The sequence below is a fragment of the Streptomyces sp. NBC_00075 genome (assembly GCF_045041225.1).
In the GTDB taxonomy this organism is placed as follows: domain Bacteria; phylum Actinomycetota; class Actinomycetes; order Streptomycetales; family Streptomycetaceae; genus Streptomyces; species Streptomyces adonidis.
Window position 1 is genome coordinate 4,486,414 of sequence record NZ_CP108243.1, and the last position, 226,884, is coordinate 4,713,297.

Annotated in this window: 212 protein-coding genes, 3 rRNA genes and 4 pseudogenes (2 of these 219 cut by a window edge); 91 read left to right on the forward strand and 128 right to left on the reverse strand. The window is 69.7% G+C overall.

What is annotated here, in order from left to right; all coding sequences use genetic code 11:
- The 5 genes from OG787_RS19305 to OG787_RS19325 all read right to left on the reverse strand — a co-directional run.
- On the reverse strand, nt 1–232 hold the beginning of the coding sequence (locus OG787_RS19305; RefSeq protein WP_369036514.1) for an ABC transporter ATP-binding protein. It extends 512 nt beyond the left edge of the window; the window shows 232 of its 744 coding nt (coding positions 1–232); its start codon is at nt 230–232; the stop codon falls past the left edge of the window.
- Entirely contained in the window at nt 229–1,035 is an 807-nt protein-coding gene (locus OG787_RS19310) for an ABC transporter ATP-binding protein (RefSeq protein WP_405535852.1), read from the reverse strand. The genes OG787_RS19305 and OG787_RS19310 overlap by 4 nt, the downstream gene beginning before the upstream one ends.
- Complete coding sequence (locus tag OG787_RS19315) at nt 1,032–2,294, reverse strand: branched-chain amino acid ABC transporter permease (protein WP_369036512.1); 1,263 nt, start codon at nt 2,292–2,294, stop codon at nt 1,032–1,034. The genes OG787_RS19310 and OG787_RS19315 overlap by 4 nt, the downstream gene beginning before the upstream one ends.
- Before the next feature lie 2 nt (nt 2,295–2,296).
- Nucleotides 2,297–3,343 (reverse strand): branched-chain amino acid ABC transporter permease, encoded by a 1,047-nt coding sequence (locus tag OG787_RS19320; RefSeq protein WP_369036511.1) that lies wholly within the window; start codon nt 3,341–3,343, stop codon nt 2,297–2,299.
- A gap of 130 nt (nt 3,344–3,473) precedes the next feature.
- Complete coding sequence (locus tag OG787_RS19325; RefSeq protein ID WP_369036510.1) at nt 3,474–4,706, reverse strand: branched-chain amino acid ABC transporter substrate-binding protein; 1,233 nt, start codon at nt 4,704–4,706, stop codon at nt 3,474–3,476.
- Between the two features lie 418 nt (nt 4,707–5,124).
- On the opposite strand from OG787_RS19325, the gene OG787_RS19330 reads away from it, so the two are divergent.
- Nucleotides 5,125–6,480 carry a flavin-containing monooxygenase gene (locus OG787_RS19330; protein WP_369036509.1) on the forward strand — a complete coding sequence of 452 codons (1,356 nt, stop codon included), beginning with the start codon at nt 5,125–5,127 and terminating at the stop codon, nt 6,478–6,480.
- Nucleotides 6,481–6,521: 41 nt separating this feature from the next.
- On the opposite strand, the gene OG787_RS19335 is transcribed toward OG787_RS19330, so the two are convergent.
- Nucleotides 6,522–7,754 (reverse strand): AI-2E family transporter, encoded by a 1,233-nt coding sequence (locus OG787_RS19335; RefSeq protein WP_369036508.1) that lies wholly within the window; start codon nt 7,752–7,754, stop codon nt 6,522–6,524.
- 211 nt (nt 7,755–7,965) lie between these two features.
- On the opposite strand from OG787_RS19335, the gene OG787_RS19340 reads away from it, so the two are divergent.
- Both OG787_RS19340 and OG787_RS19345 read left to right on the forward strand, forming a co-directional pair.
- Complete coding sequence (locus tag OG787_RS19340; RefSeq protein ID WP_405535853.1) at nt 7,966–9,174, forward strand: acyltransferase family protein; 1,209 nt, start codon at nt 7,966–7,968, stop codon at nt 9,172–9,174.
- Nucleotides 9,175–9,234: 60 nt separating this feature from the next.
- Nucleotides 9,235–9,756, forward strand: coding sequence for an NUDIX domain-containing protein (locus OG787_RS19345; RefSeq protein WP_405535854.1), 522 nt, complete (start codon nt 9,235–9,237; stop codon nt 9,754–9,756).
- A gap of 259 nt (nt 9,757–10,015) precedes the next feature.
- Here the strand turns inward: OG787_RS19345 and OG787_RS19350 are convergent, their stop codons facing one another.
- Nucleotides 10,016–10,381, reverse strand: a complete 366-nt coding sequence (locus OG787_RS19350; RefSeq protein WP_369036505.1) for a VOC family protein — start codon at nt 10,379–10,381, stop codon at nt 10,016–10,018.
- A gap of 92 nt (nt 10,382–10,473) precedes the next feature.
- On the opposite strand from OG787_RS19350, the gene OG787_RS19355 reads away from it, so the two are divergent.
- The 6 genes from OG787_RS19355 to OG787_RS19380 all read left to right on the forward strand — a co-directional run bounded on the left by OG787_RS19355 (nt 10,474) and on the right by OG787_RS19380 (nt 15,421).
- Complete coding sequence (locus OG787_RS19355; RefSeq protein WP_405535855.1) at nt 10,474–11,439, forward strand: helix-turn-helix transcriptional regulator; 966 nt, start codon at nt 10,474–10,476, stop codon at nt 11,437–11,439.
- Nucleotides 11,417–12,079 carry a hypothetical protein gene (locus OG787_RS19360; RefSeq protein ID WP_405535856.1) on the forward strand — a complete coding sequence of 221 codons (663 nt, stop codon included), beginning with the start codon at nt 11,417–11,419 and terminating at the stop codon, nt 12,077–12,079. The genes OG787_RS19355 and OG787_RS19360 overlap by 23 nt, the downstream gene beginning before the upstream one ends.
- Nucleotides 12,080–12,347: 268 nt before the next feature.
- Nucleotides 12,348–13,229: a hypothetical protein gene (locus tag OG787_RS19365; protein ID WP_405535857.1), complete on the forward strand. Its 882-nt coding sequence runs from the start codon at nt 12,348–12,350 to the stop codon at nt 13,227–13,229.
- A gap of 46 nt (nt 13,230–13,275) precedes the next feature.
- Nucleotides 13,276–13,566, forward strand: coding sequence for a CopG family transcriptional regulator (locus OG787_RS19370; protein ID WP_405535858.1), 291 nt, complete (start codon nt 13,276–13,278; stop codon nt 13,564–13,566).
- Nucleotides 13,563–13,982, forward strand: a complete 420-nt coding sequence (locus tag OG787_RS19375) for a hypothetical protein (RefSeq protein WP_369036501.1) — start codon at nt 13,563–13,565, stop codon at nt 13,980–13,982. Before OG787_RS19370 ends, OG787_RS19375 begins: the two co-directional genes overlap by 4 nt.
- 77 nt (nt 13,983–14,059) lie before the next feature.
- A complete protein-coding gene (locus OG787_RS19380; protein ID WP_405535859.1) occupies nt 14,060–15,421 on the forward strand; it encodes a hypothetical protein in 1,362 nt (453 codons plus the stop codon).
- Between the two features lie 120 nt (nt 15,422–15,541).
- Here the strand turns inward: OG787_RS19380 and OG787_RS19385 are convergent, their stop codons facing one another.
- From OG787_RS19385 to OG787_RS19395, 3 genes are all read right to left on the reverse strand, one after another.
- On the reverse strand, nt 15,542–15,865 hold the full coding sequence (locus OG787_RS19385) for a hypothetical protein (RefSeq protein WP_369036499.1): 324 nt from the start codon (nt 15,863–15,865) through the stop codon (nt 15,542–15,544).
- 239 nt (nt 15,866–16,104) lie between these two features.
- Nucleotides 16,105–16,716, reverse strand: coding sequence for an exonuclease domain-containing protein (locus OG787_RS19390; RefSeq protein WP_369036498.1), 612 nt, complete (start codon nt 16,714–16,716; stop codon nt 16,105–16,107).
- A gap of 850 nt (nt 16,717–17,566) precedes the next feature.
- Nucleotides 17,567–18,781, reverse strand: a complete 1,215-nt coding sequence (locus OG787_RS19395) for a helix-turn-helix domain-containing protein (RefSeq protein ID WP_405540529.1) — start codon at nt 18,779–18,781, stop codon at nt 17,567–17,569.
- Between the two features lie 94 nt (nt 18,782–18,875).
- Between OG787_RS19395 and OG787_RS19400 the strand changes: the two genes are divergently transcribed.
- Nucleotides 18,876–19,271 carry a GNAT family N-acetyltransferase gene (locus OG787_RS19400; protein ID WP_369036497.1) on the forward strand — a complete coding sequence of 132 codons (396 nt, stop codon included), beginning with the start codon at nt 18,876–18,878 and terminating at the stop codon, nt 19,269–19,271.
- 24 nt (nt 19,272–19,295) lie between these two features.
- On the opposite strand, the gene OG787_RS19405 is transcribed toward OG787_RS19400, so the two are convergent.
- From OG787_RS19405 to OG787_RS19415, 3 genes are all read right to left on the reverse strand, one after another.
- Entirely contained in the window at nt 19,296–19,934 is a 639-nt protein-coding gene (locus OG787_RS19405; RefSeq protein WP_405535860.1) for a nucleotidyltransferase domain-containing protein, read from the reverse strand.
- A 74-nt stretch (nt 19,935–20,008) separates the two neighbouring features.
- On the reverse strand, nt 20,009–20,494 hold the full coding sequence (locus tag OG787_RS19410) for a hypothetical protein (protein ID WP_369036495.1): 486 nt from the start codon (nt 20,492–20,494) through the stop codon (nt 20,009–20,011).
- Nucleotides 20,495–20,544: 50 nt separating this feature from the next.
- Entirely contained in the window at nt 20,545–21,210 is a 666-nt protein-coding gene (locus OG787_RS19415; RefSeq protein WP_405535861.1) for a nitroreductase, read from the reverse strand.
- Between the two features lie 72 nt (nt 21,211–21,282).
- On the opposite strand from OG787_RS19415, the gene OG787_RS19420 reads away from it, so the two are divergent.
- Complete coding sequence (locus OG787_RS19420) at nt 21,283–21,711, forward strand: RidA family protein (RefSeq protein WP_405535862.1); 429 nt, start codon at nt 21,283–21,285, stop codon at nt 21,709–21,711.
- A 32-nt stretch (nt 21,712–21,743) separates the two neighbouring features.
- Here the strand turns inward: OG787_RS19420 and OG787_RS19425 are convergent, their stop codons facing one another.
- The 4 genes and pseudogenes from OG787_RS19425 to OG787_RS19440 all read right to left on the reverse strand — a co-directional run bounded on the left by OG787_RS19425 (nt 21,744) and on the right by OG787_RS19440 (nt 24,020).
- Nucleotides 21,744–22,553, reverse strand: a complete 810-nt coding sequence (locus OG787_RS19425; RefSeq protein ID WP_405535863.1) for an SDR family oxidoreductase — start codon at nt 22,551–22,553, stop codon at nt 21,744–21,746.
- A gap of 85 nt (nt 22,554–22,638) precedes the next feature.
- A pseudogene (locus tag OG787_RS19430) lies at nt 22,639–22,899 on the reverse strand (type II toxin-antitoxin system RelE/ParE family toxin); the annotation flags it as partial.
- Entirely contained in the window at nt 22,895–23,161 is a 267-nt protein-coding gene (locus OG787_RS19435; RefSeq protein ID WP_405535864.1) for a type II toxin-antitoxin system Phd/YefM family antitoxin, read from the reverse strand. The pseudogene OG787_RS19430 and the gene OG787_RS19435, both read right to left, overlap by 5 nt.
- Before the next feature lie 88 nt (nt 23,162–23,249).
- Nucleotides 23,250–24,020, reverse strand: a complete 771-nt coding sequence (locus OG787_RS19440; RefSeq protein WP_405535865.1) for a sugar isomerase domain-containing protein — start codon at nt 24,018–24,020, stop codon at nt 23,250–23,252.
- Between the two features lie 235 nt (nt 24,021–24,255).
- Here OG787_RS19440 and OG787_RS19445 point away from each other — a divergent pair, with 235 nt between their 5' ends.
- From OG787_RS19445 to OG787_RS19480, 8 genes are all read left to right on the forward strand, one after another.
- Nucleotides 24,256–25,140: a MurR/RpiR family transcriptional regulator gene (locus tag OG787_RS19445; protein WP_369036534.1), complete on the forward strand. Its 885-nt coding sequence runs from the start codon at nt 24,256–24,258 to the stop codon at nt 25,138–25,140.
- 185 nt (nt 25,141–25,325) lie between these two features.
- Complete coding sequence (locus OG787_RS19450; RefSeq protein WP_405535866.1) at nt 25,326–29,591, forward strand: NEW3 domain-containing protein; 4,266 nt, start codon at nt 25,326–25,328, stop codon at nt 29,589–29,591.
- A gap of 317 nt (nt 29,592–29,908) precedes the next feature.
- Complete coding sequence (locus tag OG787_RS19455) at nt 29,909–30,295, forward strand: hypothetical protein (protein WP_405535867.1); 387 nt, start codon at nt 29,909–29,911, stop codon at nt 30,293–30,295.
- Nucleotides 30,296–30,446: 151 nt separating this feature from the next.
- Complete coding sequence (locus tag OG787_RS19460) at nt 30,447–31,820, forward strand: extracellular solute-binding protein (protein ID WP_405535868.1); 1,374 nt, start codon at nt 30,447–30,449, stop codon at nt 31,818–31,820.
- 2 nt (nt 31,821–31,822) lie between these two features.
- Nucleotides 31,823–32,848 carry a carbohydrate ABC transporter permease gene (locus OG787_RS19465; protein WP_405535869.1) on the forward strand — a complete coding sequence of 342 codons (1,026 nt, stop codon included), beginning with the start codon at nt 31,823–31,825 and terminating at the stop codon, nt 32,846–32,848.
- A gap of 32 nt (nt 32,849–32,880) precedes the next feature.
- The gene (locus tag OG787_RS19470) at nt 32,881–33,726 is read left to right on the forward strand and encodes a carbohydrate ABC transporter permease (RefSeq protein WP_405540530.1); all 846 of its coding nucleotides are present in this window, start codon (nt 32,881–32,883) and stop codon (nt 33,724–33,726) included.
- A gap of 118 nt (nt 33,727–33,844) precedes the next feature.
- Nucleotides 33,845–34,189 (forward strand): hypothetical protein, encoded by a 345-nt coding sequence (locus tag OG787_RS19475; protein WP_405535870.1) that lies wholly within the window; start codon nt 33,845–33,847, stop codon nt 34,187–34,189.
- A 365-nt stretch (nt 34,190–34,554) separates the two neighbouring features.
- A complete protein-coding gene (locus OG787_RS19480) occupies nt 34,555–35,427 on the forward strand; it encodes an IclR family transcriptional regulator (protein WP_369036269.1) in 873 nt (290 codons plus the stop codon).
- Nucleotides 35,428–35,434: 7 nt separating this feature from the next.
- Here the strand turns inward: OG787_RS19480 and OG787_RS19485 are convergent, their stop codons facing one another.
- Complete coding sequence (locus OG787_RS19485) at nt 35,435–35,899, reverse strand: hypothetical protein (protein ID WP_369036268.1); 465 nt, start codon at nt 35,897–35,899, stop codon at nt 35,435–35,437.
- Between the two features lie 99 nt (nt 35,900–35,998).
- Between OG787_RS19485 and OG787_RS19490 the strand changes: the two genes are divergently transcribed.
- A complete protein-coding gene (locus tag OG787_RS19490; protein WP_405535871.1) occupies nt 35,999–36,469 on the forward strand; it encodes a cupin domain-containing protein in 471 nt (156 codons plus the stop codon).
- A gap of 55 nt (nt 36,470–36,524) precedes the next feature.
- Here OG787_RS19490 and OG787_RS19495 read toward each other — a convergent pair whose 3' ends face one another.
- Complete coding sequence (locus OG787_RS19495; protein ID WP_369036266.1) at nt 36,525–37,964, reverse strand: SRPBCC family protein; 1,440 nt, start codon at nt 37,962–37,964, stop codon at nt 36,525–36,527.
- A 58-nt stretch (nt 37,965–38,022) separates the two neighbouring features.
- Nucleotides 38,023–38,313 carry a ferredoxin gene (locus tag OG787_RS19500; RefSeq protein WP_369036265.1) on the reverse strand — a complete coding sequence of 97 codons (291 nt, stop codon included), beginning with the start codon at nt 38,311–38,313 and terminating at the stop codon, nt 38,023–38,025.
- A 206-nt stretch (nt 38,314–38,519) separates the two neighbouring features.
- Here OG787_RS19500 and OG787_RS19505 point away from each other — a divergent pair, with 206 nt between their 5' ends.
- Both OG787_RS19505 and OG787_RS19510 read left to right on the forward strand, forming a co-directional pair.
- Nucleotides 38,520–40,058, forward strand: coding sequence for an MFS transporter (locus tag OG787_RS19505; RefSeq protein WP_405535872.1), 1,539 nt, complete (start codon nt 38,520–38,522; stop codon nt 40,056–40,058).
- A 70-nt stretch (nt 40,059–40,128) separates the two neighbouring features.
- On the forward strand, nt 40,129–41,112 hold the full coding sequence (locus OG787_RS19510) for an NAD(P)/FAD-dependent oxidoreductase (protein WP_405535873.1): 984 nt from the start codon (nt 40,129–40,131) through the stop codon (nt 41,110–41,112).
- Between the two features lie 50 nt (nt 41,113–41,162).
- Here the strand turns inward: OG787_RS19510 and OG787_RS19515 are convergent, their stop codons facing one another.
- Nucleotides 41,163–42,749 (reverse strand): FAD-dependent oxidoreductase, encoded by a 1,587-nt coding sequence (locus tag OG787_RS19515; protein ID WP_405535874.1) that lies wholly within the window; start codon nt 42,747–42,749, stop codon nt 41,163–41,165.
- Complete coding sequence (locus OG787_RS19520) at nt 42,746–43,300, reverse strand: VOC family protein (protein WP_405535875.1); 555 nt, start codon at nt 43,298–43,300, stop codon at nt 42,746–42,748. The genes OG787_RS19515 and OG787_RS19520 overlap by 4 nt, the downstream gene beginning before the upstream one ends.
- A gap of 178 nt (nt 43,301–43,478) precedes the next feature.
- Between OG787_RS19520 and OG787_RS19525 the strand changes: the two genes are divergently transcribed.
- Nucleotides 43,479–43,961 carry a DUF86 domain-containing protein gene (locus tag OG787_RS19525; RefSeq protein ID WP_405535876.1) on the forward strand — a complete coding sequence of 161 codons (483 nt, stop codon included), beginning with the start codon at nt 43,479–43,481 and terminating at the stop codon, nt 43,959–43,961.
- A gap of 54 nt (nt 43,962–44,015) precedes the next feature.
- Here the strand turns inward: OG787_RS19525 and OG787_RS19530 are convergent, their stop codons facing one another.
- The 6 genes from OG787_RS19530 to OG787_RS19555 all read right to left on the reverse strand — a co-directional run bounded on the left by OG787_RS19530 (nt 44,016) and on the right by OG787_RS19555 (nt 50,426).
- Entirely contained in the window at nt 44,016–44,861 is an 846-nt protein-coding gene (locus OG787_RS19530) for a sugar phosphate isomerase/epimerase family protein (RefSeq protein ID WP_405535877.1), read from the reverse strand.
- A gap of 59 nt (nt 44,862–44,920) precedes the next feature.
- Complete coding sequence (locus OG787_RS19535) at nt 44,921–45,757, reverse strand: SDR family NAD(P)-dependent oxidoreductase (RefSeq protein ID WP_369036258.1); 837 nt, start codon at nt 45,755–45,757, stop codon at nt 44,921–44,923.
- Nucleotides 45,758–45,825: 68 nt separating this feature from the next.
- On the reverse strand, nt 45,826–47,982 hold the full coding sequence (locus OG787_RS19540; RefSeq protein ID WP_405535878.1) for a hypothetical protein: 2,157 nt from the start codon (nt 47,980–47,982) through the stop codon (nt 45,826–45,828).
- Complete coding sequence (locus tag OG787_RS19545) at nt 47,979–48,443, reverse strand: hypothetical protein (protein ID WP_369036256.1); 465 nt, start codon at nt 48,441–48,443, stop codon at nt 47,979–47,981. The genes OG787_RS19540 and OG787_RS19545 overlap by 4 nt, the downstream gene beginning before the upstream one ends.
- A 136-nt stretch (nt 48,444–48,579) precedes the next feature.
- Entirely contained in the window at nt 48,580–49,269 is a 690-nt protein-coding gene (locus tag OG787_RS19550; protein WP_405535879.1) for a LuxR C-terminal-related transcriptional regulator, read from the reverse strand.
- Nucleotides 49,257–50,426, reverse strand: a complete 1,170-nt coding sequence (locus tag OG787_RS19555; RefSeq protein WP_405535880.1) for a sensor histidine kinase — start codon at nt 50,424–50,426, stop codon at nt 49,257–49,259. The genes OG787_RS19550 and OG787_RS19555 overlap by 13 nt, the downstream gene beginning before the upstream one ends.
- Nucleotides 50,427–50,501: 75 nt before the next feature.
- Between OG787_RS19555 and OG787_RS19560 the strand changes: the two genes are divergently transcribed.
- Complete coding sequence (locus OG787_RS19560; RefSeq protein WP_369036253.1) at nt 50,502–51,185, forward strand: class I SAM-dependent methyltransferase; 684 nt, start codon at nt 50,502–50,504, stop codon at nt 51,183–51,185.
- Here OG787_RS19560 and OG787_RS19565 read toward each other — a convergent pair.
- From OG787_RS19565 to OG787_RS19585, 5 genes and pseudogenes are all read right to left on the reverse strand, one after another.
- A pseudogene (locus tag OG787_RS19565) lies at nt 51,175–51,452 on the reverse strand (type II toxin-antitoxin system RelE/ParE family toxin). The gene OG787_RS19560 and the pseudogene OG787_RS19565 overlap by 11 nt on opposite strands.
- Complete coding sequence (locus OG787_RS19570; protein ID WP_369036252.1) at nt 51,449–51,733, reverse strand: type II toxin-antitoxin system Phd/YefM family antitoxin; 285 nt, start codon at nt 51,731–51,733, stop codon at nt 51,449–51,451. Before OG787_RS19570 ends, OG787_RS19565 begins: the two are co-directional and overlap by 4 nt.
- Nucleotides 51,734–51,814: 81 nt before the next feature.
- Nucleotides 51,815–52,507 (reverse strand): SCO4225 family membrane protein, encoded by a 693-nt coding sequence (locus OG787_RS19575; RefSeq protein ID WP_405535881.1) that lies wholly within the window; start codon nt 52,505–52,507, stop codon nt 51,815–51,817.
- A 147-nt stretch (nt 52,508–52,654) separates the two neighbouring features.
- The gene (locus tag OG787_RS19580; RefSeq protein ID WP_369036250.1) at nt 52,655–53,245 is read right to left on the reverse strand and encodes a hypothetical protein; all 591 of its coding nucleotides are present in this window, start codon (nt 53,243–53,245) and stop codon (nt 52,655–52,657) included.
- A 128-nt stretch (nt 53,246–53,373) separates the two neighbouring features.
- Nucleotides 53,374–54,237: a helix-turn-helix transcriptional regulator gene (locus tag OG787_RS19585; protein ID WP_369036249.1), complete on the reverse strand. Its 864-nt coding sequence runs from the start codon at nt 54,235–54,237 to the stop codon at nt 53,374–53,376.
- Nucleotides 54,238–54,338: 101 nt separating this feature from the next.
- Here OG787_RS19585 and OG787_RS19590 point away from each other — a divergent pair, with 101 nt between their 5' ends.
- On the forward strand, nt 54,339–55,085 hold the full coding sequence (locus tag OG787_RS19590; RefSeq protein WP_369036248.1) for an SDR family oxidoreductase: 747 nt from the start codon (nt 54,339–54,341) through the stop codon (nt 55,083–55,085).
- 15 nt (nt 55,086–55,100) lie between these two features.
- On the opposite strand, the gene OG787_RS19595 is transcribed toward OG787_RS19590, so the two are convergent.
- Together OG787_RS19595 and OG787_RS19600 are read right to left on the reverse strand one after the other, a co-directional pair.
- Complete coding sequence (locus OG787_RS19595; RefSeq protein ID WP_405540531.1) at nt 55,101–57,317, reverse strand: glycoside hydrolase family 3 N-terminal domain-containing protein; 2,217 nt, start codon at nt 57,315–57,317, stop codon at nt 55,101–55,103.
- 71 nt (nt 57,318–57,388) lie between these two features.
- A complete protein-coding gene (locus OG787_RS19600; RefSeq protein ID WP_369036247.1) occupies nt 57,389–58,501 on the reverse strand; it encodes a BadF/BadG/BcrA/BcrD ATPase family protein in 1,113 nt (370 codons plus the stop codon).
- A gap of 84 nt (nt 58,502–58,585) precedes the next feature.
- Here OG787_RS19600 and OG787_RS19605 point away from each other — a divergent pair, with 84 nt between their 5' ends.
- From OG787_RS19605 to OG787_RS19615, 3 genes are all read left to right on the forward strand, one after another.
- Nucleotides 58,586–59,830: a cellulase family glycosylhydrolase gene (locus OG787_RS19605; RefSeq protein WP_405535882.1), complete on the forward strand. Its 1,245-nt coding sequence runs from the start codon at nt 58,586–58,588 to the stop codon at nt 59,828–59,830.
- 76 nt (nt 59,831–59,906) lie between these two features.
- A complete protein-coding gene (locus OG787_RS19610) occupies nt 59,907–60,524 on the forward strand; it encodes a SigE family RNA polymerase sigma factor (RefSeq protein WP_405535883.1) in 618 nt (205 codons plus the stop codon).
- Entirely contained in the window at nt 60,521–61,021 is a 501-nt protein-coding gene (locus tag OG787_RS19615; protein ID WP_405535884.1) for a PASTA domain-containing protein, read from the forward strand. The genes OG787_RS19610 and OG787_RS19615 overlap by 4 nt, the downstream gene beginning before the upstream one ends.
- Before the next feature lie 82 nt (nt 61,022–61,103).
- Here the strand turns inward: OG787_RS19615 and nagZ are convergent, their stop codons facing one another.
- Entirely contained in the window at nt 61,104–62,579 is a 1,476-nt protein-coding gene (gene nagZ, locus OG787_RS19620; RefSeq protein ID WP_405535885.1) for a beta-N-acetylhexosaminidase, read from the reverse strand.
- Nucleotides 62,580–62,758: 179 nt separating this feature from the next.
- On the opposite strand from nagZ, the gene OG787_RS19625 reads away from it, so the two are divergent.
- The 3 genes from OG787_RS19625 to OG787_RS19635 all read left to right on the forward strand — a co-directional run bounded on the left by OG787_RS19625 (nt 62,759) and on the right by OG787_RS19635 (nt 65,283).
- Nucleotides 62,759–64,126: a histidine-type phosphatase gene (locus OG787_RS19625; RefSeq protein ID WP_405535886.1), complete on the forward strand. Its 1,368-nt coding sequence runs from the start codon at nt 62,759–62,761 to the stop codon at nt 64,124–64,126.
- 84 nt (nt 64,127–64,210) lie between these two features.
- Nucleotides 64,211–64,642, forward strand: a complete 432-nt coding sequence (locus OG787_RS19630) for a DUF6153 family protein (RefSeq protein ID WP_405535887.1) — start codon at nt 64,211–64,213, stop codon at nt 64,640–64,642.
- A gap of 53 nt (nt 64,643–64,695) precedes the next feature.
- Nucleotides 64,696–65,283 (forward strand): DUF305 domain-containing protein, encoded by a 588-nt coding sequence (locus OG787_RS19635; protein ID WP_405535888.1) that lies wholly within the window; start codon nt 64,696–64,698, stop codon nt 65,281–65,283.
- 27 nt (nt 65,284–65,310) lie between these two features.
- Here OG787_RS19635 and OG787_RS19640 read toward each other — a convergent pair whose 3' ends face one another.
- From OG787_RS19640 to OG787_RS19660, 5 genes are all read right to left on the reverse strand, one after another.
- Nucleotides 65,311–65,697 (reverse strand): GNAT family N-acetyltransferase, encoded by a 387-nt coding sequence (locus OG787_RS19640; RefSeq protein ID WP_369036239.1) that lies wholly within the window; start codon nt 65,695–65,697, stop codon nt 65,311–65,313.
- Between the two features lie 424 nt (nt 65,698–66,121).
- Complete coding sequence (locus OG787_RS19645; RefSeq protein WP_369036238.1) at nt 66,122–67,522, reverse strand: ATP-binding protein; 1,401 nt, start codon at nt 67,520–67,522, stop codon at nt 66,122–66,124.
- Entirely contained in the window at nt 67,523–68,260 is a 738-nt protein-coding gene (locus OG787_RS19650) for a response regulator transcription factor (protein WP_369036278.1), read from the reverse strand. It lies immediately after the preceding gene.
- A 54-nt stretch (nt 68,261–68,314) separates the two neighbouring features.
- Complete coding sequence (locus tag OG787_RS19655) at nt 68,315–68,914, reverse strand: FMN reductase (RefSeq protein WP_405535889.1); 600 nt, start codon at nt 68,912–68,914, stop codon at nt 68,315–68,317.
- Nucleotides 68,911–70,017 (reverse strand): LLM class flavin-dependent oxidoreductase, encoded by a 1,107-nt coding sequence (locus OG787_RS19660; RefSeq protein ID WP_369036236.1) that lies wholly within the window; start codon nt 70,015–70,017, stop codon nt 68,911–68,913. The genes OG787_RS19655 and OG787_RS19660 overlap by 4 nt, the downstream gene beginning before the upstream one ends.
- A gap of 148 nt (nt 70,018–70,165) precedes the next feature.
- Between OG787_RS19660 and OG787_RS19665 the strand changes: the two genes are divergently transcribed.
- Nucleotides 70,166–70,927, forward strand: a complete 762-nt coding sequence (locus tag OG787_RS19665) for an SDR family oxidoreductase (protein WP_405535890.1) — start codon at nt 70,166–70,168, stop codon at nt 70,925–70,927.
- A 13-nt stretch (nt 70,928–70,940) separates the two neighbouring features.
- Here OG787_RS19665 and OG787_RS19670 read toward each other — a convergent pair whose 3' ends face one another.
- A complete protein-coding gene (locus OG787_RS19670; protein WP_405535891.1) occupies nt 70,941–71,414 on the reverse strand; it encodes a hypothetical protein in 474 nt (157 codons plus the stop codon).
- Between the two features lie 114 nt (nt 71,415–71,528).
- Here OG787_RS19670 and OG787_RS19675 point away from each other — a divergent pair, with 114 nt between their 5' ends.
- The gene (locus tag OG787_RS19675) at nt 71,529–71,864 is read left to right on the forward strand and encodes a YnfA family protein (RefSeq protein ID WP_405535892.1); all 336 of its coding nucleotides are present in this window, start codon (nt 71,529–71,531) and stop codon (nt 71,862–71,864) included.
- Nucleotides 71,865–71,876: 12 nt separating this feature from the next.
- Here the strand turns inward: OG787_RS19675 and OG787_RS19680 are convergent, their stop codons facing one another.
- On the reverse strand, nt 71,877–72,314 hold the full coding sequence (locus tag OG787_RS19680) for an ester cyclase (RefSeq protein WP_369036232.1): 438 nt from the start codon (nt 72,312–72,314) through the stop codon (nt 71,877–71,879).
- Between the two features lie 175 nt (nt 72,315–72,489).
- Between OG787_RS19680 and OG787_RS19685 the strand changes: the two genes are divergently transcribed.
- Both OG787_RS19685 and OG787_RS19690 read left to right on the forward strand, forming a co-directional pair.
- Nucleotides 72,490–73,269 carry an SDR family NAD(P)-dependent oxidoreductase gene (locus OG787_RS19685; RefSeq protein WP_405535893.1) on the forward strand — a complete coding sequence of 260 codons (780 nt, stop codon included), beginning with the start codon at nt 72,490–72,492 and terminating at the stop codon, nt 73,267–73,269.
- Nucleotides 73,269–73,454 carry a hypothetical protein gene (locus OG787_RS19690; protein WP_369036230.1) on the forward strand — a complete coding sequence of 62 codons (186 nt, stop codon included), beginning with the start codon at nt 73,269–73,271 and terminating at the stop codon, nt 73,452–73,454. Before OG787_RS19685 ends, OG787_RS19690 begins: the two co-directional genes overlap by 1 nt.
- Before the next feature lie 27 nt (nt 73,455–73,481).
- Here OG787_RS19690 and OG787_RS19695 read toward each other — a convergent pair whose 3' ends face one another.
- Entirely contained in the window at nt 73,482–74,663 is a 1,182-nt protein-coding gene (locus tag OG787_RS19695; protein ID WP_369036277.1) for a cytochrome P450, read from the reverse strand.
- A 337-nt stretch (nt 74,664–75,000) separates the two neighbouring features.
- Between OG787_RS19695 and OG787_RS19700 the strand changes: the two genes are divergently transcribed.
- Complete coding sequence (locus OG787_RS19700; RefSeq protein WP_405535894.1) at nt 75,001–75,801, forward strand: LAGLIDADG family homing endonuclease; 801 nt, start codon at nt 75,001–75,003, stop codon at nt 75,799–75,801.
- Between the two features lie 44 nt (nt 75,802–75,845).
- Here OG787_RS19700 and OG787_RS19705 read toward each other — a convergent pair whose 3' ends face one another.
- Entirely contained in the window at nt 75,846–77,039 is a 1,194-nt protein-coding gene (locus OG787_RS19705) for an RtcB family protein (protein ID WP_405535895.1), read from the reverse strand.
- 234 nt (nt 77,040–77,273) lie between these two features.
- Here OG787_RS19705 and OG787_RS19710 point away from each other — a divergent pair, with 234 nt between their 5' ends.
- The 3 genes from OG787_RS19710 (at nt 77,274) to OG787_RS19720 (ending at nt 80,665) form a co-directional block, all read left to right on the forward strand.
- Nucleotides 77,274–78,098, forward strand: coding sequence for a DUF3558 domain-containing protein (locus OG787_RS19710; protein ID WP_369036227.1), 825 nt, complete (start codon nt 77,274–77,276; stop codon nt 78,096–78,098).
- 151 nt (nt 78,099–78,249) lie between these two features.
- A complete protein-coding gene (locus OG787_RS19715) occupies nt 78,250–79,173 on the forward strand; it encodes a DUF3558 domain-containing protein (protein ID WP_405535896.1) in 924 nt (307 codons plus the stop codon).
- 79 nt (nt 79,174–79,252) lie between these two features.
- The gene (locus OG787_RS19720; RefSeq protein ID WP_405535897.1) at nt 79,253–80,665 is read left to right on the forward strand and encodes a DUF2637 domain-containing protein; all 1,413 of its coding nucleotides are present in this window, start codon (nt 79,253–79,255) and stop codon (nt 80,663–80,665) included.
- A gap of 79 nt (nt 80,666–80,744) precedes the next feature.
- Here OG787_RS19720 and lysS read toward each other — a convergent pair whose 3' ends face one another.
- On the reverse strand, nt 80,745–82,496 hold the full coding sequence (lysS, locus tag OG787_RS19725; RefSeq protein ID WP_369037134.1) for a lysine--tRNA ligase: 1,752 nt from the start codon (nt 82,494–82,496) through the stop codon (nt 80,745–80,747).
- Between the two features lie 317 nt (nt 82,497–82,813).
- On the opposite strand from lysS, the gene argS reads away from it, so the two are divergent.
- Nucleotides 82,814–84,610: an arginine--tRNA ligase gene (argS, locus tag OG787_RS19730; RefSeq protein ID WP_405535898.1), complete on the forward strand. Its 1,797-nt coding sequence runs from the start codon at nt 82,814–82,816 to the stop codon at nt 84,608–84,610.
- A 99-nt stretch (nt 84,611–84,709) separates the two neighbouring features.
- Here argS and OG787_RS19735 read toward each other — a convergent pair whose 3' ends face one another.
- Nucleotides 84,710–85,177, reverse strand: coding sequence for a peptidoglycan-binding protein (locus OG787_RS19735; RefSeq protein ID WP_405535899.1), 468 nt, complete (start codon nt 85,175–85,177; stop codon nt 84,710–84,712).
- A gap of 295 nt (nt 85,178–85,472) precedes the next feature.
- Here OG787_RS19735 and OG787_RS19740 point away from each other — a divergent pair, with 295 nt between their 5' ends.
- From OG787_RS19740 to OG787_RS19750, 3 genes are all read left to right on the forward strand, one after another.
- Nucleotides 85,473–86,270, forward strand: coding sequence for a peptidoglycan-binding protein (locus OG787_RS19740; RefSeq protein ID WP_369037131.1), 798 nt, complete (start codon nt 85,473–85,475; stop codon nt 86,268–86,270).
- Nucleotides 86,271–86,353: 83 nt separating this feature from the next.
- On the forward strand, nt 86,354–87,115 hold the full coding sequence (locus tag OG787_RS19745; protein WP_405535900.1) for a DUF2690 domain-containing protein: 762 nt from the start codon (nt 86,354–86,356) through the stop codon (nt 87,113–87,115).
- A 66-nt stretch (nt 87,116–87,181) separates the two neighbouring features.
- On the forward strand, nt 87,182–87,739 hold the full coding sequence (locus tag OG787_RS19750; RefSeq protein ID WP_405535901.1) for a hypothetical protein: 558 nt from the start codon (nt 87,182–87,184) through the stop codon (nt 87,737–87,739).
- A 105-nt stretch (nt 87,740–87,844) separates the two neighbouring features.
- Here OG787_RS19750 and OG787_RS19755 read toward each other — a convergent pair whose 3' ends face one another.
- The gene (locus OG787_RS19755; protein WP_369037128.1) at nt 87,845–88,201 is read right to left on the reverse strand and encodes a DUF805 domain-containing protein; all 357 of its coding nucleotides are present in this window, start codon (nt 88,199–88,201) and stop codon (nt 87,845–87,847) included.
- 344 nt (nt 88,202–88,545) lie between these two features.
- Here OG787_RS19755 and OG787_RS19760 point away from each other — a divergent pair, with 344 nt between their 5' ends.
- Entirely contained in the window at nt 88,546–89,337 is a 792-nt protein-coding gene (locus OG787_RS19760) for a DUF4253 domain-containing protein (RefSeq protein ID WP_369037127.1), read from the forward strand.
- A gap of 111 nt (nt 89,338–89,448) precedes the next feature.
- Here the strand turns inward: OG787_RS19760 and OG787_RS19765 are convergent, their stop codons facing one another.
- A complete protein-coding gene (locus tag OG787_RS19765) occupies nt 89,449–90,351 on the reverse strand; it encodes an SAM-dependent methyltransferase (protein ID WP_369037126.1) in 903 nt (300 codons plus the stop codon).
- Between the two features lie 274 nt (nt 90,352–90,625).
- Between OG787_RS19765 and OG787_RS19770 the strand changes: the two genes are divergently transcribed.
- Nucleotides 90,626–90,778, forward strand: a complete 153-nt coding sequence (locus OG787_RS19770; RefSeq protein WP_369037125.1) for a hypothetical protein — start codon at nt 90,626–90,628, stop codon at nt 90,776–90,778.
- Here OG787_RS19770 and hemB read toward each other — a convergent pair.
- The 6 genes from hemB to OG787_RS19800 form a co-directional block, all read right to left on the reverse strand.
- Nucleotides 90,745–91,734 carry a porphobilinogen synthase gene (hemB, locus tag OG787_RS19775; RefSeq protein ID WP_369037124.1) on the reverse strand — a complete coding sequence of 330 codons (990 nt, stop codon included), beginning with the start codon at nt 91,732–91,734 and terminating at the stop codon, nt 90,745–90,747. The two genes, OG787_RS19770 and hemB, sit on opposite strands and share 34 nt — an antisense overlap.
- Before the next feature lie 261 nt (nt 91,735–91,995).
- A complete protein-coding gene (locus OG787_RS19780; RefSeq protein WP_369037123.1) occupies nt 91,996–93,705 on the reverse strand; it encodes a uroporphyrinogen-III synthase in 1,710 nt (569 codons plus the stop codon).
- Nucleotides 93,702–94,682: a hydroxymethylbilane synthase gene (hemC, locus tag OG787_RS19785; protein WP_369037122.1), complete on the reverse strand. Its 981-nt coding sequence runs from the start codon at nt 94,680–94,682 to the stop codon at nt 93,702–93,704. Before hemC ends, OG787_RS19780 begins: the two co-directional genes overlap by 4 nt.
- Nucleotides 94,679–96,442, reverse strand: a complete 1,764-nt coding sequence (locus tag OG787_RS19790) for a glutamyl-tRNA reductase (protein ID WP_405535902.1) — start codon at nt 96,440–96,442, stop codon at nt 94,679–94,681. Before OG787_RS19790 ends, hemC begins: the two co-directional genes overlap by 4 nt.
- The gene (locus OG787_RS19795; protein WP_369037120.1) at nt 96,439–97,260 is read right to left on the reverse strand and encodes a redox-sensing transcriptional repressor Rex; all 822 of its coding nucleotides are present in this window, start codon (nt 97,258–97,260) and stop codon (nt 96,439–96,441) included. Before OG787_RS19795 ends, OG787_RS19790 begins: the two co-directional genes overlap by 4 nt.
- Before the next feature lie 346 nt (nt 97,261–97,606).
- Complete coding sequence (locus OG787_RS19800) at nt 97,607–97,894, reverse strand: glutaredoxin family protein (RefSeq protein WP_405535903.1); 288 nt, start codon at nt 97,892–97,894, stop codon at nt 97,607–97,609.
- A gap of 102 nt (nt 97,895–97,996) precedes the next feature.
- Between OG787_RS19800 and OG787_RS19805 the strand changes: the two genes are divergently transcribed.
- The 3 genes from OG787_RS19805 to OG787_RS19815 all read left to right on the forward strand — a co-directional run bounded on the left by OG787_RS19805 (nt 97,997) and on the right by OG787_RS19815 (nt 101,965).
- On the forward strand, nt 97,997–98,941 hold the full coding sequence (locus tag OG787_RS19805) for an HAD family hydrolase (protein ID WP_369037118.1): 945 nt from the start codon (nt 97,997–97,999) through the stop codon (nt 98,939–98,941).
- A 603-nt stretch (nt 98,942–99,544) separates the two neighbouring features.
- Nucleotides 99,545–100,321 carry an ECF subfamily RNA polymerase sigma factor, BldN family gene (locus OG787_RS19810; protein ID WP_369037117.1) on the forward strand — a complete coding sequence of 259 codons (777 nt, stop codon included), beginning with the start codon at nt 99,545–99,547 and terminating at the stop codon, nt 100,319–100,321.
- Nucleotides 100,322–100,654: 333 nt separating this feature from the next.
- Nucleotides 100,655–101,965 carry a DUF5667 domain-containing protein gene (locus OG787_RS19815; protein ID WP_369037116.1) on the forward strand — a complete coding sequence of 437 codons (1,311 nt, stop codon included), beginning with the start codon at nt 100,655–100,657 and terminating at the stop codon, nt 101,963–101,965.
- Nucleotides 101,966–102,195: 230 nt separating this feature from the next.
- Here OG787_RS19815 and OG787_RS19820 read toward each other — a convergent pair whose 3' ends face one another.
- The 11 genes from OG787_RS19820 to OG787_RS19870 all read right to left on the reverse strand — a co-directional run bounded on the left by OG787_RS19820 (nt 102,196) and on the right by OG787_RS19870 (nt 114,630).
- Nucleotides 102,196–103,296, reverse strand: coding sequence for a lysophospholipid acyltransferase family protein (locus tag OG787_RS19820; RefSeq protein WP_369037115.1), 1,101 nt, complete (start codon nt 103,294–103,296; stop codon nt 102,196–102,198).
- Nucleotides 103,297–103,352: 56 nt separating this feature from the next.
- The gene (locus OG787_RS19825) at nt 103,353–104,441 is read right to left on the reverse strand and encodes an NAD-dependent epimerase/dehydratase family protein (protein ID WP_369037114.1); all 1,089 of its coding nucleotides are present in this window, start codon (nt 104,439–104,441) and stop codon (nt 103,353–103,355) included.
- A gap of 142 nt (nt 104,442–104,583) precedes the next feature.
- A complete protein-coding gene (locus OG787_RS19830; RefSeq protein WP_003948845.1) occupies nt 104,584–104,682 on the reverse strand; it encodes a 30S ribosomal protein bS22 in 99 nt (32 codons plus the stop codon).
- A gap of 163 nt (nt 104,683–104,845) precedes the next feature.
- Nucleotides 104,846–105,058, reverse strand: a complete 213-nt coding sequence (locus tag OG787_RS19835; protein ID WP_004984898.1) for a helix-turn-helix domain-containing protein — start codon at nt 105,056–105,058, stop codon at nt 104,846–104,848.
- A gap of 131 nt (nt 105,059–105,189) precedes the next feature.
- Nucleotides 105,190–106,005: a phosphatase gene (locus OG787_RS19840; RefSeq protein WP_405535904.1), complete on the reverse strand. Its 816-nt coding sequence runs from the start codon at nt 106,003–106,005 to the stop codon at nt 105,190–105,192.
- A gap of 301 nt (nt 106,006–106,306) precedes the next feature.
- Entirely contained in the window at nt 106,307–107,482 is a 1,176-nt protein-coding gene (locus tag OG787_RS19845) for an acetoin utilization protein AcuC (RefSeq protein WP_405535905.1), read from the reverse strand.
- Nucleotides 107,433–108,665, reverse strand: coding sequence for an MFS transporter (locus OG787_RS19850; RefSeq protein WP_369037111.1), 1,233 nt, complete (start codon nt 108,663–108,665; stop codon nt 107,433–107,435). The genes OG787_RS19845 and OG787_RS19850 overlap by 50 nt, the downstream gene beginning before the upstream one ends.
- 23 nt (nt 108,666–108,688) lie before the next feature.
- The gene (locus tag OG787_RS19855) at nt 108,689–109,393 is read right to left on the reverse strand and encodes an HAD family hydrolase (protein WP_405535906.1); all 705 of its coding nucleotides are present in this window, start codon (nt 109,391–109,393) and stop codon (nt 108,689–108,691) included.
- A gap of 74 nt (nt 109,394–109,467) precedes the next feature.
- Nucleotides 109,468–109,584 (reverse strand): 5S ribosomal RNA (gene rrf / locus OG787_RS19860).
- Nucleotides 109,585–109,676: 92 nt separating this feature from the next.
- Nucleotides 109,677–112,799: ribosomal RNA gene (locus tag OG787_RS19865) — 23S ribosomal RNA — on the reverse strand.
- A 306-nt stretch (nt 112,800–113,105) separates the two neighbouring features.
- Nucleotides 113,106–114,630, reverse strand: a 16S ribosomal RNA gene (locus OG787_RS19870).
- Together the 16S, 23S and 5S rRNA genes form the textbook arrangement of a ribosomal RNA operon.
- A 765-nt stretch (nt 114,631–115,395) precedes the next feature.
- On the opposite strand from OG787_RS19870, the gene trpS reads away from it, so the two are divergent.
- Nucleotides 115,396–116,424: a tryptophan--tRNA ligase gene (gene trpS, locus OG787_RS19875; RefSeq protein ID WP_405535907.1), complete on the forward strand. Its 1,029-nt coding sequence runs from the start codon at nt 115,396–115,398 to the stop codon at nt 116,422–116,424.
- A 3-nt stretch (nt 116,425–116,427) separates the two neighbouring features.
- Here trpS and proC read toward each other — a convergent pair whose 3' ends face one another.
- The 3 genes from proC to OG787_RS19890 all read right to left on the reverse strand — a co-directional run bounded on the left by proC (nt 116,428) and on the right by OG787_RS19890 (nt 119,035).
- Nucleotides 116,428–117,240: a pyrroline-5-carboxylate reductase gene (proC, locus tag OG787_RS19880; protein WP_369037915.1), complete on the reverse strand. Its 813-nt coding sequence runs from the start codon at nt 117,238–117,240 to the stop codon at nt 116,428–116,430.
- A 200-nt stretch (nt 117,241–117,440) separates the two neighbouring features.
- Nucleotides 117,441–118,229 carry an ABC transporter permease gene (locus tag OG787_RS19885; protein WP_405535908.1) on the reverse strand — a complete coding sequence of 263 codons (789 nt, stop codon included), beginning with the start codon at nt 118,227–118,229 and terminating at the stop codon, nt 117,441–117,443.
- Complete coding sequence (locus OG787_RS19890; protein WP_405535909.1) at nt 118,226–119,035, reverse strand: ABC transporter ATP-binding protein; 810 nt, start codon at nt 119,033–119,035, stop codon at nt 118,226–118,228. Before OG787_RS19890 ends, OG787_RS19885 begins: the two co-directional genes overlap by 4 nt.
- Before the next feature lie 262 nt (nt 119,036–119,297).
- On the opposite strand from OG787_RS19890, the gene OG787_RS19895 reads away from it, so the two are divergent.
- On the forward strand, nt 119,298–120,797 hold the full coding sequence (locus tag OG787_RS19895) for a SulP family inorganic anion transporter (protein ID WP_405535910.1): 1,500 nt from the start codon (nt 119,298–119,300) through the stop codon (nt 120,795–120,797).
- Here the strand turns inward: OG787_RS19895 and OG787_RS19900 are convergent.
- The 3 genes from OG787_RS19900 to OG787_RS19910 all read right to left on the reverse strand — a co-directional run bounded on the left by OG787_RS19900 (nt 120,786) and on the right by OG787_RS19910 (nt 122,919).
- Nucleotides 120,786–121,589 carry a class I SAM-dependent methyltransferase gene (locus OG787_RS19900; RefSeq protein ID WP_405535911.1) on the reverse strand — a complete coding sequence of 268 codons (804 nt, stop codon included), beginning with the start codon at nt 121,587–121,589 and terminating at the stop codon, nt 120,786–120,788. The genes OG787_RS19895 and OG787_RS19900 overlap by 12 nt on opposite strands.
- 420 nt (nt 121,590–122,009) lie before the next feature.
- Nucleotides 122,010–122,498: an EamA/RhaT family transporter gene (locus OG787_RS19905; protein WP_405535912.1), complete on the reverse strand. Its 489-nt coding sequence runs from the start codon at nt 122,496–122,498 to the stop codon at nt 122,010–122,012.
- A 67-nt stretch (nt 122,499–122,565) separates the two neighbouring features.
- Entirely contained in the window at nt 122,566–122,919 is a 354-nt protein-coding gene (locus tag OG787_RS19910) for an SH3 domain-containing protein (protein ID WP_405535913.1), read from the reverse strand.
- A gap of 184 nt (nt 122,920–123,103) precedes the next feature.
- On the opposite strand from OG787_RS19910, the gene OG787_RS19915 reads away from it, so the two are divergent.
- Complete coding sequence (locus tag OG787_RS19915) at nt 123,104–125,278, forward strand: PQQ-binding-like beta-propeller repeat protein (RefSeq protein ID WP_369034044.1); 2,175 nt, start codon at nt 123,104–123,106, stop codon at nt 125,276–125,278.
- 94 nt (nt 125,279–125,372) lie between these two features.
- Here the strand turns inward: OG787_RS19915 and ilvD are convergent, their stop codons facing one another.
- The 4 genes from ilvD to OG787_RS19935 form a co-directional block, all read right to left on the reverse strand.
- Nucleotides 125,373–127,226, reverse strand: a complete 1,854-nt coding sequence (gene ilvD, locus OG787_RS19920) for a dihydroxy-acid dehydratase (RefSeq protein ID WP_369034045.1) — start codon at nt 127,224–127,226, stop codon at nt 125,373–125,375.
- 164 nt (nt 127,227–127,390) lie between these two features.
- The gene (locus OG787_RS19925) at nt 127,391–128,008 is read right to left on the reverse strand and encodes a TetR family transcriptional regulator (protein WP_369034046.1); all 618 of its coding nucleotides are present in this window, start codon (nt 128,006–128,008) and stop codon (nt 127,391–127,393) included.
- A complete protein-coding gene (locus OG787_RS19930) occupies nt 128,005–128,829 on the reverse strand; it encodes a sugar phosphate isomerase/epimerase family protein (RefSeq protein WP_369034047.1) in 825 nt (274 codons plus the stop codon). Before OG787_RS19930 ends, OG787_RS19925 begins: the two co-directional genes overlap by 4 nt.
- A gap of 289 nt (nt 128,830–129,118) precedes the next feature.
- The gene (locus OG787_RS19935; RefSeq protein WP_369034048.1) at nt 129,119–130,063 is read right to left on the reverse strand and encodes a Ppx/GppA family phosphatase; all 945 of its coding nucleotides are present in this window, start codon (nt 130,061–130,063) and stop codon (nt 129,119–129,121) included.
- A gap of 83 nt (nt 130,064–130,146) precedes the next feature.
- Between OG787_RS19935 and OG787_RS19940 the strand changes: the two genes are divergently transcribed.
- Nucleotides 130,147–130,995, forward strand: coding sequence for a hypothetical protein (locus tag OG787_RS19940; RefSeq protein WP_369034049.1), 849 nt, complete (start codon nt 130,147–130,149; stop codon nt 130,993–130,995).
- Nucleotides 130,996–131,020: 25 nt separating this feature from the next.
- On the opposite strand, the gene OG787_RS19945 is transcribed toward OG787_RS19940, so the two are convergent.
- A complete protein-coding gene (locus tag OG787_RS19945; protein ID WP_405535914.1) occupies nt 131,021–132,808 on the reverse strand; it encodes a BACON domain-containing protein in 1,788 nt (595 codons plus the stop codon).
- Nucleotides 132,809–133,049: 241 nt separating this feature from the next.
- On the opposite strand from OG787_RS19945, the gene radA reads away from it, so the two are divergent.
- Entirely contained in the window at nt 133,050–134,459 is a 1,410-nt protein-coding gene (gene radA / locus OG787_RS19950; RefSeq protein WP_405535915.1) for a DNA repair protein RadA, read from the forward strand.
- An 81-nt stretch (nt 134,460–134,540) separates the two neighbouring features.
- The gene (gene disA, locus OG787_RS19955; protein ID WP_235475871.1) at nt 134,541–135,665 is read left to right on the forward strand and encodes a DNA integrity scanning diadenylate cyclase DisA; all 1,125 of its coding nucleotides are present in this window, start codon (nt 134,541–134,543) and stop codon (nt 135,663–135,665) included.
- A gap of 69 nt (nt 135,666–135,734) precedes the next feature.
- Here disA and OG787_RS19960 read toward each other — a convergent pair whose 3' ends face one another.
- Nucleotides 135,735–136,592 carry a hypothetical protein gene (locus OG787_RS19960; protein ID WP_405535916.1) on the reverse strand — a complete coding sequence of 286 codons (858 nt, stop codon included), beginning with the start codon at nt 136,590–136,592 and terminating at the stop codon, nt 135,735–135,737.
- 599 nt (nt 136,593–137,191) lie between these two features.
- Between OG787_RS19960 and OG787_RS19965 the strand changes: the two genes are divergently transcribed.
- The 5 genes from OG787_RS19965 to cseC all read left to right on the forward strand — a co-directional run bounded on the left by OG787_RS19965 (nt 137,192) and on the right by cseC (nt 141,870).
- Nucleotides 137,192–138,109, forward strand: coding sequence for an A/G-specific adenine glycosylase (locus OG787_RS19965; RefSeq protein WP_369034053.1), 918 nt, complete (start codon nt 137,192–137,194; stop codon nt 138,107–138,109).
- A gap of 270 nt (nt 138,110–138,379) precedes the next feature.
- Entirely contained in the window at nt 138,380–138,922 is a 543-nt protein-coding gene (locus tag OG787_RS19970; RefSeq protein ID WP_369034054.1) for a SigE family RNA polymerase sigma factor, read from the forward strand.
- 203 nt (nt 138,923–139,125) lie between these two features.
- Nucleotides 139,126–139,737: a hypothetical protein gene (locus OG787_RS19975; RefSeq protein ID WP_405535917.1), complete on the forward strand. Its 612-nt coding sequence runs from the start codon at nt 139,126–139,128 to the stop codon at nt 139,735–139,737.
- A 55-nt stretch (nt 139,738–139,792) separates the two neighbouring features.
- On the forward strand, nt 139,793–140,500 hold the full coding sequence (gene cseB, locus OG787_RS19980; RefSeq protein WP_235475875.1) for a two-component system response regulator CseB: 708 nt from the start codon (nt 139,793–139,795) through the stop codon (nt 140,498–140,500).
- A gap of 8 nt (nt 140,501–140,508) precedes the next feature.
- Nucleotides 140,509–141,870 carry a two-component system sensor histidine kinase CseC gene (gene cseC, locus OG787_RS19985; RefSeq protein WP_369034056.1) on the forward strand — a complete coding sequence of 454 codons (1,362 nt, stop codon included), beginning with the start codon at nt 140,509–140,511 and terminating at the stop codon, nt 141,868–141,870.
- Nucleotides 141,871–142,161: 291 nt separating this feature from the next.
- Here cseC and OG787_RS19990 read toward each other — a convergent pair whose 3' ends face one another.
- Nucleotides 142,162–143,775 carry an MDR family MFS transporter gene (locus OG787_RS19990; protein WP_369034057.1) on the reverse strand — a complete coding sequence of 538 codons (1,614 nt, stop codon included), beginning with the start codon at nt 143,773–143,775 and terminating at the stop codon, nt 142,162–142,164.
- Between the two features lie 151 nt (nt 143,776–143,926).
- Here OG787_RS19990 and OG787_RS19995 point away from each other — a divergent pair, with 151 nt between their 5' ends.
- Nucleotides 143,927–144,511, forward strand: a complete 585-nt coding sequence (locus tag OG787_RS19995; RefSeq protein ID WP_369034058.1) for a TetR/AcrR family transcriptional regulator — start codon at nt 143,927–143,929, stop codon at nt 144,509–144,511.
- A gap of 22 nt (nt 144,512–144,533) precedes the next feature.
- Here the strand turns inward: OG787_RS19995 and OG787_RS20000 are convergent, their stop codons facing one another.
- The gene (locus OG787_RS20000; RefSeq protein WP_369034059.1) at nt 144,534–145,109 is read right to left on the reverse strand and encodes a M23 family metallopeptidase; all 576 of its coding nucleotides are present in this window, start codon (nt 145,107–145,109) and stop codon (nt 144,534–144,536) included.
- 471 nt (nt 145,110–145,580) lie between these two features.
- Here OG787_RS20000 and OG787_RS20005 point away from each other — a divergent pair, with 471 nt between their 5' ends.
- Nucleotides 145,581–146,216, forward strand: a complete 636-nt coding sequence (locus OG787_RS20005; protein WP_369034060.1) for an HAD family acid phosphatase — start codon at nt 145,581–145,583, stop codon at nt 146,214–146,216.
- A gap of 60 nt (nt 146,217–146,276) precedes the next feature.
- Here the strand turns inward: OG787_RS20005 and OG787_RS20010 are convergent, their stop codons facing one another.
- Nucleotides 146,277–148,802: an ATP-dependent Clp protease ATP-binding subunit gene (locus OG787_RS20010; RefSeq protein WP_235475881.1), complete on the reverse strand. Its 2,526-nt coding sequence runs from the start codon at nt 148,800–148,802 to the stop codon at nt 146,277–146,279.
- 440 nt (nt 148,803–149,242) lie between these two features.
- On the opposite strand from OG787_RS20010, the gene OG787_RS20015 reads away from it, so the two are divergent.
- Nucleotides 149,243–149,914 (forward strand): SCO3374 family protein, encoded by a 672-nt coding sequence (locus OG787_RS20015; protein ID WP_405535918.1) that lies wholly within the window; start codon nt 149,243–149,245, stop codon nt 149,912–149,914.
- On the opposite strand, the gene OG787_RS20020 is transcribed toward OG787_RS20015, so the two are convergent.
- The 10 genes from OG787_RS20020 to OG787_RS20065 all read right to left on the reverse strand — a co-directional run bounded on the left by OG787_RS20020 (nt 149,893) and on the right by OG787_RS20065 (nt 158,256).
- Nucleotides 149,893–150,228 (reverse strand): Lsr2 family protein, encoded by a 336-nt coding sequence (locus OG787_RS20020; RefSeq protein ID WP_235475883.1) that lies wholly within the window; start codon nt 150,226–150,228, stop codon nt 149,893–149,895. The two genes, OG787_RS20015 and OG787_RS20020, sit on opposite strands and share 22 nt — an antisense overlap.
- 240 nt (nt 150,229–150,468) lie before the next feature.
- On the reverse strand, nt 150,469–151,002 hold the full coding sequence (locus OG787_RS20025; RefSeq protein ID WP_235475884.1) for an amino-acid N-acetyltransferase: 534 nt from the start codon (nt 151,000–151,002) through the stop codon (nt 150,469–150,471).
- Nucleotides 151,003–151,011: 9 nt separating this feature from the next.
- Nucleotides 151,012–151,449, reverse strand: coding sequence for a BlaI/MecI/CopY family transcriptional regulator (locus tag OG787_RS20030; protein WP_405535919.1), 438 nt, complete (start codon nt 151,447–151,449; stop codon nt 151,012–151,014).
- 102 nt (nt 151,450–151,551) lie between these two features.
- Nucleotides 151,552–151,734, reverse strand: a complete 183-nt coding sequence (locus OG787_RS20035) for a hypothetical protein (protein ID WP_235475885.1) — start codon at nt 151,732–151,734, stop codon at nt 151,552–151,554.
- A 75-nt stretch (nt 151,735–151,809) separates the two neighbouring features.
- A complete protein-coding gene (locus OG787_RS20040; RefSeq protein WP_369034103.1) occupies nt 151,810–152,451 on the reverse strand; it encodes a hypothetical protein in 642 nt (213 codons plus the stop codon).
- A 311-nt stretch (nt 152,452–152,762) separates the two neighbouring features.
- Nucleotides 152,763–153,560: a type III pantothenate kinase gene (locus tag OG787_RS20045; RefSeq protein WP_105970850.1), complete on the reverse strand. Its 798-nt coding sequence runs from the start codon at nt 153,558–153,560 to the stop codon at nt 152,763–152,765.
- Nucleotides 153,561–153,570: 10 nt separating this feature from the next.
- On the reverse strand, nt 153,571–154,548 hold the full coding sequence (gene nadC / locus OG787_RS20050; RefSeq protein ID WP_369034063.1) for a carboxylating nicotinate-nucleotide diphosphorylase: 978 nt from the start codon (nt 154,546–154,548) through the stop codon (nt 153,571–153,573).
- Nucleotides 154,549–154,553: 5 nt separating this feature from the next.
- A complete protein-coding gene (locus tag OG787_RS20055; RefSeq protein WP_405535920.1) occupies nt 154,554–156,308 on the reverse strand; it encodes an L-aspartate oxidase in 1,755 nt (584 codons plus the stop codon).
- Entirely contained in the window at nt 156,305–157,339 is a 1,035-nt protein-coding gene (gene panC, locus OG787_RS20060) for a pantoate--beta-alanine ligase (protein WP_405535921.1), read from the reverse strand. The genes OG787_RS20055 and panC overlap by 4 nt, the downstream gene beginning before the upstream one ends.
- Nucleotides 157,336–158,256, reverse strand: coding sequence for a Rossmann-like and DUF2520 domain-containing protein (locus OG787_RS20065; RefSeq protein WP_235475889.1), 921 nt, complete (start codon nt 158,254–158,256; stop codon nt 157,336–157,338). The genes panC and OG787_RS20065 overlap by 4 nt, the downstream gene beginning before the upstream one ends.
- Before the next feature lie 195 nt (nt 158,257–158,451).
- On the opposite strand from OG787_RS20065, the gene OG787_RS20070 reads away from it, so the two are divergent.
- On the forward strand, nt 158,452–159,648 hold the full coding sequence (locus OG787_RS20070; protein ID WP_405535922.1) for a threonine aldolase family protein: 1,197 nt from the start codon (nt 158,452–158,454) through the stop codon (nt 159,646–159,648).
- Here the strand turns inward: OG787_RS20070 and OG787_RS20075 are convergent.
- Nucleotides 159,609–160,280 carry a response regulator gene (locus tag OG787_RS20075; RefSeq protein WP_369034104.1) on the reverse strand — a complete coding sequence of 224 codons (672 nt, stop codon included), beginning with the start codon at nt 160,278–160,280 and terminating at the stop codon, nt 159,609–159,611. The genes OG787_RS20070 and OG787_RS20075 overlap by 40 nt on opposite strands.
- A 53-nt stretch (nt 160,281–160,333) precedes the next feature.
- Complete coding sequence (locus tag OG787_RS20080) at nt 160,334–161,536, reverse strand: sensor histidine kinase (RefSeq protein WP_369034068.1); 1,203 nt, start codon at nt 161,534–161,536, stop codon at nt 160,334–160,336.
- Between the two features lie 131 nt (nt 161,537–161,667).
- Here OG787_RS20080 and OG787_RS20085 point away from each other — a divergent pair, with 131 nt between their 5' ends.
- Nucleotides 161,668–162,681 (forward strand): SAM-dependent methyltransferase, encoded by a 1,014-nt coding sequence (locus OG787_RS20085; RefSeq protein WP_405535923.1) that lies wholly within the window; start codon nt 161,668–161,670, stop codon nt 162,679–162,681.
- Nucleotides 162,682–162,705: 24 nt separating this feature from the next.
- On the opposite strand, the gene OG787_RS20090 is transcribed toward OG787_RS20085, so the two are convergent.
- Complete coding sequence (locus tag OG787_RS20090; protein ID WP_369034070.1) at nt 162,706–163,866, reverse strand: NADH-quinone oxidoreductase subunit D; 1,161 nt, start codon at nt 163,864–163,866, stop codon at nt 162,706–162,708.
- A 31-nt stretch (nt 163,867–163,897) separates the two neighbouring features.
- Between OG787_RS20090 and OG787_RS20095 the strand changes: the two genes are divergently transcribed.
- On the forward strand, nt 163,898–164,413 hold the full coding sequence (locus OG787_RS20095) for a PH domain-containing protein (RefSeq protein ID WP_405535924.1): 516 nt from the start codon (nt 163,898–163,900) through the stop codon (nt 164,411–164,413).
- Nucleotides 164,410–165,747, forward strand: coding sequence for a PH domain-containing protein (locus tag OG787_RS20100; RefSeq protein WP_405535925.1), 1,338 nt, complete (start codon nt 164,410–164,412; stop codon nt 165,745–165,747). The genes OG787_RS20095 and OG787_RS20100 overlap by 4 nt, the downstream gene beginning before the upstream one ends.
- A gap of 31 nt (nt 165,748–165,778) precedes the next feature.
- On the opposite strand, the gene OG787_RS20105 is transcribed toward OG787_RS20100, so the two are convergent.
- Both OG787_RS20105 and OG787_RS20110 read right to left on the reverse strand, forming a co-directional pair.
- A complete protein-coding gene (locus tag OG787_RS20105; protein ID WP_369034073.1) occupies nt 165,779–167,119 on the reverse strand; it encodes a hypothetical protein in 1,341 nt (446 codons plus the stop codon).
- A 134-nt stretch (nt 167,120–167,253) separates the two neighbouring features.
- Complete coding sequence (locus tag OG787_RS20110) at nt 167,254–168,375, reverse strand: alpha/beta hydrolase (RefSeq protein WP_405535926.1); 1,122 nt, start codon at nt 168,373–168,375, stop codon at nt 167,254–167,256.
- Nucleotides 168,376–168,607: 232 nt separating this feature from the next.
- Here OG787_RS20110 and OG787_RS20115 point away from each other — a divergent pair, with 232 nt between their 5' ends.
- From OG787_RS20115 to OG787_RS20140, 6 genes are all read left to right on the forward strand, one after another.
- Nucleotides 168,608–170,416, forward strand: a complete 1,809-nt coding sequence (locus tag OG787_RS20115) for a phosphatidylglycerol lysyltransferase domain-containing protein (RefSeq protein ID WP_369034075.1) — start codon at nt 168,608–168,610, stop codon at nt 170,414–170,416.
- Nucleotides 170,417–170,510: 94 nt separating this feature from the next.
- A complete protein-coding gene (folP, locus tag OG787_RS20120; RefSeq protein ID WP_405535927.1) occupies nt 170,511–171,407 on the forward strand; it encodes a dihydropteroate synthase in 897 nt (298 codons plus the stop codon).
- Nucleotides 171,404–171,907 (forward strand): nuclear transport factor 2 family protein, encoded by a 504-nt coding sequence (locus OG787_RS20125; protein WP_369034077.1) that lies wholly within the window; start codon nt 171,404–171,406, stop codon nt 171,905–171,907. The genes folP and OG787_RS20125 overlap by 4 nt, the downstream gene beginning before the upstream one ends.
- A gap of 245 nt (nt 171,908–172,152) precedes the next feature.
- Nucleotides 172,153–172,512 (forward strand): dihydroneopterin aldolase, encoded by a 360-nt coding sequence (folB, locus tag OG787_RS20130; RefSeq protein ID WP_405535928.1) that lies wholly within the window; start codon nt 172,153–172,155, stop codon nt 172,510–172,512.
- Nucleotides 172,509–173,120 (forward strand): 2-amino-4-hydroxy-6-hydroxymethyldihydropteridine diphosphokinase, encoded by a 612-nt coding sequence (folK, locus tag OG787_RS20135; RefSeq protein ID WP_405535929.1) that lies wholly within the window; start codon nt 172,509–172,511, stop codon nt 173,118–173,120. The genes folB and folK overlap by 4 nt, the downstream gene beginning before the upstream one ends.
- 80 nt (nt 173,121–173,200) lie before the next feature.
- On the forward strand, nt 173,201–173,665 hold the full coding sequence (locus tag OG787_RS20140) for a DUF3180 domain-containing protein (RefSeq protein WP_389355982.1): 465 nt from the start codon (nt 173,201–173,203) through the stop codon (nt 173,663–173,665).
- Between the two features lie 76 nt (nt 173,666–173,741).
- Here the strand turns inward: OG787_RS20140 and folE are convergent, their stop codons facing one another.
- The 6 genes from folE to dacB all read right to left on the reverse strand — a co-directional run bounded on the left by folE (nt 173,742) and on the right by dacB (nt 181,687).
- Nucleotides 173,742–174,347: a GTP cyclohydrolase I FolE gene (gene folE, locus OG787_RS20145; RefSeq protein ID WP_369034079.1), complete on the reverse strand. Its 606-nt coding sequence runs from the start codon at nt 174,345–174,347 to the stop codon at nt 173,742–173,744.
- A gap of 148 nt (nt 174,348–174,495) precedes the next feature.
- Nucleotides 174,496–176,532: an ATP-dependent zinc metalloprotease FtsH gene (ftsH, locus tag OG787_RS20150; RefSeq protein ID WP_369034105.1), complete on the reverse strand. Its 2,037-nt coding sequence runs from the start codon at nt 176,530–176,532 to the stop codon at nt 174,496–174,498.
- A 197-nt stretch (nt 176,533–176,729) separates the two neighbouring features.
- On the reverse strand, nt 176,730–177,290 hold the full coding sequence (gene hpt, locus OG787_RS20155; RefSeq protein WP_330290223.1) for a hypoxanthine phosphoribosyltransferase: 561 nt from the start codon (nt 177,288–177,290) through the stop codon (nt 176,730–176,732).
- Between the two features lie 53 nt (nt 177,291–177,343).
- Nucleotides 177,344–178,390, reverse strand: coding sequence for a tRNA lysidine(34) synthetase TilS (gene tilS, locus OG787_RS20160; RefSeq protein ID WP_369034080.1), 1,047 nt, complete (start codon nt 178,388–178,390; stop codon nt 177,344–177,346).
- A gap of 190 nt (nt 178,391–178,580) precedes the next feature.
- The gene (locus tag OG787_RS20165; RefSeq protein ID WP_369034081.1) at nt 178,581–179,714 is read right to left on the reverse strand and encodes a zinc-dependent metalloprotease; all 1,134 of its coding nucleotides are present in this window, start codon (nt 179,712–179,714) and stop codon (nt 178,581–178,583) included.
- A 221-nt stretch (nt 179,715–179,935) separates the two neighbouring features.
- The gene (gene dacB, locus OG787_RS20170) at nt 179,936–181,687 is read right to left on the reverse strand and encodes a D-alanyl-D-alanine carboxypeptidase/D-alanyl-D-alanine-endopeptidase (RefSeq protein WP_405535930.1); all 1,752 of its coding nucleotides are present in this window, start codon (nt 181,685–181,687) and stop codon (nt 179,936–179,938) included.
- 79 nt (nt 181,688–181,766) lie between these two features.
- Between dacB and OG787_RS20175 the strand changes: the two genes are divergently transcribed.
- Both OG787_RS20175 and OG787_RS20180 read left to right on the forward strand, forming a co-directional pair.
- Nucleotides 181,767–182,258 (forward strand): inorganic diphosphatase, encoded by a 492-nt coding sequence (locus OG787_RS20175; RefSeq protein ID WP_053746895.1) that lies wholly within the window; start codon nt 181,767–181,769, stop codon nt 182,256–182,258.
- Between the two features lie 115 nt (nt 182,259–182,373).
- Nucleotides 182,374–184,071, forward strand: coding sequence for a threonine/serine exporter ThrE family protein (locus OG787_RS20180; RefSeq protein WP_405540532.1), 1,698 nt, complete (start codon nt 182,374–182,376; stop codon nt 184,069–184,071).
- Nucleotides 184,072–184,178: 107 nt separating this feature from the next.
- Here OG787_RS20180 and OG787_RS20185 read toward each other — a convergent pair whose 3' ends face one another.
- Nucleotides 184,179–185,033, reverse strand: coding sequence for a DedA family protein (locus tag OG787_RS20185; protein ID WP_369034083.1), 855 nt, complete (start codon nt 185,031–185,033; stop codon nt 184,179–184,181).
- A 148-nt stretch (nt 185,034–185,181) separates the two neighbouring features.
- Here OG787_RS20185 and OG787_RS20190 point away from each other — a divergent pair, with 148 nt between their 5' ends.
- Nucleotides 185,182–185,547: a YbjQ family protein gene (locus OG787_RS20190; RefSeq protein WP_369034084.1), complete on the forward strand. Its 366-nt coding sequence runs from the start codon at nt 185,182–185,184 to the stop codon at nt 185,545–185,547.
- A gap of 18 nt (nt 185,548–185,565) precedes the next feature.
- Here OG787_RS20190 and OG787_RS20195 read toward each other — a convergent pair whose 3' ends face one another.
- On the reverse strand, nt 185,566–186,327 hold the full coding sequence (locus OG787_RS20195) for a MerR family transcriptional regulator (RefSeq protein ID WP_405535931.1): 762 nt from the start codon (nt 186,325–186,327) through the stop codon (nt 185,566–185,568).
- An 88-nt stretch (nt 186,328–186,415) separates the two neighbouring features.
- Between OG787_RS20195 and OG787_RS20200 the strand changes: the two genes are divergently transcribed.
- Nucleotides 186,416–187,843 (forward strand): glutamate decarboxylase, encoded by a 1,428-nt coding sequence (locus tag OG787_RS20200; protein WP_369034085.1) that lies wholly within the window; start codon nt 186,416–186,418, stop codon nt 187,841–187,843.
- A gap of 8 nt (nt 187,844–187,851) precedes the next feature.
- Here the strand turns inward: OG787_RS20200 and OG787_RS20205 are convergent, their stop codons facing one another.
- The 6 genes from OG787_RS20205 to OG787_RS20230 all read right to left on the reverse strand — a co-directional run bounded on the left by OG787_RS20205 (nt 187,852) and on the right by OG787_RS20230 (nt 193,425).
- On the reverse strand, nt 187,852–188,580 hold the full coding sequence (locus tag OG787_RS20205) for an ABC transporter permease (RefSeq protein ID WP_369034107.1): 729 nt from the start codon (nt 188,578–188,580) through the stop codon (nt 187,852–187,854).
- Nucleotides 188,581–188,654: 74 nt separating this feature from the next.
- Nucleotides 188,655–189,611, reverse strand: a complete 957-nt coding sequence (locus tag OG787_RS20210; protein ID WP_405535932.1) for an ATP-binding cassette domain-containing protein — start codon at nt 189,609–189,611, stop codon at nt 188,655–188,657.
- A gap of 90 nt (nt 189,612–189,701) precedes the next feature.
- The gene (locus OG787_RS20215) at nt 189,702–190,343 is read right to left on the reverse strand and encodes a PadR family transcriptional regulator (protein ID WP_369034086.1); all 642 of its coding nucleotides are present in this window, start codon (nt 190,341–190,343) and stop codon (nt 189,702–189,704) included.
- A gap of 24 nt (nt 190,344–190,367) precedes the next feature.
- Entirely contained in the window at nt 190,368–190,916 is a 549-nt protein-coding gene (locus tag OG787_RS20220) for a DinB family protein (RefSeq protein WP_369034087.1), read from the reverse strand.
- Nucleotides 190,917–191,026: 110 nt separating this feature from the next.
- Entirely contained in the window at nt 191,027–192,496 is a 1,470-nt protein-coding gene (locus OG787_RS20225) for an aldehyde dehydrogenase family protein (protein WP_405535933.1), read from the reverse strand.
- 104 nt (nt 192,497–192,600) lie between these two features.
- Complete coding sequence (locus OG787_RS20230; RefSeq protein WP_369034109.1) at nt 192,601–193,425, reverse strand: helix-turn-helix domain-containing protein; 825 nt, start codon at nt 193,423–193,425, stop codon at nt 192,601–192,603.
- A gap of 346 nt (nt 193,426–193,771) precedes the next feature.
- Here OG787_RS20230 and OG787_RS20235 point away from each other — a divergent pair, with 346 nt between their 5' ends.
- On the forward strand, nt 193,772–194,281 hold the full coding sequence (locus OG787_RS20235) for an ATP-binding protein (protein ID WP_369034089.1): 510 nt from the start codon (nt 193,772–193,774) through the stop codon (nt 194,279–194,281).
- A gap of 105 nt (nt 194,282–194,386) precedes the next feature.
- Here the strand turns inward: OG787_RS20235 and OG787_RS20240 are convergent, their stop codons facing one another.
- The 5 genes from OG787_RS20240 to rpmG form a co-directional block, all read right to left on the reverse strand.
- Entirely contained in the window at nt 194,387–194,665 is a 279-nt protein-coding gene (locus OG787_RS20240) for a DUF397 domain-containing protein (protein WP_235475917.1), read from the reverse strand.
- Between the two features lie 282 nt (nt 194,666–194,947).
- A complete protein-coding gene (gene rpsR, locus OG787_RS20245; RefSeq protein ID WP_235475918.1) occupies nt 194,948–195,181 on the reverse strand; it encodes a 30S ribosomal protein S18 in 234 nt (77 codons plus the stop codon).
- A gap of 7 nt (nt 195,182–195,188) precedes the next feature.
- Nucleotides 195,189–196,364: a CobW family GTP-binding protein gene (locus OG787_RS20250; protein ID WP_405535934.1), complete on the reverse strand. Its 1,176-nt coding sequence runs from the start codon at nt 196,362–196,364 to the stop codon at nt 195,189–195,191.
- 70 nt (nt 196,365–196,434) lie between these two features.
- Entirely contained in the window at nt 196,435–196,683 is a 249-nt protein-coding gene (locus OG787_RS20255; RefSeq protein ID WP_105970889.1) for a type B 50S ribosomal protein L31, read from the reverse strand.
- 8 nt (nt 196,684–196,691) lie between these two features.
- Entirely contained in the window at nt 196,692–196,856 is a 165-nt protein-coding gene (gene rpmG, locus OG787_RS20260) for a 50S ribosomal protein L33 (RefSeq protein ID WP_015658813.1), read from the reverse strand.
- Between the two features lie 61 nt (nt 196,857–196,917).
- On the opposite strand from rpmG, the gene rpmB reads away from it, so the two are divergent.
- From rpmB to OG787_RS20275, 3 genes are all read left to right on the forward strand, one after another.
- Nucleotides 196,918–197,154 carry a 50S ribosomal protein L28 gene (rpmB, locus tag OG787_RS20265; protein WP_319291850.1) on the forward strand — a complete coding sequence of 79 codons (237 nt, stop codon included), beginning with the start codon at nt 196,918–196,920 and terminating at the stop codon, nt 197,152–197,154.
- A gap of 29 nt (nt 197,155–197,183) precedes the next feature.
- Nucleotides 197,184–197,489 carry a 30S ribosomal protein S14 gene (gene rpsN / locus OG787_RS20270; protein ID WP_369034090.1) on the forward strand — a complete coding sequence of 102 codons (306 nt, stop codon included), beginning with the start codon at nt 197,184–197,186 and terminating at the stop codon, nt 197,487–197,489.
- 84 nt (nt 197,490–197,573) lie between these two features.
- A complete protein-coding gene (locus OG787_RS20275) occupies nt 197,574–198,122 on the forward strand; it encodes a hypothetical protein (RefSeq protein ID WP_405535935.1) in 549 nt (182 codons plus the stop codon).
- Between the two features lie 624 nt (nt 198,123–198,746).
- Here OG787_RS20275 and OG787_RS20280 read toward each other — a convergent pair.
- Nucleotides 198,747–199,880, reverse strand: a complete 1,134-nt coding sequence (locus OG787_RS20280) for a DUF2786 domain-containing protein (protein ID WP_405535936.1) — start codon at nt 199,878–199,880, stop codon at nt 198,747–198,749.
- 80 nt (nt 199,881–199,960) lie between these two features.
- Between OG787_RS20280 and OG787_RS20285 the strand changes: the two genes are divergently transcribed.
- Both OG787_RS20285 and OG787_RS20290 read left to right on the forward strand, forming a co-directional pair.
- Nucleotides 199,961–200,719 carry a Clp protease N-terminal domain-containing protein gene (locus OG787_RS20285; RefSeq protein WP_405535937.1) on the forward strand — a complete coding sequence of 253 codons (759 nt, stop codon included), beginning with the start codon at nt 199,961–199,963 and terminating at the stop codon, nt 200,717–200,719.
- 67 nt (nt 200,720–200,786) lie between these two features.
- Nucleotides 200,787–202,490 carry a bifunctional 3'-5' exonuclease/DNA polymerase gene (locus OG787_RS20290; RefSeq protein ID WP_405540533.1) on the forward strand — a complete coding sequence of 568 codons (1,704 nt, stop codon included), beginning with the start codon at nt 200,787–200,789 and terminating at the stop codon, nt 202,488–202,490.
- 18 nt (nt 202,491–202,508) lie between these two features.
- Here OG787_RS20290 and OG787_RS20295 read toward each other — a convergent pair.
- The 3 genes and pseudogenes from OG787_RS20295 to OG787_RS20305 form a co-directional block, all read right to left on the reverse strand.
- A pseudogene (locus OG787_RS20295) lies at nt 202,509–204,524 on the reverse strand (BTAD domain-containing putative transcriptional regulator); the annotation flags it as partial.
- A gap of 229 nt (nt 204,525–204,753) precedes the next feature.
- Complete coding sequence (locus OG787_RS20300; RefSeq protein WP_369034094.1) at nt 204,754–205,686, reverse strand: glycosyltransferase family 2 protein; 933 nt, start codon at nt 205,684–205,686, stop codon at nt 204,754–204,756.
- 97 nt (nt 205,687–205,783) lie between these two features.
- A complete protein-coding gene (locus OG787_RS20305; protein ID WP_405535938.1) occupies nt 205,784–207,088 on the reverse strand; it encodes a PucR family transcriptional regulator in 1,305 nt (434 codons plus the stop codon).
- A 238-nt stretch (nt 207,089–207,326) separates the two neighbouring features.
- Here OG787_RS20305 and OG787_RS20310 point away from each other — a divergent pair, with 238 nt between their 5' ends.
- Nucleotides 207,327–209,108, forward strand: a complete 1,782-nt coding sequence (locus OG787_RS20310) for an FAD-binding dehydrogenase (RefSeq protein ID WP_405535939.1) — start codon at nt 207,327–207,329, stop codon at nt 209,106–209,108.
- Nucleotides 209,109–209,143: 35 nt separating this feature from the next.
- On the opposite strand, the gene OG787_RS20315 is transcribed toward OG787_RS20310, so the two are convergent.
- Nucleotides 209,144–210,802 (reverse strand): helix-turn-helix domain-containing protein, encoded by a 1,659-nt coding sequence (locus OG787_RS20315; protein ID WP_405535940.1) that lies wholly within the window; start codon nt 210,800–210,802, stop codon nt 209,144–209,146.
- Between the two features lie 241 nt (nt 210,803–211,043).
- On the opposite strand from OG787_RS20315, the gene OG787_RS20320 reads away from it, so the two are divergent.
- The 4 genes from OG787_RS20320 to OG787_RS20335 are packed head-to-tail and all read left to right on the forward strand — an operon-like array spanning nt 211,044 to nt 216,246.
- Nucleotides 211,044–211,352: a hypothetical protein gene (locus OG787_RS20320; RefSeq protein WP_369034098.1), complete on the forward strand. Its 309-nt coding sequence runs from the start codon at nt 211,044–211,046 to the stop codon at nt 211,350–211,352.
- Nucleotides 211,349–211,756 (forward strand): hypothetical protein, encoded by a 408-nt coding sequence (locus OG787_RS20325; protein WP_369034099.1) that lies wholly within the window; start codon nt 211,349–211,351, stop codon nt 211,754–211,756. Before OG787_RS20320 ends, OG787_RS20325 begins: the two co-directional genes overlap by 4 nt.
- Nucleotides 211,726–212,118 carry a trypco2 family protein gene (locus OG787_RS20330; RefSeq protein ID WP_369034100.1) on the forward strand — a complete coding sequence of 131 codons (393 nt, stop codon included), beginning with the start codon at nt 211,726–211,728 and terminating at the stop codon, nt 212,116–212,118. Before OG787_RS20325 ends, OG787_RS20330 begins: the two co-directional genes overlap by 31 nt.
- Before the next feature lie 15 nt (nt 212,119–212,133).
- Entirely contained in the window at nt 212,134–216,246 is a 4,113-nt protein-coding gene (locus OG787_RS20335; RefSeq protein ID WP_405535941.1) for a tetratricopeptide repeat protein, read from the forward strand.
- A 39-nt stretch (nt 216,247–216,285) separates the two neighbouring features.
- Here OG787_RS20335 and OG787_RS20340 read toward each other — a convergent pair whose 3' ends face one another.
- The 5 genes from OG787_RS20340 to OG787_RS20360 form a co-directional block, all read right to left on the reverse strand.
- Nucleotides 216,286–216,729: a T3SS (YopN, CesT) and YbjN peptide-binding chaperone 1 gene (locus tag OG787_RS20340; protein ID WP_405535942.1), complete on the reverse strand. Its 444-nt coding sequence runs from the start codon at nt 216,727–216,729 to the stop codon at nt 216,286–216,288.
- Between the two features lie 272 nt (nt 216,730–217,001).
- Complete coding sequence (locus OG787_RS20345) at nt 217,002–218,378, reverse strand: IS1380 family transposase (RefSeq protein WP_405534056.1); 1,377 nt, start codon at nt 218,376–218,378, stop codon at nt 217,002–217,004.
- Between the two features lie 122 nt (nt 218,379–218,500).
- Entirely contained in the window at nt 218,501–219,952 is a 1,452-nt protein-coding gene (locus tag OG787_RS20350) for a Tat pathway signal sequence domain protein (protein WP_405535943.1), read from the reverse strand.
- Between the two features lie 203 nt (nt 219,953–220,155).
- On the reverse strand, nt 220,156–221,421 hold the full coding sequence (locus tag OG787_RS20355) for an acyltransferase family protein (RefSeq protein ID WP_405535944.1): 1,266 nt from the start codon (nt 221,419–221,421) through the stop codon (nt 220,156–220,158).
- Nucleotides 221,422–221,768: 347 nt separating this feature from the next.
- Nucleotides 221,769–221,912 carry a hypothetical protein gene (locus tag OG787_RS20360; protein ID WP_405535945.1) on the reverse strand — a complete coding sequence of 48 codons (144 nt, stop codon included), beginning with the start codon at nt 221,910–221,912 and terminating at the stop codon, nt 221,769–221,771.
- A gap of 161 nt (nt 221,913–222,073) precedes the next feature.
- On the opposite strand from OG787_RS20360, the gene OG787_RS20365 reads away from it, so the two are divergent.
- On the forward strand, nt 222,074–223,729 hold the full coding sequence (locus OG787_RS20365) for a hypothetical protein (protein WP_405535946.1): 1,656 nt from the start codon (nt 222,074–222,076) through the stop codon (nt 223,727–223,729).
- 188 nt (nt 223,730–223,917) lie between these two features.
- Here OG787_RS20365 and OG787_RS20370 read toward each other — a convergent pair whose 3' ends face one another.
- Together OG787_RS20370 and OG787_RS20375 are read right to left on the reverse strand one after the other, a co-directional pair.
- Nucleotides 223,918–224,253, reverse strand: a complete 336-nt coding sequence (locus OG787_RS20370; RefSeq protein WP_405535947.1) for a hypothetical protein — start codon at nt 224,251–224,253, stop codon at nt 223,918–223,920.
- Nucleotides 224,243–224,869: a hypothetical protein gene (locus tag OG787_RS20375; RefSeq protein ID WP_405535948.1), complete on the reverse strand. Its 627-nt coding sequence runs from the start codon at nt 224,867–224,869 to the stop codon at nt 224,243–224,245. Before OG787_RS20375 ends, OG787_RS20370 begins: the two co-directional genes overlap by 11 nt.
- A 313-nt stretch (nt 224,870–225,182) precedes the next feature.
- Here OG787_RS20375 and OG787_RS20380 point away from each other — a divergent pair.
- The 3 genes and pseudogenes from OG787_RS20380 to OG787_RS20390 form a co-directional block, all read left to right on the forward strand.
- Nucleotides 225,183–225,284, forward strand: a pseudogene (locus OG787_RS20380) (hypothetical protein); the annotation flags it as partial.
- A gap of 88 nt (nt 225,285–225,372) precedes the next feature.
- Entirely contained in the window at nt 225,373–225,993 is a 621-nt protein-coding gene (locus OG787_RS20385) for a DUF5753 domain-containing protein (protein WP_405535949.1), read from the forward strand.
- Complete coding sequence (locus tag OG787_RS20390; protein WP_405535950.1) at nt 225,990–226,196, forward strand: DUF397 domain-containing protein; 207 nt, start codon at nt 225,990–225,992, stop codon at nt 226,194–226,196. The genes OG787_RS20385 and OG787_RS20390 overlap by 4 nt, the downstream gene beginning before the upstream one ends.
- 15 nt (nt 226,197–226,211) lie before the next feature.
- Here OG787_RS20390 and OG787_RS20395 read toward each other — a convergent pair whose 3' ends face one another.
- Nucleotides 226,212–226,884 carry the 3' portion of a hypothetical protein gene (locus tag OG787_RS20395; RefSeq protein WP_405535951.1) on the reverse strand. 419 nt of this gene lie beyond the right edge of the window, so the window shows 673 of its 1,092 coding nt (coding positions 420–1,092); the start codon falls outside the window, past its right edge — the gene reads right to left on this strand; it ends in the stop codon at nt 226,212–226,214.

Genomic DNA, 226,884 nt, shown 5'->3' on the forward strand with positions numbered 1-226,884 from the left:
GCTTCCGGCCCTGGAAGGTCATGGTGCCGCCGCGGACGGGCAGCAGGCCCGAGATCGCCCGCAGGGTGGTGGACTTGCCCGCACCGTTGGAGCCGATCAGGGTGACGATCTCGCCGGGGTAGACGGTCAGCGACAGGCCCTTCACCGCGGCGATGTTGCCGTAGTAGACGTGGATCTCGTCGAGTTCGAGCATCGGTTCGCGCGTCTCGATCACACCGCTGGCGCCGCTCATGTGGTCTTGTCCCTTCCGGACTTGCCGAGGTAGGCCTCGATGACGCGGGTGTCGGAGCGGATGTCGTCCGGGCCGCCCTCGGCGATCTTCTCTCCTCTGTCGAGCACGGTGATCCGGTCGGAGACCTGCATGACGACGCTCATGTCGTGCTCGATGAGCAGGACCGAGAGGTCCTTCTCGTCCCGCACCCGGTGGACGAACTCGGTGAACCGGCCGGACTCCTGCGGGTTCATGCCGGCCGTCGGCTCGTCCAGGAGCAGGATGCTCGGGTCGAGGGCGAGGGCCCGCGCGACCTCCAGGCGGCGCTGGTCGCCGTAGGAGAGGTTGCGCGCGTACTCGCCCGCCACCTTGCCGATGCCGACGAACTCCAGCAACTCCCGGGCCTTTTCCTGGGCTTCGGCCTCCTCGCGGCGCTGTCGGCGGGTGCGGACGATCGTGTGGAAGGGGCCCGAGCGCAGCTTGGAGTGCATGGCGACCTTGACGTTCTCCTCGGCCGTCATCAGGCCGAAGAGGCGGATGTTCTGGAACGTACGGGCCATGCCCAGGGCGGCGATCCGGTGCGGGACGAGGTTGGTGATGTCCTTGTCGCCGAGGACGACGCGTCCGCTGGTCGCCCGGTACAGGCCGGTGAGGACGTTGAAGAACGTCGTCTTGCCGGCGCCGTTGGGCCCGATCAGGCTGACCACCGACTGCTCGGGGATGGTGAAGGACACGTCGTTGACGGCGACGAGTCCGCCGAACTGGACGGTGATGTGGTCGGCGTGCAGGCTCAGCCGGGTGCCGGTGTCCGGTGCGGTCGTCATGCCTTCTCCCCTGATCCGTCGGCGACGGCGGTCCTGAGTGACACGTCCTCGTCCAGTTCGGGTGCGGGCGCTTCCATGTCGGCGTGCAGCGACTCCATGTCGGTGCGGCTGGGTTCGTGCAGCACCAGGCGGGTGCGTGATTCGGGCAGGATGCCCTCGCGGCGGAACAGCATCATCAGCACGAGGATGCCGCCGAACAGCAGGTAGTTGTACGACGGGAAGTTGACGTTCGTACCGAACTGTTCGTTGAAGGACGTGCCGAACTGCGGCAGGCCGGTGGAGTTGACCCAGGCCAGGACCAGGGCGCCGAGCATGACCCCCCAGACGTTGCCCATCCCGCCCAGCACCACCATCGCCAGCAGGGTGATGGAGATAGAGAAGTTGAACCGGTCCGGCAGGACACCTCCGACATGCGTGGCGAAGGCGACGCCTGCCAGGCCGCCGGCGACCGCGCCGACGGCGTAGGCCGAGAGCTTGGTGCGCATGAGCGGGACGCCCATCATGCTCGCGGCGAGTTCGTCCTCGCGGATGGCCAGCCAGGCCCGGCCCAGCCGGCCCTCGCGCAGCCGCAGCGAGATGAAGACCACCACGGCGGCGATCAGCACGAAGACGAGGTACTTCCACACCAGGTCGAACGGGCCCAGACGGGCGGAGCCGATTCCGATGGGGTCCACCGGGGTGATGCCCTTGGTGCCGTTGGTCAGGTTGAAGCCGCCGATGTCGTCGCCGTTGGTGAAGACCTGCGGGATGATCTCGCCGGCGCCCAGCGTCACCAGGGCGAGGTAGTCGCTCTTCAGACGCAGCGTGGGCGCGCCGATGATCACGCCCCACACCGCGCAGAAGACCGCTCCGATGACGAGCACCAGCCAGAAGCTGATGTGGATACCGGGCAGGGACTCCAGCGCCCCGCCGAGGAAGTGGAAGTCGACCTGGTAGAAGAAGCCGGACATCAGCCAGCCCGCGGTGTAGCCGCCCAGCGCCCAGAAGGCGACGAAGCCCAGGTCCAGCAGGCCGGCGTAGCCGACCACGATGTTCAGGCCGAGCGCGCAGATCATCCAGACGATCGCCTCGTTGATCGAGGTGAGCGGCAGCCAGTTCCGGAAGAACGTCTGGGCGTCCGGGCTCAGGCCGGGGATCATGTAGTAGTAGGCCAGGAACACCAGGACCGCTGCCGCGGTGTAGCCGAGCGGCCAGCGCATGCGGTGGGGTATGGCCAGGCCCGGCATCCGCCGTGCCCTGCCGGGAGCGTCGGACACCATGGCTACACCTTCTCCGTGGTCGGTCGGCCGAGCAGGCCTTCGGGCTTGAAGACCATCAGCAGGATGAGGATGGCGAAGACGACGCTCTGCGACCATTTCTGCCCGAAGCCGTAGGGCAGGCCGTCGTTGAAGCCCTGGATGAGGCCGATGAGGAGGCCGCCCAGCACGGCGCCGGTGATGTTGCCGATACCGCCGAGGACCGCGGAGACGAAGGCGATGAGCCCCAGCTGGAAGCCCAGGTTGTACGCCGTGGTCCCCACGACCTGCTGGTAGATCACCCCCGCGGTACCGGCCAGGGCCCCGCCGATGAGGAAGGTGAAGGAGATGGTCCGGTTCACGTTGACGCCCATCAGCCGGGCGGCGTCCTGGTCCTGGGCGACGGCCCGCATCGCCTTGCCCTGTCTGGTGCTGGTGATGACCCAGCGCAGCAGCAGCAGAACCGGAACGGTCACCGCGACGACCGCCAGCAGGCTGTAGTCGACCTGGAAGTCACCGATCCCGAAGGATCCCTCGGGGAGCACGCTCGGCCACTGCTTGGGCGTCGAGCCGTTCCACTTCAGACCGACGAACTGAAGGATGAAACTCATCCCGACCGCGGTGATCAGCGGGGCGAGCTTGGGGGCCCGGCGCAGGCGGCGGTAGGCGACGAATTCGAGCGTCACATTGATACCGCCGCAGAAGATCATGGTGGCGACGACCGTGACGAGCAGGAGCACGATGCCGAGCACGCCCGCGTGGTCCTGGCCCATGACGGTGGTCAGCAGGAAGCCGCTGAAGAGGGCGCCCAGCATGAACAGGTCGCCATGGGCGAAGTTGATCAGTTCGATGATGCCGTAGACCAGGGTGTAGCCGAGCGCGATGAGCGCGTAGAGCATGCCGAGGTTGAGCCCGACCATGCCCGCCGAGAAGAACTGCGACGGTGAGTTGATCAGGTTGGCGCCGAGCCAGACGACGACGCCCAGGAGAATGACCTGGGTGGCGATGCGCTGGATGACCGCCTTGCGGTCGATCGCGGCCGGCACCACGGTACTGGTGACAGTTGCTGCCATGAAGGCCTCGCGAGGGTCGGGGAACGGGTCGGGGAAACAAGGGAGCGGCGGAGAAGCGGAGAAGGGGACCGGAAAGCCGGTCCCGGGCGGGCGCCACCTACATCGGGCGACGCCCGCCCCGGGCCTCAACTCAGCTGAGCGGCCACGGCTTCAGGAACTTCTCCTCCTTGTTCACGACCTGGAGTACCGACATGTCGAGGACACTCACGTCACCGGTCTCGGTGTCGATGTCCAGCTTCTTGCCCACGATCGACTCGGCGGCCGGGATGCTGATCCCGCTGCCCGAGAAGACCTGCTCCGTGATGGACTTGCGGGTGCCGTCGGACTTCTCGATCGCCTGGAGGATCACCTGGAGCGCCTCCACTGCGTACAGCGCGTAGCTGGTCGCCGGGTCGGCGCCGTACTTCTTCTTGTAGGCGTCGAGCAGATCCGCACCCGGGCCGCCCTCCTCGCGCAGCGTCGAGGCGGTCAGGCCGGCGAACGTGATGTAGGAGCCCTGGGCCTGTGCCAGCCCGTCGAATTCCGGGTAACCGCTGAAGCCGTCGGGGGCGAGGAGCTTCACCTTGGAATTGTCACCGAGGACCTTGACCTTGTCCTTGACGAGCTGGCCGCCGTTGTTGTCGAAGACGCCGGCGAGGTAGACGCAGTCCGGGTTCGACGCCTTGATGCTGGTGAACAACCCCGTGTAGTTGGGCTGTTTGGCGTCCCACGCCTGGTTGCCCAGGACATCTATTCCCTGCTTCTTCGCCGCTTCCTCGAATGCCTTCCCGACGCCCTGCCCGTAGGTCTGGTTGTCATTGAGGACGTAGCACTTCTTGACGCCGAGATCCTTGGCCGCGAACTGGGCCCCCGCCGCGCCCTGGTAGTCGTCGGTCGCGATGACCCGGGCGTAATTGCGCTTGCCGGACGGGAAATACTTCTCGGGCTCGCCCGGGTCCCAGGCCTTTGTCAGACCGGGGTTGGTGTTCGCGTGCGACACCATCAGCATGGGTCCGCTCGGGTCCTGGTTCAGCACCGGGGCGATGATCTTGGCGCAGCCGGAGTTGTAGGTGCCCATGACCGCGACCTCCGCGGTGTTGCCCACGTGGTCCTGCGCGTTCTTGGCACAGGTCGCGTCGTCCCAGGCGCCCTTGGCGGCGGTCGAGTCGTCGTAGACCTTGAGCTTCACCTTGTACTTGCCGGCCTTGCTGCCGGTCTGGTCCAGGTAGAGCTGCATCGCGTTGACCGTCGACTCGGACGCGTCCTTCGACGCCCCCTGAAGCGGCAGGTCCACGCCGATGACAAGCGTGTCCCCGCTCGACGAGCCGCCGTCCGATCCGCCCGAGGCATTACCGCCACAGGCACTCACCGCGAGTCCGGTCACCGCGACCGTAGCGAAAATCCTTGCCGATCTGCGCATTGCACTCCTCAGCACCGCAGGGAGGGGAAATTTGGGGGGATCGTAATGACTTGGAATGCAATCCGATAGGTCAGCTTTATTTCGTCTATATTTCGTCATCCAGCTGTGACCTGAGCAGGATTTCCCAAAAGGCATGCCGATTTCGCGACGGGAGACCGCCGACCGCCTCAGCGCTTGCCGAGAGCATGAAGAGCCCGGGCCGTTTGGTAAACCCTCGAATTCCGAGAGCTCCTCAAGGCTGACCCTTTGGCAAAGCCGAGGCCAAGCCAGTCATAGGGAAACCCTATGGACATGTCCAGAAATTGCACATTTACCTAGAGCAGTCGGACTGCCAATACTGTGCCCATCCCGCAGCACCTCGGTCCGCCGGAAGGGAATCCCCATGCCCCGCTACTGCGTCATCGGCGCCGGCGCCGCAGGCGTCTCCGCCCTCCAGCAGCTGCGCCGACTCGGCCACGACGTCGACTGCTTCGAGAAGACCGACCGGGTCGGCGGCCACTGGCACACCGACTACGACGCCCTGCACCTCATCACCTCGCGCGACACGACGGCGTTCGAGGACTTCCCGATGCCCGCCGACCACCCGCACTTCCCGCGCCGCGACCAGGTGCGCGCCTACATCGAGTCGTACGCCCGCGAGCACGGCCTCTACGACGTCATCAGGTTCGGTACGGCGGTGACGGGCGTCGTCCCCGTCGAGGCACCGGACGGCTCGGCGGACGCCCCGACCGGGTCGTACGGCTGGCGCGTGACGACCTCCGCCGGGGACGACGGGATCTACGACGGCGTACTCGTCGCCAACGGCCACCTGTGGGACCCCAGGATCCCGGACATCCCCGGCGAGTTCACCGGGAAGACGATCCACTCCGGCGTCTACCGGAACGTCTCCGACCTCGACGGCGACCGTGTGCTCGTCGTCGGCGCGGGCAACTCCGGCTGCGATCTGGCCGTGGATCTCGCCCAGCACCGGCTGGACGCCGACATCGTGATCCGGCGCGGATCGTGGTTCCAGCCCAAGACGTACTTCGGGGTGCCCCGCCAACAGGTGCCGTTCCTGGCCGACTTCGCGCCGCAGGAACAGGATCTGATCAACCGGCTCATGGCCCGGCTGTCGATCGGGGAGTGGAACGCGTACCCCGGAATGCCCGCCCCCGAGGGGGCATCGCTCGCCGAGGGCCGCGCGGTCGTCAACGACCTGCTCCTGTACTGGATCCACCACGGCCGCATCACCGTCCGGCCCGGCATCGAGCGGTTCGACGGCAGGACCGTCCACTTCGCCGACGGCACGGCCCGCGACTACGACACCGTCCTGTGGGCCACCGGCTTCAACGTCCGGCTCCCGTTCCTCGACGACGCGTTGTTCCCCTGGGCGGCCGGGGCGCCGGTGCGCTACGCGGGCGGCATCGTCACGGCGACCGCAGAGAAGCTGTACTTCATCGGCCTCATCGCCCCGCGCGGCCCCCAGATCCCGGTCTACGGCACACAGACCAAGCTGGTGGCCCGGATGATCGCGCTGCACGAAGAGGCGGGCCCGCAGGGTGCCCCGCTCGCCCGCTATCTGGCGTCCCTCCAGGAGCCCGAAACGGGCATCGACGTCGTACGGGACGGCTGGCTCCGTCAGCTGGCCGACACCGAACGCCTGCTGGCGGCCTACGAGTTGTCGTCCTCGGGGAAGTCTTCGGACGCGTCTTCAGGGGCGCCGTCGGACGGCTCGGCGCCCTCACTCCAGTCGGCGTGAGGGCACCGCGAGGAGACCCGGACGGCCCGCGGATCCGGAGGTCAGCCGGTCGGCGCCTCGGCAGATGTGCCCGCCCCCTGCTCGTACCGTCCCCGAAGTTCCGAGAGCACCCCGAAGGCCGCCGCCGTCAGCGGTACGGAGAGGAGCATGCCGAGGATGCCGGCGAGGGACGCGCCGGCGGTGAGGGCGAGGAGGATGACCGCCGGGTGCATCTGGAGCGTACGGCTCTGGATCATCGGCTGGAACACGTTGCCCTCCAGGACCTGGACGACGGCGACCACTCCGAGGACCCACAGCGCGGTGGTCAGCCCGCCGTCCGCGAAGGCGACGAGGACCGCGACCGCGCCCGAGAGCAGGGCACCGAGGTAGGGGATGTACGCGCCGATGAACACCAGCGCCCCGAGCCCGACGGCGCCCGGCACCCCGATGATCAGCAGACCGACGGTGATGCAGACGGCGTCGATGAACGCGACGATCGTCGTCCCCAGCATGAAGCCCTCGATCGCCTGGAAGGCGCGGCGGGCCATGATCTCCAGGGTCGGGCCGGTGCCCCGGGGCGCGAGGGTGTGCATGGAGGCGACGGCCCGGTCGGAGTCCCGGAGGAAGAAGAAGAGGAGCAGGATCGCGAGCGTGCTGGTGGCGATCACCTCGGTGATCAGGCTGACGCCGCTCAGCACACCGGAGACCGCGGTACCGCCGAAGTTGGACAGCAGGTCCTTGGCGTTCGCGGCGAGTTCGTCCAGTGAGTTGCCGACCACGTCGAAGCGCTCGCTGAGGTCCTTCGCCGCGTCCCGCACCGAGTCGATGATCTGGTCACCGGTGTCGACGAGGGCGTTCACCACGATGTACGCGGCCCCGCCCATGACGAGGATCACAGCGGCGCAGGTCAGCGCGGCGGCGAGGGACTTGTTGAACTTCATCGCGACCAGCCGCCGGTAGAACGGCCCGAGCAGGGCCGACAGCAGCAGCGCGAGCAGTACCGGCGTGACGGCCGTCTGGAACGTGATGCAGAACCACACACCCACGGTGATCACACCGCTGACCAGGAGCAGCAGCGCGCTTCCGGCGGCGATGCGCCGGGCGGGCTCCGAGAGGAGGGGGCCGCCGCCACGGCTGTCGGCAGGGGCAGGGGTCCTCGTGGGCACACCGGTGGTACGCACGGTCGTACGCGGGCGGTGTACGCGATGTATCCGCGCACCTTGCTGCCCCGGCCGCCCCGGCTGCCTGGTGCGGCCGCCGCCGACTCTTCGAGGGTCTCCCGTAGGGCTGTTCATCCTGTTTTCGTCTCCGCTCACGCGTCTGACCGCTGTACGCGGCGACAGAGTAGACCTGCGCGGGACCCGTGGGGTTGAGCGGACAGGGGAAAGCGTGGGCGAAGGAAGGGTGGAGGACAGGTGGAGGGGCGGTGGCCGGAAAGCCGCGCCGAAGCTGTGGGGACCATAAGACTTTGTGTGACGCCGCCGGGGCTGGGCAGGCGCGGTCGTTATGAGCACTCCCACCGACCCGAGCACCGTAGAAGAGGCAGAAGCGCCAGAAGTGACGGCCGAGGCCGCCAAGCAGAGCACGGCCGTACGGACGGCCGAGCCGCGGCGCAGATCGGGCGTGGGCGGGCGGGGCTTTCCGTCGGCGTTGCGCGGTGGTGGGCGGGTGGCGGGGCTGGACGGGCTGCGGACGGTCGCGGTCGTCCTGGTGATCGTGTACCACGTGGAGCCGGGCCCGCTGCCCGGCGGTTCGGTGGCGGTGGACGTCTTCTTCACGCTCAGCGGCTTCGTCATCACGCGCCTGCTGATCGCCGAGTACGCCCGTACGGGCCGTATCGGCCTGCGGAGGTTCTACCGCCGACGCTGGCTGCGGCTGGGCCCGGCCCTGCTGCTGATGTGCGCGGTCACGGCACTCCTCTCCCTGGCACTGCCGCTGCCGCTGTTCGACGGGGCGTGGACGGCGGCGGCGCTGGCGGCGGTGTCGGTGGTGAACCTCGTACGGGCGGGAGAGCCGGGCCCGTACTCGGACGTCACCTCGGCTCTCAGCCACACCTGGTCCCTGGGGGTGGAGGAGCAGTTCTACCTGGCATGGCCCCTGCTCCTCCTGTTCCTCCTGCGGCACACCACGGCACGGAAGGTGCTGGCCTGGGTCGCGGCACTGTGCGTACTGCCGCTGCTGTGGCGCCTCGCCCTCTGGGACCCCACGGCGGCGCACCGCATCTACAACGGCCCGGACACCCGCGCCGACCAGCTCCTGATCGGCGCGCTGCTGGCCGTACTCCTGGCCCGCCTACGAGCCGACGACCCCCGACTCGCACTGCTCCGCCGCTGGGCGAACCGCCTGTGCTGGCCGGCGCTGGCCCTGCTGGGTCTGATCGCCTGGCAGATCCCGATCGCGGGGGCGAGCGCGTGGAACCCCGTCTGGTACACGGCGGGTTTCATGGTCGCCGCGGTCCTTTCGGCAACGGTGGTGGCGGCATTGGACCTGGTCCCGGACTCCTGGCCTTCCCGCCTCCTGTCCGTCGCGGCACTGGCCTGGATCGGCCGCAACCTCAGCTACGGGATGTACCTGTGGCACTACCCCGTCATCCGCCTCCTCTCCGACCTGGGCGTGACCGACGACCACCTGCTCCCGGCGGGCCTGGCGGCGACGGTGGTGGCGGCGCTGGTGTCGTACGTGGTGGTGGAACGGCCGATGTCGCGGCGGGCGTGAGCCCGGGGTGGGCGGCTCTCGGGGGCGATGTCAGTGGGCGGCCCTAGACTCCGCCGCACCATGACGAACAACGACCCCACACCCCTGAAGCTGCCTCTCGACTCGATGACGGTGCTCGTCGCGGCGGTCATCGTCCATGACCGGACGGCGGGCCGGGTCGTCCTCCTCCGGCGCGGCCCGAACGCCAGGATCTGCCAGGGCATGTGGGACCTCCCCATGGGCAAGAGCGAACCCGGCGAGCCCATCACCGAGACGGCGGTACGCGAGCTGTACGAGGAGACGGGCCTGCGGGTGAACCCGGAGTCCCTGTCGGTGGCCCACGTCGTCCACGGCGCCAAGGGCGTCGAGGCTCCGAACGGCTACCTCACGGTCGTCTTCGCCACCCACACCTGGACGGGCGAACCGGAGAACCGAGAACCCGAGAAGCACGCGGAGGTCTGCTGGGCCGACGTGGACGCGTTGCCGGGGGAGTTCGTGCGGTCCAGTGCGGGGGCGCTTCGTGGATATCTGGGCGGTGGTGGGCCGTTGATGTCGCTGAGGGGGTGGGAACGTGGGGCTTTTTGGCTCGCGGAGCCGACGTAAGGCGGAGGAGCGGTCCGAACCCTCAACTGACGGGCAGCCCCGGGTCGATGAAGCGGCGTTCGCCGAGGCCGAGCCGGGTCAGGTGTCGGCTGACAGTTCGCCGGCTGATCGCAGATCGGACTCCGGTGCGGACTCGACGGCCGGTCCTGCAATCCCGTATCACCGTGTAGCCGCATTCGCGTGGGGCACTCGTCGTCCTCTCGAAGCCGGACGACGGCAGGCGCGACACCTGTCGTGTGCGCCTGCCGCATTGCGGCCTTCAGCCCCGCGGTGCGACGCGGATACGGTTCCCGTCAGGATCGGCGGCGAGGAAGGTCAGCCCGAACCCCATGTCATGAGGCTCGCGCAGGATCGTGACCCCCTTGGAATTCCACTGCTCAAAGGTCGCGTTGACCTCGTCGGGTCCACCGTCGACGGCCAGGCACACCTCACTGGTGCGCGGGACGTCCGCTGACAGATCCTCGAACTGGCCGGACCACACACCGAGGTCAGCGCCTGGCCCGAGGTCGAAGGTGATGTATCCCGAAGTCTCGAACGAGGGGCTCATGCCGAGGAGGTCGCCGTAGAAACGGGCTGCGGCGGGAGCGTCGTTCACGTAGACGATGGACACGACGGATGCGGTCATGGTTGTTCCTTCTCGCAGGTCGGAGGTACGTATCCACCACCCTGACCGGAATATGCGCCGCATCGTGTCGCAATTCCTGAAAAAATTGGTGGGTGACCCCGGACCGCTTCTTCACCCTGATGCTGCTCCTCGAATCGAGGGATGCCGTGACCACACAGGAACTTGCCTCAGCGCTCGGAGTGTCCCTTCGAACCATCACCCGGGACCTGAACTGGCTGCGCGACGCCGGTCTGCCGGTGACCGCACACCGGGGCCGCCTCGGAGGCGTGACCATGCTGCCCGGGTCCGGGCTCGACCTCACACGACTCACACCGGGCGAGCGTGACCATCTGTCGCTCACCGGGCTGGACGAGAAGCAACGCGCGGAGCTCGACGCATCGGCCGAGAGTCGGCGCGCGCTCTCCAAGATCGCCGCTGCACAGCCACGTCGAGCTCAGGAGCTCCTGCCGCTCACCGACGTGGTGCACGTGGACAGCCGTCCCTGGAGTCAGGCAGTCGCGTCCGGCACGACTCCGGCTTCGCTGATCGGCGCGGTGCGGCGAGGCCGCCGGCTACGGATCGAGTACGACAGCCCACGCGAGTCGTCCCCACGCGACCTGGTCGTGGATCCCTACGGGCTGTTCGCCAAGGCCGGCATCTGGTACCTCGTCGCCGACTGTGCCCGAGTGCCACGGATGTACCGACTCGAACGGATCACGACGTGGAAAGAGGTCGACCGGCCACGACGGATCCGCGAGAGCCAGACCCTGGCCACCGTCGCCGCAGCGCTCATTGACCGGTGGGAGCACAACCACGCGATAGAGGTCAGCGCCACCATCGACCAGACCCAGATCGAGCGAGCGCAACGGATCTTCGGCCAACGACTCGTCCCGGACGACCATGAAGAATCCGCCACCGGCCACAAGGTGACGATCCGCTTCCTGCATCTGGAGGACGTGCGAGCACTGCTGCCGTTCGGGAACGCCATCACGGTGCACGGCCCCACCGAAGCCAGGGCCCACCTCCGCGACCTCGCCACCGAACTTGCCCACCACTATGCGCCGTCACCAGCGCCCTGACCCGCAACAAACGACGAACCTCGACAACGCCACCCCCGCACGACTCCGGCTCGACCGTGCCCTGGACGACTTGCCCGTCGTCTTTCGCGGTACGACCGCCCGCGCCGACGAGGTTCAGTGCGAGTGCCACTGGGGCAGCGCGGAAGAGCTCGCGCTGCTGAACGAGGTCGGACGTTCCTTCTCGCAGGGCGACTGGCACCGGTGGCCCGTGCGCCAGAGCACGGCGGTGGAGGAGTTCCTGCACGCCTGGTGGGCGCACAGCCTCACCGACCCGGACCCCGTCGTCCCCGTGCACGAACTCCTCGGACTGTGCGCCGAGGCCTCGGGCACCATCAGCCCCTGGCTCACGGTCTGGGAGGCACTCGATCACCCGGTGGCCGACCGGCACTTGGCGGAGGCGGCTGACCACTGGGAGCACGACCTGCTGGGAGACGAACTCCCCTGGCAAACATGGGGGAACGACAACGCGGACGACATGCGCACCGAGCTGACGGCCTGGCTGGTCCGCCACGCCCCCGCACGGCTGCGAACCCGGAACGCGACGGCCGAGACCGAGGAACTCCTGCACCGGGTACGGCTGATGGGCCTTACCGGCCCCGCCCGCTGGGAGGACCCGCACTGGCCCAACCACCACTACTGATCCTGATCGTGACTCCGAGGTCGCACCGGTCCCTCGCGGGCCGGGATTCGGACGGCAACGGCCCAACCCCCTAAAGGACTTGGGTTAAAGAACCAACCCCCTTCCTCCTCCCGCCCGTTCACACGTTCACCCTCAGGAGTGACTCGGTTGCGGCGAGTGGGTGCGGAGAGTTACGTTCCCGGAAACAACCTCACAAAGACGACGGCCCCCGCCAGGACGGCAATCCTGAACGAGGGCCTGACCGCTCAGGAAGACGAACCCCTTCCCAATGGCTGAAACGCAGTCTAACGCGCCCTCGTGCGCCAACACCGGTGCGCCGAACGCGCTGAACACACCGACCTACGGTGTGATCCACGTACGCACCCGCCTCACCGCCGACTTCACGGTGATCTCCAACGCCCTCGCCCAGCGGCGCGGCAGCGCGGTCACGATCGGCGTCGCGGCCTACATCCTCTCCGTCCCTGACGGCGCCCGCGTCAGCATCACCGCCCTCTGCGCCCACTTCGACGAGGGCGAGATCCTGATCTCGCGCGCACTACGGGAGTTGGAGGCGGCGGGGTACCTGGAACGGCGGCGGGTGCGGGGCCCGAACGGCAAGGTACGTACGCAGACGTTCTTCTACGACGTACCGCGCGCCGCAGGTGAGAGGCCGCCCCCTCCGCCACCGCAGCAGTCCGCGCCCGCCGGGAGCAGCGGCTCCACGCCACCGGAAGCACCTGCGGCCGAGGCCGAGGCGGCTACGGAGGCCGCAGCGGCACCTCCGCCACTCGACCTCGACGAAGCCGACCCACAGGCCGTCGTCATCCTCGCCTCGCTCCGTATCGTCGACCGCAGGCTGATCCTGTCCCGCAGCGAGGTCGCCGAGTTGGCCCCGGCGGTCGCTGAATGGCTCGCGCAGGGTCTCCGCCCCGAGGAGATCACCGGGGCGCTCACCACCGGCCTCCCCACCCACTTCCGGTCCCGCCCGGCCCGCGTACTGGCGTTCCGCCTGCGCGAGGCGCCGCTCCCGGCACCGCAGAGCGCCCTGCCACCCGTCACGCCCCTGCCGCCGCTCACCCTCCCCTGGCAGACGTGCGACGGCTGCGAACGGGCGTTCCGGGCGGCGGAGCCTTGCCTGTGCCGTGGCTGCGAGCCGGCCGCCGCCTGCTGAATCGTCAACGATGGCAGGGAAAGGAACACGGAGTATGGTGGATTGTATGGCGACCAAAAAGGTGACTGTCACGATCCCGGAAGAGCTTCTTGAGGAGATCCGGTCCGAGGCGGCCGAGCGAGGCATTTCGGCGTACGTCACCGATGCTCTCCGCCTCAAGCAGGACCGGGACCGGCTGCGGGAGCTCGTCGACTGGCTGGAGGAGGAGCACGGGCCGGTCACCGAGAGCGAGAGCGCGGCGGCACTGGAGGAACTGCGCGAACTCGACGCGGAGCACGCCGGACGTCGTACCGCCGCGAAGGGTCGCAAGAAGGACAGCGAGAGTGAGGCTGCGTGACGAAGGGCAGCGGTAAGTACGCGCCGCTGCGCGTCTTCGTGCTCGATTCCGAGGCCCTGTCCCTCGCCGTACGCGGCGACCGGATGATGATCGCCCGGCTCGACCTCGCGACCCGAGGCGAAGCCGAGGTGGTGACGTCGCCGATGACGCTGGTCGAGGCGTACGACGGACGGACCACCGAGCAGCGTTGGGACTGGGTGCTCTCCCGCGTCGGCGTCGCCACGGTCGGCAAGGAAGAGGCCCGGCAGGCTCGGCGGCTCCTGGCCGACGCCGCGCTGCACGGTCACAAGTACGCGATCGACGCCGTGCTCGCCGTCATCGCACGGCAGCAGAAAGGGCAGGTCACCGTATTCACCTCAGACGTGGACGACCTGGAGAGGCTGCTTCCCGAGACCGTCATCGTCAAGAAGGTGTAGCTGTAGCGGTAGGTACACCTGGCCGGGCCTGCGAAGCCGCATCCGCTCGGTTGCGTACGGGCGTTTAGGTTGGGCGTATGACCAGCCTCGATCATCCGCAGCTGTCCGGGCTGGGGCGGAACCCAGCAGCCCCTCAGGACGTCCTGGTGCGCCTGGCCGCACACGCGGCCGGCCGACACGGGATATCGCTGCTTCGCGGCCGGCTGGCAGACGCCGTTGTCGAGGCTCTGCTGAGGCACGGAGACGACACCACCGCGGTGGGCCTTCACGGGGACCGGCTCTCCGCTGCGATGCGCCGCAGGATCGCCGAGCATCCCGATCCGGCGATCCGTGACGCGTACGCACAGTTCGTCCGCGACATGGTGGACTGCGGAGTGACGATGGGCATCGGCGACCTGGAGGAAGCCTACGGCCGGCCTCGGACAGCACTTGTCGGCGCGCCAAGTCCGGCGCTGCGCGCCGCAGTCGCGCGAGCCTGGTACGACCGGCCTCTCGCCGTGCAAGTAGGGCTGCTCGCCGACTCGGATCCCCAGGTCCGTGCAGCCGCCACCGAGCGGAGGCAACCGGGTGTCCCGCCGGAATGGAGGGACCGTTGTCTTGCCGACCCCGCCGTGCGCGTCAACGTGGCGCGCTACGTCCCGCTCACGTTGGACCAGTTCGCACAGCTGATGCGCAGCGAGGACAACAAGGTCCATCAGTCTGTCGCCCGAAACCCGTATCTGTTTGCCGAGATGATTGCCCGGCTCCTGGACATCGACGACCCGCTCATACGAATCGCGGTGGCGCAGAGTCGCCATGTGGACGCCGAAACCCGGGAGCGGCTGCATACGCTCGTAGAAGCCGAACGCGCGGACGGGAGCGTCGCGGCCGACGTGGCTCTGAACTGGAACGTCGCCGAACCGGACTGGCTGCGCGAAGCGCCCCTCAGCGAGCGGATGACCTACCTGGACTGCCAGTACACGATATTCCGGTGCGTACTGGCCTCCTGCCGCGACCTGCCTGACGAGGCATGGCATCGACTGGACAACGACCCGGAACTCATGGTCCGCCGTGCTGCCGCCCGCCGACCGGACACACCACCGGAAGTCCTGGAACGGCTGGTCCGCGCCCATGGCGACGTATTCCACATCCGACCGCTACTCGTCGACCACCCCAACTTCCCCCGTCACACGCTGCGCACGTTCATCGACGAAACGAACCCGAACGTGCGCTACCTCGCCCTGAAGGACCCGGAACTACCCGTGCCGGCCCTTCAGCAACTCGCCACCGCTGCCGAGCCCTTCTTGCGCCGCGGAGTCGCTCGTCACCCCAACATCACGGAGGCGCTGCTGGAGCAACTGCTGTCAGACGCGGATCCCGAGGTCGTCGACGATGCCGCTGCCAACTCCACGCTGCGGCCCACCCAGATGTACCAAATCCTCACCACTGCCGACTTGTGACTCCCGACAGCAGGAGGCTCACCTGTGCCCCAGAGCTGCCGCAGAGCAACGGCCCCCGCTGTCGTCCGCCCGATGCGGGCGAGCACTTCGGCATCGTGATCCGCGGTCACAGCACCTGGCTCAGTCAGGCGGCGGCGGTGACGCGGAGCGTTGCTCGGCTCTGGTGACGCGCTCCTCAAGGGCCCGGATGCGGTCGTAGAGATCGACCAGGGTCACGCCGTCGGCCACCACGCCGGGGCGCTGCGAGTGCCTCCGTACAAATTCCTCTCGGCTCTCCTGCGCGGACTGCTGGAATCCGGTCGGATCCGCGGCGCCCGGTGCCGTCGCCGACCTGAGGCCGTCTCGCCCGAGCGAGACCTTTTGCAGCTTCAGCACACCCATCGCACCGAGCACAAACACCACGAGAGCGGCGACGGGTATCAGCAACGCCCAGCCGGCCGACATGAGAACCCCCTGGACCACGGCAGTAGATCGACACTACCGGTCCTCAGCCACGTCCGGAATCAGCGAGTTGCTCTCATCCTGATTGCAGGTCACCGGGCTGGCGTGGGACGGGAACGGGGGCGGGGTGCTCGAGGGAGCACCGCAGCACCGGCTGGGTCGTCTCGGGACCGTCCACCGTCTGGTAGGACACACGCAAGACCCCGACCGGCCCAAGCACCCGACCCCGGCGACCTGGAACTTCAGGTGGGAAAAGGCTGAGTCCTTCCAATGGCGCCCGTGACCGGCCATGCCCCGCGCCCCACCAGGTCAAGAACGAGCGCGGCGATGTTCCACGCGTCGTCCTCACCTCGGTGGTGGCGTCCTTCGAGTGGCAGTCCGGCGATCTGGAGGGCCTGGCTCATGCCGGGTTTTCTGCGCAGTCCGTAGGCCTCGGTGAACACGGCCTTGGCGTTGGTGTGGGTGCGTTCCGTCGGATAACCGAACGGGTAGGCCACGCGGTCGGCCTGGCTCTGGCGGGCGAACTGCCGGCGGTCGTACTCGCCCCAACTCGCCCAGGGACGCTCCCCGGCCCCGTACTCCTCGACAAGAACCCGGCACGCCTCGGCGAAACCGACGCCCCGGTCCACCTCGGCCTGCGTCAACCCGGTCAGCTCGGTACAGAATTCGCTCACCCTCGACCGCACAGGCCGGACCAGAACCCGGTGCCGGGAGACGCGACGCCGTGCCGACACGTCCACGACGGTGAGCCCGATCTCGATGATCTCGTTCACGGAACCGGGCGGCGGCTGCCCGTCCCAGCAGGTGGCTTCTACGTCAATGACGTTGAGGAGGGCGGCGGAATCGGGGCTCATGGGCCGAGGGTAGGGATGGGGGCCGGGCTCCAGCACCCGAATTTTGCCGGGACGTCCTCTACGGGGCGACGGCCCGCACGCTCCACGTCCCGATATGGCCGGGCTTCGCGATGACCTGTCCAAGGGGTCTCGAATCTGTCGCGGCGCGGCAGAACCTCACCATCGGATCGGCTCCGCGTCTCCCCCCGCGCACGTCGGACACCGAACGCGAAACGTGTACGCGCAACCCGCGCACCCGTCGAAGCCACAGCAGTGCGGACACCAGATCTCGCGCCAGCCCGCGCACGCGGCGCAGTAACCCGGTAGCCGGTTCAGGAATTCGACAAGGTTCGGCTTCCCCGAACCGTTGCCGCGGCGACCTGCCCGAGGCTTCGGTGGGGCCGTCATGAATCGGGGTGCGGGTGTGCCCGAAGCTCGGCGTTGCAGCGTGACACGGCGTCGCGCGCACCCCTTTCGCGAGCGGCTTCCCGTTGGCCCACCAGGGCACCGCACACGTCGCACCCCTCGACGCCCACGGGCTCGAGAACGGGCGTGTGCAGGACCGGGATGCCGAGCGAAGTCTTCTGTCCGTTCACGACCCGGCCATACGGCGAAGACCGGCTTCGACTCGGTGTATCAGGGGGCGAGTTGAAGGAGCGAACTCCCGTGGGACGCACTCAGGCACAAGGAGCCAGAAGGTGCCCTTGTGCTCGGAACCGACCAACTCGGCACGGGCAACTGCCGCGCGCGCTTCAGCCGCGTCGTGTCGACTCTGCCTGATCATCGTTCGCCCCTCAGACTCGCTGACAGGGGCGATGATTCCGCCGGAGCACATGCGACAACAGGGAAGCAGTGTCCCCCTTTTGCGGTCTTAGCCGGCCACCCCGAGGAACTCTGCAAGCTTCCGCAGACCCGGCGGACGGTAAGGACCGGCCCACAGATCCGTCACGATGGCCACGGCCAGCGTGTGGTGCCGCATCCATGCGGGGGCGATCCGGTGAAGCCGTTCGAGGGCCTTCACCGCCCCCTCGGCGTCCCCGAGGTCGGTGTGTGCCCGAGCGACGTCCAGGAGAAGCCACGTACGCCACGAGGGCGGAGTGTCCGCGCTCAGCCGCATCCCCTTGGCCAGGCTCAGGGCTTCGTCGGGGCGGCCGTGCTGCACGGCCAGACGGACGCGCTCGATGCGGACCGACGACCGGCTGAAGACGCTCACCATCTTCCCGTCGACCGGCGTGGGCAGCTTCGCCAACTGGCTGGTCGCGTCCTCGGCCGTCTGCATCATGTCCGAGGCCTTGTCGTAGTCGCCGCTGCGGGCCGCGCTGGTGGCCGCCGACATGACCAGCCCGCCCCACACGCGTACGCCCTCGGCCGTCGAGCTGTTCTCCTGCTCCACGCGATCAGCCGCGTACACGGCGGCGTGCTCGGCGTCCCCCAGCCGGTTCTGCCGTTGGCAGTTCCACGCCACGGAGTTGGTCACCATCGCTCCCAGGAGGGGATCCGAGGAGTCGTCGGCCGCGTTCATGGCCCGTTCGAGGGCGGAGAGGGCGAGATCGGTCTTCCCCAGGCGGATGGCGAGATGGCCGGCCAGTTGAAGGGACTTCCCCAACGCGGCCTGGCCCTCGGCCCGTTGGTCGCCGGTGCCCACGGCCGCCGCGAACCGCGCATCGTTGACGATGCCCGGCAGAACCTCCATCAGGGCCGCGAACTCGGCATCGTGGTAGAGAGTCCACGCAGCGGCGATCTCCTTACAGAGAAGGGGAAGTGTCAGCTTCTCGACGCCGGACGGCTCCGGCGGAGGAGCGAACATCGGGGGCATGATCGCGCGACGCAACGCGACCAGCTGAGGCTGATCGGCCTCCCCGTTCGAGGGCACTCCGGGCGGGTCGCCGAGAAGGCTGGTCAGCTCGACCCCGAGGCCGCCCGACAGAGCGTGAAGCGTGGGCAACGACGCGGAGCGCCGTTGCCGTTGTTCCAGATTCTTCACCGTGTCGACGGACAGGTTCGACTTCTCCGCCAGGCCCTCTTGCGTCAGACCGGCCACGCGGCGAAGCCGCTTCAACCGGTCCCCCAAGTGCTCTGCCATGATTTCGAGGGTACTGCTCTGATCAAGCCACCGCAGGTGCGTGAACGAGCACGGTCGGTCGTCGTACCCCCGCACAGAATCGTGAAGGTGAGTCCGCGTGACGACGAGGTACGAGTGGCACGGCGACTTCGACAACGCCTCCCTCAACGCCCTCCACGCCGAAGGCTTCGGCGGTCCGCCCGGGGACATCGACTGGCGCACCCGGCTGCAACGCCACAGCCTCGGCTGGGTCTGCGCCTGGGACGGCGACTCCCTCGTCGGGTTCGTCAACGTCGCCTGGGACGGGGGAGTTCACGCCTTCGTTCTCGATACGGTCGTGGCCCGGCGCTGCCGGTCCCAGGGCATCGGCGCCACTCTCATCGCCACCGCCGCGCAGCACGCCCGTACCGCCAAGTGCGAGTGGCTGCACGTGGACTTCGAGGAGCACCTGCGCTCCTTCTACTTCGAGGCCTGCGGTTTCCGGCCGACCTCTGCCGGTCTGATCCCCTTGTAGACCGGCCCACCCCCGCCCGGATCCTCATCCCGCCAGCTCTGTCAACCATGGATGCCCGGGGTGGACGAGCTCCAGCCACTCGCTCAGGACATCCCGCCGCGGCGGGCCGAGCAGCGGGAGCACCCCGGCGAAGTCCGCCTGGTCCTTGGGTCGTGGCGCCTTGGCCTTGAACAGCAGCACCAACTCCGGTACCAGATACGGGATTCCGTCCGCCGTTCGCTCGATGACGCTGTCGTACGGCAGCCGCAGCCTCTCCTCCCTCCGACAGATCCATGTCCCGTCCTCGTGCGGCTCGCGGAAGACGTCGAACAAGAACCGTCCGCTCGCCGGATCCCGCAGCCACGTCTGGTGCGTGGCCGCCAGCGCCTCGGCTCCCGCCCCCGGCCAGACCCGCCCCGAACCCACCGCGTCGAACACGCTCTCGGGGAAGCGGCGCCGGATCTCCGGAAATCCCGCCGCAGGCACCGCGATCTCCAGGTCGCCGTGCGGCCGCGACTGTTGCCCGCGGAACAGATCCAGCGCCCACCCCGCCGCGACGCACCAGGGCGCACCGACCCCGCCCAACCGCTCCGCGACTTGTTCCGGACGCCAGGCGTCCGCCCAGCGGGCCGCCAGTTCGTCCGCATCGGGCACAGTGCCGCCAGGCGGCAGGGATCGGGTCATCGGCACAACCTGGTGCCGCGACCTGACGCGGGGGCGGCCTTTCGCAGGCACCCGGAGCCAGCCCGCCACCGTCCTCAATCGCCTTTCTCGACTCCCTGCCGGGCAAGGAACTCCCCGAACGCCGCCCTCTGCTTCGGATCCATGAAGCCCTGGCGGACATTGCGGGCCGTCTCCTGGAGCCAGTGCGCCTCGTCGGGGTCCAGTAGCTCGGCGACCACCACTCCGTTGCGAGCGACCGCCGTACGCCCTCCCGCGCGACGACGAAAGAGCGTGAACGCGCCGAATTCCGCCGGGTGGGCAAGCTCCGGCTCCTCCGCCACACCCCGGTTCCCGTCCCCGATCTCGTCCTCGACGCCAGCTCTCGCGTAGGCGGTTGGGGCCCAGTGTTCCCAGAGCGCCAGCGTGGCCGCGGGCACCAGCACCGCGCGCTCCGCCTCCTCACGCCCCTCCCACATGAACGTGACAGTGACAGGCTCGCCAACCGCCTCGGCCAGCCCCAGCACCCTCTCCACCTCATCGTTGATCGGGTAACTCGCCACTACGTCGATCCGAATGCCCATGGGGTCCGAGGCTACTGAGCCGTCCTGTCGATCCCGAACCGCCCAGCGGCTCACGCCCCGATGAAGCTGACTGTCTCCGTCATGTCCGCCCGGCCGGTACGCAGCCGTGGCGCGCCTTCCTTCTCGAACCCCACCGAGACACCACAGAGCAGTACGAGCCCGTCATCGGCTCCGACTGCCTGCCTGACCGTCTCGTGGTACATGGTCCACATGACCTGGGGGCAGCTGTGCAACCCTTCCGCCCTCAGCAACAGCATGACCGTCTGCAAGTACATCCCCGCGTCAGCCCACTGTCCGGGTCCCATGGTCCGGTCGAGGTAGCAGAACAGGACGACCGGCGCCCCGAACGCCTCCGAGTTCAAGGCGGCGATCTTCATGGGTCTGTCGGGGTCGTCCCGCTCGATTCCCAGGGCTTTGTACCGCTGGGCGGCCGCGGCGGAAAAACGGTCCAGATACGGCGAGTTCAGTTCGGCCGGGTACATCGGATACTCCCGGTCATCACCCGGGTCTCCCGCCAGTGCCCTGGCCGTGGCGCGCCCCTTCAGGCTGTCCAGGGGCCCGCCGGTCACGACGAACACATGCCACGGCTGGAGGTTCCCGCTCGACGGAGCTCGCGTCGCCGCGCTCAGCACTCGTTCGAGTCTCTCCTTCGGCACCGGCTCATCGCTGAACGCCCGTACAGCCCGGCGGCTGTCCACGGCCTTATACACGTCCACGTCCTCGCGTCCTCTCACGGGATCACCGCCATATACCGTTGCCTCGTCGCCTGTTGTACGTGGAGGTCACCCGTGTCGGACGAGCCGAAAGAGCCGGCAGTGGCCGCGCTCACCCACATTCCGCCGGACGGGGTCGCCCCGGGGAACGGCTACAGCCATGTCGTGGTGGGCGAGGGCCGGCTGGTCGTCATCTCCGGGCAGGTCGCACTGGACGAGCAGGGCAACCTGGTCGGGGAGGGCGACGCCGCCGCCCAGGCCCGTCAGGTCTTCGAGAACCTGCGGCGCTGCCTGGCGGCGGCCGGCGCGACATTCGCCGACGTCGCCAAGTTCACCTTCTACGTCACCGACGTGGCCGTCCTGCCGGACGTACGGATCGCCCGCGACGCGCACATCGACACCGCGCGCCCGCCTGCCAGTACGGCCGTACAGGTCGCCGCCCTGTACCGGCCGGAACTCATGTTGGAGGTGGAAGCCCTCGCCATCATCCGGAACCCGAACTGAACTGACCGCGCACCGGCGCGCCCGTCCCAGGTCTACCCGAGCCCCCCATTGCTCATCAGCAACTGACCGTTGACCCACTCCCCCTCCCCCGAACACAGGAAGTCGACCAGGCGTGCCGTGTCCTCCGGAGTGCCCAGGCGGCCCCGTGGGGTGTGGCGGACGGCGTTCGCCCTGTCCTCCTCCGTCATCCAACCCGTGTCCACCGGGCCGGGGTTGATGACGTTCGCCGTCACGCCCAGGTGGGAGAGTTCGTGGGCCGCCGCCAACGTGATGCGGTCCAGGGCCCCCTTGCTCGCACCGTACGGCAGGTTGCCCACCGTGTGGTCGCTGGTGAGGGCGATGATCCGGCCCGTTCCCGGGGGAGCCGTGAAGCGGCGGCCGAACTCCCGGATCAGCAGCCAGGTCGCGCGGGCGTTGACGGCGAAGTGGCGGTCGAAGCTCTCCAGGGTCGTGTCGAGCAGGCCCGAGTCGACCGACTCGCAGTGGCACATCACCAGCGCCGTGACACCCGTACCGCCGCCGCCCGTTCTGCGCTCGACCTCGTCGAAGACCTGCGCCGGAGCCGAAGGGTCCGCGAGGTCCGCCTCTGTCGCCGTGCTCGCGGCGCCGAGTGCGGTCAGCGACGCGGTGATCTCCTCCGTCGCGCCCGGCTCGGTGCCCCAGGACATGCGTGCGTCGTACGGGGTCCAGTAGGTGAAGGCGATGTCCCAGCCCGACTCCGCCAGGCGACGGGCGATCCCGGCACCGATACCCACGGTGCGGCCCACCCCGGTGACCAGGGCCAGCGGACGGGCAGGGTGGGTGGGGCGGGCAGGGTGGGCTTCCTCAGCGGGTGTCTTCACGGTCCGGGATCGTCCATGACCGGCGTCCGCCCAGCAACCGCTTTTCCTGTAGCCGAAGTTGAGGAGAGGAGGGAACCATGAGATCTCATGTCTCGTAGACCGTGGAGCGGTGTCCGACATGAACGACCCACACGACCAGTTCGCCGTTGTCGATGGTGTAGATGAAGCGGTGGTCGCCGACCCGGAGGTGACGGCGATCGGGTTGGGACACAAGCGCCGTGGTGCTGGATCCGAGCGGGTCGCTCTCCAGTTCCGTCAGCTTGGCCAAGATGCGCAGCACCATGTCGCGGGGGACTTTCCGAAGCTCGGCCTGCGCCTCGGGCCGGAAGACGGCGCGGTGCTCACTCGCTGCGCGCCAGGGTCTCCTTCATGATGTCCTCGATGGGGACCCCGGCCGAGCGGTTGCCCGTCCGCTCGTCGATGATGCGATTGGTCTCGCGCTCTTCCCACTGCTGGTACTTGCGCAGGACATCGATCGAGACGACAGCGGCGACTTGTTTTCCTCGTCGCGTGATCACAGTGGGCTGGTCGTCGCGCTCCGCCCGCTCGACGACCTCGGCCAGGTGTGCGCGGACGTCACGGATGGACTCTATGGGCATCTGCGTCATGTACTCGAAGGTACCGGGTGTCCCATATGTACATAAACGGCGACGCCCGCCGGTTCCGGTAGGCGTCGCCGTTTCTCCGTACGTCCGTTCAGCTCGCCGGCCGTCGGATCCTGTCCCCGTAATGCCGCTCCAGCCCCAAGTTCTCCTCGAACCCCCCGGGTACGTTCGCCGACACGTACACCGGCGGACGCACCCCCGCCCCGATCAGCACCGCCGCCGTCTCCGCGACCGCCATCTGCACCAGCATCACGCCGGTCAGCGTCGACAGCGCGCACACCGCGCCCCCGCCCGGCAACTCCAGCAGCGCGTCGCCCGTCGGGGCCGCGTTGTCCAGCACCACGTCCGCGATGTCCGCCAGCTTCTTGCCGCTGCTGTGGCCCGCCGGGACCGTGCGGGTGTGGGTGAGGGACGTGATCGCGAGGATCTTGTGGCCGCGCTCCTTCGCGCGCAGGGCCATCTCGACGATGACGTTGTTGACGCCCGAGTTGGAGATGATCACGAACAGGTCGGACGGCTGCGGGGCGGCCAGGTCGTACAGGCGCTCCGCGATGCCCGGCTTGCGTTCCAGCAGGGGGTCGTCGAGGGCGCTCGGGTCGTCGCCGCCGTACAGGACGAGGTCGGCCATCGACAGGCGGTTGGTGGGGACCAGGCCGCCCGCTCTGCCCGCCAGTTCCAGGACGAGGGCCTGGGAGTGGCCCGTGCCGAAGGCCTGGATCACGCCGTCCGCGCGGATGCAGTCCGCGATCAGTTCGGCGGCGCGGGCCACCGACTCCCGGGCCGGTTCCGACCCGGTGACGCGGTCGAGCACGGCCCGGCTCTCACGCACGAAGCCCTGGGCACTGACGGACTCGACGGACACTCGGCACTCCCCACCGGTGGATGAAACCACCCGCTCTAGCTCTATCGGTGAATCAATAAATCACAGTGTACGGGCCGCGAGCAACGGTCGGAGACCCCGGGACCGCCGCAGACAGCCTTCCTGGTCCTGGAATTCAAACTGCCCTATAGACGGTGGCTGATACATTCGTCGTCACTACCAGTACAGCACCGAGGAGATCGGGAACCCCATGGAACGGACCGGCTCCGGCAACGGGATGCCCCCGACCGACGTCACCACCCTCATCCGTACGGAGCTGCCGCGCCTCGCCGGCTCCCTCCGGAAGGTGGGTGAGCTGATCCTCGAGGACCCCGCCGCCGTCACGCACTGCTCGGCCGCCGAGCTGGGCCGCCGTACCGGCACCTCGCAGGCCACGGTCACCCGGTTCTGCCGCGCCATCGGCCTCGACTCCTACCAGCATCTGCTCATCGAGCTGGCCCAGGAGCGTGGGCGCGGCGAGGTCTCCGACTGGGGCACCGCCGAGATCGGGCCCGACATCTCCCCTGACGACAGCCTGGAGAGGGTTGTCCAGGTCGTCGGCTCAGCCGATCTCCGCGCCATCCAGCAGACCATCGACCGGATGGACCTCGACTCCATCGAGCGTGCGGGGCAGGCCGCCGCCCGCGCCCGGCGCATCGACGTGTACGGCGTCGGCGGCAGCGGCGCGGTCGCCCAGGAGACCGAGACGCGGCTCTTCCGCATCGGCTGCCAGGTGCGCGGCTGGACCGAGGTGCACGCGGCCCTGACCTCCGCCGCCCTCCTCACCCCCGCCGACGTGGCCATCGGCATCTCGCACTCCGGCTCCACCCGCGAGACCATCGAGCCCTTCGAGCTGGCCAAGCAGCGCGGCGCCACGACCGTCGCCATCACCGCCGACCCGAAGTCCCCGCTGGCCCGCGCCGCCGACGTACGGCTGATCTCCTCCTCCTCGGAGACCAGCTTCCGCACCGAGAGCATCGGCGCCCGGCACTCGGTGCTCGTCCTCATCGACTGCCTGTACGTCCGGGTCGCGCAGCTCTCCTACCAGCGCGCCAGCGCCTCCCTGGCCCTCACCGACCACATCGCCAGGGAGCACGCGGTGAAGTCCCGCCGTACCCGCTGACCGACCCGTAAGCACACAGATGCCGCCCCGGGAGACATCTCCCCGAGGGCGGCTTTTGCATGGATGAACCACCAAGGAAACTCGAAGATGGTTGTTTGAACCATCGGAACGGTGCCACGATGGGCTCCACCACTTCGTGTGCCCCGTTGTTCCCCCGTTTCCCTCGTAGGCCTCGTAGGAGACCCATGCGCGTCACCTCAGTCGAGTCGACCGAGCTGTTCGTCGGCAGCGCCGAGCATCCGCGTCAGGTGGTGACCGCCGAGATCGGCCACACCGCCGGCCGTACGGTCCGCCTCACCGCCGACGGCCCCGGCGTGCGCTCCGACGGGGAGAACCTCGCGACCGTCGGTGACGACGGCACCCTCCGCGCCGAGATACCCGTGCTCTGCGACCTGCCTCCCGGCGAGCGCACCCACGTCACGGTCACCGCCGAGGACAGCGAGGACCCCGAGCAGCGGGCATCCCTCACCGGCGCCCTCCTGGTCGCCGAGCCCGGCTGGACGATGTTCATGGTCAGCCACTTCCACTACGACCCCGTCTGGTGGAACACCCAGGCCGCCTACACCGAGACCTGGGACGTCGCCGACGATCCGGGGACCAGCGGACTTCCCGCGCGCACCTTCGACTCCCGTGGCCAGTCCGGGATGAGCCTCGTCCGCGCGCACATCGATCTCGCGCGGCGCGACCCGGCGTACACCTTCGTGCTCGCCGAGGTCGACTACCTGAAGCCCTACTGGGACGCGTTCCCCGAAGAGCGCGCGTTCCTGCGGCAGTTGCTGCGCACCGGGCGCGTCGAGATCATGGGCGGGACGTACAACGAGCCCAACACCAACCTCACCGGCGCCGAGGCGACCGTACGCAACGCCCTCTACGGCGACGGCTTCCAGCGCGGGATCCTCGGCGCCGACCCGCACACCGCCTGGCAGCTCGACGCCTTCGGGCACGATCCCCAGTTCCCGGGCCTGATGGCCGATGCGGGGCTCAGCTCAAGCTCCTGGGCGCGTGGGCCCTTCCACCAGTGGGGGCCCACCCTGAACGTCTTCGGCGAGCCGCCCCGCGACCCCCAACGGATGCAGTTCCAGGCCGAGTTCGACTGGATCGCCCCTTCGGGACGCGGCCTCCTCACCGCCTACATGGTCAATCACTACGGCGCCGGCTGGGCCATCGACAACGCGCCCACGCTCCCGGAGGCGGAGGCCGCGGCGCTCAAGCTCTTCACCGGGCTGAAGAAGGTCGCGCTCACGCGCAATGTGCTGCTCCCCGTCGGGGGCGACTACGCGCCGCCCTGCCGCTGGGTCATGGGCATCCACCGCGACTGGAACGAGCGGTACGTCTGGCCGCGCTTCGTCTCCGCGATCCCCCGCGACTTCTTCGCCGCCGTACGCGCCGAACTCGACGCCGAGGGGCGCAAGGCCTCGCCGCAGACCCGGGACATGAACCCGATCTACACCGGCAAGGACGTCTCGTACATCGACACCAAGCAGGCCCAGCGGTACGGCGAGACGCTCCTCGCCGACGCCGAGGCCTGGGCGACACTCGCCTCCCTCGTCACCCGACACCCCTATCCGGACGCGGCGTTGGACAAGGCCTGGCGGCAGCTCGTCTACGGCGCCCACCACGACGCCATCACCGGCTCCGAGTCCGACCAGGTCTACATCGACCTGCTGACCGGCTGGCGCGAGCTGTACGACCTCGCCGAGTCCGTGCACGCCGACGCCACCCAGGCCCTCGCGGACCGCATCACCCCGCTGCCCGGCGGCGGCCCCGACCTCGTCGTCCTCAACTCCGCGACCTGGCAACGCCGGGACACCCTCACCACCGACCTCCCCGACGGACTCGTCCCCGTCGACGAGACAACAGGCCTGCCGCTGCCCGCAGTTCGCGAGTCGGACGGCCAACTGCGGGTGGTGGTACCGGAGGTGCCGGGGCTGGGCCTCAAGGCGCTCCCCCTCGCCGAGGGAACGGTCGCCGACTGGACCCCCGGGGAGGGTCTGGTCATCCGCAACGAGTTCTACGAGGTGACGGTCGACCCGTCGCGCGGCGGCGGCGTCAGCAGCCTTCGCCAACTCGCGGACGGCGGCCGGGAGTTGCTGCGCTCCGGTGACATCGGCAACGAGCTGGTCGTGCAGGAGGAGTATTCGAGGCACCCGCGCTTCGGCGAGGGACCCTGGCACCTCACGCCGACCGGCACGACGGCCGCCCGCAGCGGAGACGTGCCGGCCTCGGTGAAGGTGGAGCACTCGGCGGCGGGATCGCGCATCACGGTCACCGCGCCCCTCGGCGAACTCCTCACCTACACCCAGCAGTTGACCCTCTGGAAGGGCATCGACCGGCTGGACCTGACCACGACCGTCGACGGGTACGACGGTTCCGACCGCCTCATCCGGGTCCGCTGGCCGTCGAACGTCCAGGGCGGGCTGCCGGTGCACGAGGTGGCCGACGCGGTCATCGGGCGCGGGTTCGGGTTCGTGGAGGTGGACAGCAAGGAGTTCCCCTGGACGCTCGACAACCCGGCCAACAACTGGTTCGGGCTGGGGAGCACGGCCCGGGTGGCGGTGCACAGTGACTCCGGCGCGCTGCTCGGCCAACGGGCCATCGGTGTCGCCGAGTTGATCTACCCGTCCTGGGCCGAGGCGGGCGAACTCGGTGCCGAACTCGCCGCCGCGCTCGTGCGCGTGGGCGTCACGGCCACCTCGACGATCGCGGGCGGCCAGCGCTACGGCGACCTCGAAGTCGACTCCAACCTCCCCGACATCCGTATCGCCGTCGGCGCCCCCGAACGCAACTCCGTGGTCGCCGAGGCCCTCGCCATGGACCCGGCCGCCGGACGCGAACTCCGGCGCCAGCTCGCCGAGTCGGGCATCGCGTCGGTGTGGGTCGCACCGCGTGCGGGGCTGCGCGAGGAATGGATACCGGGGGCCGATCTGCGCGATCTGGAGCGGCTGCCGCTGCTCGTGGTGGCGGGCAGCGGTCCGGAGGACGACGCCAAAGCGGTGGACGCGCTGATCGCCGACCTCGGCGACGCCGTCGTGCAGGCCACGGCGGCCGGTGGCGGCGAGGCGCTGCCGCCGGGCGACACCTGGGACGGCACCGGCTTCGCCGTCCTCAACCGGGGCACACCCGGCTGCGTGGTCACGCCGTCCGGCGACCTCTACATGTCCCTGATGCGCTCCTGCACCGGCTGGCCGTCGGGCATCTGGGTCGACCCGCCGCGCCGTACGGCCCCCGACGGTTCGGCCTTCCAACTCCAACGCTGGTCGCACACCTTCGAGTACGCGGTCCTGGGCGGCACGGGCGACTGGCGCGAGCTGCGGCTGCCGCAGGCGGGCCACGCGTACAACCACCCGCTGCGGGCGCGCCTCCGGGAACAGCCACCGGAGGACGGCAGCGCCCTGCCGCGCACCATCACCCTGTTGAGCCTCGAACCCGCCGGTGAGGTGCTGCTCGACGCGCTCAAGCCGGCCGGTTCGCCCCTGGCGCGCGGGAGCGTGGCGCCCGCCGATCCGGGGCGCGGTGTCGTCGTACGGATGCACGAGGTCAACGGCAGGCCGACGGCGGCCCGGATACGCGGCCCGCTGCCGTGGACGGACGGCGCCCGTACGGACGTACTGGAGCGGCCCGGAGAGCCGCTGCCCCCAGCCCCGGACGGCGGCCTCGGCACCCACCTGACCGGCTTCGAGGTGGCGACGGTACTCGCAACTCCCGCTGGGGCGGCGGCCGTTGACCCGGGCGCCGGTGTCGACGCGCACGAGCCCGCGCAGCCCGTCCACACCCGCTACTGGCTGCACAACGCCGGCCCGGCGCCTCGCGGAAACCTGCCGGTGGCCGTCTACCTCTCCCCCACCACCCTGACCGCCTCGGGGCCGGTCACGGCGACGGTCCGCGTCAGCTCCGAGCTGACGGACGCGCCCGTCTCCGGCACACTCACCCTTGGCGTCCCGCCCGGCTGGTCCACCGAACCGGCCGAGCTGCCGTACGCCCTCGGCCCCGCCGGCTTCACCCTCACCGAGGTCACGGTGACCCCGCCCCCGGACGCGCCGCCCGGCCGCCACTGGCTCACCGCACGCCTGCCGTACGGCGGCCAGGTGTACGAGGACACCGTGGCCCTGGACGTGCCGGGCGGCCATCCCGGCCCAACCCTGGTGACAGAGCTGGGGGTTGACCGGGTCGCCGTGCGGCACGGAGAGCGCGTACGAGTCCCGGTGAGCCTGCGCAACACCACCCTCGGGGAGATCAACGGCACCTTGTGGGCCGTGTCCTCGTGGGGGACCTGGGCGGGGGTCGGACCCGGGGTCCAGGGGTTCGCCGTACCGGCCGGGGAGTCGGTGGAGTACGGCATCGAGATCGACGGGGCCGCGCTGGCACCGGGTTCGTACTGGCTGCTGGCAAAGATCGGCTGGCACGGCTGCGTGGCGTACACGGAGGCCGTGGTGCTGGAGGTGACGCCATGAACCGACACGAGCATGTCCATCCCCCCGAGGGCGCCTGCGCCCTCGTACGCGGCGAACCGATACCCCGGGAGGAGGTGGAGGCGGTCCTGGCGGCGGTCCCGGTGCGGGATAACAGGCGCCCAGGTGACGCGCCCCCAAAGGGGCGCGGGGAACTGCGCGACCAGCCCCCACCGACCGCCAGCCGAAACACAACCCCCTCCGCGGAACGACAACGCCGCCGCTGGGCAACACAGGTGGTCGTGGCCGACGTACTGGCAAGACGCGCGTGCGCGGAACGAGGGTTGCCCCCACCCGACACTCCACGAACCCTGGGCCCCGTGCCGGAGGCGGCCGTAGCCGGCCTGGGCAGCATCGTGGCCGTGACCCTCGCCTACTCCCCCGCCGCCCGAATCCTGCTCACCCACCTGGAAGCCCGCCAGGACATCCCCGAGGCCGCCGTACAGGAGTACTACGAGCACAACAGGGACCGCTTCCTGACGGCGGACGCCCTGCGCGCCGGCGCAGACCCCTTCGGCGCCGCGACGGACGCGGACTTCCTCCCGTACGAGCACGTAAAGGCGGGCATCGAGGCCGAGTTGAGGCAGGCCGCAGGCCGGCGTGCCTTCTTCTCGTGGCTCGATCTGGCGCGCGCGGACGTGGTGTACGCACCCGGCCACGAGCACCCCGGAGACCCGTCCCACCCGGACCACGAACACCGCCACTGAAGCGGCTCGCACCGGTTCCGGAACACAAAAGCAACACGGCACCCCATTGACCTCCGATGAATTCTGGTCCACCTTTTCATCAATCGGAGTCAAAGTTGGTGAATTGAACCAGCATCCAGGACATCCCGGATGCTCCAGGAGGGCAGCAGCAATGCGCGCAAGAAGACTGACCGGATCCCTGTCCTGTCTCGTCGTACTGACGTTGACGGCCGCCGGATGCGGCCTCTCCGGAGGCTCCGACGACGGCGGCGCCACCGCCGGCGCCTGCAAGGTCGACAAGGGCAACGTCGGGTCGGGGAAGCTGACCGGGGACGTCAAGGGCACGATCACCTTCCAGACCACCAACCTGAAGAAAGACTTCGGCGACTTCTTCAACGGCGTGATCGCCGACTTCGAGAAGGCCCACCCCGACGCCAAGGTCAAGTGGATCGACGACCCCGGCGACAACACCTTCACCAGCCGGACCGTCGCCGACGCCCAGGCCTGCACGATGGCCGACGTCATCAACGTCAACGCGCCGACGGCGACCGCCCTCACCAAGGCCGGCTACCTGCTCGACATCGGCACCAAGGACCCGGCCTCGTCCAAGCCCTTCGTCCCGTCGTTCTGGAAGACCGCCACCTTCGCGGACGCCTCCGGCAAGTCGATCCACACCACGCTGCCCTGGTACACCGGCGGCGTCCTGCTGACGTACAACAAGGACCTGCTGGCGAAGGCCGGCATCGACCCGGCGAAGGCGCCGACGAGCATCTTCGGGCTCTTCGCCGACTACGAGAAGGTCGCCAAGGCCGCCGACGGCAAGTTCTTCGCGACGATGGCCAACCCGATCTGGCGCATCCCGGCCGACTTCGACCAGATGGGCATCAAGGTCCTCTCCAGCGACGGCAAGTCCGCCGTCTTCGGCGACGACCCGCGCACCACCCAGTGGGTGGAGTGGATGGCGAAGCTGTACAAGGAGGGCGCGATGCCGAAGGACTCGCTGTCCTCCAGCAACGACCCGTCCACGCTCTACAGCCAGGGCAAGGTGGCCTACGGTTCGACGAACCCGAGCTTCGTGCGGTTCGTCAAGCAGAACAGCCCGTCGGTCTACGCCAAGACGGCCGTCGGCCAGCAGCCCTACGACGCCCTCGGTGTCGCCTCCGCCGGCGCCCCGCAGTACATCTCGGTCGCCGCGACCAGCAAGCACGCGGCCACCGCGCTGTCGTTCGCGGAGTTCCTCACCAACGCCGAGAACCAGACGGCCTGGTGCAAGGACCCGGCCGTGGTGATCTTCCCGACCACCACCGAGTCGCTGAACGACCCGTTCTTCCAGAACGTCACCGGCACCGACCCGTTCTCCCAGGCCCGCAAGCTCGTCGCCGACCAGCTCAAGACGGCCTCCACCAACCAGACCAACCTCTCCCCGGCCGTGCAGAACGCGATCGTGTCCCAGGTGCAGCTGGCCATGCAGGGCAAGAAGAGCGCGGCGGACGCCGTGAAGGACGCCCAGGAGAAGTCGAACGAGCTGCTGAAGCAGGGCAGCTGACGGTGACGGCACAGATCACGAACCCGGCGTCCGGCGCGGAGGCCCTGGCCTCCGCGCCGGCCCCGGCCCCGTCCCCTCCTCCCTCCCGCCTGCGCCGACTCGGCAGGGCCGCGCTGCCCGGTCCCGCTCCCGGGGCCAACGGGGCGGCCATGTACCGCCGTTGGTGGCTGCCGTGGCTGTGGACGGCCCCCGCGATCGTGTGCGCGGTGGTGTTCGGGGTGTTCCCGTTCCTCAACACGGTCCTGCTGTCGTTCACCAACGCCAAGCCGCTGGGCGGTGCCGCGAGTTTCGTCGGACTCGACAACTACACGCGGATGCTCCAGGACGACGACTTCTGGCTCGCGACCCGCAACAGCATCCTGTACGCGGTGATCGTCGTGCCGCTGATGGTGCTGCTGCCGCTGATGCTGGCGGTCCTGGTGGAGAAGAACCTGCCCGGCATCGGCTTCTTCCGCTCCGCCTTCTACACACCGGTGCTCGCCTCCAGCGTGGTCGTGGGCCTGAGCTGGCAGTGGCTGCTCGCGGACGACGGCCTGGTCAACACCTGGCTGGAGAAAGCCCACCTGATCAAGTCGGCGATCCCCTTCCTCTCCGACTCGTGGCTGATCCTGCTCTCCGCGATGGGCCTGACCCTGTGGAAGGGCCTCGGCTGGTACATGGTCTTCTACCTGGCCGCCCTCGGGAACGTGCCCAAGGAACTGCACGAGGCCGCGCAGATGGACGGCGCCGGCGCGATCCGCCGCTTCTGGAACATCACGATCCCCGGCGTCCGGACGGCCATGATGCTCGTAGGCACCCTGACGGGCATCGGATCACTCCGGGTGTTCACCGAGATCTACATGCTCGGCAGCTCCACCGGCGGCCCCGGCGGCGCCGACCGCACCCTGCCGTTCTACATCCGGGACGTCGGCCTGGACCCGATCACCGGCAACGCGGGATACGGCTCGGCCGTAAGCGTGGCCCTGTTCGCTCTCACCCTGGGGCTGACCCTGCTGGCGCAACGCCTGACGAAGGAGGACGAGTCGTGAGCACGGCCGCTGTCGACAAGAGCCGTCGCCTGATGCCACGTTGGCGTGACTACGGCCGCCCGCGCGAGCTGGTCGTCCGCTACCTGCTGTTGCTCCTGGTCCTCGGCCTCACGGTGGGCCCACTCCTCTGGCAGCTGCTGGCCTCCCTGAAGGGCACGAGCGAGGACGTCTTCGGCGCGAACGCCACCCTGCTGCCGCACGACCCGACCCTGCGCGCGTACCGGACGGTCTTCGACCAGGTGCCGGTGTGGTCGTACATCAAGAACAGCCTGATCGTGGTCACCCTGTCGATCACCAGCCAGCTGGTTTTCTCCACGACGGCCGGCTACATGCTCTCCAAGCCCTCCTGGAAGGGCCGCAAGGCGGTCTGGGTGGTGCTGATCGCCTCGATGATGTTCCCCTTCGAGTCGATCATGGTCTCGCTGTTCATCAGCATCCGCGACCTGGGCCTGGTCGACAGCCTGGCCGGCGTGTGGCTGCCCGGCTTCGTCGGCGCCATCAACGTCCTCCTCATGCGCGGCGCGTTCCTCGCGGTCCCGCGCGAGATCGAGGACTCGGCGATGCTGGACGGCGCGAACGAGTGGCAGCGCTTCAAGTACCTGTATCTGCCGTCCGCGTGGGGCGCGATCATGGTGGTCGTCATCAACACGTTCATCAGCGCCTGGGACGACTTCCTGTGGCCGCTGATCGTGCTGCGCTCGGAGTCCAACATGACGCTGACGCTGGGCCTTTCACGACTCCAGTCGTCGTCGTTCGGCTACGACCAGCGGATGGTGATGGCGGGGTCGGTGATCTCCGTGGTGCCGGTGCTGGTGCTGTTCGTGATCACGCAGCGGTGGTTCTATCGGGGGGTGGCTTCGGGGGCGGTGAAGATCTGAGGGCGGTTTCCCTTGGGGACGCGGGCGCCCGAAGCGCTCGCCCCCAAGGCAGGACACGGTTTGAGGTTCGCCTCCGCTCGGTCCGCTCCTGGGTGTCGTCGTGGGGTTGGATGCAGGGATGTACACGTACGTGACCGTGCGCTCGGACTGTCGCTACGGCGAGAGCGTTCCCGCACGTGTGCTGGTTGAGTACCTGGACTCGGCTCCCGAGCTTCGGCGGATCGACCTGGCCTTCTACGAGGCTGTGGACGGCGTCGGCTGGCTCCACGTCGTCATGGCCGACTGCGACAGCGACGGTAACTACGCGGCCCACAAGGGCCGGATGCCGCAGCGAGTCAACGTGGTGGAGCTGGTCTGCTCCGACGCTGACGGCCCCCGGACCCGGGAAATCGCACGGGAGCTTGCGGCGAGGATCGCCGACGTACTCGGCTGGGAGGTGGCCGACCCCGAGGCCGACGAGTGATTGTTGTATCCGGTGCTTCGGGACGACGGCTATTCGTACGTCTGGGCCACGGAGAGTTGCAGAGCGACCGACCGCTGCCTGGCGTTTCCGCTGGTCGGTGGCGAGGGTCGCCGCGTACCAGCGCATGTCGATCGCGCTGGCCTCGTCCGGTTGGAAGGCCAGGCCCTCTGAGTTGCCCGTACCGTCCCCGTGCCTCGGCCCCACGCTCGCCGGAACACGCACGACCCTTGACGGGCGTACATCGCGAGGGTGACTCTGATTAGAGGATACTCATTACGCGATAAGTGTGGTGCGGTCAGGCAATTCGTCCATTAAGTGGCGTACTCGGGGAGGGCAATGGTGCCCTGAACGGGAAGGTGGCAGTCGTGTCGTCAAGTGCGGTACGAGGTGTGCCGGTCACTCCGGCGGAATCGACCATCGAGTCTCTGCGTGAATGCATCGTCTCGATGGGAGACGGCGGCCACGACGAGGAGACCGTCGACCAGCGGGGGCCGGAACGTACCGTCCTGGGGCGGGTCGCCACCATCATGGACGCGTTCAACGGGGGTCAGCAGGTGCTGGGGCTCGGGGATCTCAGTGAGCGCACGGGGCTGCCGAAGTCGACCCTGCATCGGCTGGCCGATCAGCTGTGTCAGGTCGGGTGGCTGGAGCGTGATCCGGGTGGTTATCGCGTCGGGATGCGGCTGTTCGAGCTGGGGGGACTCGCCGTCGAGGGGAATCGGCTTCAGGAGGCCGCGTTTCCGCATCTTCAGGCCCTCGCCGCCAAGACCGGGATGTCCGTGCAGCTCGGCATCCTCGACCGGACCGAGGTCGTGTATCTCGAACGTATCGTCGTGGGCCCGGTCCGGTTGCCGACCCGGCGCGGCGGACGCCAGCCCGCCTACTGCACCGCGCTCGGCAAGGCCATGGCCGCCTTCGACGGCGAGGCCATGCGCGCGGTGGTCTCCGCGCAGATGCCCAGGAGAACGGCGAACACCATCACCGAACCCTTCGCCCTGTGGACCGAGCTCGACCAGATCCGTCGGGTCGGCGTCGCCTTCGACCGCAGCGAGGCGTACGAGGAGTTCGTCTGCGTCGCCGCCCCGATCCGCAGCACGGGGCACGCGATCGGGGCGGTGTCCGTCACCGGCGCCGCCGGCCGGATGAGGTGGCGGATGGCGTCGGACGCCGTGCGCGGTACGGCCGCCGCGATCTGGAACGCCAGCTTCAGGATCGGGAGCGCGGGCGCCCGAACATAAGACGTCGTCAGCTGTGGATCCAGCCCTCGTCGTGCCAGTACGTCAGGAGTTTCTCCATCGGCTCCGGCCATGTCTCCACGTACGTCACACCCTCCGGGCCCGCCGTCATCAGGTACGGGGTGCCCGCCGTGCTGATCCAGAACTCGCCCGGTCCTACCGTCCTGCTGCCCTCCTCCCCGTCCTTGCCCCACGTCACATGGAAGCTGCCGCCGAACACGATGATCAGCTCGTCGAGGTTGTGGTGATGGCGGGGCACCGCGAAGTTCGGGGCGCAGCGCAGGCCGTTGAGGTTGAACGATCCGTCCACCTTGGTCGAGAACCACATGTTGCCCTCGAAGGTCTTCTCCATGTCGACCGGGGCATCGGCGAGGAGGCCACCCTCGGCCCAGAGGTAGGTGGGGGCGGTCTGGTCGACCGGCAGCTCGATCCAACCCTCGTCGTCGGACAGCAGACTGAAGAATTCGATTGCCATGACTTGAGTCTGGGGACCGAGTTCGGGGGTGTCATCCGTCGGTCCCGTTGTGCGGAACAGAGCGGCGACACCGCGAACAGCCGTGCCTACGGTTGCCGCATGACACTTGTTTTCGGTGATCTGGTGGACGACGCGGACTGGCTCCCGATGGACCTCGACCAGCAGCGGAGTCCCAACTACTTCTGGCATGGCGGCGGGTTGCTGAACGACGCGCCCGTGGACTTCCGGGCGACGTTCGACGGGGCGATGTGGGTGACCACCAAGCCGATCGACATGCCGCGCTTCAACCGCAACCCGCTGCGCGTACGACCCCACTTCACGGTGCCCCGGCACCACCACAACATGGACGAGATGCTCTTCGTCCTCGCGGGCGAGTACAGCATCCAGTACGAGGAGGAGGGTCAGTCGCAGACCGTGCGCGTGGGGGCCGGTGACTTCTTTCTCAGCCGCGCCGGTACGCCGTACACGATGACCGCCGGGCCCGAGGGCGTCACCTACATCGAGACCTGGCCGAAGCCGGTCACCCAACTCGAGACCTACTGGCACGACTTCGGCTGGGTCCGGCGCTGAAACGCGCGCCGGACCCAGCCCCTTGCAAGAAACCGGATCAGCCGGATCAGTCGGATCAGTCGGCCCAGAGGAAACGGTCTGCCACCCGGTGGTGGTTGTAGATCGTCATCTCCTGTTCCTCGCTGAGCCGGTGGCCGTCGAAGCTCGGAGAGTGCATGCCCACCGTGACCTCCTTGGCGTTCATCAGGTCCTGGGTGAAGATCTCGCCCAGGTCGGCGTCGCGGAAGTCCTCGAAGAACTGGGGCTGGAAGTCGCGCTTCTTGTCGTAGTCGGCGACGGGGACCTGGTCCAGGCTGAAGATCTCGAAGAGGCAGCTGTCCGGGTCGAGGCCGTTGGGGCGGGCCCGGTAGCCGAACACCGAGCCCTGGTTGGGCAGCAGGATCGTGTTCGGGAAGACGTTCCACGCCGTACCGGCCTCCGCCCACTGCTGGGGCGTGATGACCGGCCAGTCGTAGCCCTCGGCGAGCGACAGCTCCCGGTACAGCTGGAGGAAGTGCTGGCCGGCGGTCGTCCCCTCGGGTACGTCCGCGGTCTTGAGCGCCTCGGCGGCCCGCCAGCTCCGCTCGTTCTCCAGGCCGCGCATGTCGTCGGCGATGTACTGCACGCTCAGCGCGACACTGAGCCGCTCGTCGGTCACGCCCCCGGTGCCCCGGTTGGTCGGGTCCTTGGCCGCGCCGTCGGGAGCCGTGTTCTTCTTCTCGCCGACACTCGAATAGTGCGCGTGCCGCTCGTACACGGTCGTGGGCGCCCAGATCCGTGACTCGAGTTCCTTCATCGAGGCGATGTTCGTGTTCGACTTGTCGAAGCGGTAGAGCTGCGGATGGGTCCCCGCCACGTGGTACGCCTCAAGGAACCCGTCCAGCGCGGTCTTCCAGTTGCACGGCAGCAGCACGCTCTTGAACCACCGGTACCGCATGTGCTCGAACTGGAACGGCTCGAAGATCCTCGGGATCGGGTCGAGGTATTCGAGGAGCGGCCTGGCCTCGGGATCCATGTTGATGAACACGAACCCGCCCCACTGCTCCGCCCGCACCTGGACCAGGCCCAGGTCGTCGTCCGAGCGGGGCACGAACTCCTCACGGTCGAGCACCAGCCTGATCGAGCCGTCCAGGTTCCAACGCCAGCCGTGGAAAGGGCAGATGAGCGAACCGACGCGGCCCCGCCCCCGCGCAAGACGGGTACCGCGATGCCGGCACGCGTTGAAGTAGGCGCGGATCGAGTCCTTGGCCTCCCGCACGATCAGGATCGAGTGACCGCCGATCTCGTACTCGACGAAGCAGCCGACACCCGGCAGTTCCTCGACGCGGCAGGCCATCAGCCAGGCCTTCGTGAACACCCGCTCCAGCTCCAGCTTCAGGAACTCGGGGTCCAGATAACGGCCCTTGGGCACGAAGGCACGGGAAAGCCGGTACTTCTCCGGGACCTTCTCGGCGGGGACATCGCCCGCGAACCAGGGAACGCGCCGCTCCAGCCGGGGTTCGGTTTCCACAGACACCAGAAATCACTCCTCCACTCGTGAGGTCAGGCACTCATGAGGTCGGGCACTCATGAGGTCAGGCCGCGTCGGGGCCCGCGACCTCGGTCCCGTCGGAACTCCGCACCACGTGGATGCAGTTGCCCGGGCACCCGTCGGCGGCGTCGATCACATCCAGACGCAGCTTCTCCGGCACATCGGCCTGCGAGCCCTCCGCCATCAGCAGTTCCCCGTCGGCGACGTCCTTGACGTAGGCCAGCCCGTCGCCGCCGAACTCGAAGACATCGGGCGCGTACTGGGTGCACAGACCGTCGCCGGTGCACAGTTTCTGATCGATCCACACCCGTACGTCATCTGCGTCATCGCTCATGGGTCTCGGCCTCCTCCTCCGCGGCACGCTCCGGTGTCGCCGTCGGTCGCCACCGCAGCGGGGCTGAAATCGACTCTCCCCGCGAGGGTCCGCGGCCGTCCACCGCCCGTCCCATCAAACGGAATCCGCGCTCACGGAGGGCCTCCGCCCCGCCATACGCTCGACCGGCCGCTCCCCCCTCCCCCCTTTCCCGCCGGAGGATTCCAATGACGGCAATACCTCATGCAGCGAACGGAAACGGACCCGCGAACGGCCCGGGCTGGACTCCCCGGCTCGTCTGGTCGACGGTCTTCCTGGCCATGGTCCTGGAGGCGCTGGCCCTCGGCGCGTCCATGGTCGCGATCGGGCTCCCGAGCATCCTCAAGGAGTTCCCGACGACCCAGGGCGGCTGGCTGACAACCGTCTACTTCCTGGCCGGGGCGGTCTGCGCCCCGCTGCTCGGCAAGGCGGCCGACCTCTACGGCAAACGACGGGTGCTGCTCTTCACCATGCTCGTGTCGGGCGTAGGCGCCGTCGTCTGCGCACTGGCCCCCAGCTTCGCCGTCATGGTGGTCGGCCGGACGCTCCAGGGCCCCATCCTGGCGACGATCTCGCTGATCCCCTCCCTCGTCAGGGACGTCTATCCGCCCCGGCAGGCCGCCTTCGCCGCCAGCATCACCATCACCGGCATGGGCGCGCTCTCGCTGTTCTCGCCCCTGCTCATCGGGTGGCTCATCGAGACGGTGGGCTTCCGGGGGATGTTCTGGTTCGACGCGGTCTGGACGTTCGGGCTGTGCGCGGCGATACGGCTGACCACGGCGGAGTCGACCCTGCGCCGCACCGCCCGCCCGGACGTCCTCGGCGCCGCCCTGCTGGCCGCCGGTGTCCTCGGCGTGCTGCTCTACGTCAGCTGGGGCAACTCCTGGGGCTGGGCGGCGGGAAGCGGCGTAACCCTGCTGGTGGCCGGGCTCGCACTGCTCACGCTCTTCTTCTGGCGAGCGCGCCGTACGCCGGAGCCGATCGTCAACCTCTCCCTCTTCCGCCGGAAACAGCTGCTGTACGTCTCCGTCGCGGGCGCGACCGCGTACGCCATCTCCGCGTCGGTCTTCCAGATCATCCCGATGATGGCGATGACCCCACGGGAGGCCGGACAGACGTACGGGCTCGGGCTGACCACGTTGGGATACGCCTCCCTGGAGACCCCGAAGGCACTGGCGACGGTCGCCTGCGGTCTGCTGGTCGGCTACCTGGCCGCCCGCGGCCGGAACCCCCGGCTCTTCATGACGCTCGGGCTCGGCGCGTGGGCGATCGGCACGACACTGCTCGCCTTCCGCAACGACACCTTCGGCGAACTCGTCGTCTGTGCCCTGATCGTCGGGATCGGCGGCGGTCTGACTACGGCGTCCGTGCCCGGTCTCGTGATGCGCGCGACGCCCGTCGGTGACCAGGGCTCGACCGCCGGCACCGTCCAGCTCACCCAGACCGGGTTCTCGGCCGTCCTGCCCGTCGTGATGTTCGCGGTGCTGACGCCGTACGCCACGCTCGTGCCCGGGGGCGGTGTGCTCTACGCGGAGGACGGATTCCGCAAGTGGCTGCTGATCTCGACCGCGCTGGCGGTCGGGGTGCTCGTCGTCGTGGTGACGCTGCTGCGGGAGCGGCGCGAGGAGGCGGTGGAGGAGTTCACGGTCGACGCGCACGTGCCCGCGACGGTGTCCGTCGGGGACGGGGCGATGACGACCCCACCGGTAGCAACTCCCAAGACCTGAACACCAGTTGACGTGGCGCCCCGCCCGGCGACGGGCGGGGCGGCCCCACATCCCACCAGGAGGTCGGCCCGTGGCCGAGACAGTGACCACAGACATCCTCATCGTCGGCGCCGGCCCCGTCGGCCTCTTCGGCGCCTACTGCGCGGGCTTCCGCGAGCTGCGGACCGTCCTGGTCGACGCCTTGCCGCAGTGCGGCGGCCAGATCACCGCGCTCTACCCGGAGAAGGAGATCCGTGACATCGCGGCCGTCCCCGGCGCCCGCGGCCGTGACGTCGTCGCCGCCCTCAAGGACCAGGCCGACGCGTACGGCCCGACCTATCTGCTCGGCCGGCAGGCCGTCGAGCTGGGCCGCTCGCCCGACGGACGCCCGCAGGTCACCCTCTCCGACGGCACCGTGGTCGACGCCGGAGCGGTCGTCCTGACCGCCGGGATCGGCGCGTTCACGCCGCGCACGCTCCCGGCCGGGGAGGAGTTCCTCGGCCGTGGGCTGAGCTACTTCGTCCCCGCCCCGGACGAGCACGCCGACCAGGACGTCCTCGTCGTCGGCGGCGGGGACAGCGCGGTCGACTGGGCCCTAGCCCTGCATCCGATCGCCCGCTCGGTGACCCTCGTACACCGCCGCGGTACGTTCCGGGCGCACGCGGCGAGTGTGCGCGAGGTGCGCGAGTGCGGCGTCGAGATCGTCACCAACGCCCAGGTCGAGGCCCTGCTCGGCGACGACCGGCTGCGCCTGGCCCACCTCAAGGTCGATGGCGAGGACGACGTACGGGTGCTGAAGGTCGACGCGGTCGTGGCCGCGCTCGGCTTCATCAGCAACCTGGGCCCGCTCGCCGACTGGGGCGTGGAGCTGGAGCGGCGCGCGATCGTCGTCGACACCCGGATGCGTACCGCCGTCGACCGGGTCTACGCCGCCGGTGACGTGACCGCGTACCCCGGCAAGGTCCGGCTGATGTCGGTCGGCTTCGGGGAGGTCGCGACCGCGGTCAACAACGCGGCGGTCGCCCTGGACCCCGCGCAGTCCCTGTTTCCCGGTCACTCGACCGAGTCGGCCTGAGCGGGGCACCGGCGACGAGCGGGCCGCAGGAGACCAACTACCGCTACCGGCTACGGGCTCCCGTCGGCCATGTCGAGCGCCGCGATGTAGGAGAACGCCATCGACGAGCCGACCGGGCCTCCCGCGCCGGGATAGATCCGCCCGGACATCGGGGCCATCGTGTTCCCCGACGCGTACAGCCCGGCGATCACCGAACCGTCGGTCCGCAGGACGCGCGCGTGACCGTCCGTCCTGAGGCCCCCCTTGGTGCCCAGGTCGGACAGCACGATCGTCGCCGCGTAGAACGGCGGCTTGTCGATCACGCCCAGGCACGGGTTGGGGCCGTCGGTGTGGGCCCCCGCCATCCCCGTGATCATGAGGTCCCAGGGATCCTCGCCCCGCCCGAACTGCTCGTCCTTGCCGTTGCGGGCATAGCCGTTGAACCGCTCGACGCTCTCGGTGAGCGCATCTCCGGGTACGCCGATCAGCGCCGCGAGTTCTTCGAGTGTCCCGGCCCGCTTCAGCACACCCGCCTCGATGAACTCGTCGACGTCGAACCAGCCCGGGACCTGTGGCGCGACGGGCAGCCCCGCGAAGGCCCGCTCGTTGTCGAGCTGCCGCTGGTCGAACACCCAGTGCGTGGGAAGGTGCGACACCCCCGACGCCGTGTGCGCCCGGAGCATCTCGTGCCCGGCCCGGTCGTACGGGAGCCGCTCGTTCATGTAGCGCTGCCCGGCCGCGTTGACCCAGATGCCGCTCCACACCGACGTGTAGAACACCGGGCGTGTACGGGGTACGACCAGGCCCGGCGCGTACCACGCCTCGTCGAGCAGGTCGGTCGCCGCGCCGACGGCGATGCCCGCGGTGAGCGCGTCGCCGGTGTTCCCCGGGCAGCCCTGGGTCCACTCGTCGCCGACCCCGGGCTGGTACCGCTGACGGAGTTCGCCGTTGCGCTCGTATCCGCCGGCCGCGAGGAGTACGCCCCTGCTGGCGCGGTACGTCACCGGCTCGCCCTCCCGCACCGCCTCCACACCGACGACCGTGCCGTCCTCGACGAGGAGTCGTTCCAGCGCGGTGTTCGTCAGCACCGTGCCGTTGCCGGTCTCCGTGAACGCGAGCAGGGCGCGGGCGATGAGGGCCTGCCCGCCGACCATCACCGGGCCGGGGTCGACACCCCAGCGTTCCGTCCAGAGCGGCCTGCGCACCAGGGGCTCCAGATCGCCGAGTTCGGCACGGTCGATGTCCTGGGGGAAGACGGTGCGCCCCTGCGGCAGGCTCCCGGGCCGCCCGGCGAAGTAGTCGGGCACGCCCTGCCAGACGAACCGGTCGAAGCGCGGATTGGCCTCCAGCTCGTCGATCAGACGGGGCCCCGCCTGGAGGAAGGCCTCCCGCACGGAGGCCGGCGAGTCGTCGCCGACGATCGCGTCGAGATAGGGGCGGGCGAGGTCGGGGCCGTCCTCGATGCCGGCCCGCTGCTCGGCGGCGTTGCCGGGGAGCCAGATCCCGGCCCCGGAGTAGGCCGTCGTCCCGCCGACGTACTCCGTCTTCTCGATGACGAGCGTGCGCAGTCCGCGGGAGGCGGCGGCGTACGCGCCTACGAGCCCCGCGCCCGAGCCGACGACGATGACGTCGAAGGAACCAGTCGTGTCACCGCTCATGACGACGCCTCCCCGTCCCGGACCGCGTTCGACGCCGCTTCGAGGTGGGCGAACCCCTGGGCGCTGGCCTCGTCCAGTTCCATGACCTCGACGAAGTGGCCCAGTTCGGCCGTCATGTCGAGATACCCGAACCGGATGCCGCCGCTGTCCCCGTACTGCTTCCAGGTCCTGCCGCTCGCGGCGACGACCGCGGACGCCTCCTCGAAGTCGTCGACGCGGAAGCCCAGATGGTGCAGCGTCGCCGGGACTCCGGGCCTGATCGCGCCCCGGTAGAGGTCGACCGCGCCACCGACCGGACGGATGATCTCCAGGTTGGTCGGACCCGCGTTGACCAGGGCGACGTCGATGACCCACTCGGCGGCCGGCTCACCGTCCACCACCACGAAGGGGGCCCTCGGCTCTCCGGCTCCGGCTCCGGCTCCGGCTCCGACCGGGGGCCGACCACCGCCCAGCGACGACTTGTAGTGCCGGACGCAGTCCACCGTCCCGAGCCTCGACTCGAGATAGGACGCGGCGGCGTCGATGTCGTCGGTCACATATCCGAGCTGCATGAAATTACGGAAGAGATCGCTCAACGCCCGCATTTCCGGACCCCCTTGTCCTGTGCCGCCCATCGCCGACCGGCACGCGAACCGACTCTTCACCCCGCCGTCCGCGGTCGTCCACCGCACGTCCCATCAGACGGAATCGACGGTTCGCGGCTGCGGGAAGCTGCGCGACGATGCACGGGTGACCCCGTCGATCGACAACCGGCCCCTGCCCGCTCGCGTGACCCCGCGCCTGGACCGGGGCTCGGTCGAGCACCGGCTCATCACGATGCGCAGGTCGGTCGGACACCTCGACTCCTTCGGGCCGATGGACCGGGCACGCCTGGAGAGCGATCCGGCGGCCGGGCTCGTCGTCGAGCGGATCCTGGCACTCCTCGCCGACCTGGCCTTCACGATCAACAGCCATGTCGCCACGGCGGTGTCGGGCGAGGTCCCGCAGTCGGCCGCCGCCTCGTTCGGCGCGGCCGAGCGGGCCGGGATGATCGACGCGGAGCTGGCCGCCGCCCTCGTGCCACCGGACGGCCCGCACCACGTCCTCGTCCAGCTGTACCTGGACACCGAACCCGAGGAGGTCGCGGCGGTCGTGTCCGCCGCCCTTTCCGGATACGGGGAGTACGTACGGCAGGTGGCCGCCTGGACCGCGGGCCAGGCGCCGCAGGGCTGATCCGACTGGACCGCGGACCAGGCCCCGGAGCGCTGACCCGGCCGGCCCCCTCGACTACGGGAGCGACCGCGCGCGAGTCACGACTCGACGGGCGCCGTCGAGAATCCGCCGGGCGCGCTCGTCCGGTGAGACCCCGGCCCGCTGGAGACCGCGCAACGGAACCTCGGCGCTGACGACGACATCGCCGGGCAGCAGCGACACCACTTCCGCCAGCGGAAACTCCCCGTGCCCGGGAATGACCCGCTCGTTCATCGCCTCGTCCAGGTAGTCCGAGGAGGAGATCCCGGACGCACGGGGGCCGTCGCTCAGCTGGCAGTACCCGAAGAGCCGCCGGTCGACCCTCCGTATGTCGTCAGGGCCTTCTCCGGCCCGCGCGAGATGGAGCGTGTCCACGAGGATCCGGAGATTCGGCTGGTCGAGCCGTTCCACCAGCCCGACCGCCGCCGCGAGGGACGGCACATGGGAGAGCGGTGTGAACTCGATCGACACGTCCACCCCAGCGGTCCTGGCCACCTGGCAGAACTCTCCCAGAACGTCCTCGACACACCCTGGATCGCGCCGCAGCTCCGGGTCGGGCTCGAACGCACAGGTATTGGCCAAAGGGGCACCGAGTTCGGCGAGAACGTCGAGTCGGCGCCGGAGGTCGTCCGGTCCGGACTTCGGCGATACGAGGAATCCGTCACCCATGACGACCGGGACACCCGCCGCGTCAAGCCGCGAAAGAGTCTCACGCAGCTCCCGCCGGTCACGGAGGCCAGGGTGATTCACGCTCATACAGACGCTGTCGGCACCGCCGGCGACCGCGGCGGCGGCGAAGACCGGCAACGGCTCCCCGCGAAAGGTCAGATGCTCAAGACCCACCGCCGGACGACGCCCCTCGTCCACGCTCAGGTGATCCATGTCCACCCCACCCCGCCTACCCCTCTCCCAAAAGAAGAGGATACTGAAATGAAGTCCGGTCAGGCGCCGAGCATGTGCAGCCCGCCGTCGACGGCGATCAGCTGCCCCGTCATGAACCGCGCACCGGGACCGGCCAGGAACACCATCACCGGCCCGAGATCCGCGTCCGGATCACCGAGTTCGCCCCGCAGCGGCATGCGTGCCCGCAGCTGCTCCTTGAACACCGCGGCAGTCTCCTCGCCCAGGTGCTCCCACAGCCGTTCGGCGTTCCTCGTGCTTACCGCGGGCGCCAGGGCGTTGACCGTGACCCCGGACCTCCCCCACGCCGCGGCCACGGACCGGGTCCACGCGTGGACGCCGGCCTTCGCCATCGCGTAGTGCGGCGCCATGGGATTCCCGCGGATCCCCTCCGCCGACCCGAGGTTGATGATCTGCCCGCCGCTGTGCCGCATGTGCGCGAACGCCGCCTGGTTGGTGATGACCGTCGACCGGAGGTTGGTGTCGACGACCAGGTCGAACTCGTCGTCGGACAGCGACTCCGGCGTACCCGGCCACCAGCCGCCCGCCGCGTGCAGCAGTACGTCGATTCCGCCCAGCAGCGACGCGGCCTGGTCGAACGCGGCATCGACCGAACCGCGGTCGCGCACGTCGCACGCCACCCACTCGCACAGTTCCCTCAGTTCGTCCGGAGGCGGCGTCGTACGGAACAGCCCGACGACGTCCGCCCCGGCCGCGACGAACGAGGCCACGGCCGCCGCCCCGATCCCGCTGGCCGCACCGGACACCACCGCCCGCCGCCCGACGAGCGGCAGCCCTGCCGAGGCCCCCACGTCGCCACCCGGGAGTACGGACAGGCGCCGAGCCCCGGATTCCGCCTGCGCCTTCGCTTCCGCCACGTCCGCACTCCCTTGTCGCGAGCCTGAGCGCACTCTATCGACGACACGGCGAATTGCGTATACCTAATTCAGATCGATCCGCGTTTCTCGTACCGCGCCGCGAGGGATTCCTGGAGGCGGGCGTGGCGGAACCGGTAGACCGCTCCTGACTGGCGCAGTACCTCGCGTTCGTGTGCGTCGGTGAGGAAGGACCAGACAGGCCAGGGCAAGTGGCCGCTCAGGGGCAGCAGGAAGCGGGCGAGGAGGAGCCAGCGGCCCCAGGCGTGGGCGCCGAATCCGAAGGCCAGGCCGATCACGGGGCCGGCCGCGAGGTACTTCGGGCCGGCCAGGACCCCGGCGACGATCCCGTAGGCGATCGTGACGGTGAGCGTCTGGAAGATCGCGTAGCTGCGGTTCGCGGCCAGCAGGTCGGACGGGCGCACCACCGTCTCGATCCTGGTCGGGGTGATCAGCCCGGCGCCCAGGCCGAAGGCGAGCCCGAGCGTGAGTCCGAGGACCAGCCAGTCCGCGTAGCCGCCGGTCGGCAGGTCCGTCAGCCAGCCGACGAGGCCCACCGCGAATCCGCCCGTGAGCCCGCCCAGGACTCCGAGCCTGATCTCACGCAGCTGGGCGCGGGTTCCGTACCCCCGGGCCCGGCTGGACAGCGCGCTCCCGAGCGCGTTGGCGATCGCGCCCGCGACGGGCAACGCGAACCAACCCCACTGTCTTACGGCCGGCCAGCCCAGCAACCCGGCCGTCAGTCCGCCCATGAGGTTGATCGCGATCTGTGTCAGTGCCTGCCGTGCCCGGCCGGTGATCCGCAGTTCCATGCGTTCCGGCCTGGGTCCCTCGGACCAGCCGACCAGCCCGCCGACCAGGCCGAGCGCCAGCGCGCAGACGACGGCCCCCACCGGCCCGAAGAGCAGCCAGCCGACCGGCGCGCACATGAGCGCTCCCAACGAGCCGATCACCAGCACGCGTCGGTGGCGGGGAACGGCGTTGCCCAGTCTCCACCAGGCGAACTCCCCGCCGTGCTGGTGCTGTGCGAGATAGCCGAGCCAGCGCTCGGCGTCCTCACGCCTGCCCCGCCATTTCGGTTTCGGCCGGCGGGCGTTGCCGGGGTTGGGCGGTGGCCGGTCGTACACGGTGGGCACGAACTCGTTCAGCAGATGGGCTTCGACGGCGTCGGCGGTGGCGAACCGGGCCGGATCGAGGAGTTCGGCCGGGTCCCGGTCCGGGGTGTCGGTGTAGACGGCCCGGGCGAGACCGGCCATCAGCGGGGTGGACATCGCCGCACGCACCACCGCGCTCGACCGTTCCGTCGGCTCGTCACGCAGACGGGCCAGGACCGGCTCCCACTTCCCGGCCGCCGGCCCCGGGGCGGTCGGGGGCAGATAGCCGTCCAGGTCGTCGAGGGCCAGGTCGTCCAGGACGATGACAGCGGCGTCGGTGAGTGCGCCGGCCGCGGCCGCCGCGTCCTCGTACTGACCGGGCTGGCTGGTGAGCAGCAGCGGTATGTCGGTGGCGTTCAGTTCGCGCAGAGCCCGGTGCCGCTGCTCGGGGACGATCTCGTCGAGCCCGTCCAGTACGGGCAGGATCCACCCGTCGTCGAAGAGAGCTTCGGCCAGACCCGATCCGCCCGCGATGGGGGCGTCCAGGGACGGGACCTCGAACAGCAGCTGGGCGAGGAGCCAGTTCCGCAGGCCCTTCTTGCTGGGGTCCCACAGTCCCAGCCTGAAGACGACCGGTACGGGGCCGGTGTTGCCCCGTGCCTTCAGCCGGTCGAGGACGAAGTGCACGGCGAGGACGGACTTGCCCGAGCCGGGTCTGCCCAGCACCGCCAGCCGGCCCGACGGCACCCGCTCGTACACCTCGCCGAGGCCGTCCAGCCGGCCGTCGAGGCTGCCGACCGGATTACCGGTCACCCCTTCCCACGCGGTGTGCCAGCGGACCCCGAGCGCGAAGGGGTCGTTCAGCCGTCGGCGCCACCTCTCCGCGGTGATCGCGCCCGTCACGAAATTGGCGAGCTGGGCAGCCGCGCCCCGTAGTTCCATCTGGAACGGACTGATCTGCTCAGGCGCCTGATGGATCGTCATGTTGGGGGACTGGTAAACCCGTCCGCCGGTGACCGTGGTGTTGAAGACGATCTGCCCGACGCCTGTTTCGGGCGCCGGGTCGGGCAGGTTGTCAGGCCGGTTGTCGTCGGGTCTCGGAACGTCGTCGGGCGGAGAAGCCGCTTCTGTCACTTCTCGTGGACCGTCATGTCGCGGGCGGCCTGATAGGCGCGACCGTGGCCGCTGACGGTCGCGTTCATGATGACCGTACCGGCGGTGGGGGCGGTCCCGTTCTGTGCGCGTTGCTCGGCCGCCCAGTCCAGGAGCGTCTGCAACTGGGCGGCTGCTTCCTGGCGTTCGGTGTCGTCGAGGCTGTCGAGGAAGTCCTCGAGACGTGTCTGCCAGACGGTCTCCTGTCGCACGACCGCCTGTTCCAGCGCGCCTGTCCGGGTGTCCGTGGTGTTCTCGGCGGCCTGTTCCAGTGCTGTGCGGGTGTGGTCGAGGCGTTCGAGGACGGCTTGTTCCGACTGCGGCTCACGGCCCAGGAGTTGGGCCACCCGGGTCCGGATTCCCTCCCAGGCGTCGCTGCCCGCCGCCTGCACGATCGCTCCGCCTCCTGCTGCGGCGAGCGCCGCCAGTGCTTCGGTCACCATGGATGTCTCCCTCTGCCATGAACCGCTGGACCCGCTGAGCCGCTGAGCCGAACCGCTGAACGGACCGTAGCGTCCGGGCAGTTGTCCCCACAGGTCTTCGGCAGAAACACGCGTGCGGACCGATCCCGGTTCCGCGTCAGGGGTTCGGGTCGAGCCGCTCCCTGCTCAGGTCGTCCTCACGGACGCGGTCCCGGTAGTGGGCCGGGTGCTTGATGTCGCGCCCGACCGCGGCGTACTTGGCGCGTACGGACTTCAGATGGGACCGTACGGTGCTCGTGCCGATGCCCAGCCGACGCCCGATCGTCTCGTGCAGCATCCCCTCGCCGACCGCGCGCAGGATCTCCGACTCCCGGGGCGAGAGCCGCGGCCGGGTCGGCCGGTCGTCCCGGGACAGCCAGAAGGCGTGCTCGGGTGTGGTGGGCAGATCACCCCGGTGCAGGGCGCGGACGACCTCGGCGAGAGCATCCAGGTTGTTGTTCTTGGTGAGGTAGGCGGCGGCGCCGGCCTCGGTGGTCGCGCTGATGTACGCCTGGTCGCGGACCACGGTGACGACGATGACCTGATGACCGGCGCCCACCAGGGCCGCGACGTTGGCCACCGGGTCGCTCCCGTTGTGCAGATGGAGGTCGAGGGTGACGATCCCCGGTTCCGGTGCCGCCGCGAGATACTCCTCGACCGACGCGGCGGTGGCGGCCAGCCGCAGGTCACCGGTACCGCCGATCCAGGCGGCCATGCCCTGCACGAACATCTGGTCGTCGTCGATGGCGCCGATGGCGATACCGCTGCCGATCCCCCCACCGCCACCCATGCCGGTCACGGAGTCCATGTCATCTCCACGATGGTTCCCTCGCCGGGTGCGCCGGTGACGGTGGCCCTCCCGCCGGCGTCGGCCACGCGCTTGAGTATCGAGTGGTTGACGCCGAGTCCCATGGGCGCGGCCCCCGGATCGAAGCCCACGCCCCGATCGACGACGGTGACCCGCACCCCAGCACCCTCTTCGGCGGAGGCCGTCAGCCACGCCTCGTCCGTACGAGCGTGTTCGGCGACGTTGTTGAGTGCCTCACGTGCCGCGCCGGTCAGCGCCTCCACGACACCGGGCGGCAGATCCGGGGGCAGCCGGTCGAAGACCGTGTTCACCCGCTTCAGCGTCACCCGGTCGGGGTGGTCGCGGACCATCCGGGAGAGAGCGGCACCGAGTTCGGCCGGTACGCCGTCCGTGCCGCTGGTGATCAGCCCGCGCAGGAACTCGGCGTCCAGCGAGCAGCGGCTGCGCGCCCCTTCCGGGTCGTTGTCGAACCTGCCCCGGGCGATGCCTTCGAGCGTATGGAGGACGGTGTCGTGCAACTGCGTGAACTGGTGGTCGCGTTCGGCGTCACGTGCCGTCGCTGCGGCTTCCTTGCGCTCCGCGTCGACGGCGCGGTCCGCCGCCTCGTCCGCCTCCCGTGCGGCCCGGAGCAGCAGTGTGCCGGTGACTCCCGCCACTCCGGCGAACAGGGCCATCATCGCGGCGTTGGAGAACAGCTCCTGCACGCTGGGGGTCCGGGTCGCGGGCCACGCCCCCACCAACCAGGCGCCGACGACCACTCCGACGGCCACCGCCCTCAAACGCCCCGCGTAGATCGCGGCGGTGACGGCCACCCCGCACAGCGGAGGAATCACCCAGTTCGTGATCGACGCGGCCTCGACGGCCGGATAGGACCGGCTGACGAGCACCGCGTACCCGACGGCGAGCACCACATCGGCGGTCAGCCAGGGGGGTGTCAGGGCGTGCTGCCGGATGCCCGCTCCGAAGAACAGGGCCGACCAGAGAGCGGCCAGCACGTAACAGACGAAGACCTGCGGCGGATAGCGTCCGGGACCGTCGAGCACGGGCAGCCAGAGCCAGAGGGCGAACTGCGCGGCCCGCAGCCACGCCAACGCGCGAACGACCATGCGCTGGGTCCGCTCTCGGGCGCTCACCGGCGGCGCGATCTTTACGGGCATACGGTCAAGGTGGCACAGCCGGACCGACGCGCACACTCCCCTCCGCAGCTACCCCGTCCCCTCTACAGTCACCGCATGACCGACAACCCCTCCCCCGCCTACCTCACCGCGATCCGCACCTCGTACGACACGGTCGCCGCCGACTACGTCCAACTGGTCAAGACCCCGGCGGAGTTGGACCCGCTGTCCCGCGCGATGCTGACGGCGTTCGCCGAGTCCGTGCGGACGGCCGGCCTCGGCCCGGTCGCGGACCTGGGATGCGGACCCGGCAGAGTCGCAGCGCACCTGGCAGCTCTGGGAGTGCCCGTATTCGGTATCGACCTGTCCCCGAAGATGGTCGAGCTGGCCCGCGACACCCACCCGGACCTCGACTTCACCGTGGGCTCGATGACCGCCCTCCCGATCCGGGACAACGCACTCGGCGGCATCCTCGCCTACTACTCCACCCACCACACCCCACCGACCCAACTCCCCACCCTGTACGCCGAGTTCCACCGCACCCTCACCCCCGGCGGCCTCCTGATGCTGGCCGGCCACGCGACAGTCGACGCGCAGGTGCACCTGCGCCCGACACAGGCGTACGGCAGCCATCCGGTGTCCTACGAGTCCCACCTGATCCCGGCCGGGCAGATCGCCGAACTGCTGGAGCGGGCGGGATTCGCGGTCACGGCGCAGCTGGTGCAGGAGCGCACCGAAGGAATGGCGGCGAACAGGACGTTCGCCACCTTGTTGGCCCGAAAGCCTCTCGTCACATGTTGAGACAGCCGTCCCGACGATCGCCGACCTTGACGGCCAGGACGACGAGTTCACCGTCCAGGACCTGGCAAGCGACCCGGTAGCTGCCGACGCGGAGCCGGTGGAGGCCCGACGGCCCGGCCAGCTTCTTGATGTCGGCATCCTCGCGGTACGGGTCGTCGCCGAGAGCGGTCAGCGCGGCGAGGACGCGCATCGCGGCCGGCCGGTCGATCGCGCGGAGCTGCCGCTGCGCCGCTGCGCCGCGGCCGTGAATCGGAACGCGTACTTCACGCCGCACCCGCGTCCCGGTCCGCATCCCGTTCGGTGAACAGGTCGGCGAGCAGCTCTGCCATGGTCACAGTGGGGCCGTCCGCAGCCAGAACGGCTTCGGCCTCGCGCGCGAGCAGTTCGTCGGCCGCGTCTTCCAGCGCGTTGAAGTCGGCGATGGGGACGAGAGCTGCCACCGGCGCGCCATTGCGGGTGATGATCGTCGGGGTGCCCTGCTCGGCACGGTTGATGTGGTCGGCGAGGTGGGCACGGGCTTCACGTACGGTCACGGCGCTTTCGTCCATGACGGCCCGTGTACGCGCCAACGTGTACACGGGCGGGAATTCAGTGGGACCATCGCCGCCCGCGTTCATCCGGCGCCTCCCTCACGCCGCCAGGCGCGGTTCCGGTGTCCTCAGCATCCTGGCGAGGTGGCCGAGCAGGGCCGCGTTGACCAGCCCGGACAGGGTGGCGCCGGCGGAGAAGATCAGGGGGTTCAGCCAGGCGTACGAGGAGTCCCACTCAAGGGGTGTCGCCGCGAGCAGGGCGATGATGCTGAGCGGTGCCGTGACGATGAGCGGCCAGATCGCGGCGAACCCGGGGTCCGGCGCCAGGTAGGAGGCGTACAGGAAGAAGCCCACCGCCGCCGCGACCACGGCGAGGTACCCGCGGGCGAGCCAGTTGTCGTACGCGGGCGTCAGCAGGCCCCGAATCCCCTGCGGACGCGGCAGCGGCAGCGAACGCGCACCGGGCGCCGTCCTCGTCGCGAGGGCGCCGATCACCGCGGCGTTCACCAGCGCGCACAGCAGCAGCCAGACGGCCCAGTAGCCGATGGCCAGCGCCTCGATCGGCCAGCTGCCCTGCGTACCGGGGCCGAAGGGGACGGCGATGCTCAGGAGGGAGAGCGGTGCCGTGAGCAGCAGCGGGCTCGCGGCGATTCCGCTGTCCGGGAAGAGGAACATGACCGCGACCGAGGCCGCGAAGACGGTCAGATAGCCACGGGCGGGCCGGTTGTCCGTGGCGAGCGCGAGAATCCGGCGCAGACGTGGCAGTCGGCGCGGGCGGGAGGCGTTCGCCATCTCAGGTCCCTTCGGTTCGGTCCGTGGGTGGTGGTGTTCGGTGTTCTCCACAGTGGACCGAAGGGTGCGTTCGGACATGAGTACGAGTACTCAGCACCGCCTGAGCGGCAGTCCCGGCGGGGCTGTGTGCCGTACCGCCTGCCGCTCCTAGACCGACGCCTGGGCGACCCGCTCGGCCACACCCTTCTTGATCGTCACCTCGACGGTCAGGTTGCCGCCCTTCGCCGCCGCGTCCAGCTCGTCGGCGGTGCACTTCTCCGCCACCTGGTTCTCGGGGTCGCCGCAGATGTCGCCGCCCTGGATCGCCGTGTCGACGGCCACGTAGAAGGGACGGCCGCCGACCTCCAGCTTGCCCGGCGCCAGGTAGGTCAGGGTGCCGGAGACCGTACCGTCCACCCGGTTGTCGACGGTGGCCTTCGTGCCGCCCGTACCGGTGCCGGTGTCCGTGCCGATGGTGCCGGTGCCGGCTTCGGGAGTGGCGGCGGAGTCCTCGGTGGACGTGCCGGAAGAGCCGGGAGTGGCCGCACCGGCGTCGCCGCCGGGGTCGGTGGTGGCCTCGCCGGTGGCGCCCGTGCCGGCGTCGGTCGCGGTGCTCGAACCGGACGCGGCGCTGGGCGTCTTGGCCGGGCTGTCGGGGCTGCACGCGGTGAGGAAGAGGGCGGTGGCGGCCAGGAGACCGGCAGCGGCGAGCGTACGGACGCGGATGCTGGTGCGCGTGCTGGTGTGGCTGAAAGACATGTCAGGTTGCCCTCTCGGCGTTGTTTCCCCGTCGTTCTCAACCTGTCAAATGCCGTACGGAGCAAGCCGGTTCGCTGATCGTCCACCCTGTTGCACAGCCTGCATGAACCGCCGTTTTCTGTTACACGTCACCGTTCATCCGCACGCGACGGTGACCGGGACATGCCCACCGGCGTGCTAGCGAGCCGGCGGAAGAGTTCGCGGGTCGGGGAGCCGGGTTCGGCGCAGTAGACGATGAGTCGTTGGCCGCTCTCGGGGATGTGGAGCACCTGGCACTCGTACTCCAGCCGCCCGAACGTGTCGGAGTCGATCCGCTTGACGACCCGGTGCCGCACCTCGACGTCGTGGTCCGCCCACATCTCGGCGAACCTCGGTGAGGTGCCCAGGAGTTCGGTGACCAGCTCCTCGATCCCCCGGTCGCCTGGGTGGAGGGCGTAGGCGGCGCGCAGGTCGGCGACGGTCGCGCGGGCGAACACGAGCGCCGACTCGTCGTCCCAGCGATGGTCTTCGAGCGCCTCGCGGAACATCCAGCGGACGAGGTTGCGGTCGTCCTCCGGGGCCCGCGCGATGCTGCTGATGAGGTGCGCGGCCAGGTCGTTCCAGGCGAGGAGGTCGTACTTCGCGTCGACAACGTAGGCGGGCACCTCCGGCATGCTGTCGAGGAGGCACCGAACCGCCGGAGCGAGCCCACGGACCGGGCCCGCGACCGGCGGCGGACTCTCACCGGCGACGCGGAAGAGATAGTCCCGCTCGTCACGGGTGAGCAGCAGCGCCCGGGCCAGCGCGGCGAGCAACTGCCGGGACGGATGCGGGCCACGGCCCTGCTCCAACCGGATGTAGTAGTCGACGGACATACCGGCGAGCTGGGCGACCTCCTGCCTGCGCAGACCGGGCGTACGGCGGCGCAGTCCGTCCGGCAGCCCGACGTCCCGAGGTTGCAGCCGGCCCCGGCGCGCCCGCAGGAACGCCGCCAGTTCCTCGCGCAGGATCATGGCCCCATGCTGCCCCACCCCCGGCCGCCGTGGGTGGTACCGCCGGTACCAGCCTCACCAGGTCTCTGGTGTCCCGGCCGGGGGCGCCGCAGGGTCGGGGCATGACACTGACTGCTCTGATCACCGGTGCCAACAAGGGCATCGGCTACGAGACCGCCCGTCTCCTCGGCGAACGCGGGATGACCGTGCTGGTCGGCGCGCGGGACGAGACACTCGGGCGGAAGGCCGAACTGGCGTTGCGCGAGGGCGGTGTGGACGCCCGGTTCCTCCGGATCGACGTCACCGACGACGCGTCCGTCCGGCGGGCCGCCGACCAGGTGGGTGCCGAGTACGGGCGGCTCGACGTCCTGGTGAACAACGCGGGCATCGTCGGCGACGTCGAGGGCGCCCGCAGCGGCCCGAGCGGCGCCACCCGGGCCGCCCTCCGCCAGGTCTTCGAGGCGAACGTGTTCGGGGTGGTGGCGGTCACCAACGCGTTCCTGCCCCTGCTGCGGAACGCCGAGGCGGCCCGGATCGTCAACGTCTCCAGCGAGGTCGGTTCGCTCACCCTCCTGAGCGACCCGGAGCATCCGTTGTACGGCCTGGCCACGATTCCCTACCCGGCGTCGAAGACCGCGCTGAACATGGTCACGGTGATGTACGCGAAGGAGCTGCGGGACACCCCGATCAAGGTCAACGCCGCCAACCCCAGCCACTGCGCGACCGACCTCACCGGCAACACCGGCTCCCGCACCCCCGAGCAGGGCGCCCTGGTGAGCGTCGCCCTGGCCACCCTGCCGCCCGACGGCCCGACCGGCGGGTTCTGGGGCGACGGCGCCCCGGCGGCGGAGGCCGCCCTCCCCTGGTGAACCTCTCGCTGTCCGTCAGCCCCTGACATCAAGAACGGCCGGTACGGCGTCCAGCGCCTCCCGCGCCGACCCCGCCACCCGGATCTCCACACTCCCCTCCAGCACAGCCGTCTCCAAGTCGGCCCCGACCTGCGCGAGTTGGTCCTCGCCGAGCGCGAACGTGACCGTACGGCTCTCCCCCGGAGCCAGGTCCACGGCCTCGAAGGCGCGGAGTTCGAGAGTGCGCGGCCACACGCTCGTCCGCAGCCGCCGGACATACAGCTGGACCACCGAACGCCCCGCCCGTTCCCCGGTGTTGGTCACCTCGACCGCACAACTGACGCCATCGCGGCGGATGTTCGGTACGCCGTACTCGAAGGTCGTGTACGTCAGACCGTGGCCGAAGGAGTACAGCGGCTCGGAGTCCTCGTCCACGTACGACCCGTACTCCGTGTCCTTGTGGTTGTAGTAGACGGGGAGCTGGGCCGCCGAGCGCGGGACCGAGACGGGGAGGCGGCCGGTCGGGGCGGTGTGGCCGAGGAGGATCCCGGCGATCGCCTCGCCGCCCCAGGGGCCCGGATACCAGGCCGTCAGCAGGGCTGCCGCGTGCTCCGCCGCCTCCGGGACCGCGTGCGGGCGGCCCTGGATCAGGACGACGACCGTGGGTGTGCCCGTCGCCGTCACCGCGTCCAGCAGCGCGTGCTGGGCCCGGCCGAGGCGCAGGTCGGCCAGGTCGACGCCCTCGCCGCAGGTCATCTCCGAGACGATCGTCCGGGCGGCGCCGTTGGCGTCGAACTCCGTGTCCGGCGTACGGGCGCTGCTGCCGCCCAGGACCAGTACGGCGAGGTCGGATGCCGCTGCCGTCGCCACCGCCTCGGGGATGCCGGACAGGTCGTCGCCGGTGAGGGAACTGCCCTGGGCGTGGCGTATCTCCGTGCCCGGGAGGGCCAGTTCGCGGAGGGCGGCGAGGACGCTGGTTCCTGTGCCGGGGCGCTGGGGGGCCGTGTAGTCGCCGAGCTGGTGGGCCGTGGTGGCGGAGTGCGGGCCGATGACGGCGATGCGGGAGACCCGCGCCGGGTCGATGGGCAGGACGCCCGCCTTGTCGTGGAGGAGGGTGACGGCCGAGCGCGCCAGGGCTGTGCTCAGCGACCGGCCGGCCTCCGGTGACGGGGGCGGCAACCGGGGCGCCGCACCGGGGAGTTCGAAAAGACCCAGGCGGAACTTCAGCGCCAGGACCCGGGACACGGCCGCGTCGACCACCGACTCCTTCACCAGGCCGCGTTCCACCGCCTCCTCCAGGTGCGTGAAGCCCTCGTCCCAAAGGCTCAGGTCGACACCGGAGTTGAGGGCCAGCGCACCCGCGGAGACCCGGTCTCCGGTGATACGGGCGAGGCGGTCCACCGCCAGACCGTCCGCCATGACCAGGCCCTCGAAGCCCCAGCGGTCGCGCAACAACCCGTTCAGCAAGGGTCCGTTGGCCGAACACGGCACACCGTCCACCTCGTTGTACGCGGCCATCACCGCGGCGGCGCCCGCCCTTACGCCCGCCCGGGCGGCAGGGAGGTGGATCTCGTGGAGTTCCCGGGGACCCAGCTCCGACTCGGCGGAGTTCCGGCCGCCGACCGTGGCGCCCTGCCCCGCGAAGTGCTTGAGGACGACCGGGGCCCTGTCCGGCGCGAACTCCCCCGCCGCTCCGGCGGGTTCGCCCTGCATGCCCCGCACCAGCGCCTCCGTCAGGCGCGCGGCGAGGTACGGGTCCTCCCCGAAGCACTCCTCCGTACGGCCCCAGCGGGGGTCGCGGGCGATGTCCAGTGCCGAGACCAGGGCCAAGTGGCCGCCCCTGGCGCGGAGTTCAACGGCGGCATGAGCTGCCGCCCGCTCGTACAGGTCCGGGTCCCAGGTGGCGCCCACCGCCAGGTTGACGGGAAGGACCGTGCCGTCGAGGGCCATGAGGCCGTGCGGTACCTCCTCGACGAACAGGGCGGGGATGCCCAGGCGGCTGCGTTCGAGGACGTGGCGCTGGACCAGGTCGGCCAGGACCGGGCCGTCATCCGCTCCGGCGCCCGTGATGTGGTCGACGCCGGACCAGGCGTCGGCGCGGAGGAGTCCGTACAGGGCGCCGAGGCCTTCGAAGCGGTCGGTCTCGTCGTACAGCGCCTGCGTCAGCTCGAACTCGCCCCCGGGGGTGCGGCGGTAGGCGTCCCAGCCGTACATCCGCTGGTTGAGCTGGCCGACCTTCTCGCGCAGGGTCATCCGGGCCAGCAGGTCGGCGACTCGGGCGTCGACCGGGGCGGCGGGGTCGCGGTAGAGGGGGGTCACGTCGGTCACGGGCTCTTCTCCGGGTGCGAGGCGGTGCCCTGTGCGAGTCGGGCCAGGGCCACCGCGCCCCGGCTGCCGTCGGGGACCCAGTGGGCCACCAGGCCGAGGGCGGACAGGTGCCGGTCCAGGGGCTCGGTCAGCGGGCCGTCCGGGCCGAGGAGACCGCCCGTCGCGACCAGCGCCTCGCCCGGTGTCGGCTCCAACGCCCGTAGGCAGTCGGCGAGATGACCGGCGGCCTCGTCGAGGATGGCCCGCGCACGGGCGTCCCCCGCCCGGGCCGCCTCGGCGACCAGCGGGGCCAACCGGGCCAGCCGGACCGGCGGTTCGCCCATGACGGCGGGGAGGACATGTCGCCGGTAGGCCTCGCGGGCGGACCGGGGCCAGGGCAGACGGTCGCCGCCCGCACCCTCGTGACCCTCGTCCGGCAGGGCTTCACTCCCGTACGTCAGAACTGCCTCCGGCACCCCCAACTCCCGCCCCACCAGCGCCGCCAGAGCCGTGTCGCCGCCCCGGCGGTCCGCCATCCGCAGCGCGGACCGGACCGCTTCCCGGCCGATCCAGAAGCCGCCGCCGTCGTCGCCGAGGAGCCAGCCGTCGCCGCCGACCGTCTTCTCGCAGTGGCGGCCGGTGATGCGCATCGCGACGGCGCCCGTGCCGGCGACGAGGGACAGACCGTCCGCCGGGGTGTCCGGGGCGGCGGCGAAGGCGGCCTCGATGTCGCTACAGATCCGGATGCCGTCGCCGGCCGGGATGCCGAGCCGCCGCAGGGCCTCCGTGAGTGCCGTGAGCGCGTTGACACGGCCGGGTTCGTCGGCCGTACCGGCGGCGCCCGCGAAGCCGCCCGCGACGGCGACGACCCGGGGCCGGGCCCACTCGGGCACCGCCAGGGCGAGGGCCTCGGCGAGGTGCTCGGTGAGCTGCGGTACGGGCACGGTGAGGGCGTTGCCCGGCCCGGCGACACCCTCACCGAGGGGGCTCCCGTCGGCGGCGGACGCCAGCACCGCGCGCGTACGGGTGCCACCGGCATCGAGGCCGACGACGAGGGCGCCGTGCGCGGAGGGACCGTCCTCGGCCCGGCCGGAATCCCGACCCGAATCCTGGTTCAATTCATTGCTCATCGCGCACTATGGTGGTTCATACATTCGCCGAGGACAAGACCCGACTCGCGGCCCGGCGCAGTCACGCACGTCCGAGGAGGACACGTGAGCACTCCCCCCGCCCCCCGTTCCGCTCCCCGCTTCGGCGTCAACTACACGCCGCGCCGGGGCTGGTTCCACTCCTGGTACGACTTCGACCCGGCCCGCGCCCGCGAGGACCTCGACCAGATCGCCGGGCTGGGCCTGGACCACATACGGATCTTCCCGCTCTGGCCGCTGCTCCAGCCGAACCGCACGCTCATCCGCGCGTCCGCCGTCGACCAGGTGGCGCAGCTCGTGGACGTGGCAGGCCAGGCGGGCCTCGACGTCATGGTGGACGGCGTGCAGGGCCACCTCTCCAGCTTCGACTTCTACCCGGAGTGGACCCGCAGCTGGCACCACCGCAACGTGTTCACGGACCCGGACGCCATCGAGGCACAGGCCACCCTCCTCCGCACGCTCGGCGGCGCCCTCGCCGGCCGCCCGAACCTCCTCGGCCTCCAGCTCGGCAACGAGCTGAACAACCTGGTCGAACACAACCCGGTGACCGTGGCCGACGTCGACCACTACCTGGACACGCTGCTCGCCGCCGCACGCACCGGACTCGGCCCGGACACGGGCCTGGTCACGCACTCCGCGTACGACGCCGCCTGGTACAGCGACGACCACCCCTTCACGCCGGAGGCCTCGGCCCGCAAGGGCGACCTGACGACCGTCCACCCCTGGGTGTTCTCGGCCAACTGCGCCGGCCGCTACGGCCCCCGCTCCCCGCAGGTCCAGCATCTCGCGGAGTACGGGGTGGAGCTGGCCAAGGCGTACGCCGACGACCCCGCCCGACCCGTCTGGGTCCAGGAGACCGGCGCCCCCGAACCGCACATCCCGGCGGCCGACGCCCCCGGCTTCGCCCGCGCGACGGTACGCAACGCCGCCGAGTGCGCGGGCCTGTACGGGGTCACCTGGTGGTGCTCGCACGACGTGGACCGCTCCCTCGCGGACTTCCCCGAACTGGAGTACACGCTCGGCCTGTTCGACTCCTCGGGCGAGCCCAAGCCCATCGCGCTGGCCCTCGCGGAGACGATCGCCGAGCTGCGCGCCGAACCCCGCCCGGCGGAACCCCGTACGACCGCCCTCGTGCTGGACTGCGCCCCGGGGAACCGTTCGATCTCGGGTCCCGGCGGCGCGTACTTCGAGGCGTGGATGCGACTGCGGGCGGAGGGCGGGCGTCCGGCGGGCGTACTGGCCGAACGGGCCGAGGACGAGGGGTACTTGGCGGCTCGGGGCATCAAGGAGACGGTCCCACTGGCTCTATGACCCAGCTCACATCCTGCCCGTGCAGCAGATACGGGACCTGTCACGTCGAGGAGGGGTGACAGGAAGGGAGGAGCGTGTGGATCTGGCAACCGAGTGGAAGCTGGGCGCCGGCCGCGAACAGGTCGGCACCCAGCCCGAGTTGGCGGAGCTGGACTTCCCCGGCTTCGTCGCCGCCCGGTCGGGCGCGCTGTTCCGGGGTGCCCTCGTCCTCACGGGAAACCGTGACGCGGCCGAGGACCTGGTCCAGGAGACCCTGGAGCGGGCCTGCCGGAAGTGGCGCACGATCGCCGCCAAGGACGCTCCGGACGCCTACGTCCGGCGGATCATGGTGAACCTGGCCAACGACCGGTGGCGGAGATTCCGCCGCATGGTTCCGCTGGTTTCACCGGTCCCGCACCAGGACACCGGCGACCGGGCGGCCCCGGGGGACGAGTACGGCCGTATAGACAGCAGGGACCAGCTGGTCCGGGCCCTGCAAAAGCTGCCGATGCGGACACGGACGGTGGTGGTGCTGCGGTACTTCCACGACCTGTCCGACGCCGAGATCGCGGCCGACATGCAGATCTCGGAGAGCACTGTCCGGTCCCAGCTCGCCCGTGGAATCGGAAAGCTCAGAAGCCAGTTCCCCGCACGCTCCGACCCTTCACCACAGCCACCGCAGCAACCACCGCAGCCCACGGAAGGAACCCGATGACTTCGAGCGACCCGCGGGTGTCCGGCTGCGTCGGTAGCACCGGTGGCACCCCCTTCGAAGAGGAACTGGTGAACGCCATGAACGACTTCGCGAACTCCGCCGACGCCCCGGCCTTCGACGCCGCGGGCATCGTGCGCAAGAGCCGCCGCAAGCGGACCACCACCGCCATAGCGGGCTTCGCCGCCGCGCTCCTGCTGGCCGGCGGCGGTACCGCCCTGGCCACCGCGGGCAGCGGCGGTTCGGGCGGGCAGCAGCCCGCCGACCCGGTGGACGCGAACATCGTGCTGGAGGGCGGTACGGGCAGGACCGACTTCAAGGGCCTCAGCCTGGAGTCCGCCAAGGAGCAGCTGGCGGAGCTGGGGCTCAAGCCCGGCACGGTCAAGGAGACGAGCTGCCACAACCTCGGCAAGCCCGACACGGTCATCGGCGTCTCCCCGCACAGCCCGACCGCCGTGCCGATCGGCGCCACCGTCAACCTGCTGCTCTGCTCCGACTGACCTGACCGCGCCCTGAGAGGTCACGTCTCTGTTTCCGTTCCTTTCGGTACCGGCGCCGGTACCGAAAGGAACGGAAGCAGCCTCAGAGGGCGGCGCCTCCCACCAGCACCTCGGCCAGCGCCCGCAGATTGACCTTCCCGCGCCCGTACGAACACAGGGCGCCGCCTTCCGGCAGTCCCGTGTCGACGCGCACCGCGTCCCCGCGCACCGCCACCAGCGCCGCCCGCAGCTCCGCCTGCCACGGATACAGCCCGGCATCCGACGTGGCGACCACCAGCGGCGATCCGGCCGCCCGCCGCAGCACGCCCGCGACCAGGGCCTCCTGGTCCACCGGCGCCTCGTTCAGCGCCACGCCCACCGCCGTGGGGTCGAGCGCGCGCACCTCGCTCAGCAGGTCCTCGCCGCCCCAGTTCAGCGCGGGATGCGGCGGCGGGAACAGGTCGACGACACAGGCGCCGGGCAGCCCGGGAAAACCACCGGCTCCCGCACCCCGTACGGCCCGCCGAGCCGCGTCGAGCCCGGCCTCCGCGTCCCATGCCCCGCCGGCGCCCTCCGCCACCACCCCCGCATACCGCTCCGCCAGCTTCCGCACCCGCCCGGCGGCCTCCCGTACCCGCTCCTCCGGGAGCATCCCGTCGCGCAGCGCCTCGATCACGGCGTCCCGGCAGGCCAGCGTGACCGCCAGGTCCGGTACGGCCACGATCACCTGGTCGGCGCCCGCGGCGAGGGCGAGCCGGGCGCCGGCCGCCTCGCCGTACCGGTCGGCTATCGCCTTCATCTCCAGGGCGTCGCTGACCAGGACGCCGTCGAAACCGAGGTCGTGACGGAGCAGGTCGTTCAGGATGCGACGACTGAGGGTCGCGGGCCGTTCCGGATCCAGCGCCGGGTACACCACGTGCGCGCTCATCAGCATCGGCACGCCCGCGTCCACGGCGGCCCGGAACGGCTCGACGTCGGCGCGGATCTCGTCGTACGACCGCGGGTCGACCGCCATCTCGTGGTGGCTGTCGGTCACCGTGCCGCCGTGGCCGGGGAAGTGCTTGGCGCAGGAGGCGACACCGCGCGCCTCGGTGGCCGTGATCCAGGCGCGCAGATGCCGGGCGGCGAGTTCCGGCTCCGCACCGAAGGAGCGGGTGCGGACGATCGGGTTGTCGGGGTGGTGCTGGAGGTCGGCCACGGGGGCGTACGAGACGGTGATGCCGAGCGAGACGAGATGACCGGCGAGGGCGTCGGCGCAGCGGGCGGTGAGGTCCGGGTCGTCGACGACGCCGAGGGCGTACGAGCCGGGGACCTCGGGGGCGCCCGCGGCGACGAGGTGGCCGATGCCGCCGCCCTCGTTGTCGATGGCGACCAGGAGATCGGGGCGCAGGGCGCGCAGCTCGTCGGTGAGACGGCGGAGCTGGTCCGCGTCGCGCACGTTGCGGGTGAAGAGGATGACTCCGCCGAGGCCGCGGTCGATGAGCCGCTTGAGGGTGTGCGGGACGCCGTCGGTGCCGTCGAACCCGGCGACGAGACACCGGTGGACGGCTTCGTCGAGGTCGTTCTCATGCTGCTGCATCGGGGCCTCTGAGGTCTCGCGGGCAGGACTTAGATGATAGAAGTCACCAATTCTCCAGCACAAGATGAATCAATCAACCAAAACTCTCTGTGTTCATTTGCCCCGCACATGCCCAATACGCCCCGCCCCCGCCATGCCCCGGACGTCCCGGGTTCACCCACGCCGCCCACGATGCGCGCATGAAACGCGCCACCCTCGCCCTCGCCGCACCCCTGTGCGCCCTGCTGGCAGCCACCGCGCTGCCCGCCCACGCGGCAGACCGTTCCGGCTCCACCACCGCCGACAGCTACGGCACCAAGGGCTCCTACGCCCCCCAGCAGAGCCTCCGCACCTACCAGAAGCCCCCGAAGGGCTTCGTCCCGGTGTTCACGGAGAACGTCTCCCGGCACGGCTCCCGCGCCGCGACCGACAGCTCCGACGGCGACCTGATCCTCAAGCTGTGGGACCAGGCCGAGAGCGAGGGACAGCTCACCGCGCGCGGCAAGGAGTTCGGCCCGAAGGTACGGGCGCTGCTCGCCGCCATGACCAAGGTCGGCTACGGCAACCTCAGCGGGCGCGGCAAGAGCGACATCGCGGGCACGGCCGTACGGATGGAGCAGCGGCTGCCCGGCCTCTTCGACGCGATCGCCGCGAACGGCGAGAAGATCGACGTCGTCAGCTCCGGACAGGGCCGCGCCGTCGACAGCGGCCGGCTCTTCGCGGACACCCTCGCGGCGACCGACCCGGCGCTCAAGCCGCTCATCGGCGCGGCCCGCACCGACAAGGACCTGCTCTACTTCCACAAGGCCGCCGGCGGCGCCGCCTACCGCGACTACATCGCGAACGACACGCGTCTCGCGGCCACCCTGAAGTCGATCACCGACCAGCCGAAGACCCACAGCGCCGCCTCGGACGTACTGCGGAAGATCTTCACGCGGTCGTTCACGCAGCGCATCGTCGACGGCGAGTTCTCGTCGACCGGCAGTGCGGTGGACGCGGCCGAGGCGGTCTACAACCTGTACGGCATCGCCCCCGCGATGAGCGAGGAGAGCCCCGACGGCAAGGGCTGGCAGATGAACCGGTACATCTCGCAGCAGGACGCCGCCTGGTTCGGGTACCTGAGCGACGCCGAGGACTTCTACGAGAAGGGTCCCGGCTTCGCCGACAGCGACATCACGTACAAGATGGCGGACGTTCTGCTCGACGACTTCTTCAAGAAGGCCGAGGGAACCGAGAGCGGCACCGACACCCTCGGCGCCGAACTGCGCTTCACGCACGCCGAGGAGATCATCCCGCTGGCCGCGCTGATGGGCCTGCCGGGCAGTACGCAGGGGGTGACCGCCGCCGAGCCGTACACGTACGCGAGCAACCCGTGGCGGGGCGCGGCCGTGGCGCCGATGGCCTCGAACATCCAGTGGGACGTGTTCCGCAAGGGCGACACCACGCTCGTACGCATGCTCTACAACGAGAAGGAGACCGCCTTCAAGGCGGGCTGCCGTCCGGTGTCGAAGGGCAGCAAGTTCTACGACCTGGATGAGCTGGAGCGCTGCTTCGGCCGTACTTCCTGACGTACGGCCGAAGGGACGGGGACTGACGGGGACTGACGGCGGATATAGGGGTACCCGGTACCCGTATCCGCCCGTGGGGCTAGCATGGCCCGCGTGACAGCCCGCGCACAGCGACCGCAGCGCACGCATCCGCCGTTCTGGTGGGCGCGTGCGTTCGTCGTGCTCGGGCTGCTGGCGGGGGTCGTCGCGATGCACGGCCTCGCGCCGGGCGGCGGAATGACGAGCGGCGCCCATCACGGCAGCGGCCACCACCGGGCCGAGCCGATGAGCATGCAGGCAGGGCCCGCCGAAGAGACCGTCTGCCACGGCTCCGCCTCCCCCGGCGGCCACGCCCACCACGCGGACGCGACCTGCGCGTCCGGTGCCGTCCCGGCGGGGCACACGTTCCCCGCCCTGACGCCGGACCCGGCCGGCGCCCCGGTACTGGCGGACGGTGCCCGCCGTTCCCTGCCCCCGTCGCCCGAGGGCGCCAGAGCGCCACCGTCCCTGGCCGAACTCCAACTCCTGCGGATCTAGAGGCACGAGTCCCACCTCGCCTCAATTCCCTTCCCCACAGCAGGAGTTCCAGCATGCGCAAGACCCGCAAGACCCTCGCCGTCATGGCCGCCTCCGCCGCGCTCGCCGTCACGCTCACCGCCTGCGGCAGCGACGACGGCAACAGCAGCGAGAGCAGCGGTGCCGCCGCCGACAGCGCGAGCAAGACCGAGGACCACAACGCCCAGGACGTCACCTTCGCGCAGGGCATGATCCCCCACCACAAGGGCGCCCTGGAGATGGCGGAGGAGGCGACGGACAAGGCCTCGTCGGCCGAGGTCAAGTCCCTGGCCGCCCGCATCGAGAAGGCCCAGGCACCGGAGATCGAGACCATGTCCGGTTGGCTGAAGACGTGGGGCGAGGACGTCCCGACGTCGACGGAGTCGATGCCCGGCATGGAGTCGATGGAGTCGATGCCGGGGATGAACCACGGCTCGGCCGCCGAGGACTTCGACAAGGCGTTCCTCACCATGATGATCGAGCACCACAAGGGCGCAGTGAAGATGGCCACGACGGAGAAGGCCAAGGGCACGTACGGCCCCGCCACCGCCATGGCCGACGACGTCATCCGCACCCAGAACGCCGAGATCACCGAGATGAACAAGCTCCTCGCCAAGAGCTGACACCGCGGGTGAGCCGGCCGACGACGCTCAGGTCGGCCGACTCACCGCCGCCGCCCCGAACAACGCCCCGCGCATCCCGATCCGCTCGTACGCGGCGATCGCGGGCGCGTTGTCCGCGTCCACCACGAGCGCGGCACGCCCGTAGTCCCGTACGAGCGCCTCCACGACGAACCGGGAAACGGCCGCCCCCAGCCCCCGCCCCCGCGCCCCGGGATGAACGACAACCCCACCCAACAGCCCACACCCGCCCCCGGACCAGGCATCGGCCGCCACGGCGACAAGACCACCGTCCGCATCACGGACCCCGGCCCAGCGACGCACGCCGACCCGCCCGGGCTGAGCATGCGAGTGCGGAAAGGAGAGACCGAAGAGCGCACAGGCCTCGTGCTCGTCGGCACGATCCAGCCACCGCACATCAGCGCCGGTAGAGGTCCCATCGGCCGGGGAACAGGTCTCCATCCACAAGAACGGCGCCAACGCCACAAGCCCCGGCACCCCCGCCACAACGGCCTCGATCAACCGAGCTTCCCCGAACGGCCGATAACTGGGCCCCACCTCGTCCAGCACATCCCGCACAAGGGGAACCACATCGCCCGCCTCCCCCGCAACCACAACCCGATCCCGCCGAGACAACCCCGGACTGGCCACAGCAACGGCAGTCCCCAGCCGAAAAACCCGCACACCGGGCCCTGGCCGCCCATCGACCCCGCGCTGCTCGGCCCACACAAGATGCGCTGCCATCACGTCACGCTCCGCCCCCACCCGCCTAGGGGCGCGGGGAACTGCGCGACCAGCCACAACGCACCCGCACCCACCCACACACCCGAAACCGCCCCCCTCACCCCCCACCCCCCACCGTGAACCCAATAACCGCCCCACCCCCCTCCCGCCGATTGGCAAACGGCGCCCCACCATGCGCGATAGCCACCTCCCGCACGATCGACAACCCCAGCCCCGACCCAGGCAAGCTCCGAGCATCAGCAGCCCGATAGAAGCGATCGAACAACCGCAGCAGATCCCCCTCCGCGACCCCCGGCCCCCGATCCAGCACCTCCACCCGAATCGCCCCCTGCCGCCCCCGCTCCGCCCCGGTGACCGCGATCTCGATCGGAGCAGTCCCACCCCGGTCGAACTTGGCCGCGTTCTCGACCAGGTTCGAGATCGCCCGCTGAAGCGCCGCCGGCCGCGCGTCGGCGGACGTGTCGCCGACCGCCCGTACGACGACCTCCCGCCCCGTACGCCGCCGCGCCACCACAGCCACCTCGTCCGCGATATCGGCGATGTCGAGCCGCTGCTTGGGCTCGGTGTCCGACTGCCCCGCCGCCAGATCCACCAACTCGTTGACCAGATCGGTGAGTTCACGCGCTTCGAGGGCGAGGTCGGCGACCAGCTCCTCCCGCGTCGCGGGCGGCAGTTCGTCGATGCGCCGCAGCAGCGAGATGTTCGTACGGAGGGAGGTGAGCGGCGTACGCAGCTCGTGCCCCGCGTCCTGGACCAGCCGCCGCTGATCCTCCTCCGACTGCGCGAGCCGCCCCAGCATGCGGTCGAAGGACCGGCCCAGCCGCCCCACCTCGTCGGCCCCGGTGACCGGCACCTGGATACCGAGCCGACGCGTCCGGGCGACATCCTCCGCGGCGGACGCGAGGATCCGCAGCCGGTGTGTGATCCGCCGGGCCAGCCACCACCCGAACAGCCCGGCCGCGACGACGACCGCGACGACCATCAGGATCGTCCGCTGCTGAAGCTCGCGGAGCAGATCCTCCGTGTCGCTGAACTCCTGAGCGACCTGCACAGCACCCCGCCCGTCGCCGAGCGCGACGGTCGCGATGCGGTAGACGTCCTGGCCGACCTCGACGTCCTTGTACTGCTCGGCCAGCCCGGGAACGGGCGAGGCGGCGATCCGCCGGTCCTCGACCGTGACCGGCAGCGCCGGACTGCCGCTGTCGACCACCTCACCCCCCGCCCCGAGCACCTGCACATCCGTACGGCTGGGCCGGACGATGTCGTGCCCCGGCTCGGACGACGAGAAGTCCTGCGGGGTCATCGTGTTGTGCCGCACCTCGTCCTGGAGGTCCTGCACGACCTCGGCGAAGGCGGACTGCTGGTCGACCCGGACCAGCCGCGCGGCGGCGTCGTACGACAGGAATCCGACGAGGACCGTCACCCCGGCCGCGACCGCGGCGAACGACACGGCGAAGGTGGTCCGGAGCGAGGCCAGTCCCGCCCTCCGCAAGGTCACTCAGTCCTCCCGGAGGACGTAACCCACGCCTCGCACCGTGTGGATCAGCTGCGACGCGCCCGGCTCGTCGAGCTTGCGGCGCAGATAACCGACGTACACGGCGAGGTTCTTGGACCCCGGCCCGAAGTCGTAGCCCCAGATACGGTCGTAGATCGTGGAGTGGTCGAGCACGATCCCGGCGTTGCGCACGAGCAGTTCCAGCAGCTCGAACTCGGTCCGGGTCAGCTCCAGCTCCCGCGCCCCGCGCCACACCCGGCGCGCCTGGAGATCCATCCGCAGCCCGGCGGCGGCGAGCTGCCGCTCGGGGACGGCGGGTTCCTTCGCCACGTGCGAGGCGCGTACGTCGGCCGAGGCGGCGCCCCTGACAGGGCGCTGCTCACCGATGCCCGTGCGCCGCAGCAGCGCCCGGAGCCGGGCGAAGACCTCCTCGACGTCGAACGGCTTGACGACGTAGTCGTCCGCGCCCGCGTCCAGGCCCGCGATCCGGTCGGCGGTCTCCACGAGCGCGGTGAGCATCAGGATCGGCGTACGGTCCCCCTCGGCGCGCAGCACCCGGCACACCTGGAGCCCGTCGATGCCGGGCATCATCACGTCCAGGACGAGGACGTCCGGCGGGGTGCGATGCGCCTGCGCGAGCGCCTCGACCCCGTCGGCGACCGCGGTGACCCGGTAGCCCTCCAGGGTCAGGGCCCGCTCCAGGGCGTGGCGGATGGCACGGTCGTCCTCGGCGAGCAGCACAGTTTGGGACACCCGCCCAGTGTGCCAAGGGGGGCTCTTACTCGCCTCTCACTCTCACCCCCGCAATGCGCCCAGCTGCTGCTCGAACGGGATCACCTCGAACCCGCCCGGCCCGGCGGGCTTCGGCACCGGCCGCCGCGCCGACAGCCCCGACATCAGTGCCGTCAGCTCCCCTGCCGCCCGCTCGATCCGCTCCGGCAGCCCTTCGGCACCCCAGTCCTCCGAGGCGGCGTACACAGCCGTCGGAACCACCACGGCCCGCAGATAGGCGAACAGCGGCCGCATCGCGTGCTCCAGCACCAGCGAGTGCCGAGCCGACCCACCAGTCGCGGCGACCAGCACCGGCTTCCCCACCAGCGCGTCCTTCTCCAGTACGTCGAAGAACGACTTGAACAGCCCGCTGTACGAGGCCGAGAAGACGGGGGTGACGACCACGAGCCCGTCCGCCGCCGTCACCACCTCCAGCGCGTCCGCCAGCTTCCGCCCCGGAAACCCGCTGGTGAAGTTGTGCGCGATCTCCACGGCGAGGTCGCGCAACTCCACGACCTGGACGTCGACGTCCGTCTGCCGACCGACCGCGGCGGCCAGCCGGTCGCCCAGCAGCCGCGTGGACGACGGCACACTCAGCCCCGCCGAGACAACGACGAGCTTCATACGGCTGCCTCCTTCTTCTCCTGCTGCTCCTTCTGCGCGGCAGCCAGCAGGGACGCGTGCGTGGGCGCGTCCGGCACATCCGCCGCCCGCCCCTTCGCGAACTCCTCGCGCAGCACCGGCACGACCTCCTCGCCGAGCAGGTCGAGCTGCTCAAGCACCGTCTTGAGCGGCAGTCCCGCGTGGTCGAGCAGGAACAGCTGGCGCTGGTAGTCGCCGGCGTACTCGCGGAAGGCCAGCGTCTTCTCGATGACCTGCTGCGGGGAGCCGACGGTCAGGGGGGTCTGGTCGGTGAAGTCCTCCAGGGAGGGCCCGTGTCCGTACACCGGCGCCTCGTCGAAGTACGGACGGAACTCCCGTACCGCGTCCTGCGAGTTCTTCCGCATGAACACCTGGCCGCCCAGGCCCACGATGGCCTGCTCGGCCGTCCCGTGGCCGTAGTGGGCGTACCGGGAGCGGTACAGCTCGATCATCTTCTTGGTGTGGTCGGCCGGCCAGAAGATGTTGTTGTGGAAGAAGCCGTCGCCGTAGTAGGCCGCCTGCTCGGCGATCTCCGGCGAGCGGATCGAGCCGTGCCAGACGAACGGCGGTACGTCGTCCAGGGGCCGGGGCGTCGACGTGAACCCCTGCAACGGCGTACGGAACTTCCCCTCCCAGTTCACGACGTCCTCGCGCCACAGCCGGCGCAGCAGGGCGTAGTTCTCGACGGCGAGGTTGATGCCCTGCCGGATGTCCTGCCCGAACCACGGGTACACCGGGCCGGTGTTGCCGCGCCCCATCATCAGGTCCACGCGCCCGTCGGCCAGGTGCTGGAGCATCGCGAAGTCCTCCGCGATCTTCACCGGGTCGTTGGTGGTGATGAGGGTGGTGGAGGTGGAGAGGACCAGCTTCTCCGTCTGCGCCGCGATGTACCCGAGCATCGTGGTCGGGGACGAGGGCACGAACGGCGGGTTGTGGTGCTCACCGGTGGCGAACACATCAAGACCCACCTCCTCGGCCTTCAGCGCGATGGCGACCATGGCCTTGATGCGCTCGCGTTCGGTCGGCGTACGTCCCGTGGTCGGGTCGGGCGTGACATCGCCGACGCTGAAGATCCCGAACTGCATGGTCGCTCATCCTCCAGGTTGTTGACCGTTCAACTATAGCGTCCGCGTGCGTCAACCGCGCCCCTTCCGGAGGTATTCCGCAGGCCTTCCCTCCCGTGCTAGAAATCGACGGAGGGAGATTTCCACTCTGCGAGAATGAGGTTCTTCCATGACCGGGACGATGTTGAGAGTCGTGGTGGTCGGCGCGTCCAGCGGGCTGGGCCGCTGCGCGGGGATCGACCTCGGCGGCCGGGGAAACCACGTCGCCCTGCTCGCCCGCAGACACGACCGCCTGGCCGACGCGGCGAAGGAGGCGGGCCCGGACGCACTCGCCATCGCCTGTGACGTGACCGACGAGGACTCCTGCCGGGCGGCGATCGAGGAGGCGGCGGCCGGACTCGGCGGCATCGACGCCCTCGTCTACACCACCGGCATCGGCCCCCTGGCCCCCATAGAGCAGACGAACGCCGACACCTGGCGCAGCGTGATGGACACGAACGTCATCGGCGCGGCCCTGATCACCAACGCCGCACTCCCCCACCTCACGGCCTCCGCCGGCACCGCCGTCTACCTCTCCACGGTCGGCGCCTCGATCACCCCCGCCTGGCCGGGGTTCGCGGGCTACCACGTCAGCAAGGCGGCCCTGGAGAAACTCGTGGAGGCGTACCGCGTCGAGCACCCGGAGGTCGGCTTCACGCGGTTCGTGGTCAGGGACTGCGGCGGCGGTGAGGGGGACTCCCGCACCGAGTTCAACAACGGCTGGGACATGACGTACGCCGCCGAGGTCGTCCCGGTCTGGCGGCAGCGCGGCTATCTCAGCGGCGACCTGCTCGACGTGTCCGAGTTCCTGCACACGCTGGACGCCGTACTGCGCTGCGGCGGCACCATCCCGGAGGTGACGGTGACACCGCGCGCGAGCCGGAAACCGTAACCGTCAGAAGTCATCAGAAGTAATAGGCATCCCCGGTGTCGAGCACAAGGACACGCTGCTGGTCGTTGCCCCGGTTGCGGTCCACGACACCGCCGCTCCAGACCGTACCGATCTCCAGCGTCACCTCGGCGGGCATGCCCCGGAGCCGCATCCTCAGCCCGAGCTGCTCGCCCACACCGTCGGCGGCCAGCGCCCCCGTACGGCACACCACCACCCGCGCCCCGAGCCGCGCACACCCGTCCGGCAGCTGCTGCCGGGCGGCCAGCGGCGCCGACCAGGTCAGCCGCACGGTCGCGTCGGCGACGGCGGACGGCCCGTGATTGCGCGGCGTCACCCGCAGATCGATCCGCCCACGGTCCAGCGAGACGGACCCGTGATAGGCGAGATCAGCCTCGGGCTCACCGGTGTCGGCCCCGGCGAAGCCCCCCGCCCCGACCACACCGATCGCCGTAAAGCCCGCCACAAGCCCACGCACCCAAACCCTCATGCTCGCTCCTCGTCCAGAAGACCGTCACCTTCGTCGAAGCGATGTATCCCACCTGACGCGCCCCGCAGGCGCCCTCCAACAGGTGACGGTGAACGGGCATGCGAGGCTCGGCGCATGTCCGTCCTGCGCTCCGTAGCCCTGTTCGTCGTCGCCGCCCTGTTCGAGATCGGCGGCGCCTGGCTCGTGTGGCAGGGCGTACGCGAGCACCGCGGCTGGGTGTGGATCGGCGCGGGCGTGCTGGCCCTGGGCGCGTACGGGTTCGTCGCCACGCTCCAGCCCGACGCGGAGTTCGGTCGCATCCTGGCCGCGTACGGCGGTGTCTTCGTCGCCGGTTCACTGGCCTGGGGCATGGCGGCGGACAGCTACCGCCCCGACCGCTGGGACGTGACGGGCGCCCTGATCTGCCTCGCGGGCATGGCCGTGATCATGTACGCCCCGCGAGGGAACTGAACCGGGACCTCCTCAGCCGAGCGGATCGGGCGGCAGCAGCCCGAGCTGCCCCAGGAACTCCATCTGGTCGAAGTAGAGCCGGTAGTCGACGATGTGGCCGTCCCGGACCGTCGCGATGTCGATCCCCCGGATCCGGACGTCCTTCTGCGTCGCGGGCAGATGCTCGCCGGAGGGCAGCTGGATCGGCCCGGTGTTCCGCCCGGTGAAGTAGCCCTCGTCGACGGCAGTGTCACCGATCTCGTACGAGTGAACGGGCTCGTACGTAGCCTCCGGCACCGCGTCGGTCATCTGCCGCCAGTAGTCGACGATGTTGTCGCGCCCGTGGATCTCCCCGCCGTCCGGGGTGACGGCGACCGCGTCGGGCGCGTACAGCTCGGCGACGGCCTTGAGGTCGGGCGTCGAGGTGAGCGCCTCCGTGAGCCGGTCCATGACGTCACGTGCTTCTCCCATGATCCACCTCCGTTGCCGCGGATCACCCACCTCATTTTCCCACCGCTGCCGGGCCCTGGCAGCCCCGCACAGGCCCACCCTCCGGACACCCCGCCACCGGCCGGCCGCGCCTGCCTATCCTGGGCAGCGCGAACCCGCACCCCAATCTCACCCAGGCACCTTGAGGAGCAGTCCCATGGCAACCGCCGCCGCCCCGTCCGCCGCCTCCCGCATCGCCGTGGTCACCGGCGCGAGCAGCGGAATCGGTGCCGCGACGGCTCGACGGCTCGCCGCGGCCGGCTACCGGGTCGTCCTCACGGCCCGCCGCAAGGACCGGATCGAGGCGCTGGCCGAGGAGATCAACGCGAGCGGCGGCCAGGCGGCGGCGTACCCCCTGGACGTCACCGACCGCGAGGCGGTGGACGAATTCTCGTCCGCCTTCAAGACGATCGGCGTCCTGATCAACAACGCGGGCGGCGCACTCGGCGCGGACCCGGTGGCCACCGGCGACCCGGCCGACTGGCGCCAGATGTACGAGACGAACGTCATCGGCACCCTCAACCTCACCCAGGCCCTGCTCCCCGCCCTGACGGCGAGCGGCGACGGCACGATCGTGGTCGTCTCCTCCACCGCCGGGCACGGCACGTACGAGGGCGGCGCGGGCTATGTCGCCGCCAAGCACGGCGCCCATGTCCTCGCGGAGACCCTGCGCCTGGAGATCGTCGGCACGCCGGTCCGGGTGATCGAAATCGCGCCGGGCATGGTGAAGACGGACGAGTTCGCCCTGACCCGTTTCTCCGGCGACTCCGAGAAGGCAGCGAAGGTCTACGAGGGCGTGGCCGAACCCCTCACGGCGGACGACGTGGCCGACACGATCACCTGGACGGTGACCCGCCCGAGCCACGTCAACGTCGACCTGCTGGTCCTGCGCCCCCGCGCGCAGGCGTCCAACACGAAGGTCCACCGGGACGTGTGATGACGGAGCCGACGGAAGACGCAGAGGACACGGCCGCCAGGGCCAGGGACCGGGAGCAGGAAAAGCAGCTCCTGGCCCTGGAGAAGCAGCGCGAACGCTACGTCTGGTACTACCTCGCGTACTTCCTCTTCGGCATCCACCTGGTGGCGTTCGTCATGATCTACGCGGTGAAGCACGCGAAGTAACTCCCCTGCGGGAGCCGCCGGTTACCGTTACCAGGTGACGGGCAGCTCATACACCCCGTACACGATGCCGTCGTCCTTGAACGGAATCTTCTCCAGCTCGGCGGCCAGCCGCAGTTCGGGAACGCGGCGGAACAACGTGCCGTAGACCACCTGGAGTTCGAGCCGGGCGAGCGGCTGCCCGAGGCACTGGTGAATCCCGAACCCGAAGGCCATGTGACGACGGGCGTCACGGGTGACGTCCAGCTTCTCGGGCTCGGGAAAGAGACCGGCGTCCCAATTCCCGGTGGCGCCAGGGATGATGACTCCCTCCCCGGCCCGCACAACCTGCCCACCGATCTCCAGATCCTCCAGCGCCAGGCGCCGTTGGCCGTTGTGGACCACCGTGAGATAGCGCAGCATCTCGTCCGCGGCGCTGGCGAGAACCTTCGGATCATCGGTGTCACGCACGATCGCAAGCTGGTCGGGATGCTCCAGGAAGGCCAGAACCCCCAGCGCGATCATGTTGGCGCTGGTCTCATGCCCGGCACCGAGCAGCAACTGCCCCAGCATGACGGCCTCTTGGCGGGTGAGATCACCCGCCTGGAACCGCGCGCCCAGCTCGGAGAGCATGTCGTCGGCGGGTTCGGCGATCTTCCGGTCCAACTGCCGGTCCAGATACTGGAATAGAGCCCCACTGGCGGCCCGCACGGCCTCCGGGGTCACATCCCGGCGCAGCCCGACCTTGCTGTTGCTCTGGAAGAAGTCGTGGTCCTCATAAGGAACCCCGAGCAGCTCACAGATGACGAGCGAGGGCAGAGGAAGCGCCAACGCCTCAACAAAGTCGACGGGCTTGGGCCCGGCCAGCATCGTGTCGATCAGCTCGTCCGTCATCCGCTGAATGGCGGGCCGCAACGCCTCGATCCGCTTGATGGCGAAGGGGGCGGTCACCATGCGCCGGATACGCGCATGATCGGGATCGTCCATGTTCAGGAAAGACGGCGGCGTCTTGGCCGCAACTTCCCGAAACGCCTCATTGAGATACGGAAACCCGGCCCGGGTCGTATCGACACTGAGCCGCTGATCACCATAGAGGGCCCGCTGATCCTCGTACCGAGTGACAAGCCAGTGCGTACTCCCGTCCCACAGCCGCACTTTGGACACCGGTTCCTCGGCATCCCGCTGCCGCAGAGCCGGGGGCGGATCGAAGGGACAGGCGGAATCGCGGGGCATGGGGAAGTCTGCGATAGGGGTCGTCACTGTGCCGGCGCTCCTCGTGGTGGGGGGACAAGGACGTGCGGCGCCATCGAATCGCGGCTTCCTGACAATTCTCGGACAGGAACCTGACGGTACGTATCCGTGGCCGAGGTCACATTGACTTATATGCAAATTAGCCCACAGGGGTGGTGATCCTCGATCACCCGAACGGCAGAAGAACTCCCGACCTAGGCTCACACCACAACCTCAACACGACGGCCCTTGGCCGGGATGGCACTCCCGGCCAAGGGCCTGACCAACACGGAAGTAGGGCTTCCCTGTGGCTGACTGCGAGCCTAGCGCTCACCGGTTCATGGACCTGACGGTCCCGGAGTACGCGTACATGTTCGGCTTCATCCAGGCGGATGGGCATCTGCAACAAGGGGTCGGCCAGAAAGGCAAGTTGAGCGTCGAGATCAACGTCCGAGACATCGACCTTCTGCGCAAGTTCCAGAAGCTCACGCCGTACTACAGCAGCGTCACCGAGCGCACTCGGTCGACGAACTTCGCCGAGACCCATCGCTCGGCCACCTGGAGCCTGTGTTCTCTCGAAGCCAGGACCAGACTCAACGAACTCGGCCTGCCGTACGGCCCCAAGTCGAGGACAATCGGCCCGCCTCACGTCGAGTTCTCGCGACGCGACTATCTCCGTGGCGTCATCGACGCCGACGGATCCGTGGGCTACACGAGCCAGGGCCTTCCGTTCGTCTCGCTGACAACAGCCAGCACGGCCATCGCCGCTTACCTCTGCTTCTACGCAGGGAGGATCACAGGAGCCGAGCGAACCCTCAAGCGCAACGCCCGCGACGGCATCTACAACATCCTCTACACGAAGGAGAACGCCCAGGAGCTGGCAGCCGACATTTACTACAAGGACTGCCTGTCTCTCCGGCGCAAGCAGACCGCCGCCGACTCCCTCAGCGCATGGATCCGACCGGCGGACATGAGGGTCGCACCCGACCGCCGCCGCTGGACAGCACAGGAAGACCGCACGCTGCTCCGACTGAACAACGATGCCGCGGCAGCGAAAGACCTCGGCCGAACCGAGAAGAGCTGCTACATCCGTCTCTGGCGCCTGCGGACCGGCAAAGTCCCCCTGCCGATCGACCGATGACCAACTGAGCGAGGCCCCCGGTACCCGACCGGGGGCCTCATTCGTCAGCCCTTCACGCAGATGAACTGCTTCAGCTTCGCCACGACCTCAACCAGATCGCTCTGCTGCCCCATCACCTGGTCGATGTTCTTGTAGGCACCCGGAATCTCATCGAGCACGCCGGAGTCCTTACGGCACTCCACCCCTCGTGTCTGCTCCTCCAGGTCCCGCACCGTGAAGCGCCGCTTCGCCGCGTTCCGGCTCATCCGCCGACCCGCGCCGTGCGAAGCCGAGTTGAATGCCTTCTCGTTCCCGAGCCCCTTCACGATGTACGAGCTGGTGCCCATCGAGCCCGGAATGATCCCGAACTCACCGGAGCCCGCGCGGATCGCGCCCTTACGGGTTACCAGCAGGTCCATGCCCTCGTACCGCTCCTCCGCCACGTAGTTGTGGTGGCAGGAGATCTCCTGTTCGAAGGCAGGCTTCGCCTTCTTGAACTCCTTGCGAATGACGTCCTTCAGAAGCCCCATCATGATCGCGCGGTTGTACTTGGCGTACTCCTGCGCCCAATACAGATCGTTCCTGTACGCGGCCATCTGCGGAGTGTCCGAGACGAACACCGCGAGGTCACCGTCGACCAGGCCCTGGTTGTGCGGGAGCTTCTGGGCGACGCCGATGTGATGCTCGGCCAGTTCCTTGCCGATATTCCGGGATCCGGAGTGCAGCATGAGCCAGACCGAATCAGACTGATCAACACACAACTCAATCATATGATTTCCCGATCCGAGCGTCCCCATCTGCTTCGCAGCCCGCCCCTCTCTGAATTTCACCGCATCCGCAACCCCATCAAACCGCCCCCAGAACTCCTCCCACCCCCCAGTGGCGAACCCATGCAGCCGCCCCGGATCAACAGGACTGTCATGCATCCCCCGCCCCACCGGAATAGCCTGCTCCACCTTCGACCGCAGCCGAGACAGATCCCCCGGCAGATCGTCAGCCGTCAGCGAGGTCCTGACGGCGGACATCCCGCAGCCGATGTCGACCCCCACCGCCGCAGGACACACAGCCCCCTGCATCGCGATGACCGACCCGACCGTCGCCCCCTTGCCGAAGTGGACGTCCGGCATGACCGCCAGGCCCTTGATCCACGGCAGGGTCGCCACGTTCCGCAGCTGCTGCATCGCGACGTCCTCGACCGACGCGGGGTCGGTCCACATGCGGATGGGAACCTTCGCACCCGGCACTTCTACGTACGACATAACGCCCTCATCCCCCAGAAAAACCAACAGAAGTCTCAAATCGCAAAACCGGCGCCAAGGTCAACGAAAAGGGATGCCGGACCGGCGTTCACGGTGGTGCGTGCGATACACATTGTCTGCCGGTGACGCCCCTGTGCGGCAAGCGATTAACCAGCGGGGACACTGGTACCGGCACCGCCCCGCAAAGATCGTTCACATGGTTCATGCAGTTCAGATCGTCGAGAGGAACCGACCGTGCAGCGCAAGGCGTACGTACCCGGTGTCGCCGTGCTCCTCGCGGCGCTGCTGGCCGGCTGCACCGGCGGCTCGGGCAGCGACGACACCGCCGAGGACGCCAAGCCCGGCGACGCGAGCACCACGACCGCCGCGGCCCAGCCCGGCCGGTACGACACGCTCCCCGAACCCTGCGGCGCGGTCAGCCACGACACCCTCGACTCGCTGCTGCCCGGCATCACGCAGCTCACGGACGAGGAGCAGAAGGAGCAGGCGTACGAGGGCGAGTCGACCCTCACCTACAACACGGACCGCAAGGTCGGCTGCCGCTGGAAGGTGGAGTCCACGGACGCCACCGACCATCTCCTCGTCGATTTCGAACGGGTCGTGTCGTACGACAACTCCGTGAGCGACGACAGCCAGGCGACGGACCTCTTCGCGACCAAGGTCGTGGCCGCCGATCTGCCGGAGCCCATCGCCTCCGTCTCCGCCACCCCCACCGAGTCCGCGTCCGCGTCCCCGTCCGAGTCCGCGTCCCCCACCTCCTCCGCCACCTCCACCGACACGGCCTCCGCATCGGCCTCCCCCGACGCCGAATCCGCCGCCGCCCTCCAGCCCCGCCTCCTCGACGGCCTCGGCGACGAGGCGTTCCTCGACGACGAGCTGAGCAGCGCCGGTTCAACGGCCCAGCAGCGCACGGTGACTGTGGCGTTCCGCACGTCCAACGTCATCGTGACCATCGAGTACGTCGAGCAGCCGGCGACGCTCGGCACCGTCCCGGACAGCAAGGAAATGCAGGACAGGGCGCGGAAACTGGCCTCCCAGCTCGCCGGCGCGTTCGACTGAGAGGCGCCCTGGGTGACCTCGCTGCGGCCCTCCGCAATGGGTGTGAAGCCAGGCACCGCGCGTCCCTCACCGCGTACCGTGGCCCCTCGGACCCGATCCGACCGCAGGAACCGAGAGCCGCAGGAACCACAGCGCGATGAGTGAAGGAACCATGCACCGACCCGCACAGCGAGACCAGCGAGACGAACAGCTCGGCCGGACCGCCACCGTGGCACCGAAGCGGCTGCGCCGCGCCCTCGCCGCCCTGGCCACCGTCCCCGTCCTCCTCCTGGTAGCCGTCGGCTGCTCCTCAGACTCGGGATCCGACTCCGGGTCGGCCGGCTCCGCCGACAACGCGGCGAAGGACACGGACACCACCGGTGCGGGCGAGACGGTGAGCGCGTCTCCGACCGTGCAGGCCGCCGCGTACCAGAAGATCCCGGAGCCGTGTACGGCGCTGACGACGAAGACGCTGAAGGAACTTGTCCCGAAGGGTGTGAAGTCGGGCAAGGAGGGTTCCTCCAACGACACGTCGACGCGCGGCAGTTGCTCCTGGACGAGCCTCACCAACAACGGTGTGAAGGGCTCCCAGTTCCGCTGGCTGAACGTGTCCCTGCTGCGCTTCGAGTCGAACGCGACGCGCGGTTCCGGCGACGAACTGGCCCAGGCGTACTACGAGACCCAGGTGGACGACGCCCAGTCGGTGTCGGGGGCGAAGAACGTCGCCTCGGAGCCGGTGACCGGGGCGGGCGACGACGCGACGTCGGTGCGCTACGACCTGAAGAAGAAGGAAGGCGCCTTCCGGCAGCAGACGGTGGTCGTCCGGGTCGAGAACGTCGTCGTGACCCTCGACTACAACGGCGCCGGGCTCGCCGGCGAGAAGACACCGAGCGCGGAGAGCCTGTCGAAGGCAGCGGTGAAGGCGGTCAAGGAAGCTGTCGCGAAGGTGTCGTCGACGAACGGCGACGGTGACGCGGCGACCTCCGCCCCCACCAACTCCCCTTCCTCCTCGGCGAGTTCGTCGGCGAAGCCGAGCGCGTCCGCCTCGAAGTCCGCTTCCGCGTCACCTTCCTCTTCGGCAACGAAGAAGAACTGACTTTGTCTCCGCAATACGTACGCCGCACACATGTGCCACCCTGTTGCGCGCAACAGCACGCACAGGGAGGGGAGTACGGGTGTCCGCGCCAATCCAACTGACACGAACGCACCGGGTGCTCATCGGAGTGGTCGTGTTCGGCGCCGTGATCATCGCCGCGATCGGCTTCGCGGGGTCGTACGCGGCCGTCCGTGAACTGGCGATCCAGAAGGGCTTCGGGAACTTCAGCTACGTGTTCCCGATCGGCATCGACGCGGGCATCTGCGTCCTGCTCGCCCTCGACCTTCTCCTCACCTGGATCCGCATCCCGTTCCCGCTGCTCCGGCAGACGGCGTGGCTGCTGACGATGGCGACGATCGCGTTCAACGGCGCGGCGGCCTGGCCCGACCCGCTGGGCGTCGGCATGCACGCCGTCATCCCGGTGCTGTTCGTGGTCGCGGTCGAGGCGGCCCGGCACGCCATCGGCCGCATGGCGGACATCACGGCCGACAAGCACATGGAGGGCGTCCGCCTCACCCGCTGGCTCCTCTCCCCCCTCCCCACCTTCCTCCTCTGGCGCCGGATGAAGCTGTGGGAGCTGCGCTCCTACGACCAGGTCATCAAGCTGGAGCAGGAACGTCTCGTCTACCAGGCCCGCCTGCACGCCCGCTTCGGCCGGGCCTGGCGCCGCAAGGCCCCGGTGGAGTCCCTGATGCCCCTGCGCCTGGCCCGCTACGGCGTCCCCCTCGCGGAGACGGCCCCCTCGGGCCTGGCGGCGGCGGGCATCGAACCGGCCCTGCTGCCACCGGCCCCGGCGCCCCAGCCGGAACTGGAGCCCGCCGTCGCGAAGGCGGTCGCTCCTCCCGCCGTACAGAACAACGCGGCGCCCGCCCAGGAGCAGGCGCAGGCGCAGGCGCAGGCGCAGCAGCAGCGCCCCGCGCCCGAAGGCGGCGAACTCCCCCAGGAGCCGGACTACGCCGAGCCCCAGAACCCGTGGCTCCAGATGCGGGACCCCCGGGCCATCGCGTATCAGGGCGGCTACGACCCGACCTACGACCCGGCCAACGACCCCGCCTACATCCAGTGGATGGAGGAGCAGCAGCAGGCCGAGCAGTACGAGGCCCAGCGGCAGTTCGAGGCACAGCGGCAGCAGTACGAGGAGCGGCTGCGGTTCGAGCAGCAGGCGTTCCCGCAGCAGTTCGAGGAGCCGCCGGCCGCCCAGGAGGAGGCCCCGGAGCCGTCCCCGGAGGACACCGGTACGTTCCCGATCCCGGCCGGTCCTGGCCGTACCCGTGAGATGGGTGCGGGCGGCGGTCCGCCGGAGCCGACGGAGGAGGACTTCTACCTGGTCTTCAAGAAGTCGATAGACGGCAGCTATCCGACCTCGGGCCAGTTCAGGGGCGACGTGGAAGCGACGTACGGCACGAAGCTCCCGCAGCGCGAGGCCGACCGCATGGTCAACCGTTTCACCAACCGCCACACGGCGGAACTCCAGGAAGACCACATCGCGTAGTACCCAGAGGTGCGAGTACGACGGAAAGGGGCGCCCGGCACAGGCCGGGCGCCCCTCACGTACAACTGGTACGACCGTCCTACTCCCCGAGGAGGGCCCGCACCCGCTCCTGCCCCACCGCGAGGAGCAGGGTGGGCAGCCGGGGCCCGGTGTCCCGCCCGACGAGCAGGTGGTACAGCAGGGCGAAGAAGGTCCGCTGGGCGACCTTGATCTCGGCGGGAAGTTCCTTGGCCGTGGCATCGGCGGAGAACCCGGCCTGAACCTTGGGCACGCCGTAGACAAGATGGGTGAGCCCGTCGAGGGACCAGTTACTGGCAAGCCCGTCCACGAGGAGGCGCAACGACTGCCGCCCCTGCTCGTCGAGGGACTTGATCAACTCGGTGTCGGGCTCGCTCCGCACGATGGTCCGCTGATCAGCGGGAACCTGGGTATTGATCCAGGCCTCGGCCTTGTCGAGCCGGGGCCGAACGACATCCAGCGAAGCAAGCGGATCGGCAGGATCCAGCTCGCTCAGGATCCGCAGCGTCTGGTCCTCGGCACCGGCGGTGATGTCGGCGACGGAGGCCAGCGTCCGGTACGGCAACGGCCGTTCCGTGCGCGGCAGTTCGCCCTCGGCGGTACGCACCGCACGCGCGTGCGCGGCGACGTCGGCCGGCAGTGCGGTGCCGTCGGCGACCTTGGCGTCGAGCTTGTCCCACTCGTCGTACAGCCGCTGGATCTCCTGGTCGAAGGCGATCTTGAACGACTGGTTGGGCCGCCGGCGGGCGTAGAGCCAGCGCAGGATCTGCGGCTCCATGATCTTCAGCGCGTCACCGGGCGTGGGCACGCCACCCTTGCTGCTGGACATCTTGGCCATGCCGCTGATGCCCACGAAGGCGTACATGGGCCCGATGGGCTGCTTGCCGCCAAAAATCTGCCCGACGATCTGCCCACCCACCTGGAACGAGGAACCAGGAGACGAGTGATCGACACCGGAGGGCTCGAAGACAACCCCCTCGTAAGCCCACCTCATCGGCCAGTCGACCTTCCAGACGAGCTTGCCGCGGTTGAACTCGCTCAGCAGGACGGTCTCGGAGAACCCGCAGGCGGTGCAGGTGTAGGTCAGCTCGGTGGTGTCGTCGTCATAGGCGGTGACGGTGGTGAGGTCCTTGCCGCACCCACCACAGAAGGGCTTGTACGGGAAGTACCCGGCGGACCCGGAACTCCCGTCGTCCTCAGCGGCGGCCCCGGACCCTTCGGCGGCGTCGAGCTCAGCGGCGTCAGGAGCCTTCTGAGACTGCTGAGGCTTCTTGGCAGGCGCCTTCTTGGTCCGATACTGCTCAAGAATGGCGTCAATGTCCCCCCGGTGCTTCATGGCATGCAGAATCTGCGCGCGATAGGCACCGGAGGTGTACTGGCTGGTCTGACTGATCCCGTCGAACTCGACACCGAGCTGGGCGAGGGCGTCGACCATGGCGGCCTTGAAGTGCTCGGCCCAGTTGGGGTAGGCGGACCCCTTCGGCGCCGGTACGGAGGTAAGCGGCCGCCCGATGTGCTCGGCCCAGGACGCGTCAACCCCCTCCACTCCATTGGGCACCTTGCGATAGCGGTCGTAGTCGTCCCAGGAGATGAGATGCCGGACTTCGCGCCCCCGCCGCCGGATCTCGTCGGCGACAAGATGCGGGGTCATGACCTCGCGGAGATTCCCCAGGTGAATGGGCCCGGAGGGCGAGAGCCCCGACGCGACGACGACGGGTTTGCCGGGGGCTCGACGCTCCGACTCCTCGATGACCTCATCCGCGAAACGGGAGACCCAGTCGGTGGTCTCGGTGCTCTGAGCCACGATCGGCACGTCCTCTTTTTCTAAGAGTTCCTCAAGATCAGCCGGTACGGTCGACGACTGACGGCCCCATTCTCCCAGGTCCCCCCAGAACCACGAAAACGCCTTTCCGGGGGCGCACCCCCAGCCCGTCCGGCGTTTGAGGACGAGGCCGTTCAGGCCGACAGCGGGGGTCTGGGGGCGGCAGCCCCCAGGGATGGGACGGGTAGGGGCGGCGGGGGCGAGAACAATCAGACCCCCACCCACCCGCACGCAAGAAAACCCCTTTACCCCCCATGGGATACTGACCCCATCAACCTGTACCCACCAGGAGAACGGCACCCACTCCCATGGCCCCGGTCAAGTCCCTCACCGCCACCGTCCACCAGCGCCTCGCGGACGCCCTCACGGCAACCCTGCCGGAGGCCCCCGCGGACCCGCTGCTGCGACGCAGCGACCGTGCGGACTTCCAGGCGAACGGCATCCTCGCCCTCGCCAAGAAGGCCAAGGCCAACCCCCGCGACCTGGCGACCCAGGTCGTCGCCAACGTCGTGTCCGGCGACGTGATCAAGGACATCGAGGTCTCCGGCCCCGGCTTCCTGAACATCACGCTCACCGACAAGGCGATCGTCGAGAACCTCGCGGCGAGGGCAGCGGACCCGGACGCCCGCCTGGGCGTACCGCTCGCCGCCCACCCGGGCACGACGGTCATCGACTACGCCCAGCCGAACGTGGCGAAGGAGATGCACGTAGGCCACCTCCGCTCGGCGGTGATCGGCGACGCGGTGGCCCAACTCCTGGAGTTCACGGGCGAGAACGTGATCCGCAGGCACCACATCGGCGACTGGGGAACGCAGTTCGGCATGCTCATCCAGTACCTGGACGAGCACCCGCACGAGCTGGACCACAAGAGGAACACCGCAGACGCAGCCACCGACACCGAGGCGACCGGCGAGGAGGCGATGTCGAACCTCGACCGCCTCTACAAGGCTGCACGCAAACTCTTCGACTCCGACGAGGAGTTCAAGACGCGGGCGCGCCTCCGGGTGGTCGACCTCCAGGCCGGCGACCCCGCGACGCTCGCCACCTGGCAGCGGTTCGTCGACGAGTCGAAGATCTACTTCTTCTCGGTCTTCGAGAAGCTGGACATGGTCATCCAGGACGCGGACATCGTCGGCGAGTCGGGCTACAACGACATGCTGGACGAGACGTGCCGCCTCCTGGAGGAGTCCGGGGTGGCGGTCCGCTCGGAGGGTGCCCTGTGCGTGTTCTTCGACGACATCAAGGGCCCGGAGGGCAACCCGGTCCCGCTGATCGTCCGTAAGACCGACGGCGGCTACGGCTACGCGGCGACGGACCTCTCGGCGATCCGGGACCGCGTCTTCAACCTGAAGGCGAACAACCTGATCTACGTGGTCGACGCCCGCCAGTCCCTGCACTTCAAGATGGTCTTCGAGACCGCGCGCAGGGCGGGCTGGCTGAACGACGAGGACGTCAAGGCGTACCAGCTGGCGTTCGGCACGGTCCTCGGCAAGGACGGCAAGCCGTTCAAGACGCGTGAGGGCGAGACGGTCAAGCTCGTCGACCTCCTGGACGAGGCGGTGGACCGCGCGACGACGGTCGTACGGGAGAAGGACACGCAGTCCCAGCTCTCGGACGACGAGGTCGCCGAGCGGGGCGCCCAGGTGGGCATCGGCGCGGTGAAGTACGCGGACCTGTCGACGTCGGCGAACCGGGACTACAAGTTCGACCTGGACCAGATGGTCTCGCTGAACGGCGACACGAGCGTGTACCTCCAGTACGCGTACGCCCGTATCCAGTCGATCCTGCGCAAGGCCGGCGAGGTACGCCCGAAGCCGCATCCGGAACTCGAACTGGCCGACGCGGAGCGGGCGTTGGCCCTGCACGTCGACGGGTTCGCGGAGACGGTGGCGGACTCGGCGACGGAGTACGCACCGCACAAGCTGGCGGCGTACCTGTACCAGCTGGCGTCGCTGTACACGACGTTCTACGACAAGTGCCCGGTGATCAAGCCGGCGCCGCCGCAGAACATCGCCGAGAACCGACTGTTCCTCTGCGACGTGACGGCGAAGACGCTCCACCAGGGCATGGCCCTGCTGGGCATCAGGACGCCCGAGCGGCTCTGAGCGGCTGCTGAGCGGCTGCTGAGGGACCCGAAGAAACGCGCGCGGCCCGTCCTCTCCCCCGGGGAGGACGGGCCGCGGCGTGTGCGGGCCGATGGCCGTCTAGTAGGTGGCCACCGCCCAGTCGGCGAACTTCTTGAACGCGGCCTGGGTACCCGAACCGGCGATGCCGTCGATGGGGCCGGTGTAGCCGTAGTCCGGCTGGCTCAGCTTGCGCTGCAACGCCGATATCGTGCCGCTTCCGACGATCCCGTCGATCGCTCCGGTGTAGCCCCAGGACGCCTGGAGGTGGCGCTGGAAGGCCTTCCAGCTGTTGGTGCCGAGAAGCCCGTCGATCGAGCCGGTGTACTGCCAGCGCGCCGCCAGCCAGCGCTGGATGCCCTTGGCCTGGGTGGAGTTCAGGCCGAGGTTGACCACCGCGAGCGGGGTGACGGCCTCGGCGCTCACCACCGGCTTCGTGGCCGTGTCGGACGCCGCGAAGCTGGTACCCGCGGCGGCCACCGTTCCGGCCGCGAGCCCGAGGACGGCGGTGAGGCTGATGGCGGACCTCGTCAAGATGTTCGGTCGCATGCTTCCCCCTTGGGGTCGTACGGCGGCTCGGTCATGCCGCCGGGGTCTGGCAACACGAGAATGGCCAGTGGGCGGCAAGGGTTGCCACGGTTGCCGCGAAAGTGACGTCTTCATGGGACGCCCCGCCCGCTGACCTGCGGGGACGTCGTCCGCGGGGACGGTCCGGCGGGACGGCCGGGACGGGCGGGTGGCCGGTTCCGTACCCGTGCGGGAACCACGTTCCGGTGGGGGCCGTCGACCCTGTTGCAGAATGCGAAGCGAGTACGTGAGTACGCGATACGCGAGTAGGGGGAACATGCCGCGCTGGAAGGAGCTGCCGGCCGAACTGGATCCCCGAGTCCGCCAGTTGGTGATGCGATTACGCCGGCTGAAGGACCGCAGCGGGCTGAGCATGCGGCAGTTGGCCGTGAAGACCGGGTACAGCCAGAAGTCGTGGGAACGGTACCTGAACGGCAGATCGCTGCCGCCCGGGGAAGCCGTCGAGGCGATGGCCAGAACCTGCGGCGACGACACGACCAGGCTGCTCGCGCTGCACGAGGTGGCGACGGAGGCGTGGAGCAGCAGACGCACGAGTGCGCCCGTACAAGAGACGCAGGAAACACCGGAGATCCTGGAACAGGAGCCCCGGCCGCAGGACGGTCCGCTGCGCACCACGCTCGTGGCCGGCGCGGTGGCCCTGGTGCTGATCGCCTCCGCGTCGGCCCTCGCGGTCGTACGACTCCAGGACGGCGACGGCAGCGCGACGGCGTCCCATCGCGCCTCACCCACCACAACAGTGCTGGCGTCGGTGTCGGCGTCGCGGATCACGTACACCTGCCGGCTGGAGCGGATCGGCGGCCGCTGGTACTCGGGCAACAGCCGCACCCAGGACACGATCCTGGCCGGCGGCCAGGCGGGCCCCGAAGTCGCCGAGGCACAGTGCCTGTTGCGCCGGGCGGGCATATCGCCCGGCGACATCGACGGCATCTTCGGCCCGTTGACGCAGCGGGCGGTCGAACGCATCCAGAGACGGGACGAGTTGGTCGTCGACGGCATCATCGGCCCGCACACCTGGGGGGCTCTGCGGCGCGACGCGGGGGCCACTGCGAAATGAGCGGGACGACACCGGGCCCGATGCCATCGCCACCACCATCCCCCTCACCGGAACGCACCCGACTGGCCGCCACACTGCGGGAGTTGAAGGACCGCACGGGCCTGAGCCTGGCGGGCCTGGCGGAACGAACGACGTACAGCAAGTCGTCCTGGGACCGCTACCTCAACGGCAAGGCACTCCCCCCACGCCAGGCGGTCCAGGAACTGTGCGCCCTCGCCCGCGAACCGGAGGGCCGATGCCTGGCCCTGTGGGAGATAGCGGAGTCGGAGTGGAGCCTGCGGGCGGCGGACGCACCGAGCACGGCGACACCACCGCCCCCGCTGGAAGCCACACGTACCGGTACCAGTCACCGCCGTACGACGATCAAGGCAGCGCTCGTGTCGGCGTGCGCCGCGATGGCCGGAATCGTGGCAGCCGCCGTACTGCTGCCAGGACCGGACACCGACGAACCACAGACACCATCCCCCTCTCCCTCAACTCCCGCTTCTCCCGCCGCCCGTTGCCGGGGAGCCGCCTGCGAGGGTCAGGACCCGTGGAACATGAACTGCGGCAGTCCCCCCGAGACCCTCCTGGAGCACCGCACGGCAACCGGGGCCTGGATGTCGGTGCGCTACGACAAGCAGTGCGGGGCCAGTTGGGCCCGGACCTGGCACACGAGCGTCGGCGACCGCGTCGAGGTGACCGCGGACGGCGCCACCTACAGCGCCGAGATCAAGGACGACATCGACGCGAAGAACTACGTCTACACGGCCATGACAGCGACCCGCCCGGGTACGACCGTCCGCGTCTGCTTCGACCCCGCGACGAGCGGCGAGCGGGAGTGCGTCGACAGCCGCGTGCCTTAGGGCCCGTCGATTCGAGCACCCTCCAAACCCGTATACATACCCCCTAGGGGTACGTACGTTGAAGTCATGACGAAACTCCCTGAGCACTGGCCGATCCTCGCCGGCATCGCCGCAGCCGCCCTGATCGGGCTCGACATGTCCGAGGGCGTCGACGCGGCCCCCGCCCTCGCCGCCTCCGCGCTCGTCTACTTCGGCGCGGCGGCCCTCCGGAAACCGTCCGCCGTATGGCCGCTGTTCTTCGGCTCGGTCGTCGTCATCTTCGCCACCGAGTTACTGGGCGGCGGCGGCGTGGACCCGACCTGGGTCATCCTGGCGCTGGCCGTCCCGTTCCTGGCGTACGGCCTGCCGCAAGGCCGCCGCAGCCCCGACACCCCACCCCCGTACGGCGGCTGGTCGTACCACCTGATCGCCATGGCGGCGTTCGGAACAGCCGCGGCCGTCGCTCTGGGCGTGACGGAGACGGTGGGCGCGTACGTCGTGGCGGGCGGCCTGCTGGCCCACGCCGTGTGGGACGCGTACCACTACCGGATCAACAAGGTGGTGACACGCTCGCTCGCCGAGTTCTGCCTGGTCCTGGACACGATCGTCGCGGCGGTCATCGTGACGGTGACGGTGACGGACTGAACGCTGAACGCCACCCCGATCGACAGGCCGGCCCCACAACACCAAAAGCCGCCCGGAACGAACCGGGCGGCCAGGGCACGGGGACTGTGCCCTCGGTGCGAGTGATCAGGCGAAGGCGGGGACGGCCTTCGGGTTGTGGCCGTGCTTGTTCTCCCCCGCGTCACTGTCGAGGCAGACGAAGACCAGCAGCGTGATCCCACCGACGAGCGGGACGAGCGCGATCAGGAGCCACCAGCCCGAGCGGCCCGTGTCGTGCAGTCGGCGCACGGTGATGGCCAGGCCGGGCACGAGGACTGCCAGGGCGTACAAGCCACTGAGGATCTGCACGCCGATGACAGCGTCGATGATCGCCAGCACAATGCTGATGATGATGGAGAACAGCGCGGCCATCCAGTATTCCTTGCGGCGCGCGCGCCCGCTGAACACCGCGTACTTCTTGAGCATTTCGACGTAGTAGTTCATTGCTTCCCCCCAGGGAACGATGTGGGCCAACCGAGCGGATTAGGCCAGGGGCAGAAGCTACGGAGCCCGGCGGGAACTCGTCAATCCGGTTCGTCGTTGCAGTTGATGGGGCATGACATGGGTACGGGCGGCCCCAACAACAGTCGGCGCACGTCGATTTCAGGACAGATCAACGCAAGATCACCAACTGCACACAGCACCGACACCAACTGGCTGCCGAATCATGGCCGTTCCATTGCCAGTCCGACGCAAGTTCGAGGCCGCGCCGACACCGGACCGATCTCGAACCGTTGCCCCCGGCCTCTCCAGGGCCGTTGTCAGTGGCAGGCCCTAAAGTCACCGGCATGGCGACACTTCCCAATCCGCTGCCCCACCTCGCGGCCGACCCGACCGGCGGCACGCTCGGCCTCGCGCTCCCCGCCGGAAGGCTGATCGACACGACGGACGAGGGCCCCTGGCACGAGCCCCTCCTCTGGCACGCCGACGCGCCCTCCGCCCCCGGCGACTGGGCCGCACACCACGACGCGTACCGAGCGGCCGGGCTCGTCCCGGTGGTCATAGAGGTGGGCGGCGGCCAGGGCGGGCCGCAGGACTGGGAGTTGATGCCCGGCGACACGTCCTACCCCGGGGATCACGACGCGGAAGAGGTCCTCACCGAGTTCTGGGAGGAGTACGCGGCGGAGGACGAGGACTGGCCCGGCCTGGCCCCCGCCCCCGAAGCCGGGCAGACCGACGCGGACGAGCTGGCCGCCCAGCTCGCCGACTCGCTCCTGGCCGCCGGTTCCTCCTTCAAGGAGCCACGCCTGGCCCTCGTCCCGGCCCGCCGCTCCGCCGACGTCCCCGCCGCGATCGGCTGGTCCGGCCCCGCGAACTACGAGAGCGACACGGCCCGCCTCTGCGCGGTACTGCGCTCCTGGGAGGACCGCTTCGGCATACGGGTCCTAGCGCTCACCTTCAACCAGCTGACCCTGTCCGTGGCGGCCCCGCCGACCACCCTCACCGAGGCGGAGGCAGTGGCCGCCGAACACTTCGCGTTCTGCCCGGACAACATCACCCAGGGCCCCCACAACACCCTGAGCGCATACGCCGAACACGAACTCCTGAACACCCGGACCTGGTCCTTCTGGTGGGACTGACAGAACTTCTTGAACGCAGCCCCGGAACAGCGCCCCGTCAGGGGCGCGGGGAACTGCGCGACAAGCCCCCACCGGACCCGCAGCCCACGAACTACGGATCCCCGAACCAAATCAGGCCTTACGCCCACTGGCCCCGTACACATTGATGTCCGCATCCGTAACATCATTGATGTCGCGATAGCGAACCTTCTCGATGTCGTCGAGCGAGTCGAAGTACGAGGCCTCGACCTGCTCCGGCACCGGCGCATTGCCGTCGGGACGCCACCGATGGGCGGGCACGACACCGGGCTCGTCAAGGACGAGCCCGTTCTCCTCGAAGAACCGCTCCACCTCCGCCTGGGACCGCAGCACGAAGGTGAACCCCCGCTCGGTGTACGTCCGCTGCACCGCGCGGATGTTCTCGGGGTTCAGATCCTCCGTGAGATGGCTGAGCACGAGCCGGCTCCCCGACGGCAACGCGTCGACCAGCTCGCGCACGATGTCGTACGCCTCCGGCTCCGCCACGAAGTGCAGGATCGCCGCGAGCACGAGCGCGATCGGCTGATCGAAGTCGAGGGTCTTGCGGGCCTGTTCGAGGATCTGGCCCGGGTCGTTGAAGTCGGCGTCGATGTAGTCCGTACGCCCCTCGGGCCCGCTGGTGAGCAGGGCACGCGCGTGCGCGAGGACGATCGGGTCGTTGTCGACGTACACGACCCGGGAGTCCGGGGAGATGCGCTGCGCGATCTGGTGGACGTTGTCCTGCGTGGGCAGGCCGGTACCGATGTCGAGGAACTGCCGGATGCCTTCGTCCGCCGCCAGCGTGGTCACCGCACGGCGCATGAAGTCGCGGTTGTGCCGCACGTCCAGGTACCCGCGCGGATTGGCGGCGAGCGCCGCGGCCGCCGCGTTGCGGTCGGCCGGGTAGTTGTCCTTGCCGCCGAGGAAGACGTCGTACACCCGGGCCGGATGGGCCTTGGTGCTGTCGATCCTCCTTCTCAGCTCGGCGGGGTCCTGACTGAGAGCATCGCCGCTCATGAGGCCTCTTCTGGGGAGCAGTAACTTCAACGAACAACAACCTAGCCGCCGACCGGAGTTGATGTTCGAGAATCGAAAACCGCACGCGAACCGGACGCGGACCGTCCCGGAGCGTCCCTGAACGGGACGGCGTTCGCGCAGGTCAGCGGGGTGATGGGCCGACGGGCGTCCCGGATTCGTCGCCAGACGTGGTGCTGGGACGGATCACGGCACAAGCTGTTGCCAACCGAACGGCTCCGTATCGGTCACCCCACCCCTCGGAAAGGGCACCCCCATGTCCGTACGCACCTCCCGTACGCGCCTGTTCGCCGTCATCGCGGTCGTACTCGCGCTCGCCACACTCACGGCGTGCGAGGACGGCCAGGGCGTACGGGACGAGGGACCGTCGACGGTTCACAGCATGCGAGCGGCTTCGACGGCCCAGTAGGTGAGGATGTTCTGCGCGCCGGCCCGCTTGATGCCGGTGAGGGTCTCCAGGATGGCCCGCTCGCGGTCGACCCAGCCCTTCTCGGCGGCGGCCTCGATCATCGAGTACTCACCGGAGATCTGATAGGCGGCGACGGGCACGTCCACGGCGTCGGCGACCCGGGCGAGGATGTCGAGGTAGGGGCCCGCCGGCTTGACCATCACCATGTCGGCCCCCTCCTCCAGGTCGAGCGCCAGCTCCCGCAGCGACTCCCGGACGTTGGCGGGGTCCTGCTGGTACGTCTTCCGGTCCCCCTTCAGCGAGGAACCGACGGCTTCCCGGAAGGGCCCGTAGAAGGCGGAGGAGTACTTGGCGGTGTAGGCGAGGATGGCGACGTCCTCCCGCCCGATCTGATCAAGGGCATCGCGTACGACCCCGATCTGCCCGTCCATCATCCCGCTGGGGCCCACGACATGAGCACCGGCATCGGCCTGCACCTGGGCCATCTCGGCGTACCGCTCCAGGGTGGCGTCGTTGTCGACGCGCCCCTCTGCGTCCAGCACCCCGCAGTGCCCGTGATCGGTGGTCTCGTCGAGACAGAGATCGGACATGACAAGCAGCTCATCGCCGACCTCGGCGCGCACATCACGGATGGCGACCTGGAGAATCCCGTCCGGATCGGTACCGGGAGTCCCGAGGGCGTCCTTCTTCGCCTCCTCGGGCACCCCGAAGAGCATGATCCCGGAAACCCCGGCCTCGACGGCGTCGAGAGCAGCCTTCTTCAAACTGTCCCGGGTGTGCTGGACGACACCGGGCATGGCGGAGATCGGCACAGGCTCACTGACACCCTCCCGCACGAAGGCGGGGAGGATGAAGTCGGCGGGGTGCAGTCGGGTCTCGGCGACCATGCGGCGCATGACGGGCGAGGTACGCAGCCGCCGGGGCCGCGTACCGGGAAAGGATCCGTACTTCGACATACCCTCCACGCTACGCCCGCCCCACACACCCCTTTGCCGACGCGACGTCGGCCTGTCATCCCCTGGGGGCTGCGCCCCCTCAAACGCCGGACGGGCTGACTACCCAGCCCGTCCGGCGTTTGAGGACAAGGCCCGTTCAGGGCCGACAGCGGGGGTCTGGGGGCGCAGCCCCCAGGGATGGGAACGGGTAGGGGCGGCGGGGGCGAAAAACTACCGCCCCCACCGCCCCACCCCAACCAACTCAGCTCAGCTCGGCTCAGCTCACTGCGTAGTACGACGCCGACGCGCCCCCGGCCGCCGCTCACTCGGCCGAGTAACAGGATCCCCCGCATCAACCGCAGCAGCCCGCCGCCGCAACCCGAAGTCGGCCAACGCCTCAGCCAACTTGTGCACGGACGGCTCCGGAGCCATGACATCGACCCGCAGCCCATGCTCCTCAGCGGTCTTCGCCGTAGCCGGCCCAATACACGCGATCACCGTCACGTTATGAGGCTTGCCGGCGATACCGACCAGGTTCCGCACAGTCGAGGACGAAGTAAAGAGAACGGCATCGAAGCCACCCCCCTTGATCGCCTCCCGAGTCTCCTGCGGCGGCGGCGAAGCCCGCACCGTCCGATAGGCGGTGACGTCATCGACCTCCCACCCCAGCTCGATCAGCCCCGCCACCAACGTCTCGGTGGCGATATCGGCCCGAGGCAGAAATACACGGTCGATCGGATCGAAAACCGGATCGTACGGAGGCCAGTCATCAAGCAACCCAGCAGCGGACTGCTCCCCGCTGGGCACCAGATCAGGCTTCACACCAAAGGCAACCAACGCCTTGGCGGTCTGTTCCCCCACCGCAGCAACCTTGATCCCGGCAAAAGCACGAGCATCAAGCCCGTACTCCTCGAACTTCTCCCGAACAGCCTTGACCGCGTTCACCGAAGTGAAAGCGATCCACTCGTACCGCCCGGTAACGAGCCCCTTGACGGCCCGCTCCATCTGCTGAGGCGTCCGAGGCGGCTCGACAGCGATCGTCGGCACCTCGTGCGGCACAGCGCCGTACGACCGCAACTGGTCGGAGAGCGTCGCCGACTGCTCCTTCGTACGCGGCACCAGAACCCGCCACCCGAACAGCGGCTTGTTCTCGAACCACGACAACTGCTCACGCTGAGCAGCGGCGGACCGCTCGCCGACCACGGCTATCACCGGCCGGCCCCCGTCCGGGGACGGCAGCACCTTGCCCTGCTTGAACGTCTGGGCGATGGTCCCGAGCGTCGCGGACCAGGTCCGCTGCCGAGTCGTCGTACCGGCGATCGTCACAGTCAACGGCGTATCAGGCTTACGCCCGGCCGCGACCAGCTCACCGGCCGCCGAAGCCACCGAATCCAGAGTGGTCGAGACGACAACCGTCCCGTCCGAAGCCCCGACCTCGGTCCAGCACCGGTCGGAAGCGGTCCGGGCGTCCACGAACCGGACGTCCGCGCCCTGCGCGTCCCGCAGCGGAACACCCGCGTACGCGGGCACGCCCACGGCGGCCGCGACCCCCGGGACCACCTCGAACGGAACCCCCGCGCGGGCACACGCGAGCATCTCCTCGGCGGCGTACGCGTCGAGCCCGGGATCCCCGGACACCGCACGCACGACCCGCCTGCCACCCCGCGCGGCCTCCATGACAAGATGTGCGGCATCCCGCACAGCGGGTACACCAGCGGTCGTCGACGCGCCGTCAACTACCGCTAGTTGAGGCGTGCCTGTGCCTGGATACGTGCTGCCAATAGGCGTGTCCAATTCGGTGTTGAGTACGGCGACGCCTTGTCTGGTGTGCGCGCGTACGACGTCGAGCACCTCGTGCTCGGCGACCAGTACGTCCGCGTTCGCCAGCGCCTCGACGGCGCGCAGGGTCAGCAGTCCCGGATCCCCGGGTCCGGCACCAAGAAAGGTGACGTGCCCGTGGTCCGGACCGGCGGGAAGGGTGGTGGGGCTCACTGTGCTCGCTCCCCCATCAGACCGGCCGCGCCCTTGGCAAGCATCTCGGCTGCGAGTTCACGGCCGAGCGCCATTGCTTGGTCGTACGTCTCGGGCACGGGACCGGTGGTGGACAGCTGCACCAGCGTCGAGCCGTCGGTCGTGCCGACGACGCCACGCAGGCGCATCTCCTTGACAATCTGCCCGTCGGCCAGCAGGTCGGCCAGCGCGCCCACAGGGGCGCTGCAACCGGCCTCCAGGGCGGCGAGCAGTGACCGTTCGGCGGTCACGGCGGCCCGAGTGTACGGGTCGTCGAGCTCGCCGAGTGCCGCGATCAGGTCGGAGTCGTGGGAGGTGTTCCCCGCTCTGCACTCGATCGCCAGGGCCCCTTGGCCAGGGGCAGGCAGAACCATGTCGACCGACAGGAAGTCGGTCACTTCGTCGGCGCGCCCGATGCGGTTGAGCCCGGCCGCGGCCAGGACGACGGCATCCAGCTCACCACTTCTCACGAACCCGATCCGGGTGTCGACGTTCCCCCGGACCGGTACGACGTCGACGCTCAGCCCATGGGCACGCGCGTACGCGTTCAGCTGGGCCGTGCGCCGGGTCGAGCCCGTCCCGATCCGCGCGCCGCGCGGCAGGTCGGTGAACTTGAGGTCGTCGCGCGCCACCAGTACGTCACGCGGATCCTCGCGCTCCGGTACGGCGGCCAGCACCAGGTCGTCGGGCTGCGCGGTCGGCAGGTCCTTCAGCGAGTGCACCGCGAAGTCGACCTCACCCCGCAGCAGCGCGTCCCGCAGGGCGGTCACGAAGACACCCGTGCCGCCGATCTGGGCGAGGTCCTCGCGGGACACGTCGCCGTACGTCGTGATCTCGACGAGCTCGACGGGGCGTCCGGTCAGCCGGTGCACGGCGTCCGCGACCTGCCCGGACTGGGCCAGGGCGAGTTGACTTCGCCTGGTCCCCAGTCTCAGCGCCCCTTGTACTGGCTCACTCATGCTCGCCCTCGGTTCTCGGCGTTCTTCTCAGCATCTTGGTCGGTCCGTTCCGCCCGGGACACGGAGGCGACCGTCTCCTGGTCGAGGTCGAACAGGGTCCGCAGCGCGTCCGCGTACCCGGCGCCGCCGGGCTCGGCGGCGAGCTGCTTGACCCGTACGGTCGGCGCGTGCAGCAGTTTGTCGACCACACGCTTCACGGTCTGGGTGATCTCGGCCCGGTGCTTCTCGTCGAGCCCGGGCAGCCGCCCGTCGAGGCGGGCGATCTCACCGGCGACGACATCGGCGGCCATGGCGCGCAGCGCGACGACGGTGGGCGTGATGTGCGCGGCCCGCTGGGCGGCGCCGAAGGCCGCGACCTCGTCGGCGACGATCCGCCGGACCTGGTCCACGTCGGCCGCCATCGGAGCGTCCGCGGAGGCCTCGGCCAGCGACTCGATGTCCACCAGGCGCACCCCGGCCAGCCGGTGCACGGCCGCGTCGATGTCCCGGGGCATGGCGAGGTCGAGGAGGGAAAGCACAGGAGCGGGCCGCGGAGGACCGACAACCACCTCGGGCCGCCGCCGCTCGGGAATCCGCCCGACGGCGGCCGCGGTGCGCGCGAGCGCGGCGATCAGCTCACGGTCGTCGTCGGGCGTACGGCGAGCGGCGTCCCGCCGGTCGACGGTCCCGTTGTCCACCCAGGCCGCGTGCTGCTCCAGCGTCGCCGCGTCCATCCCGGCGACGGCGGCCTCGCCCATCACGGAGAACCCGGCCGACTCCTGCACGGCCTGCCCGGCCTGCGCGGCGGACAGATCGAGCGGACACCCGTCGTCGGTGCCGATGCTGGTGGGCGGCAGCGCCGTCCGTACGTCACTCGTCATGGTCGTACGAGGGGACAGTGCGGCCTCGTCGTCCGCCGGCGCCCGGCCCTCGACGGCGGCCGCGATGGTCTCGGCGCCGAGGACGACCCCTGTCGCGCCGGTACAGGAAACGGCTATATCGGCACGTGTCAGCTCGAACGGCACCGACTCCATCGGAACCGCGCGGGCGGACACATTCCCGTACTCGCCGCTGTTCTCGTTGATGATCTCGGCGAGCCGCTCGGCACGCTCTGAGGTTCGGTTGGCGACGACGATCTCGGCGACCCCGAGCCGCGCGAGCGTGGCGGCGGCCAGCGAGGACATCGACCCGGCCCCGATGACCAGGGCCTTCTTGCCCACGGCCCAGGACTCCACCGAGACCCCGGCACCCCGTCCACCGGCCAGCTGCTGGAGCCCGAAGGTGACCAGGGACTGTCCGGCGCGGTCGATCCCGGTCTCGGAGTGGGCGCGCTTGCCGACGCGCAGCCCCTGCTGGAACAGGTCGTTCAGCAGGCGCCCGGCGGAGTGCAGCTCCTGTGCGAGGGCGAGCGAGTCCTTGATCTGCCCGATGACCTGCCCCTCGCCGACGACCATGGAGTCGAGCCCACAGGCGACGGAGAACAGATGGTGGACGGCCCGGTCCTCGTAGTGCACGTACAGGTAGGGAGTGAGTTCATCGAGTCCCACCCCACTGTGCTGGGCGAGCAGCGTGGACAGCTCGGCGACACCCGCGTGGAACTTGTCCACGTCCGCGTACAGCTCGATGCGGTTGCAGGTGGCGAGCACCGCGGCCTCGGCGGCCGGCTCGGCGGCGACGGTGTCCTGAAGCAACTTGATCTGCGCGTCCTGGGACAGCGCGGCCCGCTCCAGAACGCTCACAGGAGCGCTGCGGTGACTCAGCCCGACGACGAGAAGACTCATGCCGGCATCACGGCGGGAACGTCCCCGTCAGTCCCTTTGCCACGACGACTTCCGCCACTGCCACCGCTGTCGCCGTCACTGCCGGCCTGTCCCTTGGCCACGACGACCGCCGGACCGGAATCAGCGGCAGCGGCGGCGGCGAGGGCATCGGCTTCCTCGCCGGCCTTGCGCTGCTCGTGGAAAGCCAGGATCTGCAACTCGATGGAGAGATCGACCTTGCGGACGTCGACACCGTCCGGAACGGTCAGCACGGTGGGCGCGAAGTTCAGAATGGACGTGACCCCGGCGGCGACGAGCCGATCGCACACGGGCTGAGCGGCACCGGCCGGGGTGGCGATTACGCCAATGGACACGCCGTTGTCCGCGATGATCCTTTCCAGATCATCCGAGTGCTGCACCGGAATACCCGCGACGGGCTTTCCCGCCATCGCGGGATCGGCGTCGATCAGCGCGGCCACCCGGAATCCACGGGAGGCGAAGCCGCCGTAGTTCGCGAGGGCGGCGCCGAGATTACCGATACCGACGATCACTACCGGCCAGTCCTGGGTCAGCCCCAGCTCACGCGAGATCTGATAGACGAGATACTCGACGTCGTACCCCACACCACGCGTCCCATAGGAGCCGAGGTAGGAGAAGTCCTTGCGCAGCTTCGCGGAGTTCACGCCCGCGGCGGCGGCCAGTTCCTCGGAGGAGACCGTGGGTACCGAGCGCTCCGACAGCCCGGTCAGGGCACGCAGATACAGCGGAAGCCTGGCGACGGTGGCCTCGGGAATCCCTCGGCTGCGGGTCGCCGGTCGGTGAGTTCGGCCAGTTGCCACGGTACTCCTGCGGGTAGCGCGGGGCTGTAGGCGGTCACACGTACCTAGACCGCCCCGTCGAATGCAGGCTATGTCTTTGTGAACGCGTGCACAAAGATGGTGTCCGATTTGCCCGGCCAACGTGACCGGGGTCACGCACCCCCGTCGCACGCGTATGGAACCGGCGCACAAGCACCGTCGTCCCTCGCCGTCACAGGCACCGTTCGGGGGCAAAACCGCACACACTCCTCATGAATCCCGCCCCCGAGATCTGAACCGCCCTCGATCCTAAGCGACTTTCCGGACCACCTGGACTGCTCAGTCAGTACTTGGTCAGAACTCGACCACTCGGTAATCGACCGGGAATCTATGTGAGGGCTTTGCGAAGACGTTCTTCGTTGACGCGCCAGAACGTGTGCTGGGCCCCGTCGATGAGCACCACGGGGATCTGTTCCCAGTACTGACGGTGGAGTTCCTCGTCCTGAGCGATGTCCTTCTGCTCCCATGCCACCCCAAGATCGGCACACACCTTCTCGACAACTCCCTGTGCGTCATCACACAAATGACAACCGGGCTTCCGGATGAGAGTGACGAGCCGAGGCTGCTGGGACTCAGGGGAAGCGGGGGACCCACTGCGCCGAAAGAGGGGACTCATGAACCCATTGTCCCGCTTGTTTAACGGTGCGGTCGCGGAGAGTTCACAGCCTCCAAACCTCTCGACTCCGGAAGCACCGAACAGACTGGCTATGCTCACGCCATGGCCGCTCTCGGATGGCTCACTCCCCGTAGGCGCTCCGCCACCGCGCGGAGCGTGTTGGCAGGCGAGGCCTCGGCGGAGGCAGCGCGCAAATCCTCCCAGGAGCTGGAGGAACTCACCCCTGCCCCGGCCCCGCCGGGCACCGAGGAGGAACCGGCGTTCCCGGTCCTCGGTGACGACAGGGCCGCCGCCTTCTTCGACCTCGACAACACGGTCATGCAGGGCGCCGCGATCTTCCACTTCGGCCGGGGCCTGTACAAGCGCAAATTCTTCGAGACCCGAGACCTGTACCGATTCGCCTGGCAGCAGGCGTGGTTCAGGCTGGCGGGCGTAGAAGACCCGGAGCACATGCAGGACGCGCGCGACTCGGCGTTGTCGATCGTCAAAGGCCACCGCGTGGCCGAACTGATGTCGATCGGCGAGGAGATCTACGACGAGTACATGGCCGAACGCATCTGGCCAGGCACTCGAGCCCTCGCCCAGGCCCACTTGGACGCGGGCCAGAAGGTCTGGCTGGTAACGGCAGCCCCGGTCGAGATCGCCACGGTGATCGCCCGCCGCCTGGGCCTGACGGGCGCGTTGGGCACGGTGGCGGAGTCGGTGGACGGCGTGTACACGGGCAAGCTGGTAGGAGAACCGCTGCACGGCCCGGCGAAGGCGGAAGCGGTAAGAGCCCTCGCCTCCGCCGAGGGCCTGACCCTCTCCCGCTGCGCGGCGTACAGCGACTCCCACAACGACATCCCGATGCTGTCCCTGGTGGGCCACCCCTACGCGATCAACCCGGACGCCAAACTCCGCAAACACGCCCGCCAACTGGACTGGCGTCTACGGGACTACCGCACGGGCCGCAAGGCAGCAAAGGTAGGAATCCCGGCAGCGGCCGGGGTGGGCGCAGTAGCGGGCGGCACAGCAGCGGCCATCGCCCTGCACCGCCGCCGCCGCTAACCACCCCGGGATTTTCGCCCCCGCCGCCCCTACCCATACCCATCCTCAGGGGCTGCGCCCCCGAACCCCCGCTCCGGCCCTGAACGGGCCTAGTCCTCAAACGCCGGACAGGCTGAGTCAGTCAGCCTGTCCGGCGTTTGAGGACGAGCGCGTTCAGCGCGACCCACCCACCCGACGACCGCCACGCCACCACCCTCCAGCCCGTCCGGCGTTTGAGGACGAGGCCGTTCAGGCCGAAAGGGGGGTCTGGGGGCGCAGCCCCCAGGGATGGGACGGGTAAGGGCGGCGGGGGCGAAAACAGGTATTCGGGCCGTCGTACCCACGTACCCCCGCCCACACCCCCACCACCCCCGACCGCACCCACAACACGCCCCAAGCACACCTCAACTCGGCCGAATCCGATCAACAACCGCTCACACTGCGCCACTTGAACGGGCGTCAATAGGTAACAGAAGCGACGTAATCGATGATTTGAGCAACCGGGTGTAGCAGGGCCTGCACGAAGCGTTATTCTCCTCAGACGCAAACCGGTACCCCTCCGTCGCTACGACGGGTGAACGGTCCCGCACTGCACGTGATGGAAGCTCTGCCTCTGGGAGTCCCGTGTACCCACACGTCGGGGTTGACGCCTCGGGCCTGGCTACGCTGCGCGCAACGGTCCTAGACCTGTTGCGCGGCTTCGTCCCCACCGCGTACGCCGCACCCGCATTCGCCACCGCCGCACCACTCGGCCCGTGCTACGCCCTGGCCGACGGCACCGCCGCGGTCGGCAGACGAGGCCGCGCGGCCGGCGCCGGCGCCGCCACCGCGCGACGCCCCGCCGCCGACAGCGACAGCGCCCGCATGATGGACCTTGTCGAACGCGCCCAGGCCGGCGAGGCCGACGCCTTCGGCCGCCTCTACGACCAGTACAGCGACACTGTGTACCGGTACATCTACTACCGGGTGGGCGGAAAGGCCACCGCCGAGGACCTGACGAGCGAGACGTTCCTGCGCGCCCTGCGCCGCATCGGCACGTTCACCTGGCAGGGCCGCGACTTCGGTGCCTGGCTCGTCACCATCGCCCGCAACCTCGTCGCCGACCACTTCAAGTCCAGCCGCTTCCGGCTCGAAGTGACCACCGGCGAGATGCTGGACGCCAACGAGGTCGAACGCTCACCGGAGGACTCCGTCCTGGAGTCCCTCTCGAACGCCGCTCTCCTCGACGCCGTACGACGACTCAACCCCCAGCAGCAGGAGTGCGTGACGCTGCGCTTCCTCCAGGGGCTGTCCGTCGCCGAGACCGCCCGCGTCATGGGCAAGAACGAGGGTGCGATCAAGACCCTCCAGTACCGCGCCGTCCGCACCCTCGCCCGGCTCCTCCCGGAAGACGCGCGCTGAAGGGCCGTACGAAGCACCCCGCGTACGCCCGCACCGCACCCGAGCCGGAAGAAGCGACCCGGCACCCCACGCGCCCCACCGGGCTTTCGCACGCCCATCGACCGCACCCTCAGCGACCGCCAACTCACCTTCCGTGAAAGTCCGTTGAGTTCGCGGTCGGATCATCCGCCGTCCGTAACCCAAGTGCCGCGCCACTCGTTGTGCGGGATACAGGCTCCCTGTGGTCACTCCCTGGCCGTCTCCGATCACTCGATCGTGTGGATGCGGTCAGGGGCGTGCAACCCTCAGGACCCCCTGGGGAGTCGACCGTCATGACGAGAGGAGGTGCCGCCAGTGATCGCGAACGTTTCGGCGCACCGGCGGGCGAACGCCTTCGCCCAGGCCCTGGAGGAGCTGTCCGACCGGGACTCGGCGGCAGAGCAGCCCGACGGACCGGCACCGGACCCTGACCCGGAGCCGTCCCCGGCAGCCGAGGAACGGACGGACCCCCGGGCGGACCACAGGGCGGAACGCACCGAACCGAACCGACTGGTGGCCCTCGCGACCGGTCTCGGCGAGCTGCCGAAACCGGTGCTCGACCCCGCGGTCAAGGTTGTCCACCGGGCCCAGTTGGTGGCCGCGATGGAGGCCATGCTGCGGGACGGCACGGTGCCGGGAGGCGAAGCGGCGGACCCTTTGGTCCCCGAACAGCGCTCCCGGGCCAGGGGCGCGCACCGGGCGAGCGGGCTGGGGAAGTTGCGACCGCGTTCACGGCTGACGAAGGGTCTCGCCGCGGGCGGACTCAGCGTGGGCGTGGCCGCGGGAGCCTTCGGCGGCGTCGCCGCTGCCAGTTCCGACGCCCTGCCCGGTGACTCGCTGTACGGCCTGAAGCGCGGCATCGAGGACATCAAGCTCAACTACCTGGCCGACAGCGACAGCGAGCGAGGCCAGGTCTACCTCGACCAGGCCTCGACCAGGCTCAGCGAAGCCCGCAGGCTCATGGAGCGCGACCGCGCCGGACAGCTCGACCACGAGTCGCTCGGCGAGATCCGCCGCGCCCTGTCCGGTATGCGGCACGACGCCTCGGAGGGGCACCGCCTGCTGCACGAGGCGTATCAGCGCGACCCCGACTCCCTGGGCCCCATCCAGGCCCTGGACGCCTTCTCCCGCTCCCACCGCGAAGCCTGGGGCGCCCTGCGCGACCGCCTCCCGGTCCAGCTCGGGGACGTGAGCCAGGAGGTCTCGTCGGTCTTCGACGCCATAGACCAAGAGGTCGCCCCCCTCCAGTCCCTGCTCCCGAAACCCCCCGCCAAGAGCGGTCCGGGCGGCGGCGGTGCGGGCGGAGGCCAACGGCAGGGCACCGGACCGGAGTCGGGCACGAGTTCGTCCGGCACCGACCGGTCGGCCGCACCCAGCGACACCGGCGGCGACTCCGCCGAGGGGCGCGAGTCCAGCGGCGGCAACCCCAAGCCGTCCACCTCCGACTCCGTCGACGACGGCCTGCTCGGCGGCAACACCGGCGGCCTCCTCGACCCGCCGCAGGACAACGGCACGGCATCCCCGTCGACGACGACCCCGTCCACCACGGAACCGGACGTCACGCTTCCCCCGCTCCTCCCGGGCCTCCTGCCCGGCCTGGGCATCGACAGCGAGGACGTCAGCTAGAGCAGTAGGCGGTACGACAGTTGGGGGCGCCCTTCGCAGGAAGGGCGCCCCCAACGACGTACAGGAACCGTCAGAAGAAGACCGACCGCCGCTGCACCAGCAGCTTGGCCCCTCCTGTCGGCCGCCCTCGCACTGCTTCGCAGGCTTCGCACGGCTGCGCCGGACTCCGTCCGTCGGCCTCACGCGGCCGGACCGCCATCACGGGCCAGTCCCCGTCGCCGCGAGCCAGTTCAGAAGAACACCGACCGCCGCTGCACCAGCAGCTTGTACAGCGTGTGCTGGATCTGTTCTCTGACCTGGTCCGTCAGGTTGAACATCAGCATCGGGTCCTCGGCCGCCTCCGGCGGATAGCCGTCCGTGCGGATCGGCTCGCCGAACTGGATCGTCCACTTCGTGGGGAGCGGGAGCGCACCCAGCGGGCCCAGCCACGGGAACGTCGGAGTGATCGGGAAGTACGGGAAACCGAGCACCCGGGCCAGCGTCTTGGCGTTGCCGATCATCGGGTAGATCTCCTCCGCCCCGACGATCGAGCACGGAATGATCGGCGCACCCTGCCGCAGTGCCGTCGACACGAAGCCGCCACGCCCGAAGCGCTGGAGCTTGTACCGCTCGCTGAACGGCTTGCCGATGCCCTTGAAGCCCTCCGGCATCACACCCACGAGTTCGCCGCGCTCCAGGAGCCGTTCGGCGTCCTCGGCGCAGGCCAGGGTGTGACCGGCCTTGCGGGCCAGCTCGTTGACCACCGGCAGCATGAAGACCAGGTCCGCCGCGAGGAGCCGCAGATGCCGGCCCGCCGGGTGGTTGTCGTGCACGGCGACCTGCATCATCACGCCGTCCAGCGGCAGCGTCCCCGAGTGGTTGGCGACGATCAGGGCGCCGCCGTCGGTCGGGATGTTCTCGATGCCCTTGACCTCGACCCGGAAGTACTTCTCGTACAGCGGGCGCACCAGCGACATCAGGACCTGGTCGGTGAGTTCGGCGTCGTAGCCGAAGTCGTCGACCTCGTAGTCCCCGGTGAGCCGGCGCCGCAGGAAGGACAGCCCGCCCGCGACCCGCCGCTCCAGACCACCGACGACACCGCCGTGCGGGGACGTCGACGGGGACGGCTGCTGCCCGGGCTGTTCCTGGGGCGGCTGGGACGGCTGTTGCTCTCGTGTCACACGAACATCATCCTGCGGGCGCGCCAGTCCCGGCAGGGGCTGGACCTCACGTACCACCGCCGATTCGCCCTTGCGCCGGCTGCTCCCAGAGCCCCGGCGGCGCGACGGCCGCGGGGAGGTGCCCGCGCGGGACCTGTCGTCGTCGAACGGAATGACCTTGGCATCCGCCATCGTTGATGCGCTCCTCGGTTGGCGCTCTGCGTCGGTTGACCCTCAGGCCGTCTCCGTCAGGTCGCTGTCGTGGGTGTCACGGCTGTCGTGACCGGGGTGCCGGCACTGCCCGGGAACGGTACGAAGGGCAGTGCCGCGATCCGGTCGACGGCCCCCGCGAGGGCCTCCGGCGGCAGCAGACCGGGACCGCGGACACGCGCGAAGTCCGTGAACGTCTCGGCGGTCGTGAACTTCGGCCGGTAGCCCAGCGTCTCGCGCATCTGGTTCGTCGCCACGACCCTGCCGTGCGTGAGCAGCCGGATCTGCTCGGGCGAGAAGTCCGTGATGCCCAGCGTACGCACCAGCGAGCCGGCCCAGGTGACGGCGGGCAGCAGCAACGGCACGGTGGGTCGGCCGAGCCGCCGCGAACACTGCGACAGCAACAGCACCCCGTCGCCGGCGATGTTGAACGTGCCGCTGTTGAGCGTTCCGCGCGCCGGGTCGTGCGAGGCGATGCGCAGGACCTCGATCACGTCGTCCTCGTGCACGAACTGGAGCCGGGGGTCGTAGCCGAACACGGTCGGCAGGACCGGCAGCCCGAAGTACTGGGCGAGCGGCGAGTCCGCGGTCGGCCCCAGGATGTTGGCGAACCGCAGCACACACACGGCGACGTCGGGCCGCCGCCGCGCGAACCCGCGCACATACCCCTCGACCTCCACCGCGTCCTTGGCGAAGCCACCGCTGGGCAACGACTTGGGCGGGGTGGTCTCGGTGAAGACGGCCGGGTCACGAGGAGCGGACCCGTACACGTTCGTACTGGACTTCACGACCAGCCGCTTGACGGTCGGCGACTTCTGGCAGGCGCCCAGCAGCTGCATGGTGCCGATGACGTTGGTCTCCTTGACCGTGGCCCGGCTGCCACTGCCCAGCGCGATACCCGTGACGTCCATGTGCACGACGGTGTCGGCGTTCGTCTCGGCGAGCACACGCGCGATGGTGGGCTGCCGGATGTCGGCCTGGATGAAGTCGGCGCCGCCCAGGTGGTGCTCGGGCGGAACCGCGTCAACGGCGATGACCCGGTCGACCTGCGGGTCACGCTGGATCCGTCGTACGAACCGGCCCCCCAGCTGACGGGCCACTCCGGTCACAAGCACGACCTTGCCCAAGATCAGCGCCTTCCTTCGGTGTGTGGAGCCCAACCTAGCGGGTTGTTGTTGCGCTGTGATGACCGCCCGATGCATGAAGTCACTGTGGCCCCCCACCGATACCGGTGGGGGGCCACAGCAGAACTGCTTATTGCTACTACTTCTACTTCTTGTTGCGACGCTGAACACGCGTGCGCTTCAGCAGCTTGCGGTGCTTCTTCTTAGCCATCCGCTTGCGCCGCTTCTTGATAACAGAGCCCACGACTACCCTCGCTCACTTCTCATCACTCGGCGTTGGGCGCCATGGGCCCATACGACCTACAAGGGGCCAGCCTACCCGTCCGAGCGCTGAGGTCGTAATCGAGGACAACCGAGGAGTTCAGGGAGGGACCCGAGGGCCCCATCCACGCCCCCCTCGACCGCCGTCAGGCTGTCTCCACCCCCACATAGCTCTCGCGGAGGTACTCGTGAACCGCTTGCTCGGGGACGCGGAAGGACCGCCCCACCCGAATCGCGGGCAGATGACCGCTGTGCACCAACCGGTACACGGTCATCTTCGACACTCGCATCACCGAGGCGACTTCCGCCACGGTAAGGAACTGAACCTCGTTCAGAGGCCTCTCGCCAGCTGCAGCCATGACACACCTGAACCTTCCGCACTCGACCCGGCCACCGGCTTCCCCTTCCGGTGACTCTTCGTCGCTGCGTGCTCACTCCCCAATGTAGGGGCGGGTGATGCGAGTGGGGAAGAGGTGCACCCATCGGCGGCCTACTGTGACAGACACGCTCGATTGAGTACGTAGCGGGTAATCGGCCGGTAGTAATCAGACCGCACAGCGTCATCAAGTGGAACGACGACGGACACGGATCCCTCCGCCTCCCCCACGAAGAGCGCGGGGTCGTCCGTATCGGCCAGCCCAATGGCCTCGAACCCCAGCTGACCTGCACCGCAGACCCACCCGTGGTCCCCGATCACGAGCTCCGGCAGCACCCCGCCGGCGTCGGCAACAGCACCCAGAACGGTCCGAACCGGGAGGGGGGAGTGCGTGTGTGCGCCCGGCTCACGCCCGGCGGCCAGGAGGCCCGGTTCGCGGACGAGCGCGACTCCTCGTACGTAGTCAAGGTTGTACGTGCGTAGACCGAACCGGGTCGTTATGTCGACAGAGCTACCCTGCGCGGGGGTGAGAACGGCACACCCCGCCGCCGACAGGGCGTCCGCGAGAGCGGCGTAGAAACCGAGCAGTCGATGCGGATGACCGGTACCCAGGAGTACCGGAGCCTTACTCCGAGCGACCACGGAGACCCGCTCGGCGAAGGCATCAAGGGCTACGAGCGTGCGCTCCGGATCGATCACATCACACCCGGAAGTGCACTGCGGATCGGCCGAGACCCCACACTTGTCGGCCATCAACCGGATCAGATCCAGTTGCCGCCAATTCCATTCAGGATCAAGCCCGATCAGCACCCGAGGATCCCGAGCGGCAAAAAGCCGATAACTCCGCAGACTCTCCTCCCGAGAGGTGGCCACGGGCCCAGCAATCCGAGCAGCCAACAGATGGGCCCGCAGGGCCCCCACACTCAACACACGAGCGATGCTGCCGGACCCCCCTCACCCTCACCCCGAAAACCCCAGAAACACCCCACAGTTGGCGCAACGGGACAGAACCGGGACCCCGATCCAGCGAGAGCCGAGGGCATCTCGAACACCGCCCGGCACCCCCACCGCTTCCGCAGCACAGGCGGCGCCTCTTCAACGCGGGCCGGGGCACTTCAGCCCGTCCGGCGTTTGAGGACGAGGCCGTTCAGGCCGAAAGGGGGGTCTGGGGGCGCAGCCCCCAGGAACGGGATGGGACGGGTAGGGGCGGCGGGGGCGAGAAAAACCCGACCTAAGCCAACAACCCCCGCAACGGAAACACCGCCCGCCGCGCAGCGATGACCGCCTGGTCAAGACGGTCGGCGGGGTCATACCCCAACTCCCACTCGGCGTAGGCCACCGGCCACCGCCCATCAGTCATCCGAGCCGGCGCCAACTGCCGCGTACGCGCAAAAACCTCCTGCCGCCACCCCTCCGGAATCACAGCCCCCGGCTCAACAGCCCGCCCCGCCGCAATAGCCACAAGATGCGTCCACGACCGCGGCACAACCTCAACCACCGCGTATCCGCCCCCACCCAACGCAACCCACTTCCCACCCGCGTACTCATGCGCAAGCTCATGACAGGCAACCTGCACAGCCCGCTGCGCATCCAACGACACGGCAAGATGAGCCAGCGGATCCTCAAAATGTGTATCGGCCCCATGCTGAGTAACCAGCACCTGCGGCCGAAAATCCGCGATCAACTCAGGCACAACAGCGTGAAACGCCCGCAACCACCCGGCATCCCCGGTCCCCGCCGGCAACGCCACATTGACGGCACTCCCCTCCGCAGCCCCAGCCGCCCCCGTCTCCTCAGGCCACCCGGTCTGCGGAAACAACGTGCGCGGATGCTCATGCAGCGAGATCGTCAGGACCCGCGGATCCTCCCAGAACGCGGCCTGAACCCCGTCCCCGTGATGCACATCCACATCCACATAGGCGACCCGCTCGGCCCCCAGCTCAAGCAACCGGGCAATGGCCAACGAGGCGTCGTTGTAGATACAGAACCCGGACGCGCCGCCAGGCATCGCATGATGCAGCCCACCCGCGAAGTTCACACCATGCAGAGCCTCCCCACTCCACACAGCCTCCGCGGCCCCCACAGACTGCCCCGCGATCAACGCGGACACCTCATGCATCCCGACAAAGGCAGGATCGTCAACGGTCCCGAGCCCGTACGCCGAGTCAGCCGCCCCCGGATCCACCGAAGCCGCCTTCACCGCCTCGATGTAGTCCTCACGATGCACCAGCCGCAACGTCGACTCCCCGGCCGGCTTCGCCGAGACGACCTCCACATCCCGGTCGAGCCCGAAGGCATCGACAAGTCGCCGGGTCAGGGCGAGCCGAACCGGATCCATCGGATGGTCCGGCCCGAAGTCATACCCCGTTACTGCCTCGTCCCACATCAGCTGTGCGCGCCCGCTCATGCCCGTCACCGTATCGGGCCGGTCCAGGATCGAACGACCCCGCATACCTCAACGTCACCAGGACCAACACCATCGGTACGAGCATCGCCCCCCGGTAACTCCACAGATCACCCAGAGCCCCCACCAGAGGCGAACCGATCAAGAACCCGACGTAGTTGAAGATGTTGAGCCGGGCAACAGCGGCATCCGAGGCCCCCGGGAACAACCGCCCGGCGGCGGCGAAGGTCTGCGGCACGATCACACAGAGCCCGAGCCCCAGCAACGTGAACCCGAGCATCCCCACCCAGGCCCCCGGCGCCACGGCCACCACGGCAAACCCGAGCGCCGCCACCAACGCCCCCGCCCGTACGACGGCCACGGCCCCGAACCTCCGCACCCCGAGGTCCCCGATGGCCCGCCCGACAAGCGTGGTGACCATGTACACGTTGTACGGCACGGTGGCGAGCTGCTCGGAACTCCCGAGCACGTCCTGCAAATACTTCGCACTCCAGTTGGAGACGGTCGAGTCCCCGATATAGGCAAAGGTCATCACCAGACACAGCGGCAACAGCATCTTGAAAACAATGGCCCCGGAAGCAGCACCCGCGCCCCCAGCCCCACCCGGAACCACGTCTTCCTTCGCCTCACCGGCATCGACGTACCACCGGCTCCCGACCAGCGCGACCGGCAACAGCACAAGAACCACAGGCAGGTAGGACACAAACAGATCGAGATGCCAGTGCGCACCGACCCAGGCCAGCGAGGCGCCCAAGATCCCCCCGAGGCTGTACACGGCATGGAACCCCAGCATGATGCTGCGCCCGTACGCCCGCTGCAGACTCACCCCGAGCATGTTCATCGACGCGTCGAGCGCACCGACCGCCAGCCCGAACGCCCCCAGCGCCACAGCGACTTCGGCCACATGATCACCGGCGCCGACACCGAGCAGCGCCAGCAGTACGACGGGCTGCGACCACCGCAGTACGAGACTGGGCGGCACCCGCTTCACCAACTGCTCGGTGCAGACACTGCCGACTCCGGCCAACACCGGCACGGCGGCCAGGAAGGCGGGCAGCAGCGCGTCGGATATCCCGTACCGGTCCTGGATCGCGGGGATACGCGTCACGAGCAGCGCGAAGGCGACGCCCTGGGCGAAGAAACTGAACGCCAGCGAGGCTCTACCGCGCCGCAGCACATCTGTCATGGCCGCGAGCGTAGGGCCCAGGCTTACCCGTGGGTAGATGAATCAGAAGATGAATTTTTCTCATCTTCAACATCTTCGACGCGACCCATCAACAGCTCACCCAACTCCCCCATGCCGCCGAAGAGTCGAGTGGCCCCGACGAGCCGCTCGGCGGGGGTCATCGCGGTGAATCCGAGCACATCCATCCCGGCGGCAACAGCGGCCTGCACCCCCAGCGGACTGTCCTCCACCACCACACACCGCTCAGCGGCCACCCCCATACGCTCCGCCGCATAGAGGAACAGATCGGGCGCCGGCTTCCCCCGCCCCACATCCTGCGCACTGAAGACCCGCCCACCCTCGAACCACCGCTCAAGCCCGGCGGCCCGATGCCCAACCCGAATCCGCTCATGACTCCCGGAGGAAGCCACGCAGTAAGGCACCCCGTCCGCACGCAGCTTCGCCAGCACATCGACGACACCGGCCACCGGCTTCAACTCCCGCTCGAAGGCGGCGAACACCCGAGCATGGAAGACCTCGTCGAAGTCCCCTGGCAACCGCCTCCCACTCCGCTCCTCGACCAGATCGTGTACGCGGTGCATGGCGGAGCCCATGTAGTCGCGGATGGAGTCCTCGTACGAGGTCGGATGCCCCAGCTCGGTGAGATAGGCGGCCAGGAGCGTGTTGGAGATCGACTCACTGTCGACGAGCACACCGTCGTTGTCGAAGATGACGAGGTCATAGCGCATAACAAGGACCCTAAAGAACTCCCGAAACGCAGAAAACCCCCGCACTCGAAAGTGCGGGGGTTTTCTCAATATTTGTTCGGCGGTGTCCTACTCTCCCACAGGGTCCCCCCTGCAGTACCATCGGCGCTGTAAGGCTTAGCTTCCGGGTTCGGAATGTAACCGGGCGTTTCCCTCACGCTATGACCACCGAAACACGGTGAAACACATCAACCGCACCATCACCCGTGACCTGGGTGTGGGGTTGTTCGTGGTTTCAGAACCAACACAGTGGACGCGAGCAACTGAGGACAAGCCCTCGGCCTATTAGTACCAGTCACCTCCACCCGTTACCGGGCTTCCAGATCTGGCCTATCAACCCAGTCGTCTACTGGGAGCCTTAACCCATCTAGTGGGTGGGAACACTCATCTCGAAGCAGGCTTCCCGCTTAGATGCTTTCAGCGGTTATCCCTCCCGAACGTAGCCAACCAGCCATGCCCTTGGCAGAACAACTGGCACACCAGAGGTTCGTCCGTCCCGGTCCTCTCGTACTAGGGACAGCCCTTCACAATGTTCCTGCGCGCGCAGCGGATAGGGACCGAACTGTCTCACGACGTTCTAAACCCAGCTCGCGTACCGCTTTAATGGGCGAACAGCCCAACCCTTGGGACCGACTCCAGCCCCAGGATGCGACGAGCCGACATCGAGGTGCCAAACCATCCCGTCGATATGGACTCTTGGGGAAGATCAGCCTGTTATCCCCGGGGTACCTTTTATCCGTTGAGCGACGGCGCTTCCACAAGCCACCGCCGGATCACTAGTCCCGACTTTCGTCCCTGCTCGACCCGTCGGTCTCACAGTCAAGCTCCCTTGTGCACTTACACTCAACACCTGATTGCCAACCAGGCTGAGGGAACCTTTGGGCGCCTCCGTTACTCTTTAGGAGGCAACCGCCCCAGTTAAACTACCCATCAGACACTGTCCCTGATCCGGATCACGGACCCAGGTTAGACATCCAGCACGACCAGACTGGTATTTCAACGACGACTCCCACCGAACTGGCGTCCGATGATCAAAGTCTCCCAGCTATCCTACACAAGCCGAACCGAACACCAATATCAAACTGTAGTAAAGGTCCCGGGGTCTTTCCGTCCTGCTGCGCGAAACGAGCATCTTTACTCGTAGTGCAATTTCACCGGGCCTATGGTTGAGACAGTCGAGAAGTCGTTACGCCATTCGTGCAGGTCGGAACTTACCCGACAAGGAATTTCGCTACCTTAGGATGGTTATAGTTACCACCGCCGTTTACTGGCGCTTAAGTTCTCAGCTTCGCCACCCCGAAGAGTGACTAACCGGTCCCCTTAACGTTCCAGCACCGGGCAGGCGTCAGTCCGTATACATCGCCTTACGGCTTCGCACGGACCTGTGTTTTTAGTAAACAGTCGCTTCTCGCTGGTCTCTGCGGCCACCCCCAGCTCACCGTGTAAAACGGATCACCGGTGATGGCCCCCCTTCTCCCGAAGTTACGGGGGCATTTTGCCGAGTTCCTTAACCATAGTTCACCCGAACGCCTCGGTATTCTCTACCTGACCACCTGAGTCGGTTTAGGGTACGGGCCGCCATGAAACTCGCTAGAGGCTTTTCTCGACAGCATAGGATCATCCACTTCACCACAATCGGCTCGGCATCAGGTCTCAGTCTTAATGTGCGACGGATTTGCCTATCGCACGGCCTACACCCTTACCCCGGGACAACCACCGCCCGGGATGGACTACCTTCCTGCGTCACCCCATCACTCACCTACTACAGATCTGGTTCGCCGGCTCCACCACTTTCCATTCCCCGAAGGGTCCGGAACGGCTTCACGGACTTAGCATCGCCTGGTTCGATGTTTGACGCTTCACAGCGGGTACCGGAATATCAACCGGTTATCCATCGACTACGCCTGTCGGCCTCGCCTTAGGTCCCGACTTACCCTGGGCAGATCAGCTTGACCCAGGAACCCTTAGTCAATCGGCGCACACGTTTCCCACGTGTGTATCGCTACTCATGCCTGCATTCTCACTCGTAAACCGTCCACGACTGGCTTCCGCCGCCGCTTCACCCGGCATACGACGCTCCCCTACCCATCCACACACCCGTTGGGGCTGTTGTATGAATGACACGACTTCGGCGGTACGCTTGAGCCCCGCTACATTGTCGGCGCGGAATCACTAGACCAGTGAGCTATTACGCACTCTTTCAAGGGTGGCTGCTTCTAAGCCAACCTCCTGGTTGTCTCTGCGACTCCACATCCTTTCCCACTTAGCGTACGCTTAGGGGCCTTAGTCGATGCTCTGGGCTGTTTCCCTCTCGACCATGGAGCTTATCCCCCACAGTCTCACTGCCGCGCTCTCACTTACCGGCATTCGGAGTTTGGCTAAGGTCAGTAACCCGGTAGGGCCCATCGCCTATCCAGTGCTCTACCTCCGGCAAGAAACACACGACGCTGCACCTAAATGCATTTCGGGGAGAACCAGCTATCACGGAGTTTGATTGGCCTTTCACCCCTAACCACAGGTCATCCCCCAGGTTTTCAACCCTGGTGGGTTCGGTCCTCCACGAAGTCTTACCTCCGCTTCAACCTGCCCATGGCTAGATCACTCCGCTTCGGGTCTTGAGCGCGCTACTAAAACGCCCTATTCGGACTCGCTTTCGCTACGGCTTCCCCACACGGGTTAACCTCGCAACACACCGCAAACTCGCAGGCTCATTCTTCAAAAGGCACGCAGTCACGAGACACCAAGCAAGCTTGATGTCCGACGCTCCCACGGCTTGTAGGCACACGGTTTCAGGTACTATTTCACTCCGCTCCCGCGGTACTTTTCACCATTCCCTCACGGTACTATCCGCTATCGGTCACCAGGGAATATTTAGGCTTAACGGGTGGTCCCGCCAGATTCACACGGGATTTCTCGGGCCCCGTGCTACTTGGGTGTCTCTCAAACGAGCCGTCAATGTTTCGACTACGGGGGTCTTACCCTCTACGCCGGACCTTTCGCATGTCCTTCGCCTACATCAACGGTTTCTGACTCGTCTCACAGCCGGCAGACTGTGAAAGAGAGATCCCACAACCCCGCATACGCAACCCCTGCCGGGTCTCACACGTAAACGGTTTGGCCTCATCCGGTTTCGCTCGCCACTACTCCCGGAATCACGGTTGTTTTCTCTTCCTGCGGGTACTGAGATGTTTCACTTCCCCGCGTTCCCTCCACACACCCTATGTGTTCAGATGTGGGTGACAGCCCATGACGACTGCCGGGTTTCCCCATTCGGAAACCCCCGGATCAAAGCCTGGTTGACGACTCCCCGGGGACTATCGTGGCCTCCCACGTCCTTCATCGGTTCCTGGTGCCAAGGCATCCACCGTGCGCCCTTAAAAACTTGGCCACAGATGCTCGCGTCCACTGTGCAGTTCTCAAACAACGACCAACCACCCGTCACACACCACTTACGTGATGCTGCACCGGGGTCGGCGTCGAGGGGGTTCATTCCCTCAGACACCCAACAGCGTGCCCGGCCCACTCGCCGCTTCCCTCATTCGTTCCACGCCCCGAAGGACAGTACTGGAAGGAGAAGACGATCAAGTGTGCCGAATAATCAACGTTCCACCCATGAGCAACCACCGTCGAACGTGTGCCGACGTAATGGCCCTGGACGCCGACTCCGAAGAGCTGGCGCCTAGATGCTCCTTAGAAAGGAGGTGATCCAGCCGCACCTTCCGGTACGGCTACCTTGTTACGACTTCGTCCCAATCGCCAGTCCCACCTTCGACAGCTCCCTCCCTTACGGGTTGGGCCACCGGCTTCGGGTGTTACCGACTTTCGTGACGTGACGGGCGGTGTGTACAAGGCCCGGGAACGTATTCACCGCAGCAATGCTGATCTGCGATTACTAGCAACTCCGACTTCATGGGGTCGAGTTGCAGACCCCAATCCGAACTGAGACCGGCTTTTTGAGATTCGCTCCGCCTCACGGCATCGCAGCTCATTGTACCGGCCATTGTAGCACGTGTGCAGCCCAAGACATAAGGGGCATGATGACTTGACGTCGTCCCCACCTTCCTCCGAGTTGACCCCGGCAGTCTCCTGTGAGTCCCCAACCCTCCGAAGAGGTTGCTGGCAACACAGAACAAGGGTTGCGCTCGTTGCGGGACTTAACCCAACATCTCACGACACGAGCTGACGACAGCCATGCACCACCTGTACACCGACCACAAGGGGGCGACCATCTCTGGCCGTTTCCGGTGTATGTCAAGCCTTGGTAAGGTTCTTCGCGTTGCGTCGAATTAAGCCACATGCTCCGCTGCTTGTGCGGGCCCCCGTCAATTCCTTTGAGTTTTAGCCTTGCGGCCGTACTCCCCAGGCGGGGAACTTAATGCGTTAGCTGCGGCACCGACGACGTGGAATGTCGCCAACACCTAGTTCCCACCGTTTACGGCGTGGACTACCAGGGTATCTAATCCTGTTCGCTCCCCACGCTTTCGCTCCTCAGCGTCAGTAATGGCCCAGAGATCCGCCTTCGCCACCGGTGTTCCTCCTGATATCTGCGCATTTCACCGCTACACCAGGAATTCCGATCTCCCCTACCACACTCTAGTCTGCCCGTATCGAATGCAGACCCGGGGTTAAGCCCCGGGCTTTCACATCCGACGCGACAGACCGCCTACGAGCTCTTTACGCCCAATAATTCCGGACAACGCTTGCGCCCTACGTATTACCGCGGCTGCTGGCACGTAGTTAGCCGGCGCTTCTTCTGCAGGTACCGTCACTTGCGCTTCTTCCCTGCTGAAAGAGGTTTACAACCCGAAGGCCGTCATCCCTCACGCGGCGTCGCTGCATCAGGCTTGCGCCCATTGTGCAATATTCCCCACTGCTGCCTCCCGTAGGAGTCTGGGCCGTGTCTCAGTCCCAGTGTGGCCGGTCGCCCTCTCAGGCCGGCTACCCGTCGTCGCCTTGGTGAGCCACTACCTCACCAACAAGCTGATAGGCCGCGGGCTCATCCTGCACCGCCGGAGCTTTCAACCCCCACCCATGCGAGCAGAAGTATCATCCGGTATTAGACCCCGTTTCCAGGGCTTGTCCCAGAGTGCAGGGCAGATTGCCCACGTGTTACTCACCCGTTCGCCACTAATCCACCCCGAAAGGCTTCATCGTTCGACTTGCATGTGTTAAGCACGCCGCCAGCGTTCGTCCTGAGCCAGGATCAAACTCTCCGTGAATGTTTTCCCGTAATCGGGACCACACACACGAGAGCGGAACAGTCAGGCGGAATAAGCCCGACCGTTCACAGCGTCCTCGCTGTGTTGTGTTACTTCAAAGGAACCTCGACCACCACGAATGTGATGGACGGGGTATCAACATATCTGGCGTTGATTTTTGGCACGCTGTTGAGTTCTCAAGGAACGGACGCTTCCTTCGTACTCACCCTCTCGGGCTTTCCTCCGGGCAGTTTCCCTTCGGTCTTGCGTTTCCGACTCTATCAGATCCTTTCGGGCCTGATTCCCAGTCAGCGGGGCTTGTCTTCCCGGCCGTTGGGCCGTTCCGACGAGTGAGACTTTAGCGGATTCCCTGCCCCCGAGCTAATCGGGGGCTGCGTCCTTTCGAACGCGGATTCCTCATTTCGCGAATACGCATGCCAATGACACGCCAACGGCGCGACGACAGGTCGTCGACCATTGCTTGGTACCTGCGGAATGGCTGTCCGGGGACCGACCGGAGTCGGCGCTCACGTCGGACAACTCGGAGAACACTACGTACGGGCCTGAGGTGTGTCAACTCGGTGTCGGACGGGGTCTCTGCGGCGTACTCTCGTGCCCATGACTACGCATACGTGCACCCAGCAGTGGTGGGCCGCCTGACGGCGGCCGTACACACGTATGTACTCAACGGCCGCCGCCTCGGCGGCCGTTCTTGTTTCTCCATCCAGAGGGGTCGGCCGGCCGGGTGCGGTGGTCTCGACCGGAAGATCAGGAGATGGGGACGAGATGACGCGGGTCTTCAGTGGGGTCAAGCCGACCGGGCATCTGACGTTGGGGAACTACCTGGGGGCCATGCGGCGGTGGGCCGCGGTGGACCAGCACCAAGCGGACTCCCTGTTCTGCATCGTCGATCTGCACGCGCTGACCGTTGACCACGATCCGGCGCGTGTGCGTCGGCTCAGTCGGCAGGCGGCCACGCTGCTGCTGGCGTCGGGGCTCGATCCGGAGCTGTGCACCGTGTTCGTACAGAGTCACGTGGACGAGCACACGCGGTTGTCGTACGTGCTGGAGTGCGTTGCTTCCGACGGGGAGATGCGGCGGATGATCCAGTACAAGGAGAAGGCGGCGCGGGAGCGGGCTCGGGGTGGGAGTGTGCGGCTGTCGTTGCTGACGTATCCCGTGCTGATGGCGGCGGACATCCTGGCGTACGGGGCCGACGAGGTGCCTGTCGGGGACGATCAGACGCAGCATGTCGAGCTGACCCGGGATCTGGCTGTGCGGTTCAACCAGCGGTACGGGCATACGTTCGTGGTGCCGCGGGCCACGCGTCCGGCGGTAGGTGCTCGGGTCATGAACCTTCAGGAGCCGATGTCGAAGATGGGGAAGAGCGAGGACGTCGGGCCGGGGATCGTCTATCTGCTCGATGAGCCCGACGTGGTGCGGAAGAAGGTCATGCGGGCCGTGACCGACAGTGGGCGGGATGTCGTGTACGACCGGGAGGGGCGGCCCGGCGTCTCGAATCTGCTGGAGATTCTGGCCGCCTGTACGGGCGGGGATCCGGAGGGGTTGGGTGGCGTGTACTCGTCGTACGGGGATCTGAAGCGGGACACCGCCGAGGCCGTGGTCGAGGTTCTTCGGCCCGTGCAGGACCGGCACAGGGAGTTGTGTGCCGATCCCGCGTTCGTGGAGGGGGTGCTGCGGGACGGGGCCGAGCGGGCGCGGGTCATGGCCCGGCCCACCGTTGATGCCGCCTATCGTGCGATCGGGCTGCTGCCTGCGGCTTCCGGGGCTGTGGTGGGCGCGGGGCCTCGGTAGGCGTCAGGTGTTGTTGCCCGAGGCCAGGGCTCGGCTGCGGTCCCGGGCTGCTTCCAGCGCGGCGATGAGGGCTGCTCGTACGCCGTGGTTCTCGAGTTCGCGGATGGCGTTGATCGTGGTGCCCGCGGGGGACGTGACGTTCTCGCGGAGCTTCACCGGGTGTTCGCCGCTGTCGCGGAGCATCACGGCGGCGCCGATCGCGGACTGGACGATCAGGTCGTGGGCCTTGTCGCGGGGCAGGCCGAGCAGGATGCCGGCGTCCGTCATGGCCTCGACGAGGTAGAAGAAGTACGCCGGGCCCGAGCCGGAGAGCGCCGTGCAGGCGTCCTGCTGGGACTCGGGGACGCGGAGGGTCTTGCCGACGGCGCCGAAGATCTCCTCGGTGTGGGCGAGGTGGTCGGCGGTGGCGTGGGTGCCGGCGGAGATGACCGACATGGCCTCGTCGACGAGCGCCGGGGTGTTCGTCATCACTCGGACGACCGGGGTACCGGTGGTGAGGCGGGCCTCGATGGAGGTCGTGGTGATGCCGGCGGCTCCGCTGATGACCAGGCGGTCGGCGGGGACGTGCGGGGCCAGTTCGTCCAGGAGGGTTCCCATGTCCTGCGGTTTGACCGTCAGGATCAGGGTGTCGGCGGTCTTGGCGGCCTCGGGGTTCGTGACCGGGGTTACTCCGTAGCGGGTGCGGAGTTCTTCGGCTCGTTCCGGGCGGCGGGCGGTGACCAGGAGGTCGGCGGGGGCCCAGCCGGCTCGGATCATTCCGCTGAGCAGGGCTTCGCCGATTTTGCCGGTGCCTAGGACTGCGACTTTCTGGGTCATGGTGCGGTGCCCTCCGGGGGTTGCGTCGTCCGGGGTCATCCTCGCATTGGGGGGTGGGGGGTGGGGTTTGTGTCCGGTGGGCGGGATGTCTGTGGATTTTTCTCGCCCCCGCCGCCCCTGCCCGTTCCCATCCCTGGGGGCTGCGCCCCCAGACCCCCCTTTGTCCTCAAACGCCGGACGGGCTGAAAAGACAAGGACACTCACGTCGTTCGGCGGCGGAGGGTTGCTGCTCCCAGAGTGAGGACCAGTAGGGCGCAGGTCGCGACGATCAGGGTGTCTCGTACGAAGTTGGTGGTGATTTCTGTGTGGGTGAGGACCTCGTTCATGCCGTCCACCGCGTAGGACATGGGGAGGACGTTCGAGATTCCCTCCAGGATCGGGTGCATCTCGGGGCGGGGGGTGAAGAGGCCGCAGAGGAGGAGCTGGGGGAAGATCACCGCCGGCATGAACTGGACCGCCTGGAACTCCGACGACGCGAAGGCCGAGACGAAGAGGCCCAGGGCCGTGCCGAGGAGGGCGTCGAGGAGGGCCACCAGGAGGAGGAGCCAGGGGGAGCCCGTCACGTCCAGGCCCAGGAGCCAGACCGCCAGGCCGGTGGCCAGGGCCGACTGGATGATCGCCAGGATTCCGAAGGCCAGGGCGTAGCCGGCGATGAGGTCGCCCTTGCCGAGTGGCATGGCCAGGAGGCGTTCGAGGGTGCCCGAGGTGCGTTCGCGCAGGGTGGCGATCGAGGTCACCAGGAACATCGTGATCAGGGGGAAGATCCCGAGGAGCGACGCTCCGATGCCGTCGAACGTGCGTTCGTTGCCGTCGAAGACGTAGCGGAGGAGGAGCAGGAGCAGGCTCGGGAGCACGATCAGCATCGCGATGGTGCGGGGGTCGTGGCGGAGTTGGGCCAGGACGCGGGCGGCCGTGGCTGTCGTACGGGAGGCGTTCAAGGCCGTTGTGCGGGGGTGGGTGGGGGCCGCGGGGGTGGTTGCGGTGGTCATCGCTGGGGCTGCTTCCTCTTTGTCCGGTCCGTCTGCGGCTGCTTCGCTTCGTCCACCAGGTGCAGGAACGCCTCCTCCACCGTCTCCGTCGCCGTGCGGGTGCGCAGGGCCTCCGGGGTGTCGTCGGCCAGGAGTTCGCCGGCGCGCATGAGGAGGAGGCGGTGGCAGCGTTCGGCCTCGTCCATGACGTGGGAGGAGATCAGGAACGTCGCTCCGCGGGTCGTCGCGATCGTGTGGAACAGGGCCCACAGGTCGCGGCGGAGTACGGGGTCCAGGCCCACCGTCGGCTCGTCCAGGACCAGGAGTTCGGGGGCGCCGAGGAGAGCGACCGCCAGGGAGACGCGGCTGCGCTGGCCGCCGGAGAGGTTGCCCGCGAGGGTGTCCGTGTGGGTGGAGAGGTCGACGTCGGCGATGGCGCGGCTGACGTTCTCGTGGCGGCGGTCGGCGGCCGCCCGGCCCGGGTCGAGGATCGCGGCGAAGTAGGCGAGGTTCTGGCGGACCGTCAGGTCGTCGTAGACGGACGGGGCCTGGGTCACGTAACCGATGCGGTTGCGGAGGGTCGCGTGGCCGGCGGGGTGGCCGAGGACCTCCAGGGTGCCGGTGACCTTGGCCTGGGTGCCGACGATCGCGCGCATCAGGGTCGACTTTCCGCAGCCCGAGGGGCCCAGCAGGCCGGTGATCTGGCCGCGCGGGACGGTGAAGTCGAGGGCGCGCAGGACGGTTCGGGTTCCTCGTACGACCGTGAGGGCTTCGGCCCGGACGGCTTCGACGGCCCTTCCGGGAGGCGGGTCGCTGTAATTCATCATGTGATGAATAGTGCTCGTCGTTCGGCGACTCGTCAAGCTCGTCAAGGTGGTGCGTCGAGCGGGTGGGGGCGCAGGCGCGTGGTGGGGTGATCGGAGGAGGGGCCTCCGGTTCGGGTGACTCCCGGGGCTTCCTTTGACTCCGGTTCTCGGCCGGGAGCCGTGCGCAGTGGGTGCTACGCCTGTCCTACTTGCCGACAATGGGATTCATTCGCCGTACCGCTCCCCCGTCCCGCTTCCGTTCGCTGTCGGAGGTGTATTCGTCATGCGCCTTCGTGTGCGCAAGGCCGATCTGCTCGCTTCGCTCGTCGTCTTTCTCGTCGCGCTGCCGTTGTGCGTGGGCATCGCTGTCGCCTCCGGTGTGCCCGCCGAGCTGGGGCTGGTCACCGGGATCGTCGGTGGGCTGGTCGCGGGGGCGCTGCCCGGGAGCAGCCTTCAGGTGAGCGGGCCGGCGGCGGGGCTGACCGTGCTGGTGTACGAGGCTGTGCGAGCGTACGGGCTCGAAGTGCTCGGGGTGGTCGTGTTCGCGGCCGGGGTCGTGCAGGTCGGGCTGGGGGCGTTGCGGCTCGGGCGGTGGTTCCGGGCGGTGTCCGTGGCCGTCGTCCAGGGGATGCTCGCCGGGATCGGGATCGCGCTGGTCGCCGGGCAGGTGTATGCCCTCGGTGACGTGAACGCGCCCGCGAGTGCGCTGGGGAAGGTGGGCGGGCTGGTCTCGCTGCCCGGGGACGCGGATCCCGTGGCGTTGGCCGTCGGGGGCGGCACCATCGCCGTACTGCTGCTGTGGCGGCGTTGGGCGTCGGGGACGCGGCTGGTGCCCGGGCCGTTGGTGGCGGTGGTGCTCGCGACGGGGGTGACCTGGGGGTTCGACCTGGATGTGCGGCGGGTCGAGGTGCGGGGGCTGCTGGCTGCTGTACGGGTGCCGGAGGCGGCGGATCTCGGGCGGCTCGCGGAGGTGGGGGTGATCGGGACGGTCGTCGCCTTCGCCCTGATCGCGTCCGCGGAGTCGTTGTTCGGTGCGGCGGCCGTCGATCGGCTTCATCAGGGGGCGCGGACCGACTACGACCGGGAGTTGGTGGCGCAGGGGGTCGGGAACGCGGTGTGCGGGGTGCTCGGGGCGTTGCCGATGACCGCGGTGATCGTACGGAGTGCGGCGAATATCGAGGCCGGGGCGCGTACGAAGGTGTCACGGGTGCTGCATGGGGTGTGGCTGCTCGGCTTCGCGGTGGTCCTGCCCGGGGTGCTCGGGGTGATTCCCGTGGCCGCGTTGGCCGGGCTGCTTGTCTGTGCCGGGTGCGGGTTGGTGCCTGTGCGGGAGGTGGGGGTGTTGTGGCGGGGGCATCGGGGGGAGGTGGTGGTGCTGGTGGTGACGGCCGGGGTCATTGTCGTGGGGAACTTGATCGCCGGGGTGGTGGTCGGGCTTGCGCTGGCCGTGGGGAAGGTCGCCTGGGATATCAGTCATGTGCATGTGGAGGTGGAGGTGGGAGAGCAGGGCGACGGTGGTGACTGTGGTGACGGTGTTGTTGTCGTACGGGTCGTCGGGCATGCGACGTTCTTGCGGTTGCCGAAGTTGCTGGACGCGTTGGAGGCGTTGCCTCGGGGGCGTGAGGTTCGGCTGGAGTTGGGTGGGCTTCGGCATGTGGATCATGCGTGTGCGGCGGCTTTGGAGGGGTGGGTTGCCGGGCGGGGGCGGGGGATGGGGATGGGGATGGGGATGGATCAGGGTGCGGGTGCCGGTGGTGGTGCCGGGAGCGGGTCAGGTGGTTGAGGTTTTCGCTACCAGCAGGTCTACGTCGTAGGTCTCTTCGAGCGTTTCGGACGGGAAGAGCTTGAGCAGGAGGTTGCGTTCCTCGGTCAGGAAGTCCGCGGCTTCCTTCTTGTCGTGGACCAGGAAGAGCGAGTGGCTGCCGAGGTTGGCCAGGTGGGTGTCGATCGTGACGCGGCGGCTCCAGCGGAGTTGACGGCGGGCGAAGTCCAGGCGGCCTGAGGGGTCCGCGGCGCGGAGGTGGGCGCTGTGCTGCTCCAGGGCCGTGTCTATGCCGAAGAAGTACTGGATGCGGTTCGCCTGGGCGGCGATCCAGGGGATGTTCAGGGCGTACGTGTTCCACCACAGGGCGAGTGCGCCGCCCGGGCGCAGGACGCGGAGGGCCTCCGGGATCGCGTGGTCCGGGTCGGTCCAGTGCCAGGACTGGGCGTAGGTGAGGAAGTCGACGGAGGCGTCGGCCAGGGGGAGGGCGTTGCCGTTGCCTCTGACGATCGGGACGTCGGGGAGGGTGCGGCGGAACTGGGCCGCCATGCCGTCGCCTGGTTCGACTGCGATCACGTGGGCGCCGTGGGCGTGGAGGAGGGCGGTGGCGATGCCGGTGCCGGCGCCGATGTCTGCGACGCGGGAGCCGGTGAGGGGGTGGGCGGCCAGGTGTTCTATTGCGTCGAGCAGGGCGGGTGGGTAGGAGGGGCGGTTCTGGGCGTACTGGGATGCGGCTGTGTTGAAGGAGGTGGCTCGGGAGCGGGAGGGGGAGGGGGAGGGGGACTGGCTGGGGGGTTGGGTGGAGGCCGTCATGTGGACATGGTGGCGGGGGGTGTTGGTGGGGGGTAGGGGTTTGGAGAAGAGTTGGGCTTGGGTGGGGGTGTTTCTCGCCCCCGCCGCCCCTACCCGTCCCATCCCTGGGGCTGCGCCCCAGACCCCCTTGTCCTCAAACGCCGGACGGGCTGAAATACCTGGGCCTGGGCTGAAAGATCAAGCCCCGACGGCCACCCTCCACCCTCGGCCGGCACCATCCAGCCCGTCCGGCGTTTGAGGACGAGGCCGTTCAGGCCGATCTTCCCTCCCACCCGCACTTTGCCCACCCGCCCCGGCGCCCCCAGCCCGTCCGGCGTTTGAGGACGAGCGCGTTCAGCGCGATACGGGGGTTCGGGGGCAGCGCCCCCGAGGATGGGACGGGTAGGGGCGGCGGGGGCGAGAGAAATGTGGCCGGCCCCCTCAGGGCCTTTGCCTCTTTGCTGGGTTGCCTGTTCGGCGGGTGGTTTTGCGGGTGTGCTGGTCGCGGGCCGTCTCGTATTCCTGGCGGTTCAGGGACTCGCCGGGGGCCTCGCGCAGGGAGCGGAGGAAGTACGCCGTCAGGGAGCCTACGAAGCCGATCGTCAGCAGGCCTCGGAGGGAGGCCTGGCGGGTCGGGTCCGGGCGTTTGGTGAAGGCGCCCCAGGTGTGGCCGAACGCCAACGCGCTGCATGTGGCGAACATGATCACCACCAGGAGGGTCACCAGGTCTCCGACCTGGCCTATTCGCAGACCCTCGTACGCGAAGCGGAGGATCAGGCACGATGCCACCGTGGCCAGCAGTGAGCCGGCGGCCACTCCCACACGGCGGGCCGTGTAGCCCTCGTCGTGCTCCACCCAGGTCGTGCCGAAGAAACGGATGGGCTCGGGGCTGGGGCCTGTGTCGCCGCCCCGGGCGTTCTTGTCGCTCACCCCTCGATTATCGCCATCCGGGTACCGGCACACGATGCCGGTGCCGGTACCCGGATGGATCACGCGATCAGGAGCAGTGCGGTGCCACGTAGCCGTCGCTGCCTGTCAGGACGTACGCGTCCGAGACGTACTGGCCGTTGTCGATGTTGTCCCAGATGTTCGACGTACCGTACGGACCGGCGATCGACTCACCGGGGCGCTGGCAGTAGATCGGGACCTTGGCGCCCTCGGACAGGACGCGGACGATGCTGTAGTTCGTGCCGGGGCCGCTGCGGACGTTGAGGCGGTAGCCGGGGGCGACCGAGTAGTAGCGCACGGCCGCTGCCGCCGCCGCGGTCGTGATCTTCAGCTCCGTCCGGCCCGTCCCGTTCGTCTCGTTCGCCTCGTCGGCCGTTCTCTCCCCGATGTGGTCTGTGGACATGAAAAAACCTCCCCCGTTGGACCCCCATGACTGCCATGGGGTCCCGTTGATACCCCTAAAACACGCCATGAAACACATGTACGTAACTCGTACACCAGCGTCAGCAAGCCGCCTCTGTCCCGTCAACCTCATCGACTAGGCTCCGTCCGTCGCGCGCGCGGCCCAACAGCACGGGGGTGAGTCCATGACGCCACAGCGGAACTCCGGACCCGGCGCGGAAGCGGAACTTCCGGAGTACGCCGGTCAGTACCGTCTGGAGTCACGGCTGGGTTCCGGCGGCATGGGCGTGGTGCATCTGGCCCGGAGTACCTCCGGGATGAAGCTCGCGGTGAAGGTCGTACATGGCGAGTTCGCGAAGGATCCCGAGTTCAGGGGGCGGTTCCGGCAGGAGATCGCCGCCGCCCGGCGCGTCAGCGGTGCCTTCACCGCGCCCGTCGTCGATGCCGACCCGGATGCCGAACGGCCTTGGATGGCCACCCTGTTCATCCCCGGGCCGACCCTCGCCGACGAGGTGAAGCGGAACGGGTCCATGAGTGCCGGTCAGTTGCGGCGATTGATGGCCGGGCTCGCCGAGGCGCTGCGGGACATCCACCGGGTCGGAGTCGTCCACCGGGACCTGAAACCGAGCAATGTGCTGCTCGCCGAGGACGGTCCGAAGGTCATCGACTTCGGCATTTCTCGGCCGAAGGACAGCGAACTGCGCACCGAGACCGGCAAGTTGATCGGTACGCCGCCGTTCATGGCGCCGGAGCAGTTCCGGCGGCCCCGGGAGGTCGGTCCCGCCGCCGACATCTTCGCCCTGGGGTCGGTGATGGTGCACGCGTCGACCGGGCGCGGGCCGTTCGACTCGGACAGTCCGTACGTCGTCGCCTACCAAGTCGTGCACGACGAGCCGGACTTGACCGGCGTACCGACCAACCTCGCCCCGCTGGTTCTCCGTTGCCTCGCCAAGGAGCCCGAGGACCGGCCCACTCCCGATGAACTCATGCGGGCACTCAGGTCGGTTGCCGCCTCTTATGACACGCAGTCGTTCATACCCGAGCAGCGAAGTGCCTCCAGCACCGGTTCCGGTTCCGACGGTTCCGGCCCCTCCCCCGCTTCCGCCTCCCCTCCCTCCCCCTCCGCCGACTCGCCCTCTCCCGAACGGCGTTCGGATCGGCGGCGGCTGCGCAAGCGTGTCCTGCTCGCCGCCGGTGCGCTTCTTCTCGTCGCCGGGGGTGTGTTCGCCTCGGTGCAGGTGCTCGGCGGTGATCCGGTCGCCGAGCCCGAGGGGGATTCCTCCGGTGGCGGTACGGCGGCCGGCGCGACCGGTTTCCGGGGCTGGGCGGTGCGTCCGGCCACCGATGACGACGCCGGGATGCCCCTCTGCTCGTACGGCGGCGGGAAGTTGTTCTGTGCGCAGAAGGAGCTGGTCTCCGCGATCGACCCCGCCGACGGCACCGTCCTGTGGCGGCACCCGATCGACTCCACGCTCCTTGCCAGCCGCCCGCCCGCCCTGTCGGGCGGGCTCGTGCACCCCCCGCAGAACGAGGGCGCCCGGATGGAGGCGCTCGACCCCCGCACCGGCGACGTCCGCTGGCAGGAGACCTCGTCCGACCGTGTCGGCCTCGGATACGCCGGCGGGATGACCCTGCTCAACGGCGCCGACGGGAAGGTCACCGGCGTCGACAGCGCGACCGGCGACAGCAAGTGGAACCGGCGGATCGCCGATCTGAGCGGGCCGCAGCTGTTCGGCTTCGCCGGTGACCAGCTCGCGTACGCCACGAGCCCCACCGGCGGCGGGGCGAGCACCCGGGTCGCCGCGCTGGACCCCGGTACGGGTGATGTGCGCTGGCAGAAGCGGCTGGACGGGCAGCTGTGGCCCATCGGTACCACCTCCGAGGGCACCTCCGTCTTCTTCGCCTCCCTCGACAGCGAGTACGGGGACACGGTCGCCGTCGTCTCCTACGACCCGGAGAGCGGGGCCACGCGCAGGGTCGACGTGACCGTTCCGCTCGCACGGGCCCAAGGTGCCGTGCGCGGCAACGTCGTCTATCTGATGGCGGCGGGAGGTGGGCTGACCGCCGTGGATCTGAAGGCGGGCAAGCAGCTCTGGTCGCTACAGACGTCCGTGAGCCTCGGCTCGGCGCCGGCCGTCGACGGGCGGTACGTGTACTTCACGGCCGGCGACGGTCGGCTGCTCGCCGTGAACGCCCGTACCGGGAAGCTCGTCGGGCAGACCTCGCCCCGGCTCGGCGCGGCCTCGGACACGATCGCGGGCTCGCTGCCCGCCCCGGTCGTCGCCGACGGGCGTGTGTACGCGAGCGCTCCCGACGGTTCCGTCTTCGCGGTGGACGCGGGGGATCCGGCCGGCTGGTGACGGGCGGCGGCTGGAAACACGTACAAGAAGCCAAGAATCGTACGAAGAAGGGCCGCTCCTCAGGAGCGGCCCTTCCCCGCAGACACGGTGGGCGTCAGCCCAGCTTCGACACGTCGCGGACCGCGCCCCGGTCGGCGCTAGTCGCCATCGCCGCGTACGCGCGCAGGGCCGCGGAGACCTTGCGTTCGCGGGAGACGGGGGCGTAGACGCCGTTCAGGGCCTCGCGGCGGGCCGCCAGTTCGTCGTCCTCGACCAGCAGCTCGATCGTGCGGTTCGGGATGTCGATGCGGATGCGGTCGCCGTTCTTGACGAGGGCGATCGTGCCGCCGGAGGCCGCCTCGGGGGAGGCGTGGCCGATGGAGAGGCCCGAGGTGCCGCCGGAGAAGCGGCCGTCGGTGATCAGGGCGCAGGTCTTGCCGAGGCCGCGGCCCTTGAGGAAGGAGGTCGGGTAGAGCATCTCCTGCATGCCGGGGCCGCCCTTGGGGCCCTCGTAGCGGATGACGACGACGTCGCCGTCGGTCACCTGCTTGTTGAGGATCTTCTCGACGGCCTCTTCCTGCGACTCGCAGACGACCGCGGGGCCCTCGAAGGTCCAGATCGACTCGTCGACGCCGGCCGTCTTCACGACGCAGCCGTCGACGGCCAGGTTGCCCTTGAGGACGGCCAGGCCGCCGTCCTTCGAGTACGCGTGCTCCGCGCTGCGGATGCAGCCGCCGGCGGCGTCCGTGTCCAGGGCCTCCCAGCGCTCGGACTGGGAGAAGGCCTCGGCGGAGCGGACGCAGCCGGGGGCCGCGTGCCACAGCTCCAGGGCCTCCGGCGACGGGGAGCCGCCGCGCACGTCCCAGGTCTTCAGCCAGTCCGCGAGGGACGAGCTGTGAACCGAGTTCACATCCTCGTTGAGGAGGCCAGCGCGGTGCAGTTCACCGAGGAGGGCGGGGATGCCGCCGGCCCGGTGCACGTCCTCCATGTAGTACGTGCGGTCCTTGGCGACGTTCGGCGCGACCTTCGCCAGGCACGGCACCCGGCGCGAGACCTCGTTGATGTCGTCCAGGCCGAACTCGACTCCGGCCTCCTGGGCGGCGGCCAGCAGGTGCAGGATCGTGTTGGTCGAGCCGCCCATCGCGATGTCGAGCGCCATGGCGTTCTGGAAGGCCGCGAAGGTGGCGACGTTGCGGGGCAGGACCGTCTCGTCGTCCTGCTCGTAGTAGCGGCGGGTGATGTCCATCACCGTGCGGCCCGCGTTCTCGTACAGCGCCTTGCGGGCCGTGTGCGTGGCCAGGACCGAGCCGTTGCCCGGGAGGGCGAGTCCGATGGCCTCCGCGAGGCAGTTCATCGAGTTGGCCGTGAACATGCCGGAACAGGAACCGCAGGTCGGACAGGCGTTCTCCTCGATACGGAGAATGTCCTCGTCCGAGATCTTCTCGTTCACGGCGTCGGAGATCGCGTCGACCAGGTCGAGCGTACGGACCGTGCCGTCGACGAGGGTCGCGCGGCCGGACTCCATCGGGCCGCCGGAGACGAAGACCGTGGGGATGTTGAGCCGCAGGGCGGCGTTCAGCATGCCCGGGGTGATCTTGTCGCAGTTGGAGATGCAGATCAGGGCGTCGGCGCAGTGGGCTTCGACCATGTACTCGACCGAGTCCGCGATGAGGTCGCGGGAGGGGAGGGAGTACAGCATGCCGCCGTGGCCCATCGCGATGCCGTCGTCCACGGCGATCGTGTTGAACTCGCGCGGGATGCCGCCGGCGGCCTTGATGGCCTCGCTGACGATGCGGCCCACCGGCTGGAGGTGGGTGTGGCCCGGCACGAACTCGGTGAAGCTGTTGGCGACCGCGATGATCGGCTTGCGGCCGATGTCCGCGCCCGGTACACCGGAGGCGCGCATAAGGGCGCGGGCGCCCGCCATGTTGCGGCCGTGGGTGACTGTGCGGGACCTGAGCTCGGGCATCGTCGCTCGCTCCTTCGGAGAGTTATGACTCACGTCGAGCGTACGCCGGGTGTTCCGGTTGCCGACGCGGTGTCCGGAATTCGGGATGGACGTCTCGTTTTCGGCTGCGGGCCCGGTGGGGGCTGGTCGCGCAGTTCCCCGCGCCCCTTTGGGGCGCGTCCAGCTCAGGGTGTTGTCAGGTGGGCCTGGATCGCGGGAGCCACCCGTTCGATGATCTGCTCCGGGTTCGCCGACGCCAGGGGCTCGACCTTGATCACGTAGCGCAGCATCGCGATGCCCACCAGTTGGGCTGCTGCCAGTTCGGCGCGGAGTTCCGCGTCCGGGAGGTCCAGCTGGGCGGCCACCCGGCGGAGGAGCTGGGTGGAGATCAGGCGGCGGAAGACGCCGGCCGCTGCCTCGTTGTTCACGGCGGAGCGGACGATCGCGAGGAGGGCCTTGCGGGTGGCCGGGTTCTCCCAGACCCCGAAGAAGAAGCGGGCCAGGCGCTCGCCGACGCCGTCGAGGGGGCCCTCCGCGATCGAGCCGGGGGCACTGAGGAGGGGGCCGACGGCCACCTCGATCGACGCCTCGAAGACCTGCTCCTTGGTGCCGAAGTAGTGGTGGACGAGCGCCGAGTCCACGCCCGCCGCTTTCGCGATGCCTCGTACGGACGTCTTCTCGTACCCCCGTTCGGAGAACTCCTCGCGGGCCGCCGTCAGGATGCGGTCGCGGGCGGCGGGGGCGTCCGCGGAGTCCGTACGGGAGGGTCGTCCCCGGCCGCGGCGGGGGGCCGCGCTCGTCATGGGCGCGGGACCTTCACGGCCGAGGCGAGGTGGAGGCGGGTGAAGGCGAGCGCCTCGGCGAGGTCGGCCTCGCGCTCGACGCCGGACATCGCGCGGCGGGTGTTGACCTCGATCACGACATGGCCGTCGAAACCAGTGTGCGCGAGCCGTTCGAGCAGCTCGGCGCAGGGTTGCGTACCGCGGCCCGGGACGAGGTGCTCGTCCTTGTTGGAGCCGTTGCCGTCGGCGAGGTGGACGTGGCCGAGGCGGTCGGACATGAGGTCGACCATCTCCATGGCGTCGCTGCGGGCGGTCGCGGTGTGGCTGAGGTCGATCGTGAAGTGGCGGTAGTCGTCCTTCGTGACGTCCCAGTCGGGGGCGTACGCCAGCATCTCGCGGTCGCGGTAGCGCCAGGGGTACATGTTCTCGACGGCGAAGCGGACGTCCGTCTCGTCGGCCATGCGCCAGATGCCGGTGACGAAGTCGCGGGCGTACTGGCGCTGCCAGCGGAAGGGGGGGTGTACGACGACGGTCGTCGCGCCGAGTTTCTCGGCTGCCGCCTGGGCGCGCTGGAGTTTGGTCCAGGGGTCCGTGGACCAGACGCGCTGGGTGATGAGGAGGCAGGGGGCGTGGATGGCCAGGATGGGGATCTGGTGGTAGTCGCTCAGTCTGCGCAGGGCTTCGATGTCCTGGCTGACCGGGTCCGTCCAGACCATGACCTCGACGCCGTCGTATCCGAGTCGCGCGGCGATCTCGAAGGCCGTCGCCGTCGACTCCGGGTACACGGAGGCCGTGGACAGGGCGACCTTCGCATCCGGGATGCGTACGACTGGTTCTGCCACGGGGGACAGCGTACGGGGTGTGTATGCGGGGGTGGGTTGGGGGCGCCTGATCGATGTTGGGGTTCGGTGGTTGTCGCGGGTGCGGGCCGGTGGGGCTTGTCGCGCAGTTCCCCGCGCCGCTGGGTGGGGACCGCCCAGGTCGCTCAAGAGGTACCGGAGCTTGTCGCGCCCACGCGGCGGAGCCGCACGATGACACAGCCCCGCGCCCCCAGGTGCGTCGGAGGTCGCGCCGATCACTAAGTGCCCCTGCATGCCCAGGGACACTCGCCCCCCCTCGTGCGAAGGACCGTTACTCCGTGCCCAGGTGGGTGCCCATGTGGTCCAGTCTGCGGAGGATCACGCCCTCTCGGAGGGCCCAGGGGCAGACCTCCAGGGTCTTTACGGCGAAGAGGTCCATCGCCGCCTCTGCCACCAGGGCGCCCGCGACCAGCTGGTTGGCCCGGCCCTCCGAGACTCCGGGGAGGGCCGCCCGTTCCGCTGTCGTCATGGAGGCGAGCTGTGGGACCAGGGCGCCCAGGGACTCGCTCTTCAGTTCGCGCTGGACGTAGAGGCCCTCCGTGGAGCGGGCCGCGCCGGCCAGGCGGGCCAGCTGCTTGAAGGTCTTCGACGTGGCGACGACGTGGTCGGGGGCGCCGAAGCGGCTGAACTCGCCGACCGTACGGGCGATCTGGGCGCGTACATGGCGGCGCAGGGACCTGATGTCGTCGGGGTCGGGCGGGTCGCCGGGGAGCCAGCCCGCGGTCAGGCGGCCGGCGCCGAGCGGGAGGGAGACGGCGGTGTCGGGCTCCTCGTCGATGCCGTAGGCGATCTCCAGGGAGCCGCCGCCGATGTCGAGGACGAGGAGCTTGCCCGCCGACCAGCCGAACCAGCGGCGGGCCGCGAGGAAGGTGAGGCGGGCCTCCTCGGCGCCGGTCAGGACCTGTAGCTCGACGCCCGTCTCGGCCTGCACGCGCGCGAGGACGTCGTCGGCGTTGCTGGCCTCGCGCACGGCCGAGGTGGCGAACGGCAGCAGGTCCTCGACGCCCTTGTCCTCGGCGGCCTGGAGTGCGTCCTGGATCACGCCGATGAGTTTGTCGACCCCTTCGGGGCCGATGGCCCCGGCCTCGTCGAGGAGTTGGGCGAGCCGCAGCTCGACCTTGTGCGAATGCGCGGGCAGCGGGCGCGCGCCAGGGTGTGCGTCCACCACCAGCAGATGCACCGTGTTCGATCCCACGTCGAGGACACCGAGTCTCATGGACGAAACGCTACTGCCAGCCGAGACCGCATCCGCCCCCGGAGCGGTGCCGGAAGGGGTCCCGGGCCACTTACCCTGGACGCGTGCCAAAGACGAAAAAGGCAAAGGCCGACAAGTCGGCAACGTCAGCCCCCTCCGCGAAGTCCCCGAAGTCCACAAAATCTTCGAAGTCGGCCACGACGGGCGACGAGAAGGGGCTCGACTTCGCGCGCGCGTGGGTGGAGTTCCCCGATCCTGCGGACGACGAGCAGGTCTTCCGCTGTGACCTGACCTGGCTGACCTCCCGCTGGAACTGCATCTTCGGAAGCGGCTGCCAGGGCATCCAGGCCGGCCGCGCGGACGACGGCTGCTGCACGCTGGGTGCCCACTTCTCCGACGAGGACGACGAGAAGCGGGTCGCCGGACATGTGGCGCGGCTCACGCCCGACATCTGGCAGCTGCACGATGTCGGCACCAAGTCCGGCTGGACCTCGGAGGACGAGGAGGGCTCGCGGCAGACCCGGCCCTACCAGGGGTCCTGCATCTTCCAGAACCGGCCGGGGTTCGCGGGCGGCGCGGGCTGCTCGCTGCACATCCTGGCCCTGAAGGAGGGCCGCGAGCCGCTGGAGACCAAGCCGGACGTCTGCTGGCAGCTTCCGGTGCGGCGGACGTACGACTGGATCGACCGGCCCGACGACACGCGCGTGCTCCAGGTGTCGATCGGTGAGTACGACCGGCGCGGCTGGGGTCCGGGCGGCCACGACCTGCACTGGTGGTGCACGTCGGCGACCTCGGCGCACGGCGCGGGCGACCCGGTGTACGTGTCGTACCGGCCGGAGCTGGTCGAGCTGATGGGCAAGGCGGGGTACGACCGGCTGGTCGAGCTGTGCGAGGAGCGGCTGGCGTCGCAGTTGCCGCTGCTGGCTCCGCATCCCGCCGATCCCGTCCGCTGACACGGCAGACAGGTTGTGTGACCGGCTAGGACATCGCGGGGCTCGGGGTCTCGCTGCCGCTCGGTGGCGGTGACGAGCCCCCGGGGTCTGCCGGGGTCGAGGTCACCGAGGCCGTGGGGGTCGGGGTGGGCTCGGGGTCCGGCGAGGACGGTGGCGGGTCGCTGGGGGGCGGGGTGGCGGGCGCCGAGGTCGTCGGGTGCGGGTTCGGGGGCGGGGCGCTCGGGCGGGGCGGGCCCGGTGCGGGTGCCGGTGGGTTCAGCGGGGTCGGGTCCGGGGGTGTGGGCGCGGTGCCGTACCCCTCGATGGAGACGACGGCGGACGCGGGTGCGATCGACACCCGCGCGCTCCAGTGACCGGCCGGTTCGCGCAGAGGGTCGACGTACACCTTGATCGTGAACGACTCGCCCGGCCGCAGCGTTCCCGTCGAGCGGCTCGGATACAGCCAGGACGCCCCGGTGGACGCCGTCCAGCGCACGGGTGTGTGCCCGGACGCGGTGAGGGTGATGAGCGTCGTGTCGCCGTCGCTGGTGGCCTCCACGGTGAGCAGGCCCGGGCTCTCCTTCGCGCCGGGGACGGCGCTGACGACCTCCACGGAGACGTCCGGTGAGCCTGCGTCCTTCCTGAGGAGGCCGGCGTCGGGGCCGGTGCCCGCGTTGCCCGCGTTCCCGGCGTTCTCGTAGCCGCCGCCCGCGGCCTCGCCGTCGAGGATGTCGGGGCGCTGTGCCTCGCTCGCGGTGGCCGCCCGGTCCCCCGGGGCGCCCTCGGCGGTCATCGGGGCCCCGCGGTAGGCCGCCCAGAGGGCGAGCACGGGGGCGGCGACCACGGTGGCGACGACGGTGGTCGTGACGGCACGCGCGCGGAGACGGTCCCTTCGGGCGGCGCGGTCCTTGGGGTCCATCGGGAAGCCACGCCGGTCGAAGCGCGGAGCGGCGGCGCCCCGCGCGCGCGGGAGGTGTGCCATGGCTACGTGCAGGGCCGCGCGGGGCGCCTCCAGGACGGGCAGTTCGGCGGGCGTGACGGTGGCCCCGGGCCAGTGGCCGGGGACGGCCCGCTCGGCGGTACGGCGACACCGCGGACAGTCGTCGACATGCCGGACCAGTTCGCGGCGCAGTGCGCTGCTGAGCACCAGCTGGTGATCGCCGGTGAGGCGGGCGACGCTCGGACAGGCGCCGGTCTCGACGACGGCGAGGGCCGCGCGGGTGCGTTCGACCTCGCAGGCGGCGGAGGCCAGCAGTTCGCGGGCGGCGGTGGCGTCCATGCCCAGGACGGCGGCGACCTCGTGGGCGGCGAGCTTGTGGCGTACGGCCAGTTCGAGCGCCTCGCGCTGCTCGGGGGTGGTGCCGGCGGCCTCCGGCCAGGCGAGCTGGGCCAGTTCACGGCGGTGCTCCTCCTGGGCCTCCTCGGAGACGGGTACCGGGGAGGAGGCCTCCTGGGGGGCGGGGGCGGACGCCTGCCGCTTGCCGCGCCGCCCTGCCGCGTGCGTGCTCTGACGTTTCTGCTTGGCCTCGGCCAGCTTGCGCAGACAGGCCCAACGGGCCAGGGCGTACAGCCAGGCCCTGCGGTCGCCGGAGGACTCAGGGTCGCGCGGGCTGCGGCGCTCGGCGAGCGCGAGGACGTCCCCGAGGGCGGCGGTGGCCGTGTCGTGGTCGCACAGGACGGACAGGCAGTAGGTGAACAGGCCGTCCAGATACGGCTCGTAGCGCGCGGGCGGGCGCTGGACCAGCGTGCGCCCCGCCGCCCGGTCGCGCGCCTCACGGTGCGCCCGGTGTGCGCCGGTGCTGCGGGTCGGGGTTTCCGGACTGCTGCTCATCACCCGTGCGACCGTAGGCGTCTTACGACGACCCCTTCTCCCACCTTGAGCACATTTAATCCGTACGGGTGAAACGATCCCTCAATAGGGGACAGGAACCCCGGATTCCGTGGCTCGTTCGCGATGTGACGTGGCCGATTCACGCCGGGGGCGCACGTTCCGGCACCGGTCGCCGACGGCGGGGAGAGGCCGGTACCAGTGACCCGGGGCCGCGGTGTCAGTGGTGCCGGATACGGTTCGTCCCATGGCTGCCCGTACGAAGACCGCGAAGGACCGACCGTCCTACCGCTGCACCGAGTGTGGCTGGCAGACGGTCAAGTGGCTCGGCCGCTGCTCCGAGTGCCAGGCGTGGGGGACGGTCGAGGAGTACGGCGCGCCCGCGGTCCGTACGACGGCACCGGGCCGTGTCACCACTTCCGCGCTCCCCATCGGCCAGGTCGACGGCCGCCAGGCCACCGCCCGCTCCACCGGCGTACCCGAGTTCGACCGCGTGCTCGGCGGCGGACTGGTCCCGGGGGCCGTGGTCCTGCTGGCCGGTGAACCGGGCGTCGGCAAGTCGACCCTCCTCCTCGACGTGGCGGCGAAGTCGGCGAGCGACGAGCACCGCACGCTCTACATCACGGGTGAGGAGTCCGCGAGCCAGGTCCGGCTGCGCGCCGACCGCATCAAGGCGATCGACGACCACCTGTACCTCGCCGCCGAGACGGACCTCGCGGCCGTCCTGGGCCACCTGGACGCCGTGAAGCCGTCCCTCCTGATCCTCGACTCCGTCCAGACCGTCGCCTCGCCCGAGATCGACGGCGCCGCGGGCGGTATGGCGCAGGTCCGTGAGGTCGCCGGGGCGCTGATCCGGGCCTCCAAGGAGCGCGGCATGTCCACGCTCCTGGTGGGCCATGTCACCAAGGACGGCGCGATCGCCGGACCACGCCTCCTGGAGCACCTGGTGGACGTGGTCCTGTCCTTCGAGGGCGACCGCCACGCGCGCCTGCGTCTCGTCCGGGGCGTCAAGAACCGCTACGGCACGACGGACGAGGTCGGCTGCTTCGAGCTGCACGACGAGGGCATCACGGGCCTCGCCGACCCGAGCGGCCTGTTCCTGACTCGGCGCGCCGAGCCGGTGCCGGGCACCTGTCTGACCGTCACCCTGGAGGGCCGCCGCCCGCTCGTGGCCGAGGTCCAGGCGCTGACGGTCGACTCGCAGATCCCGTCCCCCCGCCGCACGACCTCAGGCCTGGAGACGTCCCGGGTCTCGATGATGCTCGCGGTTCTCGAACAACGGGGCAGGATCAGCGCGCTCGGAAAGCGGGACATCTATTCGGCCACAGTGGGCGGAGTGAAGCTCTCCGAGCCCGCCGCGGACCTCGCGATCGCCCTCGCGCTGGCCTCCGCCGCGAGCGACACCCCGTTGCCCAAAAACCTGGTCGCGATCGGCGAAGTGGGCCTCGCGGGCGAGGTCAGAAGGGTGACGGGGGTCCAGCGCCGACTGGCCGAGGCCCACCGTCTGGGCTTCACCCACGCCCTCGTTCCGTCGGACCCCGGCAAGATCCCCGCCGGTATGAAGGTCATCGAAGTCGCCGACATGGGGGATGCTCTCCGGGTGCTCCCGAGGTCGCGTAGGCGAGAGGCCCCACGGGAGGAGGAGGACCGCCGGTAGACTTTGCCCAGGTCTCGCCCGTGCGTACGAACCCAGAGTGCGAAACGGGAGCACCCCAGAACCTGCGACCGGAGGAGTGCAGTGGCAGCCAACGACCGGGCAGCAGCTCCCGGAAAGTCCGGTGGGAGCTCCGGTGCCGATGGCCTGATGCGCGCCTCACTGAGCGCCGTGGCACCTGGCACGGCGCTGCGCGACGGGCTTGAACGGATTCTCCGCGGCAACACCGGCGGACTCATCGTGCTCGGCTCCGACAAGACCGTCGAGGCGATGTGCACGGGCGGTTTCGTCCTGGACGTCGAGTTCTCGGCGACCCGGCTGCGCGAGCTGTGCAAGCTCGACGGCGGCATCGTGGTCTCGTCGGACCTGTCCAAGATCCTGCGGGCCGGCGTCCAGCTGGTCCCCGACCCGACGATCCCCACCGAGGAGACGGGCACCAGGCACCGCACCGCCGACCGAGTGTCGAAACAAGTCGGCTTCTCGGTCGTCTCGGTCTCCCAGTCCATGCGCCTGATCGCGCTGTACGTGGACGGCCAGCGCCGTGTCCTGGAGGACTCGGCCGCGATCCTGTCCCGCGCGAACCAGGCCCTGGCGACCCTGGAGCGCTACAAGCTCCGCCTGGACGAGGTCGCGGGCACGCTCTCCGCGCTGGAGATCGAGGACCTGGTGACGGTCCGGGACGTCTCCGCGGTCGTCCAGCGCCTGGAGATGGTCCGCCTCATCGCGACGGAGATCGCCGAGTACGTACTCGAGTTGGGCACCGACGGACGCCTCCTGGCCCTCCAGCTGGACGAGTTGATCGCGGGCGTGGAGCCGGAACGCGAGCTGGTGGTCCGGGACTACGTCCCTGAGCCGACCGCCAAACGCTCCCGCACGGTCGACGAGGCGCTCGCGGAACTCGACGCGCTGAGCCACGCCGAACTCCTCGAACTCTCCACGGTGGCCAAGGCCCTGGGCTACACGGGCTCACCCGAGACCCTCGACTCGGCGGTCTCCCCCCGCGGCTTCCGCCTCCTGGCGAAGGTGCCGCGCCTGCCCGGCGCGATCATCGACCGCCTGGTGGAACACTTCGGCGGCCTCCAGAAGCTGCTGGCGGCGAGCGTCGACGACCTCCAGACGGTGGACGGGGTCGGCGAGGCGAGGGCGCGGAGCGTGCGGGAGGGCCTGTCGCGGCTGGCGGAGTCGTCGATCCTGGAGCGGTACGTGTAGGTGGGGGGGGCCGGAGAGAGTCCCGGGGGGACTTGCTCAGTCCTCCAGTCCTCCAGTCCTCCAAGTCGTTCAGTCGTTGTCGAGTACGAAGGACGTCTGGGCCTTGGTGAACCCCTGGGCCTGTGCCTCGACCAGGTAGGTGCCGGCCGTCGCCGTCGCTGTCCCCGCCCCCGGTGTGGCGCACTCGGGGGCGCTCGCCTTGCGGTCCCACTCGAAGGTGTACGTGATGCTGTCGCCGGCCGAGACCCGGAACAGCAGACCTGACGTGTCCTTGGGGCAGTCGTCCGAGGACCAGATGTCGTCGTCGCTGCTCGCCTGCGTGATCGTCACCACGGCCGACTCCGGGCCGAGGTCGATCTTGCAGTCGTTGGCGGAGGAGTTCTTGGCGACCAGCTGGAAGGTGGGCGTCTCGTCGGGCGCGTACGAGTTCTGGACGCTGCGCAGGCTCAACTGGACGATGCCGGGGGTGCAGTTGGGCAGGGTGGAACCGGCCGGAAGGGTGTCGCCGCTGCCTACGCTGCCGTTGACGCCGTCGTCCGTGCCGGTGCCGCCGCCTGTCCCGGCGGACCCGCTGCTGCCACCGGAGCCGGCCGAACCTTCCGATCCGCCCGAACCAGTTGAGCCTCCGGAAGCAGAACCGGAACCGGAGCTGGAGCTTGAGCCGCCGGTGTCCGTGCTCCCCGACTCGTCGCGTCCGCCCGGGGCTTGACTGATCGCGGGGCCCGAACCTGACGGGCCCGGGGTGATCGTCTGCACGGGGTTCTTGCCGTTGGCGCCGTCCGTGCTCTTGTTCCCGCCTCCGCCGCCGGAGGCGACGACCCAGACGACCAGCAGCGTCAACAGGGCGAGCACAGACAGCAGAACGGCCCTCCGTCGCCAGTAGATGGAGGAGGGAAGCGGCCCGACCGGATTGCGCATAGATCCCACGGCGCAAACTGTACGAGAGATCGGACCGTGCACTCGCCCCACCCGCCGCCGGGCCCACAACTTTTCCGGATCATCATCCCGGCGAACTCCTCCGAATGCCGAGCCAGTTCACGCCCCCGCCGCCCCTACCCGTCCCATCCCTGGGGGCTGCCGCCCCCAGACCCCCGCTTCGGCCTGAACGGCCTCGTCCTCAAACGCCGGACAGGCTGGGGGTGCCTGAGGTCGGCCTCGTCCTCGAATGCCGGACAGGCTGGGGGTGCCTGAGGTCGGCCTCGTCCTCGAATGCCGGACAGGCTGGGGGTGCCTGAGGTCGGCCTCGTCCTCGAATGCCGGACGGGCTGGGGTGCCGGGGTTCGCCTTGCAGCCTCCGCGCCGGTCACCTCGGCCAACCCGCTTTTCTGCTGGGGGTCCGGGGGTTATCCCCCGGGAGACGCAGTCAGCCCGTCCGGCGTTTGAGGACAAAGGGAGGGGGGTCTGGGGGCGCAGCCCCCCGGTGATGGGAACGGGTAGGGGCGGCGGGGGCGAAAACAACCCCGTCCGCACCGCACCGCACCGCATCGCACACCCCCGCACCCCCACATGGCAGGATCGAACCCGCCATGACTGCGCCCACGAAACCCCCGCACCGCGACGCCGACACCCCCGCCACCGACCTCCACTCCCCCGTCATCGACTGGTTCGACGAGCACGCCCGAGACCTCCCCTGGCGCCGCCCCGACGCCGGCCCCTGGGGCGTGATGGTCAGCGAGTTCATGCTCCAGCAGACCCCCGTCAGCCGCGTACTGCCCGTCTACGAGCAGTGGCTCGCCCAATGGCCCCGCCCCGCCGACCTCGCCAAGGACGCCCCCGGCGAAGCCGTCCGCGCCTGGGGCCGCCTCGGCTACCCCCGCCGTGCCCTGCGCCTGCACGGCGCCGCGGTCGCCATAACCGAACGCCACGGCGGCGACGTACCCACCGACCACTCCCAGCTGCTCGCCCTGCCCGGCATCGGCGAGTACACCGCCGCCGCCGTCGCGTCCTTCGCCTACGGCCAGCGGCACGCCGTGCTGGACACGAACGTCCGCCGTGTCTTCGCCCGCGCCGTCACCGGCGTCCAGTACCCCCCTAACGCCACCACCGCCGCCGAACGCAAGCTCGCCCGCGCCCTGTTGCCGGACGACGAGCGGACGGCCGCCCGCTGGGCCGCGGCCTCCATGGAACTCGGCGCGCTCGTCTGCACGGCCAGGAACGAGACCTGCCACCGCTGTCCGATCGCCGCCCAGTGCGCCTGGCGGCTCGCCGGGAAGCCCGAGCACGAGGGGCCGGCCCGTCGCGGTCAGACGTACGCGGGCACGGACCGCCAGGTGCGCGGCAAGCTGCTCGCCGTACTCCGCGAGGCCCACACCCCCGTACCGCAGGCGGCACTCGACCGGGTGTGGCACGAGCCGGTGCAGCGCGCGCGGGCTCTGGACGGCCTCGTCTCGGACGGTCTGGTCGAGCCCCTGCCGGGCGGGCTGTACCGCCTGCCGCACAGCTGAGACACATCCCGGGACACAGACTCGGCCTTCCGTAACGCGTCAAACACTCCTCCCCCACCCCTCAAATCACCCCACAACACCACCAATTACCCCTCCCGCTTACCCCTTCCCTACTTCCGTTACACAACCGACGGACAGCCGCGCGCTCCCCGCAGGCTGGCTCGGACAGCTCCGTGACAACCCCTCCGTAGCTTCATCCCTGTACAGACCACAGGGCAGTGAAAGCCGGCCGGCAGGCGGGTCGGAAACGGGGATCGGAGGCGGTTGGACATGACGCAGCAGGGCGAGGTGCTCGAATTCGAGGAGTACGTCCGCACACGGCAGGACGCGCTGTTGCGCAGCGCCCGTCGACTGGTCCCCGACCCCGTCGACGCCCAGGACCTGCTACAGACGGCGCTCGTACGGACGTACGGCCGCTGGGACGGCATAGCGGACAAGCGGCTCGCGGACGCCTACCTCCGCCGGGTGATGATCAACACCCGGACCGAGTGGTGGCGGGCACGCAAGCTGGAGGAAGTGCCCACCGAGCAGCTTCCGGACGCGTGCGTGGACGACTCCACCGAACAGCACGCGGACCGCGCCCTCCTGATGGACGTCATGAAGGTGCTCGCACCCAAGCAGCGCAGTGTCGTCGTGCTGCGACACTGGGAGCAGATGTCCACGGAGGAGACGGCCGCCGCCCTCGGCATGTCGGCCGGAACGGTCAAGAGCACGCTGCACCGGGCGCTCGCCCGGCTCCGGGAGGAGCTGGAGGCCCGCGATCTGGACGCACGCGCGCTGGAGCATGAGGAGCGGGAGCGTTGCGCGGCCTAGGCACAGGGGCGACCGGTCCCGGGGTCCCACGGGCACAGCCCCGGACAGGGGCAGGGACGGATTCGGGCGCGGACCCATCCTCAGGTCCGGGTCCGGGTAGCGGTCCCGATCCGGGTGCGGGCTCACGGGGGTGGCAGGGGCACGGCTCGGGGCTGCTCGTGCACCCGGCTCCGTCCGCTCCTGCCCGGCGGGCTTTTCAGGCGGTGATCACGGCGACGGCCGTGCTCGCCGCCCTCGCCCTTTTCGTCACCGCCTGCGCCACCGGCGGCACCGGCGCCCGTGACGAGGGCCCGGCCGGCGCCGACGCCGTCGCGGGCAAGCTGAACCCCACGCCCTCGCCCTCCGCGTACGCCACGACGGACGACGTGGACGGGGTCAGGCTCGTCATGGACGACCCGGGGGTCGCGACCTCGGTCAAGCGTGCGCTGAAGCCGTGCGTCGGGGACGAGTACCCGGTCGACGTGTCGTACGGCGATCTGACCGACGGGGCCTCGGACGACGTCGTCGTCAATGTCATGACGTGCAGCGATGCCGTGGGCGTCGGTTCGTACGTGTACCGCGAGGCGGGCAGCGGCACCGGCTACCGGAACGTCTTCCGGGCCGAGGAGTCCCCCGTCTACGCGGAGATAGACCGGGGCGACCTGGTGGTCACCAAACAGGTGTACAAGAAGGACGACCCGGTGACGAGCCCGTCGGGCGAGAATGTGATCACCTACCGGTGGACGGCGGGCCGCTTCACCCTGGAGTACCGCACGCACAACGAGTACAGCAGCGCGGTCGACGGCGACACCGCACCGACGACGGACTCCAACTGACCCGACACACGACCTGACGCACAAGACGCACAAGACGAGAACTGAGAGCACCGGGATGGCAGACCAGACCCACGTCCTCTTCGTCGAGGACGACGACGTCATCCGCGAGGCCACCCAACTCGCCCTGGAGCGGGACGGCTTCGCGGTCACCGCCATGCCCGACGGGCTGTCGGGCCTGGCGGCGTTCCGCGCGGACCGCCCCGACATCGCCCTGCTGGACGTCATGGTCCCGGGCCTCGACGGGGTCAGCCTGTGCCGCCGTATCCGCGACGAGTCCACCGTGCCGGTGATCATGCTGTCGGCGCGCGCCGACTCGATCGACGTGGTCCTTGGCCTGGAGGCGGGCGCCGACGACTACGTCACGAAGCCGTTCGACGGTGCCGTCCTGGTCGCCCGGATCCGCGCGGTGCTGCGCCGCTTCGGTCACGCGAGCGGCCCGAACGCGGCGGGCGCGGAGGGTGGGGCGCCCGTGACCGGCGGAGTCCTCGTCTTCGGTGACCTGGAGATCGACACCGAGGGCATGGAGGTCCGCAAGGAGGGCCGGCCGGTGGCCCTGACGCCCACCGAGATGCGGCTGCTGCTGGAGTTCTCGTCCGCGCCGGGCACGGTCCTCTCCCGCGACAAGCTCCTCGAACGCGTGTGGGACTACGGCTGGGGCGGGGACACCCGCGTCGTCGACGTCCATGTGCAGCGGCTGCGTACGAAGATCGGCCAGGACCGGATCGAGACGGTCCGCGGCTTCGGCTACAAGTTGAAGGCCTGAGCGGACCCATGGGCGCAAGAGGAACCAGGATCAAGGGCCTCAGGGGCATCACAGGCCTTACGGGGATCCACACGGGGCTTCGATGGAAGCTGAGCGCCGCCATCGCGCTGGTCGGCGCGCTCGTGGCGGTGACCCTCAGTCTGGTCGTGCACAACGCGGCCCGGGTCTCGATGCTGGACAGCGCGCGCGATCTCGCGGACGAGCGCGTCCTGATCGGGCAGAGCAACTACAACCTGTCGGGGCGGCCCAACTTCCCCGGCATCAAGGTCGACGACCCGAACCTGCCGCGGGAGCTGCGGGAGAAGGCGGCGGAGGGCCGCCGGGCGACCTATGTGACCGACCGGCCGGACGGGGTGCCGGACATCTGGGCGGCCGTACCGCTCAAGGACGGCCACATCATGTCGCTGCACACCGGGTTCACCGACCGCAGCACGGACATCATGGCCGACCTCGACCAGGCGCTGATCATCGGCTCGATCGCGGTCGTCCTCGGCGGCAGCGCGCTCGGGGTGCTCATCGGCGCCCAGTTGTCGCGGCGGCTGAGGAAAGCGGCGGCGGCAGCGAACCAGGTCGCCAGAGGCGAGACGGACGTACGGGTACGGGACGCCATCGGCGGTGTCGTACGGGACGAGACCGACGACCTCGCCCGGGCGGTGGACGCGATGGCGGACACGCTTCAGCAGCGCCTGGAGGCGGAACGGCGGGTCACGGCGGACATCGCGCACGAGCTGCGTACGCCGGTGACGGGACTGCTGACAGCGGCCGAACTCCTCCCTCCCGGCCGGCCGACGGAGCTGGTCCTGGACCGGGCGAAGGCGATGCGCACGCTGGTCGAGGACGTCCTGGAGGTGGCCCGGCTCGACGGGGCGTCGGAGCGGGCGGAGTTGCAGGACATCATGCTGGGTGAGTTCGTGGCGCGGCGGGTGATCGCGAAGGACCCGGAGATCGCCGTACATGTGGTGCACGAGTCGGAGGTCACGACGGATCCGCGTCGGCTGGAGCGGGTGCTGTTCAACCTCTTGGCCAACGCGGCGCGCCACGGCAAGGCGCCGATAGAGGTGTCGGTGGAGGGCCGGGTCATCCGCGTCCGTGACCACGGTGCGGGCTTCCCGGAGGACCTGCTGGCGGACGGCCCGAGCCGCTTCCGCACGGGAAGCAGCGACCGCTCGGGCCACGGCCACGGCCTCGGCCTCACGATCGCCGCGGGCCAGGCCCGCGTCCTGGGCGCCCGCCTCACGTTCCGCAACATACGCCCCCCGGGCGCCCCGGAGGACGTCCCCGCAGAGGGCGCGGTAGCGGTCCTGTGGCTCCCGGAACACGCCCCGACCAACACGGGCAGCTACCCGATGATGCCCCGCCCGAAGCCCTGAGTTTCGCCCCCGCCGCCCCTACCCGTCCCATCCCTGGGGGGCTGCCGACCCCAGACCCCCCTTTCGGCCTGAAGGGGCCTTGTCCTCAAACGCCGGACGGGCTGGAGGGTGGTGGCGGTCGTCGGGTGGGTGGGAAGTCGCGCTGAACGCGCTCGTCCTCAAACGCCGGACGGGCTGACTGACTCAGCCCGTCCGGCGTTTGAGGACGAGGCCCCTTTCAGGGCCGTAGCGGGGGTTCGGGGGCGGCAGCCCCTGAGGGATGGGAACGGGTAAGGGCGGCGGGGGCGAACCTCACACCACCTCAGCCACAGCCCCCTTGGCTGCCCCCGGACGAGAACCCTCGTCCCCGTCCCTCTTCTCAGGCCCCGCCCCCTTCAACGGAACCTCCTTCACGAACACCGCCGCCACCAGCGCGACGACCGCCACCGAGGCCCCCAGCAGGAACGCCGAGTGCGTCCCGGAAGACACCGCGTACTGGTACGCCTCCCGCGCCGCCGCCGGCAACTTCGCCAGGCTCGCCGCATCCAGCTGAGCCGACTGCTCGGTCACCTTGGACCCCAGCGCCCCGGCCCGCTCGGTCATCACGTCCTGGACACGGCTGTTGAACAGCGCCCCCATGATCGCGACCCCGAACGACGCCCCGAGCGTCCGGAACAGCGTGGCCCCGGAGGACGCGACACCCATGTCCTTCATCTCGACGCTGTTCTGCGCCACCAGCATGGTGATCTGCATCAGACAGCCCATACCGGCACCCACGATCGCCATGTACACACCGGACGTGACCCGCGAGGTCCCGGTGTCCATCTGTGCGAGCAGGAACAGCCCCACGATCATCAGCACACTGCCGACCACCGGGAACACCTTGTACCTGCCACTGCTCGTGGTCACCCGCCCGGCGATCATCGACACGACCATCATCGCGCCGAGCATCGGAAGCAGCAGCAGCCCCGAGTTGGTCGCGGACGCACCCTGCACGGACTGCTGGTACAGCGGCAGGAACAGCACCGCACCGAACATCACGAACCCGGTGACGAAGCCGATGACCGACATCAGCGAGAAGTTGCGGCTGCGGAATATGTGCAGCGGCATGATCGGCTCGGCGGCCTTGGTCTGCCAGAACACGAACCCGACGAGCGAGGCGACGCCGATCCCGATCAGCTCCATGATCCTGGCGGAGCCCCACGCGTACTCCGTACCGCCCCAGGTGGTCACCAGAACGATCGCCGTAATGCCGACGGTCAGCAGCGCCGCACCCGGATAGTCGATCCGCGTCTGCGCCCGCTTCTTCGGCAGATGCAGCACCGCGCTGATGGCGACGAGCGCGACCACGCCCAGCGGCAGGTTGATGTAGAACGACCAGCGCCAGCCCAAGTGGTCCGTCAGCGCTCCGCCGACCAGCGGTCCGCCGATCATGGCGAGCGCCATCACGCCGGCCATCATGCCCTGGTACTTGCCGCGCTCACGCGGCGGAATCAGGTCCCCGATGATCGCCATGACCCCGACCATCAGACCACCGGCGCCGAGCCCCTGGACGGCCCGGAAGCCGATCAGCTGCCCCATGTCCTGGGCCATACCGCTGAGCGCCGACCCGATCAGGAAGAGCACGATCGACGTCATGAAGACGCCCTTGCGCCCGTACATGTCGCCGAGCTTGCCCCAGATCGGGGTGGAGGCGGCGGTCGCGAGCGTGTAGGCCGTCACGACCCACGACAGGTGTTCGAGCCCGCCCAGTTCACCGACGATCGTCGGCATCGCCGTACCGATGATCATGTTGTCCAGCATCGCGAGCATCATCGCGATCATGAGCGCGAGCAACACCACCCGCACACTCCGCGGCTGCTTGCCCTGCTCGCCCCGCACGTCGGCCCCGTCCGGCCGGTCCTCTGCCACCTGTGTGTCCGCCATCGTCTCCGACCCACTCCCCCACGTACTCCTACTTACTTGCCGCCCGGCAAGTTGACTACACTGGGGAAGCTAGACCTCTAACTAGCCGGGCGTCAAGTAAGTTTTACCCCAAGGGCGCCCACCAGGGCATTCAGAAGCAGGAGTACGAGCAATGGACCGCACCAAGCAGCGCCGCCGCGGGGACACCCGCCAGCGCATCCAGGACGTGGCGCTCGAACTCTTCGCCGAACAGGGCTACGAGAAGACCTCGCTGCGGGAGATCGCCGAACGCCTCGATGTCACGAAGGCGGCGCTCTACTACCACTTCAAGACCAAGGAAGAGATCATCGTCAGCCTGTTCGAGGACCTGACGAAGCCGATCGAGGACCTGATCGAGTGGGGCAGGCAGCAACCGCACACCCTCGACACCAAGCAGGAGATCGTCCGCCGCTACAGCGAGGCGCTCGGCAAGGCGGCGCCGCTCTTCCGCTTCATGCAGGAGAACCAGGCGACGGTACGGGACCTGAGCATCGGCGACACGTTCAAGACGCGGATGCTCGGCATGCGGGAGATCATCATCGATCCGGACGCCGCCCTGGTCGACCAGGTCCGCTGCATCAGCGCGATGTTCACGCTGCACGCCGGGATGTTCGTCCTCCAGGACCTCGCGGGCGACGCGGACGAGAAGCGCAAGGCGGTCCTGGAGGTGGCGATCGGCCTGGTCACCCAGGCCCACGAGGGCACGGAACAGCCGTAGATCACGGCCCCCCAGCCCTCCGTCAGACAGTCACGCCCTTGGCCCGCAGAAACGCCACCGGGTCCACGGCGGAGCCGTAGTTCGCGGTCGTACGGATCTCGAAGTGCAGGTGCGGGCCGCTGGAGTTGCCCGTGTTGCCCGACAGGGCGATGCGCTGCCCGGTGGCCACGACCTGGCCGACCTTCACGTTGATCTTCGACAGATGGGCGTACTGCGAGTACGTGCCGTTGCCGTGCTTGATCACGATGGCGTTGCCGTACGCCGACCCGTCACCGGCGCCGTTGCCGCCGGCCTTGACGACGGTGCCGCCGTGCGCGGCGAAGACCTTCGTACCGCTCGGCACGGCGAAGTCCTGGCCGGAGTGCTTGGACGACCACATGTTGCCGGCCTGGTTGAAGCTGGCGCTGAGCGTGTACTTCTTGACCGGGTCCACCCAGGAGGCGGCCTTCTTGGCGGCGGCCTGGACCTGGACGGCACTCGCCGTCGTACCGGTGTCGGCGGCGGCCGCGATCCCGGCCGTGCCCAGCACGACCGACGCCGCGAGCCCTGCGGCCAGAACGGAGATACGGGAAACACGGGCGGTGGCGCGCTTGAGCATCGAAACCTCATGGGGACGGGGACAGGAAAACCACCCGGCACAGGCGACCTCGCCGGATGGGAAACCCCTTGGTACCCCCGCCCCCCACCCATCCCCAAACCCCTGCTCTACGGCACAAGGTAGTAGTTCAACGCAAATTTACCTACTTATTGACAAAGCACCCCAAGCCGCCGCACCGCGCAAACCATCCTCCAACCACCCCGTCACCCACTAATCGCCCTAGTAACGGACATTTCGCCTGTGCATCATGTCACCGGCCCACAGGGCCGGAGGGCGGCGACTGTGACGCGCGCAATGGGACCCACGCCACCCCGACCGCGAGCCGAACAAACCCCCTCCGACTACTGGCATCTCGCCGCTACCCGTGAGTAATGTTCCCTTCCCACCCGCGCCACTCACTCCCGCAAGCATGCCCCTGACATCTACAGGCCCTGGCACCGCACGGACCTACGTGAGAGGACCCCCATCCCGATGACAAGAGGCTCCTGGACGCCCTGGACGCGCCGTATCGGCCTGACCGCGGTCGCGGCTGTCGCCGCGGTGACCCTGGTCGGCCCCGGTACCGCCCAGGCCGCGACCACCGCGTCCACCACGGCCGTGACAGCCGCCGCGGACGTCGACTACGCCACCTGGCAGGCGGACTGCCAGGCCGTGATGGACCAGGCACTGCCCTATCTGAAGCAGCGCATCGCCGCCGCCTCCACGGGCGAGAAGCCGGCGATCGTCTTCGACATCGACAACACCACCCTGGAGACCGACTTCGGCTTCAGCTACCCGTCGCCGGCCAACGCACCCGTGCTGAAGGTGGCCCAGTACGCCCAGGAGCACGGCGTCGCCCTGTTCTTCGTCACTGCGCGCCCGGACATCATCAAGGCCCTGACGAAGTACAACCTCACGTACGTCGGCTACGACGTCACCGGGCTGTACGTCCGCAATCTGATCGACCTCTTCAAGAACGTGGCCGACTACAAGACCGCGCAGCGCGTCGACATCGAGTCGAAGGGCTACACGATCATCGCCAACATCGGCAACAGCGCCACCGACCTGTCGGGCGGCCACGCCGAGAAGACGTACAAGCTCCCGGACTACGACGGCCAGCTGTCGTAAACGGACATACGTAAGGGGGCCGGTGCCTTGACAGGCACCGGCCCCCTTACGGAGTGAGGCTTACGCCTCCTTGCTCAGGTTCGGCCCGGCACCGCCGGCCGCCTGCTCGATCGGCGGGACGTCGGGCAGTGCCGACTTCTCCTCGCCGCGGAAGGTGAAGGTCGCCGCCTCACCCTCGCCCTCCGTGTCGACGACCACGATGTGACCGGGGCGCAGCTCGCCGAAGAGGATCTTCTCCGAGAGCGTGTCCTCGATCTCGCGCTGGATCGTGCGACGCAGCGGGCGGGCGCCCAGGACAGGGTCGTAACCCTTCTTGGACAGCAGCTCCTTGGCGGCCTGGGACAGCTCGATGCCCATGTCCCGGTCCTTCAGGCGCTCGTCCACCTTGCCGACCATCAGGTCGACGATCTGGAGGATGTCGTCCTGCGTGAGCTGCGGGAAGACGACCACGTCGTCGACGCGGTTGAGGAACTCGGGCCGGAAGTGCTGCTTTAGCTCGTCCGAGACCTTGTTCTTCATGCGCTCGTAGTTGGACTTCTTGTCACCGGAGGCCGCGAAGCCCAGGTTGAAGCCCTTGGAGATGTCCCGCGTGCCGAGGTTGGTCGTCATGATGATGACCGTGTTCTTGAAGTCCACGACCCGGCCCTGGGAGTCGGTCAGGCGACCGTCCTCCAGGATCTGGAGCAGCGAGTTGAAGATGTCCGGGTGGGCCTTCTCGACCTCGTCGAAGAGGACGACGGAGAACGGCTTGCGGCGGACCTTCTCGGTCAGCTGGCCGCCCTCTTCGTAGCCCACGTAACCGGGGGGCGAACCGAAGAGCCGCGACACCGTGTGCTTCTCGCTGAACTCCGACATGTCGAGGGAGATCAGCGCGTCCTCGTCACCGAAGAGGAACTCGGCGAGGGCCTTGGACAGCTCGGTCTTACCGACACCGGACGGGCCGGCGAAGATGAACGAACCACCGGGGCGCTTCGGGTCCTTCAGACCGGCACGCGTACGGCGGATCGCCTTGGAGAGCGCCTTGACGGCGTCCTTCTGGCCGATGACCCGCTTGTGGAGCTCGTCCTCCATGCGCAGCAGGCGGCTCGACTCCTCCTCGGTCAGCTTGAAGACCGGGATGCCGGTGGCGGTCGCGAGGACCTCGGCGATCAGCTCGCCGTCGACCTCGGCGACGACGTCCATGTCGCCGGCCTTCCACTCCTTCTCCCGCTTGGCCTTCGCGGCGAGGAGCTGCTTCTCCTTGTCACGGAGAGAGGCGGCCTTCTCGAAGTCCTGCGAGTCGATCGCGGACTCCTTGTCCCGGCGCACACCGGCGATCTTCTCGTCGAACTCGCGCAGGTCCGGCGGAGCGGTCATCCGGCGGATGCGCATCCGGGAACCGGCCTCGTCGATGAGGTCGATCGCCTTGTCGGGCAGGAACCGGTCCGAGATGTACCGGTCGGCGAGCGTCGCCGCCTGCACCAGGGCCTCGTCGGTGATCGAGACGCGGTGGTGCGCCTCGTACCGGTCGCGCAGGCCCTTGAGGATCTCGATCGTGTGGGGGAGGGAAGGCTCCGCCACCTGGATCGGCTGGAAGCGGCGCTCGAGGGCCGCGTCCTTCTCGAGGTGCTTGCGGTACTCGTCGAGCGTGGTGGCACCGATGGTCTGGAGCTCACCGCGGGCCAGCATCGGCTTCAGGATCGAAGCGGCGTCGATGGCGCCCTCGGCGGCACCCGCACCCACGAGCGTGTGCAGCTCGTCGATGAACAGGATGATGTCGCCGCGGGTGCGGATCTCCTTGAGGACCTTCTTCAGGCGCTCCTCGAAGTCACCGCGGTAGCGGGAGCCGGCGACCAGCGCGCCGAGGTCCAGGGTGTAGAGGTGCTTGTCCTTGAGGGTCTCGGGCACCTCGCCCTTGACGATGGCCTGGGCGAGACCCTCGACGACGGCGGTCTTGCCGACGCCGGGCTCACCGATCAGGACCGGGTTGTTCTTCGTACGCCGGGACAGCACCTGCATGACCCGCTCGATCTCCTTCTCGCGCCCGATGACCGGGTCGAGCTTGGACTCACGAGCGGCCTGGGTGAGGTTCCGGCCGAACTGGTCGAGGACCAGGGACGTCGAGGGGGTGCCCTCCGCGGGGCCGCCGGCGGTGGCGGTCTCCTTGCCCTGGTAACCGGAGAGCAGCTGGATGACCTGCTGCCGCACCCGGTTGAGATCTGCGCCCAGCTTGACCAGGACCTGGGCGGCGACGCCCTCGCCCTCACGGATCAGGCCGAGCAGGATGTGCTCAGTGCCGATGTAGTTGTGGCCCAGCTGAAGGGCCTCGCGGAGCGACAGCTCCAGGACCTTCTTGGCACGGGGAGTGAAGGGGATGTGACCGGACGGCGCCTGCTGGCCCTGTCCGATGATCTCCTCAACCTGCTGGCGGACCGCCTCAAGCGAAATGCCGAGGCTCTCCAGGGCCTTTGCGGCGACACCCTCACCCTCGTGGATCAGGCCCAGGAGGATGTGCTCGGTGCCGATGTAGTTGTGGTTGAGCATCCGGGCTTCTTCCTGAGCCAGGACGACAACCCGCCGCGCGCGGTCGGTGAACCTCTCGAACATCGTTAATCGCTCCTCAGAGCGGTCAGGCAGTAAGGGGACGCTCCCCTCCCTGTCCTTCCGCAGCTTAGTCCCGCAAGCGGGGACCGCTCATTCCAACTGCCGACACCGGACCGAGAACCAACACAGCCTCCTGACCCCGAACGCCGACATATGCTCCAACCCGATCGTGCGAGACGATGTTCCCGCAGGCCAGGCAGTTACCCTCACTATCAGTACGCCGATGGCGAACGTGAGACGGCCTTTTCTGCGTGTCGCCCCCTCCCACTAGGGATGTCTTACCCGTACGGACCGACACTCCATGCCGGATGCACCGGTTCCCTCCGCTACGGGCGAACAACCTTGCGCCGCCGAACTGCTCCGCGCATCCCCGAAATCGGAACTCCGCGCGCCCGCAAGGGCACCCAGCGTAACTCGCGGCCCTTCGCAGCGGTTGGCTTCGCATGGTTCCCACTGTCCCCCTTCCTCGCCGCCCTCTCGACCCGGGCGACATCACGAGCGATGTCCTGCACTGGTACGAGAACGAACTGGGGTGGGCGACAGTGCCCGGTTCCGGATCCGGGGGCGTTCCGGTACGGCTGGTCGTGGGCCGGAGCTTCGACGTGCTCGACGTGCCGGCCGAGGCGGGCTTCGCGGCGCTGCGGCACCGGGGGCAGGTGCGGGCGCCGGCTTCCCCGGTGGCCCTGCACGGGAACCGGATGCTGCTGCTGGTGGCCGCGGGCAGCGCGGACGAGTTGCCGGGGCTGCTGGACTGGCTGGAGTGGGGCGGGCTCACACCGGACCTGAGGGCGATCGGCGCGGGCGGCCACATCGAGGCCCCCTTGCCGCCGAGACCGCCCGGGGTGCCCGGGCCGCCCGGTTCCCCCGCCCCGGCGGCGGGCAGCTCTCCCGGCTCTCAGGGCATCGCTCAGGGCCGGACAAATCCGCAGGGGGCCGCTGTCTGGCTGCGGCCCCCTGAAACAGGGTGCGGGACGGCGGTCCCGCTGCCGACGATGTCGGCCCTGGGGGGCGTCGGAGGCGCCCCCGATCTCGTACGGCTGGTGGACACGCTGGCGACTCAATGCCATCGCGTCCGACTGCGGCGCGCGTGCGCTCAGCCGTTGGCCTTCTCGTAAGCCTCGCGAATGGACGCGGGAACACGGCCACGGTCGTTGACCTCGTAACCGTTCTCCTTCGCCCAAGCACGGATCTGCGCGGTGTCCTGGCTGCCGCCGGAAGCGACACGCGCCTTTCCACGCCCACCCGAAGCACGGCCTCCAGTACGGCGGCCGCCCTTGACGTAGGGCTCGAGAAGACCGCGAAGCTTGTCAGCATTGGCAGTCGTGAGATCGATCTCGAACGTCTTGCCGTCCAACGCGAACGTCACGGTCTCGTCCGCCTCGCCGCCGTCGAGGTCGTCGACAAGAAGGACCTGAACCTTCTGTGCCACCGGATTTCCTTTCATCGATAACGTGGGAGCCGATGCCCACGGCGTGCGCCGCTGTTTCGCATCCCCTGTTATATGCAGTACTGCAGTACGTCGGAAAGCAAACCGCTTTTGCCGGAAAAACACAAACCCCCGGGAGAGACCGACGGCCCTTCCCTCGACCGGAAACGTACGCGTTTCGGACATAGGGAACCTGGGCAGGCGGCTCACAGGAATTGCCGGTGCCCGATCACCGATGCCCGATCACAGATGCAGAAGCATCCGACTGTTGCCCAAGGTGTTCGGTTTCACTCGTTCGAGACCGAGGAACTCCGCGACGCCCTCGTCATAGGAACGCAGTAGCTCGGCGTAGACATCGGTGTCAACAGGCGTCTCACCGATCTCCACGAAGCCGTGCTTCCCGAAGAAGTCCACTTCAAAGGTCAGACAGAAAACGCGTCGAACGCCGAGCCAGCGGGCGGTCTGTAGCAACTTCTCCAGCAACTGATGCCCGACACCGGAACCCTTCAGGTCCGGGTTCACCGCGAGAGTACGGACTTCGGCGAGGTCTTCCCACATCACATGGAGTGCGCCGCACCCCACGACCTCGCCGTTGTCGTCGCGTTCCGCGACCCAGAACTCCTGGATGTCCTCGTAAAGCGTCACCGTCGCTTTGTCGAGCAGGATACGGCCCCGGACGAACGAGTCAAGGAGTCCGCGTACGGCCTGGACATCGCTGGTCCTGGCCCGCCGGACGGTGATGGCTTTCGCTGTGACTTCGGGACGCATCGCTGACATGAGCGGACGCTATCGCCCGGTGGGGTCCTCGGCCGAGGCGGGGTTCTCGTAGGCGGGCTTCTCGTCGGCGGTATGTTCCGCGGCTTCCGGCTGCCCGGGCTGTTCGACCTGTTCCGCCTGTTCCGGCCCTTGGGCGATGCGAACGGCATCCCTGAGGGCCAGCCGCTGTTCTTCGCTCATCATGCCGAAGAAGGCGACGAGAGCGGCGGCGGGGTTGTCGCTCTGCGACCACGCGTCGTTCATCAGCGCGGCCGCGTAGGCGGCTCGGGTGGAGACCGCCTCATATCGATAGGCCCGGCCTTCCGCCTCTCGACGGACCCAGCCCTTCTGATGGAGATTGTCCAAAACGGTCATCACCGTGGTGTACGCGATGGACCGTTCCTGCTGAAGGTCTTCCAGGACTTCTCGAACGGTGACCGGGCGGTTCCACTTCCACACCCGCGTCATGACCGCGTCTTCGAGTTCTCCCAATGGGCGAGGCACAACTCAGCACAGTAGTGGGAGAAAGGGTGAATAGCGCGAAGGACGTGCGCTTACCTGCTCAAACCCCTACAAAGTGGTGTGATCCTGTCCGGCCTGCCGGGTCTGCTCGGCCCGGGCGAGGGTGGCGTCCACGACGGCGTCCTCCTTGGCCTTGTTGGCACCGCCCTGACTCTTCACCATCGTCACGATCACACCGATGAAGAGCGCGGCCATCACTACCGGGGGTACGAGCGCGGAGACGTAGTCCATGCGACCAGAGTAGCCAGGGCAGCCGAAAGGCCCGGGCGGGGGGCCCGGGCCTTTGTGGGTCGTACTCCGTTCGACTCAACCCGCGGCGAGCTGTTGCGGGGGATTCGCGGGCGGGGTCGGCTTGCGGCGCGGGAAGACCTCACCAGGGGTGGGGATGGGGCGGCCGGGCTTGGGGGCGTCGGGCGCGGGCCGGGGCGCCGGGGCGGGACGCTCGCCGGGCTTCTTCTCCACGGGCTTCTCGCCGGGCTTCCTGCCGGGATCCTGGGCGGCGAGGCCGCCGGGCAGGGCCAGGAGCCGGGTACGGGAGGCGGGCACCGTCGGCGTGACGGGCGCCCGGCCGGACACCCTGGCGCCGAGCCGGGCCCGTACGTTCCGTTCCGCGTGCCGCAGACAGCGGTCCAGGAGGGCGGCGGCGACCGGGTTGCCCCGCAGGGCCCGGAGGGCGGCGAGGTCGTCCGGGTCCGGGCGGTACCCGGCGCCCAGGGCCTCCTCCAGGAGCGTGAGGTAGCCGGCGGCGGTGCCGGGGAGGGCGGCTCGGTAGCGGGCGAGGTCGGCCACGAGGAAGGCGCGCAGCCTGGCTCCCTCACGCGCCGCCTCGTCGACGGACTCGGCAAGCCGGAGACAGTCCTTGACATCCTCCGCGGAGGCGGGGCCGGGGTGGAGGGCGAGGGCGAGAGCACGGCGGAGCACACGCAGCTCCTCCGCACCGAACGCCATGCCGCCGCGAGATCCGAATGGCGTGGGCATGCGGCGACGATACGCGCTAATCAGACAAACTCGGCATTGGAAAGGGGGCGTGGCCCAGGAAGCCACCCGGCTGGCCGTGCGCAAGTGTTCTCGCCCCCGCCGCCCCTACCCGTCCCATCCTCGGGGGCTACGCCCCCGAACCCCCTTGTCCTCAAACGCCGGACGGGCTGACAAACCAGCCCGTCCGGCGTTTGAGGACAAGGCCCGTTCAGGGCCGTAGCAGGGGTCTGGGGGCGCAGCCCCCAGGGGACGGGAATGGGTAGGGGCGGCGGGGGCGAGAACTACATACGGGACACATTCCGCTCGTACACCAGTCGCAGCCCGATCAGCGTCAGCCACGGCTCGTGCTCGTCGATCACCGAGGCCTCGCCCAGCACCATCGGCGCCAGCCCACCCGTGGCGATCACCGTCACGTCGTCCGGGTCCTCCGCCAGCTCCTTCGCCATCCGGGTCACCACGCCGTCCACCTGACCCGCGAACCCGTAGATGATCCCCGCCTGCATCGCCTCGACCGTGTTCTTGCCGATCACCGCCCGGGGCCGAGCCACCTCGATCTTGCGGAGCTGGGCGCCCTTCACACCCAGCGCCTCGACCGAGATCTCGATCCCGGGGGCGATAACCCCGCCCACGTACTCCCCGCGCGCGGACACCGCGTCGAACGTGGTCGCCGTACCGAAGTCGACGACGATCGCGGGACCCCCGTACAGCTCGACCGCCGCGACCGCGTTGATGATGCGGTCCGCGCCGACCTCCTTGGGGTTGTCGGTGAGGATCGGTACGCCCGTCTTCACGCCGGGTTCGACCAGCACCGCCGGCACATCGCCGTAGTACCGCCGCGTCACCTCACGCAGCTCGTGCAGCACCGACGGCACGGTCGCGCAGATGGCGATCCCGTCGATGCCGTCGCCCAGCTCGTCGCCGAGGAGGGGGTGCATGCCCATGAGGCCCTGGAGGAGGACCGCGAGTTCGTCGGCGGTGCGGCGCGCGTCCGTGGAGATGCGCCAGTGCTCGACGATCTCGTCGCCGTCGAAGAGCCCGAGGACGGTGTGCGTGTTTCCCACGTCGATGGTCAGCAGCATGGCCTTGTACCTACTCCGCCGCTCGCAGGTCGAGACCGATGTCGAGGATCGGCGAGGAGTGGGTGAGGGCGCCGACCGCGAGGAAGTCGACGCCGGTGTCGGCGTATTCCTTGGCGTTCTTGAGGATCAGGCGGCCCGAGACCTCCAGGACGGCGCGGCCGTCGACGACAGCGACCGCCTCGTCGCACTCACCCGGAGTGAAGTTGTCCAGCAGGATCAGGTCCGCGCCCGCGTCGACGACCTCGCGCAGCTGGTGCAGGGTGTCGACCTCGACCTCGATCGGTACATCCGGGAAGGCGTCCCGTACAGCCTTGAAGGCCTGGGAGACGCCGCCGGCGGCGACCACGTGGTTGTCCTTGACGAGGGCCGCGTCCGACAGGGACATGCGGTGGTTGACGCCGCCGCCGCAGCGGACCGCGTACTTCTCCAGGGCGCGCAGACCGGGAGTGGTCTTGCGGGTGTCGCGGACCTTGGCCTTGGTGCCCTCCAGGACGTCCGCCCACGCGCGCGTGGCGGTCGCGATGCCGGACAGGCGGCACAGGAGGTTGAGCGCGCTGCGCTCGGCCGTCAACAGGTCACGGGTGCGGGTGGTGACCGACAGGAGCTTCTGGCCCGCCTCCACCCGGTCGCCGTCCTCGACGTGTCGCTCGACCTCGAACTCGTCGGTGCAGACCACGGAGACGACCGCCTCGGCGATCCTCAGGCCTGCGACCACCCCTCCCTCCCGGGCGGTGAAGTCGGCCGTGGCGCGGGCCTCCTCGGGGATGGTCGCGACGGTCGTGACGTCGACGCCGTGGTCGAGGTCCTCCTGGATGGCGACGTTGGCGATGTCCTCGACCTCAAGGGGGTCGAGGCCGGCGTCGGCGAGGAGGGCGGCGAGCGCGGGGTCGAGGCCGCACTCCAGGTAGACGTCGTCGGTGTCGGCGCCACAGGCGCAGCCGTCGCCGCAGCCGCCGCTCTGGGCGAGGGGAAGGTCGGGGGTGCTCACGTCTGTCACTGCTCCTGGGGACGGTGCTCCGGCTGATGCGGCCGGGTCGGGGGGAAGTCTGCGGTGTCGGTGGTGTGTACGGCCAGCGTCCGGTCGGGATTCAGCCGTACGACGATGTGGCGGTGCCAGGTGGTGTCGTCGCGCTCGGCGTGGTCCTCGCGCCAGTGGCAGCCGCGGGTCTCCTCGCGCAGGCGGGCGGCGGCGACCAGGACGCGGGCCACGCACAGGAGGTTGGTGGCCTCCCAGGTGTCGACGCCGGGCTCGGCGGTCTTGCCGTTCTCGTCGAGGGCGCCGCGGGCGGCGGCGTGCAGTCGCTGGAGGGCCTCGGCGGCGGTGTCCAGGGAGGCGGCGGAGCGCAGGACGCCGGCGCCCTCGGTCATGATGCGCTGGATCGTGAAGCGGGTCTCGGGGTCGAGGAGCGGGTGCGCGGGCTTCTCGGGGTGCGGGACGGGGGCGGGCACGCGCGCGTGGAGGCCGTCTCCGGCGTGGCTCGCGGTGATGTCGGCGACGATGCGCTCGGCGTAGACCAGGCCCTCCAGGAGCGAGTTGGAGGCGAGCCGGTTGGCGCCGTGGACGCCGGTGCAGGCGACCTCGCCGCACGCGTACAGGCCGGGGACGGTCGTACGGCCCCGGGAGTCGGTGCGGACGCCGCCGGAGGCGTAGTGGGCGGCGGGGGCGACCGGGACGGGCTCGGTGACCGGGTCGATGCCGTGGGCACGGCAGGAGGCGAGGATCGTCGGGAAGCGGTGCTCCCACATGTCGGCGCCGAAGTGCCGGGCGTCCAGGAACATGTGTTCGGCGCCCAGTTCCTGCATGCGGCGCATGATGCCCTTGGCGACGATGTCGCGGGGCGCGAGTTCGCCGAGATCGTGCTGGCCGGTCATGAAGCGCACGCCGTCGGCGTCGACGAGATGGGCGCCCTCGCCGCGTACCGCTTCGGAGACGAGCGGCTGCTGGCCCTCGGCGTCGGCGCCCAGGAAGAGCACCGTGGGGTGGAACTGGACGAACTCGAGGTCGCTGACCTCGGCGCCCGCGCGGAGGGCGAGGGCGACGCCGTCTCCCGTCGACACGGACGGGTTGGTGGTCGCCGAGAAGACCTGGCCCATGCCGCCGGTGGCGAGGACCACGGCGGGCGCGTGGACGGCCCCGACGCCGTCGTGCTGGCCCTCTCCCATGACGTGCAGGGTCACCCCGGCCGTACGGCCGTCGGCGTCCGTCAGAAGGTCCAGGACGAGCGCGTTCTCGACTGTGCGCATGCCCCGCGCGCGGACGGCCTCGACGAGGGCGCGGGAGATCTCCGCGCCGGTCGCGTCGCCGCCCGCGTGCGCTATCCGGCGCCGGTGGTGGCCGCCCTCGCGGGTCAGCTCCAGTCCTCCTTCGGAGGACTCGTCGAAGTGGGCGCCGGTCTCGATGAGCCGTCGTACGGCGTCCGGGCCCTCCGTGACGAGGATCCGTACGGCCTCCTCGTCGCACAGGCCCGCGCCGGCGACCAGTGTGTCGTCCAGGTGCTGTTCGGGGGTGTCGCCCTCCCCCAGGGCCGCCGCGATGCCGCCCTGGGCCCAGCGGGTGGAGCCGTCGTCGAGGCGGGCCTTGGTGACGACGACCGTCCTGAGGCCGGCCGCGTCGCAGCGCAGGGCCGCGGTGAGCCCGGCGACGCCGGAGCCGACGACCACGACGTCCGCAGTCAGGGCCCAGCCGGGGGCGGGGGCGTGCAGCCGTATGCCGGTGGCGGTACCGGGGGTGGGGCCTGTGGTGCTCACGAGGCGGCTCCGGGGGTTCCGAAAGTGAGAGGGATGTTGTCGATCAGCCGGGTCGTCCCGACCTTGGCTGCGACGGCGAGGACGGCTTCGCCCGTGAAGTCGTCCGGGATCTCGGTGAAGTCGGCGGGGTCGACCAGGGCGAGGTAGTCGAGGGCCAGTGGGGGCTTGAGGCGGGCCGCGTCGTCCAGGAGGAGGCGGGCGGCGGCCCGGACGGCGGCGGGACCGCCGCCGGGGACCTTGGCGACGGCGTGCGCGTCGGCGGCGGCCCGGGACTCGCCGATGGCGCTGAGGGCCTGGGCACGCGCGTGCGTGGCGGGCACTTCGCGGGCCCGCGCGCGCAGCGCCTCCTGGGCGGCGTGCCGGTCGCTGCCGGCGAACAGGGCCTGGGAGAGCGCGAGCGCCGTACGCCGTTCCTCGGTAGAGAGGTAGCGGTTGCGGCTGGACAGGGCCAGGCCGTCGGCCTCGCGCACGGTGGGTACGCCGACGATCTCCACGCCGAAGTTCAGGTCGCGGACCATCCGGCGGATCATGGCGAGCTGCTGGGCGTCCTTCTGCCCGAAGAAGGCCACGTCGGGCCGGGTGAGGTGGAGCAGCTTGCCGACGACGGTGAGGACGCCGTCGAAGTGCCCGGGGCGGGTGGCCCCTTCGAGCCGCTCCCCCATGGGGCCCGCGCTGATCCGCACCTGGGGTTCGCCGCCCGGGTAGACCTCGTCCACGGAGGGGGCGAACACGGCGTCCGCGCCCGCCTGTTCGGCGAGTTTCACGTCGGCGTCGAGGGTGCGCGGGTAGCGGTCGAGGTCCTCGCCCTGGCCGAACTGGAGGGGGTTCACGAAGACGGTGACGACGACCTCGCCGTCGGCGCCGGCGATCTCGCGCGCGGTACGGACGAGGGTGGCGTGGCCCTCGTGCAGGGCGCCCATGGTCATCACGACGGCACGCGTGCGTGCGTGCTGCGTGGCCTCGTCCTTGTCGGGGATGCGCTCTGACGCGCGGGCGTTCAGTTCGGCCGCCGTGCGAAGCAAGCGGGTCATCGGGCGCCTCCCTCGGTGCCGTTGCCGAGCACTCCGAGAAGGTCCTCGGCCAGCTCCGGCTTGAGGAGGCCGTGGGCGAGGGCACGGTCGGCGGTCGCGCGGGCCATCGCCAGATAGGCGGCGACGCTCTGCGGGGAGTGCTTGCGCAGCTCGGCGACATGCGCGGCGACCGTACCGGCGTCCCCGCGCGCGACGGGCCCGGTGAGTGCCGCGTCCCCGGAGCGCAGCGCGTTGTCCAGGGCGGCCCCGAGGAGCGGGCCGAGCATCCGGTCGGGGGCTTCGACACCGGCCGTGCGCAGCAGTTCCATGGACTCGGCGACCAGGGTGACCAGGTGGTTGGCGCCCAGGGCGAGGGCCGCGTGGTAGAGCGGGCGGCTCTCCTCGGCGATCCATTCGGGCTCGCCGCCCATCTCGATGACGAGGGCCTCGGCGGCCAGCCGCAGTTCGGGGCGCGCGGTGACCCCGAAAGAGCACCCGGCGAGCCGCTGGACGTCCACGGGAGTGCCGGTGAAGGTCATGACGGGGTGCAGGGCCAGCGGCAGCGCGCCGGCCCGCAGGGCGGGGTCCAGGACCTTCGCGCCGTACCGCCCGGAGGTGTGCACGAGGAGCTGTCCCGGCCGTACGGCACCGGTCTCGGCGAGGCCCTCGACGAGGCCGGGCAGGGCGTCGTCCGGGACGGTCAGCAGGACCAGGTCGGCGCGCTCCATGACCTGGGCGGGCGAGACGACGGGCACGTCCGGGAGGAGCTGCGCGGCGCGGCGGACGGAGGCGTCGGAGACCCCGGAGACGGCCACCGGACGGTGCCCGGCGAGTTGCAGGGACGCGGCCAGTGCGGGGCCCACGCGTCCGGCGCCGACGACGCCGACGGTGAGCCGTGCGGGGCGGTCCCTGGGGTCTGGCTGTTGGAATGTACTCACTCGACGGCGGCCTTCCCGTTCCAGTCCGCTCGGGGTACCGGACGATGTACCGGACGATTTCTCGTCATGTTAACGCGATCGGTCCGAGGGGCGTCCGGTTGTCCACAGGCTGTGGGTTGTCGCGGGCCGCGCACAATGTGTCCGGTACGGAAATACGGATGCCCGCGCGGCGGGGCGGGCGGGATGATCCGGAGCATGAGCGATACAGCGGGGCAGACGGAGGAGCGGTCGGCGGAGGACCGGTTGCGGGAGCGGCGCCGGGCCGCGGTGCGGGAGGCACCGCGTGTGCTGTGGCGCGGAGGGTTCGCCGACACCATCCGACAGCGGCTCACGCTGCTGGCGGAGGCCGCGCCTGAGGTGTACGACGTCGACGAGACCGCGGACATGTACGGCAACGGCGTCGTGGCGGCCCTGGAGGAACGGGTCGCGGCCCTGCTGGGCACGGAGAGCGCCGCGTTCTTCCCCACGGGCACGATGGCCCAGCAGGTGGCCCTGCGCTGCTGGGCGGCCCGCACCGGCAGCCCCACGGTCGGCCTGCACGCCCTGGCCCACCCCGAAGTGCACGAACGGAACGCGTTCGGCCAGGTCAGCGGATTGCGTACGGTACGCCTGACCAGCGAGCCCCGGCTGCCCACAGCCGACGAGGTGCGCGACTTCGAGGAGCCTTTCGGCACGCTGATGCTCGAGTTGCCGCTCCGGGACGCCGGGTTCGTCCTGCCCACCTGGGAGGAGCTCACCGAGGTCGTGGAGGCGGCGCGCGAGCGCGACGCGGTGGTGCATTTCGACGGAGCGCGTCTGTGGGAGACCACCGTCCACTTCGGCCGCCCCCTGGACGAGATCGCGGGCCTGGCGGACAGCGTCTACGTGTCGTTCTACAAGTCCCTCGAAGGTTTTGGCGGTGCGGCGCTGGCCGGTCCGAAGACGCTGGTGGAGGAGGCGAAGACCTGGCGGCACCGGTACGGCGGCATGATCTTCCAGCAGTTCCCCACGACGCTGTCGGCTCTCGTCGGCCTGGAGCGGGAGCTGCCCCGGCTGCCGGAGTACGTGCGGCACGCGCGCGTGGTGGCCGCCGCGCTGCGGGAGGGTTTCGCCGAGGCCGGTGTGCCGTGGGCGCGCGTGCACCCCGAGGAGCCGCACACCCACCAGTTCCAGGTCTGGCTGCCGTACGATCCCGACGCGCTGACGGAGGCGGCGGTGCGGCAGGCGGAGGAGACGGGAACATATCTGTTCGCCGCCTACTGGGACCGCGGCGGTCCCGGCCTGGCCGTCACCGAGGTCACCGTCGGCGCCCCCGGCCTGGAGTGGACGGCGGACGACGTGAAGGCGGCGGTGACGGAGTTCGTGGCGCGTGCTCAGCCGGCCCCGCCCGCGCGCACGAGCCCGGTCTCGTAGGCGAGGACGACCACCTGTACGCGGTCCCGCAGGCCCAGCTTGGTCAGGATGCGGCCCACATGGGTCTTCACGGTCGCCTCCGACAGCACCAGCCGGGCCGCGATCTCGCCGTTGGACAGGCCCTGGGCGACCAGGATCATGACCTCGCGCTCGCGTCCGGTGAGCCGCTCCAGCTCCTTGTGCTGGGGCTGCGCGCCGGTGCCCGGCAGCAGGGGCGCGAAGCGGTCGAGGAGGCGCCGGGTCGTCGAGGGTGCCACGACCGCGTCGCCGCTGTGCACGGAGCGGATGGCGGTGAGGAGTTCGCCCGGCGGCACGTCCTTGAGCATGAAGCCGGAGGCGCCCGCCTTCAGCCCGGAGAAGGCGTACTCGTCGAGGTCGAAGGTGGTCAGGATCAGTACCTTGGGCGGGTTCTCGCCCTGGCAGATGCGCCGGGTCGTCTCCACCCCGTCGAGCTTCGGCATGCGTACGTCCATCAGCACCACGTCGACCTCGGTCTCCCGCAGCACCTGGAGGGCCTCGACGCCATCGCCCGCCTCGGCCACGACCTCCATGTCCGGCTGGGCGGCGAGCACCATCCGGAACCCGGTGCGCAGCAGCACCTGGTCGTCGACGAGCATCACGCGGATGAGCATGGCGGGGTCCTCCGGTAGATCGAACATGCACACTCATATCGAACGTGCACGTGTCAGTGAGCGGGTTTGAGCGGCAACAGGGCGCTGATGCGAAATCCGCCGCCCGGGCGCGGGCCCGCGTCCAGGGTGCCGCCCACCATGCCGACGCGCTCGCGCATGCCGATCAGGCCGTGTCCCTGTCCGTCGGCGCCGCCCTCCTCGTACAGCTCGTGCGGGGCGCCCTTGCCGTCGTCCTCGACCAGCAGGCCGAGACCGTCGTCGAAGTAGACCAGGCGCACGCTCGCTCCGGTGTTCGGGCCGCCGTGCTTGCGGGTGTTGGTGAGCGCCTCCTGCACGATGCGGTACGCCGTCAGCTCCACACCGCTGGGCAGCGGGCGCGGGGTGCCCTCGATCTTGAAGTCGACGGGGAGACCGGCGCCACGGCACTTCTCGACGAGGTCGTCGATCTGCTCGACGTCGGGCTGCGGGACGTACTCCCCGCTCTCCTTGTGCTCACCGGTGCGCAGCACACCGAGCAGCCGGCGCATCTCGGCGAGGGCCTGGCGGCCGGTGCCGGAGATGGTCTCCAGGGCCTTGCGGGCCTGTTCGGGGGCGGAGTCGAGGACGTAGGCGGCGCCGTCGGCCTGGACGACCATCACGGAGACGTTGTGCGCGACGACGTCGTGCAGCTCGCGGGCGATGCGGGCGCGCTCGGCGGCGACCGCGACCTTGGCCTGTGCCTCGCGCTCCTTCTCCAGGCGGGCGGCGCGCTCCTCCAGCTGGGCGAAGTAGGCGCGGCGGGTGCGCAACGAGTCGCCGAGCACCCAGGCGAGGGCGAACGGCACCGCCAGGAAGACCACCAGGGCTAGATTGCCCGCGGTGCTCGAATCCTTCTCCGGCCAGCGCAGCTGGGCCAGCGGGGCCGCGCACAGACCGCCGATCAGCGCGAACCGCGAGGCCCAGCGGGGCCCGTTCACCGCGACCGTGTAGACGATCACCAGCATGGCGAAGTTCGCGGGCAGGGGCTCGACGTCCAGCGCCAGCTGCACCACCCCGACCACGGCGGCCAGCACGAGCATCCGCTCGGGCACGCGCCGGCGCAGGGCGATCACCAGGCACAGCAGGAGCGACACCAGGACGATCGCCACCCGGGACTGGGCAACCCCGGTCTCGCTCCCGACGGCTCCGCCCAGCGCGGAGATCCCGAACAGGCAGACGGCCCAGAAGCCGTCGACCCATGTCGGGTGTCTGCGAAGGAAGTCATAGACGCGTTGCACGTAACCCAGAGTAGGGAAGCGTTCTGTGCGCGGGGGTCAACCGGAGGGTCGATCCGCAACGCCCCGGCGTACTCCCCAAGGTGGAGACCCCGTCCCCTGGGTGGCGGGGGTCCGCGCCCTAGCCTGACCCCGTGGCAGGAGAGACGGTGGACGCGGCGGTGGCCGGAACAGCGGGCGAGTGGCACGGCTGGCGTGCGGCGACGCGGGAGGCGCTCTACGGCGAGCAGGGGTTCTACCTGCGGCCCGAGGGCCCCGCGGGGCACTTCCGTACGTCCGTCCACGCGTCGCCGCTCTTCACCGGTGCCGTGGCCCGGCTGCTGTGCCGGGTCGACGAGGCGCTGGGCCGGCCCGCGTCGCTCGGCTTCGTCGACATGGGCGCGGGCCGGGGCGAACTCGTCACCGGCGTCCTCGGGGCGCTGCCCCCCGAAGTGGCGGCACGCGCGCGTGGGTACGCCGTCGAGCTGGCCGACCGCCCCGTGGACCTCGATCACCGCATCGAGTGGCTGCCCGAGCCCCCCGAAGGTGTCACGGGGCTGCTGTTCGCGAACGAGTGGCTGGACAACGTCCCCGTGGAGGTCGCGGAGGTGGACCCGGCGGGCGTACCGCGCCTGGTCCTCGTACGACGGGACGGTACCGAGCGCCTCGGGGAGCCGGTCTCCGGGGCGGACGCGGAGTGGCTGGCGCGGTGGTGGCCACTGCCTCCGGAGCCGGGGACGCGGGCCGAGGTCGGGCTCCCCAGGGACACCGCCTGGGCCGCCGCCAGAGCCACCGTCGAGCATGGCCTCGCCGTCGCCGTCGACTACGCGCACACGGCCGACGCCCGGCCGCCCTTCGGGACGCTCACCGGCTTCCGGGCCGGCCGGGAGACCACGCCCGTGCCGGACGGCTCGTGCGATCTGACCGCCCATGTGGCGCTGGACGCCTGCGCGGGGCCGGGAGCCCGCCTGCTGACCCAGCGGGAGGCCCTGCACGCCCTCGGGGTGGCCGGTGGGCGCCCTCCGCTGTCCCTGGCGTCCACGGACCCGGCGGCGTACGTACGGGCCCTGGCGGGCGCGGGAGAGGCCGCCGAGCTGACGGCGACGGGCGGGCTCGGGGACTTCGGGTGGCTGGTGGAGCCGACGGGCATCCCCGACCCGCTCCTCTGAGGACCCGCTTTTCGGGCCTCTGCGCTACTTGTCGATGTCCCCGACCACGAAGAACAGCGACCCCAGGATCGCCACCATGTCCGAGACCAGCGTCCCGGGCAGCAGTTCCGTGAGCGCCTGGATGTTGTTGAAGGACGCCGAGCGCAGCTTCAGCCGGTACGGGGTCTTCTCGCCCTTGCTGACGAGGTAGTAGCCGTTGATCCCGAGGGGGTTCTCGGTCCACGCGTACGTGTGCCCCTCGGGCGCCTTCAGGACCTTCGGCAGCCGCTGGTTGATCGGGCCGGGCTCCAGTTCGGCGATGCGGTCGAGGCAGGCGTCGGCCAGGTCCAGGGCGTTGTGCGTCTGCTCCAGGAGGCACTCGAACCGGGCGAGACAGTCGCCCTCCTGCCGGGTCACCACCTTCAGGGTGTCCTGGAGTTCCCCGTACGCCAGATACGGCTCGTCGCGGCGCAGGTCGAAGTCCACGCCCGAGGCGCGCGCGATCGGCCCGCTCACGCCGTACGCGTGCACCGCCTCCGCCGAGAGCGCGCCCACACCGCGCGTGCGCCCCCGGAAGATCTCGTTGCCGAGGACCAGGTCGTCGAAGCGGTCCATGCGCGAGCGCACGGACGAGACGGCGGCACGCGCGCGCGTGGACCAGCCCGCCGGGAGGTCCTCCTTGAGGCCGCCCACGCGGTTGAACATGTAGTGCATGCGCCCGCCGGAGACCTCCTCCATGACGTTCTGGAGCTCCTCGCGCTCCCGGAAGGCGTAGAACATCGGGGTGATGGCGCCCAGCTCGATCGGGTACGAGCCGAGGAACATCAGGTGGTTCAGGACCCGGTTCAGCTCCGCGAGCAGGGTGCGCGTCCACACCGCGCGCGTGGGGACCTCCATGCCGAGCATCCGCTCCACGGCGAGGACCACGCCCAGCTCGTTGGAGAACGCCGACAGCCAGTCGTGCCGGTTGGCCAGCATGATGATCTGACGGTAGTCACGCGCCTCGAAGAGCTTCTCCGCACCGCGGTGCATATAGCCGATCACCGGCTCCGCGTGCTGGATGCGCTCACCGTCGAGCACCAGCCGCAGCCGCAGCACGCCGTGCGTGGACGGGTGCTGGGGCCCGATGTTGAGCACCATGTCGGTGCTCTCCGCGGCGCCGCCGACCCCGACCACGGTCTCCGTGGGACCCGTCGTGAGACTCATGGACACAGTCTGTCGTACGTACGCTTGCGGCATGGAGACGGGGAGCCCGGACACCACGGGCGAAACGCGAGGCGAGCCGCACGACGAGCCGGTGTGGACCGGGCTGCCCCGGGACCTGCTGCGGATGCGCCGCCTGCTGCTGGTGGTGTGGCTGGCGCCGCTGACGGTCGGTACGGGGCTGCTGCTCGGCCTGCTCTGCGGCCCCGCATGGGCGGCCTTCGCGCTGCTGCCGCTCGCCCTGCTGCTGTGGGGCTGGCCGATGCTGGGCCGCAACTGGGCCTCCTGGCGGTACGCCGAGCGCGCCGACGACCTGCTGATCAGCAGGGGTGTGCTGTGGCGCGAGGAGACGATCGTGCCGTACGGGCGGATGCAGCTGGTCGAGGTGACCTCCGGTCCCGTCGCCCGGCACTTCGGGCTGGCGAGCGTGCAGCTGCACACGGCCGCCGCCGCGACCGACGCGCTCATCCCCGGCCTCGAACCGGCGGAGGCGGAACGGCTGCGCGACCGGCTCACCGAACTCGGCGAGGCACGATCGGCGGGGCTGTGACGACCCCCGGCACCGACACGGACGTACCCATAGAGAACGGCAGGCAGCCGGTCGTCGAGCAGCGGCTGCATCCCGTCACGCCCCTTCGGCGCGCGTGGGCGCCGGTCGCCGTGCTCATCGGGTGGGCGGTGCACGACCCCGACCAGGCACAGCGCCAGCTGACCCGGCTGACGACCACGACGCTGCTGCTCGGCCTCGCCGTGTGTGTCGTGGGCGGGGCCCTGTACGGCTTTCTGACCTGGTGGTTCACCCACTTCGCGGTGACCGACACCGAACTGCGCATCCGGACCGGCCTGTTGTTCCGGCGTACCGCGCACATCCGGCTCGAACGCATCCAGGCAGTCGACATCACCCAGCCGCTGCTGGCCCGGGTCGCGGGCGTCGCCAAGCTGAAGTTGGACGTCGTAGGGACGGACAAGAAGGACGAGCTGGCCTACCTGGGCGAGGGGCACGCGCGTGCCCTGCGGGCCGAACTGCTCGCCCGCGCGGCCGGGTTCGCGCCCGAGACCGCGCACGAGGTCGGCGAGGCACCCGTACGGCAGCTGCTGCACATCCCCGCGCGCGTGCTCGCCGTCTCCCTGGTGCTGACCGGCGCGACCTGGGGCTCACTGGCCGCTGCCCTCGTCGTACCGCCGTTCCTCTGGTTCGCCACCCACAGCCTGTGGACGGTGCTCGCGACCGGCGTGCCGCTGCTCGGCGCGGCGGGCGCGAGCAGCGTGGGGCGGTTCGTCGCCGAGTACGACTGGACGGTCGGCGAGTCCCCGGACGGGCTGCGCATCGACCACGGTCTGCTCGACCGCACGCACGAGACGGTGCCGCCCGGGCGCGTGCAGACCGTACGGATCGTGGAGCCGCTGCTGTGGCGGCGGCGCGGGTGGGTCCGGGTGGAGCTGGACGTGGCGGGCTCGTCGAACTCGGTGCTGGTTCCGGTGGCGCCCCGCGAGATCGCGGAGGCGGTGATAGGCCAGGTGCTGCCCGGGGTGAAGGTGCCCGCCTCGCTGTCGCGTCCGCCGCGCCGGGCGGGCTGGTGCCTGCCCTTCTGGTGGCGCGGCTACGGCATCGCCGTCACCGACAGCGTCTTCGTCTCCCGGCACGGGCTGCTGCGCCGCAGCCTGGCCCTGGTCCCGCACGCCAAGGTCCAGTCCGTACGGCTGGAGCAAGGGCCCTGGGCGCGCTTCAAGGGCCTCGCGGACGTCCATGTGGACACGGGGGCCAACAAGACCGTCACAGCCGGTCTACGGGACGCCCAGGAGGCCGCGGAGCTGCTCCGGGATCAGGCGGAGCGGTCCCGGACCGGACGGCGGGACGCGCGACCGGACCGGTGGATGGCGTGACGGGTGCGTACGGGCGGGGCCTGACCTGCCGTCAGGAGACCGCGCTCCGCAGGCCCTGGAGGTCGATGTGCTCGGTCTCGTCGTGCGCCGTCAGGTCGATCACCTGACCGATGCCGACCCCGCGCGACTCCTCGTCCGCGGGCTTGAACTGCGCCTCGGACTCGGCCTTGTGCAGCGCGAGCGCCTCCTGCCCGACGACGTCGGCGAGGTCCTCGTTCTGCACGGACTCCAGCGCGGCCGACGCCTGCTCCTTCTGCGTACCGAAGAAGTCGAACCCGCCCTCGGCGGTGGGCCTGCGCACGGGGGCGGTCGTCGGTACGACGGCCACCGCGGTCGGCACGGTGTAGTGCCCGGTGCCGCGCACGGGCTTGGCCGGCTTGGCCTCGGCGGGAGTTGCGGCGGCTCTCGTGTGCCCACGGGCCGCCTCGGGCTTCCCCTTCGCCTCGTCCTCCTGCACGGCCTCCGCCTTGTCGGTGGCGGGGCCGTCGGAGACGGCCTCGGAGACCACGGCGACATCAGCGGGTATCTCCGCCGTCTTCGCCGCCTTCGTCTTCACGTCGGTGGGGGCCGGGTCGGCCTTCGTCCGGGTCTCGCCGTCGAACCTGGCCAGTGCCGCCCGCGCGCGCAGGAAGAGCGAGGAACCCTCCGGGGAGAAGACCGCCGGTGCCGCCGGGGTCTCCTCGTCGGACTCGTCGTCCGTCTCGGCCGTGTCGCCCGTGGTCTGCGCGCCGACCGCGCCCAGGGCCGCCGAGACGCCGGCCGCCGCCGCGTCCAGCGCGGCAGCGTCGGAGTCCACCACGTCGGCCTCGTCCGCGAGGTCCACCGACTCGCCGGAGCCGACCGGAAGCGCCCGCGCCGACCCCGTACCCGCCTTCACGTCCTCGTCGACGTCCGCGCCCGAACCCTGGGCCGGTACCGCGGCCTCCAGCTCCAGCAGGCGCCGGCCCTCCAGCGCGCTGGCCCGCTCGGTCTCCGCCGTGGCGTACCGCCGCAGCAGCGCCGCGTGCTCGTTGCGCAGTCCCTGCAACTCGGCCCGCTTCCCGCGCAGCTTCTGTTCCAGCTTGACGCGCAGCTCGCGGGACTCCTCCAGGTCGGTCTCCAGCTCGGCGATGCGCTCCTCGTGCCGCCAGTCGTCGCTCGCCCGCGCGCGCGTGAGGTCGGCGACCTGCTTGCCCGCCTCCATGTCCCAGCGGCGCATGACCGCGGCGCCCACGACGGTGATGGCCGCGGCGAACGCGGCGATCACCCGGAGGACACCGGTATCCGTGAACACCCAGGGCCCCAGGGCGCAGACGAGCGAGACGCCCGCGATCGCCGCTGGAGGCAGCAGCCGGTGCAGAGGTGGTGAATGGCGGTGACGTCCACGTGGCATGGCCAGAAACTTACCGCGCGTAGGCGAATCTTGGTGCCCCGCCCGGTAAAAACACAGTCGTCCCAGACCCTTCACAGGCCGTACGGCCCTTGGCCTCGGGCCTCGAAGCACCCCTCCCGCGCGCGTCCGTGACGTCAACGGTCCGTCAGCCGCTGACTCAGCCACTCCAGCGAGCCGGGGATCTCCCGCCGCCAGGTGTTGAAGTTGTGGCCGCCGCTCTCCAGGACGATCGTCGAGATCCTCGTCGGGGCCTTCGTCTTGACGAGGTCCACGAACCGCATCGTCGGACCGTAGTTGGCCTCTCCGTGCCTGCTGGTGGTGACCAGCAGGGAGACGTCCGGCGGCGGCATGTGCCTGATGTACCACTCCAGGTCCGCGTGGCGCTTCAGCTTCTTGTCGCCCTGGAAGAGGTCTCCCGTGGTGGCGTCGATCGGCGCCTTGTAGGAGGGCGAAAGACCCACCGCGGCCGTGTACACGCGCGGGTGGTGCATCGCGAGCTTCAGCGCGCAGTAGCCGCCCGTGGAGTCGCCGATGATGCCCCAGCTCCCGGGCCTCGACCCGACCCGGTAGTGGCCGGCGATGGCCCTGGGCAGGTCCTGGGCGAAGAACGTCTCCGTCTGCGGCCCGTTCGGCACGTCCACGCACTCGGTGTCCCGGGGCGGCGCGACGGTCGGCCGCAGCATCACCAGGATCATCGGCTGCGCCCTGCCGTCGCGCGCCAACTCGTGCGCGGTGTGCGGGAAGTCGAGCTTGGTGATGAGGGACTCGGAGGTCCCCGGATAGCCGGTGAGCACGACCACGACCGGGAAGGTGCGCTTCGCGTACTGCGGCTGGAAGTACTCCGGTGGCAGATAGACGTACGCCGGAGAGGTGATCCCCGTCTTCTTGCCGACGACGCCGATCTTCTGGATCTGGCCGCCGACCCTGGGCAGATGACCGCCCGGCACCCGCACCGACTGGGTGGACAGCACCTGGAAACCGCCGTGCGCACCGCTGCTCTGGTCGACGACCACGCCCTGGTCGGTCTCCTTGCCCAGGAGGTCGTCCCAGGAGGCGTAGAAACCGAAACTCTGGTTGACGGCGAGACCGACCGAGGCGAACACCGCGACCTGGGTGGCCAGCAGGAGCACCGCCCGGCCGCTGACGGCCCGCCAGTTGCGGCGCGCCAGCCGGGGCCAGAACGCGATCGTGCCGATGAACAACAGGGCGGCGGCCAGGATCGCCAGCGCCAGCACTGTCCTGCTCGTGAGACCCATGACTGCTGTTGCCCGCTCTCTCCCCCGGCGCCGGCCGCCGCGCTCACGTTCCTTCACAGCGGCTTGCCCCGGACTTTGGGTGTCCTTTGAAACGGCTTTCCACGGGGGAATGAACCTGTTCCCCCGAGACACCGTCCTAGAGGGCGCAATGTCGCCGGATGCCGGATTGGCTCCGGATTCCAGGTCTCTCGCAGAACTACGGGATGCGATGTCTGTCAGGACAGATGGTGAAATGTCGGCCGGGGTTCCGGAACGATCAAGCCGAGTACGGCGCGTACTGAGCGGCCCGCGTCCCGAGGCCGTCCCCGCGGTGGTCGCCCGGGCCTGTGCGCTGGTGGGTCTCGTCGACATCGCCGCCGGGGTCTTCCCGCGCTTCCGGCACAGCCGGATGCACGCGATCGCCGAGGTGCTGCCCGGCGCGCTCGGCCCGTTCGCCGCCGCGCTCTCGCTCAGCACCGGCGTCCTGCTGCTGCTCCTCGCGCACGGCCTCAGGCGCCGCAAGCGCCGGGCCTGGCGGGCAGCCGTGGCCCTGCTGCCGGCCGGCGCCGTGGCCCAGTTCACCTACCGGCACTCGCTCGTCGGGCTGGTCATCTCCGTCCTCCTGCTGGTGGTGCTGCTGCGCCACCGCACCGAGTTCGAGGCGCTGCCCGACCCGCGCAGCCGCTGGCGCGCGCTCACCAACTTCGTGCTGATGAGCGCCGGTTCGCTCGCGCTCGGGCTGGTCATAGTGAGCGCCCACGGCGACCGCATGTACGGCGACCCGAGCCTCGCCGACCGCATCACCCACGTCCTGTACGGCCTGTTCGGCTTCGAGGGCCCCGTCGACTACGACGGGCCCACCTCCTGGACCGTCGGCTACTCGCTCGGCGCCCTGGGCCTGCTGACCGCCATCACGACGATCTACTTCGCCTTCCGGCCCGAACACCCGGCCGCGCACCTCACCCAGGAGGACGAGGACCGGCTGCGCGTCCTCCTCGACAAGCACGGCCGCCGCGACTCCCTCGGCCACTTCGCGCTGCGCCGCGACAAGGCGGTCGTCTTCTCCCCCAGCGGCAAGGCGGCGGTGACCTACCGCGTCGTCTCCGGCGTGATGCTCGCCAGCGGCGACCCGATCGGCGACGTGGAGGCCTGGCCGGGCGCCATCGAACGCTTCATGGACGAGGCCAAGGCCCACTCCTGGACCCCCGCGGTCATGGGCTGCTCGGAGACCGGCGGCGAGGTCTGGACCCGCGAGACCGGCCTCGACGCCCTCGAACTGGGCGACGAGGCGGTGGTGGACGTCGCGGATTTCTCCCTCTCCGGGCGCGCGATGCGAAACGTGCGCCAGATGGTCAAGCGCATCGAACGCGCGGGCTACGAAACCCGGGTACGGCGCATCCGTGACCTCGGGGAGAACGAGCTGGAGCGGATCAGGCGCGCCGCGGAGGACTGGCGCGGCACCGACACCGAGCGCGGCTTCTCCATGGCCCTGGGCCGCATCGGCGACCCGGAAGACGGCGACTGCCTGATCGCCACCGCCCACAAGACCGACGAGCAGCCCGGCCCGTACGGCGACCTGAAGGCGATCCTGCACTTCGTGCCGTGGGGCACCGACGGTGTCTCCCTGGACCTGATGCGACGCGACCGCTCGGCCGACCCCGGCATGAACGAACTGCTCATCGTGGCCGCCCTGGAGGCCGCCCCGCGCCTCGGCGTCGCCCGTGTCTCCCTCAACTTCGCCATGTTCCGCTCGGCCCTGGCCCGCGGCGAGAAGATCGGCGCGGGTCCTGTCCTACGCGCCTGGCGCGGCCTGCTGGTGTTCCTGTCCCGCTGGTTCCAGATCGAGTCCCTGTACAAGTTCAACGCGAAGTTCCGCCCCCGCTGGGAACCCCGCTTCGTGGTCTACCGCACCTCCAGCGACCTCCCCCGCATCGGCCTGGCCGCCATGCAGGCGGAGGGCTTCGTGAACCTGGCCCTCCCCCGGCTCCTGCGCCGCCGCACCGCGTCCCGGCGCCCGTGCGCCCACGGGGTGTCGGACAGAGGGACGGTACGCGCGGCGTGACGAGAAGGGCGGGCGGGTGGGAAACAACGGCACAAACCACAACGCACCCGCACCGACAGATCCCGCCAAACCGCCGGGGGCCTACGCTGAACGCATGAACAACCACAGCGGACGCGGCCGGGTCGTCGGCCTCCCGGCCTGGGACCGCTGCGCGGTCATGGGCGTCGTGAACGTGACCCCGGACTCCTTCTCCGACGGCGGCCGCTGGTTCGACACGACCAACGCCGTCAAACACGGCCTCGACCTGGTCACCGAGGGCGCCGACCTGGTGGACGTCGGCGGCGAGTCCACCCGCCCCGGCGCCACCCGCGTCGACGAGGCCGAGGAACTCAAGCGCGTCGTCCCCGTGGTCCGCGGCCTCGCCGCCGAGGGCGTCACCGTCTCCGTCGACACCATGCGCGCCTCGGTCGCCGAACAGGCGCTCGCGGCGGGCGCCGTCCTCGTCAACGACGTCAGCGGCGGCCTCGCGGACCCCGCGATGATCCCGGTCGTCGCGGACTCCGGCGCCCCCTTCGTCGTCATGCACTGGCGCGGCTTCCTGGAGGGCGGCAACATCAAGGGCGTGTACGCGGACGTCGTCTCCGAGGTCGTCGACGAGCTGCACGCGCGCGTGGACGCCGTACTGGCCGGCGGTGTCGCCCCCGACCGGATCGTCGTGGACCCGGGTCTCGGCTTCTCCAAGGGCGCCGATCACGACCTGGCCCTCCTGGCCCACCTCGACCGGCTGCACGGCCTGGGCCACCCCCTCCTGGTCGCCGCGTCCCGCAAACGGTTCCTGGGCCGCGTACTGGCCGGCCCCGAGGGCGCCCCGCCGCCCGCGCGGGAGCGCGACGCCGCCACCGCCGCCGTCTCCGCGCTCGCCGCCCACCAGGGCGCCTGGGCGGTCCGCGTGCACGAGGTCCGCGCGACCGCCGACGCCGTACGGGTCGCCCGCGCGGTGGAGTGGGCCCGCGACGCGGAAGCCGTCCGCAGCGCAGAGGGAGCCCGGTGAGCGCGCCCCACACCGACGTCGAGCAGGTCGAACTCGCCAACACCGCCTTCTACGAGGCGCTGGAACAGGGCGACTTCGAGGAACTGTCCTCGCTCTGGCTGACCCCCGCCGACCTGGGCGTCGACGAGGAGTACCACGACCCGGCGGAGACCGGCGTGGTCTCCTGCGTGCACCCGGGCTGGCCGGTGCTGACCGGACGCGGCGAGGTGCTGCGCTCCTACGCGTTGATCATGGCGAACACCGAGTACATCCAGTTCTTCCTGACCGACGTCCACGTCTCCGTGACCGGCGACACCGCCCTGGTGACCTGCACCGAGAACATCCTCAGCGGCGGCCCGGCACCCGAGGACAGCGACGAGCTGGGGCCACTGGTCGGCCAGCTGGTCGTCGCCACCAACGTGTTCCGCCGTACGCCCGTCGGCTGGAAGCTCTGGTCACACCACGCCTCCCCGGTCCTCGCCGAGACCGACGAGGACGAGGCGGACGACACACCCTCCTGAGCCGAACGTGGCCGAAGCCCGCCGAACGTGGTTGGAATCACGAACACGGGGTAAGTGCGGCTACCAGCCCGTGAGCAGCCGTGTTCCCACGGGGAAACACCCGATGAACCCTCTTGACCATCACGTGGACGGGCCCCTCGTGGGGCGAGCGCTGTCAGTGCCCGCGGGTAGATTCGGAAGTGGCTGACGGGCCGGGCGCACCCGGTCCGAAGCGGCCGCCAACGACGATTGCAGGAGTGATTCGCGTGGATCGTGTCGCGCTGCGCGGCCTGAGGGCCCGTGGACACCACGGCGTGTTCCCCCAGGAGCGGGAAGAGGGCCAGACCTTCGTCGTGGACCTCTCCCTCGGCCTGGACACCCGTCCGGCCGCGGCCGACGACGACCTGGCGAAGACCGTGCACTACGGCATCGTGGCGGAGGAGGTCGTGGCCGTCGTCGAGGGCGAGCCCGTCGATCTCATCGAGACGCTCGCCGAACGCATCGCGCAGGTCTGTCTGAAGCACCAGGGGGTCCGGGAGGTCGAGGTGTGCGTCCACAAACCGGACGCGCCGATCACGGTCCCCTTCGACGACGTGACCATCACCATCACCCGGAGCCGAGTATGACCGCCTCGTTCACCGAGAGTCAGAGCGACCCGACCGTCCAGCCGGTGCCCGCCTCCGTCGTCCAGCAGGTGGACGCCGCCGACACCACCCTGCACAACCCGAAGCGCGCCGTCATCTCCCTGGGCTCGAACCTCGGCAACCGCCTGGAAACCCTCCAGGGGGCCATCGACGCCCTGGAGGACACCCCGGGCGTCCGCGTCAAAGCGGTCTCCCCGGTGTACGAGACGGAGCCGTGGGGCGTCCCCGAGGGCAGCCAGCCGTCGTACTTCAACGCGGTGGTCGTCCTGAAGACGACGCTCCCCCCGTCCTCGCTCCTGGAGCGCGCCCACGCCGTCGAGGAGGCCTTCCACCGCGTCCGCGAGGAGCGCTGGGGCCCGCGCACGATCGACGTCGACATCGTCGCCTACGCCGACGAGGTCTCCGACGACCCGGTCCTCACCCTCCCCCACCCGCGCGCCCACGAGCGGGCCTTCGTCCTCGCCCCCTGGCACGACGTGGACCCCGAGGCCCAGCTGCCCGGCCGCGGCCCGGTGGCGGCGCTCCTGGAGAAGGTCGCCCTCGACGGTGTCGCGCCCCGCGCCGACCTGGAACTCCAGCTGCCGGAATAGCCGTTAAGGTCATGACGGCCACAGGTCGGTGGTCCGGTCCGGGGAGCTGAAGGGACACCGTGAGAGAGCTGCACGTCAAGATGCTGGCCGGCGTGTTCGTGGTCGCCGGAGTGCTCTCCTGGGCGGGCGCCCGGCTGTGGAACTCGGTGGGGACACTCCCGAGCGTCCCGCTGGCCGCCCCCATCGTCCTCGCCCTGATCGCCGCGGTCCTGCTGGCCACAGCCCTCTCCCTCCGCGCCCGCCTCAAGGCCCAGCGCGACCGCCGCCCCGGCGCCAAGGGCGTCGACCCACTGATGGCCGCCCGCGCGGTCGTCTTCGGCCAGGCCAGCGCCCTGGTGGCCGCCCTGGTCGCCGGAATGTACGGCGGCACGGGCGTCTTCCTCCTGGAGTCCCTGGACATCCCCGCCCGCCGGGACCAGGCCATCTACGCCGGCTTCTCGGTCCTGGCAGGCATCGCGGTCATAGCGGCAGCCTTCTTCCTGGAACGGGTCTGCAAACTCCCGGAGGACGACGACAACAACGCGGGCACGGCGCCAGCGGCGTGAACAGGCCGGGGAGGAGCGCCCCAAAGGGGCGCGGGGAACTGCGCGACCAGCCACAACGGCCCCGCAGCCGAAGGACTCAGCGAGCCATGATCAAACTCATCGCCTCGTTACGAGTGGCAGGATCCCGCAACTGCCCCCGAACCGCCGAAGTGATCGTCTTCGCCCCCGGCTTCCGAACCCCCCGCATCGACATGCACATGTGCTCGCACTGCACGACGACGATCACCCCACGCGGCTCCAGGATCTCCATCAGGGAGTCGGCGATCTGCGTGGTGAGTCGTTCCTGCACCTGCGGTCGACGGGCATAGACATCCACCAGCCGGGCCAGCTTCGACAGCCCGGTGATCTTGCCGTCGACGGACGGGATGTAGCCGACGTGGGCGACCCCGACGAACGGCACCAGGTGATGCTCGCAGGAAGACAGCACCTCGATGTCCTTCACCAGCACCATCTCGTCGTGCCCCAGGTCGAACGTCGTCGTCAGGACGTCCTCGGGCTTCTGCCACAGCCCCGCGAATATCTCCCGGTACGCCCGCGCCACCCGCCCCGGCGTCTCCCGCAGGCCCTCGCGGTCCGGGTCCTCACCAACCGCGATCAGCAGTTCGCGTACGGCGTTCTCCGCCCGCTTCTCGTCGAACTCGCCGATCGTGCCTTCGCCGTCCAGCGTCACGGGGTCGGTCATCTGGTGCCTCGTTCCTGTCCCTGTCACGCGTGTGGACCACGCGTCGCACGTGCGGACATACCGAAATGCCGCGTCCCCCAGGCTAGAACCTGAGGGACACGGCATCCATTCCGGGCCCACTGAGCGGGAGGAGGCGGGAGAGCCGGGATCAGCTCTCCGTGCGGTCCTCCGGCACCGGCTCCGTCACGGGGACGGACTCGGTGGCTCCGGCCTTGGTGGTGATCGCCGGGGCCGAGCCGTTCGTCCCGTTCGTCAGCGACAGCTCCTTGGGGGAGAGCACCGGCGGGCGGGTGGACGGCGTACGGCGGGAGGAGCCGGTCCACGCGGGGCGGGCCGGGCGCTTCACGATGGGAGCGAAGATCTCGGCGATCTGCTCCTTGCTCAGCGTCTCCTTCTCCAGCAGCTGAAGCACCAGCGCGTCGAGCACGTCGCGGTTCTCGACCAGGATCTCCCAGGCCTCGTTGTGCGCGTTCTCGATGAGCTTCTTGACCTCTTCGTCGACGAGCGCGGCGACCTCTTCCGAGTAGTCGCGCGGGTGCGACATCTCCCGGCCCAGGAAGGGCTCGGTGTTGTCGCCGCCGAACTTGATCGCGCCGAGGCGCTCGGTCATGCCGTACTGCGTGACCATCGCGCGGGCCGTTGCCGTGGCCTTCTCGATGTCGTTCGCGGCACCCGTCGTCGGGTCGTGGAAGACCAGTTCCTCCGCCGCCCGGCCACCCAGCATGTAGGCGAGCTGGTCGAGCATCTCGTTGCGAGTGGTGGAGTACTTGTCCTCGTCCGGGAGCACCATCGTGTAACCGAGGGCCCGGCCGCGGGACAGGATCGTGATCTTGTGGACCGGGTCGGAGTTCGGGGAGGCCGCCGCGACCAGGGCGTGGCCGCCCTCGTGGTACGCGGTGATCTTCTTTTCCTTGTCCGACATGATCCGGGTCCGCTTCTGCGGACCCGCCACGACACGGTCGATCGCCTCGTCCAGCGACGCGTTGTCGATCAGCTTCTTGTCGCCGCGGGCGGTGAGCAGCGCGGCCTCGTTGAGGACGTTGCTCAGGTCCGCGCCGGTGAAGCCCGGCGTGCGACGGGCGACCGCCGACAGGTCGACGTCCGGAGCGACCGGCTTGCCCTTCTGGTGAACCTTGAGGATCTCCAGTCGGCCGATCATGTCCGGGCGGTCGACCGCGATCTGGCGGTCGAAACGGCCGGGACGCAGCAGCGCCGGGTCGAGGATGTCGGGACGGTTGGTGGCTGCGATGAGAATCACACCACCCTTGACGTCGAAGCCGTCCATCTCGACGAGCAGCTGGTTGAGCGTCTGCTCGCGCTCGTCGTGACCACCGCCGAGGCCGGCGCCGCGATGGCGGCCGACCGCGTCGATCTCGTCGACGAAGACGATCGCCGGAGCGTTCGCCTTGGCCTGCTCGAAGAGGTCACGGACCCGGGAGGCACCGACACCGACGAACATCTCGACGAAGTCGGAACCCGAGATCGAGTAGAACGGAACGCCCGCCTCGCCCGCGACGGCACGCGCGAGCAGCGTCTTGCCCGTACCGGGAGGCCCGTAGAGGAGCACACCCTTGGGGATCTTGGCGCCGACGGCCTGGAACTTGGCCGGCTCCTGGAGGAACTCCTTGATCTCGTGCAGTTCCTCGACGGCCTCGTCCGAGCCCGCGACGTCCGCGAACGTCGTCTTCGGGGTGTCCTTGGTGATGAGCTTGGCCTTGGACTTCCCGAAGTTCATGACTCGGGAGCCGCCGCCCTGCATCTGGTTCATCAGGAACAGGAACACGACGACGATGAGGACGAAGGGGAGCAGCGACAGCAGAATGCCCACGAACGCGTTCTGCTTGGTCGGGGAGACCGTGTAGCCGTCCGGAATCTGCTTGTTCTGGAACTTGTCCTGGAGAGTGTTCGCCAGGTTGACGCCCTGGTCGCCGATGTAGCTCGCCTGGATCTTCGAGCTGCCCTCGACCTTTTGGCCGTCCTTGAGCTGGACCTTGATGACCTGCTCGTCACCGGTGGTGATCTTGGCCTGCTCGACCTTGTTGTCATTGATCGCCTGGACGACCTGGCCGGTGTCCACCGTCTTGTAGCCGCCGGACGAGCCGACGACCTGCATCAACACGACCACGGCAAGGACGGCCAGCACGATCCACATGACCGGCCCACGGAAGTATCGCTTCACGTCCATCCATACGGAGCGGTGCCGCCCCGTCCCTCCTGCCATAGTGAGTTTGATAAAGACTGTTCTAAAGACTGCTCTTCGGACGGTACCCCAGCTTTGTTGCCCGAAGGCGCACGGGCGGGCTGGCAATCACGTCCACGCAAGCTCCAACGGCGCGGAACCCTCCGGGGTTCCCGGACGTCCGAGAGGACCGGCCCTTTGGCTCAGCCGCCGTAGACGTGAGGCGCGAGCGTACCGACGAACGGAAGGTTGCGGTACTTCTCCGCGTAGTCGAGGCCGTAACCGATCACGAACTCGTTCGGGATGTCGAAGCCGACCCACTCCACGTCGATGGCGACCTTCGCGGCCTCCGGCTTGCGCAGCAGGGTGCAGATCTTCAGCGACTCGGGCTCGCGGGAGCCGAGGTTGGAGATCAGCCAGGACAGGGTCAGCCCGGAGTCGATGATGTCCTCGACGATGAGGACGTGCTTGCCCTTGATGTCGGTGTCGAGGTCCTTGAGGATCCGCACCACACCGGAGGACTGGGTGCCCGCGCCGTACGACGACACGGCCATCCAGTCCATGGTGACGGGGGTGGACAGCGCCCGGGCCAGGTCGGCCATGACCATCACCGCGCCCTTGAGGACACCGACGATCAGCAGGTCCTTGCCCGCGTACTCCGCGTCGATCTTCGCTGCCAGCTCCACGAGCTTCGCGTCGATCTCTTCCTTGGTGATGAGCACCGACTTGAGGTCGGCACCCATGTCTTTCGCGTCCACCCGCATCACTTTCGGTCGTCCCACCTGCTGCCCGGCCCCTCTCGGAAGGGGGGTGGGATTCAGCCTTGCCGAATCACCAGTCTGCCACCCTGCCGCTGGGCGACGACCCGGCCGGGGAGATTGATGGCTCCCTGACCGCGCCAACCGGTGATCAGCCGGTCGACTTCCTCGATGTGGCGGGCGAACAGCGAACCGGCCGGAGCGCCCGCCTCGATGGCGGCGCTGCGCAGGATGCGGCGGCGTACGGCGGGCGGCAGGGCGTACAGCTTGGCGCACTCCAGGAGGCCCGCCGCGTCCCGTACGGAGGCCTCGGCCTGGCGGGCCCAGGTGTCGAGGGCGTCGGCGTCGTCGCGGGAGAGCTGGGCCGTACGGGCGAGCGCCTCGACGACGCCCTTGCCGAGGGCTTTCTCCAGGGCGGGCAGGCCCTCGTGGCGCAGCCGGGACCGGGTGTAGGCCGGGTCGGCGTTGTGCGGGTCGTCCCAGACCGGGAGGGACTGGACCATGCACGCCTTGCGGGCGGTCTGCCGGTCGAGCTGGAGGAAGGGCCGGCGATAACGGCCGTCGGCCCCCGAGACCGCGGCCATTCCGGAGAGGGAGCGGATGCCGGAGCCGCGGGCGAGACCGAGCAGGACGGTTTCGGCCTGGTCGTCGCGGGTGTGGCCGAGGAGGACGGCGGCGGCGCCGTGGCGCTCGGCGGCGGCGTCCAGGGCGGCGTACCGGGCGTCGCGGGCGGCGGCCTCGGGGCCGCCCTCACGGCCGACGGTGACGGCGATCGACTCGACCGGGGCGAGGCCGAGTTCGGTCAGCCGCAGGACGACCTCGTCGGCGCGGAGGTCGGAGCCGGGCTGTAGGCCGTGGTCGACGGTCACGCCCCCGGCGCGCAGGCCGAGTTTGGGCGCTTCGAACGCGAGAGCGGAGGCGAGCGCCATGGAGTCGGCGCCGCCGGAGCACGCCACGAGGACGAGCGGGGAGGACTCGCCAGGTGTAGTGGGGCCGGGGAGGAGCGTGGCGTGCTGAGCGTGCGGGGTGTGGTGCCCGCTGAGGATGTCGTGGAGGGCGCGGCGAACCGCCAGGCGTATCGCCGCGACCGCAGGATGGGGACCCATGTCCGGTTCCCTTCATGAAGTTTTCGGGGGGTGAGCCGATTCCGGTCACTCAGAGTGTGTAGATGGTGACAGAAACGGGCCGTTCCCCGAGCATTGCACGCCTACCCATGCCCCACGGTCCCTCGGACGGGTGATTGAAGGGGCGTTCACCTGCCGTCGGCCGGATTCGTTCACCACGTACCCCATGGGCTCACGATTCCGCCTTGCGGTGCACCCTCGCGACCCAGTCCGCCGGTTTGGCGATCTCCGCCTTCGTCGGGAGGGTGTTCGGGGAGGTCCAGACGCGGTTGAAGCCGTCCATGCCGACCTGGTCGACGACCGCGCGGACGAAGCGTTCGCCGTCACGGTACTGCTTGAGTTTGGCATCGAGACCGAGCAGCTTGCGCAGCGCGAGGTCCAGGCGGGAGGCGCCCTTGGCCCGTCGTTGCTGGAATTTCTCCCGGATCTCGGCCACGGAGGGCACCACCGCGGGGCCCACTCCGTCCATCACGAAATCGGCGTGCCCCTCCAGGAGGGACATGACCGCGGTGAGCCGGCCGAGGATCTCCCGCTGGGCCGGCGTCTGCACCAGCTCGACCAGGGAACGTCCGCCGTCGTCCTCCTCGCCCTCCGGCCGGCCGCCCGCGAGGGACTGGGCGGCCTCCCTGATGCGCTCCAGGAACGTCGTGGGGTCGACGTCGGTCTCCCCCAAGAACGACTGGATTTCGCCCTCCAGGTGGTCGCGCAGCCAGGGCACGCCGGTGAACTGGGTGCGGTGCGTCTCCTCGTGCAGACACACCCAGAGCCGGAAGTCGTGGGGCTGTACGTCGAGTTCGCGCTCCACGTGCACGATGTTCGGCGCGACGAGGAGCAGCCGGCCGCCGCCGTTGGCGCCCGCCGGCAGGTCGCGGGTGGCCGGGGCGAAGGTCTCGTACTGGCCGAGAACCCGCGACGACAGGAACGACAGCAGCATCCCCAGTTCGACGCCGGTGACCTTGCCGCCGACCGCGCCGAGCACGGCCCCGCCCGGTGAACTCCCGCGTCGTTCCTCCATCTTGCCGAGCAGCGGCCTGAGCACCTCACGGAACCCGGCGACGTTCGCCCGCACCCAGCCCGGGCGGTCGACGACGAGTACGGGGGTGTCGTGGACGGCGTCGGTCCCCATCCGGGTGAACCCCCGGACGTGCTCCTCGGACGCCTTCGCGTGCCGCCGCAGCTCCGCGACGATGGCCCGGGCCTCGTCACGGCTCACCTCCGGGCCCGGCCTCACCAGCCGGGTCGCGGTCGCCACCGCGAGATTCCAGTCGACCATCCCAGCAGATGCCGCACCACCGATGCTCGTCATGCGTCAACGGTACGTGAGCGGTGCCCTCCGGGGGCAGGGCGGCGAGGTCGGCAAGGGCGGGGTCGGTTCGGGCTGCACCCGGCGTCGCAGGCTGTGCCCACCCGTTCCGCCCTGCGGAACGCCTGCCCACAGCGGTGCGGGCCGCGCCCCTCAGGGGCGCGGGGAACTGCGCGACCAGCCCCCACCGGGCCCGCGGACGAAGAACCGCGCAGCCAGCGGAGCTACCCGCAGCCGCAGGCCGCCAGGGCTGTTGCTGTGCGGTCCAGGGCTGCCTGGGCCTCGGTCGGGCTGGTGGTGTTCGCTGCCAGGAAGGCGAAGGCGAGGAGGCGGCCGTCTCGGTCCACGACCGTGCCCGCCAGTGCGTTGACGCCCGTCAGCGTGCCTGTCTTGGCTCGTACGACGCCTGCCGCACCGTCCGTGTAGCGGGCGCTGAGGGTGCCGGTGAAGCCTGCCACCGGGAGCCCCGTGAGGGCTGCGCGGAGGTCGGGGTGGGACGGGTCGCCGGCCTTGGCCAGGAGGGCGGTCAGGAGGTCCGGGGTGAGACGGTCCGCGCGGTTCAGGCCGCTGCCGTCCGCGAAGCGGGCGCCGGTCATGGGCAGGCCCAGCTTCTTCAGTTGGGCGTGGATCGCCTTGGCGCCGCCCGCGAAGTCGGGGCGGACGTCCGTCGCGAGCGCCGTCTGGCGGGCCAGGGCCTCCGCCAAGTCGTTGTCGCTGTTGGTCAGCATGCGCTCGACCAGGGCCGAGAGCGGCGGTGACGAGACCTTCGCGAGGGTGCTCGCGCGGCCCGTGGCCTTGGACGGGCCGGGGGACGTCGTCTTGATGCCGTGCTTCGCCAGCAGCGCCGCGAACGTGCGGGTCGCGGCCGCCGCCGGGTCGGTGACGCGCGGCGCCGGTCCGCTCGACGAGTCGTCCGTGCGGGCCTCGTCGGCCATCAGGGCGCTGACCGGGGCGAGGTTGTCGTTGACCCCGATCGGGTGGAGTTCCTTGCCCGCGTAGAGCGTGGTGTCGTACGACAGCGTCACCTGGCGTACGCCGCGTTTCTTGAGGGCGGCGGCCGTCGAGTCGGCCAGGGTGCGCAGACTGGCCCAGCCCTCCGGGTCCGTACGGGCCGTCAGGGTCGGGTCGCCGCCGCCGACCAGGACGAGTTCGTTCGTGTCGGGCTCCAGGGCGGCCCGGGTGGTGAGGCGGTGGTCGGGGCCCATCGCGGAGAGCGCGGCGACGGCCGTGGCGATCTTCGTGGTGGAGGCGGGGACGAGTGCCTCGCCGGCGCCCAGGCCGTACAGGCGCTTCCCGGTGGCCACGTCGACGACGGCGGCCGTACGGCGGGTGCCGAGCGCGGGGTTCTCCAGGAGCGGGGCCAGGACGGCCGCGAGGGCGCTTCCCGCGGGGGCCGCCTTCAGGGTGCCGGTGGCGCTGCCGAGGCCGGTCAGCACCGAGGGGGCGCTCGGCGCGGGTGCGGGCGCCCCGGCCGACGTACCGGAGGTACCGGATGTATCGGACGTACCAGAATTACGACCGTGATCTGTGCCACCGGATCGCTCCTGTACAGCCGCCCAGTCCCGCTCCGCCGTACGCTGACCGGAGGAGTCCCAGGGGCCGGCGGCGGTCACCACGCCGGCGGTCAACGCCAGTCCGGCGGTCGCGGCGCCCGCGGTGTACTGCCAGGTCCGCGGCAGTGTCGTCAGCGTCCTGAGGTTCTTCGGCCTCGGGAGAGCGGCGAGCTTCGGTGCCACGGCCCGTGTGATGCGCGTGACCCGCGGTTTCACGGCGGCTGTGGCTCGTCCGGCCCGTTCGAGTTGCGGCCTGACCGTCGCCGTCGCTCGTTCGAGTTGTGGCTTGACGGCCGCTCTGGCCCGTCCGAGCTGCGGTTTCACCGTGGCCCTGGCACGGGTGAGACGCGGTCGTACGGTTCGCGCCAGCCGCGCCACACGCGGCCTCGCGGCCCGCCAAGGCCTCAGCTCTGGCACGAACACCAGCCCCTTTCGCGATCACACTCCGGCGTGAGGGACACTTAACCACCAGAACTATGTGCTGATCATGGAGGAGCCACCGGTGGAGTTCGACGTCACGATCGAGATTCCGAAGGGTTCGCGGAACAAGTACGAGGTGGACCACGAGACCGGTCGGATCCGCCTGGACCGTCGCCTCTTCACCTCGACCAGTTACCCGGCCGACTACGGCTTCGTCGAGAACACCCTCGGCGAGGACGGCGACCCGCTGGACGCGCTGGTCATCCTGGACGAGCCGACCTTCCCGGGCTGCCTCATCCAGTGCCGTGCGATCGGCATGTTCCGGATGACGGACGAGGCCGGCGGCGACGACAAGCTGCTGTGCGTGCCCGCGCACGACCCGCGCGTGGAGCACCTCCGGGACATCCACCACGTGTCGGAGTTCGACCGGCTGGAGATCCAGCACTTCTTCGAGGTCTACAAGGACCTGGAGCCCGGCAAGTCCGTCGAGGGCGCCAACTGGGTGGGCCGCGCGGACGCCGAGGCCGAGATCGAGCGGTCGTACAAGCGTCTGAAGGAGCAGGGCGGCCACTGAGCCCCCTCGCGCCTCGTCACACTGAACGGGCCGCACGCGTGCGCGTGCGGCCCGTTCGTGCGTCTGTGCGCATACTGAGGCGTACCAAAGGGGCGTGCGCAGGGAGCGATACGGAGTGACGGACGAGGACCGCAAGCCGCCGTCGGACGAGGCCAGGGGCGTCTTCACGGTTCCCCTCGTGGGCGGTACGACCGGCGGTGGTGACGGGGATTCGTCCACGACCTCCGAGTTCGCGCTTCCCGAGGGGCTGGCCCCGCCGAAGCCCGTCGCCGGGGAGTCCGACACCACCTCCGAGTTCGCCCTGCCGGAGGGGCTCGACGTCCCACAGCCGCCGGGTGGCGATTCCGAGGGCTCCGCCTTCAGCACCCCGCGTACGTACCGGGCGCCCGCGTTCACGCCGCCCAGCGGGATCCCTGTGGTGAGTCTCACCAAGGACGCGCCCTGGCAGGACCGGATGCGCACGATGCTGCGGATGCCGGTGGCCGAGCGGCCCGCGCCGGAGCGGGTGCCCAAGGCGGCCGAGGAGGGCGGGCCGGCCGTCCCGCGCGTGCTCGACCTGACGCTGCGCATCGGCGAACTGCTGCTCGCGGGCGGTGAGGGCGCCGAGGACGTGGAGGCGGCCATGTTCGCCGTCTGCCGGTCCTACGGCCTCGACCGCTGCGAGCCGAACGTCACCTTCACCCTGCTGTCGATCTCGTACCAGCCCTCGCTCGTCGACGACCCGGTGACGGCGTCACGGACGGTCCGGCGCCGGGGCACCGACTACACGCGCCTGGCGGCCGTCTACCGGCTCGTGGACGACCTGAGCGACCCGGAGACCGCCCCGTCGCTGGAAGAGGCCTACGGGCGCCTCGCGGAGATCCGGCGCAACCGGCACCCGTATCCCGGCTGGGGGCTCACCGTGGCCGCCGGGCTGCTCGCGGGCGCCGCCTCCGTGCTCGTCGGCGGCGACCTGGTCGTGTTCGTGGCGGCGGCGCTCGGCGCGATGCTGGGCGACCGGCTGGCGTGGCTGTGCGCGGGGCGCGGGCTGCCGGAGTTCTACCAGTTCACCGTGGCCGCGATGCCGCCGGCCGCGATGGGGGTCGCGCTGACGCTCGCGGACGTGGACGTGAAGGCGTCCGCGGTGATCACCGGCGGGCTGTTCGCGCTGCTGCCCGGGCGGGCGCTGGTGGCCGGGGTGCAGGACGGGCTGACCGGGTTCTACATCACCGCGTCCGCGCGCCTGCTGGAGGTCATGTACTTCTTCGTGGGCATCGTCGTCGGGGTGCTGCTGATCCTGTACTTCGGCGTGGAGCTGGGCGCCGAGCTCAATCCGGACGCCGCGCTGGGGACGGCTGAACCGCTGTTGCAGATCGGCGCCTCCATGCTGCTGTCGCTGACCTTCGCGATCATGCTCCAGCAGGAACGATCCACCGTGCTCATCGTGACCCTCAACGGGGGTGTCGCCTGGACCGTGTACGGCGCGATGTACGACACCGGTGGGTTCTCGCCGGTGGCGTCGACCGCTGTCGCGGCGGGGCTGGTGGGGTTGTTCGGGCAGTTGCTGTCGCGGTACCGGTTCGCGTCGGCGCTGCCGTACACCACCGCGGCGATCGGGCCCCTGTTGCCAGGGTCGGCCACATATTTCGGGCTGTTGTCGATCGCGCAGAACGACATGGACGCGGGGTTGGTGTCGTTGGCGAAAGCGGCGGCGCTGTCGATGGCTATTGCCATCGGGGTGAATCTGGGGTCGGAGATCTCGCGGTTGTTCTTGAGGTTGCCCAACGGGGCCGCCGGGGGGCGGCGGGCCGCCAAGCGGACGCGAGGGTTCTGAGTCTGGGCGCCTAGTAGCTCGGGGGCTTCTGACTCATGGCGGGTGCAGGTGCGTTGTGGCTGATCGCGCAGTTCCCCGCGCCCCTTTGGGGCGCGTCCCGGCGCGGGTCAGTTCTGGGGGTAGCCGTTGTTCTGGTTGCCGTAGGGGTATTGCTGCTGGGGCTGCTGCTGGTAGCCGTAGTCCGGGTTGTACGGGTACTGCTGGGCGTATTGCTGGGCGTAGCCCTGGTCGTCGTTCTGCTGCTGGGCCGGGGGGATGCGGCGGAGTTGCGTCGTCGCGTCGTCCATGGGGGCCTGGTACTGCTGCTGCGTCGGCGGAGCCGGGGGCTGCTGGGGCGGGTTCTTCTTGGCCTTGCTGCGGGCTCGGGCGAACTCGATGATGATCGGGACGACCGAGATGAAGACGATCAGCAGCAGGATCGGCTCGATGTTCTTCTTCACGAACTCGATGTCGCCGAGCACCGCGCCGAGCACGGTGACGCCCGCGCCCCACAGGACGCCGCCGATGACGTTGAAGATGACGAACGAGCGGTACTTCATGCCGCTGACGCCGGCGATGATCGGCGTGAACGTGCGCACGATGGGCACGAAACGGGCCAGGACCAGGGACTTCGGGCCGTACTTCTCGAAGAACTCGTGGGCCTTGGTGACGTTCTCCTGCTTGAAGAGCCGGGAGTCCGGGCGGCTGAAGAGCGACGGGCCGACCTTCTTGCCGAACATGTAGCCCGCCTGGTCACCGAGGATCGCGGCGACGCAGATCAGAGCGACCGCTCCCCACAGGGGGAAGTCCAGCGTGCCCGAGGTGATCAACAGGCCCGCCGTGAACAGCAGCGAGTCACCCGGCAGGAAGAAGCCGATGAGCAGACCGGACTCGGCGAACACGATCAGGAGCAGGCCCCAGATGCCGAACTGGTCCAGCAGATAGTCCGGGTCCAGCCAGCTCGGTCCGAGGGCAATCGTCACTGTTCCGGGCTCCTGAGGCTTGGCAGAGATGAGCAGAGAATCGGGTGGGGCAAAGCTATCAACGCAATGTGACCCCTCCAGGTTCCAACAGCTTCCATGCGCCACTCCGGGGTGCGCTGTGCGGGAACTGGGTCCACCCTGTGAGGTTATGGGCATCGAAGAGTACGGCGGCGGCCAGGGACCGGAGTCGGACGTCCTGGTCGTGACGACGAACGACATCCCCGGTCACCGGGTCGAGCGGGTCATCGGTGAGGTCTTCGGGCTGACCGTGCGGTCACGGCATCTCGGCAGCCAGATCGGGGCCGGGCTGAAGTCGATGATCGGCGGCGAGCTGAAGGGGCTGACCAAGACGCTGGTGGAGACCCGTAATCAGGCCATGGAACGGCTCGTCGAGCAGGCACGCGCGCGTGGCGCCAACGGGGTCCTCGCCTTTCGCTTCGACGTGACCGAGGCGGCCGACGTGGGCACGGAGGTGTGCGCGTACGGGACCGCGGTGGTCCTGGTCCGGGAGTAGTCCCGGACCAGGGGATCCCTATGCGGTGTGCCGGGCCGCGTTCGCCTCGATCGCCTCCCTGAGGTGTTCGGCGAGGCCCGGGCGCATGGAGTCGTAGAACTCCTTGAAGCGCTCGTCCGAGACGTACGTCTCGGCGAGGCCCCGGTGGATGTCGTACGTGCATTCGTAGAACCACTTGGTGATGTGCCGCCGGTGTTCCTCGGCCATGCTCATGGCCGCCTCGCCCGTCGAGGGCTCACCGGCGGCCATCAGGGCGTCGTAGCTCTCGCCCCAGGAGGTCACCTCGGCCTGCATGCGCTTCCAGTCGTCCTTGGTGTACGAGGCCGCGCGGCGCTGCGACTCCGCGTAGGTGTCCGTGCCGCCCCAGCGGCGCTCTGCCTCCTCCGCGTGTGCCTCCGGGTCCTTGTCGCCGAAGACCTCGAACTTCTCCTCGGGTGTCAGGTTGATGCCCATTCTGCGTGCCTCCATGGCGTGCTCCACGGCCGCCGCCATCTTCTGGAGCCGTTCGATCCGGGCGGTCAGCAACTCGTGCTGGCGGCGCAGCTGCGCGCGCGGGTCCGCCTTCGGGTCGTCCAGCAGGGCGGCGACCTCGTCGAGCGGGAAGCCGAGCTCCCGGTAGAACAGGATCTGCTGTAGCCGGTCGAGATCGGCGTCGCTGTAGCGCCGGTGGCCCGCGTGGCTGCGCTCGCTGGGTACGAGCAGGCCGATCTCGTCGTAGTGGTGCAGGGTGCGCACCGTGACGCCGGCGAAACCGGCTACCTGGCCGACCGAGTAGCTCATCTCCGCTCCCTTCTGGGTACGCCCTTCACGATGAATCCTTACGTGGCGTGAGATGCAAGTCCGACGGCCCGGACCTACCGTCGTAGGCATGCCACTGCATCCAGGGGACAGCGGAACACCGGACGACAAGGGCGACGGGCGCAGGCTCGCCGTCAACCCGTTCTACGGGGAGGCCAATCCGGTCGGCGGGATGACCGAGGCCCCGCCCACGCACCGGCTGCCGGACGCACCGCTACCGCCGACGACGGCGTACCAGCTCGTGCACGACGAACTGATGCTCGACGGCAACTCGCGGCTCAACCTGGCCACCTTCGTCACCACCTGGATGGAGCCGCAGGCCGGTGTCCTGATGGGCGAGTGCCAGGACAAGAACATGATCGACAAGGACGAGTACCCGCGCACCGCCGAGCTGGAGCGGCGCTGTGTGGCGATGCTCGCCGATCTGTGGAACGCGCCCGATCCGGCCGCCGCCGTGGGCTGCTCGACCACCGGTTCGAGTGAGGCGTGCATGCTCGCCGGGATGGCGCTGAAGCGGCGGTGGGCGGCGCGCAACGCCGACCGGTATCCGGGGCGGGACGTCCGGCCGAACCTCGTCATGGGCGTCAATGTGCAGGTCTGCTGGGACAAGTTCTGCAACTTCTGGGAGGTGGAGCCGCGTCTGGTGCCCATGGAGGGCGACCGGTTCCATCTCGATCCGCAGGCGGCTGCCGAGCTGTGCGACGAGAACACCATCGGGGTCGTCGGGATCCTCGGGTCGACCTTCGACGGGTCGTACGAGCCCATCGCGGGCCTGTGCGAGGCCCTGGACGCCCTTCAGGAGCGGACCGGGCTCGACATCCCCGTGCATGTCGACGGGGCCTCAGGGGCCATGGTGGCGCCCTTTCTCGACGAGGACCTGGTGTGGGACTTCCGGCTGCCTCGCGTGGCGTCGATCAACACCTCGGGGCACAAGTACGGGCTGGTCTACCCAGGCGTCGGCTGGGCGCTGTGGCGGGACAAGGAGGCGCTCCCCGAGGAGCTGGTCTTCCGCGTCAACTATCTGGGCGGCGACATGCCGACGTTCGCGCTGAACTTCTCGCGCCCCGGGGCCCAGGTGGTCGCGCAGTACTACACGTTCCTGCGGCTGGGCCGCGACGGCTACCGGGCGGTGCAGCAGTCCACGCGCGATGTGGCGTGCTCCCTCGCCAAGAGGATCGAGGAGCTGGGCGACTTCCGGATGCTCACCCGGGGCGACGAGCTGCCCGTGTTCGCCTTCACGACCGGGGCGGACGTGACCGCGTACGACGTCTTCGACGTCTCCCGGCGGCTGCGCGAGCGGGGCTGGCTGGTCCCCGCGTACACCTTCCCGGAGAACCGGCAGGACCTGTCCGTACTCCGGGTCGTGTGCCGCAACGGCTTCTCCGCGGACCTCGCCGAGTTGTTCGTGGAGGACCTGGAACGACTGCTGCCGGAACTGCGCCGGCAGCCGCATCCGTCGACGCACGACAAGGACGCGGCCACCGGTTTCCACCACTAGGACCCGGGTTACCGACTCAGACGGCCGAACCTCCGTACCGCCAGCGGGAAGAAGACCGCCAGCAGGGCCAGGGGCCAGGCGACGGCCGCCCAGAGGTGGCCCGGTTCGCCGCCGGGGTTGGTGAACAGGTCGCGTACCGCGGTGGCCGTCTGGGACATCGGGTTCCATTGGACGGCCGTGCCCAGCCAGCCCGGCATGGACTCGGGGGTGGCGAAGGCGTTGGACAGGAAGCCGACCGGCCAGACCAGGATCTGGACCGCCTGCACCAGCTCCGGCCTCCCGGCCACCATGGCCAGGTGGATGCCGATCCACAGCATGGCGAAGCGGAACAGCAGGAGCAGGCCCACGGCCCCCAGGAGGGCCGCCACACCCCCGTGGGCGCGCCAGCCGATCGCGTACCCCACCGCGAGCATCACGGCGAGCCCCAGGGCCGACTGGAGCATGTCGGCGGCCGAACGGCCCACCAGGACCGCGCCGTTGGCCATGGGCATCGACCGGAAGCGGTCGATCACGCCCTTGTTGAGATCCTGGGTGACGGCGAGCATCGTGCCCTCCAGACCGAAGGCCATGGTGAGCACGAGCATGCCGGGGACCAGATAGTCGACGTAGTCCCCGCTCACCTCCCGGCCGCCGCCGACCAGGTAGCCGAACATCAGCAGCAGCATCACCGGGAAGACCAGCCCGACGAGCACCTGGACCGGCTGCCGCGCCCAATGGGCGAGTTCGCGGCGGGTCATGGTCCAGCAGTCGCTCAACGCGCGCGTGCCCGGCCCTCCGATCGCCTTGTACGTCTCGTACGTCTCGTACGTCGTCACGCGGCCTCCTTCGTCCGTTCGTCGCCGCCGGTGAGGTCCAGGAACACCTCGTCCAGCGTCGGGCGCCGCAGGGCGATGTCCTCGGCCTCGATCCCGGCCGCCTCCAGGGCCCGTACGACCCCGGAGAGCGCCGCCATGCGGTCGGTGACCGGGGCGCTCAGCAGCCGCCGGTCGGGGTCCGCGGAGACGCTGTCGGCGGGTACGGGCAACAGGGCGACGGCCGCGCCCAGTTGGCCCGCGTCGCGCAGGACGACGTCGATGCGGTCGCCGCCCGTGCGGGCCTTCAGCTCGTCCGGTGTGCCGTCGGCGACGACCCGGCCCCGGTCGACGACCGAGACGCGGTCGGCGAGCTGGTCGGCCTCCTCCAGGTACTGGGTGGTGAGCAGGACCGTCGTACCGCCGCCGACGAGGGAGCGGACCGCGGTCCACACCTCCGTACGGCCGCGTGGGTCGAGGCCGGTCGTGGGTTCGTCCAGGAAGAGCACCTCCGGGTCGGTGATGAGGGAGGCGGCGAGGTCGAGGCGGCGGCGCATTCCGCCGCTGTAGTGCCGGACCGCCTTGCGGCCGGTGTCCGCGAGCCCGAAGCGGGCGAGGAGTTCACCGGCCCGCACGCGCGCGTGGCGGGCGCCCAGGTGGTAGAGGCGGCCGAACATCTCCAGGTTCTGCCGGCCGCTCAGCTCCTCGTCGAGCGCCGCGTGCTGGCCGAGCAGGCCGATGCGGAAGCGGACCTGCCGGGCCTCGGTCAGCACGTCGTGGCCGGCCACCTCGACCCGGCCGCCGTCGGGCCGCAACAGGGTGGACAGGATGCGGACCAGGGTCGTCTTGCCCGCGCCGTTCGGCCCGAGCACGCCGTGCACCGTGCCTCGGGCGACCTGGAGGTCGAGTCCGGACAGTGCCTGGGTGCCGCCGTACTTCTTGTGGGCGCCTTCGACGGTGATCGCCGCGTCGGCCACGGAGTCCTCCTTGCTGGACGAAGCCAGCTCACTAGTCAAACTTGATTACCTTTCGAAGGTAACCCGCCCGGAGTAATTGGTCAAACTTGATTAGCCGGCGTCCTCGGGGTGCTTCTCCCCCGTCGCGTACGGGTTCGCCTCGCCCTCGGCCAGGACCCCGACGAACGGTTCGCCCTCCCCCGCGAAGGTGTACGCCCCGCCCTCGATCCGGGCGATCAGGCCCAGCGTCCACTCGGCCTCGGCGTCGGCCGTGTGGATCCAGAGGTTCATGATCTCGCCGATGTGGCCCAGCTGTTCGGGGCCGTCCTCGGGGACGTAGTGCTCGGTGACCGAGGCCCGCCACTCGCCGATGCGCCGGGTGCGTTCCTTGAGGAGGGTGACCGCCTCGTGGCGGGGCAGGTCGACGATGAAGCCGATGGCCGCCGACTTGACGTCCATTTTCTGGTCGTACGAGGTCAGGGCCTCGCGCAGCAGGCGCAGGAATTCGTCGGTGCCCCAGTCGGTGATCTCGTACTCCGTGCGGGGCGGGCCGCCGGCCGTGGAGGGCGCGATCTCGTGCGCGTGCAGCAGTCCCTGCTTGGCCATCTGCTTGAGCGCGTGGTAGATCGAGCCGGGCTTGGCGTTGGACCACTCGTGCGCGCCCCAGTACTCCAGGTCGTTGCGCACCTGGTAGCCGTGGGCCCGCCCGTGCTGACGGACCGCGCCGAGCACGAGGAGACGGATCGCTGACATGGGGCCAGCGTAGGACCCTTGACGTCAGCCCCAGCTCGTGCCCTGCTCCTTGGCCACCAGCTCGAAGGCGGTCGCGCCGTCCAGGGACTCGCGGATGATGTCGGCGTGACCGGCGTGCCGGGCGGTCTCGCGGATCAGGTGCAGCGCCAGCCAGCGCATCGAGACGCGGCCCTCCGGCGGGAACCACGGGTCCGGCGGCAGCGCGAAGGTGTCGTCGAGGCTCGGTACGGACCGCAGGAACGCCTCGGTCTCGGCGGCGACCTTCTCCCAGTACGCGAGCTGGGACTCGACCGTCTCCCCCTCGACGAGGACGAAGTTCTCGTGCCAGTTCGACTGGTCCCGCTTGACGGCCGGCGCCTCGCCCTTGGCCCGCGCGACCCAGCCCTGCTCGACCTCGGCGACATGCTTGAGCAGCCCGGAGAGGGACAGTTCACTGGCGCTGGGCCGCGAGGCCGCCTGCTCCTCCGTCAGCCCCAGCAGGGCCCGCCGGATTCCGCCGCGCTGCTCCTCCAGGAACGCGAGCAGGGCTCCGCGCTCGTCGCCGGGTGCCTCGGAAGGAACGTGAGTGACCATGGTGGGCCGCCTTTCATCGGGTCGTTCTGCCTGACACCGATGACGTTACGAGGGCTTCAGGACAGGTGTCGTCCTAAAGCCCTCGGGTCGCCCAAGAGGTTCGAGAGGCTCTAGAACGGGAAGCCGCTCCGCCCGTGCTGCACGGAGATCCACTTCTGGGTCGTGAACGCCGACACCGTCGCCTCGCCGTTCAGGCGGCCGATGCCCGAGGACTTCTCGCCGCCGAAGGCGACCAGGGGCTCGTCGTGGACCGTGCCGTCGTTGACGTGGAACATGCCCGTGTCGATCTGCTTGGCGAAGGCGATGCCGCGTTCGACGTCGGCCGTGTGGACGGCGCCGCTGAGGCCGTACGGCGTGTTGTTGACCAGGCGGACCGCCTCCTCCTCGCCGTCGAAGGTGACGAGGAGGGCCACCGGGCCGAAGATCTCCTGCTGGAGGAGGGGCGAGTCGGCGGCGAGGTCGGTCAGGACCGACGGCTCGACCAGGTTGTCCTTCGTCGTGCCGTGCAGCAGCGCCGTCGCGCCGTCCTCCAGTGCCCGTCGCACCACGCCCGAGAGCGCCTCCGCCTGGGACGAGTTGATGACCGGGCCGATGACCGTGGTGGGGTCGCTCGGGTCGCCCACCTTCAGGGACTTGACCTTGGTCACGAACTTCTCGGTGAACTCGGCGGCGATCGAGCGGTCCACCAGGACCCGGTTGGCGGCCATGCAGACCTGGCCCTGATGGACGTACCGGCTGAAGACCGCCGCGTCGACCGCGTAGTCGATGTCCGCGTCGTCCAGGACCACCAGGGCGCTGTTGCCGCCGAGTTCGAGGACCACGTTCTTGAAGAGGGGCGCGGCGACGGTCGCGACGTGGCGGCCGATCTTGTCCGAGCCGGTGAAGGAGATGACCTTCGGGACCGGGTGCTCTATGAACGCATCGCCTATCTCGGCTATGTCCGTGATGACCACGTTCAGGAGGCCCGGCGGCAGACCCGCGTCCTCGAAGATCTTCGCGACCAGGGAGCCGCCGACCACCGGGGTGTCCTGGTGCGGCTTGAGGACGACGCCGTTGCCGAGCGCGAGGGCCGGGGCGACCGACTTCAGGGAGAGCAGGAAGGGGAAGTTGAAGGGGCTGATCACGCCCACCACACCCACCGGGACGCGGTAGACGCGGTTCTCCTTGCCGTCGACCGGCGAGGGGATGATCTCTCCCTCGGGGGTCAGCGCCAGACGGATCGACTCGCGCAGGAACTCCTTGGCGAGGTGCAGCTCGAAGCCGGCCTTGAGGTGGGTGCCGCCGAGTTCGGCGATGATCGCCGCGGCGATCTCCTGCTCCCGGTCCTCGATGATGCGCAGGGCTCTCTCGAAGACCGCGCGGCGGGCGTACGGGTTGGTCGTGGCCCATTCCTTCTGGGCCGCGGCGGCGGCGCGGTACGCCTCGTCGACCTCGTCCACCGTGGCGATCGTGATGGAGGCGAGCTTCTCGCCGTCGTACGGGTTGAAGTCGATGATGTCCCAGGAGCCGGTGCCCGGGCGCCACTCACCGCCGATGTACTGCTGCGCGAGGTCGGTGAAGTAGTACGCAGGTGCTGGCATGTGATCCCTCAGTCCCCTCAATACCGTAAAGCCCTTATCACGGTCTGATCGCACGTCATCGTACGTGCGTTCCAAGGGAGTTGGGGGATCAACCGGCACGCCGGTCACGACAGTTGCAGCAGGCCCCTCAGCAGGTCCCGGCTCTCGGCCGGGCCGGGGCTGTCCTGCTGGAGCTCCTTCATCGCCTTCTCGTACTGGGTGACGTCCTCCGCCTTGTCCAGGTAGAGCGCGCTGGTGAGCTGCTCCAGGAAGATCACGTCGGACAGGTCCGACTCCGGGAAGCTCAGGATGGTGAACGCGCCGCTCTCGCCCGCGTGCCCGCCGAAGCCGAACGGCATGATCTGAAGCCGTACGTTGGGCCGCTCGGAGACCTCGATCAGATGCTGGAGCTGACCGCGCATCACCTCGCGGTCGCCGTACGGCCGGCGCAGCGCCGCCTCGTCCAGGACGACGTGGAACTCCGCGCCGCCGTCGGAGAGGAGGTTCTTCTGCCGCTCCAGGCGCAGCGCGACCCGGCGCTCGATGTCGTCGGGGCTCGCGCCCTTCATGCCGCGTCCGACGACCGCGTGCGCGTAGGCCTCGGTCTGCAACAGGCCGTGCACGAACTGGACTTCGTAGGCGCGGATCAGTGACGCCGCGCCCTCCAGGCCCACGTAGGTGGGGAACCAGCTCGGCAGGACGTCCGAGTAACTGTGCCACCAGCCGGCGACGTTGGCCTCCCTGGCGAGGGAGAGGAGCGCGTTGCGCTCGGCCTCGTCGCTCACGCCGTACAGCGTCAGCAGGTCCTCGACGTCCCGCGTCTTGAAGCTCACCCGGCCCAGCTCCATACGACTGATCTTCGATTCGGAGGCGCGGATCGAGTAACCCGCCGCCTCTCGCGTGATCCCCCGTGCCTCACGCAGTCGCCTCAGGTGTGATCCGAGCAGCATGCGCCGCACCACCGATCCCGGCTCTCCCGCGCTCACGTTCGACAACCTCCCCAACCTCTCCAGGGGCCGCAGTCTGCCACTAAAACACTCCGAGCAGTACTCGTCCGGTTACTCAAATGGGAAGACGTCAGAGCGTACGCACAGGATGGGGCAAGGGGAAGACCGGCCAGAGGTGAAAAGTTGGCGGAAAAAATGACCAAGAAGCGGTACGGGAGGGTCCAATTGGGGCGCGTGCACGTGCATCTGCCCTTGCATCCGCCGTACGCATCGGAAACCATGGTCTCGCGCCACCGCTGCAACGCAATGACTGCTTCGCAACGACCGCGATCTCCCGGGAGTGCCTCGCATGGGGACGAATGGATCAACCATGCTCGAGCCGTTAAGGCAGGGCCTTCCGCCACTGGATCCCTCGACTGTGTCCAACGCGGCGTCGTGCGCGCTGCCCGCCCGCTACGAAGCGGTGCGCGAGGCACGGCAGTTCAGCCGGAGAACACTCGCCCAGTGGGACATCGGCGACCGCTTCGACGACGTCTGTCTGGTCGTCTCCGAGCTGGTCACCAATGCCCTGCGGCACGCGGTGCCCAAGGACGCCCAGCTCTCCCCGGCCCAGGAGCCGCCCGTACGGCTGCATCTGATGCGCTGGACCGAGCGGCTGGTGTGCGCGGTGCGCGATCCGAGCCGGGAGAGTCCGGTGGCGTACGACGCCGAGGAGTTCTCGGAGGACTTCTCGGCCGAGTCGGGGCGCGGACTGTTCCTGGTCGACTCGTTCAGCGACAGCTGGGGCTGGCACCCGCTCTCCGGCACGCTCGGCGGCAAGGTCGTCTGGGCGCTGTTCCGGCTGCATTCCGCGGAGTGAGGCGGGGCGTTTTTTCGGGTCCCGGTTCTACGCGCGTCACCGTGAGTTGATCAGTGGTTACGCCCCGCTTCGACCGGCTTCGGTGCCGGTACGGACGCGGGGCGGTCAGCTCGCGATCAGGTGGTCGAACTCGCCGTCCTTGATGCCGAGGAGCATCGCCTCGATCTCGGCGCGCGTGTAGACGAGCGCCGGACCGTCGGGGAAGCGGGAGTTGCGTACCGCCACCTCGCCGCCGGGCAGCCGCGCGAACTCCACGCAGGAACCCTGCGAGTTGCTGTGCCGGCTCTTCTGCCAGGCGGCGACGCCGTCCAGCCGCGCGGCGGCCATGCCGTTGTACACGCCGGACTCATCGTCTACGCCAACGTCGTACACGTCGTGGTCCACAGGTCGCTCCCTGGTGGTGCACTGGCTGGTGAGGCCATTGATGCAGTGGTCAACTGACCCGGATCATAACTCTGTTCACGTGCAGACGCATGGACGTATGCACGGGCGTATGCATGCGCATGCGCACGGTCAGATGCACGTGCACGCGGGGTGTTCGCGCCGCTACCCACCTTGACGCACGCGCGCCCCTACGCGTTCCCCCCAGGGGCCCCCAGCACGCCCGTACCCCCACCTCCTGGGACAAATGGAAGCGGGGGTACGAGGCTGAAGGGATGCGTGGGGCTAGCGGGACACGTACGGCAGCAGGGCCATCTCCCGGGCGTTCTTGATCGCACGGGCGAGCATGCGCTGCTGCTGGGCCGAGACGCGGGTGACCCGGCGGCTGCGGATCTTGCCCCGGTCGGAGATGAACTTCCGCAGCAGATCCGTGTCCTTGTAGTCGATGTACGTGATCTTGGCGGCGTCCAGCGGGTTGGGGCGGGCCTTGACGGGCTTGCGTTCGATCTTGCGGGCCATGGCGGGGTCAGACCTCCAGGAGGGTGTCGAAGGCGGGCGGCAGGCGCTTCCAGGCGACGCGCCCGCCCGCGTACTCGGCGTCGGTGAGCAGGCAGGACTCCAGGAGCTGTTCGAGTCCGTCGCGGTCGAGGCCCGGGGACGTGAACACCAGGTGCTGGCAGCAGTCGCCGTGCTCGGGGTGCCAGTCGAGGGCGGCGGCGGCCCGGCGCACGGGCGGGACCATGTCCCAGGCGGCGTCCGGGAGGGAGGCGAGCCAGGGGCCCGCGCTCTCCACGCACAGCGCGCCGCCCGCCGCGTCCCAGTGGAGCAGCGTGTCCGGGTGGTCGGCGAGCCAGAACCGGCCCCGGCTGCGGGCTGCGGCACAGGTCAGGTCCTCCAGCGCCTCGTACAGCCGCTCCGGGTGGAAGGGGCGGCGCCGGTGCCAGACGAAGGTGGACACGCCGTGCGCGTCGGCCTCGGCGGGCAGCAGGGCGCATGCCGGGTGCTGGGCAGCGGCGGCGGCCTCGACGTCGAATCCGGCGAGGGCGGCGGAGGCGAGGGGGGAGAGCGGGGACGCGTCCCCCTCGGACGCGTCGGTCGCGCCCGCCAAGTCCCCTGGGTGGCCGCCCGTTACGGGGACTTGGCGGGCTGTCGGGTGGAGCTGCGCGAGCAGCTCGCGGTCCTCGTCGTCGGCCTCCGGGGAGTCGACGAGGGCGAGGACGGTGGCGTACTCCAGCTGGCGGGCGAAGGTGTCCGCGACCGTGCGCTGGTCGGTGGCCGCGGCGGCGAGGCCGCGTTCGGCCAGGTCGTCGCCGTTGCCGAGGTACGGCAGCAGCAGGGCCGGGTCGACGGCGGTGATGACGCCGGTGACCGTGAGGCCGCCGGCCGTCACCACCTCGGCCATCGCCTTGGGCTCGACGGAGTCCCACAGTTCGACGATCGCCAGCCGGGTCAGCCCGGCGTCCGCGAGCCGTCGCAGCTCCGGGACGAGGTCCTCGCGCAGGGCGCAGCACGCACAGTCGTTGACCAGCGGCGCCTCTCCCGCGGAGAGGATGCCGTCGGCGTCGCTGACGGTCCGGACGACCGTACCGGCGACGGCCGTGGCGAGGTCGTGGTGGAGTACGACACTGCCGGGGACGTCGACGAGCAGCCGGGCGACGGCTGCCTTGCGGGCGTCGGCGTGGAGTCCGCCGACGATCGCCACGGAGAGTTCGTGAGCCGGTCCGGACGACTCGTGCTCATGCTTATGCTTGTGCGCCTGCACGTGTGGTCCCTCAGCCCTTCTTGCCGTACCGGCGCTCGAAGCGCTCCACGCGGCCGGCCGTGTCCAGGACGCGGGCCGTGCCGGTGTAGAAGGGGTGGCTGATGTTCGAGATCTCGACGTCGACGACGGGGTAGGTGTTGCCGTCCTCCCAGTCGACCGTCTTCTCACTGGTCATCGTGGACTGGGTGAGGAAGGCGTGGTTCGCGGCCCGGTCGCGGAAGACGACGGGTCCGTACGCCGGGTGGATTCCCTTACGCATGGCGCTGATCAGCGCTCCTCTCGGAAGTCGACGTGGCGGCCGGCGACCGGGTCGTACTTGCGCAGGGTCATACGGTCCGGGTCGTTGCGGCGGTTCTTGCGGGTGACGTACGTGAAGCCGGTCCCGGCCGTGGACCGGAGCTTGATGACCGGCCGGAGTTCGTTGCGAGCCATGCTGGTATCTTACTGAAAACGACTTCCATTTGCACAACCTGATCGAGAGAGGTGCGTCACCTTGTCCGCCCACTGCATGCTGACCGGCGCCCAGCCGGGCTTCGGCAACAACATCAGCCACTCGCACCGGCGTACGTCGCGCCGCTTCAACCCCAACATCCAGTCGAAGCGGTACTGGCTGCCGAGCGAGGGCAGGCATGTGCGGCTTCGGCTGAGCACGAAGGGGATCAAGACCGTGGACACGATCGGGGTCGAGGCGGCGGTGGCCCGGATTCGGGCGCGTGGGGTCAGGGTCTGAGGGACAGGAAGGGTAGAGAGGTACGGGACATGGCGAAGAAGAGCAAGATCGCGAAGAACGGGAAGCGGCAGGAGATCGTCGCGCGGTACGCGGAGCGGCGGGCCGAGCTGAAGGAGATCATCCGGCGGCCGGGGTCGTCGGAGGCGGAGCGGGCTGCTGCGCGGCGGGAGCTGGAACGGCAGCCTCGGGACGCGAGTGCGACGCGTGTGCGGAACCGGGACCAGGTGGACGGGCGGCCCCGCGGGTACTTCCGGGCGTTCGGGCTGTCGCGGGTGAGCCTGCGTTCACAGGCGCATGCAGGGTTCCTCCCAGGGGTTCGCAAGTCGTCCTGGTAGCTTGCTGCGGTCCTGTCGTGCGGTCGTGACGGCTCTTGCCGGCGGCTACTGGTTGGGAGCTTCCCGGTGACTTCGCTGAACTCGATGACTTCGGTGACTTCGGTGTCGTACGCGCGCGGGCTGCTGCGCAGGGCTGGTGTGGCTTCGGTGGCCGGGGTGGCTGGGGTGGTGCTGCTGGCCGGGTGCAGTGGTGACGGGGGGTCGGACGACGGGGCGGCTAGCGGCGGTACGGGCTCGTCGGCGGCGTCCGCTTCACCGTCGCCCTCCGACTCCGAATCCGGCTCGGGCTCGGGCGGCGGCGGTACGACCGCGGCGGATACGGCGTTGGCGGGCAGTTGGTTGACCACCAGCAAGGGCAGTGCTGTGGCGCTGGTGGTCACCGGGGCGAAGGCCGGGTTGTTCGCGACCGGGGGGATGGTCTGTAGCGGTACGGCGGGCAAGGAGACGGGGATGCAGATGGTCCGGCTCACCTGCTCCGACGGGAACAAGGACCGGGCCGAGGGGATGGTCGACTCCGTTGACGCGACGTCGATGAAGGTGACGTGGGAGAGCGGTCTCGGCACGGAGACGTACACGAAGGCGGAGGGCGGCCAGCTGCCGTCGGGGTTGCCTACGGCGGGGTTGGGGTCCTGAGGGGGTCCCTCCGGGGGCTGGCGGTGTCCACGGCACCGGCGTTGACGTGAACCTCGGGGTGGGTCGCGCAGCCCGGCGCTGTACGGGGTGCCGCTCTCGGTGGGACGGGAGCCGCCCCCAGCGGCACGCATACCCGCAGCTGGGCGGGTCTGACGGGCGCCGCCCAACGGCGCGCATGGCCGCAGCTAGGTGGGTCGAGGTCGCTCGCTGCCAAGGTGAGCGCCGCCCCTCGCGGCCGCAGCTGGGTGGGGTGGACGGGCGCCACCCTTGGCAGCACGCGTGCCTGGCCCGCAGCTGAGCGGATGGGCGCGCCCCTTCAGCGGCGCGGGGAACTGCGCGATCGGCCCACAGCTGGGCGAGGTGGACGGGCATCACCCCCTGGGGCACGCGCGTGCCCGCAGCTGGGCGGGTGGAGCGCCCCCTTAGGGGCGCGAGGAACTGCGCGAGCAACCCCCACCGGCCCGCAGCCAAACGAATTGGGACGGACGGGGTTTTAGGGGCGCGGGGAACTGCGCGGCCAACCCCCACCGGCCCGCAGCCAAACGGAACGGGACGCGCGGCGCTTTCAGGGGCGCGGGGAACTGCGCGACCAGCCCCCACCGGTCCGCAGTTGGGCAAGGCCCCCTAGGCGCCCGGTAGGCGTCTGCGGTCGTGTAGGGCTGCCTGGGTTGCTGCTGTTGTGCCCTCTGTCCAGCCTGCTTCGTCTGTTGCGCCCCTCAGGCGCGTTGTCGTTGTTGTGGGGAACAGGTGGGTCAGGTGGGCCGTGACCGCCAAGTCACGGGTTGCCAGGATCGGGAGCAGGGAGTCGGCGGTCTCGGGCGCCGGTGTTTGTGCCGCCGTCGCAGCCTCCAGGCGTGCGCCCATCTTGTGGGCGTAGGCCGCCAAGAAGGACTGGCGGAATGTTTTCGTGCGCCTGCGGCCCTGCGCCCGCTGCACCGCCTCCGCCCTCGTCATCGCCGTCGTGGCCTGTACCAGCAGCGACGTGTACAGGAGTTCCACCGTCTCCAGGTCCGGTTCGAAGCCCACCACCGTCGAGAAGCCCAGCGCCTCGTTCCACACCGCTCGGCAGCGGTTCGCGTCGGCCACCGCGTGGAGCAGGACCGCCTTCGCCTCCTCGTACGGCGCGTCCACGCCCAGGCGGCACGCGCGCGGGGCGTCGGGTGCGGGGGCGCCGGCCGCCAGCAGGGCCTCGTCGATGCTGTGCCTGGCCATAAGTTCCTGGGCCTTCGCGCTCAGCGCCTCCGCCTCCTCCGGGAAGCCCGTCGCCTCCGCCTTCGCCAGCAGCGCGCGGATACGGGGCAGCATCCGGGACTCCGGGCGGGCCGCACCTCCGGTCGAACCGCCGTCCAAGGGCTCCAGCGTCGGCAGTGTCAGCAGGAGGCGGTACAGCTCCAAGATCGTCGTCGCGTGCGTGAAGCGGTCCATGCGGGCCGCGGGTGGCGTGGTCTCCGTACGCAGGTCGGCCAGTTGTGCCGTCCAGCGGTGGTCCCGGGCTCGGTCGTCACGGGCCTGGGCGACTATCAGGGTCGTCACCACGCGTACATGCGCTTCGTCCAGTTCGCGGCGGACCAGGCGTACGACATCCGCCGGCTGCCAGCCCCGGCGCCAGGCCGACGCCACGAACTCCTCGCCGCGGCGGGCGAGTTCGGCGTCCGCCGTCGGGTCGGCGGCGAGGAGGGACGCGCCCGTGTCGAGGGTCGTGTCCGTGTCGGCGTACAGGGCCGCCTTGAAGGCTTGTTCGACGGTGTTGCTGGTCACCCGTCGATCGTGCCATGTCCGCCCACTTCGAGTGTCAACTCATGGTTGACAGCTCACCACTGCCAACCTACGGTTGACGCATGACGACCAATCAGCCCGTCCGGGCCTCCGTACGTCTCGACGACCTCATCGAGGCCATCAAGAAAGTGCACACCGACGCCCTCGAACAGCTCCAGGACGCGGTGCTCGCCGCTGATCACCTCGGGGAGGTGGCCGATCATCTGATCGGGCACTTCGTGGACCAGGCCCGGCGTTCCGGAGCCTCCTGGACCGACATCGGCAGGAGCATGGGCGTCACCCGGCAGGCGGCGCAGAAGCGGTTCGTGCCGAAGGGCGAGTCGGACCTCGACCCGAGCCAGGGCTTCAGCCGCTTCACGCCACGGGCCAGGAGCGTGGTGGTCCTCTCCCAGGAAGGGGCCAAGGCCGCCGGCAACGACCAGATCCGCACCGAGCACCTGATCCTCGGCCTCCTCGCCGACCCGGAGAGCCTCGGGGCGATGGCGATCACCGCGCAGGGCGTCTCCCTGGACAGCGTGCGCGAGGCCGCGACCGCCGGCCTCCCGCCACGTGGCGAGAACGACCCCGCCCTCATCCCCTTCGACGCCAACGCGAAGAAATCCCTCGAACTCACCTTCCGCGAGGCCCTGCGCCTGGGCCACAACTACGTCGGCACCGAGCACATCCTGCTCGCCCTGCTGGAGTTCGAGAACGGCGAGGGGGTGCTGTCCAGCGCCGGTCTCACCAAGGCGGCGACGGAGGAGTACGTCGTCGCGGCAATCGCCAAGATCAAGGTGGACTTCGAGGGGAAGGGAGAGGGGAAGGGCGCGGAGAAGGGCTGAAAAGTCCAGGTCAGGGGCATTGTCAGACCCTCCTGCCACACTCTCGGACATGGCAGGAATGGCGGACATCGCCGAGCGCTGGGCGCTCGCTCCGGCCGAGGACGGCGGCGTGGAGATCGCCCCCCTCGGTCCGGACGGGCTGCCCGTCGGGCCGGTGCGGCGGGAGGGGGATCTCGGCGCGGCAGTCCGTGACCGGCCGGAGGTCACGCGGTGGGTGTGGCGGTCCACCGCCGAGGTCTATCCACGGCTGCTCGCCACGGGGGTGCGGGTCGAGCGGTGCTACGACATCGAGGACGCCGAGACGCTGCTGCTCGGGCACGAGGGGCGGCTCGGTGAGCCCCGGTCCGCGGCGGCGGCCCTGGGCAGGCTGCGCGGTGGTCCCGTACCGCCGGATCCACCGCAGCGGGCCGCCGAGCCCGGCGCGCAGTCGCCGCTGTTCGAGCCGCAGAGCGTCCGGCTGCCGCTGGCGGATCTGCTGGAGGTGTACGCCGATCAGCAGCGCCGGCACGACGCGACCGCGCACCCGGACCGGATGCGGCTGCTGACGGCAGCCGAGTCGGCGGGGATGCTGGTGGCCGCCGAGATGAACGCGGCGGGGCTGCCGTGGCGGGCGGACGTCCATCGGGAGCTGCTCCACGAACTGCTGGGCGAGCGGTACGCGGGCGGGGGTGAGCCCCGGCGGCTCGCCGAGCTGGCGGACGAGGTGTCGGCGGCGTTCGGGCGGCGGGTGCGGCCCGATCTGCCCGCCGATGTCGTCAAGGCCTTCGCGCAGGCCGGGATCAAGGTGCGGTCCACGCGGCGATGGGAGATCGAGAGTCTTGATCATGCTGCTGTGAAGCCGCTCGTCGAGTACAAGAAGCTGTATCGCATCTGGGTCGCCCATGGGTGGTCCTGGCTTCAGGACTGGGTGCGGGACGGGCGGTTCCGGCCCGAGTTCCTCGCGGGCGGGACGGTGACCGGGCGCTGGGTCACCAACGGCGGGGGCGGGCTCCAGATCCCCAAGGTGATCCGGCGGGCCGTGGTCGCCGACCCGGGGTGGCGGCTCGTGGTCGCCGACGCCGACCAGATGGAGCCGCGGGTGCTGGCCGCCATCTCGCGCGACCCCGGGCTGATGGAGGTCGCGGGGCGGGAGACCGACCTGTACCAGTCGGTCTCCGAGCGCGCGTTCTCCGGCGACCGGGAGCAGGCCAAGCTCGCCGTGCTGGGCGCGGTGTACGGGCAGACGTCCGGGGACGGCCTCAAGAACCTCGCCGCGCTCAGACGCCGGTTCCCGAAGGCGGTGGCGTACGTCGACGAGGCCGCCCGCGCGGGAGAGGAGGGGCGGCTCGTACGGACCTGGCTGGGGCGCACGTGTCCCCCGGCCGTGCGGACCGGCGACGACTCGGTGGAGGAGGCCGGTATCCCGCTCTCGGAGGACGAGGGCAGCGGGCCGGCGAGTGCGGAGGCGCAGGAGTGGGTGCCGGGGTACGCCTCCTCCAACTCCCGTGCCCGAGGCCGCTTCGCGCGCAACTTCGTCGTCCAGGGCAGCGCCGCCGACTGGACGCTGCTGCTGCTCGCCGCGCTGCGCCGGACCTGTGCGGGGATGGCGGCCGAGCTGGTCTTCTTCCAGCACGACGAGGTGATCGTGCACTGTCCCGAGGAGGAGGCGGAGACGGTCGTGGCGGCGATCCGGGAGGCGGCGGAGCTGGCGGGGCGGCTGACGTTCGGGGAGACCCCGGTGCGGTTTCCGTTCAGTACGGCGGTCGTGGAGTGCTATGCCGACGCCAAGTGACGCGCGTCAACCCCGTGCGGTGGCCGGGGCGTCGGCCAGTTCGCGGGCGAAGTCCCGGACCAGGTCGTGGGGTGCGTAGTGGCCGAACGCCGTCTCCTCCAGGAGGGCCACGTCGGTCAGGCGGTTCAGGGCCGCCTCGGCGCGGTGTTCGTCGGTCGCGGTGAGGCGGGCGAGGAGTCGGACGTCGTACGTGGGGAGGTCGAGGGTGCCGATGCGGCGCAGGGCGAGGGCGGCGTCGCGGTCGGCCTCGTGGGCGGAGGTGCGCAGCGCGTCGTGGGCGCCGGCCAGGGAGCGGCGGACGCTCAGGTCGTCGTACTCCAGGTACGGCAACCTGCTTGCGGCGGCGGCCAGTTGACCGGCCAGCAGGTCCGGGGTGAGGGCTCTGCGGGCGGCGAGCCGGGCGGCCACCACGCGCAGGGCGAGCGGGAGGCGGCCGGTGAGGCCGACGAGGGGGTGGGCGGCGTCGAGACCGTCCCGTCCGGAGACGGCGCGCAGCAACTCGGCGCTCTCCGTGGCGGTCAGGGGGGTGAGGGGGAAGCGGCGGGCACCGTCGAGGGCGGTCAGCGGGGACCCGCTGGTGACGATCACCGCGCATCCCGGGCCCGCCGGGAGCAATGGCCGTACCTGCGCGGCGCGTTGGGCGTCGTCCAGGACCAGGAGCGTGCGGGTCGGTGCGAGCAGGGAGCGCAGCAACGCGGCTGCCGCGTCCGGGTGTTCGGGGATGCGGTGCGGCTCGACGCCGAGGTCGCGGAGTAATGCGGTGAGGGCGTGGGCCGGGGTGAGCGGGGGTGTGCCGGGACCGGGGGTGGTGCCGTGCAGGTCGACGTACAGCTGACCGTCGAGGAAGTGGTCCCGGAGGGCGTGGGCGGCGTGCAGTGCGAGGGCGCTCTTGCCCACGCCGGGCATGCCGTGGATCACGGCCACGGGGGTGATGGGCGTGATGTCGTCGGGGCCGGGGTGGCTGTCCGGGGCGAGGGTCCGGCGCAGGGCGTCGGTGAGTGAGGTGCGGCCGGTGAAGTGGGTCGGGGGTGGGGGGAGTTGGGCGGGGTGGGGCATGGGGGACGGCGCCGGTGCCGACGCCTCCCGTCGTGTCGACGCGGGGACTCTCGCTGTCGGGGCGGGAGCCGGTCGCGGGCCGGGCTGCGAGGTCGAGTCAGGCGCCGGTCGCGGGGCCGAACCCGACGTCGGCTGTGCGGGGACGTAGGGAGCCGCGAGGTCGGCGGGCATCGCGGCGGTGCCCGGAGCCTCCGGCTCCAGTCGGCCTTCCGGACCCCCCAGAACCCGCAGCACCTCCACATGCGCCGCCCGTACCGCCGCCCCCGGCTCCACCCCCAGCTCCTCCAGCAGGCGGTTGCGCAGGTCGCGGTGGACGGCGAGGGATTCGGCTCGGCGGCCGGTGCGGTGGAGGGCGAGCATGAGTTGGCGGTGGTAGGACTCGCGCAGGGGGTGTTCGGCGGCCAGGGCCGTCAACTCCGGGACCAGGGCTGCCAGTCGGGGGCCGCCGATGTGCAGTTCGGCGTCGTAGCGCCATTCCAGGAGGAGGCGGTGGGCCTCCGTCAGGCGTTGGGTGAAGGCGTAGCCGACGGTCTCGGGCGGTGGCGTGCCGCGCCACAGGGCAAAGGCTGACGCGCACTCACCCAGGACTCGGCGCCAGTCCTGGTTGGCGTGGGCCGCCCGTGCCCGTTCGACGTGGGCCTGGAAGACGTGGACGTCCAACTCGCCCGGGCCCACCCGTAGTAGGTAGCCGGGCGGGACTGCTCGGAGGCGTGCCGGGTCGTCGAGGCGGCGGCGCAGTCGGGCCACGTGGTTGTGCAGGGAGGCCTGTGCGGAGGCCGGCGGTGCCCCGCCCCACAGCGCGTCCTTGAGCGTCTCGACCGGGACGACCCGGCCGGGTTCGAGGAGCAGGGCGGCGAGCAGTGCTCGTACCTTGCCGCCGCCGATCGGCTGAATTCCGTTGCCCGTACGCCCGTTGGGGACGTCGAAGTCGTACAGGACCGGCGCGCCCAGCAGTCCGAACCGCAGACCGCGCCGCATGTTCTCGCCCCACTGCCGTCTCGTTGGCTTACCGGACGCACATGTTAGCGATTTGTTGGCGTGGCCTGATGTGATCACCTCAACGGAGCCGGTCCGAGGGTGCGCGCGTATGACGCGCAGCTCGGGGGAGTGTCGCCGTCGCGGCCGGATCCGGATACGCGAGAGGGCCCCGGTCGCCAGAGGTGACGGCCGGGGCCCTCGTATCGCGGACCCCACGGGACCACTCGGTTCACAGGATCGGTGGGCGGCCCAGCCTCGTCAGTCTCCACACCGTGCGCCAGCTCATCGGGCGGCGCTCGCCCGCCGGTTCACGCAGGCCCTCCGCGAAGCCGGCGAACCAGGCCCGCAGCGCGCCCGTGGAGCGGGCCCGCAGGACGGTGATCGCGATCCAGACGGCCAGGTGCACCGGGATCAGCGGCAGCGGCAGCCGACGGCGGACCAGCCAGACCCGGTTGCGGGCGGTGACCCGGTGGTAGATGGCGTGCCGGGCGGGTGAGGTGCTGGGGTGGCGGAGCAGAAGACGCGGTTCGTAGAGGATCTTCCAGTCGGCGTCGACGGCCCGCCAGGCGAGGTCGGTCTCCTCGTGCGCGAAGAAGAAGGCGGCCGGCCAGTCGCCGGTCTCGTCGAGCATCTCCATGCGCAGGGCGTGGCCGCCGCCGAGGAACTGGGTGACGTACCCGCCGAGCATCGGATCACCCGCGCCGGGCCGGGGCACGTGCCGGCGCTGGGTCACGCCGTTCTCGTCGGCGATGCGGAAGCCGACGATGCCGAGCCGGGGGTCGGCGGCGTACAGGTCCCGTACGCGGGTGAGCACATCGGGGTCGACGAGGAGGCCGTCGTCGTCGAGGTCGACCACGACGTCGATGTCGCCGAACTCCCGCAGCCGGGCCAGCGCCACGTTGCGGCCGCCCGGACAGCCGAGGTTCTCGTCGACCTCGATGGTGGTGACCTCGCCGGAGAGGCCGGGGAGTTCGGGCAGTGGACAGCCGTTGCCGACGAGCACGATGCGGTCGGGGGCGAGGTCCTGCTTGGCGATCGACTCCAGCAGCGCGTTCAGCGCGGCGGGCCTGTTTCCCATGGTCACCACGGCCACCGCGATGCGCGGCTCCACCGTCATGCCACCCACCAGACCCACCTCGTTCCGGCCGCCGACGTCAACCATCGCGGTCGGATGCTATCTGTTTACAGTAAGGATGTATTAAGTACGCATTAAGTACGTCTCTTCTGCATAACACCCTTGCACAAACACCCTAAGGCGTTCAGTCGGAGCCGGATTCCAGCCACGTCCGCAGCGCCCACCACCAGTGCAACGTACCCAACGGTCCGGAGGAGATGCCCGGCAGATCATCGGTCAGGGACTCACCGGTGAGCTGCTGGAGGCGGGCCAGGCGATAGCGGACGGTGTTGGGGTGGGTGAACAGGGTAGCCGCCGTCCGGTCCAGGCGGCGACCGTGGTCGAGAAACGCGAGCGCGGTGACCGCGATCTGGCGGTGGAAGTCGTCCCGGGGGTCCAGGTCCGCGAGCAGCCGGGCGCTGAGCCAGGCGCCCAGCAGCGGCTGGTCGGCGAGGGCGATCTCGGCGGCCAGCTCGGTGAGTTCGTACACGCCGGGGCGCAGGGACGGACCCCGGTCCAGGGCACGGGCGCAGAGGCCGTACGCCGCCCGGAGGTCGTCCAGGGGGACGGCCGGTGAGACCACGACGAGCGGCCCGCCGCCCTCCGTACCGTTACCGTTCTCGTCCCACTCCCCCTCCCCCTCTCCTTCCCCGTCATCGATGCGCCCGCCCGCCGGCAGCCGTGGGTACAGGCCCACCAGCCGGCCGTCGAGCATGCCGAAGAGGCAGCCGCGCAGGGCGGCGAGACGGTGGGTCAGGCGCCGGGTGCGGGCGGGGTCGCCGCCCGGGCGGGCGACCAGGAGGTGGCGTACGGCGTCCTGACGCAGCCCGGCGCGCGTCAACTCCTCTGCCGCGGGCGGCGGTTCGCCCTCGACGAGGAGCCGGCGGAGCAGCCGCGCCCGGGTCTCGCCCAGGGCGCGCGGGGTGTCCCACTCGGCGGCGCGGTAGCCGTGGACGACGTGCCGTTGCAGGGCGTCGCCGTACTCCTTGAGGCGCAGGACGGCGGTGAGCAGCGCGGCGTCGGGGACGCCGGCCGAGCGGCAGCGGTCGACGGTGATCTCGACGGCGCGGGTGTGGGCGGCCTGAACTCCGCGCAGTACGGCGGTCATCGGCACGCCCTGGGCGGCGCGGTCGGCGCCGAGGAGGAGGGCGGCGGCGAAGTCCTGGGTGTCGATGCCCAGTTCGTTGCCGCCACCCATGCCGCTGTCCCCTGTACCCAGGCCTCGCTCACCGAGATCCCCCAGCCACGCGCCGGCCGCGTTGATCATGGCGGTGACGTGCCAGTGGGTCTCCGCCTCGGCGAGGCGGGCCACCTCGGGCGAGTGCGACCGGGCCGCGTGCACGAGTTCGCCCTGGACGTCCGCGTCGGCGGCCATGGCGCGCAGCACCTCGGCGACGGTCTCGCGGTCGGGTCGCCCGGACCGCTCGGAGACGTCGGTGAGGACCGTCATGGGCCTCTCCCTTCCGCGTCGGTGCGGTGTCGCCGGGACACAACGGAGGGGCGGATGCGTTGGCTCCCGGCTACTACCGCGCTGTCGTACCGACCTGATTCCCTGAGCGCTACCGACGGTAACCCCAGGCTCGCCAGAAACACACCCTTCGCGCGGACGCCCCACGCGTCCCGTGCACGCGCAGCTGATCCCGCATGCGCACCCGCATTCGCCGTACGTCCTCCCGGAAGGCACCCCCATGGAGCACTTGACTGACCCGGTCAGCCGCCGCCGGGCGCTGACCCTGGCCGGCGGCGCGGTCGCCGCCACCGCCCTCACCCAGACGGGTACGGCCTTCGGGGCCTCGGCGGCGGCCACGTCCGCCGACGCGATCGTCGTCGGCCACGGTCTCGCCGGGCTGGTCGCCACGGCCGAACTCGCCGCCGCGGGCCGCAAGGTGCTGCTGCTCGACCAGGAACCGGAGACCAACCTCGGCGGCCAGGCGTTCTGGTCGTTCGGCGGGCTGTTCTTCGTCGACTCCGTCGAGCAGGGCCTGATGGGCGTCAACGACTCGCCGGAACTGGCGTGGCAGGACTGGCTGGGCACGGCCGGCTTCGACCGGGGCGTCGACGACCCGCTCGGCCAGGACTACTGGGCCTACAAGTGGGCCGAGTCGTACGTCGACTTCGCGTCCGGCGAGAAGCGGTCCTGGCTGGCGGGCCTCGGGATGCAGTGGTTCCCGATGGTCGGCTGGGCGGAGCGCGGCGGCGGTCTCGCGGACGGCCACGGCAACTCCGTACCGCGCTTCCACGTCACCTGGGGCACGGGCCCCGCCGTGGTGGAACCGTTCGAGAAGAAGGTGCGGGCTGCGGTGGCGGACGGGCTGGTGACGTTCAAGCACCGCCATCGCGTGGACGAGATCGTGCGGACGAACGGCGTCGTCACCGGCGTCCGCGGCGCGGTGCTCGAAGCGAGTACGGCCGCGCGGGGCAAGGCCAGTTCGCGGACGGTCGTCGGGAGCTTCGAGCTGAGCGCCGAGGTGGTGATCGTGACGTCCGGAGGCATCGGCGCCAACCACGATCTCGTACGGGCCAACTGGCCGGCCCGGATGGGCAACGCGCCCAAGTCGATGATCACGGGTGTGCCCGCGCACGTGGACGGGCGGATGCTCGGGATCACCGAAAAGGCGGGCGGGCGGATCGTCAACCCGGACCGGATGTGGCACTACACGGAGGGCATCAAGAACTACGACCCCATCTGGGCGAACCACGGCATCCGGATCCTGCCCGGGCCGTCGTCGATGTGGTTCGACGCGACGGGCAAGCGGTTCTCCGCGCCCGACATGCCGGGCTACGACACCCTCCACACCCTCAAGTCGATCACCGACACCGGCTACGACTACTCGTGGTTCGTGACGACCCAGAAGATCCTCGCGAAAGAGTTCGCGCTCTCCGGATCCGAACAGAACCCCGACCTCACCAACAAGGACATCTGGATGCTGCTCTCGCGCATCTGGCAGACGCCGGAGCCACTGGAGCGGTTCAAGAAGTACGGCGAGGACTTCATCGTCTCCGAGACGCTGTCCGAGCTGGTGCGGGGCATGAACAAGCTGACCGGGACGAGTCTGATCGACCTCGCAGCGCTACAGCGGCAGATCGAGGCGCGGGACCGGGAGATCGACAACTCGTACAGCAAGGACGCGCAGGTCATGGGCATCCGGAACGCGCTCTCGTATCCCGGGGACGTCCTCAGCCGTACGGCGTCGGCGCACAAGATCCTGGACTCGTCCGCCGGGCCGCTGATCGCCGTGCGGCTCAACATCCTGACGCGCAAGACCCTCGGCGGGCTCCAGACCGATCTGTCGGGGCGGGTTCTCGACGCTGCCGGTGCGCCGGTTCCCGGGCTGTACGCGGCCGGGGAGGTCGCGGGGTTCGGGGGTGGCGGGGTGCACGGGTACCGGTCGCTGGAGGGGACGTTCCTCGGGGGGTGTCTGTTCTCGGGGCGGCAGGCGGGGAGGGCGGCGGCTGCGGCTACGGCCTGACCGCCCCTCAACTCCCGCCGCAGCACCCCCTGTTGTCAGCGGCGGGCGCTGCGGCGGGCTCGCTCGGGCACGTTCGTCCACCATCGCGCGGCGGCCCGGGCGGGAGCGGGGAGGGCAGGGTCGTCCCGGACGGTGGTGAGCAGGTCGTAGCGGGAGGACATGCCCATGCCGTACACGAGGCACTGAAGGATCATCGCGCTGCCGCCGGCCCGCCGCAGGGCCCACTGCGAGCTGTGCCGGGAGAGCGCGTCGGTCCAGTAGTGGTCGTCGGCCTCACCCGGGGCCAGGTCGCCCAGACAGTGGGCCGCGGCGAGGACGGTGGCCTCGGGAAGACCCAGCGCGGTGGTCAGCCGCTGGACGAGCGGGCGGGAGCGGTGGTCGCCGAGGACCCGTAAGGCTCCCAGGAGGCTGGGCGCCAGGACGGCGTCCCGTGCGGTGGCGGGGCGGGCCAGCTCGGTGGCGACGGCTTCGGCCAGCGGGCGTCGCAGGGGCGTGGCGTACAGCAGCATCGCCGTGTAGAGCCGGATGTCGAACACCGGGCTGAACAGCATTTCGTCGACCAGGCCGTGGAGGTCGCCCAGCGTGTCCTCGCCGGGCGGCGACGGATGGTCGCGGGTCGCGTCGGCCACCGCGCGGGCCACGATGCGCCGCACCACCAGCCCGGTTCCCGGCTCGCCCGCCAGCCGCCCGCGCTGCCATACGTGGCCGAGCGGCCCGTCGGCGTCCAGGAGCCCGCGCCGCAGCCTGGCCGGTGTGCGGTCCGGCAACGAGCGCAGGATCTGCGCCGCCAGCGGTGCCACCCCGGCGACCACCCCGTCGGCCGCCTCGCCGTCGCCGAGGAGTTCGGTGCACAGCGCGCTGACGGTGTCGAGCTGGGGCCGGGTGAAGTGGCCGTAGGCCACCTTGCGGGCGCACGCCATGAGCGCCCCCTGGAAGGCCCGGTCGCTGGTGGGCGCGGTGAGCTGGGCCAGCACCTGGACGCCGCTGTCGGGGTGCGCGGTGTTGTCCAGCGCGCAGATGACCTCGGTCGACGCGTGGTTGGCCCGGTCGGCGGCGATGCCCGCGCAGCGGGCGATGGCGTCCGGGCCGCCGCGCGGATGGTTGAGCAGCTGGTTGAGCGCCTCGAACCGCATCATCCAGGCCACGCCGCCGGCGATCACCATCTCCTCCACCAGCCGCTGGGTGAGCTGCCGCCAGATACCGGCCGGCATCAGCACCGCGTCCGGTATCGCGGCCAGGTCACCGGCCAGCGCCGCCCAGTCGGCCCCGGTCATGTCGTCGCCGGACAGCGCCTGCTCCAGCAGCTCCTCCGTACGGGGCTGCGCGGAGGTGGTGGCGGTCGCCGCCAGCGGGGGCCGTTCCAGGGCGGACGGTGCCAGGTAGCGCAGCGTCGTCCGGGCGGCGGCGGTGAGCAGATGGGGCGGCAGGCCCAGCAGTTCCTCGTACCGCCGGATCGCGTCCCCCGACACGTTCAGCCGTCCGGTCTCCCAGCGTGAGACGGTGCTGACGCCGGCCGTCCCGGGATGGCTGCCGCCCCGGAACGCCCGGGCGAAGGCGGACACCGTGGACAGTTCCCTGTCCCCGCCGAGCTGCCGGTTGATCCGTAACAGCCACGCGACGCGCTCTCGCGGGCCCAGTGGGCACAACTGCCCGCCGACCGGAGCCGAGGCCCGGTTCCCCTCCGCCTGTGCCATGGGGTCAGCGTGGCAGCCCGGGACGGGCAGGAGGAGAGGTTCGGGCGAAATTCCCACCATACCTGGCGAACTGAGCCGTACCACAGCGGTGTTGCGTGGTCGGCGGACGGGCGCAACGACGGCGTGCGGGCACGCGGGAGCGGCGTACAAAAGGGGCGTCGGCCCGTCGTCGGCGACCGGGTCGACGGCGGCATCGACGGCTGAACCAACGGCGAAATCGGCGACGAAAGGCCATCCGTCCATGGACGTCGGCACCATTCTCAGTCTCGGTCATGTCCTCGGTCTCTTCATTTCCATCTGGGTGCTCCAGAGCCGGGCGGGCGGCTCGCCCTGGGGCGGAATGCCGCTGTCCCAGCTGCTGATGAGTCCCGAGTGGTTTCTGACCACCGTGGGCAAGGCCATCGTCTGGGAGATCACTCTGGCCGTCTGGCTGGCCACCGGACAGCCGCTCTCGCCCTGGGGGATCTCCGCGCGCAGCAGCCACGGGCGCATCGTCCGGCTGCCGATGGCCGAGCGGGAGGCCCGGGCCCGGCAGGCGGAGCGCGCATGAGGCTCTTCCGGCGCTCCCCCGTGGACGAGACGGCCCTGCCGCCCGACATCGTCCACCGCATGGGGCTGTACGGCCGGTGGGAGTTCGACAGGTCCGGCAGCGGCCCGGACATCGACGTCCCCGCACTGATCTACGTCCCGCTGCATCCGCCGGCCTCGGCCGACCCCGGCGGTTTCGTCGAGCGGCTCGCCGATGCCGTACTGCCGGTCGGGGGCTGGGCGGCGTACGGCGGATCGCACTGCGTACGGGATCTGCTGGCGCAGTCCCAGAACGAGCACCCTCGCTACCTCGACATGCTGGACACGGCGCTGGACTTCCTGCACGGCCGGGGCGTGCCCTCCGCCCTGCTCAACGGGTACGAGTGGAGCCGTTGGTGCGCGACTCACGGGGGCGGGAACTGGTGACCGGCGTGGAGATCGAGCTGGCGGCGGCGGTCCAGGCCGTCCGGGACGAGCTGACGGCCGCCGCGGCGGCGGCCGGGCCCTCCGGGGTGCGGTTCGGGGTCGGCCCCATCGAGCTGGAACTGGCCCTGGAGCTACGGCTGGACGCCAAAGTCGGCGGCAAGGTCCGGGCCTGGGTCGTCACCGCCGAGGGCGAGGCGGGTACGGGTCGCACCCGCACCCACCGGGTCCGGGTGACCCTACAGCCCCAACTGCCCGGCGGCGGCGACTATCTGATCTCCAATCAGAATCCGCTCCCGAACGCCGCCCCGCCCGGATCGCCCGCTCCGGCGGACGGCCGGGCCGACGGCCCGTACGGGCGCTGAGCGGCGGCAGCGGCCATGGAAGCGGAACGCGTCGTCGCCGTCCTGAGCCCCGACCGGGGTCAGTGCTCGGGCTATGTGGTGGCCCCGCGGCTGGTGCTGACCTCCGCCCACGGAGTCCCCGGGGCAGGCGGCGCGGTGACCGTGCGGCGCCTGCGCGCGGACGTGGCGCACGCGGGCACGGTGCTCGTCCGGGGCACCCCCGGCACCGAGGACTTCGCGCTGGTGGAGATCGACGCCGACCGGCCCGGCCGGGCCGGCTGGCCCGAGGTGTCCTTCCGCCACCCGGTGCGCTGGGGGCGGCTGGACACCACCGCGCCCGGGACCCCGTGCGAGACCTGGGGCTTCCCCGACTCCATGCGCACCGCCACGCTGCTCGACACCGCGCACCCGTCGGGCACCGTCAACCCCGGGGACCGCTACCGCAGCGACCTGTACGTGATGAACGTCGGCCAGCCACCGCCCCCGCCCGGGCACCGGAGCGAGCGGTCCCCCTGGCAGGGCCTGTCCGGCGCCGCGCTCTTCTGCGGCCACCTGCTCACCGGGGTGATCCTCGGGGTCCCCGCCTACGGGCAGCTGGCCCGGCTGGAGGCCGTGCCCTCGTACGTGGTCCTGGCGCACCCCGGCTTCCAGGAGGTCTGGCACCGCCACACCGGCGGCCTCGCACAACTGGAGCCCGTCGAGTACGAACCCCTGGTGGACCGGCACGCCCCGGCCCTCTCCGAGCCACCCGCCCGCGTACTGGTGGCCCGGAACCAGGCGGTCCGCTTCCGTGGCCGCGGCCGGGAGGCTCTGCTCGACGAGCTGCTGGCCTGGGCACACAGCGACGACAGCCTGTCCGTGAGCCTCGTCCACGGGCCCGCCGGGCAAGGCAAGACCCGCCTCGCCGTCGAGCTGGAGCGGCGGCTGAACCAGGGCCCGTGGCTGGTCAATTGGCCGACCACCGCCGCCACCGGGGACGAGGTCGCCCGGCTCGCCGCACCGGCCCGGCCCGCCCTCGTGGTCTTCGACTACGCCGAGACCCGCGCCGCCCAGATCACCGCGTTCCTCGACGCCCGCGTCAAGAACCAACGGGCGGTCCCGGTACGGGTCCTGCTCCTCGCGCGCACCGCCGGATCCTGGTGGACCGCCCTGCGCAGCGCTTCCGCGGCCGGCGAGGAACCGCTCGCCGCCGCCCGGGTCACCGCGCTCCCGCCCGTCGACGACACCCCCGAGGGCCATCGGGAGGCCTACGCGCAGGCCCTGACCGACCTGGCCGCGGCCCTCGACCTGCGCCGGCCCGACGGCGAGGGCACCGACTGGGCCGGACTCGCCGCCCGCGTGGCCCACGAACGCGGCCTCGACCGGGGCGCCCGGGGCACGGGCACCCCGGTCACGGGCGCAGGCGCGGGTTCCACGGGCACGGGCGCCGCCGTCGCGGGTACGGGCGCCACGGGCACGGGCGCAGGTACGGGCACGGGCTCCACGGGCACGGGCGTCGCCGTCGCGGGTACGGTGCTGACCGTTCAGATGACCGCTCTCGCCGATCTGTACGACGCCGCCACGTCGGTCGGCGTCGCCGACCGCTCCCTGGACGCCGAGGACCGCCTCCTCGGCCACGAACGCCGCTACTTGCACCGCTCGGCCACCGCCCGTCACCTCCTGCCCGCGTTCAGCCCGGAAGCCCTGACCCGCACGCTCACCGCCGTGTTCCTCGTCGGCGCGCGGAGCGCCGACGGGGCCGACCGCGTACTGCTGCGCCTGCGGGGCGTCCGGGACCGTACGGAGGACGAACGCGACCGGCTCCGGCACTGGGCCGCCGCCGTCTACCCACCCGACGAACCGGGCCAGGAGTTCGGATCGCTCCTGCCCGACCGGCTCGCCGAGCGGTTCGTCGGCGAGTGCCTGCGCGAGGAACCGCAGCTCCCGCACACTCTCCTGGACGGCATCGACGCGCGCGAAGCCGCCCAGTTGCTCACGGTGTACGCGCGCTCCGCCGCCCACACCGCCTTCGCGGGCGAACTGGACGGCCACCTCACCGAGTTCGTCCGAGAAGGGCCCACCGCCCTCTGGGGCACAGCGGCGGACGTGGCCACCCAGGTCGAGGAGCCGGCCCCGCTGATCGCGGCGCTCCGCGGGATCGCCGCCGCGCCGCACACCCCGGTCGCCGCCCTGGCCATGCTCGCGGACCGCGTCCCCAGGGACAGCCAGGCCCTGACGTCCCTGGGGGCCGAGCTGATGCGGGCCCTCCTCGACCGCGACGACCCGGTCTTCTCCAGGAACACGGGCATTCGCGGCAGCTCTCTGAACACCCTGGCGGTGCGGCTGGACGCGGCCGGACGGACGGAAGAGGCGGTCGCCGTCGCCCGGGAAGCGGTCGACGTCTGCCGTTCGGCCATGGCCGAACGGACCCCGGACCAGGGCGACACCGCCTTCCTCCCCTACGACCTCCACCACCTGGCCCTCGCCCTGAACACCCTGTCCACCGCCGAGGGACGGCTCGGCGACCACGACGCCGCCCTGCGGGCCTCCGAGGAGGCCGCCCGGCACTGCCGGCTCCTGGCAGCGCGGGGCGGCGCCGAGTACCTCCCGGACCTGGCCCGCGCTCTGGCCACCCTGGCGGTGGATCTGCGAGCCGTCGGGCGGTCGGCCGAGGCCCTGGAGATGACCGAGTCGGCCGTCGACGTGTACCGCCAACTGCCCGACGACCCGGACGATCCCGACCGCGCCCACCGGTCGGGCCTGGCCACCGCCCTCGGCAACCTCGCCGCCGACCTCAAGGACGCGGGCCTGCCGCAGGCGGCCCTGGAGGCGAGCGGCGAGGCCCTCGGGCACCACCGTGCCCTGGCCGAGGGCAACCCGGACTCCCATGCCCGGGACCTGGCCGGCTCGCTCGCCAATCACTCCCTGCTCCTGGCGCACGCGTACCGGCACGAGGAAGCCGCCGCCCCGGCTGTGGAAGCCGTCGCCCTCTGGCGCACGCTGGTGACCCGCCATCCCGGACGCCACGAGAGCGGGCTGGCCGCCGCGCTCCTCCAACTCGCCCTGCGCCACGAGGATCTGGGCACGACGGCCGACGCCCTGTCCGCGGCCACCGAGGCGGTGGCCATCCGCCGCGTACAGGCCGCCCGCCACCCGGCCGTGCACAACGCCGACCTCGCCGACGCCCTCGGCGGGCTTGCCCGGCAGCTCGCATCCCACGGGGAACACGACAAGGCCCGGGAGGCGTACGACGAGGTCATCCGGATCACCCGCGCCCTGCACCGCGAGCGCCCCGAGAACTTCCGCGTCCGACTCGCCGTCCGTCTGAACGACCTCGCCGCCCTCGCGATCGACACGGAGCAGTACGCGGACGCCGTCGGGCCGCTGACCGAAGCCGCCCGGCTTCTCGGGGCGCCGGACGGATCACTGCCGGAAGCCGTCGTCCCCGATCATGTGAACGTGCTGCGCAATCTCGCCCTGTGCCACCAGGAACTCGGCGACACAGCCCTGTCCGTCCGCCATGCCGAGCACGCCGTACGCGCCGCCCGCACCCTCGACCGGACGAGCCGGGGCGGCTTCCCCCTGCTGCTGGTCGGCGCCCTCCGCTCCCTCGGTGAATTCCTCCGCCGCTCCGGGCGCGCCCGTGAGGCGGTCACCGCCACGTCGGAATGCCTCCGGTCGGCCGAGTACCTGGTCGCCGCCGTCCCTTCCGAGACCGCGTACGCCGTCGAACTCGCCCGGGCCACCGAGGTCCACGCCCTGGCTCTTGAGGACCTCGACGCCACGGGGGCCGAGGTCCTCCCCCACGCCCGGCTCAACTCCCGGCGGCACGCCGAACTCACCCTCTCCCACCCGGCGTTCGGCAGACCGTGGATGATCGCCCTGCTGCGGCAGGGCCGTGTGGAGCGCCGCCACGGACTGCCGGGTGCCGCCGCGCTCACCTGTCTCGGCTCCGTACGCCACTGGCCCGGCCTCGACCTGGAGGACCAGCTGCGGGAAGCCCTCCTCGACGAGTTCGTGGAAAGCGCCGCCCAGCTGCCCCACAGTCCGGAGGCCACCGCTCTTCTGCGGGACGCCACTCCGGTACTGCGGGGGCTGGTGCGCGAATCCCCGCCGCGTTATCTGCGTTACCACGCCCTGGTCCAGAGAATGCTCGACGACCGGCAGTGAATTACCCACCCAATACTGGAGCATCATTCAAGACACTGATCAATCAAGACACTGATCAAGAATTGAGCGTCCACCGAATCTGGGTTGCAGCTCCCGCTGCACGGTTTCCGCCGTTCCCGCCACCAGCGCGACCGCCATCTTCAGCACAGGCTCGGTGACCGTCTCGCCGAACATCGAGTAGTCGAACTCCAGCGCGGGTGGCTCCCCCTCCTCCAGGTAGAAGCTGAGCGCGCCGTACAGGTAGTTCCCGCCGTTGAGCGCCACATGCTCCGTGAGCTCCGGCGTGAGCCGCATGCCCACCAGCACCGGCGCGTGAACATTGACCCGGCCGGTGGCCGCGAGCTTGTCCTCCACGTCGACGAAGGCGACAGTTCTCTGAAAGGGCACGATGATCGCGCCCTGTCCATTGACGTACACACCGGAATACTGCTCGTGGAGCCATCCGAAACAGTCCGCCCGCAACCTGTCGGTGAAATCCGACACGAGCCCCCTCCGATCACGCAATCACGCGGAATCCGCTGGCGAAATCCAGAATAGCCCCGCGACAGGAGATAAGACAGGCGCTCGCAATAAACTGACGGATACTCTCTAACCTCGATCTTTCTTGATGGGCCGTCGACGAAGTCGGCGGCCCATTTCGTTGTCGATGGCCGAGACCGGGCAGGCCGGGGGCCCGGGTGTCGTCTCGGGTGGACGCCGGTTTCCACTGTTCCGGGTGAGGGTGATGCTGCTCGTAGGGGTGGGAAAGCTGCTGGTCAGCCGGGGTTCGGCAAGAGTGCGAGCCGTTCGAGGGCGTCTGTGATCTCGCGGGTCCAGGGCCAGTGGCGGGCAAGGCGGAGGAGGCGGCGCCGGCCGGTGATGACGAGCTGGCCGGCCGCGGAGAACAGGCGGAACCGCAAGCGACGCGGTTCCCAAAGTCTCGCCTGGCCGGTCAGGGCGAGCATGGGCATCCAGGCCAGCAGATCGAGCGCCATCTGGACGGTCTCCAGCCAGACCTGATTCTGCGCGGTGTCGTGCAGGGGAAGGTTGCGGAGCCCGGTGGCCCGGGCGGCTCGGATCCGGTCCTCCGCGCGAGCCCGCAACCGGTGACGGAGCTCGAGTTCGGCGATCGGCCGGTCGGCGGTGTTGGTGGCGAAGCACGTGAGACGCATGCCGTCCGCATCCGTGATCCGCAACTGGGCTCCGGGGTGGGGACGTTCCTTGCGGACGAGCAACCGAATGCCCTGCGGCCAGCCGTCGAGCAGGTCTCCGGTGAGTTCGGCGACCCAGGCCCCGTCACGAACCTCGCCGTCCGGCTCGACCGCGGGCGTCCAGGCCGATGCGGGGATCTGAAGAACGTGCTGGTGGATGGCCTCGGTGATCACCATGCCGACCGAGTAGGACAGCCAACGCCCGCGCTGGGCGAGCCAGGCCACGAACTCATGGGTGCCGCCCGCAGAATCACAGCGGATCAGCGTCCGCCGTCCTTGCCGGTACTTTTTGGGCAGTTGAGCGAGGGCCAGGCGGGCGGCTGCGATGTGGTCGACGGCCGTGTTCGAGCCCGCGTTCCCGGGTCTCAGCAGGGCGGCGACGGGTTCACCGGTCCCTCCCGGACCGTGGTCGACGAACCCCATGAGCGGGTGATGACCGTAGGACTTCTTCCAGGTCGGGGCCGCGTCCTGCTTGTCCGAGTGCGCGACGACCAGGACCCCGTCCAGGTCCACGGTCACCTGTCCGCCGGTGTCCGGAGCCCGGTTGCCGGCCAACTCCCAGACGCGTCGGCGGACTTCGGAACGTGCGGCGCGGATGGCGGTCAGCGCCTTCTCGCCCGAGGCGGCAAGGGTGTCGATCAGCCGGGAGACCGTAGGGTCGGAGGCGACCGGCCCGAACACGGCAGGCTCGGACCGCAGCAGGGTGATATCGGCGAGGCAGTCCCCGCCCAGCGCGACCGCCAGTGCGAGGTCCACGAGTATCTTGCCGGGGTCGTGGACGGCCCGCGGCTTCCGCCACAAGGTCAGGGCTGCGGATAAGGCCTGGTCAAGACCGGTCTTGCGGACAGTTTCGATCAGCAGGACCGAACCGGCCTGCGAGACCACGGCCCGGCCGTCCTCCCGGATACGGACACGGGGGTAGGACCCGATAGGCTTCTTCACCTGGAAAGTGCCTTTGGTTTCAGCGGGAACAAGGACCTAGACAATCCTCATTCTTGCTGGTCAGAGGCACTTTCTGCTTGCCTGACCGCCTATCGGACAGCCCGCTTCATGAAAGCGCGAGGCTAAGCGCGCAAGGGGTTCGTGCGGGTCGCCGCCAGCAGGTACCAGGCCGTCGCGCCCACGTGGCGGTACGGGTAGTAGCCGAAGCCGAAGCCGGTGTCGAGGGGGCTGGTGGCCGAGACGACGCCGGCGCGTTCGGGCAGGGCGCGGCTGCCGACGGTCTGGGCGGTGCCGAGGAGTTCCTGGGCCCGTTCGACGGAGGTGATCAGGCGGTGGGCGCGGGCCTCGTCACCGTGGCCGGCGCGGTCGCGGAGGGCCAGGGCGAGGTGTGCGGTCCCCTCGAACCAGACGCCGTTGCGGTTCGGCTTGGGCTGGAACTCGGCGATGGGCGCGTCCTCGTCGGCGAGCAGGCTCGCGGAGCTGAAGGTGACTCCCTCGTACGACTGGCCTGCGGGGACTGTGCTGTTGGTGCGGTCGGAGCGGTCCAGGACGGCCAGTTCGGTGGCTGCCCAGTCCAATGAGCGGGAGTATCGGCTGGGCTGTGCACGGGAGTTGAGGGCCAGGTGGGTCCAGGTCTGGGTGTCCTCCGGGATCGGGGACTTGTTGACGGTCTCGCCGTCGTTGGTGCCCGTGTAGAAGAAGCCGCCCCCTTGGCTCCCCGATCCGGTGGCGGGTTGCCACATCTTCTCTACGAACGCCCTTGCCCTCGCCCGCCGTTGCCGCCATACCGGGTCGCCGGTGAGCAGGGCGAGGCGTCCGAAGAGGCAGACCAGGTCGGTGTTGTGCTCGGTCGAGCTGAAGGGGAGTTTCTGGTTGGCGCCGTCGACGCCGAACTTGTAGCCGCCGAGGGGCTGTTCGGTACTGGCGTTCGCCTCGATCCAGGTGCCGATCCGTACGGCGCCGTCGAGGAATCGGCGCTCGCCGGTGCGGCGGGCGAGGGCGCTGAGCGCGATACCGGCCCAGGCCATGTCGCCGACTGCCGTGCCGGTGAAGCCGAACTGGGTGCCGACGTTGGCGGTGCCGTCGGCGCGTACGAAGCCGTCGGGCTGGGCGACGCCGTCGAAGAAGACGTACGGGCCGACGTTGTAGGCCTGGCGGAGCCTGCCGTCGTCGTACGCCGGGTCGTGGGCCTGCGCGTAGAGCAGGGCGTCTCCGAGGGCGACGGCTCGCGTCCGGCCCGCCTCGGTGCGTACGGCGAGGTGGGCGAGGATCGCGAGGGCGTTGTCGTAGGTGAACGCCGTGCTGAACAGGCCCGCCTGGTCGGTGTAGCTCTGGGTGAGGCGGAGGTCGCCGTGGTCGGGGTAGGCGTCCATGGCGGCGGCGAGGAAGGTGTGGGCCCGGCGCTGGGCGGAGGAGGTTCCGGTGGATCCCGAAGTCGCCTGGGAGGAGGGGGTGTTGACGGCCGCCGCGTAGGCGGTTCCGGAGGCCGCCGCTGTGAGGGCTGCGGCGCCGAGGAGCGCGCGGCGGCTGAGGGCGGGGTGTTGTGCGGCTTCTCGGCCGGACCTGGCGTTCATGGGTCTCCTCTAGTCGCCTGAGAGCGCTCTCATGAACGCGCGGGCTCATTCTGCTGGTGTGCCCGGGACGGGTCAACGCCCTTGGGGCGGACGTCTGTTGGACCGTCCGCGAACACCGAGAAACCCCGGGCCAGGAGGGTGACCCGGGGTTTCGGCGGAGGGGGCGCGGTCGGTCGGTCCGTACATGGACTCAGTGCATGGAGTCAGTGCATGGACGAGGCGTTGCGCAGTCGCGCGAACGACGTGTCCAGGCCCCGCTTCATGATCCGCGCCAGGGGTGCTTCGACGTACTTGTGGACGAACCAGCTCAGCACCAGGAAGCCGGCGATCACGGAGACGACCAGGAGGCGGGCGTCCATGGTGTCGCGCAGACGGTTGATGACCGTCGTACCGACGAGGTAGTGCATCAGATAGAACGGGTACGTCAGCGCACCGGCCGTGACCAGCCATTTCCAGCGGATGCGGTCGGTGTAGCCGAGCGAGACGGCGACCATGACCAGCAGGAACACGGTGAAGATCAGCACGCTGCCGCGCCAGCTGGAGACGCGTTCGACCGTGTCGATGCGATGCCCCAGTTCCCGCTGGCCCATCAGCCAGGACAGGGCGAGGATGCCCCAGAGCAGCAGGTCCTGGCCGAAGCGGTGCATGAGGTAGAGGGCGAGGCCCGCGATGAAGTACCAGGCGCCCTCCGGGTTGATGATCAGCGTCGCCGGGCGGAAGCCGGCCGCCGGGGCGATCATCGCGGCTGCGCCCCAGAGGCAGCAGAACACCACGACCTTGCGATATGTCAGCCCGGTCACGACGACGGCCATGAAGAGCAGGTAGAAGCGCAGCTCCGACCAGAGGGTCCAGTACACGTTGTCGACATTCGGGCCGAACGAACCGGACTGGAGCATCGTGAAGTTGAGCAGGATGTCGCGTGTCCGGTGCCGCTGCCACACTCCGGGCAGGACGGTCAGGGCCACCGAGGTGAAGATGATGGCGAACCAGTACGCCGGATAGAGCCGGATCACGCGAGAGGTGAAGAACTGCCTCGGGGTACGCCCCCAGCAGGACATACAAATCACGAAGCCGCTGATCACGAAGAAGATCTCGACGCCGATCCAGCCGTACGCGGAGAACCGGAACCAGGTCGGCACGATGTCGGACACCGGCCGGTCCCAGATCGCGTTGCCCGGCTGGTTGACCCGCCAGGTCCCGGCGTAGTGATGCAGGGCGACCACGAGGGCGGCGAGCAGACGGAGTCCGTCGATGGCGTAGAGCCGACGGTCACCGCGCCCCGGGAGGGCGGCGTGCTTGGCCGTCGTCCGGGTGGGCTTCTTCGTCGACCCCGCGGCCCCGGCGAGTCCCGGCGCGCGCTCGGCCATGGCCGGCGGGAGGGGCTGCCGCGGCGACGGGATCACCTTCTGCATCCCGCCGATGACCCGCCCACGCATCGGCGGCCCACTGTCCGCACCCTGCATCGACACCTGATTTTCCCCCATCGGAAAGCTCGCCCGCACCGACCGTCTGCGCCCCTGGAACGGCGTCAGCGGCCGACAGCGGAACGGCGAGCGCTTGCCCATCGAGAGTCACGGCAAACCCGCGAACACCGTAGAACCTCATGGTTCACGCAAAGAGACTTCTGGGTCAGTTCAAGGGTTGTAGAGCGAAAGGGATCGGATTTCGACGGGATACGGAGGGTTTTGTTCCTGATCCTGTTCCTGTTACCGGCCGTCCCGCGAGGACGCACCGATCGACCTGCGGGACGGTTCTCCCCGCCTGGTACGTGTCCCGAGAGCTGTCCCGAGAGCCGTGGCGGACGGTGACACGCGCGTCAGAAGCGGTCGTGGAGCCAGGACAGGAGCCAGCCGCAGGCTGAAGCGCCGAGAGCCGTGGTGGCGCCGGCGATCAGCCCGTTGAGCGCGGTCCGGGACAGCCGCGACGGGCGGCGGCGCTCGCAACGGGGGTTCTTGCTCATTGCACTGCTCCTCGATGTGCGCGGACGACCGTGGCCCAGGGCACAGGTGGGGTTTCGCGGATCGGCCGCGTCCGGTGTGGACAACTGACAGCATGGGCACGCCGAGAATTTGTGCGAAAGCCGCAACTACTGTTGTGAGCAGGAATTTTGAGGGACTGTCGATGACGTCGACTCGACAAGGGAGTGCGCCGGGGCAGCGTCGAGGGCGTCCGCTCAAGGAACTCGACCCCGGTCTCGGCCCGGCCGTACGGCTCTGGGCGACGTACGCGCGCGACGCGGTCGCGGAGTCGTGGCCGTCGCGTCAGGACGCGGCACGCGCGCTGGGCACGGAGAAGTCCGAACTGTCCCGGATCCTGGCGGGCAAACTGATGCCGCCGAAGGAGTGGCTGACGGGACTCCACGAAGCCCGTGAGCGCGAGGCCGGAGTGCCGGTCGAGCCGTCGGGGAGGGCGTACGCCTTCGGCCTCTACATGGACGCGCTGAAGGAGTCCGAGGACGAGGCCGCGGGGCGGCCCGCGGGCAAGAAGCCGTACCAACAGCGATGGGCCCGCTACGACCTGGAGCGGAGGCTGGAGGCGGCCAGGGACAGGCAGTGGGGCCTGGAGACCGAACTGGCGGACGCCCGCAGGGAGCAGGCCGAACTCGACAGCACTGTGGCCGGTCTCCACCGGCAACTGGAGACCGCCCGGGAGACCGGGACGCAGGAGCTGCGCCAACGCAACGAGTGGCAGCAACGGCAGCTGGAGGCGGCCTCCGCGTATGTGCGCGACCTCGAACTGCGACTGGAGGGGAGTGAACGGCAGCGTGCGGAGATGGCCCGCACCATCAGTCGCCTTGAGGCCGAGATCAGGGTGCTCAGTAACCAGGCGGCGCGCCTCATCGAGGAGGCCGAGCCCACACGGCGGGAGCCCGAACCCGTGCTGGCGACCGTCGGAGCCGGCCGGGCCGAAGGCAACGGAGGCGGGGTCCGAGGCGCGGGACAGCGTGACAGCCGTACCTCCGTGGGGCGAACGTACTCACCCGGCACGGGGACGACGGCCACCCAATGGTCGAAGCCCCCTTACTTCACCGTATGGAGGCTGATCGGTTTCCTGCTCGCCGCGGTCGCCCTGGTGGCGGGCACGCGCCTGTCCCTGGCGCCCTACCAGGACCTTCGTGCATACCAGCGGGCACAGCCTTGCGTGACAACCGTCAAGGATGTGACGACGGCGGACTGCATCAGCGCGGAGACCGGGAAGGTCACGCAGAAGGACACCTACGAAGAGGGCACCAACGACAACAAGAGGACCGTCTACGAACTGGTGGTCGCGCGAGCCTCGGGAAGCTTCGAGACACACGAGGTCGACGGCGAGATCTACAGTGCGGCGCAGGAGGGCAAGGCGGCGAACCTCAAGACCTGGCACGATCGCGTCGTCGAGATCGCCGTTGGGGAAGAGGCGTTCGAACTGCCGCCCATGGGCACGGATTTCGCCTGGCGAATCGGCCTCGCCTGGGCAGGACTCGGCCTCCTCATCTGGTCTCTCCTGGGCAACGGGAAGCCCGGTGACCCCGACCTCAATGGGGAGATCGTGACCAGGATCCTTGGATGGGGGGCCATCGGATACTGCTTCTGGCAGATCGCCAAGGAGGTGATGGGCAGAGGATCCGTCGACCCCGTAGCTGTTGCGGGCGCGGCCTTCGGTCTCCTCGTAGGTGCCGGGTTCCTTTTCCTGGCCGGCGGGCGTACGCGTGGTCCGAAGTCGGTGTGGTGGCGGTGGAAGGAGAGGATCGCTCTACGGCGTCGTCGGAGAAGGGCTCAGAGAAGCACCCATGGGTGACACCTGAGGCCCATTCCGGTGCCCGCCCTGCCATCCCCCGTTGCGTAATGTCGTCGGTCCAGGTTGTCCCGTCCGCCCGACGGAACCAGGCCGATCGGGGCCGTAGCCGGCCACGTGAGCAGGCTCCCTGGCCGCGGCAGGGCCGCACGGCCACCTCATCGTGCTGTACGGCACCGGTGCCCACGTGATCAAGGCCTGATCTCCACCACATCGTCGAAGGGTTCGTCACTCCAGCGGAACCAGGCCTGGTCGCCCTCGATGTGCAGGAGGAACTCCGCGACGGGGCCCGACGGCGACACCAGAGTCAGAGCACGGGCGATTCGGTCGTACGCGTCGTCGAACCGGTCGTGGTCCTCCGTCTCGACCAGCGCGAGCATCTCGACGAACCAGGGCTCGACCTCGGCGAATGCGAGCTCGGGGGCGAAGCGGCCACTGAGCCAGGGGAAGTCGGCGTCGTCGATCAGGATCTCGCCGAGGAACTGCTGGTCTCGCTCCAGGCGCCAGATCTGTCCCTCAAAACCCATTCCGGCCCGCTTCCTCATCGTCGTCGCTGTCCTCCGGAGCCTGAGGGAAACCGAGCCGGTCCAGCAGCGTGGTGAACAGGTCCTCCACGAACGCCTCCCGCGAGCGCAGCACCTCCTCGACCGTGCCCACCTCGATGTCCCGGCCCAACCCGGCCGACCGGGCCCAGGCGACTGCACGGCGCGCAGAGCCCGGCACCGCCGCGTCAAGCTCCGCACGCGTACGACTGACAGCCTCCGCGAATTCGGGGCTGTCCGCCCTCGCGCTTGTGTCGTCGACGTCATCCGGAACGTCCGTCCAGATCGCTGCCGCCAACTCCAGGTTCAGGCATGCCTCCCAGCGCTCCCCCTCGGGGCCGAGTCCCGTCACCAGCGCGACGCCACTGTCGTACACCGAAGCCACGCAGGCCGCGCTTCCCGTGCACTCCACCAGACCTGGCAGCAGTACCTCATCCAGGTCCGCGAGAACGCCGTAGCGGAACTGAAGCGTCTGCCAGCCACCTGGACGTGGCCCTGTCGCCCAGACCGCATCCGGGACCTCCCGAACCCCATCGAAGACCGGCGCCTCCAGCAGAGAACGGTCGCTGCGGCCGAAGACCAACTCACCCGAGAACCCCACCCGACCCCCTCCAAGACCCTGACCGCAGCGTAGATCCCGGCACTGACAGCGGCGCCGGCGTCACCACTCCTCGCCGAGGGCCTGAAGTACGTAGAGGCGTACGGGGTCGTCGTGCGGTGTCCGGTTCAGGGGGCGGCGGGGCGGGGTGGGTGCGGGTTGCTGCCAGCAGGGTTCTTCGGGGAGGAGGGGGGAGGTTCGGTCCTGGGGTGGGGTGTGTTGGGTGCGTCGGTGCCAGCGGCGCCAGCGGGCGTGGTGGGGGTTGGGGAGGGTCCAGAGGTATGGGTCCGGGGTACGTGCGGGCTGGGTGAGCGTGGTGAACGCCGGTTTCGATCAGGCGCAGGCGGCTGACTTCATCTACGGATCGCGTTCCAAGATCAGCCGCATGGAGGACGGCATCACCACGGCGAAGCCGGCGGAAGTCCTGCTGCTCCTCGACAGGTACGGCGTCGCCGACGAGAAGGAACGCGAGCACCTCGTGTGGCTCGCGAAGAACAGCGGTCACCGTGGCTGGTGGCTCGAACACGCGCCCCACCTGCGGCCTGCGGCCGGACTATCTCGACCACATCGCGTTGGAGGACGACGCGACCTACATCAGGGAATGGCAGCCGATGCTGTTCCCCGGCCTCCTCTCCACCCCTGGCTACGCGGAAGCGGTCATCACCACAGGCCCCAACTATGTTGCTCCTGAACGGGTTGCCCATTTGGTGAAGGCTCGGGAGGCGCGACAGACAAAGATCAGCGAGGGCGGGGCAACGTACACCGCCATCCTCTGGGAGTCGGTCGTCACGCAGCCCTTGGTGAGTGCCGCAGTCCAACTGGAGCAGTTGTCCTGGCTCCTCGATGTGGGCGAAAGACAGAACGTGACAGTACAGGTACTGCCGTTCGCGGCGGGTGTGCTGGCGGGATCGACATCCGCCTTCTCATCCTTCAGCTTCGGTTCGGAACCAACCGTCGAAGCGGTGGCCCTTGAGAACATGAGGGGAACGTCGGTCCTCGAGAGCCCCGAAGATCTCGCGGCTCACGCCAACGCGTACGACCTACTACGCTCGTCAGCACTGACACCGGACGCGAGCGCAAAGCTCATCCGGCGCGTACTGCGGACCAGCAAGGAAGACGCATCGTGACCCAGTTCATAGGCCCCTTCCGGAAGTCGTCGCACTCCATGCAAGAAGGCAACTGCCTAGAGGTGGCCCCCACAGCCCTAGGTGGCCGTGCCATACGCGACAGCAAGGACCAGTCCAGCCCGCTGCTCGCCTTCGCCCCCGGCTGCTGGCAAGCATTCATCACAGCTGCCAAGTCCGAGGAGTTCGGCCGCTCCACTCGATGACCGGTCAACGCCGCCCTACGACCGCGTCGCCCTCACACACTCGTCCCCGGCGGACCCGGCCTGCCCGACCGGCACGCTGCGGTCGTACGGGTCGATCTCCGGGCCGGTTTCGGCCGTCTCGTCGTCCGTGCCGAAGGGTGGGGTGAAGTAGCCCGTGGGGGCGCCGCAGCCGCCGTTGGTCACGTCGTACTTGTACGAGACGATCGAGAACGTGCCCGGCTCGGTGATCACCTTGTCCGGGTCGTCCCAGCTCAGGACCAGCTCGCGCCTGGCTATCGTGCGCACGACCTCGTCGCCGCCGCCGTCCGCGCGGGTCACCGGGTAGACGAAGGTGACGTCGGCGGTCACCTGGAGCGCGCCGCGCTCGCCCTCCCGGTAGGTGAGCCGGCCCCGGGTCTTCACGACGTCGCCGACCAGGTGGGTGTGGGACGACTGGAAGCGGCTGAAGAGGAAGAGGGGGTCGTTCTTCTCGCTCGGGGTTCGGAAAGAGGTCTTCAGGAAGTCCTGGACATCCTTCTGGTGCGGGTTGATCAGTGCGATCGCCTTCTCTGGGCGCTCGCCCCGCAGCACCGCGCGGTCCAGCCCGGACGCGACGAGGAAGTCCCGGCTGCGGGCGAGGGCCCGCTCGACCTCGGCCGCGCTCATCCAGCCGACCGCTCCGGCCTTCGGCACGGTGATCCCCGCCGCT

Excerpts from the sequence above, each read along its gene's own strand:
- OG787_RS19310 (WP_405535852.1), bottom strand. The coding sequence starts at position 1,035 with ATGACGACCGCACCGGACACCGGCACCCGGCTGAGCCTGCACGCCGAC.
- OG787_RS19315 (WP_369036512.1), bottom strand. The coding sequence starts at position 2,294 with ATGGTGTCCGACGCTCCCGGCAGGGCACGGCGGATGCCGGGCCTGGCC.
- OG787_RS19320 (WP_369036511.1), bottom strand. The coding sequence starts at position 3,343 with ATGGCAGCAACTGTCACCAGTACCGTGGTGCCGGCCGCGATCGACCGC.
- OG787_RS19330 (WP_369036509.1), top strand. The coding sequence starts at position 5,125 with ATGCCCCGCTACTGCGTCATCGGCGCCGGCGCCGCAGGCGTCTCCGCC.
- OG787_RS19335 (WP_369036508.1), bottom strand. The coding sequence starts at position 7,754 with ATGAACAGCCCTACGGGAGACCCTCGAAGAGTCGGCGGCGGCCGCACC.
- OG787_RS19340 (WP_405535853.1), top strand. The coding sequence starts at position 7,966 with ATGAGCACTCCCACCGACCCGAGCACCGTAGAAGAGGCAGAAGCGCCA.
- OG787_RS19345 (WP_405535854.1), top strand. The coding sequence starts at position 9,235 with ATGACGAACAACGACCCCACACCCCTGAAGCTGCCTCTCGACTCGATG.
- OG787_RS19350 (WP_369036505.1), bottom strand. The coding sequence starts at position 10,381 with ATGACCGCATCCGTCGTGTCCATCGTCTACGTGAACGACGCTCCCGCC.
- OG787_RS19360 (WP_405535856.1), top strand. The coding sequence starts at position 11,417 with ATGCGCCGTCACCAGCGCCCTGACCCGCAACAAACGACGAACCTCGAC.
- OG787_RS19365 (WP_405535857.1), top strand. The coding sequence starts at position 12,348 with ATGGCTGAAACGCAGTCTAACGCGCCCTCGTGCGCCAACACCGGTGCG.
- OG787_RS19370 (WP_405535858.1), top strand. The coding sequence starts at position 13,276 with ATGGCGACCAAAAAGGTGACTGTCACGATCCCGGAAGAGCTTCTTGAG.
- OG787_RS19380 (WP_405535859.1), top strand. The coding sequence starts at position 14,060 with ATGACCAGCCTCGATCATCCGCAGCTGTCCGGGCTGGGGCGGAACCCA.
- OG787_RS19385 (WP_369036499.1), bottom strand. The coding sequence starts at position 15,865 with ATGTCGGCCGGCTGGGCGTTGCTGATACCCGTCGCCGCTCTCGTGGTG.
- OG787_RS19390 (WP_369036498.1), bottom strand. The coding sequence starts at position 16,716 with ATGAGCCCCGATTCCGCCGCCCTCCTCAACGTCATTGACGTAGAAGCC.
- OG787_RS19405 (WP_405535860.1), bottom strand. The coding sequence starts at position 19,934 with ATGACCCGATCCCTGCCGCCTGGCGGCACTGTGCCCGATGCGGACGAA.
- OG787_RS19410 (WP_369036495.1), bottom strand. The coding sequence starts at position 20,494 with ATGGGCATTCGGATCGACGTAGTGGCGAGTTACCCGATCAACGATGAG.
- OG787_RS19435 (WP_405535864.1), bottom strand. The coding sequence starts at position 23,161 with ATGACGCAGATGCCCATAGAGTCCATCCGTGACGTCCGCGCACACCTG.
- OG787_RS19445 (WP_369036534.1), top strand. The coding sequence starts at position 24,256 with ATGCCCCCGACCGACGTCACCACCCTCATCCGTACGGAGCTGCCGCGC.
- OG787_RS19450 (WP_405535866.1), top strand. The coding sequence starts at position 25,326 with ATGCGCGTCACCTCAGTCGAGTCGACCGAGCTGTTCGTCGGCAGCGCC.
- OG787_RS19460 (WP_405535868.1), top strand. The coding sequence starts at position 30,447 with ATGCGCGCAAGAAGACTGACCGGATCCCTGTCCTGTCTCGTCGTACTG.
- OG787_RS19470 (WP_405540530.1), top strand. The coding sequence starts at position 32,881 with ATGCCACGTTGGCGTGACTACGGCCGCCCGCGCGAGCTGGTCGTCCGC.
- OG787_RS19475 (WP_405535870.1), top strand. The coding sequence starts at position 33,845 with ATGTACACGTACGTGACCGTGCGCTCGGACTGTCGCTACGGCGAGAGC.
- OG787_RS19485 (WP_369036268.1), bottom strand. The coding sequence starts at position 35,899 with ATGGCAATCGAATTCTTCAGTCTGCTGTCCGACGACGAGGGTTGGATC.
- OG787_RS19490 (WP_405535871.1), top strand. The coding sequence starts at position 35,999 with ATGACACTTGTTTTCGGTGATCTGGTGGACGACGCGGACTGGCTCCCG.
- OG787_RS19500 (WP_369036265.1), bottom strand. The coding sequence starts at position 38,313 with ATGAGCGATGACGCAGATGACGTACGGGTGTGGATCGATCAGAAACTG.
- OG787_RS19505 (WP_405535872.1), top strand. The coding sequence starts at position 38,520 with ATGACGGCAATACCTCATGCAGCGAACGGAAACGGACCCGCGAACGGC.
- OG787_RS19515 (WP_405535874.1), bottom strand. The coding sequence starts at position 42,749 with ATGAGCGGTGACACGACTGGTTCCTTCGACGTCATCGTCGTCGGCTCG.
- OG787_RS19520 (WP_405535875.1), bottom strand. The coding sequence starts at position 43,300 with ATGCAGCTCGGATATGTGACCGACGACATCGACGCCGCCGCGTCCTAT.
- OG787_RS19530 (WP_405535877.1), bottom strand. The coding sequence starts at position 44,861 with ATGGATCACCTGAGCGTGGACGAGGGGCGTCGTCCGGCGGTGGGTCTT.
- OG787_RS19545 (WP_369036256.1), bottom strand. The coding sequence starts at position 48,443 with ATGGTGACCGAAGCACTGGCGGCGCTCGCCGCAGCAGGAGGCGGAGCG.
- OG787_RS19550 (WP_405535879.1), bottom strand. The coding sequence starts at position 49,269 with ATGGACTCCGTGACCGGCATGGGTGGCGGTGGGGGGATCGGCAGCGGT.
- OG787_RS19555 (WP_405535880.1), bottom strand. The coding sequence starts at position 50,426 with ATGCCCGTAAAGATCGCGCCGCCGGTGAGCGCCCGAGAGCGGACCCAG.
- OG787_RS19560 (WP_369036253.1), top strand. The coding sequence starts at position 50,502 with ATGACCGACAACCCCTCCCCCGCCTACCTCACCGCGATCCGCACCTCG.
- OG787_RS19570 (WP_369036252.1), bottom strand. The coding sequence starts at position 51,733 with ATGGACGAAAGCGCCGTGACCGTACGTGAAGCCCGTGCCCACCTCGCC.
- OG787_RS19575 (WP_405535881.1), bottom strand. The coding sequence starts at position 52,507 with ATGGCGAACGCCTCCCGCCCGCGCCGACTGCCACGTCTGCGCCGGATT.
- OG787_RS19580 (WP_369036250.1), bottom strand. The coding sequence starts at position 53,245 with ATGTCTTTCAGCCACACCAGCACGCGCACCAGCATCCGCGTCCGTACG.
- OG787_RS19585 (WP_369036249.1), bottom strand. The coding sequence starts at position 54,237 with ATGATCCTGCGCGAGGAACTGGCGGCGTTCCTGCGGGCGCGCCGGGGC.
- OG787_RS19590 (WP_369036248.1), top strand. The coding sequence starts at position 54,339 with ATGACACTGACTGCTCTGATCACCGGTGCCAACAAGGGCATCGGCTAC.
- OG787_RS19595 (WP_405540531.1), bottom strand. The coding sequence starts at position 57,317 with ATGACCCTGCGCGAGAAGGTCGGCCAGCTCAACCAGCGGATGTACGGC.
- OG787_RS19600 (WP_369036247.1), bottom strand. The coding sequence starts at position 58,501 with ATGAGCAATGAATTGAACCAGGATTCGGGTCGGGATTCCGGCCGGGCC.
- OG787_RS19615 (WP_405535884.1), top strand. The coding sequence starts at position 60,521 with ATGACTTCGAGCGACCCGCGGGTGTCCGGCTGCGTCGGTAGCACCGGT.
- nagZ (WP_405535885.1), bottom strand. The coding sequence starts at position 62,579 with ATGCAGCAGCATGAGAACGACCTCGACGAAGCCGTCCACCGGTGTCTC.
- OG787_RS19625 (WP_405535886.1), top strand. The coding sequence starts at position 62,759 with ATGAAACGCGCCACCCTCGCCCTCGCCGCACCCCTGTGCGCCCTGCTG.
- OG787_RS19630 (WP_405535887.1), top strand. The coding sequence starts at position 64,211 with ATGGCCCGCGTGACAGCCCGCGCACAGCGACCGCAGCGCACGCATCCG.
- OG787_RS19635 (WP_405535888.1), top strand. The coding sequence starts at position 64,696 with ATGCGCAAGACCCGCAAGACCCTCGCCGTCATGGCCGCCTCCGCCGCG.
- OG787_RS19655 (WP_405535889.1), bottom strand. The coding sequence starts at position 68,914 with ATGAAGCTCGTCGTTGTCTCGGCGGGGCTGAGTGTGCCGTCGTCCACG.
- OG787_RS19660 (WP_369036236.1), bottom strand. The coding sequence starts at position 70,017 with ATGCAGTTCGGGATCTTCAGCGTCGGCGATGTCACGCCCGACCCGACC.
- OG787_RS19665 (WP_405535890.1), top strand. The coding sequence starts at position 70,166 with ATGACCGGGACGATGTTGAGAGTCGTGGTGGTCGGCGCGTCCAGCGGG.
- OG787_RS19670 (WP_405535891.1), bottom strand. The coding sequence starts at position 71,414 with ATGAGGGTTTGGGTGCGTGGGCTTGTGGCGGGCTTTACGGCGATCGGT.
- OG787_RS19675 (WP_405535892.1), top strand. The coding sequence starts at position 71,529 with ATGTCCGTCCTGCGCTCCGTAGCCCTGTTCGTCGTCGCCGCCCTGTTC.
- OG787_RS19680 (WP_369036232.1), bottom strand. The coding sequence starts at position 72,314 with ATGGGAGAAGCACGTGACGTCATGGACCGGCTCACGGAGGCGCTCACC.
- OG787_RS19685 (WP_405535893.1), top strand. The coding sequence starts at position 72,490 with ATGGCAACCGCCGCCGCCCCGTCCGCCGCCTCCCGCATCGCCGTGGTC.
- OG787_RS19690 (WP_369036230.1), top strand. The coding sequence starts at position 73,269 with ATGACGGAGCCGACGGAAGACGCAGAGGACACGGCCGCCAGGGCCAGG.
- OG787_RS19695 (WP_369036277.1), bottom strand. The coding sequence starts at position 74,663 with ATGCCCCGCGATTCCGCCTGTCCCTTCGATCCGCCCCCGGCTCTGCGG.
- OG787_RS19700 (WP_405535894.1), top strand. The coding sequence starts at position 75,001 with ATGGACCTGACGGTCCCGGAGTACGCGTACATGTTCGGCTTCATCCAG.
- OG787_RS19705 (WP_405535895.1), bottom strand. The coding sequence starts at position 77,039 with ATGTCGTACGTAGAAGTGCCGGGTGCGAAGGTTCCCATCCGCATGTGG.
- OG787_RS19715 (WP_405535896.1), top strand. The coding sequence starts at position 78,250 with ATGCACCGACCCGCACAGCGAGACCAGCGAGACGAACAGCTCGGCCGG.
- argS (WP_405535898.1), top strand. The coding sequence starts at position 82,814 with ATGGCCCCGGTCAAGTCCCTCACCGCCACCGTCCACCAGCGCCTCGCG.
- OG787_RS19735 (WP_405535899.1), bottom strand. The coding sequence starts at position 85,177 with ATGCGACCGAACATCTTGACGAGGTCCGCCATCAGCCTCACCGCCGTC.
- OG787_RS19740 (WP_369037131.1), top strand. The coding sequence starts at position 85,473 with ATGCCGCGCTGGAAGGAGCTGCCGGCCGAACTGGATCCCCGAGTCCGC.
- OG787_RS19750 (WP_405535901.1), top strand. The coding sequence starts at position 87,182 with ATGACGAAACTCCCTGAGCACTGGCCGATCCTCGCCGGCATCGCCGCA.
- OG787_RS19755 (WP_369037128.1), bottom strand. The coding sequence starts at position 88,201 with ATGAACTACTACGTCGAAATGCTCAAGAAGTACGCGGTGTTCAGCGGG.
- OG787_RS19760 (WP_369037127.1), top strand. The coding sequence starts at position 88,546 with ATGGCGACACTTCCCAATCCGCTGCCCCACCTCGCGGCCGACCCGACC.
- OG787_RS19765 (WP_369037126.1), bottom strand. The coding sequence starts at position 90,351 with ATGAGCGGCGATGCTCTCAGTCAGGACCCCGCCGAGCTGAGAAGGAGG.
- OG787_RS19770 (WP_369037125.1), top strand. The coding sequence starts at position 90,626 with ATGTCCGTACGCACCTCCCGTACGCGCCTGTTCGCCGTCATCGCGGTC.
- hemB (WP_369037124.1), bottom strand. The coding sequence starts at position 91,734 with ATGTCGAAGTACGGATCCTTTCCCGGTACGCGGCCCCGGCGGCTGCGT.
- hemC (WP_369037122.1), bottom strand. The coding sequence starts at position 94,682 with ATGAGTGAGCCAGTACAAGGGGCGCTGAGACTGGGGACCAGGCGAAGT.
- OG787_RS19790 (WP_405535902.1), bottom strand. The coding sequence starts at position 96,442 with ATGAGTCTTCTCGTCGTCGGGCTGAGTCACCGCAGCGCTCCTGTGAGC.
- OG787_RS19800 (WP_405535903.1), bottom strand. The coding sequence starts at position 97,894 with ATGAGTCCCCTCTTTCGGCGCAGTGGGTCCCCCGCTTCCCCTGAGTCC.
- OG787_RS19805 (WP_369037118.1), top strand. The coding sequence starts at position 97,997 with ATGGCCGCTCTCGGATGGCTCACTCCCCGTAGGCGCTCCGCCACCGCG.
- OG787_RS19820 (WP_369037115.1), bottom strand. The coding sequence starts at position 103,296 with ATGGCGGATGCCAAGGTCATTCCGTTCGACGACGACAGGTCCCGCGCG.
- OG787_RS19835 (WP_004984898.1), bottom strand. The coding sequence starts at position 105,058 with ATGGCTGCAGCTGGCGAGAGGCCTCTGAACGAGGTTCAGTTCCTTACC.
- OG787_RS19845 (WP_405535905.1), bottom strand. The coding sequence starts at position 107,482 with ATGAGCGGGCGCGCACAGCTGATGTGGGACGAGGCAGTAACGGGGTAT.
- OG787_RS19850 (WP_369037111.1), bottom strand. The coding sequence starts at position 108,665 with ATGACAGATGTGCTGCGGCGCGGTAGAGCCTCGCTGGCGTTCAGTTTC.
- OG787_RS19855 (WP_405535906.1), bottom strand. The coding sequence starts at position 109,393 with ATGCGCTATGACCTCGTCATCTTCGACAACGACGGTGTGCTCGTCGAC.
- trpS (WP_405535907.1), top strand. The coding sequence starts at position 115,396 with ATGACGCGGGTCTTCAGTGGGGTCAAGCCGACCGGGCATCTGACGTTG.
- proC (WP_369037915.1), bottom strand. The coding sequence starts at position 117,240 with ATGACCCAGAAAGTCGCAGTCCTAGGCACCGGCAAAATCGGCGAAGCC.
- OG787_RS19885 (WP_405535908.1), bottom strand. The coding sequence starts at position 118,229 with ATGACCACCGCAACCACCCCCGCGGCCCCCACCCACCCCCGCACAACG.
- OG787_RS19890 (WP_405535909.1), bottom strand. The coding sequence starts at position 119,035 with ATGATGAATTACAGCGACCCGCCTCCCGGAAGGGCCGTCGAAGCCGTC.
- OG787_RS19895 (WP_405535910.1), top strand. The coding sequence starts at position 119,298 with ATGCGCCTTCGTGTGCGCAAGGCCGATCTGCTCGCTTCGCTCGTCGTC.
- OG787_RS19900 (WP_405535911.1), bottom strand. The coding sequence starts at position 121,589 with ATGACGGCCTCCACCCAACCCCCCAGCCAGTCCCCCTCCCCCTCCCCC.
- OG787_RS19910 (WP_405535913.1), bottom strand. The coding sequence starts at position 122,919 with ATGTCCACAGACCACATCGGGGAGAGAACGGCCGACGAGGCGAACGAG.
- OG787_RS19915 (WP_369034044.1), top strand. The coding sequence starts at position 123,104 with ATGACGCCACAGCGGAACTCCGGACCCGGCGCGGAAGCGGAACTTCCG.
- ilvD (WP_369034045.1), bottom strand. The coding sequence starts at position 127,226 with ATGCCCGAGCTCAGGTCCCGCACAGTCACCCACGGCCGCAACATGGCG.
- OG787_RS19925 (WP_369034046.1), bottom strand. The coding sequence starts at position 128,008 with ATGACGAGCGCGGCCCCCCGCCGCGGCCGGGGACGACCCTCCCGTACG.
- OG787_RS19935 (WP_369034048.1), bottom strand. The coding sequence starts at position 130,063 with ATGAGACTCGGTGTCCTCGACGTGGGATCGAACACGGTGCATCTGCTG.
- radA (WP_405535915.1), top strand. The coding sequence starts at position 133,050 with ATGGCTGCCCGTACGAAGACCGCGAAGGACCGACCGTCCTACCGCTGC.
- OG787_RS19965 (WP_369034053.1), top strand. The coding sequence starts at position 137,192 with ATGACTGCGCCCACGAAACCCCCGCACCGCGACGCCGACACCCCCGCC.
- OG787_RS19970 (WP_369034054.1), top strand. The coding sequence starts at position 138,380 with ATGACGCAGCAGGGCGAGGTGCTCGAATTCGAGGAGTACGTCCGCACA.
- cseB (WP_235475875.1), top strand. The coding sequence starts at position 139,793 with ATGGCAGACCAGACCCACGTCCTCTTCGTCGAGGACGACGACGTCATC.
- cseC (WP_369034056.1), top strand. The coding sequence starts at position 140,509 with ATGGGCGCAAGAGGAACCAGGATCAAGGGCCTCAGGGGCATCACAGGC.
- OG787_RS19990 (WP_369034057.1), bottom strand. The coding sequence starts at position 143,775 with ATGGCGGACACACAGGTGGCAGAGGACCGGCCGGACGGGGCCGACGTG.
- OG787_RS19995 (WP_369034058.1), top strand. The coding sequence starts at position 143,927 with ATGGACCGCACCAAGCAGCGCCGCCGCGGGGACACCCGCCAGCGCATC.
- OG787_RS20000 (WP_369034059.1), bottom strand. The coding sequence starts at position 145,109 with ATGCTCAAGCGCGCCACCGCCCGTGTTTCCCGTATCTCCGTTCTGGCC.
- OG787_RS20005 (WP_369034060.1), top strand. The coding sequence starts at position 145,581 with ATGACAAGAGGCTCCTGGACGCCCTGGACGCGCCGTATCGGCCTGACC.
- OG787_RS20010 (WP_235475881.1), bottom strand. The coding sequence starts at position 148,802 with ATGTTCGAGAGGTTCACCGACCGCGCGCGGCGGGTTGTCGTCCTGGCT.
- OG787_RS20015 (WP_405535918.1), top strand. The coding sequence starts at position 149,243 with ATGGTTCCCACTGTCCCCCTTCCTCGCCGCCCTCTCGACCCGGGCGAC.
- OG787_RS20025 (WP_235475884.1), bottom strand. The coding sequence starts at position 151,002 with ATGTCAGCGATGCGTCCCGAAGTCACAGCGAAAGCCATCACCGTCCGG.
- OG787_RS20030 (WP_405535919.1), bottom strand. The coding sequence starts at position 151,449 with ATGACGCGGGTGTGGAAGTGGAACCGCCCGGTCACCGTTCGAGAAGTC.
- OG787_RS20035 (WP_235475885.1), bottom strand. The coding sequence starts at position 151,734 with ATGGACTACGTCTCCGCGCTCGTACCCCCGGTAGTGATGGCCGCGCTC.
- OG787_RS20040 (WP_369034103.1), bottom strand. The coding sequence starts at position 152,451 with ATGGCGTTCGGTGCGGAGGAGCTGCGTGTGCTCCGCCGTGCTCTCGCC.
- OG787_RS20045 (WP_105970850.1), bottom strand. The coding sequence starts at position 153,560 with ATGCTGCTGACCATCGACGTGGGAAACACGCACACCGTCCTCGGGCTC.
- panC (WP_405535921.1), bottom strand. The coding sequence starts at position 157,339 with ATGACCCGCTTGCTTCGCACGGCGGCCGAACTGAACGCCCGCGCGTCA.
- OG787_RS20070 (WP_405535922.1), top strand. The coding sequence starts at position 158,452 with ATGAGCGATACAGCGGGGCAGACGGAGGAGCGGTCGGCGGAGGACCGG.
- OG787_RS20075 (WP_369034104.1), bottom strand. The coding sequence starts at position 160,280 with ATGCTCATCCGCGTGATGCTCGTCGACGACCAGGTGCTGCTGCGCACC.
- OG787_RS20090 (WP_369034070.1), bottom strand. The coding sequence starts at position 163,866 with ATGAGTCTCACGACGGGTCCCACGGAGACCGTGGTCGGGGTCGGCGGC.
- OG787_RS20095 (WP_405535924.1), top strand. The coding sequence starts at position 163,898 with ATGGAGACGGGGAGCCCGGACACCACGGGCGAAACGCGAGGCGAGCCG.
- OG787_RS20105 (WP_369034073.1), bottom strand. The coding sequence starts at position 167,119 with ATGCCACGTGGACGTCACCGCCATTCACCACCTCTGCACCGGCTGCTG.
- OG787_RS20110 (WP_405535926.1), bottom strand. The coding sequence starts at position 168,375 with ATGGGTCTCACGAGCAGGACAGTGCTGGCGCTGGCGATCCTGGCCGCC.
- OG787_RS20115 (WP_369034075.1), top strand. The coding sequence starts at position 168,608 with ATGTCGGCCGGGGTTCCGGAACGATCAAGCCGAGTACGGCGCGTACTG.
- folP (WP_405535927.1), top strand. The coding sequence starts at position 170,511 with ATGAACAACCACAGCGGACGCGGCCGGGTCGTCGGCCTCCCGGCCTGG.
- folK (WP_405535929.1), top strand. The coding sequence starts at position 172,509 with ATGACCGCCTCGTTCACCGAGAGTCAGAGCGACCCGACCGTCCAGCCG.
- OG787_RS20140 (WP_389355982.1), top strand. The coding sequence starts at position 173,201 with ATGCTGGCCGGCGTGTTCGTGGTCGCCGGAGTGCTCTCCTGGGCGGGC.
- folE (WP_369034079.1), bottom strand. The coding sequence starts at position 174,347 with ATGACCGACCCCGTGACGCTGGACGGCGAAGGCACGATCGGCGAGTTC.
- ftsH (WP_369034105.1), bottom strand. The coding sequence starts at position 176,532 with ATGGACGTGAAGCGATACTTCCGTGGGCCGGTCATGTGGATCGTGCTG.
- hpt (WP_330290223.1), bottom strand. The coding sequence starts at position 177,290 with ATGCGGGTGGACGCGAAAGACATGGGTGCCGACCTCAAGTCGGTGCTC.
- tilS (WP_369034080.1), bottom strand. The coding sequence starts at position 178,390 with ATGGGTCCCCATCCTGCGGTCGCGGCGATACGCCTGGCGGTTCGCCGC.
- OG787_RS20165 (WP_369034081.1), bottom strand. The coding sequence starts at position 179,714 with ATGACGAGCATCGGTGGTGCGGCATCTGCTGGGATGGTCGACTGGAAT.
- OG787_RS20190 (WP_369034084.1), top strand. The coding sequence starts at position 185,182 with ATGGGCATCGAAGAGTACGGCGGCGGCCAGGGACCGGAGTCGGACGTC.
- OG787_RS20195 (WP_405535931.1), bottom strand. The coding sequence starts at position 186,327 with ATGAGCTACTCGGTCGGCCAGGTAGCCGGTTTCGCCGGCGTCACGGTG.
- OG787_RS20200 (WP_369034085.1), top strand. The coding sequence starts at position 186,416 with ATGCCACTGCATCCAGGGGACAGCGGAACACCGGACGACAAGGGCGAC.
- OG787_RS20205 (WP_369034107.1), bottom strand. The coding sequence starts at position 188,580 with ATGACCCGCCGCGAACTCGCCCATTGGGCGCGGCAGCCGGTCCAGGTG.
- OG787_RS20215 (WP_369034086.1), bottom strand. The coding sequence starts at position 190,343 with ATGTCAGCGATCCGTCTCCTCGTGCTCGGCGCGGTCCGTCAGCACGGG.
- OG787_RS20220 (WP_369034087.1), bottom strand. The coding sequence starts at position 190,916 with ATGGTCACTCACGTTCCTTCCGAGGCACCCGGCGACGAGCGCGGAGCC.
- OG787_RS20225 (WP_405535933.1), bottom strand. The coding sequence starts at position 192,496 with ATGCCAGCACCTGCGTACTACTTCACCGACCTCGCGCAGCAGTACATC.
- OG787_RS20230 (WP_369034109.1), bottom strand. The coding sequence starts at position 193,425 with ATGCTGCTCGGATCACACCTGAGGCGACTGCGTGAGGCACGGGGGATC.
- OG787_RS20235 (WP_369034089.1), top strand. The coding sequence starts at position 193,772 with ATGGGGACGAATGGATCAACCATGCTCGAGCCGTTAAGGCAGGGCCTT.
- rpsR (WP_235475918.1), bottom strand. The coding sequence starts at position 195,181 with ATGGCCCGCAAGATCGAACGCAAGCCCGTCAAGGCCCGCCCCAACCCG.
- OG787_RS20255 (WP_105970889.1), bottom strand. The coding sequence starts at position 196,683 with ATGCGTAAGGGAATCCACCCGGCGTACGGACCCGTCGTCTTCCGCGAC.
- rpmG (WP_015658813.1), bottom strand. The coding sequence starts at position 196,856 with ATGGCTCGCAACGAACTCCGGCCGGTCATCAAGCTCCGGTCCACGGCC.
- rpsN (WP_369034090.1), top strand. The coding sequence starts at position 197,184 with ATGGCGAAGAAGAGCAAGATCGCGAAGAACGGGAAGCGGCAGGAGATC.
- OG787_RS20275 (WP_405535935.1), top strand. The coding sequence starts at position 197,574 with ATGACTTCGGTGACTTCGGTGTCGTACGCGCGCGGGCTGCTGCGCAGG.
- OG787_RS20285 (WP_405535937.1), top strand. The coding sequence starts at position 199,961 with ATGACGACCAATCAGCCCGTCCGGGCCTCCGTACGTCTCGACGACCTC.
- OG787_RS20300 (WP_369034094.1), bottom strand. The coding sequence starts at position 205,686 with ATGGTTGACGTCGGCGGCCGGAACGAGGTGGGTCTGGTGGGTGGCATG.
- OG787_RS20305 (WP_405535938.1), bottom strand. The coding sequence starts at position 207,088 with ATGACGGTCCTCACCGACGTCTCCGAGCGGTCCGGGCGACCCGACCGC.
- OG787_RS20310 (WP_405535939.1), top strand. The coding sequence starts at position 207,327 with ATGGAGCACTTGACTGACCCGGTCAGCCGCCGCCGGGCGCTGACCCTG.
- OG787_RS20315 (WP_405535940.1), bottom strand. The coding sequence starts at position 210,802 with ATGGCACAGGCGGAGGGGAACCGGGCCTCGGCTCCGGTCGGCGGGCAG.
- OG787_RS20320 (WP_369034098.1), top strand. The coding sequence starts at position 211,044 with ATGGACGTCGGCACCATTCTCAGTCTCGGTCATGTCCTCGGTCTCTTC.
- OG787_RS20325 (WP_369034099.1), top strand. The coding sequence starts at position 211,349 with ATGAGGCTCTTCCGGCGCTCCCCCGTGGACGAGACGGCCCTGCCGCCC.
- OG787_RS20335 (WP_405535941.1), top strand. The coding sequence starts at position 212,134 with ATGGAAGCGGAACGCGTCGTCGCCGTCCTGAGCCCCGACCGGGGTCAG.
- OG787_RS20350 (WP_405535943.1), bottom strand. The coding sequence starts at position 219,952 with ATGAACGCCAGGTCCGGCCGAGAAGCCGCACAACACCCCGCCCTCAGC.
- OG787_RS20360 (WP_405535945.1), bottom strand. The coding sequence starts at position 221,912 with ATGAGCAAGAACCCCCGTTGCGAGCGCCGCCGCCCGTCGCGGCTGTCC.
- OG787_RS20365 (WP_405535946.1), top strand. The coding sequence starts at position 222,074 with ATGACGTCGACTCGACAAGGGAGTGCGCCGGGGCAGCGTCGAGGGCGT.
- OG787_RS20370 (WP_405535947.1), bottom strand. The coding sequence starts at position 224,253 with ATGGGTTTTGAGGGACAGATCTGGCGCCTGGAGCGAGACCAGCAGTTC.